This window comes from Huijunlia imazamoxiresistens (assembly GCF_037132455.1).
In the GTDB taxonomy this organism is placed as follows: domain Bacteria; phylum Bacteroidota; class Bacteroidia; order Chitinophagales; family Chitinophagaceae; genus Flavisolibacter; species Flavisolibacter imazamoxiresistens.
The window spans coordinates 57,672-236,229 of sequence record NZ_JBBBEI010000010.1; the positions used below are offsets into that span (position 1 = coordinate 57,672).

A 178,558-nucleotide genomic window follows, 5' to 3' on the forward strand; every position below is an offset into this window, starting at 1 on the left:
CGTACAGTTTCCGTCCAATCCCCCTACCCTCTTTATAACGGTGCACCGTCACCGTTATATTTTTATCTTTATCTCCTTTTACCCGGAACAGCTCGCCCTCATCGCTTCCGTGCACCTGCACGCCTTCGGCGAGGTGGCGGTAATATTCCAGCACCTTTTCGCCCAGGGCGTCGCGGCGGCTGATCAACTTACCCACCAGCAGGGCGCTGTCGAGGGCAAAGATCTCGGGCGGCAGTTGTTTCACCGCCGCGATGATCACGCTGTCGGGCAGCCGCCGGCAAAAGGCTTCGGTTTCGGCCTTCCAGGCGCGGGCATCCAGGCCGTTGAGGAACACCCGGTCGAAATGGCGGGACTTTATATTCAGGGGCTTCAATCCTTTGGCATTCCAGGTAAACCGCGAAATATGGCGCATGGCCGTCAGCCGGGCCAGCCAGGGCAGCAGGCCGTCCGAATGGAAAAAAGCCTGGTCGCGGTCGCGGGGGATGGCGTAATAATAGGTTACCTTTCCCGAGTCGACGGCGCCCCAGCGCCACTGGTCGGCATGGCGGTCCCAGTCGGCCGACAGCATATCGAGCAGGCGGGCCCGGAGCACGCGTCGCTGCAATACCAACTGGTCGTTTTCCTCCACGATCAGCTCCAGCACATCATCGGTCTTTGCCGTTTCCGAGCCGTCATGGGTCGGTTCCCGCTCCTCCAGCATGCACACGGTGCCCCCCATCGGCTCGCGGAATTTTCCGAACGCCCCATCATCGGGCACATAATACAGTGTCGGCCGGGGCGCCATGATGCCGGCCTTGTGGGCGAGGTAGCCTACCGTCACCGCCGCGTAGGGATGCGCCGCCGAGATCATGTCCTGCACTATTTTATTCAGAAACGTTTTGCGGGCCCACAAGGGCAGGGCGCCTTTGGCGTCCTTGTCCACCGTACGCAGGGCCCATTCGCGCCCCCGGTTGTCGGTCAGCCGGAGCGACTTGGTCTGCTGCCCGCCGCCCATCTCCGTGGGTGTCAGCCCGCTTTCCGCCAGTCGAAACACCGGCAGGGTCACCGGCGTGTGCCATTCGCGCCGGTAGTTGTTGCCCATGATCCACCGCCGCAGAAAAGTGGCGGGCTGGTACCGGTCGCTGGCCGCCACGGTAACGGAATCGGGAAAGGAGGAAGCTTTCTTTGGCGCCTGGGCAGCACCCTCCGCAGCCGCCAGCGACAGCACTACCGGCAACATTTTCAGGAAACTCGATATACTATTTTTCGCCATTGTCCGCAATAATGCAAACGATGCGCCGGACTTCTTTATACTTTTACCGCCATGAAAATTTCGCTCTGGACCATAGGAAAAGCCCATGAAGGGTATGTAAAGGAAGGCATTGGTGAATTCACCAAACGCATTTCGAAATACTACCCGGTGGAATGGAACATCCTTCCCGTGCCGAAAGGCGCCACCCTGCTGTCGGAGGGGGACATGAAAAGGCGCGAAGGGGAAATGCTCCTGCAGGCGCTGCGGCCCGACGACTACCTGGTGGCCCTGGACGAAAGGGGCAAGGAAATGAGCTCCGAGGGACTGGCCACCTTCCTGCAGGCCCGCTCCAATGAAAGCGTACGCAACCTGGTGTTCCTCATCGGCGGCGCCTACGGCCTGGACGAGCAGGTGTTGCAACGGGCCAAAACAAAATGGTCGCTTTCACAACTGACCTTCCCTCACCAGCTGGTACGCCTTATCTTAGCGGAACAGGTATACCGGGCCTGTACGATCCTGCGCAATGAGAAATATCATCATAAGTGAGGGGATTGGTTAATTGGTTAATTAGTCAATTGGGAATTGGGAAGAGAGAGATTTATAAACATTAAACAGCATTCATGGAACTGTCCATTACCGTTATTATTGTGGCCGTCACCACGCTGGTGTCCCTGCTGGCGGAGGCCAACCAGCAAATAAAGCAACAACTCATTTTTTACCCGCCGGCTATTTCGCGGAACCACCAGTGGTACCGGTTCATTACCTGCGGCCTGATCCATGGTGATTTCGGGCACCTGTTTTTCAACATGCTGTCCATGTACCTGTTCGGGCGCTTCGTGGAAGAAGGCTTCAACGGCCTCTTCGGCGACCAGGGCAAATGGATGTACCTCTTCCTGTATGTCTCGGCCCTGTTCGTGTCGCTCATGCCCACCTATACCAAGCACAAGGACGATCCGCATTATATGAGCCTGGGCGCTTCCGGCGCGGTGAGCGCCATCGTCTTCGCCGGCCTGATGCTGGTGCCCACCCTGGGCATTTACCTGTTTTTCATTCCCATTCCCATACCCGGTTTCATTTTCGCCCCCCTCTACCTGCTCTTTTCCTTCATGATGGAGCGCAAGGGCGGCGACAACATCAACCACTCCGCCCACATCTGGGGCGCCCTCTACGGCGTCCTCTTCATGGTCATCGCCAGCAAATCCGTTGACTACCCCCTGCTGCAAAACATGGTGCACGAAATCGGGGAGTATATCCGGAGTAAGGGGTGGCTGTAACTTTGAGTTTACGGGTTTAAAGTTTACGGGTTTACGCGTTGCTTGCGCCCGTCAGGAACTCGTAAACTTGTAAACTCGCAAACTCGTAAACTTTTAACGGACCTCTAACCGCCACACCTCCCTCGTTCCGGGGACTACTTTGAAGCGGTCGTCGATGCGGAGGCCGAGCACCCAGGCGATGCGTTTGTCGGATTCCAGCACCCAGACGTCTTCTTTCTGGATCCTGGAGAGGCGCTGGTCGATGAAGAAGCGGGAAAGCTTTTTCTTTTTGCGCAGGCCCAGGGGATAGAAGTAATCGCCGGCCTTCCATTTGCGCAGCAGCAGGGGAAAGCGAATTTCTCTGGCGTCCAGCAGGGCGATGGCCGGGTCCGCGGACATGTTCACTTTTTCTGCAGGCAGCTGTTGCAGGGTCAGGGTTTTGCCGCCGAAGGACAGTTGGTGTGCGCCTTCATCGATAAGGATGATGCCGCTTTCTTCGGTGCGCAGGGGAGCGATGATCAGCCAGGCACGGTTGCGCAGCAGGCGGTGGGTGGGGCTGTCGATGTATTTCCCGGTTTCGCTTTGCAGCAATTTTAGCACCTCGTCCACCTGCCGGTGGGTGAAGCCGTAGCCGCTGATGATCTCGTACACCAGGGTGGGCAGCGAACGGGATTTTGCCAGCTTCAGCACCGGGATGTGCACCTCCGTTCCCCTTACTTCCAGCAGCCGCTTTTTTTCCTTTTCCACCGCTTCCCGGTAGATGGCTTCGATGCCGGTAAAACGCAGGATACCGGACGCCAGGTTCTGCCGCACCTGCGGGTACACCTGCTCGATGGCCGGCAGCACAGTATGGCGCAGGTAGTTGCGCGTATACTTGGTTTCGTCGTTACTGCTGTCGTGCACCCATTCGAGGCCCCGTTCCGCGGCATAGGCCTCTACCTCCTCGCGGCCGGCAAACAGCAGCGGGCGTACGATGTTGCCCGCTTTGGGACGGATGCCCCGTAAGCCGCTGATGCCGGTGCCCTTGAAGAAATTCATCAGCACGGTTTCAATGTTGTCGTCGCGGTGGTGGGCCGTCAGCAGGTAGTGATGGACCAGGGGCTCCCCGTTGACCTTAGAGGATTGACCATTGACGACCTCCGCAAACCAGTCGTAGCGCAGCTTGCGGGCGGTTTCCTGGATGGAAAGGCCCCAGTCGGCCGCCGTTTGCGCCGTATCGAACCGCTGCAGGAAGAAGGGCACCTGGTAGTGTTCGGCCAGATGGCGCACGAAGGTTTCGTCGCGGTCGCTTTCCGCCCCGCGAAGGGAAAAATTGCAGTGGGCGATGGAAAAGGCCAGGCCGGCACGGGCGCAGAGGTCGCACAGGACCACCGAGTCCACCCCGCCGCTAACGGCTATCAATAAACGATCGCCTGTACCAAACAGGTGGTTTTCTTTAATATACGCAAGGAATGATTGAAACAAGTTCGTGGTTTGAAGTGGGTGGTTGGTGGTTCGGAAGCCTGGTGCAACATTGATGAGCTTTTTACCCATTTGCGCATTGCCCATTGTCTATTGACCATGGACCATTGTCTAATGCTTTTTGCTAAAACGTCAGGTCTTCGTAGGCGGTGCGCAGCTCGTTGTAGGCATGCTGGTCGCCGGCTTCTTTGGCCTTCTGCATACCCTTTTCGTATACGGCTATGGCTTCCTGCTCCCGTTGGTTGCGCTCCAGCAGCTTGGCCAGGTGGTAATAGCTGCCCACGTAGCTTTCATCGGCCCGCAGGAGGTTTTCAAACACGGTCTGCGCCTCCCCGTCCTCGCCCTTTTTTATGAGCTCCAGGGCCAGGGCGTGCTGCAGAAAACTATCGCCGGGGTTGGCGGCCAGGTACTCTCTGATCCGGGTGATTTTATCCATTTCCTTCTGGGACCGCTTATTTTTTGCGGCTTTCTTTTTGCTTATATTTGAGAATGTTAGTTGCATAAGCAACTAATGAACCTTAACTTTAATGGTATGAAAATTCTGGTGTGCATCAGCAAAACGCCTGACACCACGGCAAAAATAGCCTTCACGGAGAACAACACGAAATTTGCCGAGGCGGGTGTGCAATGGATTATCAATCCCTACGACGAATGGTACGCCCTGGTTCGTGCCCTCGAATTGAAAGAAGCCGACCCCGCCACGGTACTTCACCTGGTCAACGTCGGCGGCGCCGACAGCGACGCCATCATCCGCAAGGCCCTGGCGCTGGGCGGCGACGAAGCCATCCGGGTCAATGTCGAGCCCGAAGAAAGTTATTTTACCGCCCTGCAGCTGGCCGAAGTGGTGCGCCAGGGAGGCGGCTACGACCTGATCCTTACGGGCAAAGAAACCATTAATTACAACAACGGGGCGGTCGGCGGCATGCTGGCGGAACTGCTGGACCTGCCCTACGTGGCCGGCGCAATCTCCTTGCAGCTGGCGGGAAGCACCGCCACGGTAAAACGCGAAATTGAAGGGGGCGAAGAAACCGTAGAGGTTCCGCTCCCGCTGGTGGTCAGCTGCCAGAAGGGCGTGGCCGAGGCCCGCATCCCCAACATGCGCGGCATTATGGCGGCCCGCACCAAGCCCCTCAAGGTGGTGGAGCCCGTGGCGGCGGACACCTTTACTTCGGTGGCCTCCTTCGGCCTGCCCCCGGCCAAGGCCGGCGTCAAGCTGGTGCCCGCCGACCAGCCGGAAGAACTGGTGCGCCTGTTGCATGAAGAAGCCAGGGTGATCTGAGGAATTCGTTAATTGGTTAATTGGGAATTAAGGAAGGTGGAACACCCAACACAAAACTGATTCTGACCTTGTGGGGAAAGTCAGGAAAAGACCATTTCATACAAGAAAGCATTGCCGACCTAAACCCCAATATCCCAATTAACTAATGAACCAATTCCCCGGGTTTAACTCCTGTTACCCATTTAAAAAAATCTTTCAACTATGAGCGTTCTCATATACATCGATCATTCGGATGGCAAAGTCAAGCGGAGCACGTTGGAAGCCATCAGTTACGGCGCAAAGATCGCCGCGCAGACCGGCGAAGCGGCCGAAGGCGTGGCCCTGGGTTCCGTAAGCGACGACCTGGCGGCCCTGGGCCAGTACGGCCTGAAGAAAGTGCACCACGTACCGGACGGCAGCCTGCAGTCCTTTGATTCGGGCGTGTACGCCAAGGTGGTGGCGCAGGTGGCTGCCGAAACCGGCGCCACGGTGGTGGTGTTTTCCAATAATTCGAGCGGGAAAGCGCTGGCGCCCCGGGTGGCCGTGCGGCTCAAGGCCGGCCTGGTAGCCGGCGCAGCGGCCCTGCCCGAAACCGGCGGCGGCTTCGTGGTCAAAAAGAATGTTTTTTCCGGGAAAGCCTTTTCCAACATCACGGTGCAGACGCCCGTAAAAGTCATTTCCCTGAACGTCAACGCCTTTACCATTGCCGCCGCCAACGGCGCCCCGGCCGAGGTAGCGCCCTTTGCCGCCACCGTGGACGCCCCGAAGGTAAAGGTCGTCTCCAGCGATAAAACCACCGGAACGGTGTCGCTGACCGAAGCGGAACGGGTGGTCAGCGGCGGCCGCGGCCTCAAAGGCCCGGAGAACTGGGGCATCGTGGAAGACCTGGCCTCGGCCCTCGGCGCGGCGCTGGCCTGCAGCCGGCCCGTGGCCGACGCCCACTGGCGGCCGCACAACGAGCACGTGGGCCAGACCGGCATTGCCGTGGCGCCCAACCTGTACGTGGCCATCGGCATCAGCGGGGCGATCCAGCACCTGGCCGGCGTCAACCGCAGCAAAGTCATCGTGGTCATCAACAAAGACCCCGAAGCCCCCTTCTTCAAGGCGGCCGATTACGGGATCGTAGGCGACGTGTTTGAGGTGGTTCCCAAAATCACCGAAGCGGTAAAAAAATTAAAAGGCTTAAGCTGAGCTTAAGGCCAGAATCTGCCCCGGCAAAACAGTTCGGGGCATTTTTATTTGTTGAAAATATGTAGGTTTGTACCTATTCAACCGAATACGTAATCGTACAAGTTTTTATCAGGTTCATGTTATGAAGAAAATAGAATTGGAAATTGTTGCCTTATCTCACAGTATCACCCAAACCCATTCGTATGCCGTAGTATTGGGCGAAGTAAACGGTTTAAGGCGGCTGCCGATTGTTATCGGGGGTTTTGAGGCCCAGGCAATTGCAGTGGCCCTGGAAAAAATGCAGCCCAGCCGTCCGCTTACCCACGACCTGATGAAAAACTTCATGAATGGTTTTAACATCGACCTCCAGGAAGTAGTGATCACCGACCTGCAGGAAGGCATCTTCTACTCCAAACTGGTGTGCACATCCGAAAACGACACCATCGAAATCGATTCCCGCACCTCCGACGCCCTGGCCCTGGCCGTGCGCTTCGGCTGCCCGGTATATACATATGAACACATCCTGGAAAGCGCCGGCATCCTGATGGAAGATACCTCCTCTTCCAAAAAGCAAAAAACCCCTTCCGAGTACGAGGAAGACCCCGGCAAGGAAGACCTGAAAGCCATGTCGCTGGACGACCTGAACAAGCTTCTGAACGATGTGCTGGAGCACGAAGATTACATCCGGGCCATTGCCATCCGCGACGAGATCAACAGCCGCAAGAAAAACAAATAAGCGCCTGTTCCTCTCCGTTGCCTGCCGGCTTCCGGCGTTTTATCCATCCGTCTCATACGCTTAATCAGAAATTTTTGGTTGTCTTTCCCAACTGTAAAATCAACCTGGGCCTGCATATCCTGCGCAAACGCGGCGACGGCTTCCACGACCTGGAAACCGTCTTCTACCCCGTTGCCCTGCAGGATGCCCTGGAAATCATAACAAACACCGCCGGCGACGGGCCGGTGCTGCATCCCTCCGGCCTGGTGATCGACGGCCGCCCGGAGGACAACATCTGCACCAAAGCCTATGGCCTGCTGAAAGCCGATTTTCCCCTCCTGCCGCCGGTGCACCTGCACCTGCACAAGGTGATTCCCGCCGGCGCAGGCCTGGGCGGCGGCAGCGCCGATGGCGCCTTTACCCTGCTGGCACTGAACCGCAAATACCGGCTTGGACTGACCGAAGAACAGCTGCTCCGCTATGCCCTGCAACTGGGCAGCGACTGCCCCTTCTTTATCCACAACAAGCCTTGCCTGGCCCGCGGCCGCGGCGAAGAGTTCGAAGCCATCGGCCTGGACCTGTCGGCGTTCAAAGTGCTGCTGGTCAACCCGAAGATCCATGTGAACACGGGCTGGGCCTTTTCGCAGCTGCAGCCTACCGACCAGCGCCCCTCCCTGAAGGAAGTGGTGGAAAGCCCCGTTGCCACCTGGCAAAACCGGCTGGAAAATGATTTTGAAGGCCCCATCTTTTCGAAATTCCCCGAAATTGCCGCCCTCAAGGCGCAGCTGTATGCCCTGGGCGCCCTGTATGCTTCCATGAGCGGGAGCGGCTCCACGGTCTACGGCCTCTTTCCCAAAGAACAGCCCCTGTCCCCTTCCTTCCCTGCTCATTATTTTGTCCGGGAATGTTAAGCCCCTGTTCGCCCTTAACGAGCCTGCCGTCCACGCTTTTAGCCCGGATATCGTAATTTGGACCCCCTAAACTGAACTTATGGCCCCTGTATCTGCCTTGTCGCCCACGACGCAACATTTTTTGGAACTGGAAGAGAAATACGGCGCCCACAACTACCATCCCCTGCCGGTAGTGCTGAGCCGTGGCCAGGGTGTGTTTGTCTGGGATGTGGACGACAAGCGCTACTTCGATTACCTGAGCGGTTATTCGGCGGTGAACCAGGGGCACTGCCATCCCCGTATCGTGGAGGCCTTGGTGCATCAGGCATCGCGGCTGACGCTGACCAGCAGGGCCTTCCACAGCGACCTGCTGGGCGAGTACGAGCAGTTCATCACCGCTTATTTCGGCTACGACAAGGTTCTGCCCATGAATACGGGCGTGGAGGCGGTGGAAACGGCCATTAAGCTGTGCCGGCGCTGGGGCTATGCCGTGAAAGGCATTGAAGAAAATGCCGCCAAGATCCTGGTATGTTCGGATAACTTCCACGGCCGAACCTCTGCCGTAGTATCCTTCAGCACCGACCCTTCCTCCTACCGGCAGTTTGGTCCTTTTATGCCGGGCTTCGAGGTCATTGCCTACAACGATACCAGGGCCCTGGAGCAGGCGCTGGAAGACAAGAACGTGGCCGGCTTCCTGTTCGAGCCCATCCAGGGTGAGGCCGGCGTGGTGGTGCCGGATGAAGGTTTTTTGACAAAGGCCAAAGAACTTTGCCGTGCCGCCAACGTGCTCTACATCGCCGACGAGATCCAGACCGGCCTTTGCCGGACCGGCAGGATGCTGGCCTGCGACCATGAGGGCGTGCGTCCCGACATCCTTATCCTGGGCAAGGCCCTGAGCGGCGGCACCCTGCCGGTAAGCGCCGTGCTGGCCGACGACCCCATCATGCTGACCATCAAGCCCGGCGAACACGGCTCCACCTACGGCGGCAATCCCCTCGCCTGCCGCGTTGCCATGACCGCCCTGCAAGTGTTGAAGGACGAAAACCTGGCGCTGCAGGCCGCCGACCTGGGCGCGCATTTCCGCCAGGCGCTCCGCAACCTGCAGTCGCCCTTTATCCAAACGGTCCGGGGCAAGGGCCTGCTCAATGCCATCGTGGTGGACCACCCGCAGAAAGACGCCGCCTGGAAGCTGTGCCTGCTGCTGATGGAAAACGGTTTGCTGGCCAAGCCCACCCACGGCGACAAGATCCGCCTGGCACCCCCGCTGGTCATCACCCGCGAACAGATAGACGAAAGCGTGCAAATTATAGCGGCTTGCCTGAAGAAAATATAGACGAAGTGCGACGATAGAAGTACTTATTCTTTCGTGCCTATTTTTGTTTTTAAATACTGAACGACTTTGGAGAATAAAACGGCAATGGAGATGGCGATTGGCCTCAGCGACGGGCTGGGGGTTCCTTTTGTGCTGGCAACGGGCCTGAGCGCCGTTTGCCACTCGCCGGCAACCATTTGCACCATCGTCCTGCTGCAGGCAACTGCCGGTGCGGCCGCCATGGCCTGGGCCGGGTACGAAGCTGCGAAAACCGGCGCCGATACGGCCCCTTCCACAGAAAGCCAGCGGTCCGAAGAGCCGGTACAAAAGGTACGGGCCTTTTATGCCCGCCTGGGCGTTCCGGCCGAGGTGCAGGAACAGGCGGTGACGGAAGCGCTCAAAGACCGGGAAGATTGGAAACACCTGCTGCGGGAAGAACAGGTGGGGCAACCGGCTGCAACGCCCGATCCCTGGAAAGGAGCGCTGGTCATTGGTGCGGCTTATTTTGCCGGCGGCCTGGTGCCGTTAATTCCTTACTTTTTCAGGGACCAGCCCCTGGAGGCCCTGCCTTATGCAACAGCGCTGACCCTCATTTTTCTTTTTACCCTGGGCTGGTGGCGCGGCAAGGCCACGGGCATCGCGCCCCTGCCCGGAGCGCTCCGCATTACCCTGTTAACCGCCCTGGCCGCTACTGCCGCCTTCTTCGTAGCCCGTTTGTTCGTATAAGCCGGTTGCTAACGCCAATGGCTATTCGCCTGCGTGCGCTTTTTTACCGGGATCATTGAACAAGGCACTCAGGAGCACCAGTGCGGAAAAAAACAAAAAGAGATAAAGGGCGGGCTGCCGCTCGGGGCACTCGCCGGCTTCGCAGCGGGAAAGCAAAATGAAATTGCGCAGCGACCAGGTTAAATTAATGGCGGCGACAAAGATGTTGATGCGCACCGCCCACAAGCGGGGGATCAGCGCAAATACCAGGTACAGGCCTACCATTATGATATTGAGGTAACCGGGCTTGCCGTAAGTGGTCCCTTCGGCATGCATGCCGCTGATCACGATGTTCTTGCCCGGAACGACGATCCAGGGAAAGTAAAGGGAAACTATCAGGGCTATGGCGGCCGCTATACCGACCCATTTCATCCAACGCATGGCGCGAAAATAAGCAATTGGCCCATTGGGATATTGGTTAATTGGTTCCTTCGTTAATTGGGCCCGGACATGCGGACGGTTTCTCTCCCTCCCGGATATCCCAATTAACAAAGGAACCAATTAACCAATTCCTTCCTGCTCATAGCTTAAAGCTTAAATCCTATCGACACGCCCAGCACCCGGTGCTTGTTGTTGTTGTCGGCTGAATTGTCGGCGGTGGATTGGAGCTTGGCGAGGCCCAGGCCGTAGCCGACGGCCAGCACTGCCCCTTTGGATTCGATGCCGGCGGTGCCGTTGAGGCCGTAATCGAAGCGGCGCACGATGCCGAAACCGGCCCCTTCCTGGTAGTTCAGCGTGGTGGGATCGTCGTTGGAGAACTCAATGTTCCGTTCCACCTTGCCGCTTCCCAGTATGCCCCGGTATTCGATGCGGGTCTTACCCGATACCCCAATGCCCAGGTAAGGACCGGCACCAAAAAAGAATTTGTGCTGCTGGCCCAGGGGCACCTTGAATACCAGGTTGGCAGGGATCTCGATGTAGTAGATATTAGAGGTCGCCTTGGAGGTAAGGGATTCCGTTTTCGACCCTTTGCCCGTAAACAGGATGCCGGGCTGGAAAGAAAGCACCTCATCAAAAGCAACGTCCCCGATCAGTCCCAGGTGGAAACTGGTAAGCCCTTTGGCGTCGTCCACCTTTCCTTCATCCGTTACCGATACATTGGCAAAATTTACCCCGGCCCTTAACTGTGCTCCCCCCTGGGCTGCCGCACCCGTACAGGCCAGCGCCGAAGCCAGGCCGAATAAAACCAGTTTTCCTTTCATATATATTCAATTTAATGTCAAAAGATGCCAAAAACAGGTACGAATATCCTGTAAAAGACAATTCCTTCCGCACCGAAGCTGCATGAAGTTGCAGACGCAAAAAAAAGCCCCATCATTTTAGCTATAAAATGATGGGGGTCAGGATTTTTAAACGCAGATGGCTTCAACCCGAATCCTGTAGGACAGGAAACTTCCCGGCCAGGATACCAAGGTTCTTCTCCAGGAAGATTAACAGGCGTGGTAGGACATGGATATTGATATTGGAAAACTGAAAACCAAGTCTAATTTAAAAAAAAGAAATGGATAGTTTATCCTTTCCCGGGCGTATTTTTTTCCCGGTTCCAATCCCTCCGCTGCCGGCCGCCTCACTCCTTTTTTTCCGCGGGGATGATGGAAATGCTGCCGTCACGTTCAAGGACAGCGTATTTTATCTGCTCCATCCGTTCCAGTCCCTGGTTCAGGCGGGCCGCCTCCATTATATCCTCCTCGTCTACCTTTACCTTTTTCATTCGCTCCTTCAGGGGCCGGCCGTTGTCCACCAGCACCAGCGGAGCACCGTCAACGATCTTCTCCAGCCACGGCCACTTGCCTTTGATCAACGTAAACACCAGGTCCAGGCCCACCAGGGTGCACACCATGATAAAACAGGCGGTCAGGGAATAGTCCTGGCCGATCAGGGCATTGGTGGTGGTTTCGCTGATGATCAGCAGCAAGACAAAGTCGAAAGTGGTGATCTCCGAAAGGCTGCGTTTTCCCAATATCCTGAAGATCAGGAATACAAACAGGTAAACCGACAAGCCGCGCAAAACAGGGTCCATAATCAGGGGTATATGAAATGAGCAATGGAAAAGGGTTGATCGTTCACCTGCAGTTGCGCCGCAAAGGAGCCGTAGTGCTGGGGCTTCAGGTAAAACACCACCGTAAGGGGGCCGGTTCCTTGGAACCGGTACTGTATCCGCCCGCCGCTATAGGTAGTGGCCTCGGGTTCGGGTATAATGGCGTCGACCAGAAAATTTTTCAGGTAGGGGCCGGGCAGGCTCACGACGGTGGCCGAATCGCCGGCCTGCCGGTCGATCTTCAGCTCCATTTCGGCCTCGTACCGGAAAAATCGTTCATAGGTAACCGTTACCTGGTCCGACCGGAGCTTTTTTTCACTGATGGGACCATTACCAAATAAGCCTATAGCCGCCAGCAGGAGGAAGAGCAAAATAAAGATCCATCCTGCCCGCTGTATTTTCCAGCCTCTCTGGTGAAGGGGGAGGTCTTCGTCTATTTGAAGCGTGGTCTTCACTTCTTCAACGGGATGTTTTTCGCCAGCCATGGGATTGTTGTTAGGTAAACAGGGGAATCCCTTGCAAAACTGTTGCCATTCATGGGATTAAAACCGGCCGGAAACAAAAAAGCCCCGTTTCGCCGAAGGCGAAACAGGGCCATATTCTGCATTGCGGAAGCAGAGCTCCGCAGTGGGGTTGATCTTAGTAATCCATACCCATACCACCGCCCGGCATTGCAGGAGCAGCCGCGGCTTTGGGTTCGGGTTTGTCGGCGATCACGCACTCGGTGGTCAGCACCATACCGGCAATGGAAGAAGCGTTTTCCAGGGCGATACGGCTCACTTTAGTGGGGTCGATTACACCGGCAGCGATCAGGTTTTCGTACTGCTCCGTGCGGGCGTTGAAACCAAAGTCGCCTTGGCCTTCCTTCACCTTGTTGACCACTACGCTGCCTTCGATACCGCAGTTTTCCACGATCTGGCGCAGGGGCTCTTCCAGGGAACGGCGAACGATCTGTACACCGGTAGCTTCGTCGCTGTTCAGGGTTTGGATATTGTCCAGGGAAGCGATGGCGCGAACATAGGCTACGCCACCACCCGGAACGATGCCTTCTTCAACGGCAGCGCGGGTAGCGTGCAGGGCGTCGTCCACACGGTCTTTCTTCTCTTTCATTTCCACTTCGGTAGCGGCACCTACGTTCAGCACGGCTACACCACCGCTCAGCTTAGCCAGGCGCTCCTGCAGCTTTTCACGGTCGTAGTCGGAAGTGGTATTTTGAATTTGGGATTTGATCTGGTTGATACGGGCAACGATCGCTTCTTTTTCGCCACGGCCGCCAACAACGGTAGTGTTGTCTTTGTCGATCACCACGCGCTCGGCTTTACCCAGGTAGGTCAGGTCAGCGTTCTCGAGCTTGTAACCTTGCTCTTCGCTGATCACGACGCCTTTGGTCAGGATCGCGATGTCCTGCAGCATTTCCTTGCGGCGGTCGCCGAAGCCGGGGGCTTTCACGGCAGCTACTCGCAGGGTGCCACGCAGCTTGTTCACCACCAGGGTAGCCAGGGCTTCACCTTCCAGGTCTTCAGAGATGATCAGCAGGGGGGCGCCTTGCTGGGCTACTTTTTCCAGGATATGCAGGATGTCCTTCATGCTGCTGATCTTTTTGTCGTAGATCAGGATGTAGGGGTTCTCCAGTTCGGCTTCCATTTTCTCGCTGTTGGTCACGAAATAGGGAGAAATGTAACCGCGGTCGAACTGCATCCCTTCTACCACTTCGATACCGGTTTCGATACCTTTGGCTTCTTCGATAGTGATCACACCGTCTTTGGAAACTTTGGCCATGGCTTCAGCGATGAGCTTACCGATCTCGCTGTCGTTGTTGGCGGAGATGGTAGCTACCTGCTCGATTTTCTTGTTGTCGTCACCTACAGCCTGGGACTGGGTGCGCAGGTTATCCACAACGGCGCGAACGGCCTTGTCGATACCACGCTTCAGGTCCATGGGGTTGGCACCGGCGGCAACGTTTTTCAGACCTTCGGTGATGATGGCCTGGGCCAGAACGGTAGCGGTAGTGGTACCGTCACCGGCCACATCGGCAGTTTTGGAGGCAACTTCTTTCACCATCTGGGCGCCCATGTTCTCGATAGCGTCTTCCAGGTCGATTTCCTTGGCTACGGAAACACCGTCTTTGGTAACGGAGGGAGCGCCGAATTTCTTCTCGATCACTACGTTGCGACCTTTGGGGCCTAAGGTTACTTTTACTGCGTTTGCCAGAACGTCAACGCCTTTTTTCATTTTGTTGCGGGCGTCGGTTTCAAAAAACAATTGTTTAGCCATAATATGTTGCTGTTTGTAAAGATTGGGGGTTAAAGGATGAAGTTCCAGCTGCGTAGGGGCAGCCGCTGTTGATCCGATGTACTTACACTATTGCTAAAATGTCACTTTCTCTCATGATCAGGTAATCCTGTCCTTCGATGGAGATCTCGGTACCGGCATATTTACCGTACAGAACGGTGTCGCCTTCTTTCACGGTTACCGGCTCGTCTTTTTTACCAGGACCGGCAGCCACAACGGTACCACGCTGGGGTTTTTCTTTGGCAGTGTCGGGGATAATGATACCACCGGCAGTCTTTTCTTCGGCAGCAGCCGGTTTCACAATTACTCTGTCGTGCAATGGGGTAACATTCAATTTGTTAGCCATACGTGTATTTTTTGTTTGGTTTTAAGTGAAAGGTTTCCTTAAACATCCCGTTTTCGGGTGGGACGCGGAAGGTAGTCGATAATTGTGCCATGCGGCCGAAACCGGAAAAAATTGCAGTCTGGCAGCTTTAACATACTATTTGGTCATTCCGGTAGGACATTTTTTACAGGCACCTGCCAAAATTGCACGCATAATAGGCAATAAGCAATAGGCGATAAGCAATAGGCAATGGGCCATATAAAGGTTGCCCATTGCTCATTGCTTATCGCCTATTGCTTATTGCTTATTACTTATTGCCTATCTTCGCCGGCTCAAACAGTTCTTAATCACATGATAAGCAGAAGAAATATTAGGGTAAAAGTGATGCAGACCCTGTATACGTTAGCCACCCTGGAAAAAGAAATCAAGCCCGGCGAACCCGTAAAATTGCTGCAGAAACATTTTGACCAGTCCCGCGAACTCCTCATTTACCTCATTCATTTTTTTACGGAAATAGCCGCCTACGCCGAAACCGACGCCTATGCCCGCTCCTCCAAGCACCTGCCCAGCGCCGAGGACCTGAACGTTAATACCAAGATTTCCGGTAACGAGATCATCTGGAAGATCAAGGAAGACCCCACCCTGCAGGCCCAGTCCGCCCAGGACCGGCCCGACCAGAAAATCGACAAGGACCTGGTGCGCAAGTTCTATTACCTGCTGACCGAAACGCCTGAATACAAAAAATACATCGCCGTAGCCGAGCGTTCCTATAAATCGGAGCGCGAGATCCTGGACTTCCTGTTCAACGACCTGCTGCTGCCCAACGAGCTGTTTACCAGCCACCTCGAAGAGATTTTCATCAACTGGGACGACGATGCCGACATGGTGGTACAGCTGTTCAAAAGCTACCTGCACAAGCCCGGCACCTTCAACTTCCGGCAGATCGTGGCCCCCGACAAATGGGAATTTGCCAAAAGCCTGCTGAATACCGTGCTGGAGAAAAAAGAATACCTCGAATCGCTGATCGTACCGAAGCTGAAAAACTGGGACGCCGAACGTATTGCCCTGCTCGACATGATCATCATGAAAATGGGTGTGGCCGAGTTCAGCTATTTCGACACCATCCCGCCCAAAGTGACCATCAACGAGTATATCGACATCGCCAAGGAGTACAGCACCCAGCAGAGCGGCCAGTTCGTCAACGGCATCCTGGACAACATCCACAAGGAGCTGCAGGAGCAGGGTAAGCTGCACAAAACGGATTTTAAAAAAATATAAAATGTAAAATGCAGAAGGTAATATGTAAAATATGGATGGAAAAATATAAAACACAATAGGACAGCCTGCCGGCTTTATTCCCGGCTTCCTTATTTTACATTTTACATTCTATATTTTACATTTTACATTTGCACGACTTAACCCGTTTTCATGAAACGATTTTTATTAATAGCGCTTGCCGGCTCCCTGCTGGTCGCCTGCGCCAACAGCAGCCAGGATAAGAAGGCCGCCTCCGGCGATTCGACCACCGCCGCCACCACTGCCGCCACGGACTCTGCGAACTACACGACCCTGCAATGGCTCGACAGCACGCACCAGGACCTGCCCAAGGTGAAGGAAGGCCAAGTGGTGGAAGTGCAGTGGCGCTTCCGCAATACCGGCGACAAGCCCCTGGTGATCACCAATGCCTCCGCCAGCTGCGGCTGCACCGTGGCCGAAAAACCCGAGCAACCCATCGCCCCGGGCGGGGAAGGCGCCATCAAGGCCAAGTTTGACAGCAAAGGCCGCGAAGGCGAACAGCGCAAGACCGTATACGTAGGCGCCAATACCAAGGGAACGGAAATGCACGAGCTTTCCTTTGCCCTGGAAGTCGAAAAGAAATAATTTCATCACTAATAACCCGAACAAATATGTATTTATTGCAAGCAGGCCAGGGTGGCGGCGGTTTCCAGTTCATTTTCCTTGGATTGATGATCGTTGTGTTCTGGCTGTTCTTCATTCGTCCGCAGGCGAAAAAGGCCAAACAGCAAAAAAGCTTTATCGACAACATCCAAAAGGGCGATAAAGTGGTGACCATCGCCGGCATCCATGGCGTGGTCAACCGCGTCAACGAGGACGGCACCGTTCAGCTGGAGATCAACCCCGGTTCCTATATCAAGATTGAAAAGAGCGCCATTTCCCTGGAATGGAGCACCCAACTGAATAAAACGGGTACGACTACTACCCCCGCCAAATAGCTAAGCTAAGCGGTAAAAAGAGTGAAAAGAGATAAAGAGTAAACAGGCTCCTTGTCTCTTTTTTTGTTTTGATCCTTTTATGCTTTTCCTTTTTTACGCTTAATTTTCATACTTATACCCTTTAACATGGATAAATTGGGCGGAAGAGGAAGCCCGCAGGGCTTCACTGTGAATAGCCCCGGGTGAAACCCGGGGTCAACCATAGGTCCTTACCACAACCCTGGAGGGGTTGAATGTGTCCTGTTCGATTGACAACCGCTTTTAATTTGGGTAAACATTTCGAATAGGTTTCCCCCAGGGAACGTTCCTGCCGTTGTGGGTCCCACAATCAACCCCGTTGGGGTTGTCGGGATGAACACCGGCTGACCCCGGGTTTCACCCGGGGCTATTCACAGTGAAGCCCTGCGGGCTTCCTCTTCCGCCCCATTTATCCATGTTAAAGCGGTATGACTCTTTATCTCTTTTCCCTCTTTATCTCTTAGTTATATGCTGAAAATAGGAATAACAGGAGGCATCGGGTCGGGTAAGACCACCGTTGCCAAGGTTTTCGAGCTGCTGGGCGTGCCGGTCTATTATGCCGACGCCGCCTCCAAGCGCCTGTACCATACCGACAAGGAACTGATGGCCAGCATCAAGGAGCACTTTGGCGAGGACGTGTACACGGACGATCAGCTGAACCGTTCGCGGCTGGCGGCCCTGGTTTTCAATGCGCCCGAAAAGCTGGCCCTGCTCAACCGCCTCGTGCACCCGCCTACCATACGGGATGCCCAGGAATGGATGGAGCGGCAAACCGCCCCCTTCGTGATCAAGGAGGCCGCGCTGCTCTTTGAAAGCGGGTCGGTCCGGGACCTGGACCAGGTGATCGGGGTGCGGGCCCCCCAGGCCCTGCGCCTGCAGCGGGCCATGGAACGGGACAACGCTCCCCGCGAGGAAGTGCTCAACCGCATGCGCCGCCAGATCGACGAAACCATCAAAATGCGCCTCTGCGACTTTGTCATTGAGAATGATGAATTGCAGGCGGTGCTTCCGCAGGTTTTAAGGCTGCACGAGGAGCTGCTGCGGAAAAGCCAGGAAGGTTTGTAGTTGGGTGCATAAAAAAGGGCCCGCTTTTCCTCGTGAAAAGCGGGCCCTTTTTTATGGTTTCTGCCAACAAACCGCTTATTGCAGTTTCTTCAGCGCGTCCTGGATGCGGGACAGGCCTTTTTCGATGTTGGTCATGCTGTTGGCAAAGGACAGGCGGATACAGTCGCTGTCGCCGAAAGCGCTGCCGGTAACGGTAGACACGTGGGCGTTGTTCAGCAGGTACATGCACAGCTCGTCGGCGTTGCCGATCACCTCTTCGCCGTTCTTTTTACCAAAGTAGCTCTTCACTTCGATAAAGGCGTAGAAGGCGCCGTCCGGAACCGCCAGGTTCACACCGTCGATCTGGGCGAGCAGTTCCACTACCCTTTCCTTGCGGCGGCCGAACTCTTTTACCATTTCCTGGGTGGCGTCGAGCGGCGAGGTCAGGGCGGTGATGGCGGCGCGCTGGGCGACCGAATTGGTACCGCTGGTGATCTGGCCCTGCAGTTTTTCGCAGGCCTTGGCCACTTCCTTGGGGGCGGCGATGAAGCCGATCCGCCAGCCGGTCATGGCAAAACCTTTACTGAGGCCGTTCACCACGATGGTGCGCTCTTTCATGCCGTCGAACTGGGCGATGCTTTCGTGCTTGCCGTTGTAGTTGATGTATTCGTAGATCTCGTCGGAGATAATGCTTACCTGGGGGTGCTTGCGGAACACGTCGGCCAGGGCGGACAGCTCTTCCTTGGAATAAACCGCGCCGCTGGGGTTACAGGGCGAGGAGAACATGAACACCTTGGTCTTGGGGGTGATGGCCGCTTCCAGCTCCTGGGGCGTGATCTTGTAGCCGCTGCCGGGGGTGGTCTTCATTTCCACCACTACGCCGCGGGCCAGCTGCACCAGGGCGGCATAGGTCACCCAGTACGGGGTGGGGATCAGCACTTCGTCGCCTTCGTTCACCAGGGCCAGGATCACATTGGCCAGGCTCTGCTTGGCGCCGGTGGACACCACGATGTTCTCGATGGTGTACTCCAGGTTGTTGTCTCTTTTGAACTTGTGGCAAACCGCTTCGCGCAGGTCGGCATAGCCGGCAACGGGCGAATAGTGGCTCCAGTTGTCGTCAATGGCCTTCTTGGCGGCTTCCTTTATATGCTGGGGGATATCGAAATCGGGCTCGCCCACACTCAGATCGATCACATCAAACCCTTTGGCTCTTAACTCGCGGCCAAGCTTGGCCATCTTCAGCGTTTCCGGCTCGTTAAAACGCAGCAACCGGGAAGCAATCTCTACCGGTTGTACCTGGGATGCAATTTCCATTTCTATTCTATTTTATAAGGACAGCAAATGTAATAACTTCTGGTTGTCGGCGACACGGATTCCGGGAATGCCGCAAAATTTTAAAACAGGGCGGAAGGAACCCCGCCCCGCGCCCGGGACCAAAATGGGCGCAAGTCCTTGTCCCACGCAGGTTTCGGGGCACCGAAAAGCCGCCGAAATTACGGGAGGAATCTAGCCTGAAAAGGCTATATTTGCCCCTCTTAAAAAAAAACGTGTATGCAACTGAAAGGCCTGGTACGCTTTTTTACCATTTTGCTCATCCTTTATTCGGTTTACGAACTGTCCTTTACCTGGGTGGTGCGCAGCCATGAAGGCAAAATGGAAAAGAAAGCGCATGAATTTGTGGCTGCCAATTTTCCTACGGCTCAACAAAAGTACCCCGACAACAAAGAAATTCAAACGCTTTATCAGGACACCCTGGAGGGTGCGTATAAAGACCGTTTAAGACGATTGCTCGACAGCACCAAGAACGTAACTGTCCATTATGGCCCGACCGGTAAGATCAGCTACCAGCAGGCCAAAGAAAACGAATTGAACCTGGGCCTCGACCTCCAGGGCGGTATCAACGTCACCATGGAAGTGGAACTGGCCGGCCTGCTCCGCTCCATGTCGAACAACTCCAAGGACCCCAACTTCCAGAAAGCGCTGGAAAACGCTGACCGGAGAAAGGCCAACAGCAATGCCGACTTCGTCACCCTGTTCGTGGAAGAATACAAGAAGCTGGCGCCCAACGGCCGCCTGGCTTCCCTCTTCGCCACCGCCAACCAGGACAAGATCAAGATCACCGACACCGACGACAAGGTGATCGGCCAGATCCGCACCGAAGCCAACGACGCCTTTGACCGCACCTTCGGCGTGCTGCGCAACCGGATCGACCAATTCGGCGTCGCCCAGCCCAACATCAACCCCGACAAAGAACGCGGCATCATCACCGTGGAACTGCCGGGCGTTCAGGACCAGGAACGCGTACGCAAGTACCTGCAATCCTCGGCCAACCTGCAGTTCTGGGAAGTGTACAACATCAGCGAGATCATGGCCAGCATCCAGAAAGCCGATGACGCCTTCAACAACCTGAAGGGCGGCAAAGCGGCTACCGCAGCTGCCGATACCGCTGCCACCGCCGATACTACCCGCAAGGACAGCGCCCTGGCTGCCACCCCTGCCGGCAAAGACACCGGCGCCCTGTCCGCCCAGCTGGGCAAGACACCGGCCGCCACCGCCAAAACCGATGCCGGCGCCACCCGCCAGAGCCTCGGCCAGTACATCGCCTTCTCCATCAACCCCCAGTCGGGCCCCATCGATAACGGCCAGATCGGCCTGGTGTCGGTTCGCGATACCGCCATTGTACGGGAACACCTGCAAAACCCCTCGGTGGGTGCGGCCTTCCCCGCCGACCTGGTGTGGATGTACGGCATCCCCGACGTGGTGGAAAACAAAAAAGCAGATTTCGTAGCCCTCTACGCCATCAAAACCAAAGGAAGGGAGAAAGCCCCCCTGGGCGGTGAAGCCATCATCGACGCCCGCGACGACTACAACCCCACCACCGGCCAGCCGGAAGTGAGCATGCGCATGAACCCCACCGGTTCGCGCGTGTGGAGCGACCTGACCGCAGCCAACATCAACCGTTCCATCGCCATCGTGCTGGACGACAACGTATACAGCGCTCCCCGCGTGAACGACCGGATCGAAGGCGGAAGCTCTTCCATCTCCGGCTCCTTCTCGCCCCAGGAAGCCAAGGACTTGTCCAACATCCTGAAATCCGGTAAGCTGCCCGCCCCCGCCAAGATCGTGCAGGAGCAGGTGGTAGGCCCCACCCTGGGTAAAGACGCCATCCAGGGCGGTATCATGGCCTTCGCCATTTCGTTTGCCGTGATCTTCCTGCTGATGCTGGTGTATTACAATACCAGCGGCTGGGTGGCCAACATCGCCCTGATCCTCAACCTGCTGTTCACCATCGGCGTGCTGACCGGCCTGGGCGCCACCCTGACCGCCCCCGGTATCGCCGGCCTGGTACTGACCATCGGTATGGCCGTGGACACCAACGTAATCATTTACGAGCGTATTAAAGAAGAACTTTCCCGCGGTAAGGGTTATATCCCGGCTGTGAACGAAGGCTACCGCCGCTCGCTGCCCCCGGTGCTGGATGCCCACGTCACTACCCTGCTGACCGCCATCATCCTGTTCTCCTTCGGCCTCGGCCCCGTGAAAGGTTTTGCCACTACCCAGATCATCGGTATCCTGCTGTCGCTGTTCTGCGGCATCCTGGTAAGCCGCTGGGTGACCGAATGGTTCACCAGCAAGAACAAGCACCTGGAATACTTTACCCCGCTCTCCAAGCGGATCTTCAAGCATGCCAACTTCAAGTTCATCGAATACCGCAAAGTGGCCTACGTCATCTCCTTTATCGTGCTGGCCCTGGGCGTGGGTGCTATTTTCCATGGCTTCGACGAAGGCGTGGAATTCAAAGGCGGCCGCAGCTACGTGGTACGCTTCGACAAGCCGGTGAACGTGGAGCAGGTGCGGAACGACCTGGCCGCCTCCTTCGGCGAAAGCCCCGTGATCAAGACCATCGGCGGCAACAACCAGCTCGACATCACCACCTCGCACATGATCGAAGACACCCGCCCCCGCGTGGATTCGCTGGTGGAAGAAAAGCTGTGGACCGGTTTGAAGAGCCACCTGCCCGCCGGCCTGACCTTTGCCCAATTCGATCAGCAGTACAAGCTGGGTTCCACCACCGTGCTGCCCACCCTGTCCGACGACCTGAAAACCGGTGCCAAGTGGGCCACCTTCTGGTCGGTGCTGATCATCGCCACCTATATCTTCATCCGTTTCCGCGACTGGCGCTATTCCGTGGGTACGATCATCGCCCTGCTGCACGACGTACTGGTAACCCTGGCGGTATTCTCGTTCCTGAAGGACGTGGTGCCGTTCCCCCTGGAAATCGACCAGCACTTTATCGCGGCGATCCTGACGGTGATCGGTTTCTCGATGAACGATACGGTGATCGTGTTTGACCGGATCCGCGAATACAGCCGCCAGATGGTGGGTGCTCCCAAGGAGACCATCATCAACAAGGCGATCAACGAAACGCTGAGCCGTACCATCATGACGTCGCTGACCGTGTTCCTGACCATCCTGATCCTGTTCCTGGTAGGTGGCGAGGTGACCCGCGGCTTTGCCTTCGCGATGCTCATCGGTGTGATCACCGGTACCTACTCGTCGATCTTCGTGGCGGCCCCCATCCTGGTAGACCTCGGCGGCAAGAAAGCCCTGGGCGCTCCTGCCGAAGTGGGCGAAGACGCTGCTCCGAAAACGAAGCCGGTAGCTGCCAAATAAGCAACTTCCCTTATAAACAAAAAAGCCCCTTCCTCCCGGTTGGGGCTTTTTTGTTGGGATGCGCCGCCGCTATATTACATTTACGCACAACTTCTCATATGCAGGAAACTACCATCAGTCTCATTCTTTCCGTCCTGGCCCTCCTGGTGGCCATCGTTGCCTTTTTCCAGTCCAATAAGCCTGCCCCCCCGCCTTCGGCCGACGTCAGGCCAGCACCTGTGCCCGTAGCGGCCACCACCGATACCCTTCCCCTGCAGCTGCAGGCCTACGAGCGGCTGGTGCTGCTGACCGAACGCATTGCCCTGCCCAACCTCGTGAGCCGCCTGAACCAGCCCGACTTCAGCGCCCGGGAAATGCAGGTGCTGCTGCTGGAAAGCATCAAGCAGGAGTTCGAGTACAACTCCTCCCAGCAGATCTATGTCAGCGACGTGGCCTGGGAAGCAGTGCGCAACCTGAAGGACCAGAACATGCTGCTCATCAACCAGATCGCCAGCATCCTGCCCCCCGACGCCCGGTCTACCGACCTGAACCGCCAGCTCGTGGAAGTGGTCATGAACCAGCGCGACGCCGCCCTCCATAGCATTGTGCTGAATGCGCTGAACTTCGAAGCGAAAAAAATACTCCACCGCTCTTAAAGGGGCAATTGGTTAATTGGGAGAGGAAGAACCCGTGAACTTGTAAACTCGTAAACCCGTAAACTCAAAAAAGGATGAAACAGGTGTATACGGACAGCGGCATCGAAATCAAACCAGTTTATTATCAAGGAGACAGACCTCCGCAGACCGGGGAGGTACCGGGTGCATATCCATTTACCCGGGGCATCCAGCCCGACATGTACCGGGGCAGGCTGTGGACCATGCGCCAGTATGCCGGCTTTTCCACCGCGGAGGAAAGCAACCGGCGCTACCGCTACCTGCTGGGACAGGGCGTCAGCGGCCTGAGCGTGGCCTTTGACCTGCCCACCCAGATCGGCTACGACAGCGATCACCCGCTGGCCGAAGGCGAGGTAGGCAAAACAGGCGTGGCCATTGATACCCTGGCCGACATGGAAGCGCTGTTCCACGGCATCCGGCTGCAGGACGTCACCACCTCGATGACCATTAATGCTACCGCCTTTATCCTGCTGGCGTTTTACGTGGCCCTGGCCAAAAAGCAGGGCGCCGACCTGTCGCAGCTGTCCGGCACCATCCAGAACGATATTTTAAAGGAGTACGCCGCCCGGGGCACCTATATTTACCCGCCCCAGCCGTCCATGCGCATCATCACCGACATCTTTGAATGGTGCAGCCACGAGCTGCCCAAATGGAACACCATTTCCATTTCGGGCTACCACATCCGCGAGGCCGGCAGCACGGCCGCCCAGGAGGTTGCCTTCACCCTCAGCAACGGCAAGGCTTACGTGGAAGCCGCCCTCCGCAAAGGGCTGAACATCGATGTGTTCGGCCGTCGCCTCTCCTTTTTCTTCAATGCCCACAACCACCTGTTCGAAGAGGTGGCCAAGTTCCGCGCCGCCCGCCGCATCTGGGCGCATACCATGAAGAGCCTGGGCGCTACCGACCCCAAGGCCCTGATGCTGCGGTTTCACACCCAGACCGGCGGCAGCACCCTCACGGCCCAGCAGCCCCAAAACAACATTGTGCGGGTGACCCTGCAGGCCCTGTCGGCCGTGCTGGGCGGCACCCAGTCGCTCCATACCAACGGCTTTGACGAGGCCCTGAGCCTGCCCACCGAGGAGGCGGCCCGCCTGGCGCTGCGCACCCAGCAGGTGCTGGCCTTTGAAAGCGGCGTGGCCGACACGGCCGACCCCCTGGCCGGCTCCTACTTCGTGGAAGCCCTGACCACGGAAATGGAACAAAAGGCCCTGGAACTGATGGAGCGGATCGACGGCCTGGGCGGCAGCGTAGCCGCCATCGAGCAGGGCTTTATGCAGGAAGAGATCGCCCGCAGCGCCTACCGGTTCCAGCGCCAGGCCGAAACCGGGGAAAAGATCATCGTGGGCGTCAATAAATTCCAGGTGGAGGCGGAAGCCCCCGTGCCGGTGTTTAAGGTGGACGATGCCATCGCCACCGGCCAGATCGAAAGGCTCAGAGGGATAAGAGCGCAACGAGATAAAGAGCAGGTGGCGGCTTGCCTGGAGGCGATCCGCCGCAAAGCCATCAGCGGGGAAAACCTGATGCCCGCCGTGCTGGAAGCCGTGGAAACGTACTGCACCCTGGGCGAAATTTCCGATGTGCTCCGGGAGGTTTTCGGGGAACACAAACAATAGGCAATGGGCAATAAGCAACAGGCACTGCCGGTCATGAAAAAAGCGCACCCGGAACGGATGCGCTTTTTTCATCTGTAGTTGCTGATTACTGACGTTATTTTAAACTGCTGTTGATTGCTTTGGCCGAGTCGAGGTGCATGCGCAGGGTCGGCACCGTGGCGGCGGCCCAGGTTTTCAGGGCCGAGTCCTTGCCATTGTTGGCCTTGTTCTGGAACTTGCTGACATCTTCCTGGTGGTCGCTCACCATCATTTTCATGTAGGCCTTGTCGAATTCGGCGCCGGTCTTTTTCTGCAGGCTTTCGATATGGCCCTTGTGCAGGTTCAGCAGCGAATCTTTGTTGATCATGGTGCCTTTGGCCGAGGCAAGCGCATTCAGCTCGTCGTTGGCCTTGGAATGGTCACGCACCAGCATGGCGGCAAAATCCTTTACCCGCTGGCTGGCGGCATTCTGTTGGGCAATATTCCCCAGTTCCACTTCCATAATACCGCCGGAGGCCGCTTTCACCACAAAGTCCTTATCGGCTTTCTCCAGGGGCGTGGCATCATAAGTAGGAGGAGGAGGCGCCATAGAGGTCGTATCCGGCATGGTCGTGGTAGGCGTAGTTTCCATCCCTGCCGTGTCGCTGGTGCTGTCGTGATCGCCGCCGCCACCACAGGACCACAGAAGAGCTGCAGCAAATACTGCCGCTACGGAAAATGTCTTTTTCATACGCTATACGTTTATTTATAGGTGCTGCCTCGAAAATTTGTGCCAAAAAGAACGTTTAACAGTTTAGTTCCTGAGTTCCTAAGTTCCTGAGTTAGGAGGAAAACTACAAAAGTCCTGAAGACTTTTGTAGTTTGGCTTTCTTCAGGCTTCGCCTTTTCGGAATGACGCCAACTCAGGAACCCAGGAACTCAGAAACTCAGGAACTCTTCTCCCAAACTCGTGAACTTTTTATTTTTGCATTTATATGAAAAAGTTCCTGCTGCTTCCCGCTTTGCTGATGGTACTGTGGTGCCGGGCACAAACACCCTCTTTTATTACGGATAGCCTTGACGGTTATATTGAGAAAGGATTGAAGCAATGGCAGATCCCCGGGCTGGCGATGGTGGTGGTGAAGGACGGCAAGGTGGTGGTGCAGAAAGGCTTTGGGGTGCGCAGCCTGGGCGGCAAGCCGGTGGACGCGCATACCCTGTTCATGATCGCCTCGAATACAAAGCTGTTTACCGGCACGGCCCTGGCCCTGCTGGAAACCAGGGGCCTGTTATCCCTCGACGACAAAGTTACCCGGCACTTTCCGGATTACCGGTTGTACGATACCGTTACCACCAGCCTCGTAACCATCAGGGACCTGCTCTCCCACCGCATCGGCACCAAAACCTTCCAGGGCGATTTTACCTTCTGGAACACCACCCTCAGCCGCGAAGCCATCATGCAGCGCATGCGCCTGCTGCGGCCTTCCCTGCTGTTCCGCCAGAGCTATGGCTACTGCAACAGCTGCTACCTGACGGCCGGCCAGGTCATTCCGAAGGTGACGGGCCGCTCCTGGGAAGATTTTGTCCGCGACAGCCTGCTGCGCCCGCTGGAGATGAACCAGACGCTGGTGCTGTCTACCGGTGTGGCCCAACAGCCCAATGTGGCCGTTCCGTATACCACCAGCTTTACCGGCACCCTGCAGCAGGTGCCCTACGACAACTGGAACAACCTGGCGCCGGCCGCCAGCATCACCAGCAACGTGTCGGACCTGGCCCACTGGCTCCAGTTCCAGCTCGACAGCGGCAGGTACCAGGGCCGCCCCGTACTGCCCTGGAGCGTGCTGCAAAAGACCCGCGATGTGAACATCATTACCTCCAGCCGCAAGTCGGTGCTGCTGCCCCTGCACTTCCGCGGTTATGGGCTGGGCCTTTTCTCCGCCGACTATAACGGCCGCCAGATCTTCTGGCATACGGGCGGGGCCGGCGGCATGGTCAGCAATGTTTGTTTTGTGCCGGAAGAACGGCTGGGCATTGCCATCCTGACCAACAACGATGACCAGAGCTTTTTCGAGGCCCTGCGGTACCAACTGCTGGACGCCTACCTGGGTGTTCCCTACCAGGACCGCAGCCAGCAGTACCGGACCTCTTACCAGGAAGATCAAAAAGCCCAGTTGCAGGAAATCGCCGGCTGGAAAAAAAGAATAAAGAACAATGCTCCCGAGCTGCCCCTTTCGGCCTATGCCGGCACCTATTCGAATGAATTGTACGGCCCCATTACCATCAAACCGGAAGGAAAACGCTTGAAGATCAGCTTCGGCGCCAAACCCGACCTGTGGGCCACGCTGGATTACCTGGACAACGGCGAATGGCTGCTGCAATACAACAACATCGAATACGGCATCTTTACCATAAAGTTCGACATTGCCGGCGGCCGGGTACGCTCGGTTACCACCCGCCAGAACGAATTTGTGGAATATGATCCCTACACCTTCGTCAAACAGCCGTAAGCGTGAGTAGCTAAAGAAAGGAAACGACAAAGCCACCGCCGGAAGGCAGTGGCTTTGTCGAAGAATGTTATGAAAAAACTTAGGAAGCCTCGGTTTCCTTTTCCATCATCAGGAAGGCTTTGATGAACCCATCGAGCTCACCATCCATTACCGGCTGCACGTTGCCCACCTCGTAGTCGGTCCGGTGGTCCTTGATCATTTTGTAGGGATGGAACACGTAGCTGCGGATCTGCGAGCCCCACTCGATCTTTTTCTTGCTGGCATTGGTGGCGTTCTTGATGGCTTCGCGCTTGCGCAGCTCCTCCTCGTACAGGCGGCTTTTCAGCATGGTCATGGCCTTTTCGCGGTTTTCACCCTGCGTACGCGCCTGCTGGCATTCCACGATGATGCCCGTGGGCTTGTGGGTCAGGCGAACGGCCGTTTCCACCTTGTTCACGTTCTGGCCACCGGCGCCGCCGCTTCGGAAGAAGGCCCATTCCACGTCGGACGGGCTCACCTCGATCTCGATGGTATCGTCGATCAGCGGGTACACGTAGACCGAAGCAAAGGAGGTATGCCTGCGGGCATTGGAGTCGAAGGGCGAGATGCGCACCAGGCGGTGCACCCCGCTTTCGGCCTTCAGGAAGCCGTAGGCAAAAGGTCCTTCAAACTGCAGGGTGCAGGTTTTGATGCCGGCGCCGTCGCCTGCCTGCCAGTCGAGCTCGGTGACCTTCCAGCCCTGCTTCTCGCCGTACATGCGGTACATGCGGGCCAGTATTTCGGCCCAGTCCTGGCTTTCGGTGCCGCCGGCGCCCGAGTTGATCTGCAGCACGGCCGGCAGTTCGTCCTCCGGCTCGTTCAGCGTGCTCTTGAACTCGGCCTCCTCGATCTTCCGGAGCGCTCCCTCGTAGGCGGACTTCACTTCTTCTTCGGTGCCTTCTCCTTCCTTCCAGAATTCGAACAGCACGGCAAAGTCCTCCACGCTGGCTTCCACCTGCTCGTACAGGTGTACCCAGAATTCGTTCAGCTTAATGTCTTTCAGAATGGCCGTGGCCCGGGCATTATCGTCCCAGAAACCCGGCGAAAGCGACAGTTGTTTGTCGTTGGATATCTTATCACGTCGGTTCTCGACGTCAAAGAAACCTCCTCAGGACCAGTACGCGATCCCTCATATCCTTAATGTGTTCTAATGTCATAGCGCCAAAGATAGGGAATTGGAATATTGGGGTATTGGTTAATTGGTTAATTGGGATATTAGGGACCGATAACCGGGGGCTGTTGAAAATCCCTATATTTAGGACGGCACCCTCCCAATACCCCAATTAACCAATTAACTAATTCCTAAAAAGATGGATCAGCGCATCATTAACCTCTACGACGAGTACACCCACAAGCCCCTGAGCCGGCAGGAATTCCTGCGTCGGCTGGCCCTGCTTACCGGCAGCATTGCTGCCGCCACCAACATGCTGCCCTTCCTGGAAAGCTCGTATGCCCATGCGGCCACCGTGAAGGAAGACGACCTGTTTACCGAAAGAATCACTTACCCCGGGGAAGGCAATACCCTGATGCAGGCCTACGTAGCCCGCCCCCGGAAGATGAGAACGTACCCGGCCGTGGTGGTCATTCACGAAAACCGGGGCCTGAACGCCCATATCGAGGATGTGACCCGCAGGGCCGCCCAGGCGGGCTATCTGGCCATTGCCCCTAATGCCCTGTCGCCCCTGGGCGGTACCCCGGCCAATGAGGACGAGGCCCGCCAGCAGTTCACGAAGCTGAACGAGGCCGACACCCGCAAAAACTTTATCCGCGTGTTCGATTACCTGGATACCCGGAAGGACAGCAACAAAAACTACGGTTGCGTGGGCTTTTGCTGGGGCGGCGCCATGGCCAACCACCTGGCGGTGAACGTGCCGGCCCTGAAAGCGGCCGTAGCCTTTTACGGCCGCCAGCCCGAAGCCACCGACGTGCCGCGCATCAAAGGCGCCGTACAGCTGCATTATGCGGGCCTGGACGAACGCATCAACGCGGGCATCCCGGCCTACGAGGAAGCGCTGAAAAAAGCCGGCACTCCTTACGAATTGTACCTCTATGAAGGCGTCAACCATGCCTTCCACAACGACACCGCTCCTACCCGCTACAACGAAGCGGCGGCCAAACTGGCCTGGCAGCGGACCCTGGACTTTTTCGGAAAATACCTGCGGCGCTCCTGATCAGCGCCGCCTTTTTGGCCGTTTCTGCTTGTAGCGCATCTTGACATTTCCCACGCCCTGGTGGACGATGCCGATGCGTTGCGCCGCTTTTTTCGACAGGTCAATGGAACGCCCGGCAACAAAGGGTCCACGGTCGTTGATGCGCACGTTGACCGACTTACCGTTATTCACGTTGGTCACCTTTACGCGGGTGCCGAAGGGAAGGGTCTTGTGCGCCGCCGTCAGCTCGTTGTTGCTAAAAATCTCGCCATTGGCGGTTTTCCGGCCATTGAATTTATCGGCATAGTAGGAAGCTTTACCGGTCTGGGTGATCTTCCGGGCGCAGGAAGCCAACAACAACAGGCAAAGCAGCAGGGAAAGGGAAGTGCATTTCATGTAATTCGGGTAAACGTGATGGTATCGGTAACAACGAAAACGAACATCATCATCCGTGATGCGCGCTGCAATGTACTCATTACACCTTGCTTATTGCCTGTTGGCTGTTGCTTTTCCTGCCGGCGGTGCGCCCTGTTTCCGAAACGCCCCAACCGGGGGCGCCTTCAAAAAAAACCTTTCCGCGAACCCGGGCCTGCACGGGCGGTCCCTGGTCCCAGGAAAGGCTTCTCTTTACCTGGCGGCTCTCGTTATCCCCGGCCCAACTGATCGTTATCGCCCTGGTTGCGCTGGTTATTGCCGCTCTGGCTGTCGTCGCGCCCCTGCCGGATGCCTTCGGTGGCCTTGTTGCGCGCCTTCTCGGCTTCGCCGCCTTCCAGGCGCGAACTGTCGCTTACGTTCTGGGCTTCCTGGGCATCGATATCATTGTCCAGGTTGATGCGGGGACGGGTATCGTCGCCCTGCGTGGTGGCGGATGCCTGCTGGCGGGCCGCCCGGGCATTTTCATCGCTTCCCGCAAATAACCCGGAATTTTCGCCTGATTGCCGGCCTTCCTGCCCTGCACTGTTTCTGTCTTTCGAGGGATTGCTTCCTGCTTCCATACAACATGGTTTTAAGGTGATGAATGGTTATGAGGACGAAACATTATGCCGCTTTTGCGCGGTGGCGGCTATTTCGGCGGGACCGTTACGGCCGGGCTTCTTCGGGGGCAACCGGCCGGGACACCTAAATTTTCTGCCCTTGCGGATAACAGTGAGCCATAACCGCAGAGCGTGGCCCAATTTTTTTATATTGTGGCAGAGATTCTATCCTTCACTCAAAAATTTTATGTCAATGAGAAGAATTTTTACCCGCATGTTGGTGGTGCTCCTGGCACTGGCGACCCTGACCACCGATGCGGCAGCTGTAAGCATGGTAGCCCCCGTAGCCCCCGTAGCCCCGGTAGCCCCGGCAAACCCTCCTACAGAGCCCGACCCGACAACGGTTCAGTCGGCTGTGAACGATTTCAAGTCCCTGTCTGGCCGGGAACGGAAAGAACGTCTGAAAGAAGTGAAAAAGGCGGTCAAGGAGTACAAGGCGCAGAAGAAGGCCGGCAAGGAGCCGCTGAGCACGCTGGCGCTGGTGATCATTTGTATCCTGTTACCGCCGCTGGCTGTTTACCTGCACCAGGGAGAGATCAACAGTAAGTTCTGGATTTCCCTGCTGCTGACCCTGCTGTTTTACTTCCCGGGTCTGATCTATTCGCTGATCGTGATCCTGGGTGATGCCTAAAAAAATTGTCTTCACGTAAACGAAAAAGCCGTGCGTCCTGCACGGCTTTTTCGTTGGGGGATGCCAACGGCCAAAGGGCCTCTTCCCCGGCAGCCTGCTGCTGCCGACGCCCCGCGGAGCGGGCATCCCCTGCACACAAAATATAAGAAAATAAAGATCAGATCAGGTCGGTCCGGTCTTCGCCCAGTCGTGCGGTCTCTCCTTCATCCAGGTCGTCGTTCGGGCTGTGGATGCTCAGGTCGGCATCCTGCTCAATATCATGCATGGCTTCCATTCGGGCAGCCTGGGTGCTGGCCTGGGCAGCTTCATACCGGTCATAGGTTCCATTGCCGGAGCGCTTCGCACTGGTATCATTTTCAGGAGCCGCGTCCTTTCGTTTGTTTCCCCGTTGCATAAAAAATAGTTTTTGGGTGATCGTTTTACAACAGCAGGAAATTCCTGTGCCGGTTTTCTTCCCGCTCATTGCTCTCCCCGGAAAATTCAAAAACGCATGATTTTCAAAGGAATCGTAGTGAAAGTTATACAATTCGGCGGAAAAAAAATTTTTAATGCGAAACCCGATAATAAATAACTTTATAAACTATTCTTCTGCGGCCCCCTTCCCGGCCCCCTCCTTTTTCCCCAAAAAATCAACCGCCCTTTTCCTCAAACGTCACCAGGCCGGCAATCTGTTGCAGGTATTTTTCATCCGTGGCATCAAACCGTCCCCATTCGGCACTGTCCACGTCCAGCACCCCCATGACTTCGCCGTTGCGGAAGAGGGGAATGACGATCTCGGACCGCGACAGGCTGCTGCAGGCAATATGGCCCGGGAACTTTTCCACATCCTCCACTACCAGGGTTTGTGCCCGCGCCCAGCTGGTGCCGCAAACACCCCGTCCCTTTTTGATGCGGGTACAGGCCACAGGGCCCTGGAAGGGTCCCAGCACGAGCTCCTCCCCTTTCACCAGGTAAAATCCTACCCACAGCCAGCCGAACTGCTCTTTGAGCGCCGCGGCTATATTGGCCAGGTTGGCCACCAGGTCGGGCTCGCCTTCCACCAGGGCTTTTACCTGGGGCCACAACGCCTGGTACTGCTCTTCTTTCGTTCCGGTAACTATCCTCAGATCTTCCGCCATAAACATGATTAAGCCTTAAATTTAGGAAAAACGCCCTTCCCGTTTTTGCCCATAAAAAAAGCTGCTCCGGGGAGCAGCCTTCTTCTGGAAACAATAGAACCTTATAAACAAAAAAAATCTCCGGATTACTGGCCGTTACCGCCGTTGCCACCGCCGTTACGATTGCCACCGCCGTTCCAGTTGCCGCCACCGCCTTGCTGCATGCGGCTTCTTCTTTCGGCAAAATAAGTATTCACTGCCTTCACCTGGTCGTCGGTCAGGGGGATGGCCTTGAACTTCTTGGTATTTGCCGCCTGGATCTCTTCCAGCTTCTTGGTGCGGTCGGCTTCGCTCAGGTCGCGGAGGCCACGCATATTCTGCATGGAAGCGGCGCTGATCTCGATCACCTTGTCGGCTTCGGCATCGGATATTTTAGCTTTTTCGATCAGTTCGGGTTTCATGCGTTCTTTCATACGGGCAATGCGTGCGGCCGGATCGCCTCCACCTTGCTGTTGTGCCTGCGCATCTGTAGCATAAACGGTTGTAAACAAAGCAACCAGTACCAGTAATTTTTTCATGATAGTGATGAATTAGGCAGCCAAACTACTAAAGACGGAGGTTAAGTAAGGTTAAAAAACGTGCACGAACATTAGTTTACGAGTTTACGGGTTTACAAGTGTACGAGTTGCTTGCGCCCGTCAGGAACTCGTAAACTTGTAAACCCGTAAACTCGTAAACTCCGCTAGGGCCGCACCTCAAACAACAGGAACTGCGTTTGCTGCTGCGGGGAAAAGTTGTCGTCGGCGACCAGCAGCAGGGAGGGGTAGCCGCTGGGCAACTGGGGGCCGAAGGTGGCGCCTTCGATGTTGTCGATGGCAATGCCCAGGGAGTCGGTGTCGAGCAGGAGCTTTTTGGTGAGCGGGTGCCGCGGCGGCACCTCCTGCAGGGAGGGCGTCGCGGATACATCTTCCGCTCCGTCCAGGGAGGCCAGGAACAGCCGGATGGTGCAGTTTTTCACCCCCGTGGAAAAAGAGCGCTCGGTGACCAGCAGCTGGTAGTTGCCCACCCCCAGGATATCCGACACCCCGTTGATGCGGAACGCGCCGCCAGGCACGGCCTCATGCGCCACGGGCGCTACCCGGTAGGCGTACTGGGCCAGGGGCACATGGGTAGCCGCATCGTACCGGACCAGGCGGACCCAGGCGGCGGTATCCCCTCCGCCGGCCCTGGGGCCGTCCTCGTAGAGCGGCTCCTCCATGCAGGCGTACAGGGTGCGGTAGCCGTCGGCAAATGCAAGGCCTTCGAAAGCGCCGTTGCGGCGCGCGCCTTTTTCGACGGCCTGCATGCGCAGTTGCGGGGGCAGGGGAAAGCTGTCCGCAAAGGCACCCCGGCGGGAAAGCGACAGGAGGGCCGGGTGTTGCAATACGGGCGGGGTCCTGCCGGTGAGCCGCTCGCCCTCGCTGCTCCAGACAAACTGCCGGCGCAGGGGGTCGTAGCGCAGGGCCTCCGGGTCGGGTGACCGGGAAGGGTCCTGCCGGGTGGAGGGATATACCCGGCCGTCGGGTTGCCGCAAAGGAGTATGGTTCACCCACTGCACGCCCCCGATGCCCTGCAGCGAGGTCTGGATCCGGGCCGTGTAAAAGCGGGCGGGATGCCGGTCGGAACGGTCATCGCAAATGAGGTAATAGAGGTCGCGTTTGGCATCGTAATCGATGCCCGACAGCCCGCCCACCAGCGTACCGCGGAAGAAGGTGCTGTCCGGCAGGGTGTAGCTGCCCAGGAAACGCAGGTGGCCCACCGCAACCGGGTAATCCACGCCGGCCACCTCCGCCAGCGGGGTACAGGAAGCCGCCCCCAGCCCCCACGCCAGCAGTCCCGAAATAAAGTTTTTTAAACAGCTTCCGACCCTCATAAGGCTACGAAGATCGGGGTTTGAAGGTTCCCGGAGGCGCCCGGTCCCCTGGCCGGGGGTTTAACCGTTTGGTTGTGGGATGTATGTTCTAAGTTCGCGCCCAGAACAAGGAGCTCATGAAAACCATTGCAGGTTATTTGAAGGAATACATCGTTGGGGTGGAAAAGCCGGTGCTGGCGTTGTCGGCGCTGTTTATTGCCCTGGCCATCTTTGTCAATTACTACCATGGCCTCAACCGGCACATCAGCACGTTAAGCGATCCCGGCCAGTTCGGCTCGTGGTACGCGGTTTTTCTTTCCGCCTTTTCCTTTCCCTACCTGCTGGCGCAGGCCGGGGGCCGGAAGCGGTATTTCCACTATCCCCGGTTCGTAGCCCTGCTGTTGATCGCCCCGGCCCTGTTTGCCTGGAAGATGGCGTTTACGTCCCAGTTTGCCTTCAGCCCCCACCTCTATGAAAATGCTTACTGGAACCAGGTGGCCGACTGGCCGTTCAAGCTGCTGGTCTTCCTGGCGGCCCTGCTGCTGCTGTGGCGGGTCTTTGACCGGGACCAGCCGTTTTACGGATTGACCACCAGGGGCTTTCATGCAAAGCCCTACCTTTTGATGCTGCTGCTGATGCTGCCGCTGCTCGCTGCCGCCTCCACCCAGCCCGACTTCCTGGCGGTTTATCCCAAGCTCAAAAACATCCTCTACCTTTCCGGCAGGCACAGCAATCCCTTCTACCAGCTGCTCTACGAGCTGGCCTACGGCAGCGATTTCCTGTCCATCGAGTTATTTTTCCGGGGATTTATGGTGCTGGCCTTTGCCCGCTGGGCGGGCAGGGACGCCATTTTGCCCATGGCCCTGTTTTACTGCACCATTCATTTCGGCAAGCCGCTGGGCGAATGTATCAGCTCTTTTTTCGGGGGCCTTATCCTGGGGGTGGTCACCTACCACACCCGCACCATCCTGGGCGGACTGGTGGTGCACCTGGGCATTGCCTGGCTGATGGAGCTGGGCGGCTACCTGGGCAATAACATGCATCATTCGTAAGTACGAAGTACGAAGAGAGGAGATGGATGTAAAAAGTAAAAGATTAAAAAAATTTGCTGCAGGCTTATAAGCCGGATTCTGTATTCCGCCGGGGCGGAACCGCTATTATTTATCTGCGATGGCTGTTGCCAGCCACCTGTATCTGCCTACCCTGGACCGTGTGGCGCGACTGCGCCAGCGGGAACGAGCAGCTCCCAGCCGGCCCTATACATGGCATTTCAGCACGCAAGGTTTACCCTCCCGCTGTGTTGCTACAACGCGACGTGGGCTCTTACCCCACATTTTCACCCTCACCCCGCCGGAGCGGGGCAGTTATTTTCTGTGGCACTTTCTCGTTCCTCCCGCCGGAGGCGAAAGGAAGCCGGCCGTTAGCCGGTGCGTTGCTCTGTACTGTCCGGACTTTCCTACCCCCGCCAAAGCGGGAATCAATAGCGCAGCCTGCAGCAAGGTGTAAAACTAAGCGAATTTGGCTAATGGGGTATTTGTTAATTGGTTAATTGGGCCCTGGCGGGGGCAAACCGTTTCCGCAACAGGAATGTTTGCTCCCAATTAACCAATTAACCAATACCTTCTCCTGATTAGTATTGAAAATAGATCTCCGTGGCGCCGTAGCCGAAGGAGGCATTGTACTGGTTGACAAAAGTTTTCACTTCCCTTTTCAGGCGCAGGGCGTCGTGGATCTCGTCGCGCAGGCGGCCGGTGCCCACCCCGTGGATCACGATCAGGTGGGGCTGGCGGTGGGCTACCGCCAGCTCGTACCATTTTTCGAACTCCCGCAACTGGATATCCAGGATCTCGCCATTGGAAAGCCGCTGCCATTCCTCGTTCAGCTTTTCGATGTGCAGGTCCACCACCGTCCGGGCGGGCGGCAGGTGCCGGCGTGCTTCTTTGGCGCTGTACACCTTGATGCCCTTTGCCGCCAGCGAGCTCATGTCGAACTTTTCCTCCTCAACCTTGTTGGGATAATGCTCGAACAGGCGGTAGCTGAAGGTGGCTTCGCCCTTCTGGCGGATCTCCTCGATCCGCTGGAACAGCTGCTTGGGCTTCAGCTTTACCGAGGCTTCAAAAAAATCGGCTTTGCCTTTTTCGGGCTGCTGCAGCGAAAACTCGAAGGCAAAGGCAGGACTGTCGCTGACGTCTTCGAACGGGATATCGTGCAGGTAGAAATCGGAAAAGGATCCCAGCTGGTTTTTCAGTTCGAACTCGGTTTTTCCGTAAAACTGCAGCCGGTAAATAAAATTCAGGCTCCGCACCGTACGGTTCACCACGTGCACTTTCAGCTCCTGCACATAATCGTCGCCAAATTCATCCATATCGAAAACCGGCAGGAAGGTGATCCACACCCCGTCGGCCACCTTGGGTTGCTTTTTTTCGGGCTTCAGGTTTTCCACGAACATTTTCGGCGCCTTCTTCGGCGCCGGCTTGTTTTCGGAAAACCGCTTGAAATAGGGAAAGTCCAGCTGGTCGATGTAGGCGGGAAACTTCACGCCCCGCACCTCTACCAGCACCATTTTATTGTTGATGATCTCCACTACTTCGCCCTCTTCATTGGAATGCAGCACTAATACTTTATCGCCTATTTGAAATTTCATAATTTTTATCGTGAATCGTGAAACAGGAAACGTGCATCGAACCGACGATACACTTTTCACGGTACAAATTTATTCGCATTAAGAATGCCAAAGGCATTCCTGCAGTTCGAAGGTAAGATTGGCGCGTGCCTGCTCCTCCTTCGCCCGGAATTCCGGGGTAAAAAAGAGGTGCGGCTGTTGCAGCAGCCGGTGGACAAAGGCCGTTCTGCCGGCCCGGAAAGCCTCGTCGGGCACCGCTTCGTATTCCTGCCGCACCGCCTGCACATAGGCGGCATATTCCTGCTGGTCCACGGCCAGGATGCCCAGGTCGAAGTCCAGGAAATACGCCCCGTCGCCGCTCCGTTCACCGCCGGCATAATGGTCGCGGGTGGCCAGGATCAGTGCGCGGACAGGAGAAATGAGGACTTCATCCAATTCCAGTTCCCGCAACACCGCTTCGGCCAGACGGGCGCTTTGCTCCTCGTTGTCCGGCTCCCCCGGCCGGTACACGGCATCATGGTAAAAGATGGCCCACTGCACCGCTTGGGGCTGGCGTAACCTTTCCACGTACGCATCGAACCAGCGGAACATCCGGTTGAGGTGCTCCAGGTTGTGGTACCGGCGGTGCGGTTCGGAATAAGCCGCCTGCAGCCGCTGCCAGCAGCGCTCCGCCTTTTCTGGCGGCGCCTGCCGTGTCAGCCCTTTCCATTTTTCGTACAGGTAGTGGGAGCTCATACAGGTTTGCTGATTTGCCAAATGACCATTGACTATTGACCACTGACTCTTGCCTCTTTCCCTTCGCGGTGCAATTTACTGTTGTGGTAACTATAGGTAAAATAAATCACCAGGCCCACTGCCAGCCATACCAGGAAGCGCAGCCAGTTGGAATGGCTTTCCTGGGCCATGAGGTAAAAGCAACTGACCAAGCCCAGCACCGGCAACAGTGAAAAATTATGGACAAAAGTAAGCACGCTCAGTACCGCCGCTACCAGCCAGAACAGCAGCATCGGGAAGGTTTCCAGCGTGAACAGCGAAGCGAAATGCCCCGGCACGTACCGGGTCACCAGCCCCGCACCCAACAGGAACAACAGGGGCACGATCCATTTGCCGTTGATGAAGGGTACGCGGAAGCGCGAGGCCGGCCGGTTGGGCTGCCGGTCGAGCACCAGGATGCCGCCGCACACCAACACAAAGGCAAACAGGGTACCGATGCTGGTTAGGGCCAGCACCACGTCGAGGTTCATGAACAGGGCCGGCACGGCCACTACAAAGCCGGTGAGCACCGTGGAAAAGGAAGGGGTTTGGTATTTGGGATGGATGCGGGAAAACACTTTCGGCAGCAGGCCGTCGCGGCTCATGCTCATCCAGATGCGGGGTTGCCCCAACTGGAACACCAGCAGCACGCTGGCCGTGGCAAAGATGGCGCTGACGGCCACGATTCCCGAGATCCAGCCCAGGCCCCGCCGGGCAAACACCTCGGCCAGCGGGTCGCCTACGTTCAGCATCGTGTAGGGCACCATGCCGGTCAGCACCAGGGCCAGCAACACATAAAGCACCGTGCAGATGATCAGCGAATAGATCATGCCCCTGGGCAGGTCGCGCTGCGGATCCTTGCATTCCTCAGCGGTGGTGGAGATGGCGTCGAAACCGATATAGGCAAAGAACACGGCCGACACCCCTTTCATGACCCCGCCGAAACCGTTGGGAGCAAAGGGCGTCCAGTTCTGGGGCTGCAGGAAATAAGCGCCCAGCACGATCACCAGAAAAATCACGGCCAGCTTCAGCAGCACCATCAGGTTGGAGGCCGTCCGCGACTCGCGGATGCCTACATACACCACGTAGGTGATCAGCGCCACGATCAGCAGGGCGGGCAGGTCCATGATAAAGGGGATGCCCCCCACCTGCGGCGCCTGGCTCCAGGCGGCGTGGCGCTCCAGCAGGGTGGCGTCGATATTGGGCGCGGCTTCGCCCTTCGCCAGCAGGGCGGCGGCCTCGGTATAGCCGTGATGGGCGGTGGTATAGTCCATGGTCAGCCAGCGCGGAAGCGGAAGGCCCGCCTTGTCGAGCAGGCCCGTAAAATAGTCGCTCCAGGAGATGGCCACGGCGATGTTGCCGATGGCGTATTCCATCAGCAGGTCCCAGCCGATGATCCAGGCAAAGAGCTCGCCGAAGGCCACATACGAGTAGGTATAAGCGCTGCCCGAAACCGGCACCGTGGAGGCAAATTCGGCATAGCAAAGAGCGGCAAAGCCGCAGGCGATGGCGGTAAAGATGTACAGGAAGATCACCGCCGGCCCGCCGTCGAAGCAGGCCTTGCCGATGCTGCTGAAAATGCCGGCGCCGATGACGGCGGCAATGCCCAGGGCCGTCAGGTCCTTTACCCCCAGCACTTTTTTCAGGCCCGTGGCGTGCCCCTCGCTGTCGCTAAGCCCCTGTTCGGCTTCTTTTAATATGGCAGGAATGGATTTCTTCCGGAACAACTGGTAGGCCATCGGCTGGTTTTTGGGCCTTAAAGTATAAAAACTTTGGCAGCCCCGGCAGGCAGGCCTCACTTTTTTGAGCCCGGTCAGGCCACCGGCTGACGAAGATCAGTAAAGGACAAGGCGGTCGTCAATCCGGGGCGGCTGAACGGCAGCGACATTTGTGGAACAAAAACGAACAATCATGCATACACTCTCTAACCAAACCATCGCCGCCCCTTATACCAACCGCACTGCCCAATCCGCCCTGCTTTCCCGCTTCTTCGCCTGGTGCGCCGGCCAGGAACAAAACCGCTTTGGCTGGCTGGCGATCGTGCTGGCAGGTCACGGCTGCGTGCTGACGCCCCTTACCTTGTTTGCCACTGCCCTGACCGGGGTGAATATCTTTTTCTTTGTGCTGGCACTGGTAGCCATGGGGATGGCCCTGGTGACCAACCTGGCCGCCATGCCCACCAAAGTGACCATACCCGTTTTTGCCCTCAGCGTGCTCATCGACCTGGCGATCATCCTCTCCTGTTTCGCTGCGGCTTAACCGGCTGAAAATATCTGGTTTTCGTATTCTTGTTTTTTTTGGAGAAAGGGCGACGACGCCCCTTCTCTTTTTGCATTTTAGGGGTTTATGCCTACCCCATCCAAATCACCTGTTCATTATTTTGGCTGATTGCGTAACTGCACTATTTTGAGGAGGCAACCAAAACGCTATGACAATGAATGAACAACGTTCGTATGAGCTGGCCTTTCACGGCAAAGGCAGCGACTATTTTAAGATCAGCATCGTCAACACCATTCTCTGCATCCTTACCCTGGGCCTTTATTACCCCTGGGCCAAAGCCAAATCCCTCCAGTTCCTGTACGGCAACAGCACCTTTGAGCAAACGCCTTTTGTCTTTTCCGGCACCGGCAAGGAAATGTTCCGGGGCTTCATCACGGCCGTCGCCATCCTGGTGGGCCTGTATGCCCTTTTAGTGGGGCTGGTGGCCCTGGATCAGCCCGGGCTCGGCGTCCTGGTGTTCTATTGCTGCTTCCTGGCCCTCGTGCCGCTTTCGCTGCACGGCTCGTACCGCTACCGCATGTCCAAGACCAGCTGGCGGGGTATCCGCTTCGGCTACAGCGGCAACCGCAAAGAACTGGTCGTACTGTTTTTCAAGGGCCTGCTGCTGACCGTGGTAACCTTCGGCATTTACGGTGCCTGGTTCGCCAATAACCTGCGCCGCTACATTGTCGGAAACATCCGGGCCGGCGATGCCCGCTTTACCTTTTCGGGCGAGGGCAGCGACTTCTTCGGCCTGAACCTGAAAGGCTATATCCTTACCCTGCTGACCCTGGGCGTTTATTCCTTCTGGTGGCAGAAAGACCTGTATGCTTTCTTCGTCAACAACCTGCGCCTGGAGCAGGACGACGAGGTGATCTTCTTCCGGTCGAAGGCGACCGGCGGCGGCTTTGCCGGCCTGCTGATCGTCAACATGTTGATCGTGCTGTTTACCCTGGGTCTCGGCTATGCCTGGGTGGTCACCCGCACGATGCAATTTGCCCTGGAAAACGTGGAGGCCAGCGGCACCATAGTCCTTGAAACGCTCGAGCAGGTACAACCCGAATTCAACAATGCCACCGGCGACGATATGGCCGATTTACTGGACCTTGGAACCGCCATCTGATGGAACAACCGGAAACCATACGCTATTTTGATGGAAACAGTGCCCGCCCCAGACCGGTGCGGGTATTGTTTTTCAACGACCTTGTGTGCCTGTACGAGGAGGAAGGCCAGCACCTGCTGGACTGCTTCCCGCCCGCCGGCATGAGCCACCACCGGGTTGGGGGCGCCTGCTATGTGTACCTCGACGCCAAAAAACTGAAATACCTGCAGCTGCCGGCGGAAACGCCGCTGGCGGCGGAGCTGGCGGAAAAAGTGGAGGCGGCCAACCCCCACCCCTCCGACTGGCTGATGAAGCAAAAGCTGGTGCTGCTGGTGCCGGTTATGGTGGCGCTGGCCGTGGGCCTGTATTTCCTGCTGGTGACCCTGATCCCCTTCCTGGGCAGCCGCATGATCGGCGTGCAGCAGGAGATGGTGCTGGGCGACAAGCTGCACGAGGCGATGCTGCAGGAAGCCCGCCTGCTGGGCGCCACCGTGGACGAAGCCGGTACCCGGAAGCTGCAGGCCTTTGCCGACCGCCTGGAGCTCAGCTCCCACTACCCCATCCGGCTGACCCTGGTCAACAGCGGGATCGTGAACGCCTATGCCCTGCCCGGCGGGCAGGTAGTGGTGTACCGCGGTATTTTGGATAAGATAAAATCACCCGAAGCGCTGGCCGCCCTGCTGGCCCACGAAAGCACGCACGTGAACGAACGGCACAGCCTGCGGTCGCTCCTGCGCAATGCCGCCAACGGCATCCTGGTGTCGGTGGTGTTCAACGACCTGTCCGGAGTTTCGGGCGCCCTGGTTACCAATGCCGACGCCCTGTACGGCCTGCGCTACTCCCGCTCGCTGGAGACGGAGGCCGACCAGAAAGGTATGGACCTGATGCGGAAGAACGGCGTGGATGTCGGGGGCATGAATGAATTGATGCTGGCCCTGAAGGAGGTCGGCGACCTGCCGGGCCGCCTGTCGTTCCTGAGCACCCACCCGCTGACCCAGGACCGCATCACCGCCGCCGACCGCTACCGGAAAAGCCATCCCACCCCAACGGGTGCCCGTAGGGACCTGGACAGCCTTTTCAAGGCCCTAAAGCAAAAATGATTTCGGATATCGGATTTCGGAACCCTTCAAAGAAGAAAGAGTCTCTCTGCTCTCAAGGGTTCCGAAATCCGATATCCGAAATCTTACCTGATTTCCATATTGTACCGTTTTGCCTGCTGGCGGATGATCTTTTCGATCTCGGTTTCCAGGGTGGCGGTATTGTCTTTCGCCAGCTTCTGGCGTTCGGCGGCGATGAATTTTTCCCGCTTAGCATTCACTTCCTTGATCTCTTTCCGGATGGCGTTGCGTTCGGCCGTTTTTTGCGCCACCACCCGCTTCAGCTCGGTACGGCTCTTCTTTTTCAGGCTGTCGGGCAAGGTTTGCAGGTCTACCTTCGAAAGAATGGTGCTGTCGCTTTCCGCTGCATCCACCAGGTCCCAGTTCGTATTGCGGTACAGCTTCTTCTCCCCTTTCACCGCTATCCGAGTGGCATAGGCCATAACCGTCACCTCTTCATTTTTCTTGTCCATGGTCGACTGCAGCGCCTTTGCGGCAGCGCCGCCGGAACCGTAGGCAATGTAGGTGCCGTTGAGGCGGTTATTGAGCTGCACCAGGCTGTTGTCGAAGGGCGTGGCGATCTCCTGGGCTTTGGCGTTCTGGTCAATGTTGGTATACGTGCCGCCGCCGCATTCCCCGCCCAGGTTCCAGTGTTCCAAAATACCCTGTTGCCGGCTGCCGCAATAAATGGTATTGATCACCACTCCTTTTTTGCGGGCTTCCGCACAGGCTATCGTGTATAACACATCGCCCTGCAGGAAGTCCTCGTTGCCGGCAATGAAGATCACCTTGTAGCTGGAAGCGGAGGTATCCCAGTTGAGCTGCTGCACGGATTTGTAGATCACGTGGCCGCAGTATTCATCGCCGCCCTGGGTGTTTAAATTGAAAAGGTGTTGGGACAGGCCGTCGAGGTCGGTGGTAAACGCATCGATCTGTTTGACATATCCCTGGCCGGCATTGTTGGTGGTGCGGCCGTATTCATAGAGTGCAATCTCCAGGCGGGGCGTGGCGCCCTTGCAATTGGCCCGGCCCATGACGCTGACCATGTTCCAGAGCTGGCTTTTGGCCTGGGCGATCAGCCCGTCCATGCTGTTGCTGACGTCGAGCAGGATGGCGACCTGGATCTTGGGCGCCGGAAGCACCACACGGGCGGCGGTAGAAGTGGCCATGGCGCTCAGCCTCCGTTGGGCAGCTACGGGCGAAAAGAAAGGAGCGGTTGCCAGGAAAAGAAGCAGGAGGGAAAATGCTGCAGGCGGGAAATTTCGGTTGCTCATACAGTTATTTTGAGCATAGGATGCGCGGCCCGGAGCGATTACATACTGTTTAACGAAAAATGTAAAAGGCCTGGTGTTATTCCGGGCCTTTTACATTTTTCGTATTCCTGTTTTCCGAATTATTTGTCGCGTTGAATTAAGTACAGGGCCAGCTGTTTCAGCGGCTCCTTGCGCTTGCTGACCACGGCAATCTCTTCCAGGCAGGCCAGGGCATCCTCGAGGTATTTTTCCTTCAGGGAGCGGGCCCATTCGTCCACCTTGCACTGGCGGAAAATCGAAAGCACTTCTTCTACCTTATTCTCCCCGTCTGATTGCAGCAGGGCCTCGAGGCGGGTCTTCTGGTCCGGGGCCGCGGTTTCCAGGGCATGGATGAGCAGGAAGGTCTTTTTATTGCACTTGATATCGCCGCCGGTTTGCTTGCCGAATTTTTCGGGGTCGCCAAAAGCGTCGAGGTAGTCGTCCTGCACCTGGAAGGCCAGGCCCAGGTTGCGGCCGAACTCGTAAATGTATTTCTGGTTGCGCTCGCCGGCACCGCCCAGGATGGCGCCCATCTTCAGGCTGGCGCCCAGCAGCACCGAGGTCTTCAGCGTGATCATGTTGATGTAGGCGTCGAAGCCCACGCCGTCGCATTTTTCAAAGTCCATGTCCAGCTGCTGTCCTTCGCACACCTCGCGGGCCGTGGTATTGAACAGGCCGAGGATGGAGGGCAGGAACTTGCCGGAAATCTTGTTCAGGTAGTCGTAGGCGGCTACCAGCATCACGTCGCCGGCCAGCAGGGCCGTGCTCTGCCCGTACTTTTCGTGCACCGTCGTCATGCCGCGCCGCAGGGGCGCCGCATCCATGATATCGTCGTGGATAAGCGTAAAATTGTGAAACAGCTCGATTGCGGTGGCAACCGGCCAGGCATCTTTATGGATCTCATCAAAGAGCTCGTTGGCCATCAGGCAGAGCACGGGACGTACCCGCTTACCGCCTAACTGTAAAAAATAGCGGTTCGGTTCGTAAAGAGTGGACGGCTGTTGCGGAAAATGGTCGGTAGAAAACTTTTGTGTGAATTGTACGGACAGTTCTTCAAACGTATGCATGCTTTATGCTTCCCCTTCTTTTTTCTTTTTGGTTTTTGACTTTCGTTTTGGTTTTTCGAACACCATTTCCGCCATTGGCTCCTCGGCGATCAGTTCATTCTTTTTCGATTTGGGCTTGCGCTTGGGCTTGGCCGCTTTCTGGTGGGGTGCCGTTTGCTCGGTAGCGATGACAGCTTCCGCCTCGGTGGCCGGGGTCATCACCCACTCGTAATCGAGCTGGCGCTTGGTCAGGTTGGCGGCGGCTACCTTGATGCGTACCTTGTCGCCCATGCGGAACATACGGCCGCTGCGGGCGCCTACCAGGCGGTAGTCCGACTCCACCAGGCGGAACTCGTCGTACTCCATCAGGCTGTTGATGCTCACCAGGCCTTCACACTTATGCTCGACCGTTTCCACCCAGAAGCCAAAGGCCGACACGCCGCTGATGACACCGTCGAAATCCTCGCCCAGGTAGTTCTTCATGAACTCTACCTGCTTGTACTTGTTAGCGGCCCGCTCGGCTTCCATGGCCGCCCGTTCGCGCTCGCTGCTGTGCTTGCATTTCTTCTCCAGCTGCTTGTCCACCTTGATGTCGCCGGTCAGCACCTGCTGCAGGATCCGGTGCGCTAAAATATCGGGATAGCGGCGGATGGGCGAGGTAAAATGGCAGTAATTTTCAAAGCCCAGGCCGTAGTGGCCGATATTCTCGACCGTATAGGCGGCTTTGGCCATGGTGCGGATGCCCAGGGATTCGAGCACGTGCTGCTCGGGCTTGCCCTGCACATCGGCCAGCATGGTATTGAAGGAGGCGGCGATGGCCTCGGGCGTATCGGTATCGAAGCGGTGGCCGAACTTGCGGGCAAAGGCAATAAAGGGCAACAGCTTTTCTTCCGACGGCAGGTCGTGCACCCGGTAGGGGAAGGGCAGCTCTTTTTTGTTGATCTTCACCTTTGACACGTTCTCAGCCACGATACGGTTGGCCAGCAGCATGAACTCCTCGATCAGCTGGTGGGCTTCCTTGCTTTCCTTGACCACCACGCCGATGGGCTTGCCGGTTTCGTCCAGCTTGAAGCGGACTTCCTGCGAGGAAAAGTTGATGGCGCCGCTGGAGATGCGCTTCTTCCGCAGGCGCTGGGCAATATTGTTGAGGATAAAGATCTCGTCCATGTACTGTCCCTCTCCTTTTTCAATGATGTCCTGCACCTCTTCGTAGGTAAAGCGGTGGTCGGAATGGATGACGGTGCGGCCCAGCCAGTACTGCTTCAGGGCGCCGCGGGGCGACATCTGGAAAATAGCCGAAAAGGTAAGCTTGTCCTCGTGCGGGCGCAGGGAGCACAGCACATTGGAAATATGTTCGGGCAGCATGGGGTTCACCCGGTCGGGCAGGTAGACCGAGGTGGCCTTGGCGTAGGCGGCATCGTCGAGGGCGGTGCCGGGCTGCACGTAATAGCTGACGTCGGCTATGTGTACGCCGATCTCGTAGTTGCCGTTCTGCAGCACGCGGAAGGAAAGGGCGTCGTCAAAGTCCTTGGCGTCCACCGGGTCGATGGTAAAGGTGAGGATGGAGCGCAGGTCCTTGCGAATGCCGATCTCTTCGGCAGGGATAATGTCCGGCACGCGGGCGGCTTCTTCCATGGCTTCTTCGGGGAATTCCAGCGGGAAGCCGTTCTCGAGCAGGATCTCCTTCATGGCCACGTCGTTGGCGTCCTCGTCGAGGATGGACACCACCGTGCCCACGGGCCGTTTGCCGGTGCCCATCTCCCACTCGGTGATGCGGATCACGACGCGGTCGCCTTCCTTGGCCTCGTTAAAGCCCGACTGCGGGATATAGATATCGGGCATTTTGCGGTCCGAGTCGGCCACGAAAAATGCAAAGCCTTTGTTCATCTGCAGGCGCCCGATAAATTCGGTTTGTTTTCGTTCGATGATCTCGGTGACGAAGCCCGACACGCGTCGTCCCTCCCGCTGGGCGGCCAGCTTCACGCGGACCCGGTCGCCGTTGAGGGCGGTATTGAAGTCGTTGGGGCGTACCAGCACATCGGTCTCCAGCCCTTCCACCACTACAAAGCCCATTCCCGAGCGGGTGGTTACCAGTCTTCCTTCCAGTTCATTGCCCGTACTATTGCCCTGATGTCTCTTCTTGTGCGGCTTTTTGGCGTTTTTCCTTCCCATGTATGTTATACTGGTTTTTTAAATTGCTCAATGAAGCTCAATATGATAGCATCGAATTCGGATCCCTGGTCGAACAAAAACCGGGGTTCGATGGGAATCACATAAAAAGGTATGCCATTTATTTCATTTTCAAATTTTTCCAGCCGGGTGGCATCCTTCTCGGTGGTCAGAATAATCTTTCGCGGCGCCTGCAGCGCATCGAACTTTTTCTTGATATCGCGCAGGTCGTCTATGGTAAATATATGATGATCGCTGAAATGTTGGAGGTGATAGGTGTGAATGCGCTCTTCCAAAAACGCTTCCAGCGGCTTGGGATTGGCAATCCCGGTTACCAGCAGCACTTCGGTCTGGTCGTCGAGGACGAGTGCGCTGCGGTGGACGAGGTGGTATACCAGGCCGTAGCTGAGGGTGGAAAAGAACAGCTTTTGGTGCGCAAGGGGTTCGATCTCGGCCTGCAGGGCGTCGCGTTCTTCGGCGGTGAGGCTGTGCGGGCACTTGGTGACCACGATCACCTGGGCCCGCTGGTAAGACGAGCGCGCATCGCGCAGGTCGCCGGCCGGCAGGTAGAAGTCGCGGGTAAACAGGTTGCCGTAGTCGGTCAGCAGGATGTTGAGGCCGGCGCGGATGGCGCGGTGTTGAAAGGCGTCGTCCAGCAGGATCACTTCCGTTTCGGGCCGGTCGTGGAGGAGCTGCGGGATGGCCACCAGCCGCTCCTCGCCCACCGCCACCGCTATGTCGGGGAATTTGCGGTGAAACTGCAGGGGCTCGTCGCCGATATCGAGAGCCGTGGTCTTTTCCGATGCCAGGGCATAGCCCCGGGTTTTGCGCTTGTAGCCCCGGCTGAGGGTCGCCACCCGGTAGTGGTCCTGCAGCAGGCGCACGAGGTATTCCACCATCGGCGATTTGCCGGTGCCGCCCACCGACAGGTTGCCCACGCAGACTACCGGCAGGCCGAATGCCGCCGATTTTTTGATCCCTTTGTCGTACAGCCAGTTGCGCAGCGATACGATCAGGCCATACAGAAAGGCGAAGGGAAACAGCAGCAGCCGGAACGACTTTAAAAAGGGATTAGAAAACATAGGCTTCCTGCGGGGTGATACAAAAATTTAAGGGGATGTCATGGGCGCCGGCATCCTCGATCAGGTCTACCGGCTCGAAGTACGACAGGCCTATTTTCAGGGTGTCGGCGCGGCAGTGTTCGAGGTAGTGGTCGTAATAGCCCTTGCCGTAGCCCACGCGGTTGCCGCGGCGGTCGAAGGAGAGCAGCGGCACCAGCACAAGGTCGATCTCGGCGGCGGCGATGGCGTCGCATTTCACAGGCTCGTGGATGTTATAACGGTTAGGGGCAAAGGCTTCTTCCTCGTCGCAGACGATGGCCTGCATCGTGCTTTCCACCAGGTCGATCTTGGGGTAGGCCACCTGCAGGCCGGGATTTTTGAACTGCAAAAAGTCGGTGATCAGGAAGGTGTCCACCTCGTTGTTTTCTTCGATGGGGTGATAGCTGAGCACCACCGACAGGAAGGGCAGCCGCAGCTTTTGAAACTGGATCAGCAGCAGGTCGTCGAGCTTCAGCTTCTGGGGAAGACTGAGGGTCTTGCGTTTCTGCCGGTAGAGCTGGCGGATATCTTTTTTCAGCATACGGTCAATGGTGAAGAAGGGAATTGGTTAATTGGTTCATTGGGAATTAGGTACAGGGAACAGTCCTTCCTAATGTCTTATCACTCATTGCTCATCGCTTCCTTCCTGCTCTAGCCCTTCTTCCTCCAGGGTGAAGAACGAAAAAATCGTAGTGCCGTAGTTGCGGGCTGTCTGGAAATGGGGGAAGGCTTCGTAGTTGTTGCGGGGGGTATGTTCCAGCACGAACAGTCCGCCCGGCTTCAGCAGTCCTCTTTTAAATATTTGTACGGGCAGCTCGTCGATCGTGGTCAGCGCATAAGGCGGACCGGCAAAGATGAAGTCGAAGCTGTCCTTACAGGTTTCGATGAACTTGAACACTTCGGATTTCACCACCTTGAAGTTTTGGAGCTTCAGGTCTTCCGCGTTTTTTTTGATGAAGGCAAACATTTGCGTGTCGCGTTCCACGATGGTCAGGTCGGGCACGCCCCGGGAGGCCAGCTCGTAGCTGATGCTGCCGGTGCCGCCAAAGAGGTCGAGGGTTTTCAGTTCTTCAAAGTCCAGGGTATTCTGGAGCATATTGAACAGCCCTTCCTTGGCAATATCGGTCGTTGGCCGGGTATAAGGCATTTTTGCGGGCGGGTTGATGCGTCTGCCGCCGAGGCTTCCACTTATGATGCGCATACTGCCAGGTTATGAAGTGAAGAAAAATAGTGTCCCGGTAAATTCTTGCCCGGCGACGACAGGCCCGCAGCGGTGGTAAAATACACCTGCCGGAACCAGGTTTTCAGCTCGTGGAGCAGGTCGGAGTCCTCCCCGATCAGTCCCGACAGCAGCAGGGCCGTATCGGCCGGCGCCATATGGTACTCTTTACAGATCTTCAGCAGCAGGTAGGCCACGTCGGCGGGGGTTTCGTACACAAAGGTCTGCACCAGTTGCAGCTGCCGCGACTTTTTCACCAGCACGCGGAAGATGTTGTGCACGAAATGCACCGTGAGCTGGTGTTCGGCGGCGGCATCGGGCGACTTTAGCAGGGGCGTGTAGGCATGCAGAAAGGCGGCCGAAGGAAAAGCCTCCGCCAGGGTTTTGTACAGGAAATAAGGAACGGCATAACAGTTTACCACCTGCCATTCGCCCACTACGTCGTGCAGTTGCTGCACTTCGCCCATTTCATACACGGCTTCCAGCAGGGAAGATTCTTTGCGGAACAGCTTGTGGGGCACCAGCAGGGCCTGGGGAAAGGCGGGGGAAATGATCACTTTCCGGAAGCTGGAGCCGGCGGGAGCCAGCTGCTCCAGCAGGGGCGGCAGGATTTCTTCCAGCGGATCGAAAGAGAGCACCTGGAAGGCCTCCACCCTTTTTTTATCCTCGTCCAGCAAGGAAAGCACGGCGTAGGTATCACCGATCTCCACCACCAGGGTGCCTGCTTCCGAATTGACCTGTTCAAACGTTCCTATATCCAATAATGTTTTCAACACCGGGGGGTTAAGGTTGCAAAGTAAGCAAATACAAAGAATTGTGTGGCGGGAAAATCAGCAATCGGTAGCTTGCAGCCCTTTGCAATGGAAAAGCTACAGGTCGATATATCGTACAAACAGATCCTGAAGATCGCCCTGCCCATCAGCCTGGCCCTGCTGGTGCCGCAGTTCAACTACATCATCAACAATATCTTCCTGGGGCATTTGAGCGAGCAGGCGCTGGCCACCGCCAGCATCACGGGTGTGTATTACCTCATCTTTGCCGGCATCGGTTTCGGGCTCAACAACGGCCTGCAGGCCCTGATGTCGCGGCGGGCGGGGGAAAACCGGCCGCAGGAAATCGGGAAGATTTTCAACCAGGGCCTGCTGATCTCGCTGCTGATCGCCGCCTTCGGCATTTTGATCACCTACTTCGTGGCGCCGCTGGTTTTAAAAGGAAGCCTGCGCTCCGGCGAAACCTACGAAATGTCGGTGCATTTTCTAAAAATCCGCATCTGGGGGCTGCCGTTTTTGTACGTGTACCAGATGCGCAACGCCCTGCTGGTGGGCATCAACCGGAGCAAGTACCTGGTGGCGGGCACGCTGGCCGAGGCCCTCGCCAACATCTTTTTCGACTACACCCTCATTTTCGGCAAATGGGGTTTCCCGCACCTGGGCTTTTACGGGGCCGCCTATGCCTCCATCATTGCCGAGTTCTTCGGCATGATCGTCATTTTCCTGGTGATCACCGCCAAGGGCATCGGCCGGCAGTTCTCGCTGATGAAAGGCCTGCGGTGGGACGGCGGCCATGCCCGGCTGATCGCCCACATGTCGGGGCCCCTGGTGATGCAGCATGCCATCAGCATCATCAGCTGGATCTTTTTTTACATCCTGGTGGAGCACCACGGGCAAACCAGCCTGGCGGTTTCCAACACCATGCGCAACGTTTACGGCTTCTTCGGCGTGTTTCTCTGGGCCTTTTCCTCCGCCACCAACACCATGGTAAGCAACGTTATCGGGCAGGGCAACAAGGAACAGGTGCTGGCACTGATCGGCAAGATCGTCCGCCTCTGTTCAGGAGTGGCCCTCGGCGTCTGCCTGCTGCTGAACCTCCTGCCGGAACTCTTCCTGTCCATTTACGGCCAAGGCCCCGACTTTCAGCAGATGGGGGTGCCGGTGCTGCGGCTGGTAGCCTGCAGCATGGTGCTGATGTCGGTTTCCATTGTGTGGTTCAGCTCGGTAACCGGTACGGGCAACAGCAGGGTCACCTTCGGCATCGAGGTAGTGTCTATCTGCCTGTACACCCTTTATGTATACCTGGTACTGGAAGTCTACCGCCTCCCCATCCTCTACGGCTGGATGTCCGAAATACTCTACTGGGGCACTACGCTGGGGCTTTCTTATTGGTACCTGCAAAGCGGCAAGTGGAAATCCAAAAGGATTTGAGGGATTGGTTCATTGGTTCATTGGGATATTAGGTCTTGACTATTGAAAGTTTCTCCAAATATCGGAACGCACTGCCCTAATCCCCAATGAACCAATGAACCAATGAACCAATTCCCTGAATCTATTTGGTTTTTCCCGAAAACTCCCGGGTATAGGTCACTCCGACCGAGCCGGTGAAGTTGGTGATGGGGGGACTCATTTTTTTGATGGAGATGCAGATGGTGCGGAGTTCGGGGAACTGCTCGTGCAGGCGGTCGCAGATCTGCATGGCGCAGGTTTCGAGCAGGTGCTTGTGCCCGGAAAATTCTTCTTCGATGATGCGGTAAATTTCCACGTAGTTCACCGTTTCCTCGATGGAAACGATGGGATGCTTCGGCGCCTTGTAGGTAGCGGACAGGTCTATTTCAAACTGGTTGCCCACTTTCCGCTCCTCGGCATACATGCCGTGCTCTGCAAAAAAACGCAGGCCTTTTAATTCAATGGTAATGCTTCCGGCCATAAACTTCTGGTTGAGCAGGTGGTAAAAAGTATCCTGGTAAAAAAGACACAACTGGTTTCAAATGGTTTAAAGGGCAGGCCCTCTCCCATCATTGAAACCAGTTGTATTGGGGATCAGAAGCTTAGTGCAGTCCTTCGGCCGACAGGAAACGTTCGGCATCCAGGGCGGCCATGCAGCCGCTGCCTGCGGCGGTCACGGCCTGGCGGTACATTTTATCCTGCACGTCGCCGGCGGCAAAAACGCCTTCCACATTGGTTTTGGCGGTGCCGGGAACCGTTTTGATATAACCCGCTTCGTCCATCTCCAGGTAATCCCTGAAAATATCGGAATTGGGCTGGTGCCCGATGGCCACGAAAAAGCCTTTGATGGGAATAGTGGCTGTTTCGCCGGTCTGGTTGTTCCGCACCCGCACGCTGTCCACGGTCTTTTCGCCCAGGATCTCGTCGGTCTCGGTATTCCAGTACATTTTGATGTTTTCGGTTTTCAGCACCCGGTCGCGCATGATCTTGCTGGCGCGCATCTCGCCGCGGCGGATGAACATGTGCACGGTAGAGCACAGTTTGGAAAGGTAGAGGGCTTCTTCGGCCGCCGTATCGCCGGCGCCTACGATGGCCACTTCCTTTCCGCGGAAAAAGAAGCCGTCGCAAACTGCGCAGGCGCTCACACCGTAGCCGTTCAGGCGCTGCTCGCTTTCCAGGCCCAGCCATTTGGCCGAGGCGCCGGTGGCGATGATCACGGAGTTGGCTTCCACCAGCTTTTCCTCGTCGATCCACACCTTAAAGGGGCGGGAGGAGAAATCGACCTTGGTGGCCAGGCCGTAGCGCAGGTCGGCGCCCATGCGAAGGGCCTGCTTTTCGAACTGGATCATCAGCTCGGGTCCCATGATGCCGTCGGGGAAACCGGGGTAGTTTTCCACGTCGGTGGTGATGGTCAGCTGGCCGCCGGGCTGGATGCCCTGGTACAGCACAGGTTTCATATTCGCCCTTGCCGCATACACGGCGGCAGTATAACCGGCCGGGCCGGAACCGATAATCAGGCAATTGATAATTTCTGTCGCGTTATTTTCCATCCTCGTATCTGTTCAATAATTTGGTGCAAAAGTAGAGGAAAGTTTACGAGTTTACGGGTTTACGAGTTTACGAGTTCGTTGGAGAGACTCAACTTAAACAACTCGTAAACATGGAAACTTGTAAACTCGTAAACTATTTCCTTTAAAAAGAAAGCCCCCGGCAACAGGCCGGGGGCTTTCTTTTTAAAGGAAAGTTCTATCCTAAGTACGCTTTCAGCGCATTGCTGTAGCGGGCTTTTTGTAAACGTTTGATGGCCCTTTCCTTGATCTGGCGGATACGTTCCTTGGTGAGGTCGTATTTCTGGCCGATCTGTTCAATGGTAGTGCCGTTTTCACCGTCCAGGCCAAAGTAGGCGTTGACGATCTCTGCTTCCCGCGGGCTCAGGGATTTGAGTACCCGGCGGATCTCTGCCCTCAGCGAATCCTTCATCACATCATCATCGGTATCATCGCTACCTTCCAGCAGGTCGCCCATGGCTACGTCCTCGGCTTCGTGTACCGGGGCATCGAGCGAGGTGTGACGGGTATTGCTCTGGAAAATATTGTTGATCTCGGTTTCACTCATTTCCAGGATATCGGCCAGCTCTTCGGTGCTGGGCTCGCGTTCGTGCTCCTGCTCGAAGGCCATATAGGCTTTGTTGGCCTTGTTGTAGGTGCCGATCTTATTTTGGGGCAGGCGCACCAGGCGACCCTGCTCGGCCAATGCCTGCAGGATGGACTGACGGATCCACCATACCGCGTACGAAATGAATTTAAACCCTTTTGTTTCGTCGAAACGCTGAGCAGCTTTGATCAGGCCAAGGTTCCCCTCGTTGATCAGATCGCTTAAGGACAACCCCTGGTGCTGATACTGCTTTGCCACAGAAACCACAAAGCGAAGGTTAGCCTGTACTAACTTATCCAAAGCTCGTTGGTCACCCATTTTAATACGTTGGGCCAGAGTGGTCTCTTCCTCCGGAGTGATCATCGGGATCTTGGAGATCTCCTGAAGATACTTCTCGACGGCCTGAGAATCTCTGTTCGTAATCTGGGTGGCAATTTTAAGCTGCCTCATAATTTAATGCTTGTTTGTTTTATATTTGAACAAATAATTAACGGACCAAACCTTTCCCCTTGTTGGTTCAAAAGATTTTTTGACACCGCCTGCAAAAGTAGTTGTCAATCCGCAGAACTCATAATAGTTTTCGGATAATATCCGTATATTATCCGATTTGCAAAAATTATACTGCTTTTCCCCTTCCTTCCAAAACCCTTTAGTTAAGGGTTTGCTAAAATTAAGCCCGGTGAATTGGGCACATCCTTACACTTTCCGCACAGCGGCCCGATATTTTGTATAAATAAAAAGCCACAACCCTAAACCCAGCAGTACCAAACCGGTAGCAATCACCTCGGCCTGGGTAGGATGAAATCCCAAAAAGTCCATCTCGTTATTCACCCTTATCTTTTCAATGAAGAAGCGCTCCAGCCCGTTGAATACCAGGTAGAGGCAAAACAGGCTGCCCGCCAGCTTCATCCGCTTGCGCACTGCCCACAGCACACCAAAAAGCAGCGTGCCCATAACGGTTTCATAAAAAGCCGTCGGGTACACCGGCTGCGGCAGCTGGGTGCAGTACCGGCCCACGCAGCCCGGTATGGCCACGCCGGCCTCGATCACGTTGTGCGGGTACTGGTAGGACCACATCCAGTCGGGCAGGAAGCCAAACGGATTGGGGGACGTATTGACAATGCCCCAGTCGCCGTCGCCGGCAACCTGGCAGCCGATCCGCCCGATGGCGTAGGCGATCATCAGCGAGGGGGCGATGGCGTCGGCCAGGTGGCGCAGGGGAATTTTGTATTTGCGGGCATAAATGACGATGGCGATGGTGGCGCAGATGAGGCCGCCGTAAAAGGTCAGGCCGCCCCCGGATAAGATATAGGCGGCGGGGTGGCGCAGGAAGTCGCTCCAGTTTTCAAAAATGTCGAACAGCTTGGCGCCCAGCAGGCCGAAGATCAGGGCCAGCACGGTAAACTCCCCTACCCGGTCGTGGGGCCACATGCGGATGTCTCGCTCCTGGGGCTTTTCCAGTTGGCGCTTGCGGCGCTCCCACCATTTCAGGCCGGCAAACAGCAGGCCCAGGGCAATGCCGGCAGGCCAGCTGCCCTGTCCCGAAAAGATAAAGGCCTGGGGATCCTGTACCAGCTCCTTGTCCAGCAGGAAGAGGGCGACGATCTTATAGCCCAGGATGAACCCCAGCACGAAGTTCACCAGCAGCTCTCCTGCCGAGGCGGGTTGTCCCACCATTACTTTCTCTTCGGTAGGCTGCAACAGCCCTTCCTTTGCCTTCCGCCGCAGCTCTTTCGACAGCAGGGCCGCTGCCACCAGGAAGGCGATCGCTACGAAAAAACCAAAGGAGTTAATGAAACGCAAGGCAGGAAGCTCAATGCCGAAGAGGTCTTTGAAAACGTAGTACAGGTTAGGATACATATGTAGCTATAAAAAAAGAAGGCAAAGTAAGCCGAAAATCCGAACATCCCGCCTGAAAAAAAATGCCTCCCGGCGGGGAGGCATTTTTCAGAGAAGGAAAAAAGCTTAGTTGCAGTACTGGTCGAAAGCATGGATGAGGTTGCTGGCGATCATCTGTGCCGGCCGTCCTTCGATCTGGTGCCGCTCGATCACGTGTACCAGTTCGCCGTCCTTAAACAGGGCGATGGCGGGGGATGAAGGCGGGTAAGGCAGCATATGCTGGCGCAGGGTCTGCACGGCTTCCAGGTCAAAACCGGCAAAGGAAGTGGCCAGGAAGTCGGGTTTTTTGCTGGCGTTGAACACGGCCATCAGCACGCCCGGGCGGGCGGAACCGGCGGAACAGCCGCAAACCGAATTGATCATCACCAGGGTAGTTCCTTTCTTCTTCAGCTGCTCTTCCACTTCACCGGAAGTCAACAACTCGGAAAACCCATTCTCGGTCAGCTCCTCTTTCATGGGTTGTACTATTTCTGCTGGATACATAGACGTATTTGTTTTAAGAAGCACAAAGGTAATGAACAATAGTATTGGCAGACCTTCCGCTTTAAAACTGCCATCCTAACAGCATGTTAAAAAGAAAACGGACCTTTTGGCAGTAAAAAATGCGGTGGTACGTCGTTTGACCAGGAGGGAATGTTCGTTTAAAACCCAAAAAATTAAAACATATGACCTACGTAAAATTCAGACAACCGGTTTCTAAATCTTTTAACAATCTGGTGGACAACATTTTACCTCATTTTCCGTCTTTATTTCGTGATGAATTTGCAGCACCGGCGGCGCAGCCTTCCCTCCCGGTAAATATTAAAGAATCGGAGGGCGGCTACCAACTGGAAGTATATGCTCCCGGGTTTTCCAAAGAGGAATTCCGCGTGGATATCGACAAGAACCTCCTGACCATCACCGCCGAAAGAAAGGCAGAAGGTGAACAGAAAGAAGAGAAGTACCTGCGGAAGGAATTCAAACTGCAGCCCGCAAAACGCACCTTTATCCTGGACGAAACCCTGGATACGGAAAAGGTTGATGCTAAACATGTTAACGGCGTTTTAACAGTGAACCTCTACCGTAAAGAACCGGCAAAAGTCCCTGTAAAACAAATCACTATACAGTAAGTATTTTTCTCATAAGCAGTTGGTTTTGGTTTATACCCCATCGTTTCCACGATGGGGTTTTATTTAATCTTAATATTGCACACGTTTAATTTTTCTGGGATAATGAACAAGAAATTCTGCCTCTTTTTTCTTTTTTGCCTGCTTATTCATGGATGGGCATTCAGCCAGGCGACCGATGCGGGTCAAACCGCCCCGCCCCCACGCGATTCCACGACCGTGATCCACGATACCATCACCATCGTTAAAAAGGATTCCGCCTCCATTTTTCACCCCGATTCCGCTTTGCGGATCGTGAACCTGACCCCCTTCTTTACCGTTCACGTGGATTCTGCGCTGAATTACCAGCTTCAGATCAATAAAAACCCGGAAAACTATTTCTGGTACCTGAAGAATTCGCCCGTGGGCCTGCGCATTCATAAAGACAACGGAACGCTGAGCTTCAAGGCCGAAAAATCCTACTTCCTGTCCGGCAAACTGAAATACGACGTCAACTATAAAGTGGTGATGGGCGTGCAGAACCTTTCGGACCCCAAAGACAAGATCGACACCACTTTTACGATGGTGTTTTACAATACCGAGATCATCCCCTCCCTGGTAAAGCCTATGGTGAGCGGAACCGTGTATGTGGACGAAGGCGAACCCGTAACCTTTAAAGTGCTGTGCGAAACCGGGTCCTTCCCGCTGGAAAACATTTATACCCTTTCCAACGTGGCCATCTCCAACTTCTCTCCCGTCAACAAATGCGATGACGAATTCCGGTGGACCCCGCCTTATTCCTTTGTAAAGGAAACCGACCCCAACAAAGAGAAGTCCCTGATGCTGTACTTTATCGGCACCACCCGCTTCCAGTCGCGCGACACCGCCCAGGTAAAACTGATCGTGCGGGACGCCCTGAACTACCCGGTAGCCCTGGAAGAATACAACCAGGCGGTACGGAGCATCCAGCGCTACGTGCTGCAGCTCAAGTACACCTTCCTGCAACTGGATAAAAAGCTGAAACGTACCAAAGGCGCCCGCACCACCTTCGACCTGACGGCCGCCACCACCTCGCTGACCGGCACCATTATGGCCTCCTCCAGCGACGAAATTTCCAAGAAATACGGAAAAATCCTGCCCAGCGTAGGTCTTTCCCTGGTGCCCATCCGCGAGGCCGCCGTGCCCACCAAGGCGGTGGACCAGAACCAGGCCAACCTGGTGCGCACCTCCATCAAGCGCCTGGAATACAACCTGCGCGACTACCAGTTGCTGGGCGAAAAAGACCTGGACATCACCCGCAAGACCACCAAGCTGAAGGACGAACTCAAGCAGGTGCAGGTACAGCTGATCGACATCCCCGTGGAAATCTCCACCGACATGTCGGAAGAAGAGCTGAACCGCTACTTCAACAGCCCCAAAGTGAACAAGAAATACAGACTGAAGCGATAAGCTAAAGCACCTAATAAAAAATCCCGCTCCAGGAGCGGGATTTTTTATTAGCGGATATATCCGAGTATTTTGAGCATGCTCTGGGCGCTTTGCTCTTTGGCGTAGACCCAGTCGACAAGCTTTCCGTTTTTATCGTATTCCACGATCACGTGCTTGGGCGAAGGGATCAGGCAGTGCTTGATACCGCCGTAGCCGCTGATCTGGTCCTGGTAGGCCCCGGTATGGAAGAAGCCTACATAAAGCGGTTCGCCGTCGTCGTTGACCTTGGGCAGGAACACCTCGTTGATATGTTCTTCGGAGTCGTAGTAGTCGTGGCTGTCGCAGGTAATACCGCCCAGCACCACCCGCTGGTACTCCTGGTCCCATTTGTTGATGGGCAGCATCAGGAAGCGTTCGCCAATCCCCCAGGTATCCGGCAGGGTGGTAATGAACGACGAGTCGATCATGTACCAGATCTCGCGTTCGTTCTGCGTTTTCTGGGCGATGACGCTGTAGATATGGGCCATGCTCTCTCCCACCGTGTACGATCCGAACTCGGTAAAGATGTTGGGCATGGGCACTTTGTTGCGCTTGCAGGCCGACTTGATGTTCCCGACGATCTCGTTGATCATGAACTGGTAGTCGTATTCGAAGCCCAGGGAGTGCTTGATGGGGAAGCCGCCGCCGATGTTGATGGAATCCAGCTCGGGGCAGATCTTTTTCAGCTGGCAGTACAGGTTGATGACCTTGTTCAGCTCCGACCAGTAGTAAATGTCGTCCTTGATGCCTTTATTCAAAAAGATATGGAGCATCTTCAGCTGGAACTTGTCTTCGTATCCTTCGATATGGTCGACATAGAATTCCAGGATGTCTTTTGCGCGTATGCCCAACCGGGAGGTATAGAAGGGGAAGGTCGGTTCTTCCTCTGCCGCTACGCGGATCCCTACCTTAAAGGGGTTCTTGGCCGATTTGTAGGCCTGAAGCTCTTCTTTGTTATCCAGAATGGGCACCACGTTCTTGAAACCGCTGTTGATCAGCTGAACGATGCGGCGGGTGTATCCCTTTTGCTTGAAGCCGTTGCAGATAATAAAGGTATCCTTGGTGATCTTTTTCTTTTCGTACAACTTCCGGATGATCTCGATATCGTAGGCATAGGACGTTTCGAGGTGGATGTTGTGATTCAGGGCTTCCTGCACCACGAAGGAAAAGTGCGAGCTTTTGGTACAGTAGCAGTAATAGTACTGGCCCTCGTACTTGTGTTTCTTGAAGGCGTTGGCAAACATGGTTTTCGCCTTGTTGATCTGCATGCCGATCTTGGGCAGGTAGGTCAGTTTGAGGGGTGTTCCGTACTTCTCGATCAGGGCCTTGATATCCAGGCCGTTAAACTCCAGGTAACCATTTTTCACTTCCAGACCTTCCTGGGGGAAGTTGAAAGTCTGTTCAACGAGGCCAAAATAAGTATTGTTCATTGAAATAGTAAGGGTTGTCCAGTGAACCGTTGATTTTGTGCAAATGTAAAAGTTCTCTACCTACAAAAAGAAAGCCGGATGCAAAAATGCATTCGGCTTTCAGAATCTTTATCGTGTACCGGTGTTATTTCACCTGGGCGATCAGGCCTTTGAACGTCTCGGGGTTGTTCATAGCCAGGTCTGCCAGGACTTTACGGTCCAGGGTGATACCTTTCTGGTTCAACAGGTTGATGAACTGCGAGTAGGTCAGACCCTCTTCGCGAACGGCCGCGTTGATACGGGCGATCCACAGGGAGCGGTATTCTCTTTTCTTCAGTTTACGACCTACGTAGGCATAGGTCATCCCTTTTTCTACTACGTTTTTGGCAACGGTATAAACGTTTTTACGTTTGCCATAGAAGCCTTTGGCTTGCTTTAAAATTCTTTTTCTGCGTGCTCTGGAAGCAACGGCATTTACGGAACGAGGCATATCTGAATGAGTTTAAATGAATTTGTTAAAAGGTTTTTCGGCTTATTTCAGGGCCAGCAGGCGCTGAACAAAGTGCATGTGCGATTTAGACACGACGCCGTCTTTGGCCAGTGCACGTTTCCGTTTTTTGGATTTTTTGGTCAGGATGTGACGCTTGAAGGACTTCTGGTGCGTGATCTTGCCGGTGCCGGTTACTTTGAAGCGTTTCTTGGCACTGGAGTTTGTTTTAACCTTAGGCATTTTAATGAATGCAGTTTCTGTGATACCCTTGAGGCGTTGGCGCACCGGCGCCACTCTTATCGGGCCTCTTCAGGCAATGACCGTTTTTTTTAACGGCTGGCAAAGGTAAGGGTTTTTGGGGAAAAACGAAAATTCGGGATATTGGTGAATTGGTGAATTGGGAATTTGGCAGCGGGCGCCACCTAATTCCCAATTCACCAATTCACCAATATCCTATTTGTACACGCCCATTTTGAGGTTGCTCCGTAACAAGGCCGCCGCCAGCCGGCAGTTTTTCCGTTCCAGCTGGTCCACCAGGCCTTCTATATAGCGTTTCTGGTCCAGGGCAAAGAGAAAGAGGTTTTGCTGCTGCACCTTGTTGATACAGCCGCGGGCCGGCGAATTGCGGCTCTGGAGCAGCCCATAGCGGGTAAGCTCGTCGATCACCTTGGCCTGCTCCTTCCGGCCCAGGCGATTGAGCTCCAGGGTGATCTCCTGCTGGGGCGAATCGGAATAGGAAGCCTTGGAAAGCAAATCCATGGTGCCGTCGCTCATGGAGTCCTGCAGGGAGGAAACGCAGTGGCACAATTCGTCCGAGATCCGGTCCGACTGGCCGAAGCCCAGGCCGCACCCCCACAGCAGCAGGGGCAGGAGACACCAACCGATGCGCATAAGCTTACTTTCCCTGCATAAAACAAAAAAGCAGCCAATCCCTGGCTGCTTTTTCAATATCAACAGAAAATTCTTACTTCTTCTTGGCGGCTTTCGGCGTGAAGATCGCCAGCATGCGTTTTCCTTCCAGCTTCGGCATGCTTTCCAGCGCACCGAATTCGGCCAGGCGCTCGGCAAACTTCAGCAGCAGCAGCTCGCCCCGGTCCTTGAACTGGATGGCGCGGCCCTTGAACTGCACATAAGCCTTTACCTTGTTGCCTTCCTTCAGGAAGTTCTCGGCATGTTTGGACTTGAAGTCGAAGTCGTGGTCGTCGGTATTGGGCGTAAAGCGGATCTCCTTCATTTCGGTGGTCTTCGCCTTGGCCTTCATCTCCTTGTCCTTCTTCTTCTTGTCGTACAAGAACTTATTATAGTCAATTACCTTACAAACAGGGGGATCTGCTTGCGGGGAAATCTCTACCAGGTCCAGGCCTTGTTCCTGTGCGATCTTTTGCGCTTCCTGGGTTGGATAAACACCCACGGTAACATTATCGCCTACCAGCCGCACCTGCGGTACCCGGATGTGGTGATTAATGCGGTGTTCTGCTTCTTTTCTGGGAACGAACCGTCCCCGGTTGAATCCTCCTTTGTTTGGTAATGCCATAATTTTTTTCCATGCCCTGACGCCGGCAGCCGGCAGGTACATGGCTTTGTTTGTTTGTTTTTATGAATGATTGCCGGTTTGTTTACAAATAGAACTGCGACCAACTACCAGGCCGGCCCATACAAGATAGGAATTCGACGCTGTTTTTCGCAGTTTTGCTAAAATTTTCCGCAAACTGATGCAAAAGCCCTGCCGCAATTACGCGACCGTCAGCCGTTCGCTGATCTCCTGCGCCAGTTCCGCCACGAATTCGTCCACCGGCTTGCTGCCGGCATCACCCTTGCCCTGGCGGCGCACCGATACCTTTTCCTCGGCCATTTCCTTTTCGCCGACCACCAGCATGTACGGCACTTTCATCAGCTCCGTATCGCGGATCTTTTTGCCGATCTTTTCGTTGCGGTCGTCAATTTCCGCACGAATATCCAATTTTTTTAACTTTAACAAAACTGTTTTGGCAAAATCGGCAAACTTGTCGCTGATGGGCAGAATCTTCACCTGCACCGGCGCCAGCCAGGCGGGGAACTTGCCCGCATAATGTTCGAGCAGGAAGCCGATGAAGCGCTCGTGGGTACCCAGCGGCGCCCGGTGGATGATCAGGGGCGTTTCGGCCTCGTTGGCCTGGTTGGTGAACTGCAGCTTGAAGCGGCGGCCCTGGGCAAAGTCCACCTGGTTGGTGGCCAGGGTAAATTCGCGGCCGATGGCGCTCCAGATCTGCACATCGATCTTGGGACCGTAGAAGGCGGCTTCGTCCGGCACTTCCACGAACGGAATGCCCGACTCCACCAGCACCGAACGCACCATTTCCTCGGTTTCTTTCCACAGCTCGGGCTCGTCCACGTATTTCTTACCCAGCTTTTCGGGGTTGTGCAGCGACAGGCGCATCACGTATTTGTCGACGCCGAAGATCTTGAAGTACTTCAGGTACATATCGTTCACGGCGCGGAACTCGGCGGCAAACTGCTCGCGGGTGCAGTAGATATGCGCGTCGTTCATGTGCAGGCAGCGTACCCGCATCAGGCCGAACAGCTCGCCGCTCTGCTCGTAGCGGTAGCAGGTGCCGTACTCCGCCAGGCGGAACGGCAGGTCCTTATAGCTTTTGGGCTCTGCGGCAAAGATCTTGTGGTGGTGCGGGCAGTTCATGGCCTTCAGGTAGTATTTTACCCCCTCCAGCTCCATGGGCGGGTACATGCTTTCCTGGTAGTACGGCAGGTGACCGCTGGTGAGGTAGAGGCTTTCCTTGGCGATATGCGGCGTTACCACGCGCTTGTAGCCGGCGGCTTCCTCGGTTTCCTTGGCCAGGCGTTCCAGCTGATCGATCACGATGGTGCCGTTGGGCAGCCACAGGGGCAGGCCGGGGCCGACCTCGTCGTCGAAGGTAAAGATGCCGAGTTCCTTGCCCAGCTTCCGGTGGTCGCGTTTTTTGGCTTCCTCCAGCAGTTGCAAGTATTCGTCGAGCTGCTTTTGGTTGGGGAAGGTGACGCCGTAAATGCGGGTGAGCTGCTTGTTGCGCTCGTCGCCCTTCCAGTAAGCGCCGGCAATGTTGGTAAGTTTAATGGCTTTGATGAAGCCGGTATGCGGGATATGGGGTCCGCGGCACAGGTCGGTAAAGCCGCCCTGGGTGTAGAAGGTGATCTCGCCGTCGGCCAGGCCCTGCAGCAGGTCGAGCTTGTACTCGTCGCCCTTTTCGGCAAAGTAGGCTACGGCCTCGTCCTTGGGAACAGGCTTGCGCACATAGGCGTTGTTCTGCTTGGCCAGCTCCGCCATCTTGCTTTCCAGCTTGCGCAGGTCGTCCTCGCTGATGGAACGGTCGCCCAGGTCCACATCATAATAAAAGCCGTTGTCCACCGGGGGACCAACCCAGAATTTGACGCCGGGAAACAGGGTCTCGATGGCTTCGGCCATCAGGTGGGCCGACGAATGCCAGAAGGTGCTTTTCCCGCTGGTATCGTCCCAGGTCAGTAACTTCAGGGAGGCATCGCCTTCAATAGGGCGGTTGGCATCCCATACCTGGCCGTTCACTTCGGCCGCCAAAACTTTTCGGGCCAATCCTTCCGAAATGGATTTGGCGATATCCAGCGCCGACACGCCCTGTTCGTAGGCACGTACGGCTCCATCCGGAAATGTAATATTCATCATAATATTGTTCTTAAAAAGAGCGGCAAAATTAACAACCTTTTGCCACAGTATTGGTTTTGAAATGAGGTTAACCATTAATTTCACAACTTGATGAGATTTCCTTTGTTGCGTTTGCTTTTCCTGCTCACCCTTTTTTGCGTATGCACGCCCCGGGAAACCAGTGCCCAGAACCTTACCGGCATCTGGAGGGGCTACTTTAATTCCGAAAACGGCGACCAGTACAAATTCGAACTCCAGGTGGAGCAAAACAAGCAGAAGGGCATCACCGGCGTCTCCTACTCCTACCTCTCCACCGTATTTTACGGCAAGGCCATCCTCACCGGCCTGCTCAACGCCAAGGCTAAGTCCGCGGTGATCCAGGAGATCAAGACCGTGGAGCTGCGCATGTCGGGCGGCTCGCAGGCCTGCATCATGAAACTGGTGCTGCAGTATTCCAAATCGGGCCGGGAAGAATTCCTCGAAGGCTCTTATTCCAGCAAATCCGAAAAAACCGAAGGCAGCAACCGCCTGGGCGGCGACTGCGGCGGGGGCACGGTCTACCTGAGAAAAGTGCCAACCTCCGATTTTTACATCGAGCCGTTTTTGCGCAACAAGCCCGGCTACCGCACGCCGGCACCCGCGGAAAAAAAGCCCGCCGCCCCGCCAGCGAAAGCCCCGGTGACAAAGCCGGCCGCCCCCGTAGCCAAGGCCCCGGCCAAGCCTGCCCCTCCCGTTAAAAAGCCCGCGCCCAAACCCCGCACCGATACCACCAAGCGCCAGGCGGCCCCGCCCCTGGTAAAGGAAGAAGTGAAAAAGCCCCAGCCCAAAACGGTGCTGACGATCCCCGCCACCACCCGTTCGCGGAAGAACGAGCTGACGGAAACCCTCAAAATTCACGGCCCGGAAATCACCGTACGGCTGTACGACAACGGCGAGATCGACGACGATACCATATCGGTTTACCTCGACAACCAGCTGGTGCTTTCCCGCCAGCGGCTGTCCACCGCCCCGCTGACCGTTACCCTGAAGATGAACGACCTGCAGACCGAACATGTGCTGGTGATGGTGGCCGAAAACCTGGGCCGCATCCCGCCCAACACCTCACTGATGATCGTGCAGGACGGCGACAAGCGCTACCAGGTCCGCATCACCTCCACCGAACAGAAAAATGCGATGGTCCGGTTCCAGCTGGAGGAATAGTTCCTGAGTTCCTGAGTTTATGGAAGGGTTGAAGGGTTTTCTTCAGCCCTTTTGCGTTCCTGCTGCCGGAGAAGGCCGACATATTACACAATCCTGTTGAGTATTGATTGCACCAACTCCGGCAGTGTTGCCAGGAATTACCGGCATCCCTCCTATCGAGCTGTGCAGGCATAGTTTTTTTGGCACCTCCCCCTTTTATGGAACCCCTGGTTCCGGTTTATTGACCGGCGCTTACCCGGGCCTGCCCGGAATAGCCCTACCTATTGAAACCCAAACCCAGCATAACCCATGGTAAACACCTCCGCGGCCTTCAAAAAGCTCACGCAATTTTTGCTGTGCGCGCTACTCCTTACACCGCCCGCCAGCGCCCAGGAAACACCCGTTTCCCTTATCCCTTTCGGCAGCACCTGGAAATACGACGACAACGGCCCCAACCCGGGAACCTGGTGGCGTTCGCTCCTGTTCCCCGACCTGCTGTGGAAGACCGGCAAAGGCACCTTCGGCTACGGCATCAAAGACGCCGCCACCGAACTGCAGTCCGGCAAGAAAAACGGAAACGGCAAGGACGACGACAAGGACAAAAACAAAGACAAAGACAAAGAAAAGGACAAGGACAAAGACAAGGATAAGGACAAAGGCACCGTCACCGTCTATTTTCGGAAAGCATTTACCCTGGCCGACCCGGCCGCCTTCGGCCCGGCGATGAACGCCCGCATCAAACGCGATGACGGCGCGGTGGTGTACGTGAACGGCGAGGAAGTGTACCGCACCAACATGCCCGCCGGTACCATCACCCCCACCACCCTGGCCAAAAATGCAGCCGACCAGGGCCGGACGCCGCAGGCCTTTACTATTAAAACCACGTCTTTCCGCCGGGGCGTCAACCTTATTGCCGTGGAGGTGCACCAGCACAACGCCAACTCCCCCGACATGGCCTTCGACCTGGAGCTGACCGGCACCAAAATACCGGCGCCACCGCCGCCCCCGGCCCCCTCGGTCCGCAGCATCCTGCGCTATGCCCCCGCCACCCAAATCACCACCGCCACCTCGGTGACCTTCCGCACGACCTTTTCGGCGGCCGTACGCGGCGTAGATGCCGCCGACTTTACCGTCACCACCGTCAGCGGCACGGTAAAGGGCAGCCTGGCCGCCACGGCCGTAAAAGCGGTAAATGACAGTGTTTACGAGGTCACCGTAAGCGCTATAACGGGTACGGGCAACCTGCGGCTGGACCTGAAGCCCTCCGGTACCGGCATCACCAACACCACCGGCGCGGCCCTCAGCGGCGGCTATACCGCCGGTCAGACCTATACCATCGAAGCGCGGGAAACCACGCCCCCCGACCCGGCGCCCTTTGCCACCGGCATCTACCGCCACCTGCCCGCCACGGACACTACTACCGCCACTTCGCTTACCTTCCGGGCTACTTTTTCGGAAAAGGTATCCGGGGTGGACGCCGCCGACTTCTCGATCACCACGCTCCAAGGTACGGTCAGGGGTATGCTGGCCGCCACGGCGGTAAAAGCCGTAAATGACAGCGTTTATGAAGTTACTGTAAGCGCTGTAACGGGCACCGGCTCCCTTCGCCTGGACCTGAAGCCCACCGGCACCGGCATCACGGATGCTGCCGGCAACCTGCTCAGCGGTGGTTACGCCTCCGGGCAAACCTATACCCTCCAGGCCCGGGAAACGGTCCCCGTCGACCCGGCACCCCGCATCACCGGCATTTTCCGTCACCTGCCCCTCACCGACACCACTACGGCCACTTCGCTTACCTTCCGGGCCACTTTTTCCGAAAAGGTAAAAGAGGTGGATGCCGCCGACTTCACGCTTACCACGCTCAGCGGTACGGTAAAAGGTGTCGTGGGATCGAATGCGGTCACCGCTGTCAGCGACTCGGTCTATGATATTACCGTAAGTTCCATAACCGGCACCGGCTCGCTCCGCCTGGATCTGAAATCCACCGGGACCGGTATCCTTGATGTTCTGGGCAACCTCCTCAGCGGCGGCTATACCGCCGGACAGCTGTACAACATCCTGCCGCCCGTGGTCGTAACCGACCCCAATGCGCCGCTCACCGTGCTGAGCATCAACCGGCAGTCGCCGGCCACAGTGGCCACCAACGCCTCCTCGGTCACCTTCCGGGTCACCTTTTCCAAAAAAGTGACCGGCGTGGACGCCACCGACTTTTCCGCCACTCCGCTCAGCGGCAACGTCCGGGGTACCCTGGCGCACCTGGCCCTGGAAACCTCGGGCACGGTGGGCACCGAGGCGGTAGCGCCGGTAGGCACCGACGGTACCACCTATGATGTGTCGGTACGGGCGCTGGCCGGCAGCGGCACCCTGCGCCTCGACCTGAAAGCCTCGGGTACCGGCATCCAGGATGCGGACGGCAACGCCCTCAGCGGCGGCTTTACCGGGGGGCAAACCTATACCGTCCAGTCCTCGGGGGCGGGCTTCGCCTCCTTCTCCGACATCGCTCCCCTGCCCATTGCCACGCATACCATGGACAAACCGCAGGCGAAGGTGTGGAACTATGCCGGCAAGTGGTGGTCGGTACTCGCCACCACGGACGGCACCGCCATCTACCGGCTTGACGGCACTACCTGGACCGAAGTGCTGCCGCTGGTCAGCAACAGCAACTGCAAGGCAGACGTACAGGTAATGGAAGGCGTGGTGCATATCCTGCTGTTCCGTGGCGGCGGCGAAAACACCTACCTGATGTCGGCCGAGTACGATGGAGGCGCCGGCACCTACCGGCTCTGGAGCCAGCGGGCGGCCAGGGTTACCGTGGTGCTGGAACCGGGAGCCGAAACCGCTACCATCGCCCTGGACGGCACCGGCCGGATGTGGATGGCCTCGGACGGCGAAGAAGCCGTGCTGGTGCGCTGGAGCGATGCGCCCTACACCAGCTGGAGCGCTCCCATTACCGTAGCCTCCGGCATCATGGAAGACGACATCTGCGCCCTGGTCGCCCTGCCAGGCAAGATCGGCGTGCTGTGGTCGAACCAGAATACCCAGCGGTTTGGCTTTAAGACCCATACCAACGCGGCACCACCCGCCACCTGGTCGGCCGACGAATTGCCGGGCGCCGGCGCGGCGCTTAACCTGGGCCACGGCCTGGCCGACGACCACCTCAACATGATCGTGGGCGCCGACGGCACCTTGTACTGCGCAGTGAAAACGGGCTTCGATACCCCCAAATACCCCAAAGTGTCGCTGCTGGTGCGCCGCCCCGCCGGCACCTGGGACCCCCTCTACCCCGTTACGGCCAATGAAGGCACCCGGCCGATCGTGCTCCTCAACGAGGCGGCCCGCAAGCTGAAGGTGGTGTATTGCTCGCACGAGAACGGCGGCGATATCCTCTACCGCGAATCGTCCACCTCCTCCATCGCCTTCGGGGCGCCCCTGACCCTGGTCAGCGGCAACTACCTGTATAACTATGTGACCGCCACCCACCAGGCCTACAGCTCGGACGTGGTGCTGCTGGCTACCAACCTCGACAAGCGGCAGGCCGTAGGGGTGCTGGCCACGGACAATACCGCCCTCTTTACCGGCACCGCCTCCACGGCCCCGCTCACGACGCTGGCGACGGCCACCACCACCGCGCCCGCACCGGAGCTGCAGGCTACCGTCAACCCGCTTACCACGGGCACGGTGGTGCGCTTTTCGCTGCCGGAAGGAGGCCCCTACTCCCTCACCCTGCAGAACCTGCAGGGCGGATCGGTAAAACTGCTGAAGCAGGGAACCGCCGAGGCAGGCCAGCAGTATTCCGTGGCGGTGGACGGCACCACCCTCATCAACGGCATTTACCTGGTGCAGCTGCAAACCCGCCAGGGCATCACCACGCTGAAGCTGGTGGTGGAGCGGTAACGTGAACGGTTGGTCGTTAGTGCGTTTATTTTTGAAAGGGGGAGGAAACCAAAGGTTTCTTCCCCCTTCCTGTTTTTCGCATCGAAAAGCGGACTATCTTCACCGGAAGGGGTGCTGCCCCGTACCCTTAATACCAAAACAGTGACACTGAAACAGCTGATACAGGACTTGTGGGACCACGGCAACCTTACGGTCAGCCGCGAGGTAACGCCCTTCGACCCCGGCGACCTGCACGCCTCCGCGGAGTTGCTCCGCCGGCTTTACCACCAGGATTTTTCGGAAATGCCCCTGACCGCCCCGGACTTTGATGGGGACGCCGCCCTGTGGGGCGCCGCTACCCTGTACCGCGCCCTGCAGTTACTGCTCCTGCGCGACCTGGACGAGCCGGCCATCCGCCACTGGCTGCCCGCTTATGCCGGGCCACCAACACCGGAAGCCCTTTATTCCGCCGACCTGTCGCTGCGGCACCTGCCCGAGGTGCTGGCCGCCTGCAAAGGCCTGGCCCCCGGCGATCCGCTGGTGACCCGGCTGCAGGAGCTGGCCCTCGAATGGCCGTTTTCCGCCACCGGCCTGGACCTGCCCGGCACACCCGCCCTGGAAGTGCTCCTCGACCATCCCTCGCTCCGCAGCGCCTACCGCGACCGCGTGATCGGCCACCGCGACACCCGCCGGCTGGCCCATCCCGAGGTGGCCCTGCTGGTGGCGGAAGCCCTCGGCCGCCACCCCGAAGCCTTCTGGCCCGGCTACCCCCAAGTACCTGATGCAACCTTCCCAATACCCAATTAACCAATTAACCAATTAACCGCACCCATGACTCCTTCTTCCCTGGCGCTGATCGATAAGCTGAACGCGGCGCTCCGGCACCTCAAAGAAACCTTTGTCGGTAAAGACGACATCATCGACCTGATGGGCATTTGCCTGGCCGGCAGGGAAAACCTGTTCCTGCTGGGACCGCCCGGTACGGCCAAAAGCGCCCTGGTGCGCGAGCTGTCGAAGCTGCTGGAAGGAAAGACTTTCGAATACCTGCTCACCCGCTTTACCGAACCCAACGAGCTGTTCGGCCCCTTCGACATCCGCCGCCTCCGGGAAGGCGACCTCGTTACCAATACCGAAGGCATGCTGCCCGAAGCTTCCCTGGTGTTCCTCGACGAGCTGCTGAATGCCAACAGCGCCATCCTGAACAGCCTGCTGATGGTGCTGAATGAAAAAGTATTCCGCCGCGGGCGCGAAACGCGGCCGCTGCCCGCCCTGATGATCGTGGGCGCCAGCAACCACCTGCCCGGGGAAGAGGCCCTGCAGGCCCTGTTCGACCGCTTCCTCCTGCGCGTGCGCTGCGACAACGTAGACCCCGCCCACCTGGGCCAGGTGCTGAATGCCGGGTGGCTGCTGGAACAAAAGCCCGCCGGCGAGCGCCCGCAGCTCGCCACCGAGGAGATCCGGCAGCTCCAGTCGCTCCTGCCCCAGGTGGACCTGACGACGGTACGCCCCGCCTATATCGAACTGGTGCAGAAGCTGCGACACACCGGCCTGCCGCTTTCGGACCGCCGGGCCGTAAAGCTCCAGCGCCTCATAGCCGCCAGCGCCCTGCTGTGCAAGCGCCTGAAAGCAGCGGAAAGCGACCTGTGGGTGCTGCGCTACATCTGGGACACCGAAGAGCAGATGGACGTGATCGCCGCCATCGTGAATGCCGCGGTAAAAGCAGGGGGTGAACAGGAGGCGGCCCACCCCAGGGCTCACCTCAACGGGCAGCCCCAGGCCGACGACATTTATTCCGAAGTGCTGAAAATGACGGAACAATGGGAAGACCCGGCCACCGGTCCCGCCGACCGCAGCTCCATCAAGGACCGCCTGCGCTACCTCGACGGCCGCTGCGAATGGATCACCAATGAAGAGCAACGACAGTTTGTGCAAAAACCCGTACAGGAACTATGGAAAAAAATACTGCAGGCGAACTAACCGAAATGGTGGCCGTGCTGGCGGCCAAAGACGCCCCCGCCCTGGGAGCGGTGCGCTCCCTTCCCGGCCTCCGGGCCGCTGCCGAGGGCGAACGGGTATGGCTGCGGGGGCTCCCCGCCGCTCCGCCCCCCGCCGTCCGGGCCCTGCCCCTGCGCGGCGCCTGGCTGCTGGGGGAACAGGGACTGCTGTTCCCTCCCGGCGGCCACACCCCCACCGGCCGGCTGCCGGAAGGAACCTGGCAGCCGCTGACCGATTTTTTGAAAGTGGACCTCCCGGTTTCGGGCCTGCCCGGCCAGGCAGAGCCCCACACAACGGTGCAGCTGGTCCCCTCGGCCCGGTTCCACGAAGGCGCCGCCCTGCTGACCGACCGGGAAGGCTTTCGCTGTTGGGCCGAGGGTGCGCCGCAGGTGCGGCTGCAGGCCCTGCGCTTTACCGTTTCGGAGCAACAGGTATTGCTGCTGGGCACTCCCCTGCCGCCCCTGCCCGGGAAAGAATACTGGCAGAGCGGCAGCGTGCTGCTGCCCTGCGGCTACGATTTCGACCCGCCGCTGCTGGCCCGCCTGCTGGCGGCACGGTTCAACGCCGGGGGCGATGCCTATTTGCTGTTCGACCCTGACGGTTCCTGGGAACGGGTGCCGTTCGACTGTTTCGCCCCGTTAAGCCGCAGCGCCGCCCGAACAACGGGAACCGTCTCCCTCCCCACTCCACCTAACGTTGATGCACCATGAATGATACCCGGGAAACGGCCCTCACCTATTTCCGCCCGCACAAAAACTATTTCTGGCGGTGGGCCGAAAAAGGCGCCGTCATCGAAGACGCCGCCGGCTACACCATTTGTTACGGTGAAGATCTGGCCGCCCTGTTGCGCCGGCTGGCCGGCCAGGGGCTGCCGCCCTTCGGCACCCTGCTGTTGTTGCTGGCGGCGGGCCACCGGGACTGGCAGGCCCGCGGCAGGCAACAACTGCTGGAACTATTGTCCCGGCTGCTGCAACAGTTTGCCGGTTCCGGCCAGCCCCAAAAGCTGCAGCAGTATACGCTGGGCGCCGTGGCCTTCCTGGACCGGGTGCACGCCCTGCCCCCGGAGCTGCGCAGCGGTAACGGCCGGGCACAACTGTTCAGCGTGTTCCTTTCCGCCGCCTCCAGCCAAACGATGGACCCAGAAGCCGCCACGCGCCTGGTGGCGGAATGGGACAGCGGCCGCCTCGACGCCTCCCTGTTCACCGGGGCCAGGGCCCCCAAAGAAATTACCGAGCAGGTGTTCCTGCAGGACCTAACGGGCCTGTATAACGCCTTTATTGTTTTTCCCGACCGGGAAACCCTGGAGCACCGCATCCGCACCGGCCTGGATAAAGCCCCCGAACCCGCGGAGATCGGGTTGCCCCAAAAGGAAGGTGCGGATTGGCGAACCGAGCTGGAAGCCGATCCCCGCACCGCTGGCCTATCCCGCCTGGCAAGGCACCTGGAGGCCGCCCTGCACATCCCGATGCACGCCCACGGCAGCGGCGACCAGCCGCTCGGCGGGGTATCGGATATTACCAACCGCGGCAATTACGACCGCCTGCTGCTGTCCGAGCTGGCCCACGACGACCTGTCGCTGGTGGCCCGCCTCGCCAACAACGAGGCCCTGTTCCTGCGCCGTGAAGAACCGCCGGCTCCGGACAACCGCACCCGGACGCTGCTGGTGGATACCAGCCTGAAAATGTGGGGCACGCCCCGTGTCTTTGCCCTGGCCGCCGCCCTGGCCCTGGGCCGGAACACGGGGCGGGGCACCACGGTCCAGGCCTATGCCCTGGGCGGAACCACGGTGGAAGCGCTGGACCTTCAATCGAAAGAAGGCGTCCTCCGGGCCCTGGAGCGGCTCGACCCCGCCCTGCACTGCACGGTGGCCCTCGCCGCTTTTTTGAAGGACAGCGACCTGCCGCAAACTTCCCAAACCGTCCTGATCACCGGCGAGGGGGCCGACCTCCACCTGCAAGCCGCCCCGGAGCTCCAGCAGCGGCTTTCCTTCCTGCTGACCGTCGGCCGGCAGGGGCGCCTGGAGCTGTACGAACTGGTGGAGGGCCGGCGCAAACGGGTGACGTCCGCCCTGCTCGACCTCGACGAGCTGCTGTTTGCCCCCGTGGCGCCCGCCAGCACCCAACAGAAAAGCCCGCCGGCCTTTATGCGCCAGCCCGCTTCCCCGCTTTATTTTCCCACCGCGCGCGTCCGGGTACAGCCGGACCAGGCCTGGCACCACCCCGACCTGGGCGTGGTGGTCGTTACCCAGGACCAACGGGTGCTGCACTGGCCCCAGAAAGACAAGGGTGCCCGCGAGATCATCCCCTTTATAGAAGCAGGCCAGTACAGCCTGGGCCCGGTGGGGAAAACCGGCTGGTGCCTGGCCGTTTCCCAAGCGGCCGGCACCCGGCTGCGCCTGTACAGCCAGGCAACCCAAAACGCTCCCTGGGACTCCTGCGACCTTTCGCAAAAAATTTCCGATACCGAAGAAGTGAAAAAAATTGTGTTTGACGGCATGACACCTGCCGTTTTTGTCCAGCTGTCCCGGCGCGTCCTGTCCGTGGACCCGGTCCAGGGTACCGTACGGGACTGCCAGGCCCATAAGGACTGGAGGCCGTTAGCCGGCGTGGCGCCCCTGCCGGTTTATGAGGCTTCCTGCATCCGGAAATATATCCAAAAAGGCTATTCGGTACTGACCAGGATCCAGGAGCTTTATATCGACCATAACCAACAGCTTTGCCTGGACCACCGCGCCCTCCGCCCCGTTTCGGGCGCCCTGAAGCTAATGACCCGGGACGGCGCTACGGTCAAAAAAACGGAGCCGCTCGCCGACGAACCAGTGACCCTAGAGGGCTATGCGGACCCGCGGATGTCCTTCCGCCGGCTAAGCTGGGCCGATGGCAGCGAGATCCTGCTGGATCCCCGGGGGTTCCTGCACCTGCGCAGCTCCAATGCCGCCCTGCCGGAAATGACCCTGACCCTGATCGTGGACAAACCGCTGGCCGCCTGGGCCGCGGACGGCACCTGCACCGGCAATCACTATTTCCGGGCTGCCGGACAGCAGCTGGAACCGGCCGAATTCTATAAAAAATATCTTTCACCCTTTATCGCCCAACTGCAATGAAGCTGGAGCTGCAATTGAATTATACCCGGGAAGCCGGCGGCCCGGTGGCTGCGGCCTTCATTCACGGCGCTTCCGTCCGGGACTGGTTGCGGGAGATCGACCGCTGGGGCGTGGACCCGCTTGCACTGGTTTGCCTGGTCCTGCCCGAGCGAAAAGGCTCGGTGCGCCCGGGCGGTCTGCTGGTGGTATTTCCCGCGGGGCAGGCGCCCCCGGCCGATCGCCTGCGCCACCCTTATTATGCCCGGGCCGGCAAACTGTTCCTGCCCCTGCACGCCTGCCTGTATCCCGACGGGAACGAAGCGGAGCTGGCCGCGCTGCTGCTGTGGGACTGGCAGGTATTCCATCCCTCCCTGGGCTTTGTGGGCTTTGAAAAAAAGGACCGCCTGTCCCTGGCCGGCTTGCTGGAAGCCGCTCCCCCGCCGGCAGGTGCCTGGCGGCGCCCCCCGGACCCGCCGCCGCCTGCCGCCCGCCTGCAGCAGGTGCGGCTGGAGACCCTGTCCACGGCGGAAATGATGGACGCGCTGAAAGCCGGCATCGGCAGCCGCCCCCTGGACGAATTGCCCGCCGGTAACGATCCGGCCGGTGAAGGGCGCTCCGCCGCCGCCCGGATCGCTGAGGGGCTGAAACAAAAAGTCCTGGAAGGAGGCATGATCGTACTGGCCCTGCTGCTGCAGGCCCTGGCCGCCCTGCCCCCATTGGGCGGTGGCAGCACCTCCCGCTCCGCCGGCAGGTCCTCCAGGCGGGGAAGCGGCAATCCCGGCGCGCTCGACCAGCTGGTACAATGGCTCAGCCGGCAGTTGGAGACCTCCCGCCGAAACCGGCCGTCCAACCTCGACAGCAAGCGCGACCGCGAGCTGCAGCGGCTCCTCCGCCTGTTTGATAACAATACCGACGAAGCCCTCCAATACGCCCTGCCCCTGGATTCGCCTTACCTTTCCCGCGGGCAGGCCCCGCCCTCGGCCCGGCTGGGCAAACGGTCGACCCACTTCAACCTGGGCGGCCTCCTGGGTGGCGGCGCCGTGGATGCCTGGGATACGGGGAATTATTATTTCGAGCTGCGGCAGCGCTACCAGGAAGCGGCTAAAAAAGAAGCCGCCCGGGGCGCCCATAAAAAGGCGGCCTACATCTACGCCCACCTCCTGGCCGACTTTTCCGCAGCCGCCAACGTGCTGCAGCAGGGCCGCCATTTCCGCGAGGCGGCCGCCCTGTACCGCGACCACCTGAACAACCGCCCGGGCGCCGCCGCCTGCCTCGAAAAAGGCGGCCTGCTGCCCGAAGCCATCGACCTTTACCTGGAACTGCAGCAGCACGAGAAGGCCGGCGACCTGTACCGGCTGCTGGAACAGCCCGCCAAGGCCACTGCCTGCTACCAGACCGCAAGGGATAAGGCCCTGGCCAACCACAACTACCTGGAAGCCGCCCGCCTGCAGCGGCAGCAACTGGGCGAACCGGGAGCGGCCGCACACACCCTGCTGCGGGGGTGGCACCAATCGGCCCAGGCAGAGGCCTGCCTGAAGGAATATTTTGCGCTGGCGGCCGAAGAGGAGCCGCCCGGCCTGCCCCGGAAAGTTCAGGAGGTATTTTCAGGAGCAGTGGCGCCGCAGCAACAACTGGCCTTCCTGAATGTGCTGCTGCAGGTGAAGACCACCTACGCCGGCGCCGAACTGGAGGCGGTGGCGCAGCAGTTGGCCTACCAGGTCGTCAGCGAACAGGCCGCGGCGGGCAACCCTTCGGCCCTGAACCTGCTGAAAAGCTTTGTACCCGGCGACCGGCTGCTGCAGCCCGACTGCACCCGTTTTCTCGCCAACCGGCCGGCCACGCCCCTGCCCGCCGCCGGCTCCACCGTTTACCAACTGGCGAACGACGTGCAATGGCTCCGGGCGGCTCCCTTCACCCTCAACGAGTTTCTCCTGCTTGGGGTAAAAGGAAAAAAGCTGCACCTGGCCAGGGGCAACCGCGAGGGACGGTTTGAATATCATTCCTGGAACGAAGCGGTGCCCTATGGCCCGAAAGCCCGCCTGGTCCTGAACGGGCAGCGAACGAACACCGTGCTTCTCCACCCTGCCGACGAACTGGCGCTGCCCCTCAAAACGCTGCCCCCCGCCCGGGGCTTTTCCCGGCAGCTCTTCGTGCAATGCCCCGCCTGGCTATCGAACAACGTGCTGGGCCTGGCCATCAACAGGGAAGGGAATGTCGTGGCCCTGCTGCGGGTCCACGGCGCCCTGGCGCTCCGGCACTACAGCCCCGAGGGCGTGCTGCACCAGTCTGTCGATTGCACGCTGGAAGGCGGCAGCCCGGTCGCACCCCATCCCCAACTGCCCCGTACCGACGTCCACTTCCAGAATGGCTGCTTTTACATCGGGTGGGGTGAGGAACTGTGGCAGGTGGCCGAAAACGGGCGGACCCAGGTGATGGCGTTACCCGCTTCTGTAAACGGCCTGAACGGGCTTACGGTTGCCGACCCCGACCCGGGCGTCAAAATCGCCCTGGCCACCGCCGGCGGATGCGCCCTCTACACCGCCCGGGGCCCCCACCAGCAAATGAAACCGTACTACGATCAGCCCTTCGGCAACGAGCTGAAGCCGGTCTGCCTGCAGTTTATCCTGCCCCGCTTCCTGGTGGTGGCCGAACGGCTGCAGGCAGTGGTGTTCGCCCTGGAGGCCGAAGGGCCGGTAGTCGTGCGCCGCATCCCGGCTACCGCCACCATCGTTTCGGTCTTTCCCGCCGGCACCCGCAACCACTGCGCCCTGCTGGAGGAAAACGGCCGGCTTTCGATCCACGACCTGGCGCAGGAAGGATAATTACCGGGAAAGGATCCGCCCCCTTGCAGCATCAATGAAGCGACCTTCGTTCCCGGTCCAACGCAAAGAGGCTTACGGTCATCCGTAAGCCTCTTTGCGTTGGAGGAAGCGCCTTTTAGGGAACCACTACCGTCGTACCGAAGGTGCGGCTGCCATCGCTGAGGACCAGCCGGTATATCCCTTTCTTCCAGCCGGAGGTAACCAGGCTGAGGTCGGGTGCCTGGCTGAAAACGGAGGGATAAAGCGCTACCAGCCGTCCCCCGCCGTCAAATACCCTCAAGGTCATGGACCCGCCCGGGGCTCCGGACCAGCGCAGGGTAGCGCTGCCGTTCCGCACGGGGTTGGGGAAAACGGTCAGCTCCCCGGCTTTCGCCCCGGACAGGGTCACCTGGCGCACCGGCGAATAGGTATATTGCTCGTCGCGGTCCACCATGCGCAGCCGGAAGAAGTTTTTGCCCTCGGCAGCCCGGTCATACCCGAAAGCATAGGAAGCCTCCAGGGCCCGGCCCGCAGCGGCCACCGTGCCCACGGAGGTATAGGTCCGTCCGTCACGGCTGTGCTCCACTTCGAAGCGGGCGGTATTTTCTTCTTCCAGCGTTTTCCAGCGGAGCGATACCCTGCCGGGGCCGGCGGCCACCGCATCAAAGGCGTGCAGGCGCAGGGGCAGCACGAGGTGGGCGGGATCGGGATAGACGATGATGGTCAGGCAGGCCGTTGCCGTTGCCGGCGCACTGTAGGTATCGGCCATCTTGTAGGGCACCACGGCCGTGCCGGTATAGCCGTAAACGGGAGTAAAGGTATACGTGCCGTTACCGCCGGGAACCAGGGTGCCGGCCACCGTACTGCCGTCCGCTTCATAAACCGTCAGGCTGCCCGAAGTAACGAGGGTGCTGCCGCTGTAAAACCCGAGGAAAGAAAGCGGGGTATGCGTATCCGGGTCGCTGTCGTTGCCCAGCACGTTGCCGCTCACCGGCGTATTGATCCAGGTGCTGTTCTGGTCGTTGGCGGCCTGCACATAGTTGGGCAGTGCCACGGTGATGGTCAGGGTAGCCGTGGCCGCCAACTCCTCGCTTGGAACGCAGGTATTTTGGTTAACCGCCTGGTCGTAGACCCGATAGGTCAGCACGTCGGTACCGGAAAAGCCGGCATCGGGAACGTAGCGGACCAGGCCGTTGGCCAGCACGGTGGCCGTACCATGGGCCGGGATCATGGTAATGACGGGCACACTCAACTCCAGGCCTTCGGGATCGTAGTCGTTCTCCCGCACATCGGCGTACAGGGTCTGGCCCACCAGGGTGGTTTCCGCATCATCGACAGCCACGGGCGCCGTATTGGCCGGGCTGGAGACGGTAATGGTCACCGTACCGGTGGCGGTTTGGGAAGGAATGCCGTTGTCGGCCAGGGTATAGGTAAAGGTAAAGGTGCCGGTAAAACCAGGGGCCGGGGTATACGTAACGGTCCCGTCGCCATTGTTGGTGAGGCTGCCGGCCGCAGCGGGGTTGGGTGCGGAGAGACCTGTCAGGGACAGCACGCCGCCTTCCGGGTCGCTGTCGTTGGCCACCAGGTTGAGGGTGACGGGCAGGCAGGGCAGCACCGTCCGGGTGTCCGCACCGGCGGAGGGCGCCCGGTTGGCGGCAGTCAGCACCAGGCGGGCGCCGGCGCAATAAGCCGTGGCGGCGCAAGAAGCGGCGGCAGCGGCATCCTCGCAAACGGAATAATACAGCGTATCGTTGCCCGTAAAGCCGGCATAGGGAACATACACGATATTTCCCGAGGCATCCACGGAGGCCGTGCCGTTCCGGGGCGCGGTGGCGATGGTGACCAGCAGGGCGCGGCCTTCGGGATCGACATCGTTGGCCTTTACATTGACGGTCTGGGTAACGCCGCTCGGGGCGGTGGCCGCATCGTCGGCGGCGGTCACCGGTGAGTTGGTCACTACCACGTAGGCGGTGGCGCTGTCGCTGCCGTTGGACGTGGTGAGCTGGTATTGGAAGGAAGCGATGCCGTTGAAGCTGCTTACGGGTGTGAACACGATGGTGTTGCCCACCACCGAGGCGGTGCCCTGGGCGGCGGAAGGCGCCGTTGAAACTGAAATGCCCGTAACGGCAGCCCCCATCAGGTGATCGTTGGCGGCTACCTCAATAGTCACCGGGGCAACAGATTGGGTAGTAGCCGTATCCGGCAGGGACAGGGGGGCCCGCGCCGGGATAGGCGCGCAACTGGTGGCCGGTGCATAATGGATGGTCAGCACCGGCTGGTAGGCCGGGGTGCCATGGGTACGGGAGGCGAAGGTCTTGATCTGGTTGTTCAGGGTTTCGTTGTCGAACTTCAGCAGCAGCCCTTCGTTGGCATAGTCGCCGGAATACCAGTCCTGCACCAGGGTGGTGAGGTTCCAGGAGTAAGCGCCGGTGGTGGATACGGCGGTAGTGGCATAGGGCGCGGAGGCGAAATCGCCCCCGGCGGTGGTCCAGGCGGTAGTGCCGGTCCGGGTGACCCAGCTGGGCACGCCCGTGCTGCCGCCGCAGGCGCCGGTGCCTTCCTCCCAGGCGGCCGTTACCCGGTGCGCCGAAATATCATAAGCGGTGCTGGATTGGGCGGAAGTCAGCTGCATTTTCAGGGTAGCCCCGGTGATGACCATTCCTGCCGGCAGCGAAGAAAGGTCGAATCGCAGCAGGCTGCGCAGCTTTTTGGAAGATTCGCCATCGACCAGCAGGCTGGTACAGGCGCCGAAATTCTTGTTATTGTCATTCAGGCTGAGATATGTATCCCTTTGGGCGCCGAGGGCAACACTGCCCGGAGCGCCGGCTCCGGTTACGGTATAGGTGCCGCCCGAGCAGCCGTCGCTCTTTACGGTGACCGTCACGGTTTCGGTTCTGCTGTAGCCCAGGTCATTCACCACCCGAACTACAAAAGCATCGGTGCCGCTGTAATCCGCGTCGGGCACATAGGTGACGGAATAATCGGGATTGACCGACACCGTTCCATGGGCGGGAGCGCTTACCAGGCCCGAGAGGACCAGGGAGGTGGCGCCGGTGCCGGGCTGGTCGTTGGCCAGCACGTTGATGGTGGCCCGGTTGTCCTCTGTAATGGTTTGCTGGTCATCGGTGGTCACCGGGGCCTTGCTGGCGTCGCCTACCGCAATGATATAGGTGCCGCTGGCGCAAAGGGCGGGCGACCGCTTGTCGCAGACCGTATAGGTAAGCGTTTCCAGGCCGAAAAAGTCCTTGTTGGGGGTATAAGTGACGTTACCGCCGGAGGAAAAGCTGACAGTGCCGTTGGCATTACCCGTAACGGCGGTCAGGCTCAGGACGTCACCGTCGGGGTCGGCATCATTGGCCAATACGTTCTTCGCCAGTGAGGCGGTGCCGCAAAGCGGGTCCAGGGAGGCATTGTCGGCGGCGGGCACCGGCACCCGGTTGGGCGGCAGGATCGTCACCGGTACGCTTTTGAAGCTCGTACGGCCGCAGGCGTCCATAACCGTCAGGGTGAGCACGCAGGAAGTGGCCTGTGCCACAACCGGCGGCGTAAAGGTGGTTGTGGCGGAGGCGGGGGCGGAAAACGAGCCGCCGCAGCTGGAGCTCCACTTGTAGGTGAAGCTGTTGCCCGGAAAAACGGAAGCGGCCGAAGCGGTAAAGGAGGGCGTGATGCCCCCATAGATTTTCATGCCTTCCGTAAGGGAGGCCGTACTGATCTGCGGCGCCTTTTCAATACCCTGGAAAAAGCTGAAGTCGAGGAAGGCCCGCTGGGCGGCCACGGAATGGGCGGTGGCTTTATTCAGGTCATGCCCGGCCTCGTACATGACAAAACCCCGGTCGGACTGGCCCATGCCTCGCCCGTACACGATCAGGGCCGCGGCGTTGGAGCGGTCGGAACGCAGGGTGGGCACATTTTTCTGGGTGGGGTCGTAGGCCGTAATATGGGTGGAAGGGCGCCAGCCGCCACCCGCAGTTTGCAGGGGAATATATATTTGTTCCGAACCATTCTGGTGGGCCAGGTCGGTCCCGCCCATGTACTGGGTGTTGGGGTCGGCCGGCAACAGGTGGGTGAAGGGAAGCGTACCGGCTGCATGGCTGCCAAAATCGATGAGGCCGGTAAGGGTGAGGAAATTGGTTTGCTGGGCCCCGTTTGCAGGGTTGACCATATTCTCCAGTACGCTCACGGCATGGCAGCCCGCCCAGATGGCGCCCCGGGCCGTCTGGTTCCACGTATAAAGATTGCCATGCGTGGACCACAGGGGATCGGCATGGGGCATCACGTAAAACTGGTCGCAGCTGGTCAGCTTCGCCGGTGTTTTCCAGCTGTAGGCGGTGGAAGGGATGCCGGCATTGATCAGGAATTTTTCGGCAATGCCCCCGTTCTGGGCATCGAGTGTCCATACAGGAGCCGTGGTAAGGGTATACGTCACCGGAACGGTAAATTCAGAAGTGGTGGAGGCGCCCGTCATGCCCAGTCCCTGGTAGAAGGCAATGCGGCTGTTAACGGCCGTGGACCGGAAGGCCGCCGGAATGATAAAGGTGCCGCCTTTGTAGGCCACCCCGTTATGCGAAAAATCCGTTCCGTCCTTGGCTTTGGACGCATTGATCACCCAGTACACCGGCACCTTGTAGGTCTTCAGCAGTTCGTACACCAGGCCATACGGCTTCAGGCTGTTGCCCGTGGTCGGCGCGGAGCTACCCATATTAATAATGTAGGAATTGGCGGCGATCGTCTGTGTTTGCGCCTGGGCGAGGCTGCCCAGGCAAACCAGGACGAGGCTCATCATAAAAACCACTTTTCTCCAGGCCGTTTTTACACGCAGGATACTTTGGAATATTTCCCCCGTCGCAGAAAGTTCCCTGCAGGGGTCCGATCCGGGCTTTTGCAGGAAAAGCGGGGCTGGTAATGCATAGGATTTTGAAGTTGAAAAGCAGGAACGATGCATCGCTCCTGCTTCCCTGGTCTTTACTGGCATATTGGAAATTTTATACAAAGCAAGACATTAAATCGCTTACATATTAGAAGTATTTACTTAGTATAAATCCCTTATTCAAACCGCCTGAAAGCCCGTATGGAAATTGATCCGTCCGGGGGCGGCCTTAACTTTTCCTTTTCACTCCCGGGTAGTAGAAGGGGACTGCCGCAGGCGCTGCGGCATAAAAAAAGAGGCCGCCTCCTGTCGTTGGAGACTGCCTCTTTTCTTTGGCGAACCGTGCTGGGGAGCACCTACATGCGCCCGGCGGGGCCACTAGGGTTCAAACACGCATTTGGTGGTGATCACGGACTGGTTCATTTCCACTTTTACCAGGTACAGGCCGCGGCCCAGGTGGGCGGGATGGCCGATGCGCAGGCTGCTGGATCCGGCCGGTACGTTGCGGCGCTCCACCCATACCTGTTTGCCGGTAGCATCCAGCAGGGAGATGGTCGCCCTGCCTTCACGGTCGTTTTCCACCGCCAGGGCAATGGTTGTTTTTGCCGGGTTGGGGCTGACCGTGATCGCCAGCGGGCTGCCGCCGGTGGCGGACAGGCGGATCACTTTGCTGAACGAGGAGCGGCCGTCTGCTTCCACCATGCGCAGGCGGTAGTACAGGCTGCCTGCAGGCAGGCCCTTATCGGTATAGGCATAGGTGTTGGCGGTTCCGCCCTGGGCAGCTACCGTAGCCATCGGCGCATAGCTTACGCCATCCTGGCTTCTTTCCACCACGTAATGGCTGAATTGCTCTTCATTGGCGGTTTCCCAGTTCAGGAAGGCGGAAGTGCCTTCCTTTATGGCCGAGAAGCGCACCAGGGTCACCGGCAGTACCAGGTTGCTGCAGGTAACGGCCACCTGCACCCCGGAAACGGAAGCCGGGCAGCTGCCGCTGCGGATCTGCCACTGGTAGGCATAGGTGGTATTGCCGATCAGGCCACTCACCTGGGTAGTGGGCAGCAAAGGGTTGGCGATGGTGGTCGCCGGACCCGCCACCTGCACCCACTGGCCGGAGCCCGCAGCCGGGGCATTACCCGCCAGCGTGGCCGTGGGCTGGCAGATCGCCTGGTTCGGGCCGGCGTTGGCAGCAGAAGGCAGCGGGGCTATGGCCACCTTGATATCGCTGGAGCTGGAACAGCCGCCCCCGCCGGTACCGGTGATGGTCCAGCGATAAGTATAGGTTCCGGTGACGGCACCGGACAGTTGGTTATTCGGCGTGGCCGGGTCGGCAGCGAAAACAGGCGTATTGGGACCACTGACGAGGCTCCAGGAGCTGTATTCATTGGCGCCCGGGCCGTTAGCGGCCAGGGTGAACGAGCTGACGTTGCAGAGCGACTTGTCGGCCCCTGCCACCGCCGGGGTCGCCGGCGGCCGGATGGTCACCTGCCGGTCGTCAAAGGAACCGGGGCAGGCTACTCCCTGGCTGCTGAGGGTATAGCGGAAAGTATAGGTTCCCGGCACCAGGTTGGTGGCTGCCGCAGCGTTGGCGGTGACGGCTGCGAACGAAGCCGTAGCGGGGGTGGTCCCCACCTGCGTCCAGGTACCCGTGCTGCCGGCATTACCGGTCAGGCTGACGGTCGGGCTGTTGCAGATGAACAGGTCGGTCCCGGCATCGGCGGGAGGATTGACCGCCACGACCAGGTCGTCGGTACTGGGGGTGCAACCCAGCCCGTTGGTCACCGTCCACCGGAAGGTGTAGGTGCCGGCACCCAGGCCGGTCACGGTGGTGGCCGGCGTCAAGGGATTGGTGATCGATACCTGGCTGGGACCGCCTACCTGGCTCCAGGCACCCGAGCCGGCCGCAGGAGCGGCAGCGTTCAGGCTGGTCGAAGAACCGCTGAGGCACGACTGGTCCGCGCCGGCGCTGGCAGCGGAAGGAGGCGTTCCTACCCGCACCACCGCATCGCTGGTTTGCGTGCCGCAGCCGCCATTGGTAACGCTCCACCGGAAGGTATACGCCCCCGGCACCAGCCCGCTCACCGTAGTGCTGTTGAGGCCGGGCGAAGCGATCACCGCGCCGCCGTTCCCGCCGACCTGCGACCACAGGCCGGTCAGGGAGGCCGGGCCGTTACCGGTCAGGGTAGCCGATGAGGTACAAATATCCTGGGAAGCAGGCGTCACGCTGATGGTGGTGCCGGGCGATACCGTAGCCAGGACCGTATCCCGCGAGGGCGTACATCCATTCAGCGAAGTGACCCACTCGAATACATAGGTGCCGTTGGCCAGGCCGGTAACGGTAGGTGTGGCGGAGGCCGCATCGCTCAGGTGCGCGGACGAAGGCCCGCTGACCTGCTGCCAGATACCCGTAGCCCCGGCCGGTGCCGGAGCGGTGGCGCCGAGCACAAAGGAGGGCGTGCCGGTGATGCGGCAGATATCGGCCCCGGCATTCGCGGCGGCAGGCCCCTGGACGTTGCCGGTGGTCAGAACGACATTATCGGAAGTGGAGCCGCAGGCATTAGCGATCTGCCAGGTAAAGGTATATACCGTATTGGCCGCCAGCCCGGTAACGGTGGGCCGGGGCGCATGCGTATCCGAGAAAGAAACGCCGGCCGAAGGATGGACACTCCAGGTACCGGTTTCATTCGCTGCCGGGGTATTGCCCGAAAGCTTATACGTTATACCATAACAAATGGCGGCATCCTCTCCTGCAGTGGCAGTGGTCGGCAGGCCGGAGGCCACGGACACTTTTACCAGGCTTTCCGCCTGCGCACAGGCTACCCCGTTGGAAATGCTCCATTTAAAGACATACGCGCCGGGTACCAGGCCGGACACGCCCGAATTGTGGTGGGCGGGATCGGCGATCACGGCCGTTCCGGGGCCGCTGACCTGCGACCAGGTGCCGGTTCCCGAGGTGGGCAGGTTCCCGGCCAGCGAGGTGGCGGTAATGCTACAGCCCAGCAACTGGTCGGTGCCCGCATTTGCCGGGGAAGGAGTGCCGGAAACCAGGATGGTCACATCGGCGGTAGCCGTGGCACATCCCGTTCCGCCTACCTGCTGAAAGCGGACCACGTACGTGCCGGGAGTGGTCAGACCGGTCATGTAGTAGGGCGAAGCGGTAGCGGCACTGAAATAACTGTTGGGAACAAAGCCGGGTGTCGGCGCGGACAGGATCTTGAATTCCGTGCGGACACCGCCGGTGGCGGCGTAGCTGACGGGAATAAACGAAGAGCCGCAGGTGCCCATCAAAGGAGAAGGGGACGTAATGCTGATCGTCGGCGGTGCGGAAAACCCGATGGTCCGGGTAACGCTGGACGAACAGCCGCTGGCGTTGGTAATGGTATAGCGGAACACGTAGGTGCCGGAGCCATCCAGGCCGGAAACCGTGGTATTATAAGAAGAAGGAGCAGCGATGACAGCGCCTGCGGGACCGGAAACCTGGGTCCACTGCGCCGCTTCACCTGCAAACTGGGCCCTGGGAGCGCTCAGGACGGCCGAAGTACGCCCGTCGCAATAGTTCACGCTCGAGTTGCTTCCGGCCGAGGTCAGCGCGGAGGTATTGGCCGGAACGGTGATCTGTACCTCGTCCATACCCGTAACGCAGGGGCCGTCTACCGTCCAGCGCAGGATATACACACCCTGGATCAGACCGGTAACCGTGGAGGTCGGGGAATGGAGTGCCGTAATCACAGGCGTATTGGGACCGCTCACGAGCGCCCAGGTACCTTCCTGGCCCGAGGTTCCGCCCAGGCCGGCTTTGGACCCGGCCAGCGTGGCGGTAGTGGTTCCGGAATAGCAAGAGCTCAGCGTTTGATCCGGCCCGGCGGAAACAGGGCTCAGGCCGCCCCGATTCGTGATTACAACCTCGTCGGTGGCCGTACAGGAGCCCTGGCGCACGGTCCAGCGCAGCACGGAACTTCCCTGGGCATGGGCACTTAACGTGATGGCGCTGGTGGGGGAATTGGGATTCTGGATGGTAACGCCGGCTTCATTGGCGGCCACTACGATGCTCCAGGTGCCGGTACCCGCACCGGGGTTGCTTCCGCTCAGCGAGGCGGTACCCGGGCAAAGGGTCACATCCGGGCCGGCAGCGGCACTGGTGATGGGGGCTACCGTATAGGTCACGTTGTTGCTGACGGTGGATCCGTCCTGGCAGGTAGCACTGAGCTTAAATTCATACGTACCTGCCGTAATACCGGTGACGCCGGAGCTAAGGGAATGAGGCGCGGAGAGGGTTACCGGCGCGCCGCTCACCTGCGACCAGGTGGTCAGACCGGAATTCTGGAACTGGCCGGAGGCGTTCCCGTTCAGGGTGAGCGTACTATTCTGGCAAACGGTGGCATTGGTACCCGCATTTACCGTACAGTTTTGCGCCTGGGCCGAAAGGCTGCCTGCCAGGAGGCCTGCCCAGAAAAGAAGAGCATAAAATTTCATAAGCTGATAGGAGATTTGCTTTGGTTACGACGATCAATCAGGGGTTCGCCGGAAAGCCTGCATTCCTACTGAAGGAAAAACGCACCTAATGAATCGTCAACACTTCCGTCAAAATCCTGTCATTGATCGTTTACACCAGCCTGTTCAATTGAGCTGCAGAGTTACAGCAAAAACACTTAAGTACTTTACCTTAAATCCCCCAAAGGCTCAATATAAGTGTTTGCACAGATACAATATAAGTATATACACCTAATAAGCTTATAGAGAATCTCCAATTTACTATACTAACATTTATTCATATATAACCTTTAAGGCCAGCATCGTGGAAAAAATTGAATCCATCACCTATAAAAATTAAATCTACTATCAAATACCCCGCTTTTTCCGCTAAAAATGCCGGCGGCCGGCCCGGATGTTCCCGGACCGGCCGCCTGTGCCAATTTCCGTCCCGGGCCACCCGGGAACTGGCCCCGATTAATGGGATGGGGTAAAATTGAGGGTGTCCTTGGTGCTGCCGCACTCGAGCATGCCCTTGCCGTACTTGGGATGGTGCAGCCCCAGGTAGGGATTGCGGATGGCCTCGGTCTTATCCAGCCAAAGGCCCTGCTCCTCGTCGTTAAAGGCCATGGGGCATTCCTGCAGGTACACCTTCGCCTCGTCGAAGCGAATGGTGCGCAGCAGGTCGTACAGGTTCTGCGACAGGTTGTGGAAGGCCCTTCGTTTGGCCGTCAGGTCGCGGGCCTCCGCGATGGTACCCGCCTCTGCTTTGGACGCGTCGATATAGCTGAGGGCGGTCTGGTAGATGGGGGTATCCTTTTTCAGCTCGTTGAAGTTGGCCCCTTCCAGGGATGCTTTCAGCGCGCCGGCCTGGCGGTTGGCGGCGGCGCTGTCCCAGTTCACCAGGGCATCGGACAGGCCGTAATAGGCCGTCAGCACCTTATTTACCGAAACGTTGAAACTGTCGGAATGCTGGCTGACCACCACCGCCTGCTGCCGGGGGCCCTCCTCCTTCGGCTTCTTGCGGGTAACAAAAAAATACCACGTCAGCACGCCGGCAAGGCCCAGCAGGATCAACAGGAAAAGTTTCTTCATGAAAGGAAAAATTTTGCGCTAAAGATAATTCAAAGTTAGCGGCACCTCTTCTCCCCTATTTTAACTTCCTACATCAGCTACTTTTTCTAATTTGCGGACTTTTATCATCTCAACCATTTACAGCAGCGGTTTATGTTAGCGGGTTTACAAAATGTTACGTTCGAATTCGGCGCCAGGGTGATTGTACGGGATGCCACCTGGCATATCCATCCCCAGGAGCGCATCGGCCTCATCGGCTATAACGGCACCGGCAAGTCCACTCTTTTGAAAGTACTGGCCGGCGAATACCAGCCCTCGGCCGGCACCCTGGAAAAAGGCCGGTTCACCACCATCGGCTACCTGCACCAGGACCTCCTGAGCTTCGACACCAACGAATCCATCCTCGAAGTGGCCCTCCATGCCTTCGACCAGGTAAAGGTGCTGGAAAAAGAACTGGCCCGCCTGACCGAAGCCATCGAAAAAGCCCCCACCGACGAGCTCTACCTCGAATACAGCCACAAGCTGCACGACTTCGAAGAAGCCGGCGGCTATACCGTGGAGCACCGTACCGAGGAAGTGCTCCAGGGCCTGGGCTTCGCCAACGAAGACCTCCAGCGGCCCTACAAGCAATTCAGCGGGGGCTGGCGCATGCGCGTGCTGCTGGCCAAGATGATCCTGCAGCAACCCGACCTGCTGCTGCTCGATGAACCGACCAACCACCTGGACCTTCCCTCGATCGAGTGGCTCGAAAAATATTTACAGCACTACAAAGGCGCCGTGGTGATCGTGAGCCACGACCGCTACTTCCTCAACCGCATGGTGAAGAAGGTCGTGGAGCTGTACCAGAAAGAACTCCATTTCTACAACGGCAACTACGAATTCTACGAAAAGGAAAAAGTACAGCGCGTGGAACTGCAGCAGCGCGCCTTCGAAAACCAGCAGGAATACATCCGCCAGCAGGAACGCTTTATCGAACGCTTCCGCGCCAAGGCTACCAAAGCCGCCGCCGCCCAAAGCGCCATGAAACGCCTGGACCGGCTGGACCGCATCGAGGACGTGGAGATCGAGCGCCCCAACATCCGCATCAACTTCAACGTGGACAAAACCCCGGGCAAGGTGCTGGTGGAACTGAAGCACGTATCGAAGCAGTTCAAGGACATCGAGATCCTGCGCAACGCTTCGGCCGAGATCGAGCGGGGCGACAAGATCGCCCTGGTGGGCGCAAACGGCAAGGGTAAATCCACCCTGCTGCGCATCATCGGCGGCACCGAACCCATCGAAGGCGAACGCAAGTGGGGCCACAACATCGACGAAGGCTTTTACGCCCAGCACCAGTTGGAAGCGCTGAACGTCAACAACACCATCCTGGAAGAAATGAAGGAGGCCGGCACCCAGAAGACCGAGCTGGAGCTGCGTACCGTACTGGGCTGCTTCCTGTTCAGCGGCGACGATACCGACAAAAAGATCCGCGTGCTGAGCGGGGGTGAAAAAGCCCGCGTGGCCCTGGCCAAGACCATGATCTCCAAGGCCAACTTCCTGCTGCTCGACGAACCGACGAACCACCTCGACATCCACTCCACCGAGCTGCTGATCGACGCCCTTAACCGCTACCAGGGCAGCTTTATCCTGGTGAGCCACGACCGCTACTTCATCTCCAAGACCGCCAACAAGATCTGGGAGATCGTCGACCACCAGATCAAGGAATTCAAAGGCACCTACCAGGAATGGGTAGACTGGAAGGAACGCATGCAGAAGGAACAGGAAGAGCAGGTACGAAATACGAAGTCAGAAGTACGAAGTAAAGAAAATACGCCGAAGCAGAAAGAACCCGTACCGGAAGCCCAACCGGCCAAAACCGTTTCTTCCGCCGCCCAGGCCGATGCCCGCAAGGAACTGCAGCGCCAGCAGCGTGCCTTCCAGAAGCTGGAAGAAGACCTGGCCAAACACAATAAGAAAAAAGCCGAACTGGAAGCCCAGCTGGCCTCCCCGGACATTTATACCAACAAACAAAAATTCGTGGAAACCGAAGCCGCCTACCAGAAGCTTTCCCAGCAACTGCAACAGCTGAACGCAAACTACGAAGCGACGTTCGAAAGGATTATGGAGCTGGAAGAGTTGGCGAAGTAAGTTCCTGAGTTTCTGAGTTCATTGGAAAAAAGCATATTGGTTTTCTTAGCCCGTTTTTTCCTGCCGGAGTTACGTCAACTGAGGAACTCAGGAACTTAGGAACTCAGAAACTTTCCATGGGATTTCGTACCTTTTCTGGTACTAACCTCATTTGCCATGAAACGAATCCCGCTCCTTGCTGCCGGCCTCGTATTGGCAGCCGTCTTCTACGCCTTCACCAGCAAACGTCCTCCTGCAGCAAAACCCTTTGATGTGGCCGCTTTCAAGGCCGCCCGCATGGTCAGTTGCACGCCCGACCGGGCTTATATCAGCCAACTGCTCGACAAGCTGGACATCATGCCCATGCCCGGGGCAGGCAGCTATAAATGGAACATCCCCAGCACCAACGACAGCGCCCGCTTCTATTTCAACCAGGGCATCAATATGTATTACGGCTTCCACATTATCGAAGCCCTCGCCTCCTTTAAAAAAGCCGCGACGTTCGATCCCCAGGACCCGATGGTGTGGTGGGCACAGGCCCTGGCCTACGGCCCCAACATCAATGACGTAGGCTATGCCGCTGCTCCCGATGCGCTGGAAGCCAGCAAAAAAGCGTTGGCACTTAAAGAAAAGGCAACGCCGCCCGAGCAGATGCTCATCGACGCCATGACCAGCCGCTACAGCGCCGATACCACCATCTCCCGCGCCCAGCTGAACCAGGCCTATGTCGACGCCCTGTACAAGGCTTACCAGAAATTTCCCAACCAGCCCGACGTTGCGGCCCTGTATGCCGACGCCCTGATGCTGCAGCACCCCTGGGACTACTGGCACCCCAACGGCCGTCCCAAGCTCTGGACACCGCTCATCCGCTCGGTACTCGAGTCCCTGCTGACCCGTGCGCCCAAACACCCCGGCGCCAACCACTATTATATTCACGTCATGGAGGCCTCGCCCTTTGCCGCCGAGGCCCTGCCCAGCGCCGAACGCCTGGGCGCGCTCACGCCCGGCCTGTCCCATATGGTGCACATGCCGTCGCACATTTACCTGCGTACCGGCCATTACCAGAAGGGCGCGCAGGTGAACGAGGAAGCCGTGGCCCAGTACGAAAAGTATAAAGCCCTGTTCCCGGCCGTGCAGGAAAACGCCTTTATTTACCTCTGGCACAACCGCCACATGCAGGCCACCAACGCCCTGCAGGCCGGCCGCTACGACTACGCCAAAAAAACAGCGCTGGAACTGCAGCAGGTAATGGACACCGCGGCCCTGTCGCTGCCCGCCCCCCTGGGCGCCGCCATGACCTATTTGTACATGACGCCGGTGCTGGTAGACGTGCATTTCGGCAAATGGCAGTCCCTGCTCGACCTCCCCCGGCCGGCAGACCAGAATCCGTACGCCAACGTACTGTACCATTTTGCCCGGGGCATGGGCCAGGCCGGGCTAGGAAAAACCGCCGAGGCCACCCAGGAGCTGGCCAGCCTGACCACCCGCCTGCGGGATACGACCCTGAAAATTCCCATGGCTTCCTTCTCCCCCGCCATCGAGGGAGCAACGGTAGCCGAAAAGCTGCTGGAAGGGTTCATTGCCCTGAAGGAGGGCCGCCGCGACTCCGCCATTGCCGCCTGGGAAAAGGCGTCACGGGTAGAGGAAAACATGGTGTACATGGAGCCCCGCGACTGGCTGGTGAGCCCCAAACAGTTCCTGGGTACCGCCTACCTGGAAGCGGGCCAGTGGGCCAAGGCCGAGGAGATCTTCCGCAGCGACCTGCAAATGAACGCCCAGAACGCCTGGTCGCTGCAGGGACTGCTGAAAGCCCTGGAACAGCAGGGAGATAAACAGGACCAGAAGGAAGTGAAAAAGCTCCGCGAAAAGCTGTCCAAAGCAGCCGCCAGCGGGGAACTGGTGCTGGTGAAGCGGGTGTTGTGAGGAATTGGTTCATTGGTTAATTGGGAATTAGGGACGGCAAAACAAAGACCTGACAGATTGTAAGAAAACCTGTCAGGTCTGGAAGTACTGTTGGTACCATTATATTTCCTTGCCATCGGTCAGGGAAACCACTGCAGGGGCAGCTTCACACTGTCCGAGCGGGGATCCCATGAGCCGGCGCAGCAGGGGAAGCACCTCTGCCTGGGAGGCAATACTGCATTGGGCTGCGGTGCTGCCGAAGCCTACCTTGATGGTATAGCCCCGGGCCTTCAGCCCGCGGAACATGTCCTCATCCGTGGTATCGTCGCCGATGCAGAGGGTAAAGTCGGGATGGTAATGGTTGAAGATGGTGCTGGCCGTGGCGCCTTTATCTACGCCGATCAGCCGCACTTCGATGACCTTGTTACCATCGATGACCTGCAACTGGGTATTGGCGGTCAGCTGCAGCAGGCTGTTGCGCAGCTCCCGCGAACGCACAAAGCCCAGGTCGGGATTGGTGTTGCGGTAATGCCACGCCAGGGTGTTTTTCTTTTCTTCCAGGAACGAGCCGACACAACGGCTGACAAACAATTCCAGCAGCGGGCGGATCTGGTTTTTCCATTCCCCCGTACTGGCCACCGTATACTGCCAGTCCTCGTTTTTATAGCGGATGCAGGCGCCGTGCTCGGCCACCAGGGTCAGGGGCAGGTGCCCCAGCCAGCGCTGCAGGGTATCGGCATCGCGGCCGCTGATCACCACCACCTCGTTGGCGTTGTCCGTCGACAGCTCGGTCAGCAGCTGCAACAGCTCGGCGGAGGGAACGGCCAGCGACGGCAGCTTGACGATGGGCGACAGGGTGCCGTCGTAATCGAGCAGGATGCACCGCTTCGACGCCTTGCGGTAATCGGCCACGATCTGCTGTACCAGCCGTTCTCCCAGCACCTCCACCTTTTGCTTTTCCTGTTCTTTTTTCGTTTCCGCCAGCTGGCCCAGGAAGTCGTTGATCCACTTGATGACGTCATAATCCGACAGCCGCCGCTGCATGGGCGCCAGCCGCCCCTGCTGTTCGGCCAGGGGCATGAGCAGGGCCGTATTCAGGGCATTCACCACTTCCTCGGTATCGGTGGGGGTCACCTGCAGCGCCTCGTTCAGCTCGCTGGCCGCGCCGGTCAGCTCGCTGAGGATCAGCACGCCCTTATCCTCGCAGGAGGCAATGAACTCCTTGGCCACGAGGTTCATGCCGTCGCGCAGCGGGGTGATCAGCGCCACGTCGGCCACCTTGTACAAGGCACAGAGCTCCTCGAAGGAAAGGTGGTTGTAGCGGTACACCACCGGCGCCCAGCTGAGGGTGGAAAAGCGCCCGTTGATGGTGCTGACCTTTTCCTCGATCAGCCGTTTGCGCTCCACGTAGGTGGGGATCACGTCGCGGGAGGGGATCACGTTCAGGATGAACACCACCTTTCCCCTCCATTCGGGAAACTTATCGAGGAAATCCTCGAACCCCTGCAGCCGGAAGTCCAGGCCCTTGGAATAATCCAGCCGGTCCACCGAAAAGATGATCTTCATGTCGCCGTAATTTTCCTGCAGCGAGGCGCGGACCGACGCCACTGCCTCGCCCCGGATGGCCTCGCGGAATTTTTTGTAGTCGATGCCGATGGGAAATACATCGGCTTTGATGAGGCGGCCACGGTACTGGATGGTGGTGAACTGCGAGTCGCCCTTCAGCCCCATTTTTACCGACTGGATAAAATGCTGCACGTAGTCGAAGGTATGGAAGCCTACCAGGTCGGCACCCAGCACGCCCTGGAGCAGCATGCGCTTCCAGGCGGTGGGCAGCAGTCGGAAGAGCTCGTACGAGGGAAAGGGTATATGCAGGAAAAAGCCGATGGTGGCCTCCGGCAGCCGTTCCCGCAGCATTTGCGGCAGGGCCATCAGCTGGTAGTCGTGTACCCACAACACATCGCCGGGTTGGGCAATGGCGACCAGGCGGTCGGCAAACGCCTGGTTCACGGCCACGTACGCCTCAAAGTATTCCTTTTTGTAGGTGACCAGCGAGGGAAAATAATGAAAGAGCGGCCAGAGCGTGGAATTAGAAAAGCCGTTGTAAAAAGCGTCGTAAGCTGTTTTTTCCACGAATACCGGCTCGATCTGGTAATCGGACTGGAGGGATCCGCTTTCGTTGGCGGCATTCCAGTCCTCCACCGGGGCATCAAGGGTGCCCACCCACATCTGGCCGGAGAAGTGAATGGCGGCCTCTTCTTCCCGTTCCAGGTAACTTTTGATGGCGGACACCAGCCCGCCCGAACTTTGCCGCACCGTAATATTACCGTCCGTCCGGTCCAGGGTAAAGGGGAGCCGGTTGGAGATGATGATCAGTCGTCCCATGTATGCATCTTTATTAGGGGAGGCAGCCCAAAAAACAGACCGGAAGCAATGGGCTATAAGCAACAGGCAAAAGGCAATAGAACTGTTTATTTACCCCGGCACTTGCGGCTTTTTGTGCCCACATTTCCTTCCCTGCCGGGAATGATTCCCGGCGTTAAGCACCCGGTAAAATACAAAAAGCCCCGGCTCGCTGGGGCAGGCCGGGGCTTTTTGTATATCCGCGAACGCTAGTTGTCGAACTTCTTTTTCAGTTCGGCCAGTTTGCTCTGGAAGGGGTTCAGCGCTTCGGGCTTTTTGGAAATGCCTTTCTCGCGGCCGCCCTGGGGCATCTTGTCGCGGGAGGGGGCACCGCCTTTGGTGAGGGTGGCCTTTTCCCGGGGCGCGCCCTCTTTGGCTTTCGGTCCCTGGTCCTTCATGGACAGGGCGATGCGCTTGCGGGCCACATCCACCTCGGTGACGGTGACCATCACCTTCTGGTTCAGCTTTACCACCTGGTTGGGATCGGTCACGAACTTGCTGCTCAGCTGCGATACGTGTACCAGGCCGTCCTGCTTCACGCCGATGTCCACGAAGGCGCCGAAGTTGGTGATGTTGGTGACGATGCCCGGAACGGTCATGCCGGGGCGCACGTCCTCGATGGACTTAATCGTAGCATCGAACTGGAACTCCTCGATGGGGTTGCGCGGGTCGCGGCCCGGCTTTTCCAGCTCTTTCAAAATATCCTCGATGGTGAATTCACCTACTTTTTCAGAAATGTATTTTTTCCGGTTGATCTGCTTGCGCAGCTCGGCTTTCTTGATCAGTTCTTCCAGCGAGGCCTGCACGTCCTTCGCCATTTGTTCCACCACGCCATAGCTTTCGGGGTGCACCGACGAATTGTCCAGCGGGTTGGGAGCGCCGGGAATGCGCAAAAAGCCGGCACTCTGCTCAAAGCTCTTGGGGCCCATCAGCGGCACCTTCTTCAGCGCTTCGCGGCTGGCGAACGGCCCGTGCGCCGCGCGATAGGCCACAATATTGGACGCCAGGGTGCTGTTGATGCCCGACACGTACTGCAGCAGGTGCTTGGAGGCGGTGTTTACGTCCACGCCCACGAAGTTCACGGCGCTTTCCACCACGCGGTCCAGGGCGTCTTTCAGCTTTACCTGGTTCACGTCGTGCTGGTACTGGCCTACGCCGATGGACTTGGGATCGATTTTCACCAGCTCGCTCAGCGGGTCCAGCAGGCGGCGGCCGATGGAGATGGCGCCCCTTACGGTGACGTCGTGGTCGGGGAACTCATCCCGCGCCACTTCGGAAGCGGAATAAATGGAAGCGCCGCTTTCGTTGACCTGGAAGACACTCACGTGCTTGCCGAAGTCGATGCTGCGCACCAGGGTTTCCGTTTCGCGGCCGGCGGTGCCGTTGCCCACGCCGATGGCTTCGATCTCGTAATGGTCCACCAGCTGCTTCAGCACCACGATGCTTTCCTGCCAGTTGTTCTGCGGCGGGTGGGGATAAATGGTCGTGTTGTGTACGAGGTTGCCCTGGGCGTCGAGGCACACCAGCTTGCAGCCGGTGCGGAAGCCAGGATCGAGGGCCAGCACGCGCTTGGAGCCCAGGGGCGAGGCCAGCAGCAGCTGCCGCAGGTTCTCGGTAAACACCTGGATGGCGTCGTCATCGGCCTTGTTCTTGCTCGACAGGCGGAATTCGTTTTCGATGGACGATTTCAGCAGGCGGCCGAAGGAGTCGTCCACAGCCTTCTTCACCTCGTTGGCAACGGGGCCGGAGCCTTTCACGAAAATTCGGTTGAGCTCGTCCACGGCCGTTTCCTTTTCCACGCCGATGTCCATCAGCAGGAACCCTTCTTTTTCGGCGCGGCGGATGGCCATCAGGCGGTGCGAGGGGCATTTTTCCAGCGGCTCGTTGAACTCGAAGTAGTCGCGGTATTTCTGGGCTTCGGGCTCGTCCTTTTTGCTTTCCAGCACCTTGGCCGACAGCTTGCCGGTTTCAGTAAACAGCTGGCGTACCTTGTTGCGGGCCTGCTCGTTCTCGCTCACCCACTCGGCAATGATGTCGCGGGCGCCCTGCAGGGCCTCCTTGTTGTCCTTCACCAGGTCGTTGAGGAACTTGGCGGCTTCGGACTCCAGGTCCAGCTCGCCCTGCTCGAACAGCAGGCGGGCCAGCGGCTCCAGGCCTTTTTCGATGGCCACGGTGGCGCGGGTCTTCCGCTTGGGCTTATACGGCAGGTAAATATCTTCCAGTTCGGTGGAGCTGTAGCAGTCCTCGATGCGCTGTTTCAGCTCGGGGGTAAGCTTGCCCTGCTCATCGATGGTTTTCAGCACGGTTTCCTTGCGCTTGTCCAGCTCGGTGAAATACGCGATCTCCTCCACCACGTTGCCGATGGCCACCTCGTCGAGGTTGTTGGTGGCTTCCTTGCGGTAGCGGGCCATGAAGGGGATGGTAGCCCCTTCGCTCACCATCGTGTTGATGTTGGTGACCTGCTTCAGCGTCAGCGCCAGTTTTTCGGCGATCTTTTGAATATACTTCTGTTCCATTACACTTTTAATTAATTGCCCTTCCAGATTTCCGGGGGGAAGCAAATGTAAAGAGTTTGCGGTTTGCAGGGAATGGTTTGTGCCAGAAGTGCTGCGATACCCGGCAGGGGCCAAAGCCAGCCATAATACCTAAGAAAAAACTCTTATATTTACAAGCATTTTCTCCGACCCTGCGATGGGGAAAAATCAATATCGCTACGGCAACCGTTTCGCTCCCCCGTTCCCTCCCGTGGCCGCCGGCATCTTTCACCTGGGGGCGGGTTGTCCTGGAAAGGGCAGCCCGACCGATACCTGTTACCGCTTTATTAACCTCAATCTTTTTTTATGAAACAGCTACAGTTGTTTTTCCTGCTGTTCGCCGCGGCCGTACTGTTTGCCTGTCAGAAGGACATAGAACAAACAGAAGGGGCAACCGCCGCCACAGCGCCTGCATCGGTGGCGCCTGAAACGGCGCCTGCTGCCTGGTCGGGCTGGCAGACCCTGGGCGGCAACATTACCTTCACCCCCGCAGCCGTGTATTCCGATGCCGGCCGGGTGCTGATCTTTGCCCGGGGCACCAACAAATCCCTCTCTTACCGTACCTACAACGGCACCGCCTGGTCGGCCTGGCAATCCCTGGGCGGGAACCTGACCTCCAGCCCCTCCGCAGTTTATTACGGAACCGGAAAGATCATGGTCTTTGCCAAGGGTCCCAACAACCTGCTCTGGTACCGGGCCTATAATGGCACCACCTGGAGCGGCTGGCAATCGCAGCCCGGCCTGATCACTTCCGACCCGGCCGCCATTTTCTACGGCAGCGGCCGGGTGATGGTGTTTGCCAAAGGCGCCGACAATGCGCTCTGGTACCGGGCATACAGCGGCACCGCCTGGAGTGGCTGGCTGCCCCTGTACGGGATCCTTACCTCCAACCCGGTCCCGGTATACTTGGAATCCGGCAAGCTGATGGTCTTTGCACGCGGCTCCGACTTGTCCCTGTGGTACCGGTATTATAATGGCGCGGCCTGGGGCAACTGGCAGAGCCTGGGCGGCGCCCTGGCCTCCTACCCGGCGGCCGCTTACGGCGGCAGCGGCAAGGTGCTGGTCTTTGCCAGGGGCACCGACAACGCCCTGTGGTACCAGCACTACAACGGCACTACCTGGAGCGGCTGGCTACCGTTGCAGGGCACCATCAGCCTCGACCCGGCAGCCGTTTACCGCGAACAGGGAAAGGTGACCGTCTTTGCCCGGAGCACCAACAACGCCCTGTGGTACCGCGATTATAACGGCACCACCTGGAGCGCCTGGCAATCCCTGGGCGGCACCCTCACTTCCAACCCGGCAGCGGTTTACCGCGGGGCCGGCAAGGTGGTGGTCTTTGGCAAAGGCGCCGACAATGCCTTGTGGTACAACCGCTTCGACTAGGGCCGATGGGTCCTTTGACGCCCTCCCCTCACCCGCAGCCGGCCCCTGCCGCCGGCCGCGGGTTTTTGTTTGCCCGCTCCCCGTTCAGGCAACTGTTGTTATCTTTAGTTCCCTTAACCCTTAGCTATGGATGTAAAGAACAATATTCTGGAGACGATCGGCAATACACCCCTGGTACGGCTGAACAAGATCACTAAAGACCTTCCCTGCCCCGTTTACGCCAAAGTGGAATACTTCAACCCCGGCAACTCCACCAAGGACCGCATGGCCCTGAAGATGGTGGAAGTGGCGGAGCGGGAAGGAAGGCTGAAGCCCGGCGGCACCATCATCGAATGCACCTCGGGCAATACCGGCATGGGCCTGGCCATGGCCGCCATCGTCAAGGGCTATAAATGCATCTTTACCACCACCGACAAGCAGTCGCAGTCCAAGGCCGACATCCTGCGGGCCCTGGGCGCCGAGGTCATCATCTGCCCCACCAACGTGGAACCCGATGACCCGCGCAGCTATTATTCCGTGGCCGCCCGCCTCAACCAGGAGATCCCCAACTCCTTTTTCCCCAACCAGTACGACAACCTGGCCAACCGCCAGGCCCACTACGAAACCACGGGCCCCGAGATCTGGCAGCAGACCGACGGCCAGGTAACCCACGTGGTGGTGACCGCCGGCACCGGCGGCACCGTCACCGGCATCGGCATGTACCTGAAGGAAAAGAACCCCGCCATCCAGGTGTGGGCCATCGACGTGTACGGCTCGCTGCTGACCAAATACTTCCGCACCGGCGAGGTGGACATGAACGAAGTGCACCCTTACATCTCCGAAGGTTTTGGCGAAGACTTCGTACCGGCGAACTACGACATGAGCGTGATCGACCACTTCGAACAGGTAACCGACCGCGACGGCGCCCTGCTGACGCGCCGCCTGGCCAAGGACGAAGGCCTGTTCTGCGGCTACAGCGCCGGCTCCTGCATCCAGGGCCTCCTGCAGCTGAAGGACCGCCTGAAGCCCACCGACCTGGTGGTGGTGCTGCTCCACGACCACGGCAGCCGCTACGTAGCCAAGGTGTACAACGACCAGTGGATGGCCGAACGCGGTTTTTTGGAAGTAAAAACCTTCAAAGACATCGTGCTCTCGCGTCCCCGCCAGGCCCTCATCACCATGGAGGGGGGCCAGACGGTGGCCGAAGCGGTGGAACTGATGCGCCAGCACGATATCGAACACATCCCTGTCACCCGCGAAGGCGTCCTCATCGGCTCCATCAGCGAGAACGGCCTGTTCCAGAAAGTTTTTCACAACCCCGAGATCCGCCACCAGAAAGTGGAGGCCGTGCTGGAGCACCCCTTCCCCCTGGTGACCTTCGACACCCCCGTGGAAAAGCTAGGCTCCCTGATCAACAAGGAAAACGGCGCCGTGCTGGCCAAGGACGAAACCGGCAACTTCCACATCGTTACGCAATACGATGTGATCCAGGCGCTTGCATAAGAAAGTTTACGAGTTTACAAGTTCACGAGTTTACGAGTTGTTTCGGGCCGGGAAGAACGCGTAAACTTGTAAACCCGTAAACTCGTAAACTTGAAAAGCAGGATCATCTCGCTCGTGCCGTCGCAGACGGAATTGTTGTACCATTTAGGACTGGAACAGGAAGTGGTGGGCATCACCAAATTTTGCGTGCACCCCGAAAGCTGGTTCCGCAGCAAGACCCGCGTGGGCGGCACCAAGCAGCTGCACCTGGACACCATCCGGCAGTTGCGGCCCGACCTGATTTTGGCCAATAAAGAGGAAAATGTAAAAGAGCAGGTGGAGACCCTGGCGCAGGAGTTCCCGGTGTACACCAGCGATGTGGCCGACCTTGCAGGGGCGCTGGAAATGATCCGCGCCTTGGGCGCCCTCACGGGAAAGGCGGCCGAAGCCGGCTTGCTGGCGCAGGAAATAGAAAAACGCTTTTTGCAGTTGCGCCGCTCGGTGCGGCCGCTGCCGCTGCGCACCGCCTACCTGATCTGGCGCCAGCCCTACATGACCGTGGGCGGCGATACCTTTATTAATAATATGCTGCGGGCCGCCGGCCTGGAAAATCTTTTTGGGGGCCGCACCCGCTACCCGGTCACATCGGTGGAAGAACTGCAGGCCCTGGGCTGCGAGCTGCTGCTGCTTTCCTCGGAACCTTATCCTTTTAAGGAACAGCACAGGATCGAGCTGCAGGCCCTCCTGCCGCAGGCGCGGATCGAGCTGGTGGACGGGGAACTATTCAGCTGGTACGGCAGCCGCCTGCTGCTCGCCCCTGCTTATTTCGGGGAACTTCATCAAAAAATAACGGCGCAATAAGCGCTGCCCGGGCAGGGAAAAGCGACGGATCGCTCCCTTTTTATGCGTCATTATTACACTTATTTTCCTAATATCAATTATGAAAACGGCGGCAGTCGGATAGAGAAACTGCTTATCTTAGCGCAACTTAAAAATTCCCTGTAACTCAAAACCACTTTACTACATGAGTAAGTACAAAGCCGGGGTGCTTTTCGGTGACGAACTGGAAGCCCTTTACAAAGACGCTCTTGAAAACGAATTTGCACTGCCCGCCGTTAACACCATCGGCACCAACTCTATCAACGCTACCCTGGAGACCGCAGCCAAAGTGAATTCTCCCGTGATCATCCAATTCTCCAACGGCGGCGCCCAGTTCATCGCCGGCAAGGGAATGCCCAACGATAAACTGCAGGCCAACATCGCAGGTGCCATCTCCGGCGCCCTGCACATCCACAACGTAGCCAAATACTACGGCGTGCCCGTAGTGCTGCATACCGACCACGCCGCCAAAAAATGGCTGCCCTGGATTTCGGGCCTCATCGATGCCGGCGAGCAGTTCCACAAAGAAAAAGGCCAGCCCCTGTTCTCCTCGCACATGCTGGACCTGTCGGAAGAGCCTATCGAGGAAAACATCGAAACTTCCGTGGAATTCTTCAAGCGCATGGCGCCCCTGGGCATGAGCATCGAGATCGAGCTCGGCGTGACCGGCGGTGAAGAAGACGGCGTGGACAACAGCGGCGTGGAAAACGACAAGCTGTATACCCAGCCCCAGGACGTAGCTTATGCCTACCACGAGCTGAGCCAGGTCGGCAACCTGTTTACCGTGGCGGCCGCTTTCGGCAACGTGCACGGCGTGTACAGCCCCGGCAACGTGGAGCTGCGCCCCGAGATCCTGAAGAACAGCCAGGAGTTCGTGTCCCAGAAATACGGCAAAGGCAAAAAGCCGGTTTACTTCGTGTTCCACGGCGGCAGCGGCTCCCCGCAGCACCAGATCCGTGAGGCCATCTCCTACGGTGCCATCAAGATGAACATCGACACCGACATGCAGTGGGCATTCTGGGAAGGCATTCTGAACAACTATAAGAGCAAAGAAGCCTACCTGCAGGCCCAGCTGGGTAACCCCGAAGGCGCCGACAAGCCGAACAAAAAATACTATGATCCCCGCGTATGGCTGCGCAAGGGTGAAGAAGCCTTCGTAAAGCGCCTTGAAGTGGCCTTCGAAGACCTGAACTGCATCAACCGCAACAAATAGTCTCCATGCCGGGACAATGAAATAGCCTTAATCAAAAAAGCCTTTTCCATTTGGAAAAGGCTTTTTTGATTAAGGCTGCAGCACGGTCTCACCGGCAAGGTTAACCGAATAGCGGGGCTGCCCCTGGGCGTTCAGTTCCACGGCCAGGTTAATCTTTTTATCGGGCCTGGAAAGCGTTTAAAAACAAAATGGAGTACTGCAGCGCCACCGGCGCTGCAGTACTCCATTTGTCAAACAAAGGGTTATTTATTTACGACCACCTTGTACTTGGACACGGTATGGTAGGTTTGTCCGGGTTGCAGGATGGTGTTGGGGAATTTGGGTTTGTTGGGCGAATCGGGGAAGTGCTGGGTTTCCAGGCAGAGGGCGGCGTGCTGTTGAATGGGCTTGCCGTCGCGGTTGATCAGCTTGCCATCGAGGAAGTTGCCGCTGTAGAACTGCAGGCCGGGCTCGGTGGTGTACACTTCCAGGGTGCGGCCGCTGATCGAATCCGACAGCTCGGCCACCTTGGACAGGGACGAATCCTTCTTGTTCAGCACCCAGTTGTGGTCGTAGCCGCCGGGCACCTGTGCGATGCGGGCGCCGATCTTGGTCTTCGAGGTGAAGTCGAAGGGCGTGCCTTTCACGGACTTGATCTCGCCGGTGGGGATCAGGGTGTTGTCCACGGGGGTGTAGTTATCGGCATCGATCTGCAGCGAGTGGTCGAGGATGCTGTGGGCCACGTCGCCGGACAGGTTGAAATAGCAGTGGTTGGTGAGGTTCACCGGGGTGGCCTTGTCGGTGGTGGCGCTGTAGTCGATCTGCAGCTCGTCCTCGTCGGTCAGGCTGTAGGTCACCTTGATGTTCAGGTTGCCGGGATAGCCTTCTTCGCCGTCTTTGCTCAGGTACGACAGGGTCAGCGATTTGCCGTCGCCGCCGGGAGCCGCATCCCACACCACTTTGTCATAGCCCTTGTTGCCGCCGTGCAGGTGTTGCTTGCCGTCGTTCGCCGCCAGCTGGTAGGTTTTGCCGTCCAGGGTGAACTTGGCGTTGCCGATGCGGTTGCCGTAGCGGCCGATGAGGGCGCCGAAGTAAGGAGGTTTGTTCAGGTAGCCCTGCAGCGAATCGTAGCCGATGACGATGCTGCTCCTTCCTCCGTTCTTGTCGGCAGTGATCCAGGAAGTAACGATACCGCCGTAGTTGGTAATCTTCACTTCCGATCCTTTGCTGTTGGTAAGGGTGTAGAGGGAAACTTTTTTTCCGTCGGTTTCGCCCCAGTCGGCGGGCGCAACGGCTGCCGGTGCCTGGGTGGTGTCGGCCCCAGTTTTTGACTGGCTGTCATTGCTGCCGCAGGAGGCCATCGCGGAAGCCATCATCACGGCAATGCAAAAACGTTGAAACGAGTGCTTCATGACTGTAATTCAGTTTTTTTGTGTTATGATATTAAAACGGTAAACTTAACAGATTTCTGAATTACAGCCTTCCTCCAATTGTCTTTTTCTTTCTACAAAACCGGTCAACCCCAATCTAATTTATTGTAGCCTATTGCCTATTGCCTATTGTCTATTGTATCCGCCACCATCAGGCTGCAGCCGCGCACATCCGAGGCGTCCATGCGGCCCAGCACCTCGAAGCTGCCGTCGGGATAGAGGCGGCCCACGTCTTCGGTGGCGATAAAGCTGCAGGAGTAAAGGTTCGCGAGGTCGATGATGTTGAGCGCGCCGGTCAGGGGGCGGTCGGTAGCGGCCGCTACCGCCAGGGGATCATCCTCTTCCCGCACCAGCACCCGCATCCAGGAGGGCGGGTAAAAGCGGCCGTGGCCCTTCGAATAGGCCTGCGACAGCAGCTCGGTCATGCCGTATTCCGAATGAATGTGCGCCAGGCCGAAAGCCCCCTGCAGCAGGGCGTGCACTTCGTCGCGGAGCAGTTCTTTCTTCCGCCCTTTCATGCCGCCGGTTTCCATGACGATCGTATGGTGCAGCGGCATCGGGAAGGCTTCGGCAAAGTCCAGCAGGGCGTAGGTCACCCCGATCAGCAGTGCCTTCTGGCCGGCGCCTTCCAGCCGTTGCAGGGTCTGCGCCAGCTGCCGGTGGTCGTACAGGTAAAACCCGTTCTGCGGGTGGCCGCTGATCTCGATCATCCGTTTGACCATGTACACCAGCGACGAGCTGCCCCGCTCGAGGTAGGAAGGCAGCAGGCCCAGGATGCAGTAATCGGTAATGGGACCGTAAGCCGCCTCGAAAGCCGCCACGAAGCTTTTTTCATAGAGCCCGGCATCCCGCACCAGGTGGCGGCTGTTGACGCTGCCGGTAGTGCCGCTGCTTTCAAAAACCACTTCGGGCGTAAAGGAGGAGGTGGCGATGTTATGGCTTTTAAAAAAGGAGATCGGCAGGAAAGGGATCTGCCCGATGGTGCGCACGGTTCCCGGCCTGCAATTTAACGCGCCCGCAAAACGTTCATAGAGCGGGTTGCCGGCATACTGAAATGCGAAGGCCCTGAGGGCCTTTTCGGTAAAAGAGGCTGCGGGTGAGAAAATATATTCGTCAATGCCGGTTTCCATAAATCCGTAATAAGCTCAAAGTATTAAATTTGTTTCGTTCACAAATCAACAAAATGAAATCATTCTTCCCTATCGGACTGTCGTGTTTTTTTCTGCTGGCCGCCTGCAACAAGGATAAGTTTCAAACCAAACCGACCATAATCGTTAAATCGGTCAGCTCCGAGGTGGTGCCGCAGCAGCAGAGCCTGGACGTGGCGCTGGAGATCACCGACAAGCAGGGCGACGTGCGGGATTCGGTTTTCGTTATCCTCGAACGGAAGAATGGCAATGCCCCCGACCCACGGTCCCGTACCCTGGTGTTCGATATTCCCACTTTTCCCAACTCGTCCAAGATTGATATGAACATCACCCTGGATTACGGCAGGGCCCTGACCCTGAACTCCCTCGCCATCGACGTTCCCGGGACCGGCGGACAGAAGGCGCCGGATACGCTCGACCTGAAGTTTTCCGTAAGGGATGCGGCCAAGAACATGAGTGATACGGTAACCAAACGCATTATTGTAATCCGGTAACGTTGAGCAGCATTTTTAAACAAGCGTTTCACTTTTTCCTATTCACAAGCACCTACATTGCCCTTTGCGCCGTTGCCATGATCCTGCAGACATGGTACCTGTTTCAGCTGCAGCCGGAGCTGCGCTACCTGCTGTTCGTATTTTTCGGCTCGCTGTGCAGCTATAATTTCCACATGCTGATGACGCCCGGCATCTACGGGGGATCGGAAAAGATGCAGTGGTCGGTGCGCCACCGATGGCTGCACCTGGCCTTGTTCCTGCTGGGGCTTGCCGGCGCGGGCTATTATGTGCTGCACCTGCTGGAGCACTGGCCCTGGCTGATGGCCACGGCCTTCATCACCTTTATGTACTCGGCCCCCAAGGTGCCCTTCCCGATTTTCCGGGACATCAAAAAGATCGCCATCGGCAAAACGGTGTTTTTGGCCCTGGTATGGACGCATTCCACCGCCCTGCTGCCGCTGGTGGTGTCGCAGGTGCACTGGCAGGGAACGCACGGGCTTTTTATCCTCAACCGGTTTTTCCTGATCTATGCCATCTGCGTGGTATTCGACTTCCGCGACCGCGAGGAGGACAAGCGCGAGGGCATCCGCACCCTGATCACCTACCTCAGCGAAAGGGGCATCAACATCCTTTTCTGGTGCTGCCTGCTGCTGTTCGCCTTCACCACCCTGCTGCTGTACCGGCAGGGCTTTGCCGCCGCCGACTGTATCGCCCTCTTCCTTCCCGGACTGATCCTGGCACTTTTGTACGATTATTCCAAAAAGCAGCCCTCCGACGTCCTGTACCTGTTCGTGCTCGACGGCCTGATGATGTTTTCCGCCGTCCTGCTGTTCTTGCTGCACCTGTAGGGGCCGTTTTTCGGACTTCTTAAGTACATTTGCCCCCTAATCTGGAGTTCATGGCAAACGCGGAAAATAACCAACAAAAAGAAGAGCAAGCGATCCTTACACCGGAATCCTTTGAGTTTTTCAAAAGTTATATCAACAACCCCTCGCCCGTAGGCTTTGAAAGCTCGGGCCAGAAAATGTGGCTCGACTACGTGCGGCCCTACATCGACGAGGAGTTTACCGACCCCTACGGAACGGCGGTGGGCATTATCAACCCCAACCAGCCCTTTAAGGTGGTGATCGAAGCCCATGCCGACGAGATCAGCTGGTTCGTCAACTATGTCAACGGGGAAGGACTCATCTACCTGAAGCGCAACGGCGGCGTGGACCACCAGATCGCTCCCGGCCAAAGGGTGATCATCCACGGCAAAAAAGGCCCGGTTAAGGCCGTGTTCGGCTGGCCGGCGATCCACACCCGCATCAACAACCCCGACAAGGAGCCGGCCATCAAGATCGAGAACCTGTTCCTCGATACCGGCGCCCGCAACAAAAAAGAGGTGGAAGAGCTGGGCATCCATGTCGGCGCCGTGGTCACCTACCAGGACGGCTTCGACGAGCTGGCCTACAACTATTTGATCGGCCGTGCCTTTGACAACCGCGTCGGCGGCTACATGATCGCCGAGGTAGCCCGCCTGCTGAAGCAAAACGGCAAGCAACTGCCCTACAGCCTGTACGTGGTCAATGCCGTGCAGGAAGAGATCGGGCTGCGCGGAGCGGAAATGATCGCCCGCCGTATCAAACCCAACGTGGCCATCATTACCGACGTTACCCACGATACCGCCACCCCCATGATCAATAAAGTGATCGAAGGGGAAACCTGGTGCGGCAAAGGCCCCTCGCTTTCCTTTGGGCCCGCCGTGCACAACAAGCTGCTGAACCTGGTACAGGAAGTGGCCGAGAAGGCCGAAATACCGGTACAGCTGCGGGCCGTATCCCGGAGCACCGGCACCGACACCGACTCGTTCGCCTATGCCAACGACGGCTGCCCCTCCGTGCTCATCTCCATCCCCCTGCGCTATATGCACACCACGGTGGAAATGCTGCACCGCTCCGATATCGAACAAACCGTCCGGCTGATGTATGAAACCCTGCTGACGCTGACCCCTGAAACCAACTTAAGTTATTTCTAATGCAGTATTTACTTTACATTGAACCAGGTAGCGGCAGCTACCTGGTTCAAGCTATTGCGGCCGCTGCCCTGGGCATCGCCTTTTTCTTCCGGAATATAAAGCTGTACATCAAAGCGTTTTTCTTCCGCTGGTTCAGGAAGGATCAAAAAGAGGAGCAATAATGCCGGACACCCCCCAGCTGCACCCGGCTTCCTACCGCGATCCGTCGGGCTTTGTGTTTGAACACCAGGGTACCCTGTACCGGCAGGTGAACCTCGTTTTCCGGGACGACTTTGAAAAATTCACCCGCAGCGGCCTGGCCGCCCACCTGGTGCAGGAAGGGCTGCTGGTGCCCCACGAGGAGCTGTCCGAAAACCTGGCCGGCCGCCCCGACTGGCTCACCACCCTGAAGCCCGAGCGCATCGGCTTTATCTCCTATCCCTTCGAGTGGAGCTTCGACATGCTGAAGGACGCCGCCCTGCTGACGCTTCGGCTGGCAAAGGAAGCCATGAAATTCGGCCTGATGCTCAAGGACGCCACGCCTTATAACGTGCAGCTGCACCGCGGAAAGATGGTGTTTATCGATACCCTTTCCTTTGAACGCTACGACGAAACCCGACCCTGGGTAGCCTACCGCCAGTTCTGCGAAAGCTTCCTGGCGCCGCTGGCCCTGATGCACTACCTGCAAACGCCCCTGCAGCCCCTGCTGCTGGCTTACCCCGAAGGCCTTCCCCTGCCCCTGGTCAGGAAGATGCTGCCCTTCAAAAGCCGCTTTCACCTGCATGTCAGCCTGCACCTCCGCCTGCAGGCAGCCTACGTTTCCGCCGCTGCCCCAAAGGAAACGAAAACCACCGCCGCCTTTTCCGCCCGCAAGCTGGAACATATCCTCACCAGCCTGGAGCAGGCCGTACAGTCGTTCGCCCTGCAACAGCCTTCCGGTGTCTGGTCGGGCTATTACGAAGAAGCCCTCCAGAGAGGAAACTACGTCACCCACAAGAAAAAAGTTATTGAGGAATGGCTGGAGCACCTGCCCGGCCTGGCTACCGCCATCGATGTGGGCGCCAATGAAGGGACGTTTTCCGAACTGGCGGCCGCCCGCCGCATCCATACCGTAGCCGCCGACGGCGACCATTTCTCGGTAAACAACCTTTACCGGAAAATAAAAAAGGAAGGCAATGCCTTCCTGCACCCATTGGTCATCGATTTCGTACACCCCTCCCCCGCCATCGGCGTCAACAACCGCGAACGGGCGTCGTTGCTGGAGCGGTCCCCTTTCGACCTGGTACTGGCGCTGGCGGTGATCCACCACCTGGCCATCGGCAAACACCTCTCCTTCGAACAGATCGCCGAACTGTTCGGCCGCCTGGGAAACACGGTGATCGTGGAATTCGTGCCGCCCCAGGACGAAAAGACCCAACAGCTGCTGCAGCAAAAGACCATCGCTTTCCCCTGGTACACACAGGAACAGTTTGAAGCAGTGTTCGCCCGCTATTTTAACCTGGTAAAAACGGCGCCCCTGCCCGGAACTACCCGGGTGCTGTACCTGTTGAAGAAAAAATAACTCTATGTGGCAAATTTCGCGGTGGACGGCCCTGCTCCCCTTTTTACTCGTGGTCTTTTTCGTGCTGCATGGCGTGCAGGAAAACTTCGGCTTTATCCCGGCAGGTGACGCCGCCCTGTTGTGCGCCACCTACCTGCTGGGGGCAGGCCTGCTGTATGTGCTGCTGCTGTGGTTTTATAAAAGCCGCTCCAAAGCCGCCCTGATGGCCACGGCCCTGCTGTCGTTTTATTTCTTCTTCGGAGCGGTGCAGGAGTTCCTGAAGAACAGCCACTGGCTGCAGCAGCTGGCGCGCTATTCCCTGCTGGTTCCCCTGTTCCTGCTGCCCCTGCTGTTCCTGTTCTTCCGGCTGAAAAAACGCCCCGTCACGGGCAGCCGCTTTTTGCACTTCCTCACCCTGCTGCTGCTCCTGTACATCGGCTTCGATACCGCCGGCATCATTGCCAAGGCCGTGCGCAACGAGCCCGACAAACTCTCGGTCTATTCGTTTGCGCGGCCGGAAAACGTTTCTCCCCGCTGTACCGGCTGCCCCCGCCCCGACATCTATTTTTTGCTGTTCGACCAATATACCTCCTCCCGGGCGCTGCAGCAACGGTTCGGCTACGACAACAGCGACCTGGACAGCTTTTTGCTTCGCCGGGGTTTCCACCTCCAGCGCGATAGCCGGTCCAATTATAATTTTACGCCCTTTTCCCTGGCGTCCATCCTCAACCTGTCGTACCTGCAAGGCATTCCCCCCAACGGCGCGGTTACCATCGAGGATTATGCCCGCTGTAATAAGCTGATCCGCGACAATGCCGTGATCCGCTTCCTGTCCGCCCGGGACTACGAGATCATCAATTATTCCATCTTTGACCTGGCAGGCAATCCCTCGCCGGTACGGCAGGACTTTCTGCCCCTGAAAACCAAGCTGATCACCGACCGCACCCTGTTTGCCCTGCTCCGGCGCGATTTGGGATGGCTGCTGTATACCGGCCGGTTCCGGATCAGCTGGCTGGCAGACGACCTGATTTATACGTCGAAGAAAAACAATGAAAAATTAATCCGCCTGGCGAAAGCGCTCCCGGCGAAGCCCGGGAAAAAGCCGCGGTTTGTGTACGTGCACCTGATGCTGCCCCACCCTCCCTTTTATTATGACAGGAGCGGACAACCGAAAAAGCTGGCTGTCGTACGACAGGAATTCAAGGACCTGCCGCCGCAGGCCTACCTGGATTACCTGCCCTACACCAACCAGCAGTTAAAAGAGATCGTCACCAGCATTCAAAAGCATACCCACGGCAAGGCGGTTATCGTGTTTATGGGCGACCATGGCCTGCGCCAGGGCAAGGACCGGAAAGCGTATTTTCAAAACCAGAATGCCGTGTACCTGCCGTCGGCACCGACGCCCGCCCTCTACGACAGCATTTCCGGGGTCAACCAGTTCCGGGTGGTATTCAACCGGTTGTTCGGGCAACAATTCCCCTTACTTCCGGACTCAACCGTCTTCCTGGTGGATAAAAAATAACGACAAGGCAGGCGCAACAGGCGCCTTACTTTTTGTCTGCCTTCTTCGCTTCAAAAACAATATTGCTGGAGCCGTCGCGCAGCCACAGTTCATCGTTGGTGACGGTAAAGCGGCTGATGGTATTTTGAAGCAGCCTCAAATACCAGCTTTCCTGCTCCTGGAAGGTGCAGGCCTTTTCGGTAGCGGTCACCTGGTTGAAGCGGATGCTGCTGCCCTTAAGGCTGAACTTACCGGAGAAGGTGTTACAGCCCGTATTGCCGGTAAAGGTAGAGTCCTTGTTCAGCACCAGCGAGGCATTGACCATGTAATCGGTCTCGCGGCCGGTCTGCCGCTTCATGGTCACCACTTCCCAGTTGCCGGCGATGGAATCCATGTAATCGGCATGTTTGGCCACCACCGGGTCTTCTTCATAAATGATGGAATCCTGTGCCACCTCCCGGCGTACCCTGATGGTACCGGCTTTTAACTGGGCATAGCTGTCACAGGCGAAAAGAAGGAAAAGAATGAACGGAATAAGTTTAGGCCCTCTCATAAAATCAGTTTTATAAAAGGCCTCAATTTTTGTACCACCACTGCTGAGCAACGAACAGTTTACGAGTTTACGGGTTTACGAGTTGCTTGCGCCCGTAAGGAACTCGTAAACTTGTAAACCCGTAAACTCGTAAACTAATAAATTAGTTCAGCGCCAGATCCAAAACCTGGCTCATCGTTCGGACATAATGAAAGGTCAGTCCCTTGATGTAGTCGGGGTTGATGTCCTTGACGTCCTTTTCGTTCTGCCAGCAGAGGATGATCTCGCGGAGGCCGGCGCGCTTGGCGGCCAGCACTTTTTCCTTGATGCCGCCGACGGGCAGCACCTGCCCGCGCAGGGTGATCTCGCCGGTCATGCCCAGGTAGGGACGCACCTTGCGGCCGGTAACGGCGGAAGCCAGGGAGGTCAGCATGGTCACGCCGGCGCTGGGACCGTCCTTGGGCACGGCGCCCTCGGGCACGTGGATGTGCAGGGTCTTGCGGTCGAAGATCTTGGGCTCGATGCCCAGCTTTTTGGCGTTGGCGGTCAGGTACGACAGGGCGGTGGTGGCGCTCTCCTTCATCACGTTGCCCAGGTTACCGGTCAGGCGCAGGTCGGGCTTGCCGTCGCTGGCGGTGGCTTCGATGAACAGGATGTCGCCGCCCACCACGGTATAGGCCAGGCCCACGGCCACGCCGGGGATGTTGGCCGACTTGTACATTTCGTTGGAATGCTTAGCGCGGCCGAGGATGCGTTCCACGTCCTCGTAGCTGAGGGTGGCCTTCACCTTGCCTTCCAGGGCCAGCTGCTTGGCCTGGTTGCGCATAATAGCCGCCAGGATGCGGTCGAGCTCCCGCACACCGCTTTCGCGGGTGTAATCCTGGATAATCTTTTCCAGGGTGCGGTCGCTGAGCTTCAGGCTGGTGGTCTTCAGGCCGTGGGCTTCCTTCTGCTTCGGGATCAGGTGGCGCCGGGCAATTTCGATCTTTTCCTCCACGGCATAGCCGCTCAGCTCAATGATCTCCAGGCGGTCGCGGAGGGCGGGCTGGATGTTTTGCAGGTTGTTGGCCGTGGCGATGAACAGCACCTTGCTCAGGTCGTACTCCAGCTCGAGGTAGTTATCGTAAAAGGTATTGTTCTGTTCGGGGTCCAGCACCTCCAGCAGGGCGCTGCTGGGATCGCCGCGGAAGTCGGCCCCCACCTTGTCGATCTCGTCGAGGATCATCACGGGATTGGAGGATTTGACTTTGCGGATGGACTGGATGATGCGGCCGGGCATGGCGCCGATATAGGTCTTGCGGTGGCCGCGGACCTCGCTTTCGTCGTGAATGCCGCCCAGGCTCAGGCGGGCGTACTTGCGGCCGATGGCGTTGGCGATGCTGCGGCCCAAAGAGGTTTTGCCGATGCCGGGAGGACCGTAAAAGCACAGGATCGGGCTTTTCATGTCGCCCTTCAGCTGCAGTACGGCCAGGTATTCGAGAATCCGTTCCTTGATCTTGTCCATGCCGTAATGGTCGTGGTCGAGCACTTCCTTGGCCTTTTTGAGGTCGTACACGTCCTGGGTGTAATCCTGCCAGGGCAGGTCCAGCATCAGGTCGAGGTGGTTGTACACGATGGAGTAGTCGGGGGTGCTGGGGTGCATGCGTTCGAGCTTCTCGATGCCCTTCTGGAACATTTCTTTGGCGGCCTCGGTCCATTTCTTGGTGTCGGCCTTTTTCTGCATGTCCTTGATCTCGCGGTCGTTGGCGTCGCCGCCCAGCTCCTCCTTGATGCTTTTCAGCTGCTGCTGCAGGAAGTATTCGCGCTGCTGCTTGTCGATCTCGGTCTTGGTCTTGGTGGTGACCTTGTTTTTCAACTCGGCAAACTGCAGCTCTTTCTGCAGCAGTTGCATCAGCAGGTCGGCGCGGTCCTTTACGTGGTTCAGCTCCAGCAGCTGCTGCTTTTCCCGGATGTCGGTATTGAGGTTGCTGGAAACGAAATGGATGAGAAAGGAAGGGCTTTCAATATTTTTTAATATAATGGACGCCTCGGTGGGGATATTGGGCGACAGTTGGATGATTTCGGTGGCCAGGTCCTTGATGGTGGAGACATAGGCGTCGAAGTCGGGATCGTTGGAGATCTCTTCTTCCGGCAGCACCTGGATGGAAGCCTTGAAATACGGTTCTTCGGTCAGGAGCTCCTCCACCGAAAACCGGCTTTTGCCCTGGATGATGATGGTGATGCCGCCATCGGGCATCTTGATCTGCTTGACAATCTTGGCCACAGTGCCGATAGATTCCAGGTCTTTAAAGCCCGGGTCCTCGATGGAGCTGTCCTTCTGGGCGATGACACCAATGAGCTTATTGCCTTTGTAGGCATAGTTCACGGCCTTTATGCTTTTATCGCGGCCCACGGTGATCGGGAGCACCACGCCGGGAAACAAAACGGTATTGCGAAGGGGTAACAGGGCCAGTTCCGAAGGGATGGTAACGGTATCTGCGGCATCGCTTTCGTTTTCATTTATGGGGATGATCGGCATGAAATCCATCTCATCTTCGGGCTTAAACGTAAAATTCACTCAGGATCATTTTAAAGTTTCGACAATAGGACACTAAACTGCAAGATGGCAAATTTAACGCAAGCAGGGAGAAAAAAATTCCCTCCGCAGGGGAGGGAACTTTTGAAAAGAAAATAAGGAAGCTTAGAAATTTAAGCCCACCGCCAGCTGGAGGCCCTGGCTTTTCCATTTGGTTTTGTCGGAAACCGTATTGTAGTTCAGGTCTCTTTTGTCGTTCAGGCCGATCACGTATCGGGCGGAAGCCACGATCCTGCTGATCTTGATCTGGGCGCCACCCAGCAGTGAAAAGTCGCCGGTTTTAAAGGCTTCCTGTCCATTGTTGACCAGGTCCTTGTTCTGGTCGAGGAGGATGCCGAACTGGGGGCCGGCCTGCAGCGACAGGAAGTCGCCGCCGATCTTGTAATCCAGCAGCACGGGTATGGCCAGGTAATTCAGGTTGATGTCTTTGTTGCGGGCATCGGTGGCCGCATTCTGGTACACGCTGGTAAAAGCAGTATCGGTCTTCAGCTTGCTTTGCAGGAACAGCACCTCGGGCTGGATCCCCAGCTTTTCGCCCAGCTTCAACCGGGCAAAACCGCCGACCAGGTAGCCCCACTTGAATTCTTCGTTAAATGCTTTACCGTCAATCTTGGTCAGGTTGGCGCCTGCCTTCAGACCAAGGCTTAACTGCGCCTGTGAAACCTGTGCCAACAGCAACAGTGCTACAACTACGTACCATTTCGATTTCATACTCTATGTTGATTTAGTGTTAAACCAGTTGATTTCGTTTTCTCTATGGCAAGCGTGCAAAGATGCGCTGTTCCTGTTCACTGCCAGGGGCAACCGAAATTAAAAGATCAGCCCCGTGTTGACGACAAAGGCCGTGGTGATCTTTTTATCCGCGGCCGGCAGGTAGCAGTTGAACAGCAACTGCGGCTGCACGAAAAACTTGTTCACCGCCCATTCCGACTTCAGCAGCGCCCCTGCATAAAGAGGCCGGAACTTCGTGGTCTCGTCCAGGTAATAGCTTTCGTTGCGGTAGGGTTGGTTGTTTCCCACCAGGCGCTGGAAGCCATACGTGCTGCTGGTTTGGTTGAACCCGAAGCTCTGGGTACCGCTGGTGAGGCTTAGCTGCGGGCTCAGGCGGATATAGTCCTTATTCGAAAACAGGTTTATCCAGTAAAAGTCGTGCCGGGCTGAAATTGTCACATTAAAATCCGTCATGCTCTCCTCCGTATTCACCCTCGTCGGCGGCTGCAGCGGCTTCAGGCGCAGGCGCAGGGCCGAGATAGAATTGGCGGTTTCGCTCCACTGGCTTTTGCTGCCCCAGCCGTAGCTGGCCGAAATCCCGGGACGTACCCACCATTTGCGATAGGTGAAATACGCCTGCAGTTCGTTTTTCAGCGGCGAAGTATAAAAGGGCAGGGAGTCTTTTGTAAAGTAGCGGCTGGCGGAAAAGCCGGTAATAAACGCAAGGTTCCTGACATAATCATACGAGCCGGTCAGCGAAAACTGGAACGGGTTCAGCTTCCCGCCATCATTGACCACCGAGGCTGTAGCACTAAGGCCCAGGCCGCTTTTGTGAAAATAGCCCGCCGAAGGCAGCAGCAGCAACTGGCGGTTTTCGCTCAGCTGCCGGCCCGAGGCCGAGGTGTAATTGAAAACCGAGGAACCGGCCGACAGGTTGATCAGGCCAAAGCTCCGCGGCGTCAACAGCGAATCCAAAAAACTGTCCAGGTCGGATAACAGCGCCTCGTCATACAGGCTGGTGTCCACCCACGCCAGGCCGGTGGTGTCTTTTTTTCCCTGTGCGCTGGCCCCGTTGGCCAGGCCAAACAGCAGCAACAACGCCAGAAGTTTTGGATGCAGGATGGTTTTCGGTTTTTTCTTGAAGTACACTGACATGTTCAAAACGCAAAGGTTTAACAGAATGAATTTATAAGTAATAAATTATGAGAAATGAGTGATGAGTACCAGAGGCTGCGCCTAATTTCCAATGAACCAATGAACTAATTCCCACTACCCTAGGCCAGTTCCAGCAGGGTGATTTCCGGCAAAATGCCTACCCGGCCGGGATAGCCCAGGAAGCCAAAACCCCGGTTGACATAGAGCTTCTGGCTGTGGTTTTCGTACAGGCCCGCCCACTGCTGGTACATGTACTGTACGGGGCTCCAGCGAAACCAGGGCAGCTCCACGCCGAACTGCATGCCGTGGGTATGGCCCGCCAGCATCAGGTCGATGTCCGGGAATTTGGGCCGCACCTCCGCATCCCAGTGCGAGGGATCGTGGCTCATCAGGATCTTAAACGGCAGGTCCTCGGTGCCGGCATGGGCCTCGGCCAGCCGGCCGTGCTTGGGAAACCGCGCCTTGGCGCCCCAGTTCTCGATGCCGATGAGGGCAATCTTTTCCGCTTCCCGCTGGAACACCACGTGCTCGTTCATCAGCAGTTTCCAGCCCAGTTCGGCATGCACCTGCTTCAAACGTTCCAAATTACGCCTTTTCAGTTCGCTGCGCCCGCCGGCTTCGTCGGGCCACTGCACATAGTCGCCGTAATCGTGATTGCCCAGGACGGAAAAAACGCCCAGGGGCGCCTTCAGCAGGCTGAAGATGTCCATGAAGTTGTCCATTTCGTCGGCCGTATTGTTCACCAGGTCGCCGGTAAACAGGATCAGGTCGGGCTGCAGGCCCAGGATGGTTTCCATGCCCCGGCGCACCGCCGCCCGGTCGCGCAGGCTGCCGCTGTGGATGTCGGAGATCTGGATGATTTTGAGGCCTTTAAAGGCGGCGGGCAGGTTGGGGAAGGAAAGCGCCACCCGCTTCACCTGGTAGTTGTACTTGTTGGTAAAACCCAGCACCAGCGAGCCGAAAATAGCGCCGCCGGCACCCAGGCCCAGCCAGCTCAGGAAGGCCGACCGGCTGATGGAATCGCCTTCCTGGATCTGCTCGCCCTCGGTCTGGGAAAAGAACAGCTTGCCCGCCGCCCACTGCAGGAACCGCCGCATGTCGTCGGCCAGCAGGAAGAGGGAGCAGACCAGCTGCCCGAAAAAGAAGGCGGCCAGCAGGGCAAAGACGGTAGTGCGGAGCCCTTTGGAATAATTATCGAGCTGTAAATACGGGAGCACCAGCAATAACACCAGCACCAGGAGGGAAACCACCCAGTACCCGCTATAGAGGTAGGGCTTCAGGCGGGAACCCGCTGCCACGGCCTTCAGGCCCTGGAAAACGTAGGCGTCCAAAAGGAGCATCAGGCCGGCGGCCACGAACAGGAAAGTTGCGCTGCGCATAATTTACGGAAAATAGGATGCAAGTAAGGAAAGATTTGCTAACAATCTGCTATATCTTTCCACATAGGGGCGTTTGGCCGCTTTGAACACGTATTTTTGCAACTTCTTTACAAAACGACGGCGTATTATGAAGTTTACCTATTATGGTCATTCTTGTTTTGCAGTAGAACTCAATGGAAAAAAGGTATTATTCGATCCCTTCATTACCCCGAACGAGCTGGCAAAGAACGTGGACGTAAGCAGCATCGAGGCCGATTTCATCCTGGTGTCGCACGGACATGGCGACCACCTGGCGGACTGCGTGGCCATTGCAAAACGGACGGGCGCCCTGGTGGTCACTTCCTTTGAAGTGGCGGACTGGCTGGGCAAACAGGGCGTTCCCCATACCCTGCCCATGAACCATGGCGGTAAAAAGGACCTTGATTTCGGCACGGTCAAGTGCGTCAATGCGGTGCATTCCTCCTCCCTGCCCGACGGCAGCTACGGCGGAAACCCCATGGGCTTTTTGCTGTACGGGGCCGACAAATCCTTTTACTACAGCGGCGACACTGCCCTGACCACCGACATGCAGCTGATCCCCCGCTGGACACGGCCCGATTTTTCGGTCCTGTGTATCGGAGACCACTTCACCATGGGCATCGATGATGCCGTGGAAGCGGCCCGGATGGTGCAGACCACGCAAATAGTCGGCGTCCATTACGATACTTTTCCGTATATTAAAATTGATCAACAACAAGCAAAAGATACCTTTTCCGCGGCCGGCCTGACCTTACACCTGCCCGGCATCGGAGAAAGTATTGATTTATAAAACTATTTTAGCTGATACAATGGGTAGAATTATTGGAGTAGCCAATCAAAAGGGCGGCGTCGGAAAAACAACGACGGCCATCAACCTGGCCGCCAGCTTCGCTGTGCTGGAGTTCAAAACGTTACTGATTGACGCCGATCCCCAGGCCAACAGCACCACCGGCGTGGGCTTTGACCTGCAGAACGTGCGGCAGAGCCTGTACGACTGCATGGTGAACAACGCCACCGCCCGCGATGTCATCCTCAAGACCGACATCCCGAACCTTTCCCTCATCCCTTCGCATATCGACCTGGTAGGGGCGGAAATTGAAATGATCAATTACCCCAACCGCGAGGCCGTGCTCAAGCGCCTGATCGACCCCATCAAGGACGAATACGATTTCATCATCATCGACTGCTCGCCCTCGCTGGGCCTGATCACCGTCAACGCGCTCACTGCCGCCAACTCGGTGATGGTGCCGGTGCAGTGCGAGTTCTTCGCCCTGGAAGGCCTGGGCAAGCTGCTGAACACCATCAAGATCGTGCAAAGCCGCCTGAACACCTCCCTGCAAATCGAAGGCATCCTGATGACGATGTACGACGGCCGCCTGCGGCTGTGCAACCAGGTGGTGAACGAAGTGCGCCGCCACTTCGAGGACCTCGTGTTCAGCACCATCATCCACCGCAATGCCCGCCTGAGCGAAGCGCCCAGCGTCGGCAAGCCGGTGATCCTCTATGATGCCAACAGCAAGGGATCGATGAACTACCTGAACCTGGCCAAGGAGATCCTGCAAAAGAATAACCTGACCAAAATACCCCAGGAGGAAAGAACGCTCGAGTTCTAGTCGCCCCGTTCCGAGTTCCGGGCGCCGGGGAGCTTACCGGTTGATTTTTAGGTTTTTAAGGGCCGTTGAAAAAACGGACCTTTGCACCGGAAACCTCCCGAAAACGCAGGCCCCTGACGCAGCGCACGGAACACAGGACCCGGGAACATTGAGAACTCAAAACGCAGAACCGCAAAATGACAAATCCTAAACCAAATAAGGACCTGCTGGGCAAAGGCATCCGCTCGCTTTTGCAAAGCATCGACTCAGACCTGAAAAGCCCTTCGGGGCACCTGAAGGAATCCACCGTGGAGGCCGTTACCGGCGTGCTGCGCATTCCCCTGCAGGATATCGAGACCAACCCGCGCCAGCCCCGCCGCGATTTCGACGAGCAGGCGCTGAAGGAACTGGCCCAGTCCATTACCCTGCACGACATCATCCAGCCCATCACCGTGTCGAAGCTGGCGGGCAACCGCTACCGCCTCATCACGGGCGAGCGCCGCTGGCGGGCCGCCAAGCTGGCCGGCCTGGCTGATATCCCCGCCTACATCCGCCAGGCCAACGACCAGGAACTGCTGGAGCTGGCCCTGCTGGAAAACCTGCAGCGCGAAGACCTCAACGCCATGGAGATCGCCCTGGGCTATAAGCGCATGATGGAAGAGCTGAGCCATACCCAGGAAGAAGTGGCCGAACGCATGGGTAAGGACCGCAGCACCGTCACCAATTACATCCGCCTGCTGAAGCTGCCCCCCGACATCCAGATCGCGGTCCGTAGCGGCGAGCTGAGCATGGGCCATGCCCGCGCCCTCATCAACGTGGACGGGGTGGACAAGCTGCTGTTCATTTTCAACGAGATCAAAAGCAAGCACCTGTCGGTGCGCCAGACCGAAAACCTGGTGCGGCTGATGGGCAAGGAAGCCGAACAGGAGAAAAAGCAGCCCACCGGCCCCAGCCTGCCGGCCGCCTACCAGCGGATCGAGGACAAGCTGGCCTCGCACTTCAGCACCAAGGTAAAGCTGAAACACAGCAAGAACGGCAGCGGCGAGATCACCTTCGACTACACCTCGCTCCAGGACCTGAACAAATTGTTGGATATAATGAACATCACCATTGACTAGGAACGTTTCCCTACCCTTCTTCCAATGGCTGCTGGGCGTTCTGCTGCTGGTGTTTTGCCAGACCGCTGCCGCCCAGGAAAAACGCGACACCCTGGTCCGGGCCGATACCCTGCGCCGGGCCGACACGCTTTCGCGGCCGGTGCCGGCCGACTCGCTCCCCAAGGTGGCCCAGCCGGCGCCCCCCGCCACCGAAAAAAAGGTGGACTCGGCGGCCAACGCCTTCTCGCCCCGCAAGGCCATCATCCGGTCGGCGATCCTCCCGGGCTGGGGACAGATCTACAATAAAAAATACTGGAAGCTGCCCCTGGTGTACGGGGCCCTGGGCGTTACCGGCTACGTCTTCGTCACCAACCTGCAAACGTACCGCGACCTGCGGTTTGCCTACCAGGCAAAGTACAAAGCCAGCCAGTCACCGGCGGACTCTTCCGACTACTTCCTGATGAAGCCGGAATACGTGCCGGTGGGCATGGAAAGCCTGCGCTACAACCGCGACAACTTCCGCCGCTACATCGACTATTCGGTGCTGTTCTTCGTGCTGTTCTGGGGCCTGAACGTAGTGGATGCCGCCGTGGATGCCCACCTCAAATCATTCGACGTCAGCCCCGACCTGGCGCTGAAATTCAAGGCCGGCCGCAGCCAGATGGCCGGCACCACCGGCATCGGCCTGGTGCTGGCGTTTAAATAGTCTTCCCTTATACATAAATATCTCAAGCAGAATTAATACTATACACTATGCGTATTGCAATTATCGGTTATGGAAAGATGGGAAAAATGATCGAGGAAGTGGCACTGCAGCGCGGACATGAGATCGTGCTGAAGATCAACATCGAAAACACCCAGGACTTCACGGCGGAAAACATCGCCAAAGCCGACGTGGCCATCGAGTTCACCGGCCCCTCCAGCGCTTACGGCGACGTGCGCCAGTGCCTGGACTTCGGCATTCCCGTAGTCAGCGGCTCCACCGGCTGGAACGACCGCCTGGAGGAAATGCGGGCGTACTGCCAGCAAAAGGGCGGCAGCTTTTTACATACCTCCAACTTTTCCATCGGCGTCAACATCTTCTTCGAGGTGAACAAGCAGCTGGCCAAGCTGATGGCCACCCATCCCGAATACGAAGTGCAACTCAAAGAGATCCACCATACCGCCAAGCTCGACTCGCCCAGCGGCACCGCCGTTTCCCTGGCCGAACAGGTGCTGGCCAACCTGCCCCGCAAGAAAAGCTGGGCCAACGAGCCTACCGGCATCCCCGACGTGCTCAGCATCCTCTCGGAACGCGTGGACCCCGCCCCCGGCACCCACCACGTGAAATATACCTCCGAGATCGATGACATCGAGATCATCCACACCGCTCACAGCCGCAAGGGCTTTGCCTTCGGCGCCGTCCTCGCCGCCGAATACATCCACGATAAGAAGGGGGTGTTTGCGATGAAGGACGTTCTTGGAATTGGTTAATTGGTTAATTGGGATATTAGGACGGAACCATCCTGAACCAGTATAGAGAAAAGGGCATTGGTGAATAACCAGTGCCCTTTTTCCTGTAAAACTGTTCCCACCCAATACCCAATTAACCAATTAACCAATTAACTAATTAACTAATTCCTTCAATGTTTACTTTCGCCCCGCATGGAATCCAAACTGAAGATCCGGCCACTGCATTTTACCCTGTTCTGGCTGGTGCTGAACCTGCTGCAGGCGGCCTTTACCCAACTCACGTCCGACGAAGGCTACTACTGGTTTTATACAAGGGCGCTCGACTGGGGCTATTACGACCACCCTCCTTTCCTGGCCCTGCTGATCAAGGCGGGCTACAGCCTGTTTCCCAATGAATTCGGCGTCCGCTTCTTCTACGTGCTTCTGAACAGCATCGGCGTGTACCTGCTGTTTGGCTTCGTCGACCCCAACGACAGCCGGCGGCTGCGGCTGATGTATGCCGTGCTGCTGTCCCTTCCCCTGTTTCACTACCTGTCGTTCCTGGTGTTTCCCGACGGGCCGTTCCTGTTTTTTTCGGTGGTGTTCCTGGTGGGCTACAAGCGCTTTCTGGAAAAGGACGACTGGGCTTCGGCCCTGCTCATGGGCGTGAGTACGGCGCTGATGATGTATTCGAAATACCATGCGGTGCTGGTGGTGGGCTTTACCGTTTTGTCGAACCTGCGGCTGCTGCGTTCGCTGAAGTTCTATGCCGCCATGCTGCTGGCGCTGCTGCTGTTCGTGCCGCACATCCGCTGGCAGTTCGCCCACGACTTCGCCACCTTCCAGTACCACCTCTCGGGCCGCAGCTCGCAGCTGAGCTTCCGCCATGTGGGCGAATACATCAGCCAGCAGCTCGGCGCCCTCACCCCCGTGCTGCTGGTCGTTCCCTTTTTCTACAAATCCCGCGACCGGTTCGAAAGGGCCCTGCAGGCCATCATCATCGGCTCGCTGCTCTTTTTCCTGCTGTCGTCGTTCAAGAACTTTATCCACTTCCACTGGACCTCGCTGACCCTGTTCCCGCTCATCGTGATCGCCCCGGCCTGGTTTTTAAAAACGGGAAAAACAAAGCTCCTGCGCCGGGGTGTGCTGCCGTTTGCGTTCGTGGTGCTGCTGTTCCGCCTGTACCTGGTGTTCCGCATCGTGCCGGTCAACCATATCGGCATCGACTACTACCACGGCCGCGACCTTTGGGCGCAGGATATCCGCCAGGTAGCTGGCGACCGGCCGGTATTTTTCCGCAACAATTTTCGCGAGTCCTCGCTTTACTCGTTCTATTCCGGCGGGCTGGGCGTGTCGCTGCAAAGCGGCGAGAAACGGCGGTCGCAGTACGAGTTCTGGCATTACGAGGACAGCCTGCAGCACCGCGAGGTGGTGCTGGTACGCGACCACCCCTTCGAGGGCAGCCAATGGATCCAAACCCGCATGGGCAAGGAGGTGCACTACCGCGTCCTGCCCGACTTCACCTCGTACTACGACCAGGGGATCCAAACCTCCTTTCCCCGGAGCATCCGGCCCCATTCGGTCGTGTTGGTAGACGCCCTGGTCAGTAACCCCCGGGCAACCCCCGTCACCTTTGCTGCCGACAGTACCGGAAACGCCCCCACCCTTTTTTATTCCCTCCGCAAAGGCCGGAAGGAAGTGGCCCGCGGCCCGGGCAAGGTATTTACGGAGCCGGCCACCGTAGCGGCCGGGGGACAACTGCCGGTTAAAGTGTCCGTTGCCCTGGGACCGCTGGAACCGGGGACGTACACCATCGTGTTTGGGCTCAGCCGGCCCCTGCTGGACGATGCCTATAATTCGGCGGTATTTGAAACTGTGGTGCAATGATTGCCGCCTACATTCATTAATTATGGAGCTGAAGCTGAAGAATTTCGAAACCGTTTTATCCAAAGACCTGCTGCAGTCCGCCAGGAAGTGCACCGTCCGGGAGTGCGACGAAACGGAGAAAGGAAATTTTGTGGGCTACGTGGACGAGGGCAAAAGCAGCTATGATGTTTCCCTGGAGCTGACCGGGGACACGGTAACGGCCCACGGCTGCGACTGCAAGGCGAGCACCGGAGGCGCCTTCTGCCGCCACCAGGCCGCTATGCTGCTGCATATTGCCGCGGGGCAAAAGCCCAAAGCCCCCGTTAAAGCCAAAAAAGCAGGCAAAGCCGAAATCTTGCTCGAAGAAGCGGAAACTGCCGAACTGAAGGAATGGTTGCGGGAAATCCTGGGGCGCAACAAGGACCTCGAGCTTTCCTTCGTCCACTACTTTTCGGCCCGCCGGCAGCACTACAGCCCGGAAGAAGTGACGCAGCTGACCCTGGATGCCGTCAAGGCCACCGTGGGCCGGAAGAAAACCGTGGACCCGACGCTGCTGAAAAAGCTGGTGGACCTGTGGTCCGACATCCACGCCCCTATCCTCAGCGGTTACACGGCCAACGCGGCGGACAAAAACGCATTCGGGAACGTTCACGCCCTGTTGGAAACCGCCTACCGGTATAGCGCGGAAATCAATACCACCAGCAGCCGTATTCCCAAGTACCTGGAGGGCCTGCTGCAGCAAACCTTGGAGCCCCTCCACCAGCTGGAGGCCGAAGAGGCCTGGACGGCCGCGACGGACCATTTTATCCGCCACCTGCTGGACGACCGCAAGCAGCTCCGGTTGCACTACCTGCAGCACCTGAGGCAACTCGCCGCCCTGGCCACCCGGGAACGGCGGGAAGACCTGATCCGCCGCCTGGCCGACCACTACCGGGACCGCAATCCCGCCATGATCGTCCAGGACACCACCTACACCAAGGTCCTGTTCGGGCTGGTGGAGGAGGCGGGCATTTTCCCGCGCTACTACAACCTGTTCCAACCCCTCCGGTTCGACAATGCCTTCAACAACGAACTGATCCGCCAGCTGATCGCCTACCACCACCTGGAGCGGGCGGAAGAATACTGCCTGGACCAGATCAAAAACAATTACCACGACGACTACAACACGCTCTACCTGGAACTGCTGAAAGAAATCTACCACCTGCAGGAAGAAGAGGAGCTGCTGATGGAGGTGCTGGCCAAGCTCGTGCCGCGCACCTTTGACCTCGACGACTTTTTGTACGTGCTCCACCGGCTGCCGCCCGTGGACCAGGCCAACTGGCGCACCCAGGTGCTGACGAAGGCCCGGAACACCTGGGGCAGCCTTCAGAAAAAGGCCATCGCTTTCCGCTTTCAACTGATGGACCACGAGCAGGATTACTCGAAAATGGTCAGCTCCATTGACCACAACACCCCCTACCGGCTGGTGCTGCAGTATTTCGAGCCCATGGCCCGGGCCGACAAGTCGGGTTTGCTGAAGATGGTGCTGAACAAATACGAAAGTTCGAACTGGAGCCAGTTGCCCGAGGAGTCGAAACAGGACCAGGAATGTTTCCCGGACCTGCTCAGCTCATTTTTAGAATACTTCACGCCCCGCCAGTTGTGGGAGGCCATCGCCGCCAATGAAAAGGCCCGCTACGGCTACCGCCCCAACGCCTTCCTCGATTATTTAAAGGAAAATCTATACGAAGATTAAGGATGCGGATTCCCGTCCCCTTTGGGGCGTTTGGCGTAAAACCTCTCCCCCGGTTTCGCTAACGCGAAACCGACCCCTCTCCAGATGGAGTTATGCCTTACCCAAATCTTAAAAGGTGTCCAGCAGAGGGATTTCTTGTGCTGTAGGCACAACTGGTAGGTAGAAAATCACCAGTAGAATGCTTCCGTTCCGCTAGGAACGGCTGGTAATTGCGGCCTACCAACCGTTCCTAGCGGAACGGAAGCTACCAACTAAACCTTTGCTACCCACCATACGCCCCTAGCGGGGCGTAAATCTTTCACTGTTTCTGTCCTTTAAAAATTTGGGTAAGGCATAGCTATGTGGGGAGGGGGTGGTCTAGCCTTAGGCTAGACCGGGGGAGAGGTTTTACGCCAAGCCTCTTGGCAGGCCTTCCTTATTCCCAATGAACCAATTAACAAATACCCTAATTCCCAATTCCCCATCAGTGCCCCTTCAAATTCTCCAGCATATCCCGGGTCATGCGGGGCAGGTCGAATTCGGGTTGCCAGCCCCAGTCGTGGCGGGCCTGGCGGTCGTCGATGCTCTGGGGCCAGCTGCGGGCGATGGCCTGCCGGTAGTCGGGCGCATAGCTGACGGAAAACCGGGGCACCCGCTTTTGAATTTCGTGCTCCAGGACGGCGGGAGAAAAGCTTAAGGACGCCAGGTTGTAGGAGGTGCGGGTGGTGACCTTGGCGGCCGGCGCTTCCATCAGCTCGATGGTGGCCCGGATGGCATCGGGCATGTACATCATCGGCAGGAAGGTGTCGGGCTCCAGGAAGCAGGTGTAGGGCTTGCCTGCGGCCGCATGGCGGTACATTTCAATGGCGTAGTCGGTGGTGCCGCCGCCCGGCGCGGATTTATAGGAGATCAGGCCGGGGTAGCGCAGGCTGCGCACATCCACGCCGTACTTGTTGAAATAATAGTGGCACCAGAATTCGCCGGCATATTTGCTGATGCCGTAGACCGTTATGGGCTCGATGATGGTCTGCTGGGGACAGGCTTCTTTGGGCGAGGTGGGCCCGAACACGGCAATGCTGCTGGGCCAGTACACTTTATGGAGGTGTTCCTCGCGGGCCAGGTCGAGCACGTTCAGCAGGCTTTGCATGTTGAGGTTCCAGGCCAGCGCCGGGTTCTTTTCGCCCGTAGCCGACAGGATGGCCGCCAGCAGGTACACCTGCCGCACGTTCTGGCGGATCACCTGCACGTGCAGCATTTCCTTGTTCATCACGTCCAGCGGCACGTAGGGACCCGTACCCCGCAGCAGCTCGTTCTCCTCCCGCAGGTCCGAGGCGATCACCTGGGCATCGCCATAAATGCGGCGCAGCGCCAGCGTCAGCTCCACGCCTATTTGTCCGGAGGCCCCGATGACCAGTATCTTTTCTCTTGTCATAAAGGATGGATATGAATTTCGGCAAACTACAGTTACCGGCAATCGGCGCACCAAAAAAGGGAGCTCTTCCGTGATAAAGGGCAAACTCCTTTAAATTTGAGGCATGATTACTTTCTTGGAACAACTATTTGCCGGTCAGGACTATGACAAGGACAACTTTTTCCTGATCGCCGGCCCCTGCGTGGTAGAGGGCGAAGCCCTGGTACAGGAAGTGGCGGAAAAGGTGGCCGCCCTCTGCAAAAAGCACGGCATTCCCTATATTTTCAAGGCTTCGTACAAAAAGGCCAACCGCACCAGCGCCGGCTCCTTTACCGGCCTGGGTGATGAAGCCGGGCTGCAGATCATCCAGAAAACGGCACAGCAGCTGGGCCTGCCTTCCACCACCGACATCCATTCCGAAAACGAGGCCCGCCTGGCCGCCAAATACGTGGACATCCTGCAGATCCCCGCTTTCCTCTGCCGCCAGACCGAGCTGCTGGTAGCGGCCGGTGAAACGGGCAAGATCGTCAACATCAAGAAAGGCCAGTTCGTCAGCGGCGAGGCCATGAAGTTCGCCGTGGAAAAGGTAAAGAACAGCGGCAACGAAAAAGTGATGCTGACCGAAAGGGGCACCACCTTCGGCTACCAGGACCTGGTGGTGGACTACCGCAACATTCCCCTGATGCAGCAGTCGGGCGTACCCGTGATCATGGACTGCACCCACAGCCTGCAGCAGCCCAACCAGGCCAGCGGCGTCACCGGCGGCAATCCCCAGCTGATCGGCACCATCGCCAAGGCGGCCATCGCCTCCGGCGCCGACGGCCTGTTCATTGAAACCCATCCCGACCCTGCCTGCGCCCTGAGCGACGGCGCCAACATGCTCCGCCTCGACCTGCTGGAGGCCCTGCTGGTGCAACTGATCAAGGTACGGAAGGCAATTTTAAGTTAGGGGTTGGAAGCGGGGAACTATTGAAAAGGGAACTGTTCTTTTACAGGAGCAAATCCCCTAATTTTAGAACAAACTCAACCCTCAATGGATAGAAAGTTCAAGATAGGCGATAAGGTCCGGCTGAATTCCGGAGGCCCTGTGATGACCGTGTTTGAAAACGAGGTCTGGCATGACCTCCTGGGCGCCCTGACCGGCAAGGCCAAACCACCGCAGGAAACCGGCATGGTCACCTGCCAGTGGTTCAAGGATGATGAATTGAAAAAGAACAAATTCCACGAGGATACCCTGGAACTGGTGATTGACTAATGATCGGTTCCTGCAATGCTTTAGCTGCCCCTGCCGGGGCAGCTATTTTTTTTCACTCCCGACGAAACATTACTCCTCCAGGCGGATGCCGATCTTTTTCATAAGGATGGAAGCGTTGAGGTTCGTACAGATGCCTTCTTTCAGCTTGTAATCGAAATAGAGCTCCTCACCTTCCACCTGCACGTCGAAGTGGTAATTTTCGATGGCGCCGGGCAACCGTCCTTCCAGGGCGGACAGCTCCACATCGTGGGTAGCGATCACCGCCACGGCCTGTTCTTGAATCAATTGCCTTATCAGGGCGCCGGAACCGGTATGGCGGTCGAGCGAGTTGGTGCCCCGCAGGATCTCGTCCAGCAGGATGAAGACCGGCTCGTGGCGGTTGACGGCCTCGATGATGGTTTTGAGCTTTTTCAGCTCGGCATAAAAGGTGGAGGTGTTTTCGGCCAGGTTATCGGCGATGCGCATGCTGCTCATCAGCTGCACCGGCGACAAATGCAGCCGACGGGCACAGGCCGGCGCCCCCATCTGCGCCAGCACGGCATTGACGCCCAGGCTGCGCAGGAAGGTGCTTTTGCCCGCCATGTTCGAGCCGGTCACCAGCGCCACCTTGCCCCGGCCCTGCAGCGTAAAGCTGCTGGTGACCCGGGTGCCCTCGGCGATCAGCGGATGGCCGATGGCCTCCCCTTCCCACCGAAAATGTTCGCCGCCCACCTGCGGCAGGCACCACTGCGGCCGGTTGGCATGCAGGGTGGCCAGGCTGCCCAGCACTTCCATTTCGGCCACCAGCCGGAACCAAAGGGGCACCCGCTCCCTATTGCGTTGCTTCCAGCCGTTCAGGGCCCTCATCTGCCGCACGTCCCACAACAAAAAGGAATTCAAAAACAGGAAGGCCAGCAGGTTCAGCCGCAGATCAAAGCGGTTCAGGATCTCTTTCAGCTCCTTCAGCTGGTTAAAGGCCCGGTCCTCGCCTGCCACAACGGACCGCTGCAGCCGCTGCAACAGCGGCGCCTGGAAGGCCCGCTCCTCGATCCAGCGCATGCCCTGCGCCAGCACGCCCACCTCGTCCACGATGCCGCTCAAATGGTTGTAAGCGGTCATGGCTTTCTTGCTGAAATAGCCGCCCGTCATAAAATACACCAGGAACAGGAAGGTAAACAGCGACAGGGAGATCCAGCCCGCAATCGCCGCTACTGCCGATGCCAGGGTAAATATGGAATACAGGGGCAGCACTATTTTCCAGGCGGCATGGGTAAAATGCTGTTCGGGCTCGGCCAGCCATCTTTCGGTTTTCTGCTGCGTGCGCCGGGTCACCGGCGTCTCCATCAGCAGGGCCTGCAGGCCCTGGCGCCAGGAAAAGAGGGGCGCCAGTTCCCGGATGGCCTGGTGGCGCTCCCGCACCGCTTCCGGCGACAGGGGCTCCAGGAAGTTCCCGGCCAGCAGGGCACGGCCCTGTTCGCTCTGGCAGCGGTTGACCATCTGGTAAAGCGAGGCCTTTCCAAAAATATCGAAGTCGTTGGCATAATCGTGCAGGCCGGGAGCATATTCCGCCCCGTCATAGCGGTGGTGGTACTTGTCGTTCAGCACCTGCAGCTCCTCCTCATTGATCGTCAAAAGATTCTGTACGTTGGTAAGCTGCCGGTTGTTGTTGGTATCGATGGAAACGGTGGCCAGGAAAAGGGCGATGCCTACGGCTATGCTCAAAATACCGCCGCCCACCGACACGTTGAACAAGCCGAAGGCCGCCACCGCCGTGATCACGATCACCGTCAGCCGCAGCCACCCCAGCATGCTTCGCTTTTTGCGTAACTCCTTCAACTTCCCGGTCAGGCTTTCGATTTGCCGGGCATATATTTCTGCAGGGGGGGTATGTTCCATGAGTGCAAGTTTACGAGTTTACAAGTTTACGAGTTTACGAGTTGCTGGCGCCCGAAGGGAACTCGTAAACTTGTAAACCCGTAAACTCGTAAACTCATTAACTTGCAACCTCTTTTATGGAAACGAACTTCAAAGCCGCCTCGCTGAAAAGCCTGATTGTTCATTATGTGGGCAGTAAGAACAACCTGGATCCCCTGTACCTGTCCGAAGAAACCCTGGCCCTGGATGAAGAAATGCTGCAGGTGGTGGGCGAGAGTTTTTTGAACAAGTTCAACAACGCGGCGGAGTACTTTAAATTCAGCCACCCCTCCTCCCTGCAGTTCAATGAAGTGTACAACTACGCCGAGCAGCTGTTCGAGCACCGCGACGAACTGGTGGCCCTCTCCACCAGCATTGCCAAACACCTGTACGAAAGCTCTACCCACCCGAAGGTGAAGGGAGGCGAGCTGTATGTAGGACTGTTTGAAGGACTGCCGGTGGACGGACGGATCTACAAGGCCGTCGGCCTGTTCAAGACCGAGAACAAATCGCTGTTCCTGGATGCCCAACACAAGGAAAGCAACTTCGAGCTGGAGATTAAAGAAGGCGTGGAACTGACCAAGATCGACAAGGGCTGCCTGATCATCAATAATAATCCCACCGAGGGTTACGACGTGCTGATCTTCGACAACCAGAACCGCGGCGAGGAAGCCCAGTACTGGAAGGAAAAGTTTTTGCAGCTGGCGCCGCAAAAGAATGAGTTCCACCAGACCAACCACATGCTGACCCTGACGAAGCAGTACATTACCGAACAAATGGAATCGGAGTTCAACCTGGACAAGACCGACCAGATCGAACTGCTGACCAAATCCATTGACTACTTTAAAAGCAAGGAATCGTTTGATATCGAGGAGTTCCAGACCGAGGTGTTCCAGAGCGACGAAATGATCGAGTCGTTCCGCGACTTCGGCTCCCGCTATACCCAGCAGCACGACATCGATATTTCCGCCGGCTTCGACATTTCCGGGCAGGCCGTGAAAAAACAGATGCGGGTGTACAAAAGCGTCTTAAAGCTTGACCGGAACTTCCACGTCTACATTCATGGCAATACCGACCTCATCGAAAAAGGCGTCGACGATAACGGCCGCAAATATTATAAACTGTATTACGAAGAGGAGAGCTAACTTTTTCCTTTTTCCACTCCCAACGAAAAAGCCCTGCTGCATACGCAACGGGGCTTTTAGGTTTCATAGACAAAATATCTTGATGCGGCCGGTTATCGCAGGTCCACGACTTCCACGCCGGGGTATTTCTTTTTGTCGAACACAAATTCGGATTCCGTGATTGCAGCATTGGGCTTCATGGCACTGATGCTGTAGCTGTAGCGGTTGCCCGATTTTTCAAGGAATTTGGCGCTGCTGAGGGTGCCGGCGGCTTTATCCACATATACGTACACCTTGTGGAAAGGACGGGATTTGTCGGTGGGGGTCATTTCGATTTCCTGAACCGTTTTTCCGGATACTTTCTTCTCTCCGTTCAGCTTGTATAAAAAGTCTTTATCGTAAAAGTTGGTAAACAATTTCTGCGGGGTCATGGCATTGCCGGAAGCGTCCACACCGTTTACGGTAACTTCATTGGCACTTTTGTCGTAGCTCCAGGAGGTTCTTCCGTCAGAATAGATCTCCATACCGCCCATGGTCACATGATACTTATTGCCGCGCATGCTTACCGTACCTTTCTTGGTGGCCAGCACCTTGCCCTGGGCATTCTCGATCTGGTAGGTAAACGAAGCCTGGGGCGATTTGAAGGAGCGGAACTTGGCGCTGACACCGTCTAATATTTTTTTTGCATCCGGGTCAGATTTGGTTTGTGCATTTGCCATCAGACCGAAGCAAACAACCGCAAAGAGAGCATAAATTTTTTTCATTTGTATTCTGACTTTTGATAAAGAATCGGCGCAAAGATAGTCTGGCCGTACGTATGAAAGGGCAAGGAATATACCGTATTCCCGCCTAAAGGGCTTTCTTAACAGTAAGTTTGGGAAAAGAAGCAGCGGCCTTAACGTTGGTTAACATTGAGGGGGAATTGGGGGTATTGGTTCATTGGGAATTAGTTAATTGGTTAATTGGGAATTAGGAAGGAAGAGTCTGTTTATTGAAGTAGAAAGTAGTAAACAGCCCTGCCTAATCCCCACTTAACCAATTAACCAATTAACCAATACCCAATTACTTTTTATTCTGCCCCCACATATCGATAATTTCCATCAGCTCGCTTTCGGTTTTGATGAGCACTTCGCGGGCTTTGCTGCCCAGGTTGGGACCGACCACGCCGGCGGATTCCAGCTGGTCCATCAGGCGCCCGGCCCGGTTGTAGCCGAGCTTCATGCGACGCTGGATGAGCGAAGTGGAACCGACCTGGTTCTGCACGATCAGCAGGGCGGCCTCATCAAAGAGCGGGTCGCGGTCGCCGGAGTCAAAATCCTTATTCTCCATCTCCTTCTCGTCCACGTACTCGGGCAGCATAAAGGCCTGGGGATAGCCGCGCTGGTCGCCGATATACTCGACCACGCTTTCCACCTCGGGGGTATCCACGAAGGCGCACTGCAGGCGCACGATCTCGCCGTTGAAGGAGATCAGCATGTCCCCTTTACCGATCAGCTGCTCGGCGCCGCCGGCATCCAGGATGGTGCGCGAGTCGATCTTGGACGACACCTTGAAGGCGATACGGGCCGGGAAGTTGGCCTTGATGGTACCGGTGATGATATTTACCGACGGGCGTTGGGTGGCAATGATCAGGTGAATGCCCACCGCACGGGCCAGCTGGGCCAGGCGGGCGATCGGCATTTCCACTTCCTTGCCGGCCGTCATGATCAGGTCGGCAAACTCGTCCACCACCAGCACGATAAAGGGCAGGTACTGGTGGCCCTTCTGCGGGTTGAGGCGGCGCTTGGTGAATTTTTCATTGTACTCCTTGATGTTGCGCACGCCGGCTTCCTTCAGCAGGTCGTAGCGGTTGTCCATCTCGATACAAAGAGAATTCAGCGTATTGACCACCTTTTTGGTATCGGTAATGATGGCCTCGTCCTCGCCGGGGAGCTTGGCCAGGAAGTGGTTCTCGATCAGGCGATACAGGCTCAGTTCCACCTTCTTGGGGTCGATCAGCACCAGCTTCAGCTGCGAGGGGTGCTTTTTATAAAGCAGCGACACCAGGATGGCGTTGAGGCCTACGGATTTACCCTGGCCGGTAGCACCCGCCATCAGCAGGTGGGGCATGGACGCCAGGTCCACGATAAAGTTCTCGTTATCGATCTTCTTGCCCACGGCGATCGGCAGGCTGTAGGAGTTGTACTGGAACTTGTCCGACGCCAGCAGGGTTTTCATGCTCACCACCGTTTTTTTGACGTTGGGCACTTCGATACCGATGGTGCCTTTGCCCGGGATGGGGGCGATGATGCGGATGCCCAGGGCGGCGAGGCTCAGGGCGATATCATCTTCGAGGTTTTTAATGCGGGAGATCCGCACGCCGGCGGCCGGCACGATCTCGTAGAGCGTAACGGTGGGCCCCACGGTAGCGAAGATCTTCTGGATGGCGATGTCGTAGTTCTTCAGCGTATTGATGATCTGGTTCTTGTTGGCTTCCAGCTCGGCGGGGTCCTGCACGATCTTTTCGCTGCCGTGCGTTTCCAGCAGGTCCATACCCGGGTATTTATAGTCGCGCAGGTCCAGGGTGGGCTCGTAGGGCGGCAGGTCGGCATAGCCTTTCCCGCTTTCCTCTCCTTCCTCGGCCGGCGGCTCGGGAGCCGTTTTTATTTCCAGCTTCATGCTGCTGACAGGCACTTCCCGCTGCTCGGGGCGCGGCGGTTCCGGGGCCGGCTCTGGCTCCGGCTGGGGCGTGGGTGGCCGTAGCGGCTCCGGCGGGCGCACGGGCTCGGGCTGGCGAGGCCGCAGTGTGGGAATTTCGTCTTCCTCATCGGCATCGAACGGAAACTCCACTACGGAGGACAGCTCGTTGCGGTGCAGGATCTCGTCGGCTATTTCTTTTTCGATGATGGGCTCGTTCAGGGGCAGCTCGTCTTCGGGTTCGTCCTCCTCGAAAGGCCCGGGCGGCGGAACCGTGGGCGGGGGCTGCTGCAGGCGGGGCTCCGGCCGGTGCTGCGTCTCTTCGCGCTGCACGATCTCGAACACGATCTTGTCTTCTTCCTCCGGCAGGTTCAGCACCATAGGCACGTCATTCTTCAGGGCATTCGGCGTTTCGTTCTTCAGCCCGTTCGGCGCCTCGGTTTTCAGCACATTGGTCTTCTGGGGCACGATCGCTTTCACCACGTTTTTCTCGGCGTTTGCCTTCCGTGCCAGGATGCTGTTGACCTCTTCCACGGCCGGCTGGGTCAGGACTTCCTGCTCACTTTCCTCCTCGCCTTCGGCCTCCTGCGGCTTGCGCTCGGGCAGGCTGAAGGCGGGGTTGAACTGCCAGATGATGTAGCTGAACACCAGCACCAGCAGCAGGGCCGCCGTACCGATGGAGCCCAGGAAGTTCACCAGCCAGGTATTGACCATCGCCCCTACCCTGCCGCCGAAGGGAAAGGCGGAAGAAGGGAACAGGAAGGCAAAGGAAACCGATACCAGCAGCAGCCCCAGTGTCACGTAGCGCAGGTTTTTCCAAACCGAAAATACCTTGCGGTTGAACAGCAGGTTGATGCCGGAAACAAAGAAGAAGGAGCAGAACATCAGCGAGGCAATACCAAAGCCCCGGTACATAAAAAAGTGGGATACGTAGGCGCCCAGGCGGCCCAGGAGGTTGGAGGCCTTGGTGTCGTTTTCCATCAGGTAGGAGCTGTCGTTGTTCAGCACCTTGTCCTGGTCTTCCTTCCAGGTAAAAAAGTAGGAGACAAAAGCAATGAACAGGAAGATGCAGATCAGCAGGCAGATAGTGCCGGTGATCTTCAGGGTGCGTTCGTCCCGGGCCAGCTGTTTCCAGTTCAGTTTCACTTCCCGGTCTTTCTTGAGTTGTTTTTCACGATCGGGCTCGCGACCGGGCTTAGGAACGCTTTTTTCCTTCTTCTCGTCTTTCTTTTCCACCTTTTCCTCGGCCTTGGGAGGCACGACCTTTCGGAGCTTGTTAGCCATAAAAACAAAGATAGGAAGTGCGGCCATGATTGTCATCGACAATCCGTCAGGCGGGAAGCCATTAAGTCGGAACGAAGTAGAAAACAGGCAATAGACAAGGGGCCATAAGCAAAAATCCTGGTTGCCTATTGCCCATTGCTTATTGCCTGTTACTTATTGCTTTGCTTTGATCAACGCAACCAGCAGCAGCAGCCAGCCGACGATGAACAGGAGTCCGCCCAGCGGGGTGGTGAGGAAGAACGCCTTGGGCAGCACTTTTTCGGAAGCCTTGGCCGCCGCAATTATATAAATGGAGCCGGAAAATAGGATGATGCCCAGTAAAAAGAAGATGCCGGAATACTGCAGCTGGCCCGCGGGAACCAGGCGGTCGGCCAGCAGGCCCAGGATCAGCAGGGCAAAAGCATGGTACATCTGGTACTGAACGCCGGTCTGGTAGGAAGCTACGGTTTCGGCGGGAACGAGTTTGCGAAGGCCGTGCGCCCCGAAGGCGCCCAGCACCACGCCGAGACCGGCCAGGATGGTGCCGGTAATTAAAAAGGTCTTTGACACGGAATGAGTTTAAGCATGAAAGATTTTATCGATAATTTTTTCCAGCGTGGCTTCCTCTTCGCTGATGATCACGGAAGCCTGCTGGTAGAAGATCTTGCGGTCGGCGAATTTTTTGATGATGTAGCCCCGCAGCTGGTCGTCGGACAGATCGCGCAGCAGCGGCCGGTGTTCCCGTTCCTTCGCCAGCCGGTTGAACAGGCTGTCGATGGAGGAGTTGATCCAGACCGGTATGCCGGACTTTTTCATGTAGTCGATGTTGTTGTAATAACAGGGCGTGCCGCCGCCGGTAGCCATGATAAAGGAGTCGTGGCTTTCGGTGAGGATGTAGAGGATCTCCTTTTCCCGCAGGCGGAAATACTCCTCGCCCTCATCGGCAAAGATGTCGTTGATGCTTTTGCCTTCGCTGGCCACGATCTGCTCGTCCAGGTCGAACAAGGGAAGTTTGAGCTTCTGGCTCAACAGCTTTGCCCAGTGCGTTTTGCCGCACCCCATAAAACCGATAAGATAGATACGCATAATTAAAGTAGTCGTGCCCGGCCGTTCCGCCGGGCGGAAGGCGTCGGGTACAGGCTGCAAGTTATGCGGGCCGCGCATAAAACGACCAGGAAACCCCAAAAAAGGAGTTATTTTTCGCTGCGTGCGCTATTTAAAGGCATTGAATCCCGTGATGTCCATGCCGGTGATCAGCAGGTGGATGTCGTGGGTGCCTTCGTAGGTGATGACACTTTCGAGGTTCATCATGTGGCGCATGATGCTGTATTCGCCGGTGATGCCCATGCCGCCCAGCACTTGGCGGGCGTCGCGGGCGATGGCGGTGGCGATCTCGCAGCCGTTGCGTTTGGCCATGCTCACCTGCTGGGCGGAGGCCCGTCCTTCGTTCATCAGCGTGCCCAGGCGCCAGTTGAGCAGTTGCGCCTTGGTGATCTCGGTGACCATCTCCGCCAGCTTTTTCTGCTGCAGCTGGAAGGCGCCGATCGGCTTGTCGAACTGGATGCGCTCGCGGCTGTAGCGAAGGGCGGTATCGTAGCAGTCCATGGCCGCGCCCACGCTGCCCCAGGCAATGCCGTAGCGGGCCTTGGTCAGGCAGCTCAGGGGACCGCGCATACCTTTGACGCCCGGTAAAATATTTTCTTTCGGCACTTTTACGTTATCGAATACCAACTCGCCCGTGGCGGAGGCCCGCAGGCTCCACTTGCCGTGGGTGGTGGGGGTGGAAAAGCCTTCCATGCCCCGTTCCAGGATCAGCCCGTGCACCTCGCCGCTTTCGTCCTTGGCCCAGACCACGGCTACCTGGGAAAAGGGGGCGTTGCTGATCCACATCTTGCTGCCGTTCAGCAGTACGTGGTCGCCCTGGTCGCGGAAGTTGGTGTGCATGCCGGCGGGGTTGCTGCCGTGGTCGGGTTCGGTCAGGCCGAAGCAGCCCAGCCACTCGCCCGAGGCCAGCTTCGGCAAAAACTTTCGTTTCTGCTCCTCGCTGCCGTAGGCATGGATGGGGAACATCACCAGCGAGCCCTGGACCGAAGCCGTGGAGCGGACGCCGCTGTCGCCGCGTTCGAGTTCCTGCATCATCAGGCCGTAGCTGATGTAGTCGAGGCCGCCGCCGCCGTATTCGGCGGGGATGGTAGGGCCGAAGCAGCCCAGGTCGCCCAGCTGTTTTACGATCTGCTGCGGGAACTCAGCCCGTTGCGCATAGTCTTCGATGATAGGCGAGATCTCCTTTTTGACGTAGTTGCGCACCGTTTCCCGGATGAGCTTTTGTTCCTCGGTCAGCAGGTCATCCACCCCAAAATAATCCGGCGACTGGAAGTTATCGGTAGCCATAAAGAGTAGCGATTTAGGTAGTACAATATACGTCAGGAACAAACTTTTGGAAGGAGGAAAATGAAACCATTACTTGACCATTTACATTTCTTACGCCGGCTGCAAATTAAGGGCGCCGTTCATTCTCGCGGAAGGTTGTCCGGATTACGTCCAGGGCAGTAGCATCCAGGGGAGAAGTACGTTTCAGCACGTTGAGGAAATGCGCCACTTCCTCTTCCGTGGCGGGACAACCGGTATTTTTTCCCGGCTGGCTACCGATGCGGCCATCGGCCAGTAATTTGCCTTTGGCGTCCAGCACTACCCAGTAGGGTATGCCGTCGTCCTCCGTGCCGCCCAGCCTTTTCCGAGTGTCGGCGGCACCGGGATTTTCCAGTTGCTTTTTATCTCCGTGCTCGTCCACCGACAGGTGCCGGATCACGTAATGATCGATGAAGAACTGTCGAACCCGGGGATCGTTCATGGCCGTATCCATTTTATGGCACCAGCCGCACCAGGAGGCATGGAAGATGAGAAAAACCTTTTTGTTTTCTTTGGCCGCCTGCCGGTACGCCTCCTTCAGCACCACAGCCGCCGGGGCTGGCGCCTCCTGGGCCACCGCAGGGCTATCCAGGAACACACCGATTAAGAATATCAGGAAAAACCGAACAGAAAGGAATCGTTTCATACCGAAATTTTTGGGTGACGCCTGTAGGAAAGACGATCCGCCCGCCCAAATATTGCCGTATCCGCAAACAAAAAAAGATGGATTGCCCGAAGCGATCTCCATCCTTTCACCAATTGATAAAAATTTGTCCGGTCACTGCCTACTTCGAGGCAAACATCTGGGTCCAGTAATCACCGGTTCGGGCCACGCCCATTTCCTTGTAGGTGCGGCTCAGAATGTTCTTGCAATGGCCGGGACTTTTCAGCCAGCCTTCCAGCACCTCGCTCTCGGAGGTGTATCCTTCGGCTATGTTCTCCCCAAAGGACTTCCAGTGGTAGCCGGTCCGCTCGATGCGTTCCCCGCCATTGGAGCCGTCGGGGGCCGTATGGGCCAGGTAACTTTTTTTGTACATATCCTTGCTGTGGAGGGTGGCGGCTTCCTCGAGCTGGTCGCTCCACAGCAGCGCCGGGGCCGGCGGATACCAGGTAGGACCGCACTGGCAGCCCTTGCTGCGCACCTGGTTCACCAGTTTCAGCATTAATGTTTTATTGAGGGAGTTGGGTGCCGCCACGGCAGCGGGTTTGCCGGGATCGGCCGGAACGGTAACATTCCCGGCATAAACAGAAAGAATACCTGCAAGTACAAAGGAAAACATGGGAATCATTTTCGGATAGGGATCAGACGCTGCAAATTGGCGAAAATTATATGGTTGTCCGTTAAATAAAAGCTAAGAGCGAAAGGGGGAATGGGGAATTAGGATTTGGTTATCAGGATTATCCCCTACCGGCAGGCAACTACCGGTAAAAAGGTTTCCGGGACTGGATGACTAACCAGGAAACCCTACCCGGAAACCGGCTATTCATTACTGCCTGTTGGCTACAGGTAAAAGCTCATTTCTTCTGCGTAACGTTCGGCGATCTCGCCGGCCCTTTCGGCAAAGTCCTCGCCGTTGGAAGCGTAGATCACGGCACGGCTCACATTCACCAGGAGGCCGCAGTCGCTGATCATGGCTTTTTCAGAAATATCTTTCAGGCTGCCCCCCTGCGCTCCCACACCCGGCACCAGGTAAAAATGTTGCGGCGTGATCTTCCGGATGTTGGTAAACTCATCAGCCTGCGTGGCACCGATAACGTACATCAGGTTGTCGGGCGTTCCCCACTGTGCCGCCGTCCGCAACACTTTCTCGTATAAAAATTCTTCGCCCGTCTTCTGCAATTCAAAATCCTTCGACCCGGGATTGGAGGTCAGTCCGAGCAGGATGGTCCATTTATCGGTGTATTCCAGAAACGGCTTCACGCTGTCGGCGCCCATGTAAGGAGCCACGGTGATGGCATCAAAGTTCAGCGTTTCGAAAAAGGCCTTGGCATACTGGGTGGAGGTGTTGCCGATATCGCCCCGCTTGGCATCGGCGATCTTGAAGTGGGTGGAGGGAATATAATTCACGGTCTTCTCCATAGCCTCCCACCCTTTCAGTCCCAGGGCCTCGTAAAAGGCGGTGTTGATCTTGTAGCTCACGCAGGAATCCAGGGTGGCATCTATGATCTGTCGGTTGAACTCAAAAATGGCATCGGGATGCTCCTGCAGGTGCTTCGGGATCTTGGTCAGATCGGTATCCAGTCCCACACACAGGTAATTCTTTTTCTGATAAATCTGCTCGGTTAATTGCTGACGGGTCATTCTTCTTTGAGTTTACGAGTTTACGAGTTTGCAAGATTACGAGTTAGTTCCTGAGTTCCAAAGTTCCTGAGTTCCTGAGTTATCGTTGACGAGTTCTCGAGTCCAGAAGTTGTTAAGGAGAACTTTGTTTTTATCCATCCAATGAACTCAGGAACTCAGGAACTAAACCTTGCGAACGCCTTCCTCCAGAATACGCCCTAACTCCTCTACTTCATAAAATGTATTGTACAGCGGGACGGGGGCGACACGGATGACGCCGGGTTCGCGCCAGTCGGAAAAAACGCCGGAGGCACCCAGGTGCTCGAAAACGGACCGGGCGCCCTTTTCGATCAGCAGCGACACCTGGCAGCCTTTGGCATCGGCGGGGGTGAGCACCCGGATAGCGGGGGCGCCCAGGCGCCTATTAACCCCCGCAATCACCGACAGCAGGTGGTCGCTGAGCTGCTGCCCCTGTTGGAACAGCGCTTCGGGGCCCGCCTCCATAAAGAGCTCCAGGGAAGCCCGAAGCGGGGCGCACAACAGCGGCGAGGGGGCGCTCAGGTGCCAGCCCTCGGCTCCCGGCTGCGGCCGGAAACCTTTCTGCATCCGGAAGCGCTCATCCCGGCGGTAGCCCCACCAGCCGGCAAACCGGTTCAATTCCTTATCCGAATGGTGGCGCTCGTGGATAAAGGCGCCGGCGATGGCGCCGGGACCGGCATTGAGGTACTTGTAGTGGCACCAGCAGGCAAAGTCCACTCCCCAGTGATGCAGCGCCAAAGGGATGTTGCCGGCGGCATGGGCCAGGTCGAAGCCCACGGGGATGCCCGCTTCGTGCGCCGCCCGGGTAATGCCTTCCAGATCGAATACCTGCCCGGTATAATAACTGACGCCGCCCCAGAACACGAGGGCCAGCTCGTGCCGGTGGCGATGAAGGGCGTCGAGGATATCCTCCTGGCGGATCCACGTTTCCCCTTCCCGGGGCCCGACCTCGATGATCACGTCGGCCGGATCCAGTCCCCGTTGCCGGGTGTGGGTTTCCAGCACATACTGGTCGCTGGGAAAGGCTTTGGCTTCACAGAGTATTTTATTGCGTCTGCCCCGGGGCCGGTAAAAGGAAACCAGCATCAGGTGCAGGTTCACCGACAGGCTATTCATCACCACCACTTCCTGGGGCAGGGCGCCCACGATGCGGGCCAGCGGCGGGGCGAGCAAATCGTGGTATTCCAGCCAGGGCTCCCCGCCCTCGAAATAGGCTTCCACGCCCAAATGGCCCCAGCCCTCCAGCACCTGCTGCAGGCGGGCGGCCGCCCGTTTGGGCTGCAGGCCGAGGGAGTTGCCCAGGAAATAAACCTGCTCCCGCCCGTTTTCGGAAGGAAGGATGAATTCGCTGCGAAAAGAAGCCACACTGCCTCCCGGTATAGGTTGCATGCTGTTACTGTTTTAGGCTTACAGAAAACTGATTGGATTAAATGCTGCCTGTCCTTCCGCCATCTACCCGGATGCTGGTACCGTTGACATAAGCGGCCGCCGGGGAGGCCAGGAAGGCCACCACGGCCGCCACCTCGGTGGCGGTACCAAACCGCCGGGCCGGGATACCGGCCACCATATCGGCGGCGGTCTTTTCTTCGGCCTCGCCCTTTTTGCGGGCCGTCTGCGACAGCAGGCTGGTCAGCCTTTGGGTTTCGGTATAACCCGGGAGCACATTATTTACGGTAATCTGGTACTGCCCCAGCTCGTTGGCCATGGTCTTGGCCCACGAAGCCACCGCCGCCCGGATGGTATTGGACACGCCCAGGTTGGGCAGCGGCACCTTTACCGAAGTGGAAATGATGTTGATGATCCGCCCGAAGCCGGCGGCTTTCATGCCCGGCACCACGGCCTGCACCAGGTGGTGGTTGTTGACCAGGTGCTGCTGGAACGCCTGCAAAAAATCTTCTTCCCGGGCATCGGTGATGGGACCGGACGGCGGACCGCCGGTATTGTTGATCAGGATATGCACGGGCCCCTCCGCCACCAGGGCGGTTATGGCAGCCGAAACCTCGGCGGGCTTGCTGAAATCGGCCACGGCAAAAGCATGTTGTTGTCCAAAGTCCGTGGGCAGGCCGGCCACCGCTTCTTCCAGCGAGGCGGCATTGCGGGCCAGCAATACGCAGGTAGCTCCCAGCAGCGCCAGCTCGTGGGCCACTGCCCGGCCGATGCCCTGGCTGCTCCCGCAGATGACGGCGCGTTTTCCTTTTAGTGAAAGTTCCATTTGAAAAGTTTACGAGTTTACAAGTTTACGAGTTTACGAGTTGCTGGCGCCCGTAAGGAACTCGTAAACTTGTAAACTCGTAAACTACTTATTCAAGCACTTCTTCAATTTCTTCGCTCCGCATATGCGCATTCCGCATGGAGGCGCTGCGGGCAACGAGGCCGGCGAAGTCTTCGAAGGCTTTTTTGGTGATGGCGTCGTCGCTCATCATAATGGGCACGCCGATGTCGCCGCCCTCACGGATGCTCTGTACCAGCGGGATCTGGCCCAGGAAGGGCAGGTCGTATTCTTCGGCCAGGCGCTTGCCGCCCTCTTTACCAAAAATGTAGTATTTGTTTTCGGGCAGTTCGGCGGGGGTGAAGTAGGCCATGTTTTCCACCAGCCCGATGATGGGCACGTTCAGCTGGGCCTGTCCGAACATGGCGATGCCTTTTTTGGCGTCGGCCAGGGCCACGTCCTGCGGGGTGGAGACGACGACTACGCCGGTTACCGGCACGGTCTGCATCAGCGTCAGGTGGATGTCGCCGGTGCCGGGGGGCATGTCGATCACCAGGTAATCCAGCTCGTCCCAGTACACGTCGGTTACGAACTGGCGGATGGCGCTGCTGGCCATGGGGCCGCGCCAAACCACGGCGTTCTTCTCATCCACGAGCAGGCCGATGCTCATTAATTTCAAGCCGTAGCGTTCCAGCGGCACGATCATGCCTTTGCCGTTCACTTCCACCATCATGGGCCGCTCGCCGCGGACGCCGAACATGATGGGAACGCTGGGGCCGTAGATGTCGGCATCCATCAGGCCCACGCGGGCGCCGCCCTGCGACAGGGCCAGGGCCAGGTTGGCGGCCACGGTGCTTTTACCCACGCCGCCCTTGCCGCTGACAACGGCGATGATATTCTTCACCCGCGGCAGCACGGCGCCCTGGTCGTTGCGCAGGGTGGTGGTACTGGAGGTAAAGTTGACGGTAACGTTCGCTTCTTTGTTGATGGTGAGTTTGATGGCGTTGATGCAGGCGTGCTTGATCATATCCTTCATGGGGCAGGCCGGGGTGGTCAGCACCACGGTAAAGGATACATTGTTTCCATTTATGGCTATGTCCCGCACCATGTTCAAGGTAACGATATCCTTTCCTAGGTCGGGCTCCTGTACATTGCTAAGTGCTTTCAGCACATCATCCTGGGTCATGCTTTTCTGTTTGTTAATGAACTGGCAAAGTTAACTGAAACAATTATGCAGCATTCCGGTATTCGGGCGAGTAGCCTATTTTCGTAAAACTGATAAACTTCTAAAGCGAGGATGAGCCGGAGGCAAAGGGAAGAAGGAGACCGGGACTTGCAGGCAAAAAGGCTGCATAAAAAACCAGACTACCGGGCTTATCAGCAAAATGGATTGCTCATGAAAAAAATCTTTATCCTTTTTCTTTTACTGGGAACCCTGATGGCACACAAGGCGCAGGCGCAGTTCGAGGCGGCCCGCGACTCGGTGGTGCAGCTGTACGGGGTGGTGATGACGGCCGACAGCCTGGTGGGCATCCCGGCGGTAAGCGTGACGGTGCGGGGTCAAAACCGCGGTACCCTCACCAACAGCCAGGGGGTGTTTTCCATTGTAGTGCTGAAGGGCGACGTGGTGGAATTCACCCACGTCAGCTACAAGCCCAAGCTGGTGACCATCCCGCGCAGCCTGGAAGGCAACCAGCACAGCGTGGTGCAGCTGATGGTGCAGGACACGGTCTACCTGCCGGCGACCATTATCAAGCCGCGGCCCACGCCGGAACAATTTGCCCGCGACTTCGTAAATGCCAAGGTGAACGACGACGAGATCGAGATCGCCCGCCAGAACAACAGTGAAGCCAAGCGGCGGACGCTGATGGCCTCCCTGCCGGGCGACGGCGGCGAAGCCACCAACCTGCAGTTCCGCAATGCCGCCTCCCGCGCCTCCTACAGCGGCCAGCGCCCCCCGCAGAACATTTTCAACCCTGCCGCCTGGGCCGAGTTTATCGAAGCCTGGAAACGGGGCGATTTTAAGCGAAAGTAGGGCCCCGGGCCCGGTGGCTGAATATATTGAAGCACTCCCTCATTCACTTGAAGGGGTGCTTTTTTATTTTAAAGAGCCAAGGCTGCTGACCAACGAAAAATCGGCAATGATCGCTCTGATCTTATTCACATCCTCCGCAAATACCCGGTCCTCTTCGGCGAAGGACACGTACTGGCGCACATAGTCATGGGCCTGCTCCAGCAGGGCGCTGCTTTTCAAGGGACGGCGGAACTCGATGGCCTGGCAGGCGCAGAGCAGCTCGATGGCCAGGATATACTCGAGGTTGTCGAGCACCTTGCCGAGTTTGCGGCCGCTGATGCTGCCCATGCTCACATGATCCTCCTGGCCCAGGGAGGTGGGAATGCTATCGGCCCCGGCGGGAAAGCAGAGGGTTTTGTTCTCGGTGACCAGGGCGGCGGTGGTGTACTGGGGGATCATAAAGCCGCTGTTGAGCCCTACCTGCCGCATCAGCAGGGTGGGCAGGCCCCACTTCCCTTCCAGCAGCAGGTAGGTGCGGCGGTCGGAAATGTTGCCGATCTCGGCCGCGGCAAAGGTGGCGTAATCGAGCGGCAGGGCCAGCGGCTGGCCGTGGAAGTTGCCGCCGCTGATGGTATCCTGTTCATTAAAGACGATGGGATTATCGGTCACCGCGTTGGCCTCGATCTCGGTCAGCTCGTTCAGGTGCAGCCAGGCGTCGCGGGAGGCGCCGTGTACCTGCGGGATGCAGCGCAGGGAGTACGGGTCCTGTACCCGGCCGCAGTCCACATGGCTCTGCATGATCTGCGAGCCCTGGAGCAATTGCCGCATGCGCCCGGCCACCCACCGGGCGCCCTTGAAGGGACGGAGGCGGTGCAGCCGTTCGTCGAAGGGGGCGCGGGTGCCGGTCAGCGAATCGAGGGTCATGGCCCCAATGATGTCGGCGGCGTCGAGGCAGTTGGCAAACCGCCGCACGCCCTGCAGGGCATAGGCCAGGATGAACTGGGTGCCGTTTACCAGTCCCAGCCCTTCCTTCGGTCCCAGTTGGAGGGGCTCTTTTCCCAGGCGGCGAAGCACTTCCCGGGCGGGCCACCGTTTGCCCCCGTACCACACCTCTCCCAGCCCGATCAGCGGCAGGAACAGGTGGGCCAGCGGCGCCAGGTCGCCCGAAGCGCCGACCGATCCTTTTTCCGGCACCAGGGGGATGACGTCCTGCTCGAGGTGCCAGAGGATGCGTTCGAGGGTTTCCAGCCGCACCCCGGAAAAACCCTGGGCCAGGGCATGGACCTTGGTGACCAGCATCAGGCGGGCGATCTCGGCGGGCACGGGCTCCCCCACCCCTACGCTGTGGCTTTGCAGGATCTTGTGCTGCAGCAGGCGGGTATCTTCTTCGGCGATGCGGGTGTTGGCCAGGGCGCCGAAGCCGGTATTGATGCCATAAACGGTCTGGTCGCGGGCCACGATCCGCTCCACATGCTGCTGGCTGGCGGTGATCTTTTGCGCCGCTTCGGGCGTGATCACGGCCGGAAGCCTTCCCGAAGCTATAGCCAGGGCGCCGTCGACGGTCAGGTGGTCGATGCCGTAGGAAAAGGGTGTGTTCATAAACGTGTACACTGAAATTGAGATAAATGGATGCCATCTGCTGCTGTGTTGGGCACCGTAGGTGCCACCTGTTTATAGAAAAGCGACAAATAAGGAATGCCGCTCCGTAGGAGCGCCCTGTGAAGCAAGGAAATTTCAATACAAGTTTGAAAAATCCTCCCTGCACAGGGCGCTCCTACGGAGGGGACTTACGTGGTCAGAAACCTTCTATAAACAGGTGGCACCTACGGTGCCTGATTTCCTTTCTGGAAAATATTTTTCACTTCCCGTACAGCGTATGTACCCAAATTTAACTCTAAAAGGAAAATTATTTGTTTTTTGAAAGGTTTCCCTATATTTGCGGCCCCGTGATATTTCCGGCTCAGCCGGGAAGGTCATTGGTCCGGTAGCTCAGCTGGATAGAGCAACTGCCTTCTAAGCAGTAGGTCATTGGTTCGAATCCAATCCGGATCACCGAAAAAAAGTAAAACCCGCCTTAAGTTATTGACTTTGGGCGGGTTTTGTTTTTTTAATCTATCTCATTTCCTCTAAAACTGCTAAGTCCGTTAAGCAAAGGGCCCCCGAAGGAACGGTCCCGGTTTCGCCACTGCAGTTTCCAGGCCCAGGGTCAGCAGCCGTAAACACATTTTCATTTTATTAATATTTAAATAACAATAAGGTAAAATGGAAATTTCTTTTTTATCACCACCACTGCGTTTAATTTTTACAATTTTTAATACATAACTTTATAGAGTTACTCCTGCTCAACCCGTTCCCTTCCTTATTACTCATCTAAAACAGCAAACTATGCAAACCCTGCAAAGCAGCACCAACTTTATTATCGATGAGGAAACCATCCGCAAGATCGGCCTGAGGCTCACCGACAAAAAGATCAGCCCGCCCAGTAACCCCAACGCCCGCATTTTCGAATACCCCCACATGGAAAACGTATTCGTGATGGAAAGCGACCTCTACGGCAACAGCATGCCCCCGGACTTTTGCTTTATCGTCTTCTACGGCAAGCACGGGTTCATCGGCACCGAGGTGGACCTGGAAACGCTGAAGAACGCCAGCCCCGAGGATATCCGGCAACTGGTGCAGCGGAATGTGCACGGCTGACCGCCCGTTCAGGGGCCCTGCTCGTTTGCGGCCCCTTTTTTCTCGCTGGCCACCACCGCAGCCGCCACTAAACTCCACAACAGCATCTGGGCCGTCACCAGGCTCCACCCCCCTATTTTCCAGCACTGAACTCCAAAGAAGGTTCCCAGGGCACCACCCAGGAAGTAGGACGTGAGGTAAACCGTATTGATGCGGCTGAGCGAACGGTCGTCCAGCGTGTAGATGCGGGCGACATTGGTGACGTGGGTGGCCTGCACCCCCACATCCAGCAGCACCACCGCCAGCACAAAGGCGGCAAGGTTGGTGGGAAAGAATTTTAATACCAGCACCCCTGCCACCAGCAGGGCCACCGACAACAGCAGCGACCGCCGCGAATCGCCTTTATCCACTTTTTTTCCAAAGACCGGCGCCACCAGCGCCCCTGCAATCGCCACCAGCCCAAACAGCCCGATGATATCGGGACCGTAATGAAAGGGCGGGCCGCCCAGGTGAAAGGTCAGGGTAGTCCAGAACGAGCAAAACACCCCGAAGACCAGCCCGCCCAGCAGGGCCGAGCGCCGCAGCAGCGGGAAACGGCCCACCTGCTGCAGGGTGGAACGAAGCAGGTGACCATAGTGGCCGCCAAACTCGTGGCGTACTACGGGCAGGAACACCTGCAGCAGCGCCGCCAGTGCCGCCACCAGCACGGCCGACAGGCCAAACACGTACCGCCAGCCAATATATTCCGCTACCAGCCCGCTGAACACCCGGGCGCCCAGGATGCCCACCAGCAGGCCTGTATAGATGGTGCCGATGGTCTTGCCCCGGTTCTCCTTGTCCAGCGCCGCCGCCATGGGCAGCACCACCTGCGGGGAAACCGACAGGATGCCGATCAGCAGGCTGCACAACAGCATCGGCCCCAGCGTGGCTACAAAGCAGGTGGCCAGCAGGGCCACGGCCAGCAACAGCAATAACGATAGGATTAGCCGCTTTTTATCGAGTTTATCACCCAGGGGCACGATAAAGAACAGCCCCAGCCCGTAGCCCACCTGGGTGAGCAGCGGGATGTTGCCCACCGCCTCCTCCCCCACGCCCAGCGAAGCGGCCATATCCTTCAGGATGGGCTGGCAATAATAAATATTGGCCACCGCCAGGCCGGCCGTGACCGCCATCAGGGCCACCAGGCCCCGCGACAGCTTTTGTTTTCCGTTCACACTGTTTTCCATGAATGCATCCTGATTGAAGGACCGCAAAGGTAGCGGGACGGGCGCCGCCAGGAACAGGGGCACCCTGCTAAAACTCTTCTTTAAGCCGCGAAATCTGTACCTTGTATGCACCTCACCAAAACCCATTACCCATGCGCAAACTATTGACCCTGCTGGCAGCCACCCTGCTGCTGTTTTCCTGCAAAAAAGACAAGGAGGATGAGAAAGCACAGATCTTCCCCCTGAAAGAAGGAAATCAATGGACCTTCTCCGTTAAAGAGTACGACGAGGACGGCACGCTGACCGACACCTACAACCAGACCCGGGTGATCAAAGGCACCCAGAAAATCAACAACCAAACCTATTTCGTGGTGGTGGACGCCGAATACCCCGACGACCCGATCGGACTGTTCCGCTCCGACGACACCAAAATCTACAGCTACGACCAGGACCTGGAGCAGGAAGTAAATGTTTTCAAATGGCCGGCAACGGAAGGAGAAGTGCTGTTCTCCAAGGACCTGTCCATCATGAAGGCGGAAGTGGTGGCCTCTACGGGCTCCACCACCATCAATACCTACGACAGCCGCAAGGTCACGCTGAACCGGTATTTCATGGGCGAGAAAACCGAGTACATGGAACTGTTTGTCAAACCAACCGTAGGGCCTACCGGCGCCGCCTACTACGAACTGAACCCCTCGGGCAGCGGCTACTATAAAATGTCGGAAGAAATCCTGACCTCCTTTACCCTGAAATAAGGCAGGACGGCTTTTTCCGCAGAAACCGCGGGCGAAACGGCAGAGTTTACCGGGAAGGTGCTACCTTTCCTTCAGCAACCCTAAAAACCTGTAGCTAATGAGAAAAGTGCTTTCCCTTTGCCTGGCCGCCTGCGTGTTGTTTTCCTGTAAGAAAGAAGGCTCCGTAGAGCAGCCTTCCACCGCAAACGGCGGCGCGGTCTATCCCTTAAAAGTGGGCAACCAATGGACCTACACGGTTACGTATTATGATGAAGACGGCAAGGTCGACGCCACCGAAACGGAAACCCATGTGGTCACCGGCACCGAGAAAATCAATAACCAGACCTATTACGTGCTGGTGGATGCCCAGACCAAAGACACGCTCCAGGTCCTGCGCTCGGACGCCAACGGTGTGTATATGTACGATAAGGATTTTGGCCGGGAGTTCACCTTTTTCAAGTCGCCGGCCAAGGAAGGCGAAGTCATTGCCTCGGCAGAAGTAAGCCCCTTCCGGGTGGAATATGTTTCATCGGCCGGCACCACCTCCTACAGCGGTTATGAAAGCAGCAAGGTCACCATCACCACGTTCATGGGCGGCCTGGTGCCTTATTACGGCGAATTATTCATCAAGCCGGGCATCGGCGAAACCGGTGAACGCGCCTATACGCTGAAACTGGCCGGCAACGGGCACTACATGGATTACGACATGGTCCTGAGCTCCTACACCCTTAAATAAGCGGGCACGCCGCCCTTTTCACCCAATAAAACGCCGGGCTGCTGCTGCAGCCCGGCGTTCTTTTTCCGTGCCCCCTTGCGGGGAACATCTTTTAATTAAAATAGTTGCGGTTCAGGAAGTCGCCCAGGGTTTCGCCTTCGGTCCGGCCGGTTTTGAAGGCGGCAAAGAAGCCGTCCAGCTCCGTGAGGATCTGCTCTTCGTTCAGGCTTTCCTTGTACAGGCGGTTGAGGCGCTGACCCAGGCGGTCGCCCCCGATCTGAAGGTTGTATTTGCCCAGGGCCGTTCCCACGAAGCCGATCTCGGCGGCAAAGGGACGGGCGCAGCCATTGGGGCAGCCGGTCATGCGGATAATCACCTCCTCGTCCTGCAGGCCGTGTTTTTCCAGCAGAGGCTCCATTTTAGAGATCAGCGTGGGCAGGTAGCGCTGCGATTCGGCCAGGGCCAGGGCGCAGGTATTGAGGGCCACGCAGGCGATGGCGTTGCCACGCACCACGGAGGCTTTTTGGGTATGCTCGACCAGGCCGTAGCGTTCCAGGATCTCCTGTACAGCATCCTTGTCCTCGGGACGGATATCGGCCAGGGTCAGGTTCTGGTTGCAGGTAAAGCGGAAGGCCGCCTTGCCTGTTTGGGCCACTTCCAGCAGGGCCGACTTCAGGGCGATCTTTTCGTCGTCGAGCACGCGGCCGTTCTCTACGAACAGGGTGTAGTACCACAGTCCCGAAGCGCTTTGCTCCCAGCCGTAGTCGTCCTTGCGCTGGGTGAAGGCGAAGGGCTTTTCCGCTTCCAGGGCGAAGCCGCACCGGCGTTCCAGCTCTTCACGCCACCACTGTACGCCCAGGCGGTCGACGGTGTATTTGAGGCGGGCCAGCTTGCGGTCGGCGCGGTTGCCGTAGTCGCGCTGGATGGTCAGCACTTCGTAAACGGCTTTCAGCACTTTCTCGCGGTCGTTTTCCACGAAGCCCAGGATAGAGGCCAGGCGGGGATAGTGGTCGGGGTTGCCGTGGGTGGCCGACATACCGCCACCGACGGCGATGTTGAAGCCTTTCAGCTGTCCTTCCTCCACGATGGCGATCAGGCCGAGGTCGTTGGTAAACAGGTCCACGTCGTTGTGCGGCGGGATGGCCAGGCCGATCTTGAACTTGCGGGGCATGTAGCGGTCCTGGTACAGGTCGTCGGCTTCCTCCTGCTTGTCGGCCAGCTTGTCGGCGTCCAGCCAGATCTCGTAATAGCCATTGGTCTTGGGCATCAGGCGGTCGCTGATCTCTTTGGCGTAGCCGAACACTTCTGCGTGTACGGGTGACTGTTTGGGGTGCGCCGTGGCGCAGACGTTGCGGTTGATGTCGCCGCAGGTGGCCAGGGTGGTCAGCTGCGCCTCGTTAAAGGCCTGCAGGGTGGGTTTTACCTTAGATTTGAGGATGCCGTGCAGCTGGATGGTCTGGCGGGTAGTGATCTTGATAACGCCGGTGGAGTGTTCGCCGGCGATGTGGTGCAGGGCCACCCACTGTTCGGGGGTCATGTAGCCGCCGGCCAGGCGCAGGCGGATCATGAAGGAATACAGGCGCTCGAGCTTTTTGGCGGCCCGCTCTTCGCGGCGGTCACGGTCGTCCTGCAGGTACATGCCGTGAAAGCGTACCAGGCCGTGGTCGTCTTCGTTGATGTTGCCGGTGATTTCGTTTTCCAGGCTTTCCACCAGGGTGCCTCTCAGGCCGTCGCTGGCCATCTTAATGCGTTCGAATGCAGATAATGCAGGAGTTGTTGTTGACATATATAAGCCTCCCCCGCCTCCCCGCCAGGCGGGGAGAATTGGGGAACATTCTAATTATTTGAAAATAGTTTTATTCTAAGAGCTTAATGAACCGGACCTAATAAACATCCTTCAGGTAGCGGCCGTCTTCTTTCAGCTGGGCCACGTACTGGGCGGCGGCATCGGCGGATTTGTTGCCGTACTGCTGCACAATTTGCAACAGGGTGGCTTCCACGTCCACGCTCATGGGCTCTTTGGCGCCGCAAACGTATACGGAAGCGCCGCTGCTGATCCAGTTGTACAGCTCCTCGCCGTACTGCAGCATTTTGTGCTGTACGTACACTTTCTCTTTCTGGTCGCGGGAGAAAGCCACGTTCAGTTTGGTCAGCACGCCGGTCTGCACCCAGTTCTGCAGCTCGGTCTGGTACAGGAAGTCGGTCACGAAGTGCTGGTCACCGAAGAACAGCCAGTTGCGGCCCGGGGCGCCGGTGGCGTCGCGATGCGCCAGGAAGGAGCGGAAGGGGGCGATGCCGGTGCCGGGACCGATCATGATCACGTCCTTTTCGTCGGCCGGCAGGCGGAACTGGTTGTTTTTATGGATGTAGAAGTCAAAGGTCGTTTCCTCATCCAGGGCCGACAGGTAGTCGGAGCACAGGCCGTGCTTCACCTCGCCGTTCACCTTGAAGGTGTCGCGGGCCACGGTCACGTGCACCTCGCCGCTGTGGGCTTCGGGCGAAGAGGAAATGCTGTACAGCCGGGGAGCGATGGGCTCCAGCAACTCGATCACGTCCTCGAACTGGCCGGCCTCTTTCAGCGGGTAAATTTTCAGCAGGTCCAGCAGGCCGATCTTGGTGGCCGGGATGTCCTGGGCGGTCAGGGCGGCGTACTTGGCCACTACCCGTTCCGGCAGGTACACGATGTTCAGCTTCTTTTTCAGCAGGGTGTACAGGGTCTGCTCTTCGTTCTTATAGTCGATCTTTTTGGCGCCGTCCAGGCCGGTATATTCCAGGATAGCGGCCACCAGGGTGGCAGGGTTTTCCGGAATCACGCCCAGGGCGTCGCCAGGCAGGTAGTCGATGTCGTCGGCGGCGATCTCGATATGGTGGGTCTCTTTTTTCGAGCCGCGGTCGTTGAGGTTCACGTTGGCCAGGATGGTGCCGGCATAGGTTTTCTTGCCGGTGGACTTTTTCACCACGGTGGCGGGGGCAGCGCTGGCGCCGCCGGAGCTGAGCTGCTCCAGCACGCCTTCAAACCAGGCCGTGGCCTCGGCTTCGAAGTCGGTATCGCATTTCACCAGGGTGGCGATGCGCTCGCCGCCCAGCTTTTGCAGCTGGCTGTCCACGTCTTCACCGGCCTTGCAAAACAGCGGGTAGGACGTATCGCCCAGGGCCAGCACGCCGAATTTCAGCTTTTCCAGCTTCAGGGAGCCGGAATGGATGTGGTCGTAGAACTTCTTGGCGCCGGCCGGGGGTTCACCCTCGCCCTGCGTGCTGATGACGGTGAAGAAGTATTCCTCCTTCGACAGGTCGCTCAGGCGGTATTGTTCCAGGCTTACCAGCTTGGCGTTGATGCCGCTCTTTTTAGCCTTGGCCGCAAAGTCGGTAGCCAGCTTTTTGGCGTTGCCGGTCTCGGTGCCGTAGGTGATGGTAATCTTGTTGACCGCGCTCTTTGCCGGTGTGGCGGGCTGTTGCCCTCCCGGGCCGCCGGCAGAAACCACGCCTGCTACATAGCCGTTCAGCCAGATCAGTTCTTCTTTCGTAAAAGTGGCGACCACCTCTTCTACCAGCTTCATTTTAAGCGATGCTAACATAATGCGTTTTGCTTTTGTGTCGTGAATCGTGAACTCGTAAACTCGTAAACAAGTAAACTCGTAAACTTATATACTACGCAAAGGTGCATCGGGCAGGGGCGGGAAAGAAATTGTATCTAATTATGGGTTATTACTTTAAGTTATACTGGAGGGCAAAGCGCATAAACGATTGGGCCAGCTGTTCGGCGCCGCCCTGCCGTTCAATAAAGTAGAAGAACCGTTCGATGGCGAGGCCTTTGACGTCAAGGATGCGGAAGGAATTGTTGGACAGCTCGGTAAACACGGAGTGGACGGACAGGAAGGCCATGCATTCGGAATTGCGCAGGTAGGTTTTGATGGCTTCTGTAGAGCCCAGCTCCATTTCGATGGTGAGCTGCGAAAAGTTCAGGCCGTGGGGCTTGAGGGCATGGGCGATCACGTCGAGGGTGCCGGAGCCGGCTTCCCGCACCAGCAGCGGCACTTTTTTCAGCTCGGCCAGCGTCAGGTAGGGCTTTTTAGCCCAGGGGTGGGTAGCGGCGCACACCAGCACGATCTCGTCCTTCACATATTCGGAATACCTAATGCCCTTGTTTTTGGAGGCACCTTCGATGATGCCCAGGTCGATGTCATGGTGGAGCAGGGCGTTTTCGATCTGCTCGGTATTGCCGTTCATCAGCCGCACTTCCACGTCGCGGTACTTTTTGTGGAATTCCGCCAGGGCAAAGGGGATAACGTACTGGCTGATGGTGGAGGAGGCGCCCAGGTGGAGCTGGCCTTTCTGGTTGTTGGAAAACGCGCTCATGTCGAACTCGAGGTTGCGGTAGAGGCCCAGGAGCTGGTCGGTGTATTGGAGCAGCACCTGTCCCTGCTTGGTCAGCTCGATCTTGTTGCCCTTCCGGTCGAACAGGGGCACCTTGAAGTATTGCTCCAGTTCCTGGATGTGCTTGGTAACGGCAGGCTGGGTAATGAACAGGTCGGCGGCAGCCTTGGTAAAGCTCAGCCGCTTGGCAACCGTATAAAACACTTTCAGGCGAAAATCGAACATGCCGCAAAGGTACTGGTTGCAGTAAAGACCGGACAGATTTTGAAAACCTGTCCGATTCGGTGACCTACAGCTGCTTCAACATCCAGATGTCGCAGCTGAAATGGCCGGAGTCGCCCATGGGACCCGGCAGGGGCTCAAAGCCCAGTTTGCGGTACAGGCCGACGGCGGTGCTGAATTCCGGGATGCTTTCCAGATACACCTGCGTATAGCCCAGGGCCCTGGCCGCTGCCAGGCACTGCTCCAGCAATTGGCGGCCGGTGCCCTTTCCACGGGCGGGGGCAGCCAGGTAAAATTTTACAAACTCGCAGCAGCCTTCGGGTAGGCCGGCGGTCGGGTAAATGCCCCCGCAGCCGGCGGGCTCCCCTCTCACCTCCACCACCTTCAGCTCCGAACCCGGGGCCTGGAACAGGGTATACAGGTCGTCGGTGGAGGCATCGGAATAAACCGTGCCCTGCCTGGGGGCGCCGAATTCCTCGATGACGCCGCGGATGATGGCCGCCAGCGGGGCGTTGTCTTCTTTTTTGATGCTGCGTATCGTCACTTCACTCATGTTCGCTGCTTTCATTTTCTTTTATCAGGGTTCCAGGTCCAGGCGCATGACCTTCATGTTGCGGTATTCGTCCTTAAAACCTTCAAAGGGAAGGGTTTCGGTGGCGATGGTGCGGAAGCCCATTTTTTCGTAAAACCGTACCGAGGGACTGCTGTCCATGGATTTGAGCCAGAGGGTTTCCGCCTTTCCGTTCCGGGCCAGCTGCACCACTTCCTTCATGGCGTGCCCGCCGATCCCCTTGTTGGTGGCGGCTTTCAGCAGGTAGATCCGTTCCAGCTCCCATGCCTTTTCGGTGGGGCTGCCGTCAACGGATTTGCCCGTATTGGTTTTCACGAAGCCGATGGGGGTGCCCTGGCTGCAGACAAAATAGAAGGCGGAGCACGGCTGCTCCAGCTGCCGTTCGAGGCTGGGCCGGGCAAAGCTTTTTTCCATGTACCAGAGGGCGTAGCGCTCCTCCGTCCACAAGTACATATAGTGCTCCCGGTACGACTGCAGGGCCAGCTGCATCAGTTGGGAAATATCGTCGCGACCACATTGCCTTAATTCCACCACCGCATAATTATTTTAAAAGCGCCCGGGGCGCCGTTCGGAAAAGGACGCAAATTACCCGTTTTCCACTTTTTATTTTTTGCAGCCGGCAAACTTTAACGGCTTTGCCGGGAGGGCGTTCCGCTGCTGTACCGGAGCAGGAAGGGACGTACGGCATCGTAAAGTTCCTTATTGTGCTCCAGGTAGAGGGCATGGCCGCCCGGGATATAGGTTACCTGCCGGTGCGGGAACAGCATCAGTCGGGGATGGTCCGGGCCGATGGCATAGTCGCGGGTGCCGCTGATGATCAGCACGGGAATATTGATGCTTTCGGTCTGGAGGCTATGGCTTTGGAGGTATTCGGGAAAACGCCAGACGTTTTGCCCCATCTCAAAATTCCGGGGACCGCTGTTCATGACGGCATCATCCAGCTCCTGGCTTTCGCGGCGGTCGAACTGGAGAGCGTAGCGCTTGCCCTTGTCGTTCAGGTGCCAGAAGGCGTTGCCGAAGCGGTCGGTCAGCGGCACCGAGTCGTTCAGCAAGTAGGCTACTTCAGCTGGTTTCAGTTCGGGCAGCAGCTCGATGGTCTTGCGGATGACGCTGGCGGCCGAGGCGGGCAGGCTGACGGTGCAGTTGAGGTACACCATAGCCCGGATAGCCTCCGGGTGGCGGGCAGCGTATTCGGTGGCAAGCAGCCCGCCAAAGGAATGGGGCATCAGGATCCATTGCCCTATACCGAGGGCCTGGCGTACCTCTTCGAAGTCGCGTACCAGGCGGGCCGGCGAGTAGTCCTTGTTGCGGGTAGTGTCGCTGCGGCCGCAGCCGCGCTGGTCGAGGTAGATCAGCTGCACGTCCTTTTCAAACACCCTTCCGCCCTCTTTTTCGAAATACGTGGAGTTGGAGCCGGGCCCTCCGTGAAGAAACAGCACCGGCACTCCCTTGCCGGAACGCTTGACAAACAGCCGGACGGAATCGGAAGTGGTGACAAAGAGGGAATCGGCCTGGGCATGGGCAACGGCCGACAGGGCATACAGCAGCAACAGCAAAAAATATTTTTTCATAACAGGCAAACGGATAGCGTCCTTTAAGGTAGGCTATAAAAATAGAATAAACGGCAGTTTCCCGCACCGCCGCTTATCCAGGCCCATGGCCGCGTATCCCTTTGACCGGGAATTATAAGAGAAAACGAAAACCGATACCCAGGGTGCTCAGGCTGCGGCCATTGGTCAGGCTTGAAGTGAAGGTTGCATGGCTGCGTTCCAGTTGTATAACGCTGCCCGCCTTCGCTGCTCCTTTCGTTTTGAAATAATCCAGTGACACCAAGCCTGGCAGGCTGAGTTCCACCTGCAGCCACCGGTTCAACGTGTAGGCCAGGCCAGGTTCCAGGGAGAGGGAAGCGCCCCAGGTTTTTTCTTTTTGATCGTCCTGTGTGCCCCAACTGGAAAGTTTTCTAAAATACCCTTCCCCCGCTGCCTGGGTAAAAAAGGAAAAGTTCCGGCCCAAATCTTTATACGGCCGGAAAAATACACCGGTGCTGTAGCCGCGCATTTTGGTACCGGAGGTATCCTCGGTGTTCCGGCCCGGGTAGCCGTTGGTAATCCCATTGCGGCCCAGTAAAATCCCGGCAACTACATTTGGCCGGATCGCCTTGCCCACGGACAGGTCAATTTCGCTGCCTTTGCTGTTGATGCTTGGCGTGCCATTCGTGGACGTTCTCTGACTGCCGAAGGAAAGATTTGCGCCCAGCAGGATACGGCCTTTATCAACCTGGGCATACAGCAGCGAGGAACTGAAAAGGAGCAGGAAAAGGGGAAGAATTCTTTTCATAATCAAGGTGTTTTGGATGAGGAATCCATAAAGTAAACTCCAAACCCTGTTAACAAATACCAAAAACAACACCCCTGCAGGCGCTATTTTCGTGGTAGCAGGAAATACCCTTACGAACAAAAAATGCCCGGAAGCGGGAGCTTCCAGGCTGTAAAAAATACAAGTGTACGAGCTGGTGAGCGGGCGGCACTACCGGGCCCGCTACCAGGAGCAAGAACAGGATCCCCATTTTGAGTTCGGCGTGCAGGAAAGGAATTAACCTAGGGTACCGTTTTTACCTTTCAGCTGATTTTTTTTATACTGCGAGGGGCTCTGGCCCATATGCTGCTTGAAGATGCGGGTAAAATGGCTCTGGTCCGAAAAGCCCGTCAGGTAGGCGATCTCGGTGAGGGAGTACTGCGGCGACTGCAACAGCTCCAGGGCCTTTTCGATCCGCTGCTTGCGGATATATTCTCCAAAACTCAGGTTGTCGAAATAGCGCGAGAATTCCCGCGACAGGTAGGCGGGATGGATGTCCAGGTCTTTGGAGATCTCTTTCAGCGTCAGGCTGGTATCGATCTGGTCCTGGATCATGTCCTTTAGTTCCTGCACCCAGGCGGGGGTTTTGGCGGTGGGTTTTTCGCTGAGGTATTTATGGAAGACCTCCAGCAACAATTGCTCGGTGGGATGCTCCGTATGCCGCACCTGCTGGAGGTGTTTGGCCCAGCTGTACAAGGCATCGTACAGCACCATCCCCCTTTCCAGCAGCTCCGCGTCATCCTTGATGTTGTAGCCCAGGCCCGCCGAGATGGCCCAGAGGCCGGAGGCCTGGGGGGCCAGGTCGTGGCGGTCGGTATCGGCGCCCCTTACGACCAGGGCCAGCGTCCGCAGGGCGGGATCGGTCAGGCGGTATTTTTCCAAAAAATAGTCGAAGGTGCAGCGGTCCTCATAGTGGGTGAACTCCACGCCGGGCACGTCAAAGGGAATAGCGCCTGTTTCTTCGGCCCTGCGGAGCACGTCGGCAAAGGGAACATACATAATCTCCGCCTCCGGGTCGATAAACCGCCGGATAAGCCAGGGGCAGGCCAGCCGGTCGATCTTGGGCCGCTCGCGGGTAATCCATTTCATGCGTGCAAGATACTTCCTCCGCAACAACAACGTCTCTATGTTTTACCACTCCTCCCCTATGAACTTAGTGTCAGGACACATCTTTTGCTGAGGAGGGAAGGCTTCCCTAAAGCCGGAGAAGCCCGCAGGGCTTCACTGTGAATAGCCCCGGGTGAAACCCGGGGTCAGCAGTAGTTCATTACCTCAACCCTGAATTGGGTTGCATGTGTCCTGTTCGATTTATAGAAGGTTTCACCCCGAAAAGTCCTTCGAAATTCCTTCCATATCCCGGACTGTTTGTATGTTGAAGGTCCCACAATCAACCCCGTTGGGGTTGAGGTAATGAACTACTGCTGACCCCGGGTTTCACCCGGGGCTATTCACAGTGAAGCCCTGCGGGCTTCTATTTACCGCCCGCAGCAAGAAAAAAGTTCTGACGTTGGCCCTTAGGAACTTACAGGACCTCCGGCAGCAGGGCGGCCAGGCGCTCCAGCGACCGGCGCCAGGAGGCTTCAGCCTTTGTTTGCCCCACCAGCCGGAACAGGAACTGCCGCAGGGCGTTTTTGGGATGGTATACTTCCACGGTCAGCTTGGACCGGGCGGGGCCACCCTGTTCCAAGGTAAAGCAGAGCACGTTTTGATTGCGGTCGTCCGTTTCGCAGAAGGCGATCCGGTCGGGCTGGTAGGCGTAGCTGCTGGAATAATACCCCACTTCCCCGTCGGCCAGGATATAGCGGCAGCGCATGCCCACCCGTGGCAGCAGGTGCTCCACCTCCTCCACCCGCTGCACCCCTTCCACCCAGCGGTGGCGGTAGCGGAAGTCGCCCGTGGCATGGAACAGGGTGATCAGGTCCGTATCGTACTCGCGGCTCAGCGTCAGCACTTTTGCTTTTTGGTCCAGGTCGGTCTGGGGCAGCGGCTCGGGCGGAAGCTCGTCTTTGAGCGGGCCCAGCTGGGTGTACCGGAAGGGGATCTCGCCGCTTTCGGTTTGCCTACTGCTGCTGTTCCACTGCATCCAGCGGGCGAAGGCCGGGGGCGGGTCGTGCAGCAGGCTGTCGGTGACCAGCCAGTATTCGTGCTGCTCGATATCGTTTTTGAGGAGCTGGTGGGCGACGATCACGTCCTTGCCGATCAGCTTATGGAACTGCCGGACGCTGTAGCCGGTGAACTCGCCGTAATGGCAAATAACCTTCAGGGTCAGGTCGACGGCGGCCCTGCAGGCGGCGCACTGACAGTATTTGCGGCGCTCATAGGCCACGAGGCTGCGGTGAAAGGCGATAAACATTTTCTCCACCTGCCGGTATAGTTCCTGCAGGGAGGGTTCGGCGCCGAAGCGGTAAAACAGGATGGCGTCCCCTTCCACCTCCGACACTTCCAGGCCCAGGTCGTTGGCATTCATCAGCACCTCCAGCAACTCCTGGATGACGAGGCGGCTGTGCTCGATCTCCGCTTCGGTCACAAACCGGGTAAAGCCACTGATATCGGGAATGAATAACAGCCCTCGGTTTTCCATTTTTCCTTTAAAGGTACCACCCCGGTGAGGAATTGGTTAATTGGTTAATTGGGAGGGGCCACCTGGAGTGGGCATTAACAAGACCTGACAGAATGCTCCATGTCCAATTCCCAATTAACCAATTAACCAATTCCTACTTCAGCGTATACCGGAAACCCGCATACACCTGGCGGCCGGCAACGGGCCCCCAGACCAGCGAGGCGTCGAAATAGGGACCGAAGGGATCGCCGGCCGCGATGATGGAGTTCTTTTGCAGGTAATTGGTCAGGTTCTCCCCGCCGATGTAGGCGTCAAACCGCTTTTGCTTGCCCAGGGTTTTGCTCACCTGCGCATTCATCAGCACATAGGAAGGAGACTGGGACACCATGCGATAAGCTTCGGGATTGGCGGCCGTGGATGGGATCCGCTTGGGGCCGATGTAGTTTATAGTATAGTCGAACTTCCAGCCCTTCAGGTCGTAGGCCAGGTTGGCAAAGGCCCGGTTGCGGGCGGTCAGCGCCTTCTGCAGCAGCTCGCCGCTGTAGGTGGTCTTCACGTCAAACAGGCGGTAGGCCAGCCGCACGTCGAAGTGCTCCAGGGGCGTGGCGTTCAGCTCGGCCTGGAAGCTGTTGGAATACGACTTTCCCTCCAGGTTGTAGAATTTCACCTGGCGGGGGTCTTCGAGGTCCACCACCACCTGGTCGGAAAAATCGTTGCGGTAATAATCCAGGACGAGAGTCGCATTGCGGCCCAGCAGCTTGAAGCGCTGATCGATACTAATGCCTTTATTCCAAGACACTTCGGGATTCAGGCCATAAGCCTTATCCATGCCCGAAGGCAGGATATTTACCCGGCGGGCGCTCACCAGCACGCCGCTGTTCTCGGCAAAGATGTTGGCGGTCCGCTGACCCCGGCCCATGCCCACCCGCAGGGTGGTGTTTTCCAGGAACTGGTAGCGCAGGTTCAGCCGCGGGGTGGCGAAAAAGCCAAACAGGCTGTTGTGGTCGCCGCGCAGGCCGGCCACCAGGGTCAGCTTTTGAACGGGACTATAGGTGTATTCGAAAAAGGCGCCCGGCACCACTTCGGTACGGCGGTAGTCCGTAGCGCTCAGCGCCTCGTTGTAGCGGTCGTACACGAAGCTCAGGCCGGTCTTGAACTTGTGGGCGTCGGTGCCGATGATCGATTGGTAAATCAGGTTGGAATAAAAGTTCTGCTGTTGGGCATTATAGACCGTTTGGCCGAAATAGGATTCCTGGTTGTGATCGAAGGCCGAGAGCTGCAGGCCGATGCTTTTGTATTTTTTCCGGGGGAACACGTAGCCGATCTTTCCAAAACCCTCGTACCGGCGGGTGTCGAAGCCCAGGCCGTAGTGGTGGTCCGACAGCCGGTGCTGATCCGGATTGAAGTCCATCATGCCGCCCACCTTGTTATCGAGCAGCACTTTGAAGCCGAACTGCGAGGTCAGGCCGTTGGTGCCGGCATACTGCCAGCGGTTGCTGCCGCTGAACAGGTTGCCCGTGGGCAGGTCCAGAAAACCGTCGTTGTTGAAGTCGGGCTTCATTTTCAGGTACGCATCGTGCAGCAAAAAGGTAGTGGCCCATTTGGCACCCAGGTGGTGGGTGGAGACCAGGTTCAGGTCGGCCTTGCCCATGCTGTTGGCATAACCGTTCACGTGCAGTTGTTCGGCGGTGGCGGGCTTTTTCAGCTCCACGTTGATCTGGCCGGCAATGCTTTCATAACCGTTCACCACCGAGCCGACCCCCTTGGTCAGCTGGATGGATTCCACCCAAGGGCCGGCAATGGAGTTGAGGCCCTGGGCGGTGGCGAGGCCCCGGGGGCCGGGCAGGTTTTCCACCGTCAGCTGGGTATAAATGCCCGAAAGGCCCAGCAACTGGATCTGCTTCGAGCCGGTAACGGCATCGCTGTACGAGACATCCACCGAAGGGTTGGTCTCAAAACTTTCGCTGAGGTTGCAGCAGGCCGCCTTAAACAGCTCCTTCTGGCTCATGACGGCGGTATGGAAGGGACTGTAGGCGTTCAGGTAGGCGGTGGCCTGTTTGCTCAGCACCTTTACCTCCTGCAGCACCTTTCCCGAGGCCAGGATCACCTTCAGCTCGTGGCGGTCGGCCACCTCCACCGTATCCGGGCGGAAGCCGGCAAAGCTGATGACCAGCCGTCCATCGCCGCCTTCGTGTGCTATCTGGAAAACGCCATCCTTGTCGGAGGAAGTACCCTTACCGGAGCCCAGCCAAACCACGCTGGCGCCCTCCAGCGGGCGAAAGGTTCCCTTGTTGTTTTCTTCCAGCACCACCCCTTTAATGTGGTAGGCGGGCGTGCCGGCGGCCGCCGGCGCCGGGGCCTGTTCAGGAGTATGGTCATGGGCGGGAGCTGCTTCCGTTTCGCGGTACTGGCAGCAGCCGGGAAGATTTTTATAGGTAGCGTCTTTGGCTTTTTCAAGCTCGGTATCGTGGCCGGCAGCCGCAACGCGGGCATGCACTTTGGCCAGGGAGGCCACCGAAGGCTGGAACAGCAGGGACAGCATCCGGGTGTCCGCGTCCCAGGAGGCGCTTTTCACGCCTTTGATTTTGGCCGCTTTTTCAATGCGGTCCTTACACATTTCGCAGTTACCAAATACTTTAAAGGAGACGGTGCTGTCGTTGACAGCGGGTTGCTGGGCCTTCACGGTGGCCAGGAAAAGGGAAACCACCAGCGCCAGGCACAGGCTAAGAATATGTTTCATGTAAATTGTAATTGATTGTTACCGAAGAAAAATGTACAGGCGTACACAGGAGCATAGAACGCTCCGCTCCTTTCACCTTGATGAAAGGAAGAAACGGTAACAATCAAATGCGGTAAACGCAGTTCAGGATGAACAGCGGATAAGGGGGCAGCGGCGGCGGCGCAAAGGTGGTGGGCACCAGGTGCTTGCCTTCGCTGGGACGGGTCAGGGCGAAGCCCGGATAGGAAGGTTTTTCAGCGGCGAAGGTTTTGGCTTCGAAGGCGGCCATATGGGCCACCTTCTGGTCGGCTTTCACCTTCAGGTCCAGCTGCTGGTCGTCGCAGCAGTTCTTCATGGGTTTGGCATGCTTGCCGCACTTTTTCTCCTTGGGCGCCGCGAACTCAATCTTGTCGAGCTTGCCGCAGCAATAGTGCAGGTGCACGGTGGCCCCGGTAGAGGACAGCCCATACACCATCAGGAGCAATATGACCAAAAACCTTTTCATGAATTCGCCACAAATATAATCGGGATTAGTTGTAAAAGAAATGATAAACCTCACCCCCGTCCCCTCTCCATGTGGAGAGGGAACGGGGGTGAGGCTCGGGGGGGAGGCTAATACCCCTGGTTCTGGTAGGCCTTCATATCCTCGGCCGTCATGGCTTTGCCGTTGACGGTTTGCGACAGCATCTGCAGCAGGGGGATCGGCCGCAGCTTGTGGAAGGGCGCGAACGCCGGGCTGATGTCGGCATTGAACTGCTTCGTCCGCTCGTACAGAGTTTCCGTACGCACCAGGTCTTCCCAGCGGTACAGTTCTCCGCACAGCTCCCGGGTCCGCTCGTTCAGGATAAAGTGAATGAAGCGGCTTTCGGTGGTGGAGGCGCTGGCCGGGTACAGCTCGCTGGCCGCACCGGTGGTGAACAGGGCCGCGGTGGCCTGGTTGGCCACTTCGGTATTGTCCAGGTTATTGGGACCGCCCAGGTATTTCCAGATCTGCGGGCTGCGGGCCTCCCCTGCTTTGTAAGCGGCCCGGGTACGCAGCATGTTGACATAGGTCAGCGCATTGGTATAATCACCCTTGCGGCCATAGGCCTCGGCCAGCATCAGGTAGGTTTCCGCCAGGCGGGCCAGCGTGCCGTTACGGATGCCGCGGGCCTCGTTGTTGGTAGTGGTCAGGCGGATGGGGTCGGCAAACTTCCACAGGGCCAGGTACTTGTTGGGCGAGAAATCGGTGGTGACGGCGCCGCCGGCGGTAGCCTGCTTGTTCCGGGCAAAGACCGCGTAATACCGCATTTTGGTGATGTCGGAGGTCAGCAGGGGCCGGTTGGCGGGGTTCACGATAAAGAGGGCCGCGGTATCGCCGAGCATTACCCGCGGCTTGCCCACCAGGCTAGGGTTGGGCGCATCGGCCGCGGTGAACTTCGGAAAGGTTTCATTGGCCGTTACCGCCACGTTGCGGTAATACACCGTCTGGAACGATTTGAAAAAGCGCGAATCATTGATCTTGTCAAAGATGTCCAGGGTATAATCGGTCGGACGCAGCCGGCGGAAGGGCCTGCCGTTATAGAAATCCCGCGTCATGCCCGGGATACCGGCATCGTACTGCGAGGGATAATACAGGTGCGTGGTGTTGTTCAGGCCTGCCAGCGCCAGGTTGGAGCTGAACTGGGCGGCAAAGACGATCTCGTTGCTGGCATTGTTGGCGTCGATGCGGGCCTTGCTGCCGGTGGGCGGCGTGCCGTTCTCGCCCAGGGGCGCGATCTTGCCATCGGGATAGGCCGCATTGAACAGGTTGCCGTAATCCCCTTCCAGGGCATGGCCGCTGTTCTTAATGACCGAATCGGCAAAGACGATGACGCTGTCCATGTCGGTGGCCTTCTTGCCCCGCTGGTCCGCAACGGCACTGCCGCGGGTCAGGTAGGCCTTTGCCAGGAAATGGTAAGCCATGGCCCGGGAAGCCCGGCCCAGGTTGCCGCCGCTCTGGCGCCAGGGAAGCAGGGGACCCGCGCTTTTAAAATCGGAGATGATCAGGTCGTACACCTGGGCCACGGAAGCGCGGGGAAATTCGTACCGCGGCTCGGTGGGCACGGTGGTCACCAGCGGCACGCCGCCGAACTGCTGCACCAGCTGGAAATAATAGAACGCCCGCAGGGCCTTCAGCTCCGCGATGCGCAGGTCTTTCTGTGCCTGCGTAGCCAGCAGCTTGGAGTTGGGATTATCATAAGCCGGGATCAGCTCGAGGCCCTGGTTGCACCGGCGGATGCCCGCGTAATTGTTTGTCCACAGCTCGTTGACAAAGGCGTCGTTCGAGTTGAGGTTGGCGTCGTAGTCGTTGTAGCGGACGTTGTTGAACTGGTCGCCTTCGCGGAATTCGTCCGTACCGAAATTATAGAGCGCATACGCCTGCTCGCCCATAAACTTCCATTGCAGGGGCGCATAGGCCGATTTGACCAGGTCTTCCAGGCCGGCATCGGTTTGATAATATTCCTCGGTCAGCGTGGTCACCGGCTTTTCTTCGATAAACTTTTTACAGGAGGCAACGGAAAGGGAGAGCGAACAAGCGGCTACCCCCGTCCAGATCATATTTTGAATAGACAACTTCATGTGCAGCAATTTTTTTTGAGAAAAACAAAATCAAGATTATAAGTCCAGCTTTACACCCAGCACATAGCTCTTGTAGCTGTAGGAGGTCGGGCCGGTCTGGCTGGTGGTGGAACCGGGGAACTCGCGGTACGGCACCGTTTCGGGATCGTAGTCCGACTGGCGGTGGAACAGCAGGGGGTTCACGGCGCTGATGTAAATACCCATGGTGTTCAGGTGCGCCCGTTGCGTGAGGCTTTTGGGCACGCGGTACGTGAGGGTGATGTTGCGCACCTTGGCATAGGTGGCCTTGGTGTAGGTGAGCGCTTCCCAGCCGAAGGGGATGTCGCTGGTTTGCGTGGGCTGCTGGTAGTCGTTGCTCGGATTGGTAGGGGTCCAGTAATTGACCTTGCTGGACTGGTAGCGGCCCACCAGGCCCGGGCGGGGCAGGCGGTACAGCCCGCCTACGCGGAAGTACACCAGGAAGTTCAGCTCGAAATTCTTGTAGCCGATGGTGTTGCCCACGCTGAGGGTATAGTCGGGGGTGTGGGCGCCCAGCACTACCCTGTCCGCGGGGCTCATGGTGGTATCGCCATTGGTATCGGCCACCCGGATGCGGCCCGGCTGGTAGTTGACATTGCCCTTGTTGCCGGACTTTAACCAGTAGTAGCCTGCCAGGGCGCCTTTGCCGGCGGTGTCGCTGTACTGGAAGATGCCTTCGTCCTTGTAGCCCCAGTATACCTGCAGGGGCTCGCCCAGGATCCAGAGGTTGGCGTAGTCGCTGTTGCCGGTGCCGTTGATGTCCACGATCTTTTCCTTGTTGCGGGTAAAGACCAGGTCGGTGGACCAGCGGAAATCCTCGCGGCTGATATTCTGGGTGTTCAGGGACACCTCGATGCCCTTGTTCTGCACCTTGCCCAGGTTGAAATAGAGGTAGCCTACGCCGTTGGCCGTGGGGATGGACTTGCGCTGCAGCTGGTCCGTCGTGTTGGACTTATATACATCCACCGAGCCGGAGATCCTGCCCTTGAACAGGCCGAATTCGAGTCCTGCGTTGGTGGTGGTGGTTTTCTCCCAGGTCAGGTCGGGCGTTTTGAAGGTGGTGAGGGCCGTGCCGATGGCGGCAGCGCCGTTGCCCCAGTTGTAGTTGGTAAAGCCCAAAGGTCCGCCGGTCTGGTAGGGCGCGATGGAGGCGTTCCCTACGCGGCCGATGCCCATGCGCAGGCGGGCCATGTTGAAGATCCGCTGGTTGCCGAAGAAGCCTTCCTTGTCGATCTGCCAGGCTACGGAGCCGGCAGGGAACCAGGCGCCCTGGTTGCCTTTCGACAGGACCGAGGAGTTATCGTAGCGGTTGCTTACCGTCAGCAGGTATTTGTTCTTAAAACCGTACTCCACGCGGCCCATGTACGACATGTACTGCGCAGCCTGGTAGGTGCCGGTGCCCGTCACCACCGCATCGGTGTTGCGCTGCAGGGAGTACCATTTCTGCGATTCGAAGATGAGGTTGTTGGCCGAAACCGTCAGGGTATCCGCCCGGTTCAGGCTTTGCAGCTCCTGCAGCAGGGTAACGTTCAGGAAGTGGTCGGAGCCGAAGCTGGTATTGTAGGTCAGGATGTTGTCGTACACCCAGGAGGTGGCTTTGGCCACGGTTTGCGAAGCATTGGCCGGGCTGCCCAGGCGAATGGACGACTCGGCGCCGTTGAAGGTGCCGCGGGTGGAATTGCGGATGTCCAGGCCGAACATGGTGCGGTACTTCAGTCCCTTGAACAGGCTGATCTCGCCGGACAGGTTGCCGAATACGCGGTTGGCCAGCGTATTGTCCAGAACGGTATTGCGGTCGTTCACCGCGTTGATGATCTGGGCGTCGGCGTTGGGGAACAGGATATAGTTGCCGGCGGCATCATACGGCTCCACGAAGGGGATCATGCCCAGGGAGTTGCCGTAAGAGGAGGTGCTGGTGTTGGTAATGCTGTGGATAAAGTTGACGGTAGCACCGAAGGTCAGGACCTTGTTGGGCCGGAATTCCGCCGAGGTGCCGGTGGTATAGCGGGTATAGTCCTGTCCGTATTCGATGCCCTTTTGCTTGAAGTAACCGGCGTTGAAGGCGGTTTTGAATTTTTCGGCGCCGGCGGTCACGGAGATGCTGTGGCTGGTGGTGGCGCCGCGGCGCAGGCCTACGTTGTTCGCCCAGTCATAGGATTTGATTTTCGAGGGGTCGTACAGGTCGATGCTGTCCAGTTGCGAGGTCACGCCCAGGTTTTGCAGCAGGGCCCTTTCCTCCGCCGTCGTTGCCCGTTTCTGGGCGATGTAGATGTTATTGGTGGGGTCATACACCCTCCAGGTGTAGGCATCCTTGATGGCATTCCATTGGGCGGTGCTGCCGAAGCGTTCTTTAAACAGGCCCAGGTCGGCCAGGGCCGAAGGGAAATAATAGAGCGGGTTGGCGGCGGTGGCTACGCCCCGGGTGCGGGTATAGCTTTTGTCGGCAAAGAAGGCCTGCCGCCAGGCATCGGCCAGCTCCTGTCCATTAAATACGGGCGCCGGGCGCAGGAGCTCCTCCACGGACTGGAAGCCCTGGTAGTTCACCCCGATTTTGCCGGCCCTGCCTTTGCGCGTGGTGATCTGGATGACGCCGTTGGCGCCGCGTACACCGTAGATGGCGGTGGCGGAGGCATCCTTCAGCACGTCCACCGACTCGATGTCGGCCGGGTTCATGTCGTCGATGGTATAGCTTACCGGGAAGCCGTCCACCACGTAGAGCGGCTCGTTGCTGGCGCTGAGCGAACGGTTGCCCCGCACGCGGATGGAGGAGCCCGTACCCGGGCGGAAGCCGGTGGGGGTCACATCCACGCCGGCGATCCGTCCCTGCAGGGCCTGGGTCAGGTTGGCGGTGGGCACCGAGCGCATTTTTTCGCCCGAGATGGACGCCACCGCGCCGGTAACGTCGCTTTTCTTGCGGGTGCCGTAACCTACCACTACCACCGTTTGCATGGAAGCATCCGAAGCGGCCAGGGTAACGTCTATTTGCGAACGGTTTTCGACATTCACTTTTTTACTGATAAAGCCGACGGAGGAGAACTGCAGGACCGACGTGGCCGAGGGCACGCGGATCTGGTAGGAGCCGTCGGCACCGGTGCGGGTGGCGGTGGCCGCGCCTTCTATCTGGACGGTGACACCATCCAGCGGTTTGTTACTTTCATCGGTGACTTTTCCCGATACGTTTACCTGTGCAAAGGCAAACCCGGAGAACAGCAGTAATAGGCAGAGCATACCTATGCCGTGCACATGAGCAAGTGTTGTTTTTATCATATGTCAAGTTGATTGGAGAATCCTGCTTATATAGAGAACCTATACGTAATCGTTAGCGCTTGGTCGGGCAGTTAGGGGAATGAAAAATACGACAAAAATGAATTTGCGCAGCAATTTGGTTATGATTTCTTTAACACTTTTTCCTCTGCTTAGGCTTCCACAGAAATCAGGAATAATAGAAACGGGAAACGGCAATGATAAAGCTGGTGACAACCCGTGAAGCTGTCATGCCGAACGCAGTGAGGCATCCCCCCGGGACACGAAAAGCCTTTTTCAGATACAGGAAACCCCTCCTGCGAATAGAAGCATCCCTTCGTTTTCGAGGGGATGCCTCACTGTGTTCGGCATGACAGCTTCACGGGTTGTCACCAGGCTTATGATAGCTATATAATATTGTTTACCTAACGCTAACCCCTACCCTATTTTAAATACGAAGGGAGAGGAAGTCATATACTTGCCTCCCTGGGAGGTGGTGAACATGTAGGCGGGCTTGCCGTTGCGGAGCAACAGCTGGGGCCGCTCGAAGCGCCCGTACTTCTTCAGGTGCGGCGGGGCCGGGGGCTGCTGGAGGTACCGGGCGGCGCCGTAATAAGCGATCTTCGGCTCCTTCCAGTGCAGGCCGTCCTTCGACTCCATGAGCAGGCCCACCTCGTGGTTGTACACGCCCATGTCGCGGGCGATCATTTTGAAGCGCCCGTCCTGCCGCCAGACAAAGGCGTCCTCGAACTGGCGGTTCTGGCCTTTTCCGGAGAAGTCGATCACGGGGTTGCCTTCATACTTTTTATACGGACCTTCCAGCCGGTCGGAGACTGCCAGGCCATATTTCCGGTTGCCGCGGATGGCGCCGGTGCCGGTCTCGTAATCCTTCGTGTTCCACGATTTGTAGTACAGCCAGTACTGGCCGTTGGGATGCTTCAGAAAAGCCGGGTTGGTGGTGCAGTGGTCGTCCCAGGCGCCTTCGGGGCCGGCCTCCAGCAGGGGCGCATCGGGCCGCTTCCAGGGTCCGTAGAGCGAGTCGGCGGTGGCCAGGCCGATCCGCTTGGTGTTGGTCTTGCCGTTGGAATTGCCCATGTAAAACAGGCAGTATCGGTCGTCCACCTTTTTGATCAGGGGGTTGTGGCAGGTGGTGGCGTCGAAAAAGCCTTCGCGGGGCGCCAGCACGGTGCCCACCACCTCGTAGGGGCCTTCGGGCCGGTCGGCCACGGCATGGGCGATCTCGCTGCCCCTGATCCAGCCGCCCATCCCCTTTTTGGCATCCCAGCGCGAAAAGAACAGGTGGATCTTCCCGTCGGGGCCTTCAATGGGACTGACGCACCAGACGTAATAGCCTTCCAGCTCCAGCACCCGGCCCACGGGCTTCAGCTTTTTGGCAAAAGGCGATTCGTCGTGGGCAAAAAGCGGGAAGCCTGCCGCCCCAAAGGGCATACAGGCTCCTGCTGAAAGTATCGAAAGCTGGGTGATAAAGTCTCTGCGGTTCATGATGAAAGGAACAAATGAGGGTTTGCGGCAAACAAATATGAGCGCAACTAGATACAATTTACCCTAAGTCACAACTACGGATCAATATCCCTGGTTCTGCTGGTACAGTTGTCCTACGATATCCAATTCGGCCTGGGGAACCGGGTAGATAATGTAGTTCTTGTTAAAAGGCTGCATTTTCTTCTGTACATCCTCTTTGGCGATCCAGGCGGGCATCACGGTTTCCACCAGGCCGCTGCGCACCAGGTCGTGCCAGCGCAAGCCCTCGGCGGCAAATTCCTTCCGTCGTTCTTCCATCAGCTGGGGCAGGGTCACACCGGTGAGCGTGCCGGTCAGGCCGGCGCGGGAGCGCACCTGGTTCACGATGTTGTCTACCTCCGACTGGGTGCCGGGGGCGCCTTTCAGGATGCACTCGGCTTTCAGCATCAGCACGTCGGTATACCGCAGGGCGATAAAGTTGATGGGCCAGTCCAGCCGGTTGGCCGGCGTCTTGGTAATGTCCACGTATTTTTTAAAGAAAGAGTTCGACTCGGTCACCCCCATATTCGTATACCCGGTCTGGATGGAAAAAGCCTTGCGCTGATCATTGGCGGCATAGGAATTGAGCAGGTCGTTGGAAACCGGCCGAATGGTAAGGCCGCCCTGTGTGGGCTTGCTGACCGACTGGAAATAGGTGTCGGGAACCAGCACCCAGGGGAAGGTGGCGCCCACCACGGGGTTCAGGCCCGTGACGTATTCCACGTCGAACACCACTTCACTGTTGTGCTCGTTGGTATAGGAAAAAATATCGCTGTACTTGCCCTGGGTCGCATACTTGCCGCTGCCGATCACTTCGTTCAGCAGGGTCAGGGCGTTGCCCCATTCGTTCACGCCCAGGCCCGGCCCTTCGATGCCGTAGGTAGGGCCCGAACGGGTCATGTGCACGAGGGCCAGGATGCCCTTGGCGCCCCATTTGGTGACGCGGCCTTTGTCGGCGGTCGCATACCCTTCCGGTCCGGGAAGGTTGGCGGCGGCAAAATTCAGGTCGGACAGGATCAGCTCGTATACTTCGGCTACAGGTTTGCGTTCATAGGTCAGCGCTTCGGTAGCATTCACCGGCTGGGTCACCACCGGCACCTTGCCGAACCAGCGTACCAGGTCGAAATAATAAAAGGCTCTCAGGAACTTCGCCTCCGCCTCCAGGCGGGTGCGCAGCACGGCGTCGGTGATCACCTTGGCGCCGTTGGCTTTCAGTTGCTCCAGCAGGATGTTGGCTTTGAAAATGGCGTTGAAATTCGACTGCCAGGCTTCGGTGACATAGGAGTTGCCCGAAATGGACTTTTGAAAGCTGTTGACACCTTCCCATTCGCGCACGCCCCCGTCCGATACGGCGTATAAATTATCCGAGCGGGTTTCCGACAGGTTCATCAACCGGTCGGGATAGGTACGCAGGCCGTTGTACACGGCGCTGGTGGCCTGCAGGAAGTCGAAAGGCGTGGAATAAAAGGTTTCGGTAATAGCGTTGGAGATGGGCTGTTGCTCCAGTTCCTTTTTGCAGGAGGAAACCAGCAGGGCAGCCGCTATAAAGGGAAGAAATACTTTTTTCATGTGGATTACTGATGAGGGAGCGAGGAATTAGAAATTGAAGTTCACACCGAGAATAAGGGTTTTGGGCAGGGGAAGGCCGCCATAGTCGCCGGCTTCGGGATAAAGCGAGCTGCCGCTGACATCGGTATTGGTGGCTTCGGGGTTCAGGCCGCCTTTGTACTTATCAAAACCGAAGTAGTTTTCAGCGGTGGCATAGATGCGGGCACCCGAAAAGGCTTTGCTGTGGAGCACGCGGCCCAGGTCGTAGCCGAGGCTGATGTTGCGCACCCGTACATAGTTCGACGAATAGAGCCAGTCGGTATTGGCAATCTGGCCGAAGGTGGAATAGGCTTTACCCACCGTTCCGGCGCCCGGGTTGTCGGCAGAGCGCCAGCGGTCGCGGAAGAAGCCCAGGGGGTTATCGGAAGCACCCTGTCCGGTACGGCCCAGGGCACGGCCCAGCAGCGAGTAGATGGCGCCGCCCGTTTGTCCCTGCACCAGCACGCTCAGGTCAAAACCTTTGAATTTCACGCTGTTGGTCACGCCCCAAACATAGTCGGGGTTGGGATGGCCCACGATCACCCGGTCGTTGAAGTCGATCACGCCATCATTGTTCACGTCCAGGTACTTCGGATCGCCCACCGTTTGGGTGGTACCGTTGTACAGGGCGGCGCCTTTGGCGATATCGTCCTGGGACAGGATGCCGACCTGGCGGATGACGTAAATGCTGTTCATGGCCTCTCCCACCCGCAGGATGGCGTGCTGGGCGTTGGCGCCGTAGGCCGAAGGCAGGATCAGCTGCTTCTGGCCGCCGGCCAGGGCCACCACCTCGTTGCGGTTATGGCTGAGGTTGGCCGTGGTGGTCCACTGCACTTTTCTGCCGGTGAGGTTGCGGCTGGTCAGTTCCAGTTCCCAGCCCTTGTTGCGCACGCTGCCCGCGTTGCTGAGCATGGTCTGGAAGCCGGTTATAGCGGCCACCGGTATGTTCATCAGCAGGTCAGTGTTGAGCTTATTGTAGTAATCAAAAGAAGCGGTAAAGCGGTTCTTCAAAAAGCCGATGTCCAGGCCGGCATCATAGGTCTTGGACCGTTCCCAGCGGATGTCGGGGTTGACCAGCACGTTGGGGCTTTGGCCGGCGGCGGCGGCGCTGTTGAAGGTATAGTTGAAAAAGCCCAGGGTGGAATACGAGTTGTAGTCGCCGATGTTGTAGTTACCGGCCTCACCCCAGCTGGCCCGCAGCTTCAGGTCGCTGATGACGGGAATGTTTTTCAGGAAGGCTTCCTCGGAAACCCGCCAGCCTACCGAAGCCGAGGGGAAGACACCCCACTTGGTGTTCTGGCCAAAGCGCGACGAGCCGTCGCGGCGGAGGCTGGCCGAGAACAGGTACTTGTTGTCCAGGCTGTACTGCACCCGTCCGAAATAAGACACCAGCACGTTCTTGGTTTCGGTGGTGTTGCCGGTAATGCCCGCGGCATAGTTCAGCGTGGAAATATAGTTGCCGTTGAAGCCGCCGTTGGACGACAGGGTGGAGCGGTCCAGCTTGTCCACGTTGTACGACTGGCCGGCCAGTACGGAGAGGTCGTGAATGTCGTTGAACACCTGGTTGTAGGTAAACAGGTTTTCGTTCACGAAGGTTTTCTTGTTGTAGCCGTTGAACGAGCCCGAAGCCGGCTGGTAAGGGTTGGTCAGCGACTGGCGGGCGCTCAGGGCGCCGGCAACGTAGTAAGGCGTATACGACTTGCCGGTGTTGTCGGTATTATCGATGTTGGCCGTGGTTTTGAACGTCAGGCTTTTGAGGATCTTATATTCGGCAAACAGCGAGGTCAGGGTACGGAAACGCTTGGTTTGGCCGATAATGTTTTCCAGCTTGGCCACCGGGCTGTTGGTGGAAACACTCCACTTGTACTGGCCGTTGTTGAAGGTGTTCATGTACAGGCCCATGGTATCTTCCTGTACCGGGGTGGCGCTGAGGATCTGGTGCAGGATATTGTCCTTGCCTTCCACCCCCGGGTCGTTCATGATGGAATACGTGGGGGTAAGGTTGATGCCCACCTTCAGGTTTTTGGTGGCGTTCACTTCCACGTTGGCGCGGGCGGAAAAGGACTGGTAGTCCATGCCTTTGATCATGCCCTGCTGGCTGTTGTAGTTGCCGGACACATAGTATTTTACCGCGTCGTTGCCCCCGCTGACCGACACCTGGTGGTTTTGCACCAGGCCCTTGCGGAAGGTTTCCTTTTGCCAGTCGATGATGCGCAGGCCGGGATGACCAGGCTGGGCCCAGCGCTCGTCCAGCATATAGGCCGTATTGTAGGCACCCACGGCCAGGTTGGCGGGGGTCAGGCCCGAGCCGGCGGGCGGGTTGTTGAGCAGCTGGCGGCGCTGCTCGTAAGAGTCGGAGGCCTTGGCGCCGTACTTGCCGTAGTCGGCCACGTACTTGGCGTTGATCATTTCGGTGGCCCGATCCATCCACTCCTCACCGGACAGCATGTCCAGCTTGCGGGTGGCTTCGGTAAAGCCGGCAAAGGTATTCAGGCTGATCTTGGCTTTGCCGCTTTTGCCTTTTTTGGTGGTGATCAGCACCACGCCGTTGGAGGCCCGGGAGCCGTAAATGGCCGCGGCGGAGGCGTCTTTGAGCACCTGGATGGATTCAATGTCGTTGGGGTTGATGTTGTCCAGGGGGTTGCCGGTGGCGTAGTTGCCCGCACCGTTGGCGGCCGCCGTGGCCAGCGGGAAACCATCGATCACATAGAGGGGCTCGTTGCCGGCGGTGATGGAACCGGTACCGCGTACCTGGATGCTGAGGCCTTTGGAGGGGTTGCCGCTGGTGGTCTTCACCTGCACGCCGGCCATCTGCCCTACCAGGGCCTGGTCCACGCGGGCCACGGGGCGCTCGTCGAGGTTTTCGGCATTATAGGTAGCCAGGGCGCCGGTGATGTTCTTTTTCTTTTGCGTGCCATAGCCCACCACCACTACTTCGTCCATGCTGCTGGTGGCGGCTTTCAGCGAAACGGCGATGTTGTTGCTGTTGGTCACATCCACCTCCTGGGGGGCATAGCCAACGGAGGTGATGACAAGTTTGCTGCCGGGAACCGCAGTGATGACGTAGGTACCGTCGGGCCGGGTCATGGTTTGCACCTTGGAGCCTTTCACCTGGATGGTGACGCCTGCCATGGGCTGACCGTTGGCATCGGTAATCTTTCCGCGAACTTCGGGGGTTTGGGCATGGCTGATGTAGCTGCCAATTGAAAACAGGGAAACCATGCATAGGTTCCGCCAAGGGGAATTCTTTAGCATATAACAAGCAATAGTTTAAATGAGAGCAATAAAAGTAATGGCCATTAAAGACCGAGCTGTCCTGAACCGTCCTGACCGATACCTGCAGGGCGATTTCGGGATGGTGCAGGATAATGCATCCGGGGCATCCACTACTTTTACGGTGCTGGTCAGGAATTGCCGTATGAAGAAGGGAAATGCCCTGCTTCCCGGCCGCTCCCTGCTCCCGCCCCTTTTCGTATTTCCTATAATTACCGATACTGAATTACTGTCAGCGGCCGCCCGCCCCGAACGATTTTAGCAATGTTAGCAATGAGGCCCGCTGTGTCCACAGGGGCATTTTTTTCCGCCGCCGGAAGAACGCTTTCAAAAAATTGAACCAGATGAAAACCTTTTTCAGCCTGTGCCTGTTGTTCGCTTCCCTAATAGGCGGGGCGCAACAGCAACAACCCGACCCTAACTTTCATGTATACCTGCTGATCGGGCAGTCGAACATGGCCGGCCGGGGCCGCCCCGATTCGGAAAGCAAAAGGCCGCACCCCCAGCTCCTCATGCTCGATAAGGAAAACCACTGGGTACCCGCCACCGACCCGGTGCATTTTGACAAACCCGGCTCCGCCGGCGTGGGCCCGGCCATCAGCTTTGCCCAAGAAATGCTGGGCAACGACAAACACACCCGCATCGGCCTGGTCCCCTGCGCCCTGGGCGGCTCGCCCATCCGCGTGTGGCAGCCCGACTCGGTTTATTTACAGGTATGGCACCCCTACGACGACGCCCTCCGCCGCGCCCGGCTGGCGATGCAACAGGGCGTGCTCCAAGGCATCCTCTGGCACCAGGGCGAGTCGGACAATACCCGCGGCCGCTCCGCCCTTTATCTCGATAACTTAAAAACCCTGGTCCGGCGCCTCCGCACCGACCTGGGCCTGCCCGACCTGCCCTTCGTAGCCGGCGAGATCGGTTATTTCAATAAAGACAATTACATCAACCCGGTTGTCAACCAACTGCCGCAGCAGGTGCCGCAAACCGCCGTCGTTTCGGCCCGCGGCCTGACCGACAAGGGCGACCGCCTGCATTTCGACACCCCCTCGGCCCGCGAACTGGGAAAACGCTATGCCGCCGCCCTCAAAGGGCTCCAGGCCGGGGGCAAAGCCGGCAAAGGCCACGCAAAAAAGAAAAAAAAGCAGACTCCTAAATAACTACCCAGCATGAGAAACAGGCTCTTTCTGCCGCTGGCGGCTTTGTGCTTCAGCAGCTGCACGGCGCAAAGGGAAGCGGCAACGCCCGCCCCCGTCAACGGTCTTCAATTCGACTTCGGTCCCGGCAAGGCCCCCAAAGGCTTTTTCAAAGTACTGCCCCAAACCGCCTACAGCCCCGCCAAAGGCTATGGCTTCGAAGGGGGCGCACAGGTCCTTGCCGCCACCTCCAACGGCAAGGACGCCCGTACCGACGGCTATGTGACCTCCGACCAACCTTTTTACTTTTCCGTGAAAGTGCCCGAAGGCAACTACCACGTGAAGGTGACGCTGGGCGATGACGCGGGCACTGCCGATGCGGCCATCCGGGCCGAGTGCCGCCGCATGATGGTCAACCGCGTGCAAACCGAAAAAGGAGAGCACCGGACGGTGGAATTCACCCTGCACATCCGCGACAGCGTCATCCGCGGCGCGGGCCGCAACGTGCGCCTCAAAGAGCGCGAACGCGCATACCGGCACTGGGACGATAAGCTGACCCTGGAATTCAACGGCGCCGCCCCCAAGGTCAACGCCATCGAGATCACCCCCGAGCAGAAGGACGTGGTGAACGTATTCCTGGCCGGCAATTCCACCGTGGTGGACGGGTCGAATGAGCCTTATTCCGCCTGGGGGCAAATGATCCCCTTCTTTTTCCAGCCGGGCAAGGTGGCCGTGGGCAACTATGCCGAGTCGGGCGAAACCCTGAGCTCTTTTATCGCCGCCCGCCGCTTCGAAAAGGTGCTGAGCCTGATGAAACCCGGCGACTATGCCTTCGTGGAATTCGGCCATAACGACCAGAAACAAAAAGGCGAAGGCGTGGGCGCCTTCACCACCTATAAGAAGAACCTGGAATTCTTTATCGACGAAGTAAAAAAGAAGGGCGGCATCCCCGTGCTGGTGACCTCCGTGCAGCGCCGCCGCTTCAACGAGGCCGGCCAGATCGAGGAAACCCTGGGCGACTACCCTGCCGCCGTGCGGCAGACGGCCCGGGAAAAAGGCGTGGCCCTGATTGACCTGAACGCCACCAGCAAGATCATGTACGAAGCCTGGGGACCCGAAGAATCCCTCAAAGCCTTCGCCCACTTCCCGGCCAACACCTATCCCGGTCAAACAAAAGAAATTGCCGATAATACGCACTTCCGCCCCTTCGGCGCCTATGAAGTAGCCAAACTGATCGTCAAAGGCATCCGCGACAGCGGCATCGGCCTGGCGAAAGCGATCAAACCCGATGTGCCGGAATTCGACCCTGCACGTCCCGACGCCTACGCCTCCTTTTACTGGCCCCTCAGCGTCACGACGGCTTCGGTTAAGCCTGACGGTAACTAAATAACGATGTAGTTTTTATCTTTTGTTAATGCAGGCCTCACCGGGAACCGTTACGGTTCAAGTGAGGCTTTTTTTATTTTGACAAACCGAAGCGCCGCTTTTTATGGCCCGGTGAATTATTTGCGGGTGGAGCCTCGCTCGACCAGCACCGACTTGATGGTAATGTTTTCGTTGGGGATGGACACCCGTTTTTTATCCAGGTGCTTCAGCAGGATGGTGGCGGCCTGTTTGCCCATTTCGAAGGCGGGCTGCGAGATGGTCGTCAGCGGCGGGCAGAGCAAGGGAGCGGTGGGCAGGTTCGAAAAGCAGATCACCTTCACGCTGTCGGGGATCTGGATGTCCAGGTCGTGGCACACCTGGTAGGTCACCAGCGCCAGCTTTTCCACCGAGGCGAAGATGCCTTCGGGTGGGTTGCTGCTGTTAAGGAGTTGCTTGACTTTCCGGTAGTTCACTTTTTCATCGCCGTTGCACTTGACGATGCGGGCCTCGTTGACGGGGATGTCGTATTTGTGTAAAGCTTCCAGGTAGCCCTGCTTCCGCTTGTTGTCGATGGAGAGGTTTTCGGACAGCGACAGGTAGGCGATGTCGCGGCAGCCGTTCTGGATCAGGTGCTCGGTGGCGTTGAAGCTGCTGGCGAAATCGTCGGTGGTGATCTTGGCGGTTTCGATCTCGTGGCAGATGCGGTCGAAAAACACCACGGGGATGTTGCAGCGGATCAGTTCGCTGATATGGTCGTAGCTCCTGGTGGTGGCGGCCAGCGACATGATCACGCCGTCCACGCGGCCGTCGTGCAGGTGTTTGAGGATGCGCTCTTCGAGCTGGAAGTCCTCGTGGGTCACGTAATAGAGGGCATGGTAGTCCTGGGCCAGCACGGTGGTTTCGGCGCCGCTGATGGCCTGGATGAAAAAGTTGTTGGTGAGCTCCGGCACGATGATGGCGATGGTGCGGCTTTTCTGCTGGCGCAGGTAGGAGGCGTAGGGGCTGGCGCGGTAGCCCATTTCTTCGGCGGTCTCCAGCACTTTGCGCTTCGTTTCCTCGCCGATCTCGTAGCTGTCCCGCATTGCTTTGGATACGGTGGAGACCGAAACGCCCAGCCGGTTGGCGACTTCTTTTAAACTGACTTTAGCCATGCGAAAACTTTTCGCAAAGTAAACGAAAGTTACTCAAAAGTACGAAAATGGAACTACATCGATTTCGTAAATAAAGTAGAAAAACTATCGTGGAAGCCGGGCATTTCTGCTCATCTTTGACCGGCAATTTCCTATAAAAGCCCGGGGCGGTCCCCTACCCCGATTTCGTACAACCGAATACTTTAAACTCCAAAAGATATGTTTTCAACTTTAGCTGGAAAAACTGCGGTGGTGACCGGCGGCGGCGGCGTGCTGTGCCGCACCCTGGCCCTTTCCCTGGCCGCACAGGGCGCAAACGTGGCCATACTCGACCTGAAGGAAGAGCTGGCACAGAAGGTGGCCGACGAGGTGACCACTGCCGGCGGCAAAGCCATCGGCCTGGCCTGCAACGTGCTGGAAATCGACAGCATCCGGGCGGCCCACCAGCAGGTGCTGCAGCAGTTGGGTCCCTGCGACATCCTCATCAACGGCGCCGGCGGCAACCACCCCAAGGGCACCACTTCCAAACCCCACCTCCATGCCGAAGACCTGCTGGACGGCAAGGACCTGAAAACCTTTTTCGACCTCGATCCCGAGGGCATCAAGTTCGTCTTTGACCTGAACTTCATCGGCAGCCTCCTGCCCACCCAGGTTTTTGCCCGCGACATGGTCGGCCGCAGCGGCTGCAGCATCATCAACATTTCTTCGATGAACGCCTTTACGCCCCTGACCAAGATCCCCGCTTACAGCGGTGCCAAGGCGGCCATCTCCAACTTCACCCAGTGGCTGGCGGTGCATTTCTCCAAGGTCGGCATCCGCGTCAACGCCCTGGCCCCCGGCTTTTTCCTGACCGAGCAGAACCGCACCCTGCTCACCCACACCGACGGCTCCCTCACCGACCGCGGCAACACCATCATCGAGCACACCCCCATGGGCCGCTTCGGCACCCCCGACGACCTCACCGGCACCCTGCTGTGGCTCTGCTCCGACGCCTCCGCCTTCGTCACCGGCGTGGTGGTTCCTATTGACGGCGGCTTTTCGGCTTTCAGTGGCGTCTAACGGAAGGAGGAATTGGTTAATTTGTTAATTGGGAATTAGGTATGGGGCAACTGTCCTTAACTTGATCCCCGGAATAAAAATTTGATCACGACAACCGGGTATGTATACCAGAGAACCGCTGAACTCCTAACGCTGGAATTTTGGAACTCTGGAACTTTAACTCGTAAACTCGTGAACTTGTAAACGCGTAAACTTAAAAAGAAGAATGAGCTTAGAACAAACCTGGCGCTGGTACGGCCCCAAGGATCCCGTATCGCTGTGGGATATCAAACAGGCCGGCGCTACCGGCATCGTTACCGCCCTGCACCACGTTCCCAACGGAACGGTATGGACCACCGAAGAAATCCTGAAACGCAAAGCCGAAGTGGAGGCCGTGGGCCTTACCTGGTCGGTAGTGGAAAGCGTGCCCGTGCACGAAGACATCAAGAAGCGCACCGGCAACTACGAGCAATACATCGAGAACTACAAGCAGACCCTGCTGAACCTGGGCGCCTGCGGCATCGACATCGTGTGCTACAACTTCATGCCCGTGCTCGACTGGACCCGCACCGACCTCGACTACCAAATGCCCGACGGCTCCACCGCCCTGCGCTTTGAAGCCGCCGCTTTTGCCGCCTTCGAGCTGTTCATCCTCAAGCGCCCCGGCGCCGAAAAGGACTTTTCCGAGGCCCAGCAGCAGAAGGCCAAAGCCTACTACGAAGGCTTGTCGGAAGACGGCCGCAAACTGCTGGTCAAAACCATCATCGCCGGCCTGCCGGGAGCCGAAGAAGGCTATACCCTGGAAGAGTTTCTGAAAGTGCTGGCCGCCTATGACGGCATCGGCCCCAAGGAACTGAAAGAAAACCTGTTTTACTTTTTGAGCCAGGTGGTACCGGCCGCCGAACAGGCAGGCGTGCTGCTGTGCATCCACCCCGACGATCCGCCTTATGCCATCCTGGGCCTGCCCCGCGTGCTGAGCACCGAAAAGGATGTGGAGGACCTCTTCGCTGCCGTCCCCAGCCCCAATAACGGCCTCACCTACTGCACCGGTTCGTTTGGCGTGCGCGCCGACAACGACCTGGCCGGCATGGTGGAACGCCTGGGCCACCGCATCCACTTCGTGCACCTGCGCAGCACCCGCCGCGACGAGGAAGGCAACTTCCACGAGGCCGACCACCTGGATGGCGACGTGGACATGTATGCTGTGATGAAAGCCCTGGTGCAGGAACAGGAGAAGCGCCGCGCCGCCGGCCGCAAGGACCTGCGCCTGCCCTTCCGCCCCGACCATGGCCATAAGATGCTCGACGACCTGAAAAAGAAAACCAACCCCGGCTACTCGGCCATCGGCCGCCTGCGCGGACTGGCCGAACTCCGCGGCCTGGAGCTGGGCATCCGCCGCAGCCTGGCAGGAAAATAAGCAATAGACAATAAGCGATGGGCAATAAGCAATAGACAAAAAGCAATGGGCAATCCTCAAGGGACAGTAGTTGTTGGTGTACCATAAGGTTGCTCATTGCCTATTGCTTATTGCCCATCGCCTTTTGCCCGTTCACTCTTAATAAACCATTGTTTGTCATGAAATTTCGATATTATCTCTCTGCCCTCCTGCTGCTGTCGCTGGCGGACGCTTCCGCCCAGCGCGCCAAATACAACTTCAACGGCGGCTGGAAGGTGCAGGTAGGCGATGCCCAGGGAGCCGAAGCGCCCGCCTTTGCCGACGCCTCCTGGAAGTCCGTCACCCTGCCCTGGGCCTGGAACGAGGACGAAGCCTTTAAAAAAGACATTGCCGAACTGTCCGACTCCATCTCCTGGTACCGCAAACACTTCAGGCTGCCCGCCACTGCCCGCGGACATAAAGTATTTTTGGAGTTCGAAGGCATCCGCCAGGCCGGCGAATTTTACCTTAATGGAAAACGTATAGGCCTGCACGAAAATGGCGTCACCGCCTTTGGCTTCGACGTTACGGACGCCGTGAATTTTGATGGCGAGAACGTACTCTCCGCCCGTATCGACAACAACTGGGACTACCGCGAAAAAGCCTCCAACAGCAAGTACCAGTGGGAAGACCGGAACTTCAACGCCAACTACGGCGGCATCAACAAAAACGTGTACCTGCATATAGCCCCTAAAGTGTACCAGACCCTGCCGCTTTATTCCAACCTGGGCACTACGGGCGTGTATGTGTATGCCGATAACTTTAATATCAAAGGCCGCTCGGCGACCATTCATACTGCCTCTGAAGTGAAAAACGAAAGCGGCAGGCCGCAGCAGGTTTCTTACGAAGTGCGCATCCTCGACGGCGG

At 57.8% G+C, this 178,558-nt stretch carries 146 protein-coding genes, 1 tRNA gene and 1 other RNA gene (1 of these 148 running past the window's edge); 64 read left to right on the forward strand and 84 right to left on the reverse strand.

Translation table 11 applies throughout. The annotated features are described in order from the left end of the window. Window positions 1-1,252: the 5' portion of a hypothetical protein gene (locus V9K67_RS13610; protein WP_336723338.1), read on the reverse strand. It extends 233 nt beyond the left edge of the window; 1,252 of the gene's 1,485 nt are visible here — the first part of the coding sequence; it begins with the start codon at window positions 1,250-1,252; its stop codon lies off the left edge, out of view. A 51-nt stretch (window positions 1,253-1,303) separates the two neighbouring features. Between V9K67_RS13610 and V9K67_RS13615 the strand changes: the two genes are divergently transcribed. Further along, window positions 1,304-1,777: a 23S rRNA (pseudouridine(1915)-N(3))-methyltransferase RlmH gene (locus V9K67_RS13615; RefSeq protein WP_336723340.1), complete on the forward strand. Its 474-nt coding sequence runs from the start codon at window positions 1,304-1,306 to the stop codon at window positions 1,775-1,777. Between the two features lie 74 nt (window positions 1,778-1,851). Further along, entirely contained in the window at window positions 1,852-2,505 is a 654-nt protein-coding gene (locus tag V9K67_RS13620) for a rhomboid family intramembrane serine protease (RefSeq protein WP_336723342.1), read from the forward strand. Between the two features lie 93 nt (window positions 2,506-2,598). Here the strand turns inward: V9K67_RS13620 and tilS are convergent, their stop codons facing one another. Together tilS and V9K67_RS13630 are read right to left on the reverse strand one after the other, a co-directional pair. Continuing rightward, complete coding sequence (gene tilS / locus V9K67_RS13625; RefSeq protein ID WP_336723344.1) at window positions 2,599-3,948, reverse strand: tRNA lysidine(34) synthetase TilS; 1,350 nt, start codon at window positions 3,946-3,948, stop codon at window positions 2,599-2,601. 121 nt (window positions 3,949-4,069) lie between these two features. Beyond that, window positions 4,070-4,381 carry a hypothetical protein gene (locus tag V9K67_RS13630; RefSeq protein WP_336723346.1) on the reverse strand — a complete coding sequence of 104 codons (312 nt, stop codon included), beginning with the start codon at window positions 4,379-4,381 and terminating at the stop codon, window positions 4,070-4,072. A gap of 96 nt (window positions 4,382-4,477) precedes the next feature. On the opposite strand from V9K67_RS13630, the gene V9K67_RS13635 reads away from it, so the two are divergent. The 6 genes from V9K67_RS13635 to V9K67_RS13660 all read left to right on the forward strand — a co-directional run bounded on the left by V9K67_RS13635 (window position 4,478) and on the right by V9K67_RS13660 (window position 10,016). Beyond that, on the forward strand, window positions 4,478-5,224 hold the full coding sequence (locus V9K67_RS13635) for an electron transfer flavoprotein subunit beta/FixA family protein (protein WP_336723348.1): 747 nt from the start codon (window positions 4,478-4,480) through the stop codon (window positions 5,222-5,224). A 201-nt stretch (window positions 5,225-5,425) separates the two neighbouring features. Further along, window positions 5,426-6,394 carry an electron transfer flavoprotein subunit alpha/FixB family protein gene (locus V9K67_RS13640; RefSeq protein WP_336723349.1) on the forward strand — a complete coding sequence of 323 codons (969 nt, stop codon included), beginning with the start codon at window positions 5,426-5,428 and terminating at the stop codon, window positions 6,392-6,394. A gap of 121 nt (window positions 6,395-6,515) precedes the next feature. Next, window positions 6,516-7,109 carry a bifunctional nuclease family protein gene (locus V9K67_RS13645; RefSeq protein ID WP_336723351.1) on the forward strand — a complete coding sequence of 198 codons (594 nt, stop codon included), beginning with the start codon at window positions 6,516-6,518 and terminating at the stop codon, window positions 7,107-7,109. Between the two features lie 74 nt (window positions 7,110-7,183). Further along, window positions 7,184-7,999, forward strand: a complete 816-nt coding sequence (gene ispE / locus V9K67_RS13650) for a 4-(cytidine 5'-diphospho)-2-C-methyl-D-erythritol kinase (protein ID WP_336723353.1) — start codon at window positions 7,184-7,186, stop codon at window positions 7,997-7,999. Window positions 8,000-8,078: 79 nt separating this feature from the next. Continuing rightward, complete coding sequence (rocD, locus tag V9K67_RS13655) at window positions 8,079-9,311, forward strand: ornithine--oxo-acid transaminase (protein WP_336723355.1); 1,233 nt, start codon at window positions 8,079-8,081, stop codon at window positions 9,309-9,311. An 84-nt stretch (window positions 9,312-9,395) separates the two neighbouring features. Continuing rightward, on the forward strand, window positions 9,396-10,016 hold the full coding sequence (locus tag V9K67_RS13660; RefSeq protein WP_336723357.1) for a VIT1/CCC1 transporter family protein: 621 nt from the start codon (window positions 9,396-9,398) through the stop codon (window positions 10,014-10,016). Window positions 10,017-10,037: 21 nt separating this feature from the next. On the opposite strand, the gene V9K67_RS13665 is transcribed toward V9K67_RS13660, so the two are convergent. From V9K67_RS13665 to V9K67_RS13690, 6 genes are all read right to left on the reverse strand, one after another. Next, complete coding sequence (locus V9K67_RS13665; protein ID WP_336723358.1) at window positions 10,038-10,436, reverse strand: hypothetical protein; 399 nt, start codon at window positions 10,434-10,436, stop codon at window positions 10,038-10,040. 146 nt (window positions 10,437-10,582) lie between these two features. Next, the gene (locus V9K67_RS13670; protein WP_336723360.1) at window positions 10,583-11,257 is read right to left on the reverse strand and encodes a porin family protein; all 675 of its coding nucleotides are present in this window, start codon (window positions 11,255-11,257) and stop codon (window positions 10,583-10,585) included. A gap of 365 nt (window positions 11,258-11,622) precedes the next feature. Then, complete coding sequence (locus V9K67_RS13675) at window positions 11,623-12,075, reverse strand: DUF421 domain-containing protein (protein WP_336723362.1); 453 nt, start codon at window positions 12,073-12,075, stop codon at window positions 11,623-11,625. Window positions 12,076-12,077: 2 nt separating this feature from the next. Next, window positions 12,078-12,578, reverse strand: a complete 501-nt coding sequence (locus V9K67_RS13680) for a hypothetical protein (protein WP_336723364.1) — start codon at window positions 12,576-12,578, stop codon at window positions 12,078-12,080. 154 nt (window positions 12,579-12,732) lie between these two features. Then, window positions 12,733-14,367, reverse strand: coding sequence for a chaperonin GroEL (gene groL, locus V9K67_RS13685; RefSeq protein ID WP_336723366.1), 1,635 nt, complete (start codon window positions 14,365-14,367; stop codon window positions 12,733-12,735). Between the two features lie 82 nt (window positions 14,368-14,449). Next, window positions 14,450-14,731 (reverse strand): co-chaperone GroES, encoded by a 282-nt coding sequence (locus V9K67_RS13690; protein ID WP_414696774.1) that lies wholly within the window; start codon window positions 14,729-14,731, stop codon window positions 14,450-14,452. Window positions 14,732-15,061: 330 nt separating this feature from the next. Between V9K67_RS13690 and nusB the strand changes: the two genes are divergently transcribed. The 4 genes from nusB to coaE all read left to right on the forward strand — a co-directional run bounded on the left by nusB (window position 15,062) and on the right by coaE (window position 18,027). Then, window positions 15,062-15,988 (forward strand): transcription antitermination factor NusB, encoded by a 927-nt coding sequence (nusB, locus tag V9K67_RS13695; RefSeq protein WP_336723368.1) that lies wholly within the window; start codon window positions 15,062-15,064, stop codon window positions 15,986-15,988. Between the two features lie 150 nt (window positions 15,989-16,138). After that, window positions 16,139-16,591, forward strand: a complete 453-nt coding sequence (locus tag V9K67_RS13700; RefSeq protein ID WP_336723369.1) for a DUF1573 domain-containing protein — start codon at window positions 16,139-16,141, stop codon at window positions 16,589-16,591. 26 nt (window positions 16,592-16,617) lie between these two features. Further along, window positions 16,618-16,944 carry a preprotein translocase subunit YajC gene (gene yajC, locus V9K67_RS13705; RefSeq protein ID WP_336723370.1) on the forward strand — a complete coding sequence of 109 codons (327 nt, stop codon included), beginning with the start codon at window positions 16,618-16,620 and terminating at the stop codon, window positions 16,942-16,944. Window positions 16,945-17,430: 486 nt separating this feature from the next. Then, window positions 17,431-18,027: a dephospho-CoA kinase gene (gene coaE / locus V9K67_RS13710; RefSeq protein WP_336723372.1), complete on the forward strand. Its 597-nt coding sequence runs from the start codon at window positions 17,431-17,433 to the stop codon at window positions 18,025-18,027. A 75-nt stretch (window positions 18,028-18,102) separates the two neighbouring features. Here coaE and V9K67_RS13715 read toward each other — a convergent pair whose 3' ends face one another. Further along, window positions 18,103-19,320 carry a pyridoxal phosphate-dependent aminotransferase gene (locus tag V9K67_RS13715; RefSeq protein ID WP_336723373.1) on the reverse strand — a complete coding sequence of 406 codons (1,218 nt, stop codon included), beginning with the start codon at window positions 19,318-19,320 and terminating at the stop codon, window positions 18,103-18,105. 237 nt (window positions 19,321-19,557) lie between these two features. Between V9K67_RS13715 and secDF the strand changes: the two genes are divergently transcribed. From secDF to V9K67_RS13730, 3 genes are all read left to right on the forward strand, one after another. After that, entirely contained in the window at window positions 19,558-22,680 is a 3,123-nt protein-coding gene (gene secDF / locus V9K67_RS13720) for a protein translocase subunit SecDF (RefSeq protein WP_336723374.1), read from the forward strand. Between the two features lie 98 nt (window positions 22,681-22,778). Beyond that, window positions 22,779-23,315, forward strand: coding sequence for a DUF7935 family protein (locus V9K67_RS13725; protein WP_336723376.1), 537 nt, complete (start codon window positions 22,779-22,781; stop codon window positions 23,313-23,315). Window positions 23,316-23,389: 74 nt separating this feature from the next. Continuing rightward, window positions 23,390-24,946 (forward strand): acyl-CoA mutase large subunit family protein, encoded by a 1,557-nt coding sequence (locus tag V9K67_RS13730; RefSeq protein WP_336723378.1) that lies wholly within the window; start codon window positions 23,390-23,392, stop codon window positions 24,944-24,946. Window positions 24,947-25,040: 94 nt separating this feature from the next. Here V9K67_RS13730 and V9K67_RS13735 read toward each other — a convergent pair whose 3' ends face one another. Further along, entirely contained in the window at window positions 25,041-25,655 is a 615-nt protein-coding gene (locus V9K67_RS13735; protein WP_336723379.1) for a DUF4142 domain-containing protein, read from the reverse strand. Between the two features lie 244 nt (window positions 25,656-25,899). On the opposite strand from V9K67_RS13735, the gene V9K67_RS13740 reads away from it, so the two are divergent. After that, entirely contained in the window at window positions 25,900-27,411 is a 1,512-nt protein-coding gene (locus V9K67_RS13740; RefSeq protein WP_336723380.1) for a serine hydrolase, read from the forward strand. Window positions 27,412-27,490: 79 nt separating this feature from the next. Here the strand turns inward: V9K67_RS13740 and prfB are convergent. Then, window positions 27,491-28,586, reverse strand: a protein-coding gene (gene prfB / locus V9K67_RS13745) for a peptide chain release factor 2 (protein ID WP_336723382.1) whose coding sequence is annotated in 2 segments (ribosomal slippage) — window positions 27,491-28,537 and window positions 28,539-28,586 — 1,095 coding nt in all. Because the reading frame shifts where the segments join, the coding sequence is not laid out codon by codon here. A gap of 153 nt (window positions 28,587-28,739) precedes the next feature. Here prfB and V9K67_RS13750 point away from each other — a divergent pair. Further along, window positions 28,740-29,600, forward strand: a complete 861-nt coding sequence (locus tag V9K67_RS13750) for a dienelactone hydrolase family protein (RefSeq protein WP_336723383.1) — start codon at window positions 28,740-28,742, stop codon at window positions 29,598-29,600. On the opposite strand, the gene V9K67_RS13755 is transcribed toward V9K67_RS13750, so the two are convergent. After that, complete coding sequence (locus V9K67_RS13755) at window positions 29,601-29,975, reverse strand: septal ring lytic transglycosylase RlpA family protein (protein WP_336723384.1); 375 nt, start codon at window positions 29,973-29,975, stop codon at window positions 29,601-29,603. It lies immediately after the preceding gene. A gap of 248 nt (window positions 29,976-30,223) precedes the next feature. Then, complete coding sequence (locus V9K67_RS13760) at window positions 30,224-30,574, reverse strand: hypothetical protein (RefSeq protein ID WP_336723385.1); 351 nt, start codon at window positions 30,572-30,574, stop codon at window positions 30,224-30,226. Window positions 30,575-30,806: 232 nt separating this feature from the next. Between V9K67_RS13760 and V9K67_RS13765 the strand changes: the two genes are divergently transcribed. Then, window positions 30,807-31,244 (forward strand): YqaE/Pmp3 family membrane protein, encoded by a 438-nt coding sequence (locus V9K67_RS13765; RefSeq protein ID WP_336723387.1) that lies wholly within the window; start codon window positions 30,807-30,809, stop codon window positions 31,242-31,244. Between the two features lie 157 nt (window positions 31,245-31,401). Here V9K67_RS13765 and V9K67_RS13770 read toward each other — a convergent pair whose 3' ends face one another. The 4 genes from V9K67_RS13770 to V9K67_RS13785 form a co-directional block, all read right to left on the reverse strand. Then, a complete protein-coding gene (locus V9K67_RS13770) occupies window positions 31,402-31,638 on the reverse strand; it encodes a hypothetical protein (RefSeq protein WP_336723389.1) in 237 nt (78 codons plus the stop codon). Window positions 31,639-31,873: 235 nt separating this feature from the next. After that, window positions 31,874-32,362, reverse strand: coding sequence for a GAF domain-containing protein (locus tag V9K67_RS13775; protein WP_336723390.1), 489 nt, complete (start codon window positions 32,360-32,362; stop codon window positions 31,874-31,876). A gap of 125 nt (window positions 32,363-32,487) precedes the next feature. After that, window positions 32,488-32,919 (reverse strand): hypothetical protein, encoded by a 432-nt coding sequence (locus V9K67_RS13780; protein ID WP_336723391.1) that lies wholly within the window; start codon window positions 32,917-32,919, stop codon window positions 32,488-32,490. A gap of 164 nt (window positions 32,920-33,083) precedes the next feature. Then, the gene (locus tag V9K67_RS13785; RefSeq protein ID WP_336723392.1) at window positions 33,084-34,253 is read right to left on the reverse strand and encodes an esterase-like activity of phytase family protein; all 1,170 of its coding nucleotides are present in this window, start codon (window positions 34,251-34,253) and stop codon (window positions 33,084-33,086) included. A 116-nt stretch (window positions 34,254-34,369) separates the two neighbouring features. Between V9K67_RS13785 and V9K67_RS13790 the strand changes: the two genes are divergently transcribed. Next, window positions 34,370-35,284: a CPBP family intramembrane glutamic endopeptidase gene (locus tag V9K67_RS13790; protein WP_336723393.1), complete on the forward strand. Its 915-nt coding sequence runs from the start codon at window positions 34,370-34,372 to the stop codon at window positions 35,282-35,284. Between the two features lie 51 nt (window positions 35,285-35,335). Here the strand turns inward: V9K67_RS13790 and rnpB are convergent. The 4 genes from rnpB to V9K67_RS13810 all read right to left on the reverse strand — a co-directional run bounded on the left by rnpB (window position 35,336) and on the right by V9K67_RS13810 (window position 39,347). Next, window positions 35,336-35,729: RNase P RNA component class A (gene rnpB, locus V9K67_RS13795), an RNA gene on the reverse strand. Between the two features lie 133 nt (window positions 35,730-35,862). Beyond that, a complete protein-coding gene (locus tag V9K67_RS13800; RefSeq protein ID WP_336723395.1) occupies window positions 35,863-36,876 on the reverse strand; it encodes a Smr/MutS family protein in 1,014 nt (337 codons plus the stop codon). A gap of 78 nt (window positions 36,877-36,954) precedes the next feature. Further along, window positions 36,955-37,590 (reverse strand): HD domain-containing protein, encoded by a 636-nt coding sequence (locus V9K67_RS13805; protein ID WP_336723397.1) that lies wholly within the window; start codon window positions 37,588-37,590, stop codon window positions 36,955-36,957. Window positions 37,591-37,622: 32 nt separating this feature from the next. Further along, the gene (locus tag V9K67_RS13810; RefSeq protein ID WP_336723399.1) at window positions 37,623-39,347 is read right to left on the reverse strand and encodes an amino acid permease; all 1,725 of its coding nucleotides are present in this window, start codon (window positions 39,345-39,347) and stop codon (window positions 37,623-37,625) included. 172 nt (window positions 39,348-39,519) lie between these two features. Here V9K67_RS13810 and V9K67_RS13815 point away from each other — a divergent pair, with 172 nt between their 5' ends. The 3 genes from V9K67_RS13815 to V9K67_RS13825 all read left to right on the forward strand — a co-directional run bounded on the left by V9K67_RS13815 (window position 39,520) and on the right by V9K67_RS13825 (window position 42,069). Continuing rightward, window positions 39,520-39,867, forward strand: coding sequence for a hypothetical protein (locus V9K67_RS13815; protein ID WP_336723401.1), 348 nt, complete (start codon window positions 39,520-39,522; stop codon window positions 39,865-39,867). 175 nt (window positions 39,868-40,042) lie between these two features. Then, window positions 40,043-40,990: a YjgN family protein gene (locus V9K67_RS13820; RefSeq protein ID WP_336723402.1), complete on the forward strand. Its 948-nt coding sequence runs from the start codon at window positions 40,043-40,045 to the stop codon at window positions 40,988-40,990. Continuing rightward, on the forward strand, window positions 40,990-42,069 hold the full coding sequence (locus tag V9K67_RS13825) for a M48 family metallopeptidase (RefSeq protein ID WP_336723404.1): 1,080 nt from the start codon (window positions 40,990-40,992) through the stop codon (window positions 42,067-42,069). Before V9K67_RS13820 ends, V9K67_RS13825 begins: the two co-directional genes overlap by 1 nt. A gap of 83 nt (window positions 42,070-42,152) precedes the next feature. On the opposite strand, the gene V9K67_RS13830 is transcribed toward V9K67_RS13825, so the two are convergent. From V9K67_RS13830 to V9K67_RS13860, 7 genes are all read right to left on the reverse strand, one after another. Further along, window positions 42,153-43,340, reverse strand: coding sequence for a vWA domain-containing protein (locus tag V9K67_RS13830; protein ID WP_336723405.1), 1,188 nt, complete (start codon window positions 43,338-43,340; stop codon window positions 42,153-42,155). A 119-nt stretch (window positions 43,341-43,459) separates the two neighbouring features. Next, on the reverse strand, window positions 43,460-44,425 hold the full coding sequence (locus V9K67_RS13835) for a polyprenyl synthetase family protein (RefSeq protein WP_336723407.1): 966 nt from the start codon (window positions 44,423-44,425) through the stop codon (window positions 43,460-43,462). Between the two features lie 3 nt (window positions 44,426-44,428). Next, window positions 44,429-46,576 (reverse strand): ribonuclease R, encoded by a 2,148-nt coding sequence (gene rnr, locus V9K67_RS13840; protein WP_336723409.1) that lies wholly within the window; start codon window positions 46,574-46,576, stop codon window positions 44,429-44,431. 5 nt (window positions 46,577-46,581) lie between these two features. Next, on the reverse strand, window positions 46,582-47,655 hold the full coding sequence (lpxK, locus tag V9K67_RS13845) for a tetraacyldisaccharide 4'-kinase (protein ID WP_336723411.1): 1,074 nt from the start codon (window positions 47,653-47,655) through the stop codon (window positions 46,582-46,584). Next, a complete protein-coding gene (locus V9K67_RS13850; RefSeq protein ID WP_336723412.1) occupies window positions 47,645-48,214 on the reverse strand; it encodes a 5-formyltetrahydrofolate cyclo-ligase in 570 nt (189 codons plus the stop codon). The genes lpxK and V9K67_RS13850 overlap by 11 nt, the downstream gene beginning before the upstream one ends. Window positions 48,215-48,298: 84 nt before the next feature. Continuing rightward, window positions 48,299-48,874 carry an RsmD family RNA methyltransferase gene (locus V9K67_RS13855; protein WP_336723413.1) on the reverse strand — a complete coding sequence of 192 codons (576 nt, stop codon included), beginning with the start codon at window positions 48,872-48,874 and terminating at the stop codon, window positions 48,299-48,301. Continuing rightward, window positions 48,862-49,665, reverse strand: a complete 804-nt coding sequence (locus tag V9K67_RS13860; RefSeq protein WP_336723415.1) for a DUF3822 family protein — start codon at window positions 49,663-49,665, stop codon at window positions 48,862-48,864. Before V9K67_RS13860 ends, V9K67_RS13855 begins: the two co-directional genes overlap by 13 nt. An 87-nt stretch (window positions 49,666-49,752) precedes the next feature. On the opposite strand from V9K67_RS13860, the gene V9K67_RS13865 reads away from it, so the two are divergent. Further along, window positions 49,753-51,093 (forward strand): MATE family efflux transporter, encoded by a 1,341-nt coding sequence (locus V9K67_RS13865; protein ID WP_336723418.1) that lies wholly within the window; start codon window positions 49,753-49,755, stop codon window positions 51,091-51,093. Between the two features lie 121 nt (window positions 51,094-51,214). Here V9K67_RS13865 and folB read toward each other — a convergent pair whose 3' ends face one another. From folB to V9K67_RS13890, 5 genes are all read right to left on the reverse strand, one after another. Then, a complete protein-coding gene (folB, locus tag V9K67_RS13870) occupies window positions 51,215-51,592 on the reverse strand; it encodes a dihydroneopterin aldolase (RefSeq protein WP_336723420.1) in 378 nt (125 codons plus the stop codon). A gap of 121 nt (window positions 51,593-51,713) precedes the next feature. After that, complete coding sequence (trxB, locus tag V9K67_RS13875) at window positions 51,714-52,661, reverse strand: thioredoxin-disulfide reductase (RefSeq protein ID WP_336723422.1); 948 nt, start codon at window positions 52,659-52,661, stop codon at window positions 51,714-51,716. Window positions 52,662-52,857: 196 nt separating this feature from the next. Next, window positions 52,858-53,715: a sigma-70 family RNA polymerase sigma factor gene (locus tag V9K67_RS13880; protein ID WP_073041057.1), complete on the reverse strand. Its 858-nt coding sequence runs from the start codon at window positions 53,713-53,715 to the stop codon at window positions 52,858-52,860. A gap of 246 nt (window positions 53,716-53,961) precedes the next feature. Continuing rightward, window positions 53,962-55,125, reverse strand: coding sequence for a prolipoprotein diacylglyceryl transferase (locus V9K67_RS13885; protein ID WP_336723428.1), 1,164 nt, complete (start codon window positions 55,123-55,125; stop codon window positions 53,962-53,964). Between the two features lie 105 nt (window positions 55,126-55,230). Continuing rightward, window positions 55,231-55,647 carry a BrxA/BrxB family bacilliredoxin gene (locus tag V9K67_RS13890; RefSeq protein ID WP_336723429.1) on the reverse strand — a complete coding sequence of 139 codons (417 nt, stop codon included), beginning with the start codon at window positions 55,645-55,647 and terminating at the stop codon, window positions 55,231-55,233. A gap of 182 nt (window positions 55,648-55,829) precedes the next feature. Between V9K67_RS13890 and V9K67_RS13895 the strand changes: the two genes are divergently transcribed. Beyond that, window positions 55,830-56,273 carry an Hsp20/alpha crystallin family protein gene (locus V9K67_RS13895; protein WP_336723430.1) on the forward strand — a complete coding sequence of 148 codons (444 nt, stop codon included), beginning with the start codon at window positions 55,830-55,832 and terminating at the stop codon, window positions 56,271-56,273. A 102-nt stretch (window positions 56,274-56,375) separates the two neighbouring features. Then, the gene (locus tag V9K67_RS13900) at window positions 56,376-57,698 is read left to right on the forward strand and encodes a hypothetical protein (protein WP_336723432.1); all 1,323 of its coding nucleotides are present in this window, start codon (window positions 56,376-56,378) and stop codon (window positions 57,696-57,698) included. A gap of 47 nt (window positions 57,699-57,745) precedes the next feature. Here the strand turns inward: V9K67_RS13900 and V9K67_RS13905 are convergent, their stop codons facing one another. The 6 genes from V9K67_RS13905 to thrS all read right to left on the reverse strand — a co-directional run bounded on the left by V9K67_RS13905 (window position 57,746) and on the right by thrS (window position 63,285). After that, window positions 57,746-59,146 carry a type III PLP-dependent enzyme domain-containing protein gene (locus V9K67_RS13905; protein WP_336723434.1) on the reverse strand — a complete coding sequence of 467 codons (1,401 nt, stop codon included), beginning with the start codon at window positions 59,144-59,146 and terminating at the stop codon, window positions 57,746-57,748. A 124-nt stretch (window positions 59,147-59,270) separates the two neighbouring features. Then, window positions 59,271-59,615, reverse strand: a complete 345-nt coding sequence (rplT, locus tag V9K67_RS13910) for a 50S ribosomal protein L20 (protein ID WP_336723435.1) — start codon at window positions 59,613-59,615, stop codon at window positions 59,271-59,273. A 42-nt stretch (window positions 59,616-59,657) separates the two neighbouring features. Continuing rightward, window positions 59,658-59,855: a 50S ribosomal protein L35 gene (rpmI, locus tag V9K67_RS13915; protein ID WP_336723436.1), complete on the reverse strand. Its 198-nt coding sequence runs from the start codon at window positions 59,853-59,855 to the stop codon at window positions 59,658-59,660. A 213-nt stretch (window positions 59,856-60,068) separates the two neighbouring features. Further along, the gene (locus V9K67_RS13920; RefSeq protein WP_336723438.1) at window positions 60,069-60,506 is read right to left on the reverse strand and encodes a hypothetical protein; all 438 of its coding nucleotides are present in this window, start codon (window positions 60,504-60,506) and stop codon (window positions 60,069-60,071) included. A 73-nt stretch (window positions 60,507-60,579) separates the two neighbouring features. Beyond that, the gene (gene infC, locus V9K67_RS13925; RefSeq protein WP_336723440.1) at window positions 60,580-61,149 is read right to left on the reverse strand and encodes a translation initiation factor IF-3; all 570 of its coding nucleotides are present in this window, start codon (window positions 61,147-61,149) and stop codon (window positions 60,580-60,582) included. Window positions 61,150-61,347: 198 nt separating this feature from the next. Next, window positions 61,348-63,285: a threonine--tRNA ligase gene (thrS, locus tag V9K67_RS13930; RefSeq protein WP_336723441.1), complete on the reverse strand. Its 1,938-nt coding sequence runs from the start codon at window positions 63,283-63,285 to the stop codon at window positions 61,348-61,350. 90 nt (window positions 63,286-63,375) lie between these two features. Between thrS and V9K67_RS13935 the strand changes: the two genes are divergently transcribed. The 7 genes from V9K67_RS13935 (at window position 63,376) to V9K67_RS13965 (ending at window position 76,215) form a co-directional block, all read left to right on the forward strand. Next, on the forward strand, window positions 63,376-64,464 hold the full coding sequence (locus tag V9K67_RS13935) for a hypothetical protein (protein WP_336723443.1): 1,089 nt from the start codon (window positions 63,376-63,378) through the stop codon (window positions 64,462-64,464). A 288-nt stretch (window positions 64,465-64,752) separates the two neighbouring features. After that, window positions 64,753-68,337 (forward strand): T9SS type A sorting domain-containing protein, encoded by a 3,585-nt coding sequence (locus V9K67_RS13940; RefSeq protein WP_336723445.1) that lies wholly within the window; start codon window positions 64,753-64,755, stop codon window positions 68,335-68,337. 141 nt (window positions 68,338-68,478) lie between these two features. Then, window positions 68,479-69,123, forward strand: coding sequence for a hypothetical protein (locus V9K67_RS13945; protein WP_336723447.1), 645 nt, complete (start codon window positions 68,479-68,481; stop codon window positions 69,121-69,123). Window positions 69,124-69,147: 24 nt separating this feature from the next. Further along, entirely contained in the window at window positions 69,148-70,293 is a 1,146-nt protein-coding gene (locus tag V9K67_RS13950; protein ID WP_336723449.1) for an AAA family ATPase, read from the forward strand. Beyond that, window positions 70,266-71,021, forward strand: a complete 756-nt coding sequence (locus V9K67_RS13955; RefSeq protein ID WP_336723451.1) for a hypothetical protein — start codon at window positions 70,266-70,268, stop codon at window positions 71,019-71,021. The genes V9K67_RS13950 and V9K67_RS13955 overlap by 28 nt, the downstream gene beginning before the upstream one ends. Further along, window positions 71,018-73,414: a hypothetical protein gene (locus V9K67_RS13960; RefSeq protein WP_336723452.1), complete on the forward strand. Its 2,397-nt coding sequence runs from the start codon at window positions 71,018-71,020 to the stop codon at window positions 73,412-73,414. Before V9K67_RS13955 ends, V9K67_RS13960 begins: the two co-directional genes overlap by 4 nt. After that, window positions 73,411-76,215: a hypothetical protein gene (locus V9K67_RS13965; RefSeq protein ID WP_336723454.1), complete on the forward strand. Its 2,805-nt coding sequence runs from the start codon at window positions 73,411-73,413 to the stop codon at window positions 76,213-76,215. Before V9K67_RS13960 ends, V9K67_RS13965 begins: the two co-directional genes overlap by 4 nt. A gap of 115 nt (window positions 76,216-76,330) precedes the next feature. On the opposite strand, the gene V9K67_RS13970 is transcribed toward V9K67_RS13965, so the two are convergent. From V9K67_RS13970 to V9K67_RS13980, 3 genes are all read right to left on the reverse strand, one after another. Beyond that, window positions 76,331-80,977 (reverse strand): Ig-like domain-containing protein, encoded by a 4,647-nt coding sequence (locus V9K67_RS13970; protein WP_336723456.1) that lies wholly within the window; start codon window positions 80,975-80,977, stop codon window positions 76,331-76,333. Window positions 80,978-81,439: 462 nt separating this feature from the next. Next, window positions 81,440-85,531: a PKD domain-containing protein gene (locus V9K67_RS13975; RefSeq protein WP_336723458.1), complete on the reverse strand. Its 4,092-nt coding sequence runs from the start codon at window positions 85,529-85,531 to the stop codon at window positions 81,440-81,442. A 474-nt stretch (window positions 85,532-86,005) separates the two neighbouring features. Continuing rightward, window positions 86,006-86,623, reverse strand: coding sequence for a DUF3347 domain-containing protein (locus V9K67_RS13980; RefSeq protein ID WP_336723459.1), 618 nt, complete (start codon window positions 86,621-86,623; stop codon window positions 86,006-86,008). 132 nt (window positions 86,624-86,755) lie between these two features. On the opposite strand from V9K67_RS13980, the gene abc-f reads away from it, so the two are divergent. Further along, window positions 86,756-88,729: a ribosomal protection-like ABC-F family protein gene (abc-f, locus tag V9K67_RS13985; RefSeq protein ID WP_336723460.1), complete on the forward strand. Its 1,974-nt coding sequence runs from the start codon at window positions 86,756-86,758 to the stop codon at window positions 88,727-88,729. Between the two features lie 156 nt (window positions 88,730-88,885). Continuing rightward, the gene (locus tag V9K67_RS13990; RefSeq protein ID WP_336723461.1) at window positions 88,886-90,631 is read left to right on the forward strand and encodes a tetratricopeptide repeat protein; all 1,746 of its coding nucleotides are present in this window, start codon (window positions 88,886-88,888) and stop codon (window positions 90,629-90,631) included. A 99-nt stretch (window positions 90,632-90,730) separates the two neighbouring features. Here V9K67_RS13990 and V9K67_RS13995 read toward each other — a convergent pair whose 3' ends face one another. Next, a complete protein-coding gene (locus V9K67_RS13995; protein ID WP_336723463.1) occupies window positions 90,731-92,995 on the reverse strand; it encodes a bifunctional alpha,alpha-trehalose-phosphate synthase (UDP-forming)/trehalose-phosphatase in 2,265 nt (754 codons plus the stop codon). 227 nt (window positions 92,996-93,222) lie between these two features. Then, complete coding sequence (locus V9K67_RS14000; protein WP_336723465.1) at window positions 93,223-95,529, reverse strand: Tex family protein; 2,307 nt, start codon at window positions 95,527-95,529, stop codon at window positions 93,223-93,225. 324 nt (window positions 95,530-95,853) lie between these two features. Here V9K67_RS14000 and V9K67_RS14005 point away from each other — a divergent pair, with 324 nt between their 5' ends. The 4 genes from V9K67_RS14005 to fbaA all read left to right on the forward strand — a co-directional run bounded on the left by V9K67_RS14005 (window position 95,854) and on the right by fbaA (window position 100,483). Beyond that, the gene (locus tag V9K67_RS14005) at window positions 95,854-96,930 is read left to right on the forward strand and encodes a PLL family lectin (protein WP_336723466.1); all 1,077 of its coding nucleotides are present in this window, start codon (window positions 95,854-95,856) and stop codon (window positions 96,928-96,930) included. 126 nt (window positions 96,931-97,056) lie between these two features. Beyond that, a complete protein-coding gene (locus V9K67_RS14010) occupies window positions 97,057-98,412 on the forward strand; it encodes a pyridoxal-phosphate dependent enzyme (protein ID WP_336723468.1) in 1,356 nt (451 codons plus the stop codon). 90 nt (window positions 98,413-98,502) lie between these two features. Then, on the forward strand, window positions 98,503-99,252 hold the full coding sequence (locus V9K67_RS14015) for a helical backbone metal receptor (protein WP_336723470.1): 750 nt from the start codon (window positions 98,503-98,505) through the stop codon (window positions 99,250-99,252). 163 nt (window positions 99,253-99,415) lie between these two features. Next, the gene (gene fbaA / locus V9K67_RS14020) at window positions 99,416-100,483 is read left to right on the forward strand and encodes a class II fructose-bisphosphate aldolase (protein ID WP_336723472.1); all 1,068 of its coding nucleotides are present in this window, start codon (window positions 99,416-99,418) and stop codon (window positions 100,481-100,483) included. 242 nt (window positions 100,484-100,725) lie between these two features. On the opposite strand, the gene V9K67_RS14025 is transcribed toward fbaA, so the two are convergent. Further along, entirely contained in the window at window positions 100,726-101,874 is a 1,149-nt protein-coding gene (locus V9K67_RS14025) for an aldose epimerase family protein (RefSeq protein ID WP_336723474.1), read from the reverse strand. A 137-nt stretch (window positions 101,875-102,011) separates the two neighbouring features. Beyond that, window positions 102,012-103,022: a long-chain-fatty-acid--protein ligase gene (locus V9K67_RS14030; RefSeq protein ID WP_336723476.1), complete on the reverse strand. Its 1,011-nt coding sequence runs from the start codon at window positions 103,020-103,022 to the stop codon at window positions 102,012-102,014. Window positions 103,023-103,075: 53 nt separating this feature from the next. Between V9K67_RS14030 and V9K67_RS14035 the strand changes: the two genes are divergently transcribed. From V9K67_RS14035 to V9K67_RS14060, 6 genes are all read left to right on the forward strand, one after another. After that, complete coding sequence (locus V9K67_RS14035; RefSeq protein WP_336723477.1) at window positions 103,076-103,534, forward strand: hypothetical protein; 459 nt, start codon at window positions 103,076-103,078, stop codon at window positions 103,532-103,534. 77 nt (window positions 103,535-103,611) lie between these two features. Next, window positions 103,612-104,382: a UbiA prenyltransferase family protein gene (locus V9K67_RS14040; RefSeq protein ID WP_336723479.1), complete on the forward strand. Its 771-nt coding sequence runs from the start codon at window positions 103,612-103,614 to the stop codon at window positions 104,380-104,382. A gap of 50 nt (window positions 104,383-104,432) precedes the next feature. Continuing rightward, on the forward strand, window positions 104,433-105,551 hold the full coding sequence (locus V9K67_RS14045; RefSeq protein ID WP_336723481.1) for a M42 family metallopeptidase: 1,119 nt from the start codon (window positions 104,433-104,435) through the stop codon (window positions 105,549-105,551). After that, a complete protein-coding gene (locus tag V9K67_RS14050) occupies window positions 105,551-105,712 on the forward strand; it encodes a hypothetical protein (RefSeq protein WP_336723483.1) in 162 nt (53 codons plus the stop codon). The genes V9K67_RS14045 and V9K67_RS14050 overlap by 1 nt, the downstream gene beginning before the upstream one ends. Further along, window positions 105,712-107,091 carry a class I SAM-dependent methyltransferase gene (locus tag V9K67_RS14055; protein WP_336723485.1) on the forward strand — a complete coding sequence of 460 codons (1,380 nt, stop codon included), beginning with the start codon at window positions 105,712-105,714 and terminating at the stop codon, window positions 107,089-107,091. Before V9K67_RS14050 ends, V9K67_RS14055 begins: the two co-directional genes overlap by 1 nt. Window positions 107,092-107,095: 4 nt before the next feature. Further along, window positions 107,096-108,592: a sulfatase-like hydrolase/transferase gene (locus tag V9K67_RS14060; RefSeq protein ID WP_336723487.1), complete on the forward strand. Its 1,497-nt coding sequence runs from the start codon at window positions 107,096-107,098 to the stop codon at window positions 108,590-108,592. A gap of 25 nt (window positions 108,593-108,617) precedes the next feature. On the opposite strand, the gene V9K67_RS14065 is transcribed toward V9K67_RS14060, so the two are convergent. The 5 genes from V9K67_RS14065 to V9K67_RS14085 all read right to left on the reverse strand — a co-directional run bounded on the left by V9K67_RS14065 (window position 108,618) and on the right by V9K67_RS14085 (window position 114,923). Beyond that, on the reverse strand, window positions 108,618-109,124 hold the full coding sequence (locus V9K67_RS14065) for an META domain-containing protein (protein WP_336723488.1): 507 nt from the start codon (window positions 109,122-109,124) through the stop codon (window positions 108,618-108,620). Between the two features lie 142 nt (window positions 109,125-109,266). After that, window positions 109,267-111,630, reverse strand: a complete 2,364-nt coding sequence (lon, locus tag V9K67_RS14070) for an endopeptidase La (protein WP_414696776.1) — start codon at window positions 111,628-111,630, stop codon at window positions 109,267-109,269. A 153-nt stretch (window positions 111,631-111,783) separates the two neighbouring features. Next, a complete protein-coding gene (locus V9K67_RS14075) occupies window positions 111,784-112,389 on the reverse strand; it encodes a porin family protein (protein ID WP_336723490.1) in 606 nt (201 codons plus the stop codon). A 99-nt stretch (window positions 112,390-112,488) separates the two neighbouring features. Beyond that, the gene (locus V9K67_RS14080) at window positions 112,489-113,544 is read right to left on the reverse strand and encodes a hypothetical protein (RefSeq protein ID WP_336723492.1); all 1,056 of its coding nucleotides are present in this window, start codon (window positions 113,542-113,544) and stop codon (window positions 112,489-112,491) included. Window positions 113,545-113,663: 119 nt separating this feature from the next. Then, on the reverse strand, window positions 113,664-114,923 hold the full coding sequence (locus V9K67_RS14085) for a metallophosphoesterase (RefSeq protein WP_336723493.1): 1,260 nt from the start codon (window positions 114,921-114,923) through the stop codon (window positions 113,664-113,666). A 127-nt stretch (window positions 114,924-115,050) separates the two neighbouring features. Here V9K67_RS14085 and V9K67_RS14090 point away from each other — a divergent pair, with 127 nt between their 5' ends. The 7 genes from V9K67_RS14090 to V9K67_RS14120 all read left to right on the forward strand — a co-directional run bounded on the left by V9K67_RS14090 (window position 115,051) and on the right by V9K67_RS14120 (window position 122,662). Continuing rightward, window positions 115,051-115,731, forward strand: coding sequence for a metal-dependent hydrolase (locus tag V9K67_RS14090; RefSeq protein WP_336723495.1), 681 nt, complete (start codon window positions 115,051-115,053; stop codon window positions 115,729-115,731). Window positions 115,732-115,750: 19 nt separating this feature from the next. Then, the gene (locus tag V9K67_RS14095) at window positions 115,751-116,554 is read left to right on the forward strand and encodes a ParA family protein (protein ID WP_336723496.1); all 804 of its coding nucleotides are present in this window, start codon (window positions 115,751-115,753) and stop codon (window positions 116,552-116,554) included. Between the two features lie 176 nt (window positions 116,555-116,730). Next, the gene (locus V9K67_RS14100; RefSeq protein ID WP_336723498.1) at window positions 116,731-117,651 is read left to right on the forward strand and encodes a ParB/RepB/Spo0J family partition protein; all 921 of its coding nucleotides are present in this window, start codon (window positions 116,731-116,733) and stop codon (window positions 117,649-117,651) included. Continuing rightward, on the forward strand, window positions 117,644-118,336 hold the full coding sequence (locus V9K67_RS14105) for a DUF5683 domain-containing protein (protein WP_336723499.1): 693 nt from the start codon (window positions 117,644-117,646) through the stop codon (window positions 118,334-118,336). The genes V9K67_RS14100 and V9K67_RS14105 overlap by 8 nt, the downstream gene beginning before the upstream one ends. 47 nt (window positions 118,337-118,383) lie before the next feature. Next, entirely contained in the window at window positions 118,384-119,103 is a 720-nt protein-coding gene (dapB, locus tag V9K67_RS14110; protein ID WP_336723501.1) for a 4-hydroxy-tetrahydrodipicolinate reductase, read from the forward strand. A 171-nt stretch (window positions 119,104-119,274) separates the two neighbouring features. After that, the gene (locus V9K67_RS14115) at window positions 119,275-120,948 is read left to right on the forward strand and encodes an ArnT family glycosyltransferase (protein ID WP_336723503.1); all 1,674 of its coding nucleotides are present in this window, start codon (window positions 119,275-119,277) and stop codon (window positions 120,946-120,948) included. A gap of 22 nt (window positions 120,949-120,970) precedes the next feature. After that, window positions 120,971-122,662, forward strand: coding sequence for a hypothetical protein (locus V9K67_RS14120; RefSeq protein ID WP_336723505.1), 1,692 nt, complete (start codon window positions 120,971-120,973; stop codon window positions 122,660-122,662). Between the two features lie 463 nt (window positions 122,663-123,125). Here V9K67_RS14120 and V9K67_RS14125 read toward each other — a convergent pair whose 3' ends face one another. Then, window positions 123,126-124,073: an NAD-dependent epimerase/dehydratase family protein gene (locus tag V9K67_RS14125; RefSeq protein ID WP_336723507.1), complete on the reverse strand. Its 948-nt coding sequence runs from the start codon at window positions 124,071-124,073 to the stop codon at window positions 123,126-123,128. A gap of 103 nt (window positions 124,074-124,176) precedes the next feature. On the opposite strand from V9K67_RS14125, the gene kdsA reads away from it, so the two are divergent. After that, window positions 124,177-125,001 carry a 3-deoxy-8-phosphooctulonate synthase gene (gene kdsA, locus V9K67_RS14130; RefSeq protein ID WP_336723508.1) on the forward strand — a complete coding sequence of 275 codons (825 nt, stop codon included), beginning with the start codon at window positions 124,177-124,179 and terminating at the stop codon, window positions 124,999-125,001. Between the two features lie 84 nt (window positions 125,002-125,085). Continuing rightward, window positions 125,086-125,307, forward strand: a complete 222-nt coding sequence (locus V9K67_RS14135; protein ID WP_336723509.1) for a YodC family protein — start codon at window positions 125,086-125,088, stop codon at window positions 125,305-125,307. A 69-nt stretch (window positions 125,308-125,376) separates the two neighbouring features. Here V9K67_RS14135 and V9K67_RS14140 read toward each other — a convergent pair whose 3' ends face one another. Further along, window positions 125,377-127,182, reverse strand: a complete 1,806-nt coding sequence (locus V9K67_RS14140) for a MutS-related protein (RefSeq protein ID WP_336723511.1) — start codon at window positions 127,180-127,182, stop codon at window positions 125,377-125,379. Window positions 127,183-127,298: 116 nt separating this feature from the next. On the opposite strand from V9K67_RS14140, the gene V9K67_RS14145 reads away from it, so the two are divergent. Further along, a complete protein-coding gene (locus V9K67_RS14145) occupies window positions 127,299-128,345 on the forward strand; it encodes a nucleoid-associated protein (RefSeq protein WP_336723513.1) in 1,047 nt (348 codons plus the stop codon). Between the two features lie 92 nt (window positions 128,346-128,437). On the opposite strand, the gene lolA1 is transcribed toward V9K67_RS14145, so the two are convergent. The 11 genes from lolA1 to V9K67_RS14200 form a co-directional block, all read right to left on the reverse strand. Then, the gene (lolA1, locus tag V9K67_RS14150) at window positions 128,438-129,088 is read right to left on the reverse strand and encodes an outer membrane lipoprotein periplasmic chaperone LolA1 (protein ID WP_336723515.1); all 651 of its coding nucleotides are present in this window, start codon (window positions 129,086-129,088) and stop codon (window positions 128,438-128,440) included. 298 nt (window positions 129,089-129,386) lie between these two features. Continuing rightward, complete coding sequence (locus tag V9K67_RS14155) at window positions 129,387-132,284, reverse strand: DNA translocase FtsK (protein WP_336723517.1); 2,898 nt, start codon at window positions 132,282-132,284, stop codon at window positions 129,387-129,389. Window positions 132,285-132,437: 153 nt separating this feature from the next. Next, complete coding sequence (locus tag V9K67_RS14160; protein ID WP_336723519.1) at window positions 132,438-132,833, reverse strand: DUF423 domain-containing protein; 396 nt, start codon at window positions 132,831-132,833, stop codon at window positions 132,438-132,440. Window positions 132,834-132,842: 9 nt separating this feature from the next. After that, window positions 132,843-133,349, reverse strand: coding sequence for a shikimate kinase (locus tag V9K67_RS14165; RefSeq protein WP_336723520.1), 507 nt, complete (start codon window positions 133,347-133,349; stop codon window positions 132,843-132,845). A 126-nt stretch (window positions 133,350-133,475) separates the two neighbouring features. After that, a complete protein-coding gene (locus V9K67_RS14170) occupies window positions 133,476-134,654 on the reverse strand; it encodes an acyl-CoA dehydrogenase family protein (RefSeq protein ID WP_336723521.1) in 1,179 nt (392 codons plus the stop codon). 106 nt (window positions 134,655-134,760) lie between these two features. Beyond that, on the reverse strand, window positions 134,761-135,318 hold the full coding sequence (locus V9K67_RS14175; RefSeq protein ID WP_336723523.1) for a thioredoxin family protein: 558 nt from the start codon (window positions 135,316-135,318) through the stop codon (window positions 134,761-134,763). Between the two features lie 139 nt (window positions 135,319-135,457). After that, entirely contained in the window at window positions 135,458-135,952 is a 495-nt protein-coding gene (locus V9K67_RS14180; RefSeq protein ID WP_336723524.1) for a CAP domain-containing protein, read from the reverse strand. Between the two features lie 221 nt (window positions 135,953-136,173). After that, a complete protein-coding gene (gene pyrF / locus V9K67_RS14185; protein WP_336723525.1) occupies window positions 136,174-136,974 on the reverse strand; it encodes an orotidine-5'-phosphate decarboxylase in 801 nt (266 codons plus the stop codon). Between the two features lie 162 nt (window positions 136,975-137,136). Beyond that, a complete protein-coding gene (kynU, locus tag V9K67_RS14190; RefSeq protein WP_336723526.1) occupies window positions 137,137-138,381 on the reverse strand; it encodes a kynureninase in 1,245 nt (414 codons plus the stop codon). A 37-nt stretch (window positions 138,382-138,418) separates the two neighbouring features. After that, window positions 138,419-139,204 carry an SDR family oxidoreductase gene (locus V9K67_RS14195; RefSeq protein ID WP_336723527.1) on the reverse strand — a complete coding sequence of 262 codons (786 nt, stop codon included), beginning with the start codon at window positions 139,202-139,204 and terminating at the stop codon, window positions 138,419-138,421. Window positions 139,205-139,292: 88 nt separating this feature from the next. Continuing rightward, window positions 139,293-140,387 (reverse strand): Mrp/NBP35 family ATP-binding protein, encoded by a 1,095-nt coding sequence (locus V9K67_RS14200; RefSeq protein ID WP_336723529.1) that lies wholly within the window; start codon window positions 140,385-140,387, stop codon window positions 139,293-139,295. A gap of 210 nt (window positions 140,388-140,597) precedes the next feature. On the opposite strand from V9K67_RS14200, the gene V9K67_RS14205 reads away from it, so the two are divergent. After that, window positions 140,598-141,236 (forward strand): carboxypeptidase-like regulatory domain-containing protein, encoded by a 639-nt coding sequence (locus V9K67_RS14205; RefSeq protein ID WP_336723531.1) that lies wholly within the window; start codon window positions 140,598-140,600, stop codon window positions 141,234-141,236. A gap of 63 nt (window positions 141,237-141,299) precedes the next feature. Here V9K67_RS14205 and hutH read toward each other — a convergent pair whose 3' ends face one another. Then, window positions 141,300-142,814, reverse strand: coding sequence for a histidine ammonia-lyase (gene hutH / locus V9K67_RS14210; protein WP_336723533.1), 1,515 nt, complete (start codon window positions 142,812-142,814; stop codon window positions 141,300-141,302). Between the two features lie 379 nt (window positions 142,815-143,193). Here hutH and V9K67_RS14215 point away from each other — a divergent pair. Both V9K67_RS14215 and V9K67_RS14220 read left to right on the forward strand, forming a co-directional pair. After that, a tRNA-Arg gene (locus tag V9K67_RS14215) sits at window positions 143,194-143,267 on the forward strand. A 333-nt stretch (window positions 143,268-143,600) separates the two neighbouring features. Continuing rightward, complete coding sequence (locus tag V9K67_RS14220; RefSeq protein WP_336723535.1) at window positions 143,601-143,912, forward strand: hypothetical protein; 312 nt, start codon at window positions 143,601-143,603, stop codon at window positions 143,910-143,912. A gap of 8 nt (window positions 143,913-143,920) precedes the next feature. Here V9K67_RS14220 and V9K67_RS14225 read toward each other — a convergent pair whose 3' ends face one another. Next, window positions 143,921-145,117: an MFS transporter gene (locus V9K67_RS14225; RefSeq protein ID WP_336723537.1), complete on the reverse strand. Its 1,197-nt coding sequence runs from the start codon at window positions 145,115-145,117 to the stop codon at window positions 143,921-143,923. A 131-nt stretch (window positions 145,118-145,248) separates the two neighbouring features. Between V9K67_RS14225 and V9K67_RS14230 the strand changes: the two genes are divergently transcribed. Together V9K67_RS14230 and V9K67_RS14235 are read left to right on the forward strand one after the other, a co-directional pair. Continuing rightward, window positions 145,249-145,851: a hypothetical protein gene (locus tag V9K67_RS14230; RefSeq protein WP_336723539.1), complete on the forward strand. Its 603-nt coding sequence runs from the start codon at window positions 145,249-145,251 to the stop codon at window positions 145,849-145,851. 97 nt (window positions 145,852-145,948) lie between these two features. Further along, window positions 145,949-146,566 carry a hypothetical protein gene (locus V9K67_RS14235; protein ID WP_336723541.1) on the forward strand — a complete coding sequence of 206 codons (618 nt, stop codon included), beginning with the start codon at window positions 145,949-145,951 and terminating at the stop codon, window positions 146,564-146,566. A gap of 91 nt (window positions 146,567-146,657) precedes the next feature. Here the strand turns inward: V9K67_RS14235 and V9K67_RS14240 are convergent, their stop codons facing one another. The 16 genes from V9K67_RS14240 to V9K67_RS14315 form a co-directional block, all read right to left on the reverse strand. Continuing rightward, complete coding sequence (locus V9K67_RS14240; protein ID WP_336723542.1) at window positions 146,658-148,331, reverse strand: NADPH-dependent assimilatory sulfite reductase hemoprotein subunit; 1,674 nt, start codon at window positions 148,329-148,331, stop codon at window positions 146,658-146,660. 97 nt (window positions 148,332-148,428) lie between these two features. Further along, window positions 148,429-150,120, reverse strand: a complete 1,692-nt coding sequence (locus tag V9K67_RS14245) for a diflavin oxidoreductase (RefSeq protein ID WP_336723544.1) — start codon at window positions 150,118-150,120, stop codon at window positions 148,429-148,431. A 130-nt stretch (window positions 150,121-150,250) separates the two neighbouring features. Further along, complete coding sequence (locus tag V9K67_RS14250; RefSeq protein WP_336723545.1) at window positions 150,251-151,144, reverse strand: LysR family transcriptional regulator; 894 nt, start codon at window positions 151,142-151,144, stop codon at window positions 150,251-150,253. Window positions 151,145-151,208: 64 nt separating this feature from the next. Then, complete coding sequence (locus V9K67_RS14255) at window positions 151,209-151,709, reverse strand: GNAT family N-acetyltransferase (protein WP_336723547.1); 501 nt, start codon at window positions 151,707-151,709, stop codon at window positions 151,209-151,211. A gap of 9 nt (window positions 151,710-151,718) precedes the next feature. Next, window positions 151,719-152,243, reverse strand: a complete 525-nt coding sequence (locus tag V9K67_RS14260) for a GNAT family N-acetyltransferase (RefSeq protein ID WP_336723548.1) — start codon at window positions 152,241-152,243, stop codon at window positions 151,719-151,721. 95 nt (window positions 152,244-152,338) lie between these two features. Next, window positions 152,339-153,283, reverse strand: a complete 945-nt coding sequence (locus V9K67_RS14265; RefSeq protein WP_336723549.1) for an alpha/beta fold hydrolase — start codon at window positions 153,281-153,283, stop codon at window positions 152,339-152,341. 112 nt (window positions 153,284-153,395) lie between these two features. Continuing rightward, entirely contained in the window at window positions 153,396-154,121 is a 726-nt protein-coding gene (locus V9K67_RS14270; RefSeq protein ID WP_336723550.1) for a hypothetical protein, read from the reverse strand. Between the two features lie 183 nt (window positions 154,122-154,304). Further along, entirely contained in the window at window positions 154,305-155,156 is an 852-nt protein-coding gene (locus tag V9K67_RS14275; RefSeq protein ID WP_336723551.1) for a chromate resistance protein ChrB domain-containing protein, read from the reverse strand. A 433-nt stretch (window positions 155,157-155,589) separates the two neighbouring features. Then, complete coding sequence (locus V9K67_RS14280) at window positions 155,590-156,648, reverse strand: DUF2652 domain-containing protein (protein WP_336723553.1); 1,059 nt, start codon at window positions 156,646-156,648, stop codon at window positions 155,590-155,592. 133 nt (window positions 156,649-156,781) lie between these two features. Continuing rightward, window positions 156,782-159,367: a TonB-dependent receptor domain-containing protein gene (locus tag V9K67_RS14285; protein WP_336723555.1), complete on the reverse strand. Its 2,586-nt coding sequence runs from the start codon at window positions 159,365-159,367 to the stop codon at window positions 156,782-156,784. Between the two features lie 103 nt (window positions 159,368-159,470). Continuing rightward, window positions 159,471-159,851 (reverse strand): HYC_CC_PP family protein, encoded by a 381-nt coding sequence (locus tag V9K67_RS14290; RefSeq protein WP_336723556.1) that lies wholly within the window; start codon window positions 159,849-159,851, stop codon window positions 159,471-159,473. Window positions 159,852-159,958: 107 nt separating this feature from the next. Then, window positions 159,959-161,947, reverse strand: a complete 1,989-nt coding sequence (locus tag V9K67_RS14295; RefSeq protein WP_336723558.1) for a RagB/SusD family nutrient uptake outer membrane protein — start codon at window positions 161,945-161,947, stop codon at window positions 159,959-159,961. A gap of 36 nt (window positions 161,948-161,983) precedes the next feature. Continuing rightward, complete coding sequence (locus V9K67_RS14300; RefSeq protein WP_336723559.1) at window positions 161,984-165,232, reverse strand: SusC/RagA family TonB-linked outer membrane protein; 3,249 nt, start codon at window positions 165,230-165,232, stop codon at window positions 161,984-161,986. Window positions 165,233-165,646: 414 nt separating this feature from the next. Beyond that, window positions 165,647-166,711 carry a glycoside hydrolase family protein gene (locus tag V9K67_RS14305; protein ID WP_336723560.1) on the reverse strand — a complete coding sequence of 355 codons (1,065 nt, stop codon included), beginning with the start codon at window positions 166,709-166,711 and terminating at the stop codon, window positions 165,647-165,649. An 81-nt stretch (window positions 166,712-166,792) separates the two neighbouring features. Continuing rightward, complete coding sequence (locus V9K67_RS14310) at window positions 166,793-168,298, reverse strand: RagB/SusD family nutrient uptake outer membrane protein (RefSeq protein WP_336723561.1); 1,506 nt, start codon at window positions 168,296-168,298, stop codon at window positions 166,793-166,795. A 27-nt stretch (window positions 168,299-168,325) separates the two neighbouring features. After that, entirely contained in the window at window positions 168,326-171,571 is a 3,246-nt protein-coding gene (locus V9K67_RS14315; RefSeq protein WP_336723562.1) for a SusC/RagA family TonB-linked outer membrane protein, read from the reverse strand. Between the two features lie 362 nt (window positions 171,572-171,933). Here V9K67_RS14315 and V9K67_RS14320 point away from each other — a divergent pair, with 362 nt between their 5' ends. Further along, on the forward strand, window positions 171,934-172,746 hold the full coding sequence (locus V9K67_RS14320; protein WP_336723563.1) for a sialate O-acetylesterase: 813 nt from the start codon (window positions 171,934-171,936) through the stop codon (window positions 172,744-172,746). Between the two features lie 9 nt (window positions 172,747-172,755). Next, entirely contained in the window at window positions 172,756-174,108 is a 1,353-nt protein-coding gene (locus tag V9K67_RS14325; protein ID WP_336723564.1) for a rhamnogalacturonan acetylesterase, read from the forward strand. Window positions 174,109-174,224: 116 nt separating this feature from the next. On the opposite strand, the gene V9K67_RS14330 is transcribed toward V9K67_RS14325, so the two are convergent. Next, window positions 174,225-175,238 (reverse strand): LacI family DNA-binding transcriptional regulator, encoded by a 1,014-nt coding sequence (locus V9K67_RS14330; protein WP_336723565.1) that lies wholly within the window; start codon window positions 175,236-175,238, stop codon window positions 174,225-174,227. 198 nt (window positions 175,239-175,436) lie between these two features. Here V9K67_RS14330 and V9K67_RS14335 point away from each other — a divergent pair, with 198 nt between their 5' ends. From V9K67_RS14335 to V9K67_RS14345, 3 genes are all read left to right on the forward strand, one after another. Then, a complete protein-coding gene (locus V9K67_RS14335; RefSeq protein ID WP_336723566.1) occupies window positions 175,437-176,276 on the forward strand; it encodes an SDR family oxidoreductase in 840 nt (279 codons plus the stop codon). A 205-nt stretch (window positions 176,277-176,481) separates the two neighbouring features. Further along, window positions 176,482-177,672, forward strand: coding sequence for a mannonate dehydratase (gene uxuA / locus V9K67_RS14340; protein ID WP_336723567.1), 1,191 nt, complete (start codon window positions 176,482-176,484; stop codon window positions 177,670-177,672). Between the two features lie 158 nt (window positions 177,673-177,830). Then, the coding region (locus V9K67_RS14345; RefSeq protein ID WP_336723568.1) for a glycosyl hydrolase 2 galactose-binding domain-containing protein at window positions 177,831-178,558 on the forward strand (728 nt) is incomplete at its 3' end.

Excerpts from the sequence above, each read along its gene's own strand:
- V9K67_RS13615 (WP_336723340.1), top strand. The coding sequence starts at position 1,304 with ATGAAAATTTCGCTCTGGACCATAGGAAAAGCCCATGAAGGGTATGTA.
- V9K67_RS13620 (WP_336723342.1), top strand. The coding sequence starts at position 1,852 with ATGGAACTGTCCATTACCGTTATTATTGTGGCCGTCACCACGCTGGTG.
- V9K67_RS13630 (WP_336723346.1), bottom strand. The coding sequence starts at position 4,381 with ATGGATAAAATCACCCGGATCAGAGAGTACCTGGCCGCCAACCCCGGC.
- V9K67_RS13635 (WP_336723348.1), top strand. The coding sequence starts at position 4,478 with ATGAAAATTCTGGTGTGCATCAGCAAAACGCCTGACACCACGGCAAAA.
- V9K67_RS13640 (WP_336723349.1), top strand. The coding sequence starts at position 5,426 with ATGAGCGTTCTCATATACATCGATCATTCGGATGGCAAAGTCAAGCGG.
- V9K67_RS13645 (WP_336723351.1), top strand. The coding sequence starts at position 6,516 with ATGAAGAAAATAGAATTGGAAATTGTTGCCTTATCTCACAGTATCACC.
- rocD (WP_336723355.1), top strand. The coding sequence starts at position 8,079 with ATGGCCCCTGTATCTGCCTTGTCGCCCACGACGCAACATTTTTTGGAA.
- V9K67_RS13660 (WP_336723357.1), top strand. The coding sequence starts at position 9,396 with ATGGAGATGGCGATTGGCCTCAGCGACGGGCTGGGGGTTCCTTTTGTG.
- V9K67_RS13665 (WP_336723358.1), bottom strand. The coding sequence starts at position 10,436 with ATGCGTTGGATGAAATGGGTCGGTATAGCGGCCGCCATAGCCCTGATA.
- V9K67_RS13670 (WP_336723360.1), bottom strand. The coding sequence starts at position 11,257 with ATGAAAGGAAAACTGGTTTTATTCGGCCTGGCTTCGGCGCTGGCCTGT.
- V9K67_RS13675 (WP_336723362.1), bottom strand. The coding sequence starts at position 12,075 with ATGGACCCTGTTTTGCGCGGCTTGTCGGTTTACCTGTTTGTATTCCTG.
- V9K67_RS13680 (WP_336723364.1), bottom strand. The coding sequence starts at position 12,578 with ATGGCTGGCGAAAAACATCCCGTTGAAGAAGTGAAGACCACGCTTCAA.
- groL (WP_336723366.1), bottom strand. The coding sequence starts at position 14,367 with ATGGCTAAACAATTGTTTTTTGAAACCGACGCCCGCAACAAAATGAAA.
- V9K67_RS13690 (WP_414696774.1), bottom strand. The coding sequence starts at position 14,731 with ATGGCTAACAAATTGAATGTTACCCCATTGCACGACAGAGTAATTGTG.
- nusB (WP_336723368.1), top strand. The coding sequence starts at position 15,062 with ATGATAAGCAGAAGAAATATTAGGGTAAAAGTGATGCAGACCCTGTAT.
- V9K67_RS13700 (WP_336723369.1), top strand. The coding sequence starts at position 16,139 with ATGAAACGATTTTTATTAATAGCGCTTGCCGGCTCCCTGCTGGTCGCC.
- yajC (WP_336723370.1), top strand. The coding sequence starts at position 16,618 with ATGTATTTATTGCAAGCAGGCCAGGGTGGCGGCGGTTTCCAGTTCATT.
- coaE (WP_336723372.1), top strand. The coding sequence starts at position 17,431 with ATGCTGAAAATAGGAATAACAGGAGGCATCGGGTCGGGTAAGACCACC.
- V9K67_RS13715 (WP_336723373.1), bottom strand. The coding sequence starts at position 19,320 with ATGGAAATTGCATCCCAGGTACAACCGGTAGAGATTGCTTCCCGGTTG.
- secDF (WP_336723374.1), top strand. The coding sequence starts at position 19,558 with ATGCAACTGAAAGGCCTGGTACGCTTTTTTACCATTTTGCTCATCCTT.
- V9K67_RS13725 (WP_336723376.1), top strand. The coding sequence starts at position 22,779 with ATGCAGGAAACTACCATCAGTCTCATTCTTTCCGTCCTGGCCCTCCTG.
- V9K67_RS13730 (WP_336723378.1), top strand. The coding sequence starts at position 23,390 with ATGAAACAGGTGTATACGGACAGCGGCATCGAAATCAAACCAGTTTAT.
- V9K67_RS13735 (WP_336723379.1), bottom strand. The coding sequence starts at position 25,655 with ATGAAAAAGACATTTTCCGTAGCGGCAGTATTTGCTGCAGCTCTTCTG.
- V9K67_RS13740 (WP_336723380.1), top strand. The coding sequence starts at position 25,900 with ATGAAAAAGTTCCTGCTGCTTCCCGCTTTGCTGATGGTACTGTGGTGC.
- V9K67_RS13750 (WP_336723383.1), top strand. The coding sequence starts at position 28,740 with ATGGATCAGCGCATCATTAACCTCTACGACGAGTACACCCACAAGCCC.
- V9K67_RS13755 (WP_336723384.1), bottom strand. The coding sequence starts at position 29,975 with ATGAAATGCACTTCCCTTTCCCTGCTGCTTTGCCTGTTGTTGTTGGCT.
- V9K67_RS13760 (WP_336723385.1), bottom strand. The coding sequence starts at position 30,574 with ATGGAAGCAGGAAGCAATCCCTCGAAAGACAGAAACAGTGCAGGGCAG.
- V9K67_RS13765 (WP_336723387.1), top strand. The coding sequence starts at position 30,807 with ATGAGAAGAATTTTTACCCGCATGTTGGTGGTGCTCCTGGCACTGGCG.
- V9K67_RS13770 (WP_336723389.1), bottom strand. The coding sequence starts at position 31,638 with ATGCAACGGGGAAACAAACGAAAGGACGCGGCTCCTGAAAATGATACC.
- V9K67_RS13775 (WP_336723390.1), bottom strand. The coding sequence starts at position 32,362 with ATGGCGGAAGATCTGAGGATAGTTACCGGAACGAAAGAAGAGCAGTAC.
- V9K67_RS13780 (WP_336723391.1), bottom strand. The coding sequence starts at position 32,919 with ATGAAAAAATTACTGGTACTGGTTGCTTTGTTTACAACCGTTTATGCT.
- V9K67_RS13785 (WP_336723392.1), bottom strand. The coding sequence starts at position 34,253 with ATGAGGGTCGGAAGCTGTTTAAAAAACTTTATTTCGGGACTGCTGGCG.
- V9K67_RS13790 (WP_336723393.1), top strand. The coding sequence starts at position 34,370 with ATGAAAACCATTGCAGGTTATTTGAAGGAATACATCGTTGGGGTGGAA.
- V9K67_RS13800 (WP_336723395.1), bottom strand. The coding sequence starts at position 36,876 with ATGAAATTTCAAATAGGCGATAAAGTATTAGTGCTGCATTCCAATGAA.
- V9K67_RS13805 (WP_336723397.1), bottom strand. The coding sequence starts at position 37,590 with ATGAGCTCCCACTACCTGTACGAAAAATGGAAAGGGCTGACACGGCAG.
- V9K67_RS13810 (WP_336723399.1), bottom strand. The coding sequence starts at position 39,347 with ATGGCCTACCAGTTGTTCCGGAAGAAATCCATTCCTGCCATATTAAAA.
- V9K67_RS13815 (WP_336723401.1), top strand. The coding sequence starts at position 39,520 with ATGCATACACTCTCTAACCAAACCATCGCCGCCCCTTATACCAACCGC.
- V9K67_RS13820 (WP_336723402.1), top strand. The coding sequence starts at position 40,043 with ATGAATGAACAACGTTCGTATGAGCTGGCCTTTCACGGCAAAGGCAGC.
- V9K67_RS13825 (WP_336723404.1), top strand. The coding sequence starts at position 40,990 with ATGGAACAACCGGAAACCATACGCTATTTTGATGGAAACAGTGCCCGC.
- V9K67_RS13830 (WP_336723405.1), bottom strand. The coding sequence starts at position 43,340 with ATGAGCAACCGAAATTTCCCGCCTGCAGCATTTTCCCTCCTGCTTCTT.
- V9K67_RS13835 (WP_336723407.1), bottom strand. The coding sequence starts at position 44,425 with ATGCATACGTTTGAAGAACTGTCCGTACAATTCACACAAAAGTTTTCT.
- rnr (WP_336723409.1), bottom strand. The coding sequence starts at position 46,576 with ATGGGAAGGAAAAACGCCAAAAAGCCGCACAAGAAGAGACATCAGGGC.
- lpxK (WP_336723411.1), bottom strand. The coding sequence starts at position 47,655 with ATGTTTTCTAATCCCTTTTTAAAGTCGTTCCGGCTGCTGCTGTTTCCC.
- V9K67_RS13850 (WP_336723412.1), bottom strand. The coding sequence starts at position 48,214 with ATGCTGAAAAAAGATATCCGCCAGCTCTACCGGCAGAAACGCAAGACC.
- V9K67_RS13855 (WP_336723413.1), bottom strand. The coding sequence starts at position 48,874 with ATGCGCATCATAAGTGGAAGCCTCGGCGGCAGACGCATCAACCCGCCC.
- V9K67_RS13865 (WP_336723418.1), top strand. The coding sequence starts at position 49,753 with ATGGAAAAGCTACAGGTCGATATATCGTACAAACAGATCCTGAAGATC.
- folB (WP_336723420.1), bottom strand. The coding sequence starts at position 51,592 with ATGGCCGGAAGCATTACCATTGAATTAAAAGGCCTGCGTTTTTTTGCA.
- trxB (WP_336723422.1), bottom strand. The coding sequence starts at position 52,661 with ATGGAAAATAACGCGACAGAAATTATCAATTGCCTGATTATCGGTTCC.
- V9K67_RS13880 (WP_073041057.1), bottom strand. The coding sequence starts at position 53,715 with ATGAGGCAGCTTAAAATTGCCACCCAGATTACGAACAGAGATTCTCAG.
- V9K67_RS13885 (WP_336723428.1), bottom strand. The coding sequence starts at position 55,125 with ATGTATCCTAACCTGTACTACGTTTTCAAAGACCTCTTCGGCATTGAG.
- V9K67_RS13890 (WP_336723429.1), bottom strand. The coding sequence starts at position 55,647 with ATGTATCCAGCAGAAATAGTACAACCCATGAAAGAGGAGCTGACCGAG.
- V9K67_RS13895 (WP_336723430.1), top strand. The coding sequence starts at position 55,830 with ATGACCTACGTAAAATTCAGACAACCGGTTTCTAAATCTTTTAACAAT.
- V9K67_RS13900 (WP_336723432.1), top strand. The coding sequence starts at position 56,376 with ATGAACAAGAAATTCTGCCTCTTTTTTCTTTTTTGCCTGCTTATTCAT.
- V9K67_RS13905 (WP_336723434.1), bottom strand. The coding sequence starts at position 59,146 with ATGAACAATACTTATTTTGGCCTCGTTGAACAGACTTTCAACTTCCCC.
- rplT (WP_336723435.1), bottom strand. The coding sequence starts at position 59,615 with ATGCCTCGTTCCGTAAATGCCGTTGCTTCCAGAGCACGCAGAAAAAGA.
- rpmI (WP_336723436.1), bottom strand. The coding sequence starts at position 59,855 with ATGCCTAAGGTTAAAACAAACTCCAGTGCCAAGAAACGCTTCAAAGTA.
- V9K67_RS13920 (WP_336723438.1), bottom strand. The coding sequence starts at position 60,506 with ATGCGCATCGGTTGGTGTCTCCTGCCCCTGCTGCTGTGGGGGTGCGGC.
- infC (WP_336723440.1), bottom strand. The coding sequence starts at position 61,149 with ATGGCATTACCAAACAAAGGAGGATTCAACCGGGGACGGTTCGTTCCC.
- thrS (WP_336723441.1), bottom strand. The coding sequence starts at position 63,285 with ATGATGAATATTACATTTCCGGATGGAGCCGTACGTGCCTACGAACAG.
- V9K67_RS13935 (WP_336723443.1), top strand. The coding sequence starts at position 63,376 with ATGAGATTTCCTTTGTTGCGTTTGCTTTTCCTGCTCACCCTTTTTTGC.
- V9K67_RS13940 (WP_336723445.1), top strand. The coding sequence starts at position 64,753 with ATGGTAAACACCTCCGCGGCCTTCAAAAAGCTCACGCAATTTTTGCTG.
- V9K67_RS13950 (WP_336723449.1), top strand. The coding sequence starts at position 69,148 with ATGACTCCTTCTTCCCTGGCGCTGATCGATAAGCTGAACGCGGCGCTC.
- V9K67_RS13955 (WP_336723451.1), top strand. The coding sequence starts at position 70,266 with ATGGAAAAAAATACTGCAGGCGAACTAACCGAAATGGTGGCCGTGCTG.
- V9K67_RS13960 (WP_336723452.1), top strand. The coding sequence starts at position 71,018 with ATGAATGATACCCGGGAAACGGCCCTCACCTATTTCCGCCCGCACAAA.
- V9K67_RS13965 (WP_336723454.1), top strand. The coding sequence starts at position 73,411 with ATGAAGCTGGAGCTGCAATTGAATTATACCCGGGAAGCCGGCGGCCCG.
- V9K67_RS13970 (WP_336723456.1), bottom strand. The coding sequence starts at position 80,977 with ATGATGAGCCTCGTCCTGGTTTGCCTGGGCAGCCTCGCCCAGGCGCAA.
- V9K67_RS13975 (WP_336723458.1), bottom strand. The coding sequence starts at position 85,531 with ATGAAATTTTATGCTCTTCTTTTCTGGGCAGGCCTCCTGGCAGGCAGC.
- V9K67_RS13980 (WP_336723459.1), bottom strand. The coding sequence starts at position 86,623 with ATGAAGAAACTTTTCCTGTTGATCCTGCTGGGCCTTGCCGGCGTGCTG.
- abc-f (WP_336723460.1), top strand. The coding sequence starts at position 86,756 with ATGTTAGCGGGTTTACAAAATGTTACGTTCGAATTCGGCGCCAGGGTG.
- V9K67_RS13990 (WP_336723461.1), top strand. The coding sequence starts at position 88,886 with ATGAAACGAATCCCGCTCCTTGCTGCCGGCCTCGTATTGGCAGCCGTC.
- V9K67_RS13995 (WP_336723463.1), bottom strand. The coding sequence starts at position 92,995 with ATGGGACGACTGATCATCATCTCCAACCGGCTCCCCTTTACCCTGGAC.
- V9K67_RS14000 (WP_336723465.1), bottom strand. The coding sequence starts at position 95,529 with ATGGAACAGAAGTATATTCAAAAGATCGCCGAAAAACTGGCGCTGACG.
- V9K67_RS14005 (WP_336723466.1), top strand. The coding sequence starts at position 95,854 with ATGAAACAGCTACAGTTGTTTTTCCTGCTGTTCGCCGCGGCCGTACTG.
- V9K67_RS14010 (WP_336723468.1), top strand. The coding sequence starts at position 97,057 with ATGGATGTAAAGAACAATATTCTGGAGACGATCGGCAATACACCCCTG.
- fbaA (WP_336723472.1), top strand. The coding sequence starts at position 99,416 with ATGAGTAAGTACAAAGCCGGGGTGCTTTTCGGTGACGAACTGGAAGCC.
- V9K67_RS14025 (WP_336723474.1), bottom strand. The coding sequence starts at position 101,874 with ATGAAGCACTCGTTTCAACGTTTTTGCATTGCCGTGATGATGGCTTCC.
- V9K67_RS14030 (WP_336723476.1), bottom strand. The coding sequence starts at position 103,022 with ATGGAAACCGGCATTGACGAATATATTTTCTCACCCGCAGCCTCTTTT.
- V9K67_RS14035 (WP_336723477.1), top strand. The coding sequence starts at position 103,076 with ATGAAATCATTCTTCCCTATCGGACTGTCGTGTTTTTTTCTGCTGGCC.
- V9K67_RS14040 (WP_336723479.1), top strand. The coding sequence starts at position 103,612 with ATGATCCTGCAGACATGGTACCTGTTTCAGCTGCAGCCGGAGCTGCGC.
- V9K67_RS14045 (WP_336723481.1), top strand. The coding sequence starts at position 104,433 with ATGGCAAACGCGGAAAATAACCAACAAAAAGAAGAGCAAGCGATCCTT.
- V9K67_RS14050 (WP_336723483.1), top strand. The coding sequence starts at position 105,551 with ATGCAGTATTTACTTTACATTGAACCAGGTAGCGGCAGCTACCTGGTT.
- V9K67_RS14055 (WP_336723485.1), top strand. The coding sequence starts at position 105,712 with ATGCCGGACACCCCCCAGCTGCACCCGGCTTCCTACCGCGATCCGTCG.
- V9K67_RS14060 (WP_336723487.1), top strand. The coding sequence starts at position 107,096 with ATGTGGCAAATTTCGCGGTGGACGGCCCTGCTCCCCTTTTTACTCGTG.
- V9K67_RS14065 (WP_336723488.1), bottom strand. The coding sequence starts at position 109,124 with ATGAGAGGGCCTAAACTTATTCCGTTCATTCTTTTCCTTCTTTTCGCC.
- lon (WP_414696776.1), bottom strand. The coding sequence starts at position 111,630 with ATGGATTTCATGCCGATCATCCCCATAAATGAAAACGAAAGCGATGCC.
- V9K67_RS14075 (WP_336723490.1), bottom strand. The coding sequence starts at position 112,389 with ATGAAATCGAAATGGTACGTAGTTGTAGCACTGTTGCTGTTGGCACAG.
- V9K67_RS14080 (WP_336723492.1), bottom strand. The coding sequence starts at position 113,544 with ATGTCAGTGTACTTCAAGAAAAAACCGAAAACCATCCTGCATCCAAAA.
- V9K67_RS14085 (WP_336723493.1), bottom strand. The coding sequence starts at position 114,923 with ATGCGCAGCGCAACTTTCCTGTTCGTGGCCGCCGGCCTGATGCTCCTT.
- V9K67_RS14090 (WP_336723495.1), top strand. The coding sequence starts at position 115,051 with ATGAAGTTTACCTATTATGGTCATTCTTGTTTTGCAGTAGAACTCAAT.
- V9K67_RS14095 (WP_336723496.1), top strand. The coding sequence starts at position 115,751 with ATGGGTAGAATTATTGGAGTAGCCAATCAAAAGGGCGGCGTCGGAAAA.
- V9K67_RS14100 (WP_336723498.1), top strand. The coding sequence starts at position 116,731 with ATGACAAATCCTAAACCAAATAAGGACCTGCTGGGCAAAGGCATCCGC.
- dapB (WP_336723501.1), top strand. The coding sequence starts at position 118,384 with ATGCGTATTGCAATTATCGGTTATGGAAAGATGGGAAAAATGATCGAG.
- V9K67_RS14115 (WP_336723503.1), top strand. The coding sequence starts at position 119,275 with ATGGAATCCAAACTGAAGATCCGGCCACTGCATTTTACCCTGTTCTGG.
- V9K67_RS14120 (WP_336723505.1), top strand. The coding sequence starts at position 120,971 with ATGGAGCTGAAGCTGAAGAATTTCGAAACCGTTTTATCCAAAGACCTG.
- V9K67_RS14125 (WP_336723507.1), bottom strand. The coding sequence starts at position 124,073 with ATGACAAGAGAAAAGATACTGGTCATCGGGGCCTCCGGACAAATAGGC.
- kdsA (WP_336723508.1), top strand. The coding sequence starts at position 124,177 with ATGATTACTTTCTTGGAACAACTATTTGCCGGTCAGGACTATGACAAG.
- V9K67_RS14135 (WP_336723509.1), top strand. The coding sequence starts at position 125,086 with ATGGATAGAAAGTTCAAGATAGGCGATAAGGTCCGGCTGAATTCCGGA.
- V9K67_RS14140 (WP_336723511.1), bottom strand. The coding sequence starts at position 127,182 with ATGGAACATACCCCCCCTGCAGAAATATATGCCCGGCAAATCGAAAGC.
- V9K67_RS14145 (WP_336723513.1), top strand. The coding sequence starts at position 127,299 with ATGGAAACGAACTTCAAAGCCGCCTCGCTGAAAAGCCTGATTGTTCAT.
- lolA1 (WP_336723515.1), bottom strand. The coding sequence starts at position 129,088 with ATGAAAAAAATTTATGCTCTCTTTGCGGTTGTTTGCTTCGGTCTGATG.
- V9K67_RS14155 (WP_336723517.1), bottom strand. The coding sequence starts at position 132,284 with ATGGCTAACAAGCTCCGAAAGGTCGTGCCTCCCAAGGCCGAGGAAAAG.
- V9K67_RS14165 (WP_336723520.1), bottom strand. The coding sequence starts at position 133,349 with ATGCGTATCTATCTTATCGGTTTTATGGGGTGCGGCAAAACGCACTGG.
- V9K67_RS14170 (WP_336723521.1), bottom strand. The coding sequence starts at position 134,654 with ATGGCTACCGATAACTTCCAGTCGCCGGATTATTTTGGGGTGGATGAC.
- V9K67_RS14175 (WP_336723523.1), bottom strand. The coding sequence starts at position 135,318 with ATGAAACGATTCCTTTCTGTTCGGTTTTTCCTGATATTCTTAATCGGT.
- V9K67_RS14180 (WP_336723524.1), bottom strand. The coding sequence starts at position 135,952 with ATGTTTTCCTTTGTACTTGCAGGTATTCTTTCTGTTTATGCCGGGAAT.
- pyrF (WP_336723525.1), bottom strand. The coding sequence starts at position 136,974 with ATGACCCGTCAGCAATTAACCGAGCAGATTTATCAGAAAAAGAATTAC.
- kynU (WP_336723526.1), bottom strand. The coding sequence starts at position 138,381 with ATGCAACCTATACCGGGAGGCAGTGTGGCTTCTTTTCGCAGCGAATTC.
- V9K67_RS14195 (WP_336723527.1), bottom strand. The coding sequence starts at position 139,204 with ATGGAACTTTCACTAAAAGGAAAACGCGCCGTCATCTGCGGGAGCAGC.
- V9K67_RS14200 (WP_336723529.1), bottom strand. The coding sequence starts at position 140,387 with ATGACCCAGGATGATGTGCTGAAAGCACTTAGCAATGTACAGGAGCCC.
- V9K67_RS14205 (WP_336723531.1), top strand. The coding sequence starts at position 140,598 with ATGAAAAAAATCTTTATCCTTTTTCTTTTACTGGGAACCCTGATGGCA.
- hutH (WP_336723533.1), bottom strand. The coding sequence starts at position 142,814 with ATGAACACACCCTTTTCCTACGGCATCGACCACCTGACCGTCGACGGC.
- V9K67_RS14220 (WP_336723535.1), top strand. The coding sequence starts at position 143,601 with ATGCAAACCCTGCAAAGCAGCACCAACTTTATTATCGATGAGGAAACC.
- V9K67_RS14225 (WP_336723537.1), bottom strand. The coding sequence starts at position 145,117 with ATGGAAAACAGTGTGAACGGAAAACAAAAGCTGTCGCGGGGCCTGGTG.
- V9K67_RS14230 (WP_336723539.1), top strand. The coding sequence starts at position 145,249 with ATGCGCAAACTATTGACCCTGCTGGCAGCCACCCTGCTGCTGTTTTCC.
- V9K67_RS14235 (WP_336723541.1), top strand. The coding sequence starts at position 145,949 with ATGAGAAAAGTGCTTTCCCTTTGCCTGGCCGCCTGCGTGTTGTTTTCC.
- V9K67_RS14240 (WP_336723542.1), bottom strand. The coding sequence starts at position 148,331 with ATGTCAACAACAACTCCTGCATTATCTGCATTCGAACGCATTAAGATG.
- V9K67_RS14245 (WP_336723544.1), bottom strand. The coding sequence starts at position 150,120 with ATGTTAGCATCGCTTAAAATGAAGCTGGTAGAAGAGGTGGTCGCCACT.
- V9K67_RS14250 (WP_336723545.1), bottom strand. The coding sequence starts at position 151,144 with ATGTTCGATTTTCGCCTGAAAGTGTTTTATACGGTTGCCAAGCGGCTG.
- V9K67_RS14255 (WP_336723547.1), bottom strand. The coding sequence starts at position 151,709 with ATGAAAGCAGCGAACATGAGTGAAGTGACGATACGCAGCATCAAAAAA.
- V9K67_RS14265 (WP_336723549.1), bottom strand. The coding sequence starts at position 153,283 with ATGAAAAAATATTTTTTGCTGTTGCTGCTGTATGCCCTGTCGGCCGTT.
- V9K67_RS14275 (WP_336723551.1), bottom strand. The coding sequence starts at position 155,156 with ATGAAATGGATTACCCGCGAGCGGCCCAAGATCGACCGGCTGGCCTGC.
- V9K67_RS14280 (WP_336723553.1), bottom strand. The coding sequence starts at position 156,648 with ATGGAAAACCGAGGGCTGTTATTCATTCCCGATATCAGTGGCTTTACC.
- V9K67_RS14285 (WP_336723555.1), bottom strand. The coding sequence starts at position 159,367 with ATGAAACATATTCTTAGCCTGTGCCTGGCGCTGGTGGTTTCCCTTTTC.
- V9K67_RS14290 (WP_336723556.1), bottom strand. The coding sequence starts at position 159,851 with ATGAAAAGGTTTTTGGTCATATTGCTCCTGATGGTGTATGGGCTGTCC.
- V9K67_RS14295 (WP_336723558.1), bottom strand. The coding sequence starts at position 161,947 with ATGAAGTTGTCTATTCAAAATATGATCTGGACGGGGGTAGCCGCTTGT.
- V9K67_RS14300 (WP_336723559.1), bottom strand. The coding sequence starts at position 165,232 with ATGATAAAAACAACACTTGCTCATGTGCACGGCATAGGTATGCTCTGC.
- V9K67_RS14305 (WP_336723560.1), bottom strand. The coding sequence starts at position 166,711 with ATGAACCGCAGAGACTTTATCACCCAGCTTTCGATACTTTCAGCAGGA.
- V9K67_RS14310 (WP_336723561.1), bottom strand. The coding sequence starts at position 168,298 with ATGAAAAAAGTATTTCTTCCCTTTATAGCGGCTGCCCTGCTGGTTTCC.
- V9K67_RS14315 (WP_336723562.1), bottom strand. The coding sequence starts at position 171,571 with ATGCTAAAGAATTCCCCTTGGCGGAACCTATGCATGGTTTCCCTGTTT.
- V9K67_RS14320 (WP_336723563.1), top strand. The coding sequence starts at position 171,934 with ATGAAAACCTTTTTCAGCCTGTGCCTGTTGTTCGCTTCCCTAATAGGC.
- V9K67_RS14325 (WP_336723564.1), top strand. The coding sequence starts at position 172,756 with ATGAGAAACAGGCTCTTTCTGCCGCTGGCGGCTTTGTGCTTCAGCAGC.
- V9K67_RS14330 (WP_336723565.1), bottom strand. The coding sequence starts at position 175,238 with ATGGCTAAAGTCAGTTTAAAAGAAGTCGCCAACCGGCTGGGCGTTTCG.
- V9K67_RS14335 (WP_336723566.1), top strand. The coding sequence starts at position 175,437 with ATGTTTTCAACTTTAGCTGGAAAAACTGCGGTGGTGACCGGCGGCGGC.
- uxuA (WP_336723567.1), top strand. The coding sequence starts at position 176,482 with ATGAGCTTAGAACAAACCTGGCGCTGGTACGGCCCCAAGGATCCCGTA.